We start from the raw sequence: 207256 nt of genomic DNA, 5'->3' as shown, positions 1-207256 counted from the left end.
CGCCCATTCCGCCCGCGCCGCCGGCGCCGCCCATTCCGCCCGCGCCGCCCACGCCCGCGCCTGCGCCCGCGACGTCCGTCGCCGAACCCGCGCCGCCGCAGCCGACGGCCGCCGCCGAGAGCGCCGCGCCGAGACCGAGGAGCACCCGCCTGCGCGCGGCGGCACGATCGTCACCCATTCGTCCGGACATGATTGGACCTCTCCGATGAAAAGCCGGAAAACACGATAGACGAATCCCCCCTCGATGTGCGCTGAAAGCGCCCCCCGCGAAGCGCGTTTCTCGCGGCCACGCGCGCCCCGGACGCGCCGACGTGGGCACGGGCCGCGCACAAGCGCGTGGTACGGACCCTGCTCGTCGCGCGATTCGTGTTCCCGCCGGCCAGCCTCTTCACGCGGCGCCCCGCAAAGGGTCTGCGTTTGCCTTATTTTCCAGGTGCTTTCGGATCGTCCACCCCGCCCCGCCGGGCCCCGCGCGGCGGTGGGCCATGAAGCTCGATCCGATGCAAAAGACCCTCTCCGTCGCGAACGCCGCCGTCGGGGAAGGCGAGGCCGAGCGCGCGATTGCGCGGCGCAAGCTCGAACAGACGATCGGCGCGGCGTACCTCGTCGCCATCCTCGCCGCGCTCGTCATCGGCGGCGTCGCGAGCTACGCGCTGCAATCGGTGATCGCGAGCCAGGACCGCGTCGAGGAGATCTACGGCGCGGAGCTCGTCGAAGTGGAGCGGCTGCGCGCCGGCGCGATGGCGAACGCGGCGCAGGGGCGGGCGTACCTGCTCACGGGTGATCCCGAGATGCTCGAAGAGAGCTACGCCGCGCGGCAAGCCTTCGAGGCCCGGCTCGGGGCGCTCTTCAACCACACGGAGGACCCGGCCGAGCGCGCGCGGCTCGAACGCATCGGGGCCGCGCAGAAGGCGCACCAGGAGGCGCTCGCGCGGGCGTTCGCGCTCTATCGCGCCGGCGGCACGCACGAGGACGTGGGGCGTGTCGTCGGGGCGGAGGTGATCCCCAAGCTCGGGGCGCTCGACGTCGCGATCGGCGACTACGGGCTCTTCGTGGACTCGCGCCTCGAAGTGGCGCGCGACGGCGCCCGGCGCGCCGCGACCCGCGCGTCGAGGCTCGTCGTGATCGTCGCGTGTGGCGCCGTCCTGCTCGCGGCGGGCCTCGGCGTGTTGCTCACGCGCACGATGCACAGGCTCTACCGCGCGGCCGAGGAGCGGCTCGCGCTCTTCGCGCGGGAGGAGCGCGCCCGCGCGGAGGCCGAAGCGGCGCGGCGTGATCTCGCGGAGACCGTCGAGCGGCTCTCGCGGGTCAACGCGGATCTCGACGCGTTCGCGGGGCGTATCGCCCACGATCTCCGGAACCTGCTCACGCCGATCGCGCTCGTGCCGGCGCGCTTGCGACGCGCCGAGGGCAAGGAGGCCACGGAGCGGTTCGCGGCCTCGCTCGAACGATCGGTCACGCGGGCGAACGCGGTGCTCGAAGGCCTGCTCGCGTTCTCGCGATCGAGCCGCCCAGACGACACGTGCCAGAAGGCCTCGGTGCGCGAGGTGGTCGCGCAGGTGGCGGAGGAGCTCGCGCAGATGGCCGCCGAGGTGCGCGCCGAGGTCACGGTCCACGTCGAGGACACGCGTGTCGCCTGCTCGCCCGAGCTCTTGCACGTGGTCGTGCTCAACCTGCTCGGCAACGCGCTCAAGTACATCGCGGGCTGCCAGGAGCGGCGCGTCTCGATCCACGCCGCGCGGGCCGACGGAGGCTTCGTCGAGCTCGCCGTCGAGGACACCGGTCCGGGCATCCCGGACGGCGCGAAGGACCGCATCTTCGAGCCGTTTTACCGCGTCCCCGGCGTGCGCGCGCCCGGCACCGGGATCGGCCTCGCCACGGTGCGTCGTATCGTGAGCGCGCACGAGGGCCGCATCGCGTGCGACTCGACGCTCGGCCACGGGACGACGTTTCGCGTGTGGATCCCGTGCGCGGCGGAGCCGAAGAGCGCGCTCGTGCGGGAAGAGGAGCGCGCCGAGGCGGCTGGTCGGGATCTCGGCGTCTAGGATAGCGTAGAGGGCCATGCGCCCTCGCCTCGCCGCGCTCCCCCTCGCGACGATCCTCGGCGCGGCCTGCAGCCCCGCGGCGACGGATCGGCCCGGCGCACCGGCCCAACCGACCGCGCCTGCATCCTCCGCCGCCCTGAGCGCGAGCGCGGCGCCCTCGGCCGCTCCTCCGCCGGCCCCGTCCCCGAGCGAGCTGATCCGATCGATGCGAACGGAGATCGCGTGCGCCCTGCCGACCACGGTCCCGCCCACGACCGCCCTCGCCGGCGCGAAGCCCTTCCAGCCGATCGAGCCGTATTGCGAGAGCTTCGACTGCGACTCCGTCGAGAAGACGCCAAAAGGCGCGGATGCCTGCTTCATCTCGAACGAGGCGATCCGCCGCGTCGAGCCCAAAGCCCGCGCCGGCGGCGCCGCGCGCAAGCCCGCCTCTGCCGCGTGGGACGGCGTGAAGAAGCCTCGCTTCCTCGACCGCATCGACGCGCACGTCCACCTCACCGAGGTCGAGCATGCGCGGCTCCGCAAGAACGGGTTCGTCGTGCTCGATCGGCTCCCGTACCTGGACTACGCGAACGCGTTCCACGACGTCTTCCAGGAGGAGCTGCCGCTCTACGTGGGGCCGGATCCGATCCTGCACGCCGTCTTCCGCGCCACGGACCTGTCGCTCGCCCGCATCGAACGCAAGCGCCTCCAGCCTGCGCTCGAGTCGATGCTGAAGAAGCTGCGCAAGGCCCTCGCGGCGAGCGGCGCGTCGATCGACGAAACGACCCGGAAAGACCTCGACCTCTACCTCGCGCTCGCCGCGGCGCGCGTCCCGCAGGAGACGAACATGCCGCTCTCGCTGTTCGGACAGGACGAACAAGTCGAAGCGCTGCTCGCGGCAGAGCGGGACAGGCAGCTCACGCCCGTCGAGCTCTTCGGCCGCACCCGCATGATCGACTTCACCCAGTTCGAGCCGCGGGGCCACTACGCCGACAACGCGTTCTTCGACCAGGTCAACGTGGAGCTCTGGCATCCGGACGCGTACTTCGCCGCCATCATGTGGCTCTCGCGCCTGGAGTGGAACCTCGTCTCGCGCGACTCGCGAAGCTCGCACCCCGACGCGACCCCGGATCCGCGGGAAACGCCGCGCGAAGCCCGCGCCGCCCTCGCCCTCGCCGAGCTCGCGCAGAAAAGCGGCGCGCTCGCCGAGATCGGGCTCTTCGAGGAGATCTACGGCGCATTCGCGGGCCGTCGCGAAGACGTCAGCGTGCCGGATCTGCTGCGCCTCATGCAGAAGGGCGGCTTCACCGCGAAGGATCCGGCCGCCCCGGAAAAACTCCGCCTCGCGATCGGCGACGGCTTCCGCCGCACCACGCGCGTTCACTTCATGCCGCAGGGCGTGAAGGAGCTGCCCGTCATCAGCACGCTCCTCGGCCCGCGTATCGTGCCGGACATCGCGCCGCTCAGCCGCCTCGTCCACGACGGCGTCCAGGATCGATACGACATCGGCGCGGCCGACGTCGCGTATCTGCTCGGCCACGACCGCGCCGCGACGTACCTGCAAAACGACCTCGACCGCTTCCCCGGGCTCCGCCCCGCGCTCGACACGGCCCGCGCGGACCTCGCCGCGGGCGCCACGAAAGGCCGCGACGTCCACGCGAGCTTCCTCCGCGCAATCCTCGCCTTGCGCAAGGATCCCGAGGGCGCGCGCCCCTCGTTCATGGACAAGGACGCCTACGCCGATCTGCGCATGGGATCCGCGCTCGTCGGGTATGCCCAGCTCCGCCACACGTTCGTGCTGCTCGCGGGACAAGGCTACGACGCCTACGGCTGCGCCATCCCCGACGCGTACGTCGAGCCGCTCGTGCCCTTCTACGACGCGCTCATCACCCACGTCGAGGGCCTGCGCAAGATCGCGGGCGGCGGCTTCGACGGCCTGCTCCGCGTCCTCGGCACGCTCCGCGCCATCGCCCGCACCGAGCTCGCCCGCGGCGCGCCCACCCCGGAGCAAGCCACCTGGCTCGCGATGGTCGCCGAGTACATCCCGCTCGGCGGCTACAGCGGCGACAGCGGCCAGCCGCCCAAGTGGACCGGCTGGTACTTCGACATGTTCGAGGACCGCGAGATCGGCGCCACGCGCACGGCCGACCTCGTCGCCGATTATTTCACCCTGACGAACGCGAACCAGATCGCCTACCTCGGCGCCGACGGCCCGCGGCTCGGCGTCTTCGTCGTCGACACGGGCGGCGAGCCACGCGCCATGGTCGGGCCGGTCGCGCGGGGGTACGAGATCCACGCGCCGATCGAGAAACGCCTCGACGATGAGGCGGCTAGGACACACCTGGACAAACGGGCGCCGTGGCGAGAGAGCTTCGCCACCGCGCCCGTCCCCGACCCCTCGATCGGGCTCGCGGGCGACGTCTACTCCTGCGCACGCGACGGCAAGCTCGAGGCGCGCCTCGTCCTCGCGAGCGACCGCAAGCTCGGTCCGGTCACGGTCGCCCTGCTCGACCACCACGGCGATCCCCTCGTCCCTGCGCTCACCCTGGACATCGGTGAGGGGTTTTCGGTGTACCCCTTCGCCTTCCCCGAGGTCCCCTGGCAGTCGCCCCCGCCCGAGCCGGAGCCCGGGACGTACGAGGCATACCTCCACAGCCAACGCGCGCGCCCGCGGAGCCCCGTCGAGGCGGTCGTGGTCCGCATCGAGGATCTCGCCCATGCCGGCGCGGGGAAGGGCGCGTTCACGCTCGTCACGAGCCCGAGCGTGTTCGGCGGGAAGGACTTCAGCCACGATCTCCCGACCCGCCCGCGCGGCACGTTTTTCTCGCTCGGCGAGCCCTAGCCGAGCCGCGCGATCTGCCGGCGCTTCTCCACGAGCCACCGCCAAGCGCCCACGAGCAGCCCCGCGAACCACGCCGGGACGAACCTGCGCTTCCTCCGCCGGCCCTTCTTCTGCGCCTCGACCAGGGCGAGCTTCTCCACGAACCGCGCCCGGGCCTGCTGGACCCGCACGTGCGCGCCGCTCTTCTTGAGCCCGAGCCACTTCGCGATCTCGTGCAGGGTCTCGCCCTCCACGTCGTGACGGAGCAGGATCTCCCGCTCCTCCGCGGGCATGAGCCGCGTGGCGGCCTGCACGAGCGCGATCGTCGCGTGGTACTGCTCCGGGTCCTGCGGCTCGGCGACGGCGTCGGCGATCGCCTCCGGGTCGAGCACCTCGTAGGCGTGACGGTAGAGCTTCCGGTAGTTCGAGACCTGTTTCCGGGCCACCTCCATGAGCCAGCGTCTGGCCGTCTCGTCGTTCCGCGGGATCACCGCGGCCCGTCGGTTCGCGACGGTGAAGACGATCTGAACGAGCTCATCGAGGTCGTCCCCGTAGAGCCCCAGGCTGCCGAGGCGCTCGCGCACCTCACCTAGGAACAACTCGTAAAGGACCTGGACGCGGGGCTTGTGTCGGGGGCGCGGCGGGCGCTGGATAGAATCTCCCACGCTCGCCCTAATGTGTTGAGAAGGCCGATCGTCCAAAAAATGTTTGGCGAGGCCTCAGGGCGGAGGGGTTCCACCTTCCAAACCCGCGTCCGCCGCCCCTGGTTCGTCAGGGACGCACTGCATCACGGAGAGCTTCATCGCCTTGCCCGCCGGCCGCGCCACGAGCAGCGCCGCCCGCGTCGCCGCCAGCACCTCGCCGTTACCGAGCACCGGCTCCGGCCGGAGCTCGCCCACGAGCTCGCCCCGCGCCGTCATCGTCCCGATCCGCGTCGCCCCCGAGAGCGACGAGACCGCGAGCCAGCCCGGCATCAAGTCCGGCACCCCGGCCGAGCTCGGCTCCTCGGTGAGAAGCCTCGCCTCCCCTATCCCGGACAAACGCACCGACACGCTCATGACGCGCCCCCCGCTCGACCCGCTCGGCGTGTCGTCGTCCCGGTACGTCACGACCATCCCCCCGTCCTCGCTCGGCTCCATGTCGAAGGCGAGCGCATGCCCGTCCTTCGGGGTCACCGCGCGCGGCAACGCCACCGCCGCGCCGTGCTCGTCGAGCGGCACGACCTCGATCCACCGCGGCGCGATCGCCTCCCCCACGAGCCCCGTATCCTCGTCCTTCGGCTTCTTCGCCGTCCCCACGACCACGTACGCGAGCCAGAGCCCGCCGGGCCGGGCCGCGAGCCTCGGCGTCTCCGCGTCCTGCTTGGGCGGCGACACGGGGCGCGGCTCGCCCTTCGCCTTCATCGTCTCCGGGTCGAACGGGGCGAGCATCACCATCGTCTGCTTGCCGTCCTTGCTCACGTCGTCCCAGACCACGACCGCGCCCGCGCCCGACGCCGCGAGGTCCACCGCGAGCGACTCGTCCCGCCCCTCGCTGAGCTCCGGCCCCCACGTCACCTGCTCGCCGCTCACCCGCGCGAGGCGGATCGAGCGCCCGCCCGCGTTCGGCTCCAGCATCGCCGCGAGCACCGAGCCCTTGTACCCGCTCACGGTCGGCGCATCGAAGTCGCCGCGGCTTCTCCCGAGCCGCACGAGCTTGCCGCCACGGCCGTCGAGCCCGAGCGTCGCCACCATCGCCACGGACCCGCCCTCGCCGTCGCGCAGCGCGCCCACGGCGAACCCGCCCTCGAACGTCGTGCCGCGCCCGAGCTCCACGGCGAACGGCGCGAGCTCGTCGAACTCTTCCTCCTCGTCGCCTTCGCCCGCATCCGGCACCTTGGGCGCCTTCGCGGCTTGCGGCTCTCCGATGACGAACGGCTCGGCGGAGACGGCCGTGCAGCGCGGCGGCAGGGGTTTTTCCTCGACCACGGCGGCGTCGCCGGCGTCCCCGGCGTCGACCGGCCCCGGGCCTGGCTCTCCGCGGCTGCCCCAGTACCGCACGCCGACGATGATCACCGCGATCACGAACGCCGCGAGCGCTGCGCCCGCGAGGCCGCTGCCGGCGTCGCGGGGCTCGGTCGGATCTTTCGGGGAGGATTTCGGCGGGATTTTCGGGGAGATCGGGGGCATGGGATGCGGGTGCCGGCCATCTTGCGCCGCGCGTCCCGCCCACGCAACGGGACACGATTTCTTCCCGTTTCCATCACCTCGCCCCCTAAAATCCGCGCATGCGTCCTTCGCTTGCCGCGCGCGTCCTCGGCGCGTTCGCCCTGGTCCTCGTGTCACTCCTGACGTTCGCCTCGTGCGGCTCGCGGACCGGGGACTTCGACGCCTACGCCACGGGCGGCGGCACGAACTGCGGCACGCTCGGCGAGAGCTGCGGCCTGCCCGGCGACTGCTGCGGCGGCCTCCTCTGCAAGGACGAGCTCTGCAAGCCCGAGCAGCTCTGCAAGCCCGAAGGCAGCGCCTGCGAGACCACCGTCGACTGCTGCGACCTCGACTGCCTGAACGGCTTCTGCGGCGGCGTCCAGTGCACGCCGAACGGCCTCGCCTGCGCCCAGAACGGCGACTGCTGCAGCCTCGAATGCTGGCAGGGCTTCTGCGGCGGCATCGAGTGCAAGCCCGAAGGCTTCGCGTGCAGCGGCCCGCAGGAGTGCTGCGGTTTCCAGTGTACGAGCGGCTTCTGCGGCCCGGCCGTCTGCAAGCCCCAGGGCGCCGCCTGCTTCGACGACGGCGACTGCTGCGCCGGCGGCTGCAACCAGAACGTCTGCGGCTCGGCCTGCCAGCAGGACGGGTTCGTCTGTACGAACCCCTCCCAGTGCTGCTCGGGCCTCTGCACCGAGGGCGTCTGCGGCACCGGCTCCTGCAACCCGAACGGCGCGCCTTGCCAGGTCGCCGCCGAGTGCTGCTCCGGCTTCTGCCCCGGCGGCGTCTGCAACTTCCAGCAGTGCGGCCTCGACGGCACGGCTTGCTTCTCCGCCGGTGATTGCTGCTCCAACATTTGCGAGGGCGGCGTCTGCGGCGGCGGCCCCTGCAAGGTCGACGGCGCCGCGTGCACCGCGTCCGGCGAGTGCTGCGCGGGCTTCTGCGATCCGAGCTCGCACCGCTGCGGCTTCGGCCAGTGCCTGCCCGACAGCACGTTCTGCGAGATCGACGCCCAGTGCTGCTCGGGCTTCTGCGACCCGCAGAGCAAGCGCTGCGGCATCGGCCAGTGCCTGCCCGACGGCACGTTCTGCCAGAACGACCTCGATTGCTGCTCGAAGTTCTGCAACCCGAACTTCGGCACGTGCGGCGTCGGCGGGTGCCAGCCCGATAACTTCTTCTGCGAGGCCGATTTCCAGTGCTGCTCGGGCTTCTGCGACCTCGCGATCTTCGCCTGCAGCCCCGGCGGCTGCACGCCCGACGGCCTCTTCTGCGTCAACGACTTCGAGTGCTGCACGGGCATCTGCGACCCGCTCTCGAGCACCTGCGGCCTCGGCAATTGCATGCCGAACGGCTTCGGCTGCAACAACGACGACCAGTGCTGCTCCGGCCTCTGCGATCCGGGCGGGTTCTGCACCGTGGGCGAGTGCCAGGCCGACGGCTTCTTCTGCGACAACGGCTCCGACTGCTGCTCGGGCTTCTGCGATCCGGTCTTCTTCACCTGCGGCTTCAGCCAGTGCCAGCCCGACGGGGTGCCTTGCAACGGCCCGGCCCAGTGCTGCTCCGGCGTCTGCACGAACGGCGCCTGCGGCGCGATGGCGTGCACGCTCGACGGCTTCCCCTGCGCGGAAAACAGCCAGTGCTGCACGAACGTCTGCCAGAACGGCATCTGCGGCGCGGGCTCGTGTTTGCCCACGGGATCGAACTGCGTGAGTGATCCGCAGTGCTGCGTCGGCCTCGCGTGCAACGGCGGCCACTGCGGCCTGCCGCCCGTCGACGCGGGCACGTGCAGCCTCGATCCGGGCGGCACGCCGTGCTCGCAGTGCATCGTGGGGAATTGCTGCCAGCAGACGGAGAGCTGCCTCCAGAACCCGCAGTGCGCGTCGAGCATGAGCTGCTACCAGCGCTGCACCGTCGGCGGCGGCACGCCCGCGAGCTGCCAGCAGCAGTGCTGCACCGGGAACCTCTGCACGCAGTGGTCGAACTGCGTCGCGCAGAGCTGCGCCGGCCCGTGCTTCTGATCGCCTGATCGAGCCCGCCGCGCTAGCGCTTCGAAGAGCGCGGGAGCGTGGCGGGCTCCTCGCCGCGCAGGTACGCGATCGCCACGGCCTCGTCGTCGAACACGGGAACCTGGCCCCTGCCGAGGTTCGCCTCTTCGCGCGTCCTGCGCATGGCCTGCAGCTTCCCGACCGCGGTCTTCACGAGGATCGCGCTCCGGGGGAAGCCCGCGAGGACCTCGTACATGAGCGGGCGGACGATGGCCATGGCCGCGTCGTCGGTCATCATGGGCGCTTCCCGCGTGTCGAGCAGCACGCCGAGGCCCTTGCGTTCGCGCAGCGGGACGCGGATGCGAAACTCGCTCGCGATCTTGTCGAGGCTCGCCTGCATGCCGGCAACGGCCATCGGCGTCGTGGTCCGTCGCACGCGGATGAAGCCCGTTTCCCGCGTGACGATCGCGAACTCACTGCGGAACAGCTCTTCCATGCCGCATCGATGGTGGCCTCGCGCATGAGGCGCCGCAAGGCCGCGTGGCCCCTTCCCGCGACGCTCGTCCGATGCTTCCATGCGCGCGGCGCCTCGGCGCGGCCTCTCTCGTCTTCTCGTTCTCGTCATGCGTCCTCGTGCTTCGCTCCTCGTGATTTGTGCCGTGCTCGCGCTCTTCGTCGTCGCGTGCATGGGCACACCGACGCCGCTCGCGCCGGGTTTGTCCGGGTCCGTGGGTTTGCCCCACGCAGGCGTGCTCACGGGCGCGACGGCGCTACCCGATCGGGGCCCCGGGTACCGGCTCCTGCGTAGCCCGACGAGCGCTCGCTACGGCACGCCGCGCCTCGTCGAGACGATCAAGCGCGCCGCAGGCGAGGTCGCGTCCGTGCGCCCCGGCGCGCCGCTGCTCGTCGGCGACCTCTCGAACCGCCACGGCGGCTTTCGCAACGGCCACCGCTCGCATCGCACGGGCCGCGACGTCGACCTGCTCCTCTACTGCACGACGCCGGACGGCCGCTCGATCCCGAGCCCCGGGTTCGTCCGGTTCGGCGCGGACGGCCTCGCCGAGACGGAGGACAAGCGCCTGCCGTTCGTCCGCTTCGACACCGAGCGCAACTGGCAGCTCGTGAAGGCGCTCGTCAGCTCGCCCGAGGCCGACGTCGAGTGGCTCTTCCTCGCGCGCTGGCTCGAAGCGCTCCTCATCGAACATGCGCGGGCGCGCGGCGAGGATCCGGAGCTCGTCTGGCGCGCGGAGAACGTCCTGCTCCAGCCGAAGGACAGCGCGCCGCACGACGATCACATCCACCTCCGCGTCGCGTGCGCGCCGACCGAGGCGGTGGCCGGCTGCGAGGGCCGTGGACCTGCGTGGCCGTGGCTCCCGGCGCCGCTCGCGCTCGAGCCGTGGAGCGATGCGGAGGCGCTCGCGGCGCTCCTCGACGATCTGCTCCCGGGCAAGCCCGAGGTGGCGACCGGAACCCCATGAACCTCCTCGCGCACGGCGACGCGGCGGACGTCTGCGCCGCGCTCGCGCCGGACGTCTCCTTCGACCTCGTCTACCTCGACCCGCCGTACGGCGTGGGTACGTCGATGACGGCGCGCACCGCGCTCGGACAAACCCGGGGCAAGAAGCAGGCGTCGGGCGGACCGGTGGCGTACGAGGATCGTTACGATCCGGAGAGCCTCGTGGCGATGCTCTTGCCGCGCCTCGAGGTGATCCGCGGCCGGATGAGCCGGGGCGCGACGATCTACGTGCACCTCGATCATCGCACGGTGCACGAGGTGAAGGTCGCGTGTGATCGCCTCTTCGGCCGGGGCGCGTTCCTCGGCGAGGTCATCTGGACGCCTGGCAACGGCAGCCGCGGCGCGCGTGGGTTCACGGTCACGCACCAGACGCTCTTGCTTTACGTGCGGGATCCGCGGGAGCGCCGGGAGGTCGTCTACAACGCGAGCGACCCGATCCTGCGCGAGCCGTATGCGGCGACGAGCCTCGAGATGCACTTCCGGCATCGGGACGAGGCGGGGCGCCTGTACCGCGAGCGTGTGGTGAATGGCCGGACGTACCGGTACTACGCGGACGAGGGCCGGCGGCTCGGCAGTGTTTGGACGGACGTACCGGCGATGGTGGCGAACACGCCGCTGCGCGTCGAAGGCACGGGGTATCCGACGCAGAAGCCGGAGCGGCTGCTGGAGCGCATCATCCGGGCGTCGAGCCGGGAGGGCGCGACGGTGGCGGACCTCATGTGTGGAAGCGGGACCACACTCGTAGCGGCAGCCAAGCTGGGTCGACGGTTCGTGGGCGGTGATGCGAGTCACATTGCGGTCGATCTTTCTGCGAGACGCCTCACTTCAGAAAAGATTCCGTTTGTCCGCGTGGGCGATGTATCGTTCGCCTGAAAAAAGTTGTGGACGATCGGCTCTCTCAACACACGCAGTTTCTGATCACCAAGATTCCTCACACTACTGGAGGGCGTTGGGACGATCACAACCGTGATGGAGGAGGGGGACGGGGTGCTGACGTCCGTGCAGCTTTGAACTGAGGAGAAAGAGCCATGGATTTCGGAAAGAGCGTGCTTCGAGCGCTCCCCTGCGTTGCGGCGCTGGCCGGTCTGACGGGATGCGGGGTGTCCCCGGGGGATACGTGGATTTACCGGGTTTCGTTCGGGGAGACGGACTCGAACAGCGGGTGCTGGTATCCGGATACGGATCCGCCGGCGAACCAGGAGAGCGACAGCTCGACCCTGCGCGGCACGGGCACGTGGATCATCTATGCCAGCATCGAGGACAAGATCTACCTCGATACGGGCTCCGTCACGCTCGAAGGCGCGGAGTCGGATGAAGGGTTCACGTTCTCGGGCAAGGTCGTCGACGTGCAGTACGACGTACCGGATGGGACCGGCTCGAAGCGCACCACGACGATCGCGACGACGGTCAACGTCATCACCGATGGGAATGCGATCTCGGGTGAGGCGGTCAAGAAGACCTCGTATTCCTGCTCGGGCTCGACCTGCGGTGACAAGGTCCCGAGCTGCACGGAGACGAGCCCCTTCGTCGGCACCTACATCGAGGACGTGGAGCTCAAGTACGAAGTAGGCGGCGGGACCGGCGCGCCGCCGAGCCCCTAGGGCCAAACGACCGCTGTCGGCGTGGAACTACTTACGGTCGTGCCATTCCCCAATTGACCGTAGGTGTTGTCACCCCAGCAACTGATTGACCCATCAGTCAACAGTGCGCAAGTAGACGAGCCGGCGAGCGCCAGTGCCGCCGCTCCCGATAGCCCAATCTGTACCGGTTTCGGCTGATTAGCCTGATTCCCGTTACCCAGTTTGCCTGCACTATTGTTGCCCCACATCCAGACGGAGGAGGCGACGATGGTGCCCGTGTTGCCAAACCCAAGCGCAATGGTCTGTGTCCCCGCAAGGTTGACCAATTGCGGCGTCAGCTTTTGCTCGTAAGAGTTGATGCCAAGAGAGCCAAATATATTGGCACCCCAACAATAAATATCTGAGCCATCACGTGCACAGGTATGATCCTGACCGCACTGGAGTTGTTCCGCGGATACGATGTTGGGTACCGTGGTGGGCACCAATTGATCCGTTGTCGAATTGATACCCAACTGCCCGCGCGCGTTGTCCCCCCAGCACTGCAGCGAGCCGCCATTCTTGAGCGCGCAGGTGTGTATACCCCCGGCACTAACATAAGCGACATTGGTGGAGATCTGCACGGGTAGGGACTTGTACCCCGTGTCTCCCGCTCCAACTTGCCCGTCGGAATTTCCACCCCAACAATACAGCTTCCCCCCAGTGTCTACGGCGCACGTGTGGGAGTTGCCGACGGAGATCTGCTTGATGTTAGCCAGGCCTGAGACCTTCGCTGGTGCACCGTTCCCGTCACCCCAGCATGCGACACTACCGCCAGTAAGAATGGCGCAATTTCGTGCATTGTACGTGCCGCCGAAGTTTCCTCCGCCATCCACCTGCGTCGCCGTCCCCGGCGCAGGCAACGTCACTTTGACCGGAGTTTTGCTCAGAATAGGTGCATCGATCCCCACCTCTCCTTTTTCATTCCTGCCCCAGCAATAAACCTCCCCATCCTTCAGCACCGCGCAGTGATGGTGATACCCCCCCGCCACACTGACCGGATCATTACAACTCCCCGCCTTGCAAAACGCGGCGCACGCATTCCCACAAGCCCCGCAATGCGCCTTCGCCGTCCCCAGATCCGTCTCGCACCCCGGCGCCGCCGTGCAATCTCCCCACCCCGTCTCGCACGTGTACACGCACGCCCCCATCTCGCAGGCCGCCACCTGATTCGTTTTTGGTTGACAGTCACCCGCATCCATGCACTCCGGAGGCGCCCCTCCGACGCCTCCACTCCCGCCGACACCTCCACTCCCGCCCACGCCCCCACTCCCGCCGACCCCTCCACTCCCGCCCCCGCCTACACCTCCAGCCCCGCCGCCTCCCTCGCCCGCGTCCGGCTCCCAGATCGTCGCCTCCTCCCAGCCGATGATCTGCTTGCACCCGTACCCACTCACCACTGCCAGGGCCACCACGCCTGGCATCCACGTCGTCCCTCGCGTTCGCATCTCAGAACTCCATCCCGGCGCTCACGCCGAAGCTCCCTCGACCCACCACCGGCGTGACCCACGCGCGCCCCGCCTGCGCCTCCGCGGGCTCGTTCCCGCCCACCACGAACAACACGATCCCCGTCGCGAGCACACCCCCGCCCACCGCCATCAGCACCGTCGACACATCCGCGGAAAACCCTGCCGCGTTCCGCAACGAGTACCCCTCCGGCGTGCACCGCGTCGGCTCCCCCGCGTCGCACTTCTCCTTCGACGCCGCGTTCTTCACGAGCGCGTTCGCCCCGAACCCCGCCCCCACCCCGATCCCCACGACCCCCGCGATCCCCGTCGCGAACCCCACCCCTCGCAAGAGCGACCAGCGCGGCTTCTGCGCCTCCGCCGCGTCCTTTGGCGCCTCCGGTGCCAGCGCCGGAAGCTCCGGGATCACCACCTCCACCGTCGCCGGCCCCGCCGGCACCACCTTCTCCTCGTGAAACCCCGTCCTCCCCGCCGCCCGCGCTTCCACCACGTGGCTCCCCGGATCCACCGGCAACGCCGTCCCGAACACCGCTGCCCCCAGCACCTTGCCGTCGAGCAGCACCTCGAGCCCCGCCACACCCGACGGCGCCGTGATCCGGATCCGCGACAGCTTCTTCTCCAGCGCCTGCCTTCGCTCCTCCGCCACCGCCTCTCGCGACTTGTCCCCTCGCTCCCGCGCGAGCCGCGCCGCGTCCCCGAAGTGGCCGTATGCGCTCGCCGTCATTCCTTGCCGCTCGTGGCATTCCCCCAGGTTGAGCCGCGTCCCGACCGACGGATCGTATCGATCACTCTCCGCAAACTTGACGCATGCCTCGGGCACCCGGTTCTGGTCGAGCAGCGCCCTTCCCTCGTCGAAGAGCTTGTCCGCGACGGCTTTGTCCGCGGCGGAGGGTTGTCCGGACACATGCGTGGTCCCGAGGAGGATGGCCGTGAAAAACGTAAGCGCCGTCGACTTCCTGAACATGCATTCTCCGCTCGCGACCGAGAGCGCCGGGCCTGCCCGGCGTCGCCCGAAGAACCTCCAGGCTACCCCGCTCCGGTCGGCAAGGGAAGGAGCCGCACTTTTTGGCCCGGATCCAGGCAGGATCGATCGATCTTTGCCTCCTTCGAAACACGCACGGTACCCTTCGAACCATGAAGCTCGAAGGCCGTGCCCTTCCGCTCGTCCTCTTCCTGATACCCGCGTGCGCGCCCGCGCCCGAGGTGAAATACGACGGAGCCTCCCAACGCCCCCGGCAAGAACGCGCCGTCCCGCCCACGGACCTCGAGATCGAGCAGTGGCAAGAGGACATCAAGCTCCGCGAGTGGCAGGATTGGAACCAGCGAAAGAAGGACGGTGACACGCCCTTCAACAAGGCCGAGGTCGAACCGCAGCCGGGCGAAGAGCCCGGGTTCCAGTTCGCCTCCGCAAAAACCGAACCCAATCCCGCGCCCAAGCCCGCGCAGACAGAGCGGCCGCGCATCGGCGCCATCGCGGATCAGGCGTACATCTACAAACGCCCCGAGCCCAAGGGTTTGCCCCTCGGATACGTTCGCATGGGCACGAGCGTCGCGCTCCTCTCGAACGAGCCCGTCGAGGGGAAAAATTGCCCCCGCGGCTATTACAAGGTCGCCCCCCGCGGCTACATCTGCCTCGATCCCCGCAAGACCACGCTCGATCTGAACGATCCGTATTACCGCGCCCTCGCCGAGCTCGCCCCGCGCGAAGACGCCGTCATGCCGTATCGATATGCCTTCTCGAACGGCGCGCCCATGTACAGCCGCGTCCCGACGAAGGCCGAGCAGGAGAAAGCCGAACGCAGCTTCGGCGCGCCGGGCACGTTCGTGCAGCTCGCCGAATGGTCGCGCGGCCACGAGGAGCTCATCAGCGGCGACGAGAAGGACCGCATCCGCGCGACCGACCCGGTCTTCTCCATCTTCGCCAATGGCCAGCGCTCCGTCGGCGGCAATGGCGCCTACGACCCGACGAAGCTCGTCTGGCGCGTCATCCCGAACGGCTCGATGCTCGCGTACGCGCGCGCCTTCGAGGCCGAGGGCCGCACCTGGCTCGTCACGCCCGACCTCATGCTCGTCCCCGCCGACCGCATGCGCCCCTTCCGCCGCACGGCTTTCCACGGCGTGCGCCTCGGGAGCGACGTCCGCCTCCCGCTCGCCTGGAACCGCAAGCAGGAGCCCATCCCGCGGTATACCCGCGGCGACGATGGGAAAATGGTCGCCTCCGGACAAACCATTCCGCCGAAGAGCTACGTCCAGGTCACGGAGCGCGTCGTCGTCGGCAAGAAGGCGTACCTCGCCCTCCGGAACGAGCCCGGCGCCTTCATCCTCGCGGACAGCGTCACGGTCACGCGGCCCGCGAAAAAACTCCCGCGCTCGGTCAAACCCGGCGAAAAGTGGATCGAGGCCAAGATCAACCCCGGCACGCTCACGGCCTACGAGGGCGACAAACCCGTCTACGCGACCCTGTTCTCCCCCGGCAAGGGCGGCGCCCCGATCCCCGGCTACGATCCGTACGTCCATTCGATGACGAAGACCGGCATCTTCCCGATCGAGTGGAAGGACCGCGTCGCCGTCATGTCACCCGACAAGGAATGGCCACCGAAGATGCTCTGGATCTCGGAGGTGCCGAACATCCAGTACCTCCGCGCGCCGCTCGCGATGCACGTCGCTTACTGGCACGAGGATTTCGGCAACCCGAAGAGCGCCGAGTGCGTGAACGTCTCCCCCGAGGACGGCCATTTCCTCTTCCAATGGACCGAGCCCGCCCTCCCCGAGGGCTGGGGCGGCGTCCGGCCCGGCGACGGCAATGGCAAGGCCACGCCGGTCGTGATCACCGCCCTGTGATCGCAGGCTACGGGTTCTGCTCGGCGAACCGCTGGAGCTTCTCCGCCGATCGCCGGAACATCTGCGAAAACACCGCCCGCGCCACCCCGTGCACGGGCTTCATGACGAGCGCCGGCGTGTAGAACACGTGCCAGACGAGCCGCGTCCGCCGGCCGCCGTCGAGGGGCTCGAACCGCAGGTCCTCCAGCATTTGCTTCACGATCGGCAGCGTGATCCCGTCGATCGAGAACGTGAGCCGCGCGCCGCGATCCCAGACGAGAAACCGCTCCTTCACGGTCAGCGTTTTCAGCTCGATCTCGCGCGTCGTCTCCACCGTGTGCGGCTCCGCGCTCGTCCACCGGCAAGCGACGAAGTCCTGAAACCACTCCTCTTGCCGCTCGCCCGTGGCGAACAGATCGAAGACGCGCTCGGGCTTGGCCTCGATCGTCACCACGTTCGCGATACGTTGCGGGGCGCTGTCGACGTACGAGAGATCCGAAGGGGTCGTGCGGAACCACATGCGGCGTATTCCGCCTCGGTTTTCCGCGCGACGCAAGCCCGTCGATTCGTGTTCAGCCGAGCGGCTCCACCGCCACCGCGCACCGCTTCAGCGCCGGCTCCTTGCTCAGCGGGTCGGTCGCGGACGTCGTCACCTCGTTCACCGACGCGCCCGGCTCCCACAGATCGTTCCAATGCATCGGCATGAACACCACGCCCGGCCCGATGTCGCGGGTCACGCGCACGACGGTCTTCGCCTCACCGCGCCGGCTCTTCACGAGCACCCGCGCCCCCTCGACGAGCCCGAGCTCACGCGCGTCCTCCGGGCTCATCGCCAGATAAGGCGCCGGATCGATTTTGTTCAATCGCTCCACGTTGCCCGTCTTCGTCCGCGTATGCCAGTGCGCCTCCACGCGCCCCGTCGTCAGCACCAGCGGATACCGCGCGTCCGGCTGCTCCTCCGGCGCCACGTACGGCCGCGCGAAGAGCCTCGCTTTCCCCGACGGCGTCGCGAACACGTTCCCCTCGTGCAGCGCCCGCGGCGGCCCCGCGTACGGGTGCGGCCAGCGCTGCGGCCCGTGCGCGCGGAGCCTCTCGTAATCGACGCCGGTCTGATCGTTCGGCCGACCCTGCGTCATCATCGCCATTTCCCGGAAAATCCCGCCGGCCGAGGTGAAATCGAACGCCGCGCCGAAGCCCATCGCCTGCGCCACGTCCCGGACCCACTCCCAGTCCGGCCGCGCGTCGCCCGGCGGCTCCACCACCCGTTCGAGGAGCGATATGGTCCTATCGCTGTTCGTGAACGTCCCTTCCTGCTCCAGGTTCAGCGCGCCCGGCAGGACCACGTGGGCGAACCGCGTCGTCTCCGTGGGATAATATGCATCTTGCACGATCACGAGCTCGGCCCGCTCGAGCCCCCGCCGCACCACGGGCAGGTTCGGCATGCTCGCCGCCGGGTTCGTCCCCATGATCCACAACGCGCGGATCTCGCCGCGCTCCATCGCGTCGAACATCGCGACCGCGTCGTGCCCCGGCTTCTCGCCGATCGCCCCCGACGGTAGGCCCCAGAGCGCCTCGACCTCGGCCCGATGCGCCTCGTCGACGACCCTGCGCTGGCCGGGAAGGCCGTGGCTCATGTAGCCCATGTCCCGGCCGCCCATCGCATTGGGTTGTCCCGTCAAACTGAACGGACCCGCGCCCGGTTTGCCGATCCGGCCCGTCGCGAGGTGCAGGTTGATGATTGCGTTCGTCGTGAACGTCCCGAGCGTCGTCTGGTTGACGCCCATCGTCCAGAACGTGATGAGCCGCTCGGTGCGCGCGATGATCTCGGCCGACGCGCGGAGCTCCTCCTCCGTGATGCCGCAGATCGAAGCGACGCGCGCCGGATCGTATTCGCGGAGCATCGGCAAAAGCTCGTCCCAGCCCTCCGTGTGCGCCGCGAGGAACGTTTCGTCGATGACGCCCATTTCCACGCAAAGGTGGAGCCAGCCATGAAGGAGCGCGATGTCCGTCCCGGGACGGACCGCGAGGTGCATCGTCCCCTGCGCGGCCGTCTTCGTGCGGCGCGGATCGACCACGATCGCGCGGGCGCCGGAGGTCTTCATGCGCCGGAGGACCCGGTCGAACGCGACGGGATGGCAATCGGCCGCGTTCGAACCGATGAACACGAACGCGTCGGCCTCCTCGATGTCGGCGAACGTGAGCGGCGGCCCATCCGCGCCGAGCGAAAGCGTCATCCCCGCCGCGGCGCTCGCCATGCAGAGGCGGCTGTTCGAATCGACGTGGTTCGTCCGGAGAAACCCTTTGCCGAGCTTGTTGGCGAGGTACTGCGCCTCGGTCGTGAGCTGCCCCGAGAGGTAGAGCGCGACCGCGGAGGGGCCGTGTTCGTCGAGGATCCGCCCGAGCCGCGTGGCGATCTCGCGCACGGCGTCCCCGGGCGCGACCGGGGCGAGCGCGCCGTCCGCGCCGCGCACGAGGGCGCGACCGAGGCGTGAAGGCGCGGCGAGGGCCTGCGCGGCGAGGGCGCCCTTCAGGCAAAGTCGACCGAGGTTCGCCGGGTGCTCGGGGTCACCGACGAGCTTCAGGACGCGCTTGCCATCGGTCGTCGCGACGAGCCCGCAGCCCACTCCGCAATACGGGCAGACGGTCTTGCGCTGCTCGGTGACCACGGCACGAGGATCCTACGACCGCCCTCCAAGTGCAAGAGGTGGGCGAGATTTGGGCGCCCTCCGGAAAAAATCGGGGGCCTCGAAATTTCTCCCCCCGCTCCGCCGAACAGGGCGGCGAGGATGCAGCCCGCACCCATGACGCCCAACGTCCCCGGCCCGAAGGCGCCGCCCCAAACGGCGGCCGTCTCACCGGAGGAAACTGCTTCGCTACGACAGATCGTCGTCGCGGTGGTGGCGTGTGTCCTCGGCGAACGCCGGGATCACCCGGACGTCGAGGATTGCACGCACGAGGCGCTCTCCCGCGCGCTCGAGGGTCGAAGCCGCTTGCGTGACGGAGAGCCGCTCCGTCCGTGGGTGATCGGCATCGCGCGACACGTGGCGCTCGACGCGCTGCGGAGCCGCAAGCGCACGCGGCGGGTGGAGGCGCGGATGGAGACCACGTCCGAAGACACGACAACGGCGTGGCTCGACTTGGTGCCGGACCCTTCGCCGGGTCCGGAGGAGCGCACGGCGAGCGCCGAGCGAGCGACCCGCCTCGAGCGGGCGCTCGGCGCGCTCCCCGACGAGCAGCGGCGCGCGCTCGTGATGTTCCACGTCGAGGGGCTTGGATACCAGGATATCTGCAAGCGCCTCGGGGTCCCGCTCGGGACCGTGGCGACGTGGCTCGCGCGCGGCCGGCGGCTGCTCGCGGAGACGGTCGGCGAATGATGGGGTTTGGGGCGCAGCTCCGCTTGCGGAGCGAAGCCCCAAGCATGGACGGTGAGACGAGAGAGGAACGACGGTGGCGAAGATGGACGATCTCGACAAACTCCCGCCGGATCTGGCCTGGCAACACGACGGACACGTGACGGACATCGTGCTCTCGAGTGTGGCGGACGGAGAAGCGGGGATCGTCCCGGCGGATGCCCTCTCTCATCTCGACGATTGTGACCATTGCGCGCAGCGCCTCGGCGCGGAAGCGCTGCTCTCGGCGCACGCGAGCGAATTGCTCGCGGAGCTCGCGGAGCCGTCGTTCGCGCCGGTGAAGCTGCCGGTGAAGGTGCCCGCGGCGGCGGTCGCGAAGGCGCCTGCGTCGACGCGCGGGCTCGCGACCATGCCGAAGCGCGCGGTCTTCGGCGCGCTCTTGCTTGCGGCGCTCGGCGCGCTGCCGGCGATTCTGGATCAAATCGCCCGTGTCCCGAGCTTGCTCGGGACGATCGGGCGGGCCGTGCTCATGCTCGCGCGGAGCGCGGCGCTCGTCTCGAAGAGTGACGTGTTCCCGACGCTCGCCTTTGCGGCGTCGGCGGTGCTCATGATTTCGGGCCTCGTCGTATCGCGAATGTCGCGTCCGGGGTCCTCGAAGGACTTGGCGGAAGAAGGAGGCGTGTGAAATGGCTGGTCGAAAGCTTACTGGGCTCGCGTTCTTGCTTTCTGCGCTGACGACCTCGGCGCTCTCGCTGGCAGCGATCGAAAAGCAGGGTGAATGGCCGACGGACGAGAAGAAGGTGAGCCTCGACGTCGAGCGCGTGCCCCAGGAAGACGCCATCAAGCGCCTCGCCGAGGCGGCGGGCTGGAGCGTGGTGATTCACGCCCCCTCCACGGAGCCGGCCTCGCTGCACGTGAAGGATCAGCCGGCCGACAAGGTCCTCTCGCTCCTGCTCGAAGATGGCAATTACGTCGCCCGCCGCGACGGGACGCTGATTTCGATTTCCCGCGCCACGGCCGCGAAGATCGCGGAGGCCGCGCCCGCGGTGCCCCCCGTGCCTCCGGTGCCTCCCGTACCCGCGGTGCCGCCGGTTCCGCCGGTTCCGCCTGTCCCGCCAAACGATCCGGCGGCAGCACACGACGCCCCCGCCGCCCAGCCTCAGGCCGCCGCGGGCCATCGAAGGGGCGAGGGCAAGGATCGCGAGGTGGTGGGGCAGAGCCTCGTCATCGAGAAGGACGAGGTTGTCAAGGACGTACATTTGCTCGGCGGAAGCCTCACGATCCGGGGGGTCGTCACGGGCAGCGTGGAGGTCGCAGGCGGGACGGTGACGATCGAGCCGGGCGCGCACGTGATGGGCGACGCGGAGGTGATGGGCGGCTCGATTCACGTGAAGAAGGGCGCGCGCCTCGACGGCAATGCGCAGATCGTGGGCGGAAAGCTCATGCGCGAGGAGGGGGCGATCATCGGGGGTGACGTCTCGACGCGTATCGAGGACGACAAGGACGACGAACCGACGAACGCGCAGAGCTTCATGCGTGAGTTCAGCGAATCGATGACGGGCGGTGCGCTGCTCTTCGCGCTCGGCGCGGTCTTGATTGCGCTCTTCACGAAGCGCGCGGAGTCGCTCAAGGTGGAGATCGCGGCCCGGCCGATGCGCTCGTTCGCGCTCGGTATCGTGGGCTCGCTCGGCGCGGTGGCGCTGCTCGCGGCGCTTTGCATCACGCTGGTGGGCATTCCGGTCGCGGTCGTGGGGCTTCTGGCGGGGGTCTTCGGGGTCTTCGCGGCGATGTGCTCGGTGCTGGAGGTCGTGGGCCGCGCGCTCATCGGGCACAAGACGAAGAATGAATATGCGCACCTCGCTCTTGGTTGCGCGCTCTTCGTGCTGACGGGCCCGCTGCCGGTGATTGGCGGGATCGTGCGGGCGATCGTGGTGCTCGTGGCCATCGGCAGCCTCGTGGCGACGCGGGCCGCGGGCCTGGTCCCCGCGAAGAAGGGCGCCCAGCCGATGGGGCCCAATTCGCATCCTTATCGGAGCGCCGAGGTGGTCTGAGCCGAAGTTTTCCGAGCGCACGAGGCCGCATCTCCCGTCCTGGGAAGGTGCGGCCTCGTTGTTTTTCGAACTGGCCAGGGCCACGCCGCCCCGATACCCTGGGTCGATGAACGGGAGCCGGGAGGAGCCGCGCGCGGCGCGGGACATGATCCAGGAGCGCGCGGCGCAGATCGCGCTGATTCAGGACGCCAAGGGGCTCGGGACGGGCGTCGTGGTGAGCGCGGACGGGTGGATCCTGACGAACAAGCACGTGGCGCCGAGCGTGGGTCCCTTCCGGGTGATCCTCGCCGACGGCCGTGACGTGCACGGGGTGGGCGTTCATCAATGCCCGCACCACGATCTCGCCATCATCAAGATCGCCGCCCGGGATCTTCGTCCCTTCGAGCTCGAGGGCGGCGTGGCGGAGGATCTGCACGTGGGCGAGGAGGTGTACGCGCTCGGGCATCCGCGCGGCTGTCGTTTCTCGGTGGCGCGCGGAATCCTTTCGAATCCCCACCGCGAGCTCGAGGACCAGTATTTCGTCCAGGCGGACGTGAACATCAACCCCGGAAACTCCGGCGGGCCGCTGGTGGACAAGCAGGGCAGCCTGGTCGGGATCGTTTCTGGCACGCTCTCGAACTCGCAGGGCCTGGGCCTCGCCGTGCCTGGGTACGTGGCGGCCGATTACGTGCGTCAGGTGCGTCGCCTCGTGCGATATGGGGTCGTCAAGGTGCCGGAGGCGATCCTGGCGCAGGCGGAGGCCGAGCGGCCCGCGGCCGAGCAGATCGTGCGCGACGCGGTCAGCGCGCTGGTGCAGGCGGGCAAGGCGGCGATCGAAATCGACGCGCCCGACGAGCTCCACATCCAGCTCAAGCAAAAGACGTTGCGGGTCGACGTACGTTGCAAGGACGCCCTGTTCATGGTGAGCGGCCTGGTCATGGCCATGGGGCCCGTCGAGCGCGCCAATGCCAAGCTGCTCGCGAAGATCCTCGAGCTCAATGGGACACGCGAGCTCGGCGGCGCGAGTTTTTCGTTGCTCGAAGAGGGCATCTTCGTGGGGCTGATGCGGCCGACGGCGGGACTCGATCCGGTGGAGGCGCTCTGGGCGGTGGATCAAGTGCTCCATCTCGTGAGCGCCTGGGCGCAAAAGCTCACGACCCTCGTCTACGAGACCGGCTCCACGTGGGGGGCGGCGCAACAAGGACCTTATGCGCAACCTCCTGCGGCAGCGCCTCATGGGCAGCCTCCTCCGGCAGGCCCTTACGGACAACCTCCGCCGGGCGCTCCATATGGGCAACCTCCTGCGGCATCCCCTTATGGACAACCTCCGCCGGGCGCTCCTTATGGGCAACCTCCTGCGGCATCACCTTATGGGCAACCTCCGCCGGGCGCTCCTTATGGGCAACCTCCAGCGGCATCACCTTATGGGCAACCCCCCGCGGGGCCTCCGTTCGGGCAACCGCATCCGGCAGCACCACCCTACGGGCAACCGCCGCCGGCTGGGCCTTATGGACAACCTCCGCCGGCTGGGCCTTATGGACAACCGCCGCCGGCTGGGCCTTATGGACAACCGCCGCCGGCTGGGCCTTATGGCCAGCCTCCTCCGGGCGCGCCGCAAGGTCCGATCGTGGATCCGGGATACCCGATCCTCACCCTGCCCGACCCCAACCGATTTCGCTGACATGCGCCGCGGATCGGCCGATCCGCGGCGCTCGCGCTCTCAGCGCGGTTCTTCTTTCGGCTCTTCCGGGGCCGCGTCCTTCGCCGATCCTGTGATGACGTCCTTGAGCTCCTCGTCCACGGCCTTGCGCAGCGTGGTTTCGAGGGCCGTCATCACGTCGGGGTTGCTCGTGAGGCCGCGCCGGAGCGGCTCGGCGAGGGCCCGCTCCTCCTTGTTCAGATCCGATTCGCTCGGGCCTGCAGAAACCAGCGCTCCGAGCGCCGAGGCTTCGAGCGAGTGCTCCACGGCAGCGCTGAGCGTGCGCCGAAGCGCGCCGCGCCCCTCGCGCGCGGAGAAGATCTGACCGAATTTGCCTTCGGCCTTCTCCAGCGGATCATCCCCCTCCGCGGATTCGGCCTTCTCGCCCTCGGCCTTCTCGCCCTCCTTGGATTCGGCGTCCGCGCGTTTCCTCGTGCCGGGCGTCGAGAATGCACGCGCCGCATCGGCGAAGCTCCACCCTGCATTGCGCGGAAGCCGCTCGTCGTCGGCCGCCACTTTGTGGATCCACGCGCCCGCCTCGCCGGCCACGAGGTCGTCGTACCCCTTTCCTGCGGCCGCTGCCTCGTGCGAAATCACGCGGATTCCGCGCGCATCGTCATGCGCATCGAGCACGGCGCCGAGGAGGAGGCGCAAATGCAGGGCGAGCGCGTCCGGGTCCTCGAAACTCGCGAAAGGCACCACCAGGACCCCGCCCTCGACGGCGCGTACGGCAAACGGCCCGCCGCCCTCGCCTGCGAGCGCCGTAAAACCCTCCAGCGCGCCCTCTTCGGCGGGGGCGAAGCGGGCGAGCGAATCGCCGGAGACGCGCAAGACCGCGATCTTGTCGATTGCCATGGCCGTCACTGGAACACGGTGAGGTTGTTCTTGATCATGAAGGCCTGGATGTAGGGATGCAGGTGGGCGTCCGGGATCTGGAAGACCTGGGCCATGAGGACGAGCATCTGCTGCTCCTGCGGCGCGAGGTACCCGTCGCCCATCGCCATGTCGGCGGCGTTGAGGATCAGGCACATCTTCTGCGCCGGCGACATCACGCGCGTGGCCCCGTCGAGGAACTGCTGATAAGGCGTACGCCGCACGTAGTTGAGCGCCTCCTCGAGGACGCGCCGATCGGGGACCACCTTGAGGATGTCGCCCGCCTCGGAGTCGTCGAGCTGCCCATCGGCCGCGCTGATGTAGATCATGCCCGCGACGAGCGCGAGCTGAGGCGTCAAGTTGATCCGATTGTTGCCAAATCCATCGAACAAGCCCATGGCTTCCACTCCCCTGTACGAGAGAAGCCGTGACTATGCGAGTTGTCCTGCTGTCATGTCAAGCAGCTTGGCGACCAGCTCACGGACGCGGTGAGGTTGCGGGATATCCCAGCGTCGCAAAAAACCATTGACCCACGCGCGGATCCGTGCCTCCACGCGGCGCTCGGTTTTTCTCCTATCAGAGGTCGACCGAGACCACCGCCGCCGTCCGCGCGCCCTCCCCGCCGCGCACATCGAACTTCTTGATTGTATCGTCCAGACGAACCACGAGCTCTCCCTTCGCGGCCGGGAGGCCGCCGGTCACGAGGACGCGATACGTCCCGCCCGACGCATTCGCCGTGACCCACGACGCGCCCGAGCGGCCCGTCCCGGGCACGATCGGCGTCGTGACGCGACCCGCAGGATCGATGACGACGACCCGGGGACAACCTTCCACGCCCTCGCCGCACGTGAGTTTCACCGAGATTCGTTCGCCGCCGGGATCCCCCGCCGCATAGGCCGGCGCCTCGCCTTTTTCGAGGGCTTCGCGCAGGGACACGAGGCGCTTGCTCGGGTTTTTCTGGGCCGCAAGGGCCGCGAGCACGGCCTCTCGCTCGCCGAGCACGCGGGCGCGGCAGCGGAGCGCCTCGTAGGCGCCGTCCTGGTCGAATGGGCGCAGCTCGGCATACGAGCGGAAATGCGCGCAGGCGCGGCGCTCGTCGCCGGACGCCTCGAAGGCGCGCGCGGCGCGCTTGTGGGCCGATGCATTCGAAGGGTCGAGCTCCACCTGGGTATCGAGCGCGACGAGCGCGGTGTCGTCCTCGCCGAGCGCGGCCGCGGCCTCGGCATGGAGCTCGTGCGCGCGGGCGCGGTCGGGGTCGAGCTCGACGTATTTCGACGCCTCGCGGAGCGCCTCCTCGAATCGACCACGCGCGAGCAGGCCCGTGACCCACGCTTCGCGCGCGCGGCGGCTCTCGGGCGATTCCAGGGACGATTTTTCGAGCTTTTCGAGCGTGTCCTTTCCGGCGCTGCGCCAGGCCTCGTCCGCTTTGCCGATCCAGGAGGAGGACCCGCCCCAATGACGCGAAAGGCCCCACGGGCGCGAGGAGCGCGTGCCGCCGCCGTCGGGTGAAAACAGGACCGGATACACCACCGTGATGGTTCCGACCTCCGGCTGGGGGAACGAGAGGCCCTGGAAGCCACGAATCACGCAGTTGACGACGTCGGCATTCGGCAGATCGCTGCCGCCATTGGCCACGGACACGACCGAGCCGTCGCGGCCGATGACGAACCGGACGGCAACGCGGCCCGTGAGGGTCGGATTCGATCGGAGACCATTCTCGTAGCAGAGCCGGAAGCGCCCGAAATTCTGCCGCACGATGCGCTGGATGACCTCGGGGGGCATTCGACCGCTCACGGTCGTCGCGCCCATGCGGACGCTCGGGACCGACCGGCTCGCGTGGCTCCCCATTTCAGCCGTCCCCGTGCCGATCGAACCGAGCCTTCCATGGCCCGAGCCAAACCCTTGCCCCGTCCCGCCCCCGCCCTCGCCGACCCCGGACAAACCGAGGCCGCCCGCGCCGAACGAATCGCCGATCGCATCGGAAGGCGCCCTGCCGAGGTGCCCGAGACCGGTCTCGACCTCCGAGGAGAGGCCATTCTTGCCCTGCGTGCGCGGAATGCCGAAGGCGGCGAACATGCGGTCGTTCTCCAGGACGAGCAGCGAGGTCAGGCGGCTCTGCACGTGGTATTGCTGGGAGAGCGAGACGGTCTCCTTGGCCGCGTCGTCGTCCGCGCGCCGGCCGAGCTCGCCGATGCGCTCCGTGGCCCAGCGCCGCGCAATGACCTTTCGATCGGCGCCCGGCGCCGCGGAGAACGAGAGCGTCCGTGCTTCGAGGACGTGCATGCCATCGAATTCGCCCGCAAGCTCCACGGTCGCGCTCTCCGCCGAGGGCGCCCCGGAGAGTCGGCCCACGAGGACGATCTCTTCCCCGGCGCGCACGGCCGGGATCTTGCGCGGAAATACGTCGGCGAAGCCCGCCGGCAGGGTGAGCCGCGCATTCACGAGGAGCGGGACGTCGAGGCCCTTCGCGAGGCCGAGCGCGCGCTGCGCGAGGGATCCGCTGCCCGCCGCGAGCCGCTCATAGGAAGCAGACAGCTCCTCCGCGAGCCCACCGAGGACGAGCTCGTCAATGGAGGGACCGGCGCCGACCAGGCGAAGCTCGGCCTGTTTGTCCGACAGAACCGGGCGTACACGCGCCGCAATCGAATCGACCTTCAGCTCCCCCGCCGAGGGCGCGCCGTCGCCGAGATAAACGACCTGCCCGCGGCCCTGCGTCTCGATGCGTGAAATCGCGGAGACGAGAGCCGAGGCGAGATCCGAGGCGCCCTGCGGCGCGCGCTCGTGCAAGAATCGGGAGGCGTCGGCGAGGGACGTGTCGCTCTTCGCGGAGAGGCCACGCTCGGGATAGGAGACGCACGCGCTGTCGCAAAGGAGGACGGCAAACCGCTCGCCTTCCCGCAATCGGCGCAACATGGTCTCCGCGACCGTGACCTCGGCCGAGAGGCCCTCACGCGTGACACCGTGGCTCGCGTCGAGGACGAACACCTTTTCATTGCGCGGCTCGATGGAGCTGGCCTCGGGCGCCGTCGGGACCGGGACACGAACCGCGAAAAACCCGCGGCCGTCGCCCCCGCTCTCCACCGCGACGGGCAGGATCTCCGCCTGGGGGCGCGGGAATTCGAGGACGAAATCGGCATTCGGGACAAACGAATCAGCCTGAAAATCGGCTTCGAGGCGGCCCGCCTCGGTGCGGAGCGAGGCCGCATGCCCGAGGACCTTCGCCTCCGCCGCCGCGCCGCCCGCGTCCTCGACCGTGACGTGCACGCGGAACGAATCCATCCTGACCGCGCGATCCTCGCCGAGAGAAAGCGGATACGTGTACCGCGCGACGCCCTTCGTCACGGGCAGGACCTCGTCGTACGCGAGGATCACCTTGCGGCTGCCGCGCGCCGGCATCGGGAAAATTTTCAGGGAGAAGGAGCTGTTCTGCGTCCATTCGAGCAGCGCCGGGTCGCGCGGGCGCACCGTGTCGTCGACGATGCCCTGGAAAATGCGGGCCGCTCGATCACGCTCGACCATCTCGCCCTCGACGAGCTCGTCGCCGACCCAGAGCGCGAGCCGCGAGAGGCTCGCGTCCGGCGGGAGCGGGAAGACGTAGCGGCCTTCGAGGACCGTCGGCGTGTCGTTCGCGAGCTCCTCCTCGATCTCGGTGCGGGCGAATCCATCGCGAATGGTCACGCGCACGGAATGCGCTCGCAAACGCACGCCGGGGACGACGGTGCTCGTGCCCGGGAGGCGCCCCGTGATCGTGCCGAAGCCACGGGGAGCCACGAGCGTCGTGAATTCGTTCTCGTCTTGAAGGAAGTCGTCCTCGCGGATGCCGGCGGCCGTTTCGAGAATGGCGGGGGCGCCGCGGGTCGCGGCAGGCAGGGCCTGTTCGCCGTCGACCTCGCCCGGCGCGGCGAGGCATCCGGAGAGGCCCGCGACAAGGGCGAGGGTGTGGGCCGCGACGAGAGGACGATGACGACGCATGACGACCTTCCTCGGGCCGGATCACGCCTGCGGAGCGGCCCTGTGTGGCGGGTGTGGACGCCGCGGAAAGCAGAAGGTTCCCGGATCCCGCGCGAAGGTGTCCGCCGGGGGCCGTTCTCGGCTACCCTCCGCCCGTGCCCGCGCCGTTCGTGCCCGAGCTCTTCGGCGACTTCCTCCTCGTCCAGCGAATCGCGCGGCGGGCCATGTCGGACGTGCTCGTCGCCGTCCGGCTCGGCGACCGGAGCGGTCAGACGTTCGTGCTGAAGCGGCCCGTGCTGGGCGAACGCGCCTCGGGCCGCGCCGCGCAAGCCATCCAGCGCGAAGGCGAGGTGCTCGCGGAGGTGCGCGCCTCGGCGCTGCCCGCCCTTTCGGCGCGAGGCGAGCTCGCAGGTCTGCCGTACGTGGCCATCGAGCACGTGCGCGGCGCGCCGCTCGACGAGCTCGCCCCCGGCGCGGAGCCGATGCCGGAAGGAGCCGCGCGCGCCGTGGCGCTCGACGTGGCGCGAGCGCTCGCGGCGCTGCACGAGAAGGGCTGGGTGCACGGCGACCTCGCCGCCTCGAACGTGATGATCGACGAGACCGGCGAGGCGAAGCTCGTCGACCTCGGCCTCGCGAGGCGCGCGGGCGAGGCGCGCCCCGAGGTCGCGGGGACGCCGGGATATCTGGCCCCGGAGGCGGCCTTGCCCGGCGAGGCGAGCCCCGCGAGCGACGTCTACGGATGGGCCGTGGTGGTGGCGGAGTGCGCGCTCGGGCGGCGCATCTTCCCCGAGGACGACCTCGCATCGGCAGGCGCGCGCGGGGATCCGCCGCGGGCGCTCGCGGCGTGGGAGGCGCGCATTCCTGGGCTCGCGGCGGCGCTCGCGCGGGAGGCCTCGCGCAGGCCCACGAGCGCGTCGATCGCGGCGGGCCTCGAAGCGCTCGCGCTCGATCGGGAGGCGCTCGCCGCGCGCGTGGAGGCGCATCGCGCGCGCGCCTCCGAGGAACGAACGGCGCTCGCGCGGCTGCCGGCGCCCGAGGCGCGAGGTTTGTCCGAAAAGACCCCGCCGCCCGCGCTCGCCGAGCCTGCGCGCGAACCCGAGCCCGAACCCGAGCCCGCGCCTTCGCCCCGGCCCGCGCCGCCGCCTCGACGCTCCGTCGGCATATATCTCGCCGTGGCCCTCGGCGCGGTGCTGCTCTTCGCGATGGGGCAATTCTCGGCGCGCCTCCCGCCGCGCAACCCGCGCGGCTCCGTCTCGCTCGCCGGGGTCGTGCCTCGGCGCGCGCACGTCGAGGTCGACGGGGAGAAGGTGGCGTTGCCCGCAGATGGAAGGCTGGAGCTCAGGAGCGGTGATCACACGGTCGCCGTCGTGCTAGCGAAGGGCGGGCGGCGTGAGTACACGTTCCGCGTGCGCCCGAACGAGCACGTGGTGCTCGTCGCCCCGAAGAAGGGCGCGACCAACAACGACGACGAGGAGGCGGAGGAGCGCGAGCCATGAGCGACGGCGAGAGCAGGACGAAATTGCTCGGCAGCGCCCCGAGCGGGTCGGGGGGTCGAAGGCCCGTGACCGAGGTGATCGACGCGACGAGCGGCCCCTCGGTGCGCCGGATCCGCAAGCTGCGCGTGGTCGTGGTCGACGCGCCCGACGCGCGTGATCAAGGCGCCGCGCACGTCTTCGCGCAGGACGAGGTGCGCGTGGGCAGTAGCCCCGACGTCGACGTGACCTTGCGCGACCCGGCCGTCTCGCGCGAGCACCTCGCCGTGCGCCTCGGACCCCACGGCTTTTCGCTCACGGACTTCGGCTCCACGAACGGCACGTTCGTGGGCGACCTGCGCATCGAGCGCGTGGCCATCACGGACGACACGCTCGTGCGCCTCGGCAACAGCGTGCTGCGCCTCGAACCCCTCGCCGAGACGGTGGAGCAGGAGATCAGCCCCCGCGCGCGCTTCGGCCGCATGCTCGGCGCGAGCCCCGCGATGCGCGAGATGTTCGCGCTGCTCGAGCGCGTGGCCGCGAGTGATCTCACGGTGCTGCTCGAAGGCGAGACGGGCACGGGCAAGGAGCTCGCGGCCGAGGGTCTGCACGAGGCGAGCGGGCGCGCGGGCGCGTTCGTCGCGGTGAACTGCGGGGCGATCCCGCGGGAGCTCCTGGAGAGCGAGCTCTTCGGGCACGAGAAGGGCGCATTCACGGGCGCGGTGCGCGAGCGGCCTGGCGCGTTCGTGGCGGCGGACCGAGGGACGATCTTCCTCGACGAGGTCGGCGAGCTGCCGCTCGACATGCAAGCGAAGCTGCTCCGCGCGCTCGAACGGCGCGAGGTCAAGGCCGTGGGCTCGGATCGGTCGCGCTCGGTCGACGTGCGTATCGTGGCGGCGACGAACCGATCCCTCGCGCGCGAGGTGCAGGCGGGGCGGTTCCGGCAGGATCTCTACTATCGGCTCGCGGTGGTGATCGTGCGGGTGCCGCCGCTCCGGACGCGGATCGAGGACCTCAGGCTGCTTGTGGATCACATCCAGGACGAGCTCGCGCGGCGGCGTGCGGCGTCGGGGCTACAGCCCTGCGCGCGGCTCGACGAGACGGCGATCGCGATGCTCTCCCGCTACGATTTCCCGGGCAACGTGCGGGAGCTGCGCAACATCGTGGAGCGCTGGGCCGTGCTCGGCGCCTTCGCCGCGCCGGGCGAGCCCGCGGTGAGCCCGCGGGCCGAGGAGCGCAGGGCCGAGGCCCCGCCGAATCCCGAGGCGCCGAAGGAGACGGCGCACGCGAGCGGGGTCGAGGCGAATCTCTTGAAGCTGCCGTATCACGAGGCGAAGGACGCCTGGGTCGAGCGCTTCGAGCGGGCCTACGTGGAGGCCATTCTCGCGCAGTCGGGCGGCAACGTGTCGCGGGCGGCGCGCGAGGCAGGCGTGGATCGGAGGCATTTGCAGCGATTGATGGCCCGGTTCGGGATCCGGGCGACGAGCGAGTGAGGTTCTCATGAGTGGACCACGCATCCTGCTCGCCGGCGCGACCGGCGCCGTCGGCTCCGAGGTATTGCGATTGCTCTGCGAGCGTGGCCATTTCGTGCGAACGTTCTCCCGGAGCGCGAAGAATGCCGAGAAGATCCGCCCGCTCGCGAGCGAGGTCGTCCTCGGGGACGCGACGCGCGCGGATTCGCTCGGCGAGGCGCTCGCGGGGATCGACGTCGTCGTGTCCTGCCTCGGCGCGAACGTGGCGCTCGGGATGGCCGAGCGCCGGTCTTTCCGCGACGTGGACGTCGTCGCCCACGAAAACCTCCTCGAAGCGGCTCGGCGCGCCTCGTCCAAACGTTTCGTGTACCTCTCGGCGCACCCCGGGCCCGGATACGATCACACGCGGTACATCCGGGCGCACCTCGAGACGGAGGACATGCTGCGCGCCTCGGGCCTCTCGTGCTCGTTCGTCCGGCCAACCGGGATTTATTCGGCGCTCGGCGATCTGATCACCATGGCCCGCAAGGGGTTCGGATCCGTCGCCGGCGACGGCACGGCGAAGGCCAATCCGGTGCATCCGATCTGCGTCGCCGAGGCCATGGTCTCCGTCGTCGAGGAAGGTCCCGAATTCGTCCCCGTGGGCGGCCCGGAGGTCTTGACCCGCGAGGAGATCATGCGGCTCGCGTTCGACGTCCTCGGAAAGAAGCCACGGATCATGCACGTGCCTCCCTTCGCGTTCCGATTCTGGAGCGCCGTCCTGCGCCTGCCGCATCCGCGCCTGTCCGACATGCTGGAGTTCGTCGCGGCCGTCACGACCACGGATTCGGTGGCCGAGGCGCGAGGGACGCGCCCGCTCCGGCCGTGGTTCGAGGCGCTCGCCCGTCAGTGACGATGTTCGGCCTCGAGGACGTGCGCGACGAGGCCGGCCACGCGGCCCACGGCGAGAAGGGCGGCCGGCGCGCCCGGCGGCAATCCGAGCGCCGCGGCGAGGGCCACGAGCCCCACTTCGAGGCCGGGCTCGCCGAAGATGCGCGCGGATTCGACGAGGGCAATGGCGTGCTGCACGCGTCGAACCGCGGGCGCAAATGACGACGCCGCTTCGAGGAGAATCACCGCGCGGGGATCTGCCCCGGCAAGACGGCCGAAGCCGGGAATCGGGTTCCCCTGGTCGAGCCGCTCGACGACGAATTGCCTGACCTTCGCCGTCGTGTCGAGGACCTCGATCCAATCGGCGAGCTCTGCGCAGACCCCGGCGTGGTCATCCCCGGAGAGGGCCTCCACGCCCGCAAGCACGCAGGCCGCGAGGCTACCGCCCGCATGCGCGGCGGCGCGCGCAGCGAGCGTGGGCGGCTCGACCGCGTGATCGGCGGCGAGCGTGAGCGCGCGATCGAGCAGCGCCACGCGATCCGGGGCGTTCGAATCGCCTCCGGCCTGGGGCCATGCAATGGCGAGGCTCTCGGCGAGGGTCGGAGCACGGGCGGCCGATAAAGCGCGCGTGGGGCCGCGGCAGGTGGCGGGCAATGCGGCGACGAGCCGGAGCAGCGCGCGCGCCTCGGATAGGTTCGCTCCGGGGTCCTCGGCAGACGTACCGTGTGGTTGCAATGCCCAGAAGAGGAGGCCGAGGCGCACCACGTCGAGGGGCGCGGAGGGCAAGGAGAGGAGCGCGACCGCGTCGCACGTCCGGCGGAGGATCGTGAGGACGTCGCGTCGATCCTCGTCGGACAGGGGCCACCCGGGCGCCTCGTTTGCGGGGAGCCGCCCGGTCCAGAGGAGCTCGGCCACGGACTCGAACGAAATGCCCTCGCGCACGAGCTCTGCGACGGCATACCCTCGATAACGTGGCCCCTCGGGGGACATCTGCGTGATGAACGTCCGGGACGAGCTTCGCTCCACGTCGGAATCGGGCCCGGATCTGCCGGCGTGCGCCTCGCTCCGGGCTTTCAATCGCTCGAGGTCCTCGCGCAGGTAATACCTGCCGCGTCCCCCGGGGCACGGGACGCTTCGCACGAGGCCCCGGCTCACGTAGGTGTAAAGCGTCGCGCGCTTGACGGAAAGAAAAGCCACAGCCTCGTTTGCCGTGAGGTATCCAGGGCCCGGTGCGGTCGTCGTCATGTGCCTCCCGATTGTACAAGTAAAGAAGTGCCGACCAAGGTATCACCGAGCCGCGGTGCGTTGCGCGCCGGCGTCCAGGTAAAATGGGACGGAGAATGTCATATACGGCCCGGGCCGTATAAATCATATCCGGCCCGGGCCGTATGCATCAACGGGTGGAGAGATGGCTTTCCACCCGGCGCGTGATTTCGCGCGGCCTCGTCTGCTCCACGTGCGTGGCGAGCTCGTTGCGTAAACGGGTTCGCGCGTCCTGGATACGCTTTCGTACGGTCTCGGGCGAAAGCGAGAGCTCGTCGGCGATGTCCTCGTAAGGTTCTTCCTCGACGAGGCGGAGCTTCGCGGTCTCCGCGAGCGCCGGCGGCAAGCCCTCGATGGCCCTGCGGACGAGCACGTCGAGCTCGCGCCGCATCTGCTCGGCCTCGGGAGACTCGGCGTGCGCCGATTCGATCCCCCCTTCGATCGTGAGCCGCTCGATCGCCCTCCTCTTGATCGCGCGCTCCCGGTGGATGTCGACGCAGGCGTTCCGCGCGAGCCGGGTCAGCCAGGCGCGCACATTCGATATCTCCACACGGTCTTGCGCGAGCTCCTCCAAGGCGAGCACGGCGACCGTGCCGAGCGCGTCACGCGCGGCCTCGGGATCCCGCCCCGTCCAGCGAAAGCAGAGCTTCCGGAGCTGCGGCTCGGATTGCGACCACGCCTCCTGAAAGGCGGCACGCGTGAAACACGGGTTCTCCCCCCCCATGAGCGACCTCCATTCAACGCGACGCGCCGTTCGGGCGCGTTCAGGCAAGCCAATATTGGCAAGAATTCGACGAAGGGGCGTTTTCGTCAATATCGATTCGCCAGTCGACACGAACATCGTCGAGCCAAGCGTCCGCGTCCGTCCGCGTCGGATGCCGATGGCGGCCGAGGAAAACGATGCGCGGGCGTCGATTCTTTGCTCACGAAAACGACGCCTCGTTCGTCATTGCTAGTGACCGCGGCGATGAATGAAACGGCTCATAGGGAGCCGGACGCCACGGGTCATTACGAATAAGAAGGAGAAAAACCATGAGCCGAGCGCAATTCGAGCAGGGCGATTTCCCCACGCTCTACCAGCAGAACCCCCAGGACGTCGCGTCCCTCGTCCTCATCTCGATCGCGATGGAGGAGATGGGTCTCTCGCACATCCTCAACGCCGAGGGTGAGAAGATCCAGTGGATCCTCGGCACGCTCGAGAATGGCGCCCCGGCGCCGGCGTATCCCACGGTGGACCAGGTCCTCGACATCAACCGGTCGGTTCTGGACACCCTCGAGGCGGTCGTCGCCAAGAACCTCATCCTCCACATGAAGGCCGGGAGGGTGGTCCGCTTCCTCGAAGCCACCCAGGCGACTTATGATGCTGGTGCTGCCCCGGCGCCGGCGCCGGCGCCCGCGCCGGAGCCCCCGCCTGGACCGTGAACAAGCCCGATGCGCGCGCCGCGGCTGCCCAGGAGGGGGGCCGCGGCGCGCCATCACCTCGTGAAGGGAGGGCGCGATGGCCAGGGAGGGACACGACTGGTACAAGACGATCATCGCCGTCCGATGCGAGGAGGTCCAGCGGCGCCTGGATCTGGTCGACCGTATCATCGAGCTCGAATACACGCTGGTCGCGAACATCTCGCAGAAATGGCCGAACCAGGCCACGAAGGCGGGTCGCTTGGCCATGCAGGTCCTCGTGGCGGCGTCGACGTATCGGCTGATGCTCGAGCTCTGGCGCGAGAACCTCGAATCAGTCCTCGAGCCCGACAACTTCCGCTGGACGACGGCCCCGCCGCCGCCCGGATGGCCTTACGATCAAATCGATCAGTAATCGACCTCGTACCAGCCTCCCTCGGCGCCCGTCGCGCCGGTCGTCGATACGAGCCCCTGCACGAAGAGTTTTCCGTTCTCCAGGAGGACGGGGTTCCGATACACGATGCTGTTGTCGCGCGCATCGAGCAGCGCCGGGCGCGTTTTCCCGGTCGCGAGGTCGAACAGAAAGAGCCCGCTCCGCCCGATGTACGCGACGTCGTCGCCGTTCCGGGCGCCGCCCTCGGAGTATTCGTGAATCCTGTTGTACGTGCCGTTGAGCTCGTAGCCGGACGCGGCAATCTCCGCCTCGAGGTCCCGGTTTGTCCGGGTATCGTTCGCATAGAGGAACGGCCCCGTGGCCGCGAGGTAAAACACGCCTTTCGCGTCCCATTGCGCGGCCGTGGCCTGGGTCTCGTTTTCGAGCCACGTGGCCTTCCGCGCGGCGATGTCGAGGCTCCAGATGCGGCCGCTCTCGATCAGGATCGCAGTATTGCCCTCGACGCCGAAATCCCAGAACTCGCCGACGCTCATGCCCGCCTCTTCCAGGCTGAACAGCGGCTCGGGTTGCGCCGCGCCCACGGTCCAGCGCAGGAGCATGTTCGGCGTGCCGCTCTCCAGGATGTAAACCTGGTGGCCGTCCGGCGCATATGCATACCAGCGAATCCCCCCGCCCGGCGAGGGCATGTCGAGCGTGCCGAGGAGTTTTCCGGGTTCGTTGATGTCATACGCGTTGTATTGGATACCGCCGCCCTGGCTGGCCGTGACGACGATCGCGTCGCTCGCGCGCCAGTTCCACGTGTTCGCGTCGCCCACGCCGAACGTGTAATCGACTTGCGCGCCGGAGGCCGTGTCGAGGCTGTGCAGCGAGGCGTCGCTGGTGGGGAACGTGAGCCAGAACAAGCGATTGCCCACGGCGGCGGCCTCGGTGGCGCTCTTGCCCATGGCCTTCGTGCGGTTCTTTTCGAGCTCGGCCTGCAGGGACTCGTATTCCTCGATGTTGTGCTGGACGAGCGCGTCGCCCGTGAGCTCTTCCTCGCCGCCGTCGCCGAAGATGCCGCAGCCACCGAGACCGAGGGCGAGGAGACCGACGAGCGCCGTTCGTTCGAGCATGAAGTGTCGTTGCATCTGGATCCGTCCTTTCTACGGAAGCATACCCGTTCCGCGCCGGTGCGCGCGGCGCGCCGCAGCGGGCGCGGAGGTCCGCAGGTGCGACGCTCGCTCCGCAGGCCGAGATCCCGCGGAATCCGCGCATTGCGAGGCCTTTTCGCCTGGCACGCCGCGTGCTCTTCCTCCGCTCGAACCACGGCATCGCCCGTAAAGGAGCCCCGCCATGTCGAGCCTTCGTACCTTCGTTCGCCCCCTCGCGTTCGCTCTCGCTTTCGCCTTCGCCGCCGCCCCGCTCGCCGCCTCCGCCGAGGAGAAGGGCAAGCAGCCGAAGGTCGAGAAGGTCGACAAGAAGAAGCACGGCAAGGGCGAGTTCCCCATGGAATCGGCCCGCTTCGACGAGAAGGTCGAGGCGAAGATCAAGCACGCGCGTGAGCAAATGGAAGCGCTGCTCGCCGCGCATCCGCTGCCGGAGTCGATGAAGGCGCAGATCCGCAAGGACTTCGAGGCCGGCGCCGCCGCGATCCGGGCCGCCGCGAAGGAGGCCGGCAAGGACGGCAAGGTGACGCGCGACGAGGCGAAGGACGTGAAGAAGCTCGCGAAGGAGCTGAAGGAAAACGCGCGCGAGAAGTTCGGCAAGGAGGCGCGGCGCGAAGGGAAGAAGCGCGACAAACGCGCGAGCTAGATCAAGGCACGGTCAGCGTGCCGCCATTGCCCGCCACGTCGCGAATCTCGACCGACTGCGCATCCAGTGCCTCCTGCATCGTGAGCGGCACGCTGGCCTTGCCCTCGGCGTCGGGGTCGACCTCGACCGTCTTCGGCTGGCCATTCGCGAACATCACCGTCACCGTCCACGGGCCGAGCAGCGGCACGCCCGTATCGCTCGGCCCCACCCGCAACGCACGAAGCCCCGGCGCCGTGCCGAGGTTCGCCACGAGGTCGATCGCCGAGGCGCCACGCGTCGCGGTCGACGCAGGCGAAAGCGGCGCGGCGACGACCTCGAACGACGGGCTCGTGATCTCGTAGGTCGTCTCGCCGGACGCGGTCTGCGCCTTGCCCTTCACGCGGAAGCGGTATTTCCCGAGCGGGAGCGAGAACGGCAGCATCGGCTTCTGCGCGGAGAAGAGGTCCGGCGGAACGGGCTGCCACGTCGCCGTGTAGACGTGGTGCTCGGGCGCGTCGGCGTTCACCGGGTCGGGCGAGTACGTCGTGACGATCGTGCCCTCGTACGACGTGGCCGGGCGGCCCTTCGCGTCGGCGAGCGGCTGGTACATGCCGAGCGCCGCCTCGCGCTCGATGAACACGACGGGCATGTCGACGGCCGGATCGCCGCCGTACCAGGCAAATCGCGCGGCGCCGACGGCCCGCGAGACCTGCGCCGCAGAGACCTCCGCGGCCACGGTGTCCGGCCAGAAGAGCGCGGGGGACGCGGCCGCCGCCATGCCGTGATCGGTGGTCTCGAGCTTCGTGATCGGCGCCTCGTCGGGGTATTTCCAGGCGGTGAAGCGCGAGCTGCCCACCTCGGGATCCTCGATTTCGGGCGTCCAGGCGAGCTTCGCCGCTTCGAGCACGCCGGCGAGGATCAGCTCGCCTTCGAGCGGGCCCCAGACGTTGATGCTCGGCTCGTAGCCGCCGGCGAGCCAATCCTCGCCCGTGAGGATGTATCCGACGTGATCGTCGGCATACCCGATGAGCAGCGTCCGATCCGGGCCCGCGGGCGAGAGGCCACGCAGGTACGCCGCCCAGGGCGCGAGGGGCTCGCCGGGCGCCGTGACGACGAGGTAATCGCCGGTCGGCGTGCCCGAGATACGCAGCGCCGCGGCCGTCGTGCGGACGGAGTCGCAAAGCGGCAGGGGCATGTCGGCGCTCACGTCGAAGAGGCCGAAGATGATGCCGCCGCCCTTGGCGATTTCGAGGCACGAGCCGTAGACCGGCATGCTGAGCGCCCCGGGCAAACCGGCGATCGCGCCGGTGCCGCTTTGCTCGCCGCAGAGGCCCGCGCCGGCGTAGGTGTTGAACTCGTCGATGGGGCTCTTGACCTTGCCATTCTCGTCGAGGAAGACCCCGTCGGGCACGTACTCCTCGACGTTCGGATCGTACGGCGCGTAGCGGAGCTCGGTGCCGTCGGGGCGCTGCACGACGCCGTCGCGGCCGACGTAGTAGCTCCGCGTGACGATCTCGAGCGCAGCCTTGTCGCCGGTCTGGACGCTGCCGATGATGGGCGCGATGATCTCGGTCGCGCGGGCGCCGAGCGTCTCCAGGCGCGGAATGTCGAGGCAGCGGAGCGAGTCCGGACAGGCGGTGCGGCCGTCGTGACCCGCGGGCGAGACGTCGCCGGCCGCGCCCTGCACGTGCATGACGGGATACCCGAGCTCGGCGCTCAGCGCGCGCGCGACGGCGCCGGGAGCGTCGGTCGAGACGAGCGGGTTGTCGCCGCCGCCGATCGTGCCGTGGATGGGGAAATCGACGAGGGCCGCGAGGGGCGTGCCGTCGGGTTTGTCGACGCGCAGGACCCAGAGCGTCGGGTCCTTCCGCTTGCCCGCGTCGTTGCCGTCGGGCCCGAGGATCATGTTGTTTTCGCCGCGCCGGTCGCGGTTGACCTCGTCGTTCGGGTCGAAGTCCTTCTCGACCGTGACGCCGATCTTCGCGGGGGCGAGGCCGTCGAGCGCCTGCTTGACGGCGTCGGCCATGGCGGCGATGGCGCGCTCGGCGAGCGCGGATTTGGGGCGATCGACGCCGGGCATGAGGATCAAGCTCGGCTGGTAGCCGGCCCAGGCGGCGTGGCTATGCGAGGCGGTCATGATGATGCGGCCGCGCATGGATCCGTCGGGGGCGACCTTCGATTCGAGCTCGAAGAGCGTGTTCTCGTTGAGGAGCGGCGCATCGACGCGGACGATGACGACGCGCTCGCCGCCGGCTTCGAGGGCGAGGGCCTCGGCGCGCGGGGCGTCGTGGATGCCCACGGTGGGGACGAGGCTCTTGCCGAAGCGCCGCGGGCGGTCGTCGACGGGCTTGGCGCCGCCGAGGCCGACGGCGCGCGACGCGTAACCGCCCACGGGCGTACCGATCGGCATGGGCAGGACGGCGGCGCCGTAGCCGGCCTTGACGTCCGTCGGGGCATTCGCCGGTTTGGACGGGTGCTCCGGCGGGATTTCGAACTGGCAATGGGCCAGCGGATCGACCACGGTCGGCGGGTTTTCCGTTATCTTTTTGTCTTCGCCCCCGCAGGCAGCAAAGGTCGCCCCGAGCAACCCGAGGGCGATCCATCCAAGCGTCTTCTTGCGTGTTTTCGTCACCGAAGGCCTCCTCGCGGGCGAGGATAGCCGAACCTTCGGACGGGGCGGGAGAGAGGTTTCAGAACCGGGAGGCTGTGAGCTTGATGTCCGCGCGCGCGAAGGCGATCTCGAATCGGCGCCGGACCTCCGCTGCCTCGGACGTCTTGCCCTGGCGTTCGAGCGCCTGGGCGAGGCCGAAGAGCGAAAACCCGTTCTCCGGCCGCTTCGCGAGGTCCTCGCGATAGACGCGCTCGGCCTCGGCGTTCTTGCGCGCGCGGAGCAGGACGGCGCCGAGGATCTGCCGCGTCGGGTGGTGCCAGTCCGGCGGCTCCATGTAACGGAGCTCGTCTTCGAGGACGACCGCGAATTGGAGCTCGCGGATGGCCGTGTCGAGATCGCCCCGATCCGCCGCGAGCTCGCCGCGCGCGACCGCGAGGGCTATGCCCAGCACGGCGCTCGGCGAGTTCACGCCGGACACCGTGGTTCCGAGGAGCGAGGGATCCGCCGCGTCTTTCGCCAGCGCCGCGAGCTCGCGATCCGCGGCCGCCACCTCGCCGCGCCGGGAGAATGCAATGGCCCGGGCGTAATGGTAGACGCCGCGCGAGTAGGCGTGATCCTTGGGCGGCGCTTCGGCGCGCAGGATCTCTTGCCATCGACCGAAACGAACCATGGCATAGAGGGGTGTGGCCAGGAAATGCTCGATCATCGTGGCCATGGGGTCGCCATGGCCGTGCGCGGCGTGTCCGAGGCGCATCGGGATCGAGCGCGCAATGCGGAGCGCCTCCTCGGATCTGCCCTGGAGCGTCAACGCGGTCCACAGGAAGTGCACGTTGTGCATCCGGTACATGACCAGGTACATGTTCGAGGGATCGGCGAGGGGCGCGTATCTGTCGTCGGCGGCGATGGCGCGCTCGTTGGCGAGCGCGGCGTCCTCATAACGTCCCACGCCAAGGTAGATGTGCGACGGCATGTGCACGAGGTGCCCGGCGCCTGGCACGAGATTCGCGAGCCGCTCGGCCGCCTCGAGTCCGCGCGCGGGGTGCGGCGAGGCCTCGACGACGTGAATGTAGTAATGGTTTGCCCCCGGGTGTTTCGGAGCGAGCTTCATCGCCCGCTCCAGCGCGGACATCACCTCCTCGGTATTCGCCCGCGGCTTCCCGCGCTCCCAGTAATTCCAGGGGCTCAGATCCATGAGCGCCTCGGCGTAGAGCGCGAGGACGTCCGCGTCGTCCGGCCGGAGCGCGGCGACCTTCTTCATGGCCTCGGCATAAGCGCGATCGAGCGCGCTGCGATCGGCCACGGGGGCGGGCGCGTATCGGGCCGCGAGGGCCTCGATGAGCTCGCGCTCGCGCGGCGTGATGCCCGTCGCGGCCGCGAGCGTGCGTGCGCGCTGGATGTGCGCGTGAGCACGCGGGACGGCGGCGTCGCTCATGGGAGCGTTGATGTTCGGGCCGAGCACGAGCGCGGCGCCCCAGAAACACATCGCGCAGCCGGGATCGAGGCGCGCGGCTTCGAGGAACGAGCGCTCCGCCTCGGCGTGGTTGAAGCCATAGGCCAGCGTCATGCCCTGGTTGAAATATCGCTGGGCGGCGGGGACGCTCGTGGTGATGGGGAAGTGCAGCGATCCCATCCCTTCGAGCAGCGGCGCCGCTCCGGACGGGTTCGTGACCTCGCCGGCGCCGTTGCTCACCGCGGCGCGCGCGACGAGGAAGGACGAGGCGCCGAGCAAACCGAAAACAACGAAGAGCGCCGTGCGCGATGGAATTCGCATTTTCACCCTCCCCGGCCGCCCCCTTTCGGGGGCATGTTCGAAGGCAATGGGGCGAACGAGGCGCACGGCAAGTCCTCCCTCCCTCTTGACGCCCGGTTGCGGCGGGGGCACTGGTCTGGAAAGGGCCCCAAACGCGGCGGCCGAAGAGGTACACATGAGGCGCTTTCGCTGGATTCACCTACTTGCATTGCCCTCCTTGCTCGTGGCTTGCGGCGGAGAGCCCGACGGGCAGCAGGCGGACGGGAACGGGGACGCGTACGATCCCATGTCGGTCGTGACGCGGGAGCAGAACGAGACCCCCGAGTTCTGGTTCGTGGAGCTCGAAGAGAAGCCGCTCCTGCGCGGCGGGTCGGAGTCGTTGCTCCTCCAGCAAAAGGTCGTGTTCAAGGCCGAGGCCGAGAAGCGGGGCATCCCGATCACCGAGCGGCTCACGTTCCACCGGCTGTGGAACGGTCTTTCGATCCGCGTCGCGCCCGAGCACGTCGCGGAGCTCGCGCGTATTCCCGGGGTCAAGTCGGTCTGGCCCGTGATGCCGATCCTGCAGGAGGACACGCCGAACGACGACGCGCCGCAGATGGACATGGCGACGGCGATCGCCATGACGGGCGTGGACATCGCGCGGAACCAGCTCGGGCTCACGGGCGCGAACATCCGCGTCGGCATCATCGACAGCGGCGTCGATTACGATCACCCCGATCTCGGCGGCGGCTGCTACGGTCCGGGGTGCCGGGTCCAGTACGGCTACGATTTCGTGGGTGACGGGTTCCAGGCCGGCGTCGCGGGGGCGTATGCCATTCCCGACGCGGATCCGGACGATTGCGGTGGTCACGGCACGCACGTCGCCGGCATCGTCGGCGCGAATGGCTCGGTCGTCGGCGTCGCGCCCGAGGTCACGTTCGGCGCGTATCGTGTGTTCGGCTGCGCGGGCTCGACGAGCACGGACATCATGATCCAGGCGATGGAGCGGGCGCAGCAGGACGGCATGCGTGTCGTCAACATGAGCATCGGCTCCGGGTATCAATGGCCGCAGTATCCGACGGCCGTGGCGGCGTCGAACCTCGCGACGAGCGGCACGATCGTCTCCTGCTCGGGCGGCAACAACGGCGACCGCGGCGTCTGGGCCACGGGCGCGCCCGGCGTCGGGACGAACGTCATCGCCTCGGCCTCCGCCGAGAACACGCACATCGCGCAGCTCTCGTTCACGATCTCGGCGGACGGCAAGTCGATCGGGTACAACCCGGGCACGGGCGTGCCGTTCGCGCCGTTCACGGGCACGCTGCAGATCGTGGCCACGGCGACGCCGAACACGATTGCCACGGACGCGTGCAACGTGAATCCGCCGGCGGCGAGGAGCCTCAATGGCAAGGTGGCGCTCATCAAGCGCGGCGGCTGCACGTTCTTCGAGAAATCGAAGAATGCGCAGGCCGCGGGCGCCACGGCCGTCGTCATCTACAACAACGCAGCCGGCGCGCTCGTCCCCGGCGTCACGATCCCCGCGGGTTCGCCCGCGGGGACGACGCCGGTGGGGATCCCGGTCGTCGGCATTCTGATGGCGGACGGCGATACCATCGTGCAGCGCCTGGCTCAGGGGACGGTGTCCTTGACGTGGACGGACGACACGGTCACCACGCCGAACAGCCTCGGCGGACGCATTTCGGCGTTCAGCTCGTGGGGCGCGGGGCCGGATCTCTCGTTCAAGCCGGACCTCACGTCGCCGGGCGGGTCGATTTATTCGACGTATCCGCTCGAGCTCGGCGGGTTCACCTCGCAGAGCGGCACGTCGATGGCCTCGCCGCACACGGCGGGCGCGATCGCGCTGCTCATCGAGGCCACGGGCGAGACCGATTTCAACGCGATTCGCGCGCGGCTGCAGAACACGGCGGAGCCGCTGCTCTGGGGTATCGATCCGTCGACGGGCATCCTCGACAGCGCGCATCGGCAGGGCGCGGGCCTCATTCGCGTCGACAAGGCCGCGGTCGCGACGGCCAGCGTGTGGCCGAGCCGCATCGCCCTCGGCGAGACGACGGGCCCCACGACGCAGACGATCACGCTGAAGAACGACGGCGCCGAGCCCATCACGTACGACGTCTCGCACCAGCCGGGCGCCTCGTCGCTGGGCACGTACGGCACGCCGGCGGCGCTCTCGAAGACGGACGCGCCGCCGAGCGCGGAGTTCAGCGCGGTGAGCGTGACGGTCCCGGCGCACGGCACGGCGACGGTGGACGTGACGATCACGCCGAACCCGAACCTCCCCGATCGCGGCGTGTACGGCGGCTTCGTCAAATTCGCGCAGACGGGCGGCAATACGACGCTGCGCGTGCCGTACATCGGCTTCAAGGGTGATTATCAATCGATCGTGGCGCTCGTCCCGACGGCGTCGGGTTTCCCGTGGTTGTCGCGGCAGATGGACGCGACGACGTACAACAAGATGAGCGAGGGCGCGGTGTTCACGATGTCGGGCACGTCCAACGTGCCGAACATCACCGTGCACCTCGAGCACCAGGTGTCGACGATCAAGGTCGACATCGCCGAGGCCACGGGCCTCCAGAAGCCGTGGGGCAACGCCTACACGTATACGTACGTCGGGCGAAATGCGGATCCGACGGGCACGTTCTCGTTCGCCTGGAATGGGACCACGACGAGCGGAAAGAAGGTCATCACGGTGCCGAACGGCAACTACGTGATGAAGATGAGCGTGCTGAAGGCGCTCGGCGACGCGAACAACCCGGCGCACTGGGAGACCTGGACGTCGCCGGCCTTCCGCGTCGAGCGGCCCTGACGTTCGCAGCGCGGGGGGCTCCGATCGGCCCGGAAAGCCGATCGACCCCCCGCGCGCCATTCAGCCGAACGTGACCAGGGGATCGCCGGCGGCAAACGCCGCGGCGCGGTTCGGAGCGGGGGGATAAATCCAGACCGTATTGATCTCTCGCTTGCGCTCCTTGCCCGCGGCAGCCGTGAGCTTGATCTGGCGATCCCAGCCTTCCGTGTAGAGAGCGCCCCATTCGCCGAGGTCGAGGCAGGTGGCGTAAAAGAGCTGCCGGTATTCGAGCGTGGGAACGCCCAGGAGATCGGCCACGGCGTTGTGCCCGCCGAAGCGGCCCATGAAGATGGCGTGCTGGCAGGACATGAGCGCGTAATGGCCCTGCTCGTCGGTGAGGGCGCGGGCGACGTCGCCCGCCGCGAAGACGTGCTCCGTGCCGACGACGCGCAGGTCCAGGGTGACGTCGACGCGGCCGAGAGAATCGAGCGAGGAAGAGACCTGCGCGGCGAGGCTGCTCGCGCGCATGCCGGCGGTCCAGACGACGGTGCGGGCCTCGATGCGCTCGCCGGAATCGGTCACCACGCCGCCCGCGTCGATGGACGCGACGGCGGTGCCGCTCCGGTATTCCACGCCGAGGGATTGGAGCGCCTCCACGATGACGGGACGCGGATTGCCGCCGAGGTCTGCGCCGACCTTCCCTGCCCTCTCGACGATGATCACCGAGATCTTCGCATTCGCGCCGAGAGCCCGTTTCAGGCGCGGGGGCAGCTCCGTGGCGAGCTCGAGCCCGGTGAATCCGCCTCCCGCGATGACGACCGTATTTCGCGCCGGCGTCTCGGGCAGAGATGCGAGGCCCGCGAGGTGCTTGTCGAGCGCGACGGCGTCGTCGAGCTGATCGACGGAGAACGCATGCTCCGAAAGGCCGGGGACGGGCGGGCGGAAGAGCTTGCTGCCGCTCGTGAGCAGAAGCCGATCATAGGGCAAGGTGCGCCTCGCGCCGTTCGTGGCAATCACGTCCACCTGCCGCGCGCCGGTCCGGATTTCCGTGACGGACCCCTCGACGAAATGGACGCCGATCGCATCGAGGAGCGGCAAGAGGGGCGCGCTCATGTCCTCCGGCGAAGGCTCGTACAGCCGCGGGCGGATGTGGAGGGCGGGCTGCGGCGAGACGAGCGTGACCTCGACGTCCGCGCTGGTTTTTCCTTGCTGGTCGAGCAGCCGCGCGGCCGAAAGAGCGCCCCAGACTCCGGCGAAGCCTCCGCCGACGATCAATACTTTCTTCGACATGTCACCTCTGGTAAGGCGGAGAGGGCTTGCCGCAAATGCCATTGACCCCTGATTTTCAGCCAACGTCCGCGAGCCAACCGAAGCTCGTGTTGTTCGTCGCGTTTCCCGGGATGGGGCTGCTCGACCTGACGGGGCCGCAGACGGTGTTCTGGGCCGCGTCGCGTTACATGGAGGCGCTCGGGCGGCCGGGTTATGCGGGGCGGACCGTGAGCCTGACAGGCGGGCTCGTGCACGCGGCGGAGGGCGTGGCGCTCGATACGTCGCCGCTCGCCGCTTTCGCGTGCCGGGAGGTGGACACGATCGTCGTGCCGGGCGCGCCGGAAATCGAGCAGGCGCTCGATGGCTCCCCGGAGCTTGCGTGCTGGCTCGCGGAAATGTCCCGCAAGGCGCGGCGGACGGCCTCCGTGTGCAGTGGGACGTTTTTCCTGGCGCAAGCGGGGCTGCTCGCGGGGAAGCGGGCAACGACGCACTGGGCGATGTGTGACCTCTTGAAGAAGCGTTTTCCCTCGGTGGAGATCGATCGAGACGCGATCTTCGTGCAGGAGGGGCCGGTCTGGACGTCGGCAGGCGTGACCGCGGGGATCGATCTTTCCCTCGCGCTCGTGGAAAGCGACTGCGGGCGGGACATCGCGATGAAGGTGGCGCGCGAGCTCGTGGTTTTCCTCAAGCGACCGGGCGGGCAATCGCAGTTCAGCGAGGTGTTGCAATCGCAGGCGGAGGACGGCGGGGCGTTCGACGCACTGCACCACTGGATCTCGGAGCACCTCGGCCGCGAGGATCTGACGGTGGAGCTCCTCGCGGAAAGGGCGGGGATGAGCCCGCGGAATTTTTCGCGCGTCTACCGGCAGAAGACGGGACGAACGCCGGCGAAGGCGGTGGAGATGTTCCGGCTGGAGGCGGCGCGGCGGCTGCTCGAGGCGTCGGAGCGCAACGTGGACGAGATCGCGCGGCACTGCGGATTCGGCAATGAGGAGCGGATGCGCGTGACGTTCCAGCGGCACCTCTCCGTGTCGCCGACGGAGTACCGCAAGCGGTTTTCGAGGTGAGTGATCACGCTCTCTCGGCGCGTGATCCGCGCATTTCTCGCGTTCGAACTGGGGGCTTGCCCGGCACGAAAGTCCGGCGCATGCTCCCGGCCTCTCACAGGACATGCACGGAGAAAACATGGCCAAGCTCAGCAAGGACATCGTCATCGTGGGCGCGAAGCGCACCGCGTTCGGGACGATGAATGGCGCGCTCAAGGGTGTCACGGCGAACGATCTCGCGGCGCACGCGGCGAAGGCTGCCCTCGCGCAGGCCGGCGCGGCGCCGAGCGACGTCGGGCACGTCGTCGTCGGCAACGTCATGCAGACGAGCGCCGACGCGATCTACTGCGCGCGCCACGTGGGCCTCAAGGCAGGCGTGCCCATCGAGGTCCCGGCGCTCACGGTGAACCGGCTTTGCGGCTCGGGCTTCGAGGCGGTCGTGCAGGCGGCCCAGCTCCTCCTGCTCGACGAGGCCGACGTGGTGCTCGCGGGCGGGACCGAGAACATGTCGCAGGCGCCGCACGTGCTGCGCGGCGGACGCGAGGGTTTTGCCTTTGGCAAGGCCCCGGCGCTCGAGGATTCGCTCTGGAGCGCGCTCACCGATAGCTACGTGAATTCGCCGATGGCCATCACGGCCGAGAACCTGGCGACGAAGTACGGCATCTCGCGCGCCGAATGTGACGAATACGCGCTCCGCAGCCAGAAGCTCTGGGCCGCGGCGAACGAGGCGGGCGCGTTCAAGGACGAGATCGCGCCGATCGAGCTGCCGGGCAAGCGCGGGGCGCCGCCGGTCTCGTTCGCGGTGGACGAGCACCCGCGGCCGCAATCGACGCCCGAGGCGCTGGCGAAGCTCGCGCCTGTCTTCAAGAAGGACGGCACGGTCACGGCCGGCAATGCGAGCGGCATCTGCGACGGCGCGGCGATGCTCGTCGTGACCACGGCCGAGAAGGCGCGTGAAAAAGGCTGGACGCCGCTCGCGCGGATCTTGCAATGGGCGTCGGCGGGCGTGGATCCGTCGATCATGGGCATCGGCCCGGCGGCCGCCATTCCGAAGGCGCTCGAGCGCGCGGGCGTCGCGTTCGACGCGGTCGACCTCTTCGACGTGAACGAGGCGTTCGCGCCGCAATGGCTCGCCGTGCAGAAGGAGCTCGGGATCCCGCTGGAGAAGGCGAACGTCAATGGCGGGGCCATCGCGCTCGGCCATCCGCTCGGCGCCTCGGGCGCGCGCATCACGGCGCACCTCGTCCACACGCTCCGCCGCACGGGCAAGCAGATCGCGGTGGGCAGCGCCTGCATCGGCGGCGGGCAAGGGATCGCGGTCGTCCTCGAACGACTCTGATCGGAGCATCGAGGCCATGGCCCCTTTCCAGAAAGAACGCGAGGCCGACGTCGTCATCGTCGGCGCCGGCCTCGCGGGCCTCTCGGCGGCGGACGCGCTGACCCGCATGGGAAAACGTGTCGTCGTGCTCGAAGCGCGGGATCGCGTCGGCGGGCGCACGCTGGGCCGGGAGATCGGGGGCCGTGTGCTCGATCTCGGAGGGCAATGGCTCGGCGCGGGGCAACGCCGCTTGGGGCGCCTCGCGGCCGAGCTCGGGGTCGCGACGTTTCCGACGTACCATTCCGGGCAAAAAGTCTTGCTGCGGGACGGGCGGGTCTCGACGTATGCGGGGACGATTCCCTCGCTACCGGTGCCGGGGCTCGTCGCGCTGCATTTCGCTTTGCGCAAGCTCGACGCGCTCGCGGCGCGGCTGCCCGAGGGCAGGCCGCTCGCGGCGGCCGAGGCTTCGGCATGGGACGAAGATACGCTCGAGACCGCGGCCCGAACGCTCATCACGCGCGCCGACGTGCGCGAGCTCTTCGACGCGGCGGTGCGGGTGGTGTTCGGCGCGGAGCCGCGCGAGATTTCGATGCTGTATTTCCTCGCGTACCTGCGCGCGGGCGGCGGGCTCATGCGGCTCGTCGAAATCGAGGGCGGGGCGCAGGAGCGGCGTTTCGTGGGCAGCGCGCAGGAGCTCTCGATCCGGCTCGCGGCGCGGCTCGGGGACGCGGTCGTGCTGTCCGCGCCGGCGCGGCGTATCGAGCAGGATGGGCGCGGCGTGGTCGTGACGTCGGATGAAATCGCGGTGCGGGCGCAATACGTGATCGTCGCCGTCCCTCCGGCGCTCGCGGGCCGCATCGAATACCGCCCGCTCTTGCCCGTCGTGCGGGATCAGCTCACGCAGCGCATGCCGATGGGCTCGACGGTGAAATGCATCGCCGTCTACGATCGACCTTTCTGGCGAGAAGCAGGTCTCTCGGGGGAAGCCGTGACGAGCACGGGGCCGATGTCGGTCGTGTTCGACAATGGCTCGCACGACGGCGCGGTGCATTCGCTGCTGGGGTTCGTCGTGGGGCAGAAGGCGCGTGTCTTTTCGGAGAGGCCTCCGGAGGAGCGGCGCGCGGTGGTGCTCGGGAGCCTCGGGCGTATGTTCGGCGAGCGGGCGCTCCGGCCGAGTGAATACGTCGAGTTCGACTGGTCGACGGAGGCATGGACGCGCGGTTGTCCCGTCGGGGTGATGGGGCCCGGGGTGATGACCGGCGTCGGGCGCGCGCTGCGCGAGCCGGTGGGGCGAATCCACTGGGCCGGCACCGAAACGGCGACGGAATGGACGGGCTACATGGAGGGGGCGCTCGAATCGGGTGAGCGGGCAGCCGGCGAGGTCGGGGCGCGGTTCGAAGACGCGGCGATTTCGCGCTGAGTCAATCCGAATTGCTCCACGTCAGCACCGCCCGCCGTGGATACGGGCCGAACCCGGAAAACACGGCGAGGTCGTCTCCCCCATCGGATATGACGATCGCCCAGACCCAGGCTTCGTGGGAATCCGCGAGTCGGGCGCGGTCCAGGGTGATGAACGAGGAAAGATTCCACCGCGAAAGGACCATCTCGATGAATGCAGCGTCTTCGCTGTCGAGTCCCCGTATCGCGCCCGTGCCGCCGTGCTTGGGTCCCTCGAAATAGGCACCGAGCTCGGTCTCCGGACCGAGCAGATGGCCACCGGGGTGCGTACAATCATTCGCGAGAGGGACGTAAATCCCTTCGAGCGTGGGGTGCAGGCATGCCGTTCCGCCTGTCTGGTTCGAGTAGAGCACGCCGCTCGGAAACGACAGGATCGCCCCGAAGCCGACGGCTCCCCAGAGCTCGACGATCGGCAGCTTTCTCATTTCCCCGTGAGCAGCCACCGCAAGGCCTCGCCCTCCGCCGTGAAAAACGAATACAGCGGGAGCCCCGTCTCGACCGAGAGCCTTTGAATCTGCATGCGCCCGAGCGCGCTGCTGACGAGGTTCGCCGCGCGCACGAGGCCGTTCTGGCGCGCGTGGGTCATCGTCTTCTCGACGAACGCGCTCACCTCGGGCTTCTGCGGCGGGAAATTCGAGATGTTCGCCAGGACGTACCACGGTTTGCCGAGGAGAGGCCTCGTCTTGCGCTCGAATTCTTCCCAGTACCCCTTCCCGTCCCCGACGTCCCAGAACCCCCACACGTCGACCCGGACCACGTTCGTCGCGCCATCGACCGTGACCAAAAACCCCTTTTTCGCGACCTCCCGCGCCGGGGGCAGCGCCGGCTCCGGGGGCAGCGCCGGCTCGGGGCGCGACGCCGGCGGTTTGGGTTTGGCCGATGGAACCTGCTCCTCGGGCGGCCGCGCGCTCTCGCGCACGAGGTCCGTGAGGGCCGCGATGGCCGCTGTCGCCCGCGGAAAACGAGCCTCCACCGATTTCGCGGTCACGCCGGCGAACCAGAAATCGAATCCGGCAGGGAGATCCACGCTTTTGCGGCGCTTGGCCCGCGCCTCCGGCGATTCGCGCGGGCCATCGGAGATGTCGGCCGCGAGCAGGATGGGCGAGCCGTCGCGCTCGAGCTCCACGGCCCAGTAAGGCTCGCCGACGAGCAATTCGTAGGCGAGCTGGCCGAGGGCATAGATGTCCGCAGCCGGCCCGACGTCCTGCGAGGCCTCGACCTGCTCGGGCGCCATGTAGAGCGGCGTGCCGAGGATGCCGCGGGTCGCGATGCCGGTGACGACCGGATCCACCGTCTTCACGACCCCGAAATCGAGGACCTTGATGCAGGGCGTGCCGTCGTCGCGCCACGAGAGGAAAACGTTCTCGGGCTTGAGATCGCGGTGGACGACGCCCGCGGCGTGGAGTTTGTCGAGGGCGAGCGCGGTCTGCGTGAGATAACGGAGCACGTCCTCGATGGCGACGCGGATGCCCTGGTCGAGGATCGCCCCGAGGTCGCGCCCGCGGAGCAGCTCCATCACGAGGAAAGGCAGTTCGGTGCTGGGATCGATGCCGACGTCGAGGATCCGGACGATGTGATCACTCTCGATCGCGCCCGTCGCCCGCGCCTCGAGCTCGAAGCGCTTGCGGCCCTGCTCGTTCGACACGAGATTCGGCAGCATGACCTTGAGGGCGCGCCGGCTCGAGGTCTTCTGGTCGACGACCTCGTACACCGTGCCCATGCCGCCGGACTTGATCGGCCGGATCACCCGATACCGGCCGTGGAAGAGGGTCTCGGGCTCGAGGAGCGCGGGGCGTGACAGCAACATGGGGGGTAGGTGAAGCTACCAACACCCCCGCGCGGCGACAAGCGATCGCCCGCGCCCCCTCAGGAGAGGCGCTTCGGCTCGCCCGTCCCCTCGCCGAGGACGTCGCCGAACGACGACGCGGAAGGCCCGGTGAGGCGGCCGAGGCGCTCGGCATAATGGAGCAGGAGGGTGCGGTTGTCCGAGACGGCGAGGTTCTGGATCTCCAGGGCGCCGATGCGATCCTCGGGCGTGAACGCGGCCTCGGTCTTCTCCATGGAGAGTTTTTCCGGCGCGTAGGCGCTCTTTTCGGCGCGGGTCTCGAGGATCGTGTAATCGTCGCCGCGGCGGAGCGAGAGGCGCACGATGCCGCTGATCGGCGTCGCGACCCAGCGGGCGAGCGACTCCTTCAGCATCATCGCCTCGGGGTCGTACCACTTGCCCTCGTAGAGGAGGCGGCCGAGGCGGCGGCCGAGCGTGACGTAGAGGTCGGTCGTGTCCTCGTTGTGCGTGGCGGAGAGCAGGCGCTCGTAGGCGATGTGGAGCAGCGCCATGCCGGGCGCCTCGTAAATGCCGCGGCTCTTCGCGCCGATGACGCGGTTTTCGATCTGATCACTCATCCCGAGCCCATGCCGCCCGCCGATTTCGTTCGCCGCGACGACGAGGGAGAACAACGACGAGAATCGAGCGCCGTTCAGCGCGACGGGCACGCCCTCGGCGTATTCGACCGTGACCTCCTCCTCGGCGATCGCGACGTCGGAGCGCCAGAACGGCACGCCCATGATGGGGTTCACGATCGTCATGCCCTTGTCGAGGAACTCGAGGTCCTTCGCCTCGTGCGTCGCGCCGAGGACGTTCGCGTCGGTGCTGTAGGCCTTCTCGGTGCCCATCGGGTACGGCATGCCGATCGAATCGAGATACTGGGCCATCTCGGTGCGGCCGCCGAAGGCGTCGACGAACTTCTGGTCGAGCCAGGGCTTGTAGATTTTGAGGTCGGGATCGACGAGCACGCCATAACGGTAAAACCGCTGGATGTCGTTGCCCTTGTGCGTGCTGCCGTCGCCGAAGACGTGCACGCCCTCCTCGCGCATGGCCCGGACGATGGCCGTCGACGTGACGGCGCGGCCGAGGGGCGTCGTATTGTAATACTTGCGGCCGGCCGTCGAGAGGTGGAACGCGCCGCACTGGATGGCGATGATGCCCTCGCGCGCCATGGACTCGCGGCAATCGACGAGCCGCGCCGCCGCGGCGCCGTGCGTGAGCGCGACGGGCGGGATGTCCGCCGGGGTCTTCTCGTCCGGCTGGCCGAGATCGGCGGTATAACAATGAACGCGGAGGCCCTGGCGCGAGAGCCAGGCCACGGCCGTGCGCGTGTCGAGGCCCCCGGAGAATGCAATGCCGAGCGCGGTGCCCGGCGGAGGAAGGGTGCGGTAGATGCGGCTCATCTCGCCGCGTGCGATAGCAGGGGACGACGCGCCGCGAAAGAGCTTTCTTGCATCTTGGCCGCGCTACTCGTCGCCGACGAGCCCCTCGCGCCGCCCCATCTCGTAGAGCTTTTCCTTGAGGTGCTGGAAGCGCTTGCGGAGGCGCGCGGCGGCGCGTTTCCGTTCGTCCGCCCCGAGCGGCGGCGCGTCCTCGCCGTGGAGCACGACCGCGAGGTCGTCCCACGAGAGCTGGCGATCGACGCGCAGCATGAGGAGCTCCTGCTCCTCGGGCGGCAAGCGCGCCCGGATCTCGGCGAAACGATCACGCCGCTCGGTGCGGAGGTACGAGCGCGTGACGGTGCGGACCTCGGCCTCGATCGCCGAAAGCTGCGAGCCCTCCGGCAAGGGCACGACCCGCGCGGCGCGGCGCTTCTCGGCGCGGCGAAAATCGAGGGAGGACGTGCGCGCCACGGCATACGCCCAGGTGCGGAAGGAGGCGTCCCAGCGAAAGCTCGGCAGGCTCTTCCAGAGCTTTTCGGCGAAAAGGGAGAATACCTCCGACGCGTCGGTCTCGTTGCGGTGGAGCGCCGCGACGAACTCGAAGATCTCGGGGCCGTAGGCGCGCAGGGCGACGGACGTGGCGGCGCCGATGTCCCCGCCCTCGGCGAGGCGGCGGATGTCTGCGTCGATTGTGCGCCTTTTGTCCGCGTCCATGCGAGGGGGAGCCCGAGCCTCGAGGCAGCGCGCGGGCACCCCATCTTGCCCGCCCCGCCGCCGCTTGGGAAGTGCTCTCCCGCGCGTGGCGGCGCGCGCGGATGGTATGCTCGCGGCGGTCCATGCCAGGCGAGCCCTTGTCCGGACGCACGGGCGACGTGCGACGGGACGTCGTCGACGACGACGACGACGCGTCTCTGTCGTCGTCGTCCGAGGACGGCGACGGTTCGATCACGCCCGATCCTTTCCTGGCGAAGATCGCGCGGATCCCTTCGCGGAGCGCGCCGAGCGCGCCGGCGACGTTGCCGCGCCCCGGCGAGCGCGTGGGGCGTTTCGTGGTGCGCGAGGAGATCGGTCGCGGCGGGATGGGCGTGGTGTTCGCCGCGACGGACCCGACGCTCGGCCGCGAGGTCGCGCTGAAGGTGCTCCTGTCGGAGGACGAGGAGCGCAAGCATCGGCTCTTGCGCGAAGCGCGCGCAGCCGCGGCGCTCGGGCACGCGGGCGTCGTGGCGATCTACGACGTCGGCGAGGACGCGGGTCGGGCGTTCATCGCGATGGAGCGGGTGCGAGGCTCGACGCTGCGCGAGCGGCTCGACGCGAGGCCGAAGGACGCACCGGCGCTGCCGCTGGACGAGGCGCGCCGCGTCGCGAAGGACCTCGCCCGCGCGCTCGCGAAGGCGCACGGTCGTGGCCTCGTGCATCGGGACCTCAAGCCCGAGAACGTGATGATCGAGGCCGACGGCCGGGTGATCCTGCTCGACTTCGGCCTGGCGAAGACGACGCACATCGAGATCGATCCGGTGTCGATCGCGACGGCCGACGGCGCGATCATCGGCACGCCGAGCTACATGTCGCCCGAGCAAGCGCGCGGAATGCCCGTGGACGCGCGGAGCGACGTCTTCTCGTTCGGCGTGATGCTCTACGAGATGCTGACGGGAAAACGGCCGTTCGTCGGGAAAAACGCGCCCGCCGTGCTCGCGTCGATCGAAGGATCGGAGCCGACGCCGCCGTCGACGATCCACGCGGGCGTCGATCCGGACCTCGAGCGCGTGGCACTTCGGTGCCTGCAAAAAGAGCCGTACGCGCGGTACGAGAACGCGGGGGCGATCGCGAAGGAACTCGACCAGGATGCGCGCACGCCGCGGGTGAAGCGCTTCCTCACGCCGGTCGCGCTCGTGGTGCTCATGCTCATGCTCGTGGCGGCGATCGGGGCGTCGAGGATCCGCAGCGAGAGGGCCGCGGCGCCGCTGGACGAGCCCTCGCCGAGCACGCGTGTCGCCGTCGCGAACGCGCTCTCGCCGGTCGTCGCGACGGACCTGCCGAGCTCGGCGTCGCGAAGCGAGGAGGCGCGCGCGGCCTATCGCGCGGGGCTCGAAGCGTTCCGCGCGGGCGGCACGTGGGGGCCGGATTTCCAGCGGGCGATCACGCTCGATCCGGCGCTCGCCTCGGCGCACGTGCAGTACGCGGCGATCGGGATGGCGCAGCACCTCGACGGCATCCGCGAGAGCTTCCGGCAAGCGCGGGCGAAGAGCGAAGCGCTCTCGCCGCGCGACCGCGCGCTGCTCGACGCGATCGAGCCGGTCGTGCAGCGCGAGCCCGCGGACTGGGCCGAGGCGAGTCGCCGGCTCGGCGCGATGATCAAGGACCACCCGGGCGACGCGCAGCTCTGGTACTTCCTGGCGCTCGGCCGCGGCAACTTCGACGATTTCCAGGCGGCGATCCAGCACCTCAAGCGCGCGATCGAACTCGATCCGCAGTTCGCCCGGGCGCTCAGCTCGCTGGCCGTCTTCGAGGCGTACCGCGGCCGGTTCGACGAGGCGCAGAAGGCCATCGATCGATGCCTCGGGGTCGCGCCGGACGCGATGGCGTGCCTGTCGTACCGCGCGCGGCTCGAAGGATATGCGGGGCGATGCGCCGCGATGGAGTCGACGGCGCGGCAGATGATCGCCCGCGGCGCGCAGGCGCACCTCTCGTACCCGCTGCTCGCCGACGCGCTCGCGTCCCGCGGCGAGCCGAGCGCGACGGTGGAGGAGGCGCTGCGGCACGCGGGCAAGCAAGTGGACGAGCTGCCGAAGGGCACGGCGGAGGTCGTGCGCAATCGCGTGCTCGTCGTGGGCGCGATGCGCAAGGCCGCGCTCTACGGCGACTTCGAGGAGGCGCTCGAACACGCGCGGGCCCTCGGGCAGAGGGCGGAGGGCAGCGCGCGGCGCAACGATCACGGGATCGCGGCGCGCGCGGTCGCGGAGCTGCTCATCGAGTCGGGCAAACACGCGGAGGCCGGGGCGGTCGCGCTCGGCTATCTGGATCGTCAAGGCGCGTGGGAGCCGGATCCGAGCGCGGAGGACTCGGCCCTTTCGAATGACGCGACGCCCGCGCTGCTCGTCGCGGCGCGCAAAGCAGGGGCGATCACGCGGGAGGGGCTCGCGTCGCGGCGGCGCGCGTGGCTCGCGGAGTGGTCGTCCCGCGCGACGCCGGCCGCGCGCAGTTACCTGTGGCTGCACGGATGGGCAGCCACGACGATCCAGGCTGAGGACGCGCGCGACGCGCTCGCGGCGCTCGCGGAGCACGGACCGCTGCCGCCGTACGTACCGGGGACGCTGGTGGGCGCGTCGGCAGGCCTCACGTTCTTGCTCGGCGGTCGGCTCGACGAAGCGAAGCGCTGGCTCACGCAGGCGGCCGGGAGTTGCTCGGCGCTGAGCTTTCCGATCGCGCACACGCGGGCGCACCTGTGGCTCGGGCAGGCGCTCGAGGCTTCCGGGGACACACGCGGCGCGTGTGCGTCGTACCGAACGGTGCTCGATCGATGGGGACGCGCGCGGCCGCGGAGCGTGACGGCGGACGAGGCGCGCGAGCGGTCGACGCGGCTCGGCTGTACACGCTGAACTTTTTTGGTCACACCCGCCGGGGTTCTGCGTCGATCCCCATGAACGGACCGACGGAGGGCCTTTCTGATGCGAACTTCGCAGATGCTGTTTGCCGCCGTATCGATCGTCGCCGCCGCCTCGCTCACGGCCGCGTGTGACGCACCCGCGGGCGCGGGGGATTCGAAGGGACCATCAAAAGGAGCGGCGGAGTCGACGTTCGTCTTCGCCGGCAAGCGCGGATCGGCGGGTCAGGCGTGGCGTTCGCTCGGTCCGGACGGCACCGAGAAGCTGCACGGCGAGACGCGCCTGATGCTCGCGAGCGGGGCCGAGCGGCAGGTGGTCGAGGACGTGACGCTCGACGTGAGCGGCCGCATCGTGTCCGCCGAGATCACGACGACGAGCAGCGCGCCGAACGAGCTCCCGGTGTGGCTCCGGCTCGCGCCCTCGGAGGGGCTCGTGCGAGTCGTGTCGGGCTCCTCCGAGACGAGCTTCCGCGTGCCCGCGGATGCGCCGTGGGTTTACACGGCCCTGCCGGCGGGGATCCCCGCGACGCCGATCGCGGCGTGGATCGCGAAACGCGGCGCGGACACGGCGCCGTGGCTTCGGGTGGTTTCGGCGAGCGAGGCGCGGAGCTTCCTCGCACCGCTCGATCAGGTGGTCGTGCGAACGGAGACGGGCACGACGGTGGTGCTCGGGCGAGACGCGGCGGACACGGACACGGTGTTCGTGCGGGACCTGCGCCTCTCCGACGGCGAGGTGCTCACGCGGACGAACGGGCCTGCGCTCGTGCTGTGAAGCGCTTCAACGCGGCGCGGATCCGGCAGGCAGGAGGACGGTGAAGAGGGCGCCGCCCTCGGGTGCGTCCGCGATTTCGAGGCGCCCGCCGAGGTCACGCACGATGTCGGCCACGATGGGGAGCCCGAGCCCCGTGCCGCCGATCTCGACCTTCGTCGAGTAAAACATCTCGAGGACCTGCGACCGTTTTTCCTCGGGGATGCCCGGCCCCGCGTCGGCGACTTCGAGCCGGAGGAAGGGCTCGCGCTCCGGATCGTCGGCCTCCATCGCGAGCGAGATCCGGAGCTTCCCGCCGCCCGGCTGCGCCTGGATCGCGTTGATGCAGAGGTTCATCACGACCTGCAAGAGGCGATCGCGCACGGCGAGGATCGGCGGGAGGCGTTCGGCGACGACGAGGCGCAGATCGATCCGGCGCACGCGGAGGTCGGGCGCGAGGAACGCGGTCACGTCACGCACGACGTCGGCGAGGTGCACGGGGACCACGTGGTTCGTCGGAGGTCGGCTCACGTCGAGCATGCGCTGGACGATGCGGGTGATCCGCTCGCACTGGCCGGCGATCGTCTCGAACTGCCGGCGCACGGGCTCGGGCAGGTCCTCGTCCGCGGCCGAGAGGCGCGACCAGCCGAGGATGGTGTTGAGCGGCGAGCCGATCTCGTGCGCGAAGGACCCGGCCACCTGCCCCACGACCGCGAGGGCCTGCGCGTGCCGCATGCGCGAAGCGAGCTCGGCCCGCTCCGCCTCGGCCGTGAGCAGCTTTTCCCGCGTCTCCGCGAGCGAGCGGGTCATGTCGTTCACGGCGCGCGCCACGCGATCGAGCTCGAGCAGCGGCGAGGCCTCGACGCGCACGTCGAGGTCCCCCTCGGCCACACGATCGGCGGCGTGCACGAGGTTGCCCCACTCGCGGCCGAGCACGCGCGAGATCCAGACCGCGATGATCGACACGCAGAGCGCGGCCGCCCCGCCCGTGAGCGCGAGCCGCACCAGCGTGAGGTCGATCATGCGATCGATCGGCCGAAGCTCACGGGTCATGATCACCGCGCCGAGGCCGGGCGCATCACGCACGGGCTCGACATGCACGAGGACCTCCTCGTCGCCGACGTGGAGCGTGCCGTGGCTCGGCTCGCCGCTCTCGAGGGCTCGCGCGGCCATGGCGTCGAGGGCGGGAGGCGCGTGCGCGAGCGCCGACGAGCGCGCGAACGGCTGGCCTCGCTCGTCGTAGAGCGCCACGCCGTGAACGGTCTCCTCGGCGGCGACGCGCTCGACGAGCGCCGCGGCCTCCTGCGTTTGCCCTTTCGTCGCTGCGACGGGAAGGGCAGCCGTCCGGAGCGTCGCGATGTTGTCCGCGAGCGCGCGCTCGCTGCTCTCGACGAGCGAGGCGCGGGTCGTCCGGATGGACACGAGCCCCGTCACCACGAAGCCGAGGACGACGGGCGTCGCGAAGATGGCGAGGAGCTTGCGGGTGAGCCGCTTGCGCGCGAGGTTCATGGACGAGCTCGTTATGGCACGCGCGCGGCCGGACCGAAGGCCGGGCCCGTGCCAGGCTCGTCGAATCACGAGGACGGGATGCCCAGCACGAACCACACGCCGATGCACCTGCTCGTGGTGGAGGACGACGCGCCCCTCGCGGAGCTGTTCGTCGGCATCGCCGAAAAGCGCGGCCTGCGCGCGTCACGAGCCGCGACGATCGCCGAAGGCCGCGCGCGTATCGAGGCGGGCGACGTGGAAATCCTCCTGTCGGACATGCGCTTGCCGGACGGGAGCGGCATCGACCTCATCGAGTGGACCCGCAAGGCCGATCCGCGCATCGTGATCCTCGCGGTCACGGCGTTCGGCAGCATCGAGATCGCGGTCCGCGCGGTGCGGCAAGGCGCCTACGATTTCCTGACGAAGCCCGTCGAGCCGGCGGTGCTCGGCGTCGCGCTCGACCGGGCCGTGGAGGCACGGCGGCTGCGGGGCGAAGTCGAGGCGCTGCGCGGGGCGCTCGCGACGGAGAGCGCGCTGCGCGGCATCATCGGCAAGAGCCGCGCGCTCGCGGACATCACGAGCGTCGTGCGGCGCGTGGCGGACGCGCCGGCGACCGTGCTCGTCACGGGGCCGAGCGGCAGCGGCAAGGAGCTCGTCGCCCGCGCGCTGCACGAGGCGAGCCGGCGCAAGGACGGGCCGTTCGTCGCGGTGAACGCCGCGGCGATCCCCGAGACGCTGCTGGAGAGCGAGCTCTTCGGCTACAAGAAGGGCGCGTTCACGGACGCGCGGCAGGACAAGAAGGGCCTGTTCGTCGAGGCTGACGGGGGCACGCTTTTCCTCGACGAGATCGGCGATCTGCCGCTCGTGCTCCAGGCGAAGATCCTGCGCGTGCTCGAGGAGCGCGAGGTGCGGCCGCTCGGCGCGACGCGCAGCGCGCCCATCGACGCGCGGGTCGTGGCCGCGACGAACCACGACCTGCGCAAGGCCGTGAAGGAGGGCCGTTTCCGCGAGGATCTCTTCTACCGGCTCGCCGTGATCGAGATCGCGATCCCGCCGCTGCGGGATCGTCCCGAGGACATCCTGCCGCTCGCCGAGCACTTCCTCGGGCGGGCGAAGGCGCGCGCAGGGCACACGATCCAGGGTTTTTCGGGCGCCGCGGCGCGCGTGCTCATGGCCTACGACTGGCCGGGCAACGTGCGCGAGCTGGAGAACGCGGTCGAGCGCGCGGTGGCCCTCGCGCAGGACGAGTGGATCAGCCCCGACGATCTGCCGCCCACGGTGCAGAAGCCGAGCACGCCCGATCTCTTCGCGAGCGCCGCCGAGCGGATGATGACGCTCGAAGAGGTCGAGCGCGCCTACGTGAAGCACGTGCTCGAGCGCTTCGGCGGCAACAAGGTCCGCGCCGCCGCCGCGCTCGGGATCAACCGCCGCACAATCCAGCGGTGGCTCGGCGAGGAAGAGTGAGCCCGAGAAGGCGTCGTCCGGTTCCCCAACCGTAAAACACGAAAATCGTTTCGTGAATCCGAGGTGCGGCACAAAGTCGCAACTGGGACCCGACGTCGCACCGCGTCAGGGACGAAGCGCCGCAGAAACGGCGGCGCGCGGCAGCTCCGCGTGCTGGCACGGGAGGTGAAGAAGGCGGGGCACCGTGGCCCAACCGGAAATCGTCCCCGCTGCCCCTCATCGCCCCCTGCCGCCGCCGGAGCCGCGCGCGTCCACGCCGCCTCCGTCTGCGGAGGAGCCCTCGGCCGCGGCGAAGGCCGCCTGCGACGCGGAGCTCACGGAGCCGTTGCTCCACGCGCTCGAGTTCCTGGGCACGAGCGCGGGCGTCGAGATCGACCGCTCGGCGGCGCGCCGGGCGCTCGACGAGGCGCGGCAAGACGCTGCGTTCGTCGGGCCGGACGCGTGGTTCGATGAGCTCGCCCGCGCGGGCGTCATGGTCGGTCTGCGCATCCGTACGCTGCGCCGATCGAGCGTGGACGCCGTGGCCGGCGCGCGCGCGCTCGTGCCCGCGGTCTCGCTCGCGGCCGGCGCGGACAGACCGACGAGCGCCGTGGCGATCGTGGATCAGCGCCCCGGCGCAGCGTACGTCGTGCCCGTGGGCGGCACGGACAAACCCACGTGGGCGAGCCCCAAGGAGCTCGCGGCGATCGCAGGCGCCGGGAGCGAGGCCGAGGTCGTGACGTGGGCGATCGCCGATCCGCTCGAGCCGCTGGCGACGCTCGGCGGCGGCGGACACGGCCCCGGCGCGCCCTCGCCGCTCGGCAGGCTCGTCTCGTTGCTTCGGCTCGAGCGTGACGACATCGGCGTGGCGCTCGTCTACGCGATCGGCGTGGGCATCGTGTCGCTCGCCGCGCCGATCGGCGTGCAGGCGCTGGTGAACACGGTGGCGTTCGGCGGGCTGCTCCAGCCGCTCGTCGTGCTGACGCTCCTGGTCTTCGTCGCGCTCGCGTTCGCCGGCGTCCTGCGCGCGCTCTGGGCGTGGGTCGTCGAGCGCATCCAGCAGCGCGTGTTCGTGCGGGTCGCGGTGGATCTCGCGCACCGGCTGCCGCGCATGCGCGCGGATGGGCTCGGCGAGACGTACGGGCCGGAGCTCGTGAACCGCTTCTTCGACGTGCTCACGGTGCAGAAGGGCGCGGCCACGCTGCTCGTCGACGGCGTCTCCATCCTCCTGCAGACGGCCGTGGGCATGCTCGTGCTCGCGTTTTACCACCCGCTCCTGCTCGCGTTCGACGTGGCGCTCGTGCTCGCGGTGTCGTTCGTCCTGCTCGGCCTCGGGCGCGGCGCGGTGAAGACGGCCGTCAAGGAGTCGAAGGCGAAGTACGCGGTGGCCGCGTGGCTGGAGGAGATGGCGCGTCACCCGGCCGCCTTCCGCTCGGGCGGCGCCGCGGGCTTCGCGCGGGGGCGGGCCGAAGATCTGCTCCACACCTGGCTCGACGCGCGCAAGAAGCACTGGAAGGTGCTGTTCCGCCAGATCGCGGGCGCGCTCGTGGTGCAGGCGATCGCCAGCGCGGCGCTGCTCGGCGTCGGCGGCTGGCTCGTCATCGGCGGCAAGCTCACGCTCGGCCAGCTCGTCGCCGCGGAGCTCATCGTCACCGCGGTCGTCGCGGGCATCGCGAAGTTCGGCAAGGCGCTCGAGAGCTTTTACGACCTGCTCGCGGGCGTGGACAAACTCGGACAGCTCGTCGATCTGCCCCTCGAAGTCCCCGGCGGCACGCACGTCCCGCGGAGCGAGAAGGGCGCGCGCGTCCGGTTCGTCGACGTCGCGTTCGCGTATCCATGCAAGAAGCCGCTCTTCGAGGACGTGTCGCTCTCGCTCGAACCGGGCGCGCGCGTGGCCGTGGTCGGCCCGAGCGGCGCGGGCAAGAGCACGCTCGCGGACCTGCTCTACGGCCTGCGCGCGCCCACGCGCGGGCGCATCGACGTCGACGGCGCGGACCTGCGCGACGTCGACGTGAGCTCGCTGCGGGAGCACCTCGCGCTCGTGCGCGGCATCGAGATCTTCGACGGCACCGTCGCGGAGAACGTGCGCGTAGGCCGGCCCGAGGTGCAGACGCGCGACGTGCGCGCGGCGCTCGAAGCCGTGGGGCTCTGGGAGGACATCGCGGCGCTGCCCGAGGGGCTCGAGACGCACCTGCCCACGGGTGGGCCTCTCCTCTCGCACGGACAGGCGATGCGCCTCTGCGTGGCGCGCGCCATCGCGGGCAAACCTCGCCTGGTCGTGCTCGACACGGCGCTCGCGGAGCTCGATCCGGCGTCGCGCAAGGCCATCCAGGCCGCGCTGCTCGATCGCGGGGCGCCGTGGACGGTGCTCGTCACGACACACGACCGCGACGTCCTGCGGAGGTGCGACGAGATCTTCGTGCTCGACGCGGGCCGGGTGCGCCCCCTGCGCGCGGGCGACCTCCCTTGAAGGCGCACATGCAGAAGAGCGAAATCCCCATGTCGAAACACGGCAAGCCCTACCGAACGATGGTCCTCGAAGGCGAGAGCGACGTGCTGCGCCTCGTGCGCGCGCCGCGGCTGACGCGGACGATCGCGCGGATGCTGATCACGCTGCTCGGGCTCGTGGCCGTGGCGCTCGTGGTGGTGCCCTGGCAGCAGAACTCGCCCGCGCACGGGCGCGTCATCGCCTTCGCCCCGCTCGATCGCCAGCAGACGATCGATGCGCCCGTCGAGGGCCGCGTCGTGCGCTGGTACGTGAAGGAGGGCGATCGCGTGGAGGAAGGCGCGCCGATCGCCGACATCGCCGACATCGACCCCGAGCTCGTCTCGCGCCTCGAACGCGAGAAGGCTGCCGTCGACGCGCGGATCGAGGCGGCGCGCACGCGGGCCGGCGCCGTGGGGGATCGCATCACGTCGCTCGAGTCGTCGCGCGACAGCGCGCTCGCAGCGGCCTCGTCGCGCGTGCGGATGGCCAAGGATCGCGTGCGCGCCGCCGAGCAGGCGATCGTCGCGGCGAAGGCCGCGCACAAGACGGCCGAGCTCAACCTCGCGCGGCAGCGCACGCTCTTCGAGGAGGGCCTGTCGTCGAAGCGGCAGGTCGAGCTCGCGGAGCTCGAAGAGGCGCGGGCGCGCACCGACCAGGATCGCGCCGACGCCGCGCTCTCGGCCGCCCGCTCCGAGGAGGCCGCGCTCGCCGCGGACCTCGCGAAGATCAAGAACGACGCGAGCGCGTCCATCAACGACGCGTCCGCGTCCCGCGCCACGGCAGAGGCCGAGATCGCCTCGGCGACCGCGGAGCTCGCGCGCATGGAAGTGAAGCTCGCCCGGCAGCTCACGCAGAGCGTGAAGGCGCCGCGATCGGGCACGGTCCTGCGGGTCGTCGCCAAGCAGGGTGGCGAGATGATCAAGTCCGGCGAGGTGCTCGCGGTGATGGTGCCCGACACCGACGAAGCGGCCGTCGAGCTCTGGGTCGACGGCAACGACGTCAACCTCGTCACGCCGGGCCGGAGCGTGCGCCTCCAGTTCGAGGGCTGGCCCGCGATCCAGTTCTCCGGCTGGCCCTCGGCGGCCGTCGGCACGTACGGCGGCAAGGTCGCGTTCGTCGACGCCACGGACGACGGCGCCGGCAAGTTCCGCGTGGTCGTCGTGCCCGACGGGGACGAACCTTGGCCCTCCAAGCAATATCTCCGGCAAGGCACGCGCGCGAACGCCTGGGTCCTGCTCGACCGCGTCTCGCTCGGCTACGAGCTTTGGCGCCAGTTCAACGGCTTCCCGCCCCAGTGGCCCGCGCCGAGCGACGGGACCGCAAAGGAAGGCAAGAACGCTCCGAACAAGGGAGACCGCAAGTGAGCATGCGTGGACGAACCCTCGCCCGCGGCCTCGCCCTCGCGCTCGGGCTCGCGTGGCCGGCGGTTGCTACAGGACAAACCTCCGCGACGGCGACAGCCTCGACGAGCGTGGGCGAGCTCCGCCTCGATGAACTCGTTCGCGCGGTCGAGCAGCGCTTCCCGCTCATCCTGGCGGCGCAGCAGGAGCGCGCGGCGGCCGAGGCCGATCGCCTGTCCGCGTCGGGCGGGTTCGATCCTTCGTGGCGCACGAGCGCGGCCGTGATCCCCATCGGCGGGTATCCCTCGCAACGGCTCGACACCTTCGTCGAGCAGCCGCTGCCGTGGTGGGGCTCGAGCGTCTTCGCCGGCTATCGCCTCGGCCTCGGCGAGTACCCCGTCTACGACGGCAAGCTCGCCACGAACCAGTACGGCGAGGTGCGCGCCGGCGCGCGGCTGAACCTCTGGCGCGACGGGCCGATCGACCGCCGCCGCGCGAGCATCCGGCGCGCCGAGCTCGGCGTCGACGCGGCCGCGCAGGGCGCCGATCAGCAGCGCATCGAGGCCACGCGCCTCGCCTCGTTCCGCTACTGGGACTGGGTCGCTGCGGGCCGGCGGCTCGCCGTCGCGCGCACCTGGCTCGACCTCGCGCTCGTGCGGGACGACGCGCTCGCGCGGCGCGTGGAGACCGGCGACGTCCCCGCGTTCGAGCGTCAGGAAAACCAGCGCGCGATCCTCCAGCGCAGGGCGCAGCTCGCCTCGGCGCAGCGTGCGCTCGAACAGGCCGCGATCGAGCTCTCGCTCTTCCTGCGCGCCCCCGACGGCTCGGCCATCCTGCCCGAGCCCGCGCGCCTCCCCGCGTCGATGCCCGAGCCCACGCCGCTCGACGTCACGCGCGTCCGAGCGGACGAGCGGACGGCGATCGAGCGCAGACCCGAGCTCAAGCGCCTCGACGCGCAGAAGGAGCAAGCCGAGGTCGAGCGTCGCTGGGCCGAGAACCAGAAGCGTCCTGCGATCGACCTCGTCGTCGTCGGCTCGCAGGATCTCGGCCCGGGGGATCCCAAGCAGTCGAAGCCCGTGCTCGAAGCGGCCGTCGTCGTCGACATCCCGCTCTTGAACCGCGTGGCGAACGGCCGCGAGCAAGCCGCGGCGGCGCAGGTCTCGCGCATCGAGGCCCAGGCGCGGCTCCAGCGCGATCGCGTCGTGGCCGACGTGCGCGACGCGGCCTCTGCACTCGCGGCGGCCGAGCAGCGCGCTTCCATCGCGCGCGCGGAGGTCGACGTTGCGCGCAAGCTCGCCGACCAGGAGCTTCGGCGCTTCGGGCTCGGCGAGGGCACGCTCCTGCTCGTGAACCTGCGCGAGCAAGCCGCGCTCGAAGCGGCGCTCCGCCAGATCGACGCCGTGGCCGACTGGCAGAAGGCCCTCGCCGCCTACCACGCCGCGACCGCGGGCGCCGCGAGCGCCGTCCGCTGACCTCGCTTCCTCGCGAGACAGGTGATCCAAAACACGTCAACAGCGCCAAAAAACTTTGATCATGCCCCCGCGCGGGCAGGCTCGTCACGTGGTTCCAGCGGCGCGGCGGCCCTTCCGCGCGTGCTCGACACGTTCGGGCAAATTTTTGGCGGAAAGGTCGTCGGTCTGCATGTAGACTCCGTCCCCTCAACATGCCGACCGCTCCTCGTCGTCGCCTCGAAAGCAAAGACATTCCGCAAGCAGACAGCCTCGAAAACGTCCGCCGCATCATCGATGCGGTCGCCGATGGCTCGAAAACGAAGGCTGACGTCTCCGACCGCACCGGGATCAACCCCCGCCACGTGCTCTACGGACTCCACACCGCTCGGGTGCTCGGGTTCCTCGTGGAGGAAGAGGGCGGCGGGTTCGGGACCACCGAGCTCGGCAAGGCGCTTCGCAATGACCCGGCCGGGAGCGCCGAGGAGCGCGAGGGGTTCCGCAAGTCGATCCAGGACAGCGAAATCATCGGCGCGATCGCCCCCGGGATCCTGTCCGACAAGCCCCCCACGCAGGACACGATCACAAAGAACATCGTGAAGCTCAGCGGGCTGTCGGATTCGACCGCGGGCCGCCGCGCGCAGACGTTGATCTCGTGGCGCACGCAGATCATGTCGCAGCTCGGGACGGGCGTCGTTCCGGCCGCGGAGGACGCCGCCGCCGACGAGAGCGACGAAGACGAGTCGGTGGCCCAGGCCTGATCGGACCGCTCACGCGCTCACCTCCTACCGCGGGGTGAGCGCGTTTGTCCTCCATGGTCCGACGACACGCGCCCCGGGTCGTCTCCCCATCGACGCAATGCGTGACCTCCGATTGACGAACAATCGTCAATGGTGTGACGCGCCATTGCGATCGTTATCGTCTCGCCCGGCGCATGTGCCCGTGCTACCCTAGCTTTCTGTCGACACCGGTGCATTCCGCAATGCCGCTCGCGGAGGATCCCGTGGGGGAAACGACCGCATGATCGCCATGGAACGGGCGAATCGAGAGCGCGCAGAGGCGCGCATCGGGACGCTTTTGAAAGGGAAGTGGCGGCTCGATATGCTGCTCGGCGTGGGCGGCATGGCGGCCGTCTACGCGGCCACGCACCGCAACAAGAACCGCGCGGCCGTGAAGGTCCTCCACCCGGACCTCGCCGCCGAGCCCGCGATCCGCTCGCGTTTCCACCACGAGGGGTATGCCGCGAACGCCGTCGGCCACCCGGGCGTCGTCCGCATCCTCGACGACGACGAGACCGACGACGGCGTCGCCTTCCTCGTGATGGAGCTGCTCGAAGGCGAGACCTACGACCGCATCGCCCAGCGCTGCGGCGGCAAGCTCCCCACGCCCGAAGTGCTCACGCTCGCGCACGCCGTGCTCGACGTGCTCGTCGCCGCCCACGAAAAGCGCATCCTGCACCGCGATCTCAAGCCCGAGAACATCTTCCTCACGCAGGCCGGCACCATCAAGGTCCTCGATTTCGGCCTCGCGCGGGTGTTCGAGCCCGCGGTCCAGCAAGGCCGCATCGTGACGAGCTTCGGCACGACCATGGGCACGCCGGGCTTCATGCCCCCCGAGCAGGCGCGCGGCGACTGGAACGAGGTCGACGCCACGAGTGATCTCTGGGCGCTCGGCGCCACCTTGTACACGCTCCTCTCCGGTCGCGTCGTGCACGACGCCCAGAACGTCACGGGCAGCCTGATCATGGCCGCCACGAAGCCCGTCGGCTCGCTCGGGCTCGTCGCGCCCACCCTCCCCCGCGCCGTGATCGAGATCGTCGATCGAGCCCTCCAGTTCGACAAGGCGAACCGCTTCCAGGACGCCGCCTCGATGCGCGCCGCCGTCGCCGAAGCGATGCAGCCCACGACGCGCGTCTCGCCCGGAAACACGCCCGACGCCCACCGCCTGCACGGCAAAGCGCTCGTGGAGCCGAGGATCGGCACGAGCTCCGAGCCGGCCACGCTCGCGATGGCCGGGATGCACCGCACGCAGCCGCCCACGTTGCCCACGCCGCCGGACTCCGCGTCCCTCGCGCCTCACGTGCCCGCCGCGCGCCCGCCGACGCACGAGGACCACGACGGACGCCGGCCGCCGGGCCGCTCCGGCCCAACGCCGCCCCAGCTCATGACCGGCCAGCTCACGCCCTCGCGTGGCACGAGCGGCCCCCTCTCGCCCGCCGCGAGCCCCCCGGGCGGCACGCGCCCCACGCCGCCCCAGCAGACCGACCGGCCCGAGGTGGTCTCGCCCGTCGAGATCGCCAAGGACACGTTCTGGGTCGGCAAGCGTGATCCGAAGAGCATCTTCCACGCGAACCCGTACCTGCGCGTCTTCCGCCCCAAGCCCGGCTTCGAACAGGCGGGCCCGTTCCACCTGCTCGTCGACCCCGGATCGAGCTCCGACTTCGCCGTCGTCTCGGCCAAGATCGGCACGCTGATCGGCGGGATGAACAAGCTCTCGGCGCTGTTCATCAACCACCAGGATCCGGACGTCGGATCGAGCGCCGCCGTGATCTCGGCCCGTTACGCGCCGGGCGCCGCGATCGTCTGCTCCGAGGCCACGTGGCGCCTCATCGTGCACTTCAACCTGCCGCCCGAGCGCTACGTCGACACGGCCCGTTTTCCCCGCGGCTTCGACGTGCCCACGGGCCACACGATGCTCCCCGTCCCGAGCCCGTTCTGCCACTTCCGCGGCGCCGTGATGCTCTACGACCCGGAGACGCGCGTGCTCTTCACGGGTGACCTCTTCGGCGGCCTCACGCCGATCGAGGCGCGCGGGCTCTGGGCCGACGAGAGCGACTGGGCCGGCATCCGCGCGTTCCACCAGACGTACATGCCGACGAACCGCGTCCTCACCCGCGCGATGGACGCGATCCGCGCCCTCGATCCGCCCGTCGAGATCATCGCCCCGCAGCACGGCCGCCTGCTGCGCGGCGCGCTGCTCCATCGCTACATCGACCGCCTCGCGCGCCTGCCCGTCGGCCTCGACATCCTCGACGACGTCGCCGACGAGGAGACGATCACCGCCTGGAACAGCGTGCTCCGCCGCGTCGTGCGCACGGCCCGCATGGTGCTCGGCCCCGAGGCCGACGAGCTCCTCCACCAGCACGAGGACCTGCGCGACACGCTCCAGGTCAGGGGCGACGAGGTCCGCCTCTCCTCCCTCGGACGCTGGACCCTCGGCGCCGTCGTCGAGGCGCTCACGGTCGGACAAACCCCCACGATCGCGAACCCGATCAAGCTCGAAGCCGTCCTCGCCTGCGAAGAGCTCGAGCTGCCCTCGCCCGACATCCGCATCGAGGACGCCGAGTCGTCGGAGCGCATCGGCGTCTGAGCTTCAGCCCTCGCTCGTCGGGCCCGCGGGAATCGAGGGCCGCGCGCTCGGCCATGGCGCCGGCATTTCGCTCGCTTCGGGATGGAAGCAAGCCACGCGGTGGTGGCTGCCGGGAACGATCTCCGTGAGGTCCGGCGCCTCGACGTCGCAGCGCCCCTTCTCGGCTTTCTGGCAGCGCGACTGGAAGACGCACCCACGCGGCGGTTCGAGCGGGCCGGGCGGCTCGCCCCAGAGCACACGGCGGGGCCGCGGATCGCCGTCCTCGCGCGGCAGCGCCCCGAAGAGCGCCCGCGTGTACGGGTGCAGCCGCCGCTCCGCCACGTCGCGCGCCGGTCCCATCTCCACGATGCGGCCGAGGTACATCACCGCGATGCGGTGGCTCATGTAGCTGACCACGCGCAGGTCGTGCGAGATGAACAGGTAGCTCACGGACAGCTCGTCCTGCAGCCGCTCGAGCAGGTTCAGGATCTGCGCCTGCACCGACACGTCGAGCGCGCTCGTGGGCTCGTCGCAGACCACGAAGTCGGGCCGCACCGCGAGCGCACGCGCGATCGCGATGCGTTGCCGCTGCCCGCCCGAGAACTCGTTCGGGTACCGATCGAGCGCCTCGGGGCCGAGCCCCACCTTCGCGACCATCTCCTCCACGGTCTCATCGGCCTCGCGTGGCGTCTTCGCGAGCCGGAGCGCCGCGATCCCTTCGCCGACGATCTCGCGCACCGTCATGCGCGGGTTGAGCGACGAGTACGGGTCCTGAAAGACGATCTGCATGCGCCGGCGCAACGGCCGGATCGCGCGCTCGGACAGGCGCGTGATGTCTTGCCCGTCGAACACGATACGCCCGAGCGTGGGCTCGACGAGGCGCAGCACCGTGCGTCCGAGCGTGCTCTTGCCGCAGCCCGACTCGCCGACGAGCCCCAGCGTCTCGCCCGGCCGGATGTAGAAGCTCACGCCGTCGACCGCGTGCAAAAACTTCGGCGCCTTGAAGAGCCCCTGACGCACGGGGAACAACGTCGAGAGCTTCTCGACCTGGAGCAGCGGTTTGCCCGAGCGAGGTTTGTCCGGTCCGCCGCCGCTCATGCCGCGCCTCCGTGCAGGAAACACCGGACCGCGTCGCGCCCGCCTCCCGCCGGCAAGAGCGGCGGCGCCTCCTCGCGGCACCGATCCATCACCTCGGGGCAACGCGGCGCGAACGCGCATCCGTTCGAAACGCGGCGCGGATCCGGCAGCACGCCTTCGATCGTCGGCAGCGCCTTCCGCTTTTCTCCGCGCGTCCGGAACGAGCCCGCGGGCGGCACGCTGCGCACGAGGGCCTGCGTGTACGGATGCCGCGGCGACGAGAGCACCTGCGATGGGGGCCCCGCCTCCACCACCTTCCCCGCGTAGAGCACCACGATCTCGTGCGCGATCTCCGCGACGAACGGCAGGTCGTGCGTGATCACGAGCAAGCTCATCCCGAGCTCGCGCGCTTGATCGGCGAGCAGCGCCATGATCTGCGCGCGCAGCGCCATGTCGAGCGCGCTCGTGGGTTCGTCCGCGACGAGCAGGCGCGGCGGCGCGGCGAGCGCCATCGCGAGCAGCACGCGTTGCCGCATGCCGCCGCTGAGCTCGTGCGGGTAGCTGTCGAAGCGCTCGTCGGGCCGCGGAAACCCCACGCGGTGGAGCAGCGCGAGCGCGCGCGCCCGTGCTTCTTTGCGGGACATGCGCTCGTGCAGGCGGATCGCCTCCATGATCTGCGTGCCCACCGAGTAGACCGGCGTGAGCGCCGTCAGCGGCTCCTGGAACACCATCCCGATCTTGCCGCCGCGCACCTGCCGCATCGCGCGCTCCGAAAGCTTCAGGAGGTCCTCGCCCTGAAACAGGATCGCGCCGCGATCGATCCGCGCGCTCGGCGAGGGCAAGAGCCGCAGGATCGACAGCGCCGTCGCCGTCTTCCCGCAGCCCGACTCACCCACGAGCCCCACGGTCTTTCCTTGCGGCACGTCGAACGAGACGCCGTCGAGCGCCTGCACGCTCGTGCCCTCGGCGGTCGCGAACGAGACGGCGAGGTCGCGGATCGAGAGGAGCGGCTCGCGAGCCGTCACCGTACGTAGACCTCGAGGCGCGGACCCCGCTTCTCCACCACGCCGAGGGAGAACGTGATCCCGCGCGGATCATCCGGATCGGCGAGCACCGCGAGGCCATGCTCCTCGCCCGTCCGCTTCGCCCAGCGCTGCACCACGTGCGTCACGTCCAAGCGCACCGGGCTCGGCGACGTCACGCCCACGAGGCCCGCCTTCTCGGCCAGGTCGAGGCGCGGGCTCCGCCCCCACGAGACGAAATCCTCACGCCACGGCTCGAGGATCCGCGCGATCGAGAGCGACACCGGCTGCGTCGGCGGCTCGGACGCGGTCGCCGTCTCCAGCACGAGGAACGCCGACGACACCTCGCCCACCTCGGCCACGGGCACCTCGAAGTGGAGCAGGAGCGACGTATCACCCGCCGCGCTTCGCCCGAGCGAAACCGCCTCCGGCAGCGCCCCACCGCCGCCGCTCGGCCCCTTCGAGGACACGACCGCGACGGCGTCCGGGAAGAGCAAGAGCCGGCGCGCATCCATCGCGGTCACGAGCGTGTCTTTTTTCGGCCGACAGCGGCCGACCACGCAGACGTCACCCTCGGCCGCGCAGGCCACGTCCGCGGCGCAGAGCGGCGGGCCGGGTGGGCTCTGCACGCAGCCGAGGAGCGAAGCGGCGAAGAGCACGGCGAAAGGCGGGCGAGCGATCCACACGGCGGCCCCGGGACCCTAGCAAAAGTGCCCGCCCGCTCCCACCACGGAAGGAGAAAGACGTCACCCCTCGGGGGACGCAAGCGGGGCGGGCGGCGGCGACCAGCGGGTAATCCGGTAAATCTTGTCCCCGTCGCGAGGGCAATCGCCGCGGCCGTCGCAATTGCTCGTCGTCACGTAGATCGCGCCGTCGGGCCCCGTCACCACGTCGCGGAGCCGCCCGAGCCCCGTCGGCCCTTCGCCCTGGAAATAGACCTCGTGGTGCTCCACGCGCTTCGGGTCGTCCCTTTCGAACGTCACGCGGTGCAGGTGCTGCGAGCCGAGCGTCGCCACGAGCAGGCTCCCTTTCCACTCGCGAATCGCGTCGCCCTGGTAGAGCAAGGCCCCGCCCGGCGGCGTCGCCTGCTCGAACACGAGCGACGGCGCCGTCACCCCGAGCGCCACCTCGCAACCGTAATACGTCGGCCACCCGAGATCGTCGCCGGCCCGCGCCCTCGTGATCTCGTCGTGCCCCTCCCGCCCCATCTCTCCGCTCGGCCCGTGATCCGCGACGATCACCTCGCCGCCCGGCGCGAACGCGAAGGCCTGCACGTTGCGCACCCCGCTCAGGTACACGAGGCTCTTGCGGAACGGATTGTCCGCGGGCACCTCCCCGTCCCGCGTCATTCGCAAGAGCTTGCCGGCGAGGCTCTTCGAGTCCCGCGAGAGATCCGGGTGCTGCGCGTCCCCCGTCCCCGCGTACAGCATCCCGTCGGGCCCGAACCGCAGCCGCCCGCCATTGTGGAATCGATTTGCAGGAATCCCCGTGACGAGCACCTTGTCGCGCGTCGCGCTCGCGCCGTCGTCCGCGAGCCGATATCGCTCGATTTGATTCTCGGGTCCGTCCGGCCCGCGCACCGTCAGGTAAACGTAAAAATACCGATTTTGGGTGAATTTCGGATCGACGACGACGCCGAGCAGCCCGCCTTCGCCCTCCTCGACGACCGGCAGCACGAGGATGGGCGGCGTGAGCCCACCTTGATGCACGAGCCGTACGCGCCCGGGCCGCTCGGTCACGAGCATGTCGCCGTTCGGCAGGAAGGCGATTCCCCACGGCACTTCGAGCCCGCCCGCGACGATCTCTGCTTTCAGCGCCGCACCACCGGGCGGCCCCGAGCTGGGCCCGGGCACGAGCGTGCATCGACTGTCGACGCGTGGCGCGCCGCTCGTCGAACACGCGCCCCCGAGCGCGCCGAGGACCAGCCCGAGCGCCACCCCGACGAGACCGTACCGGCTTCTCGGGAGGGGACCTTGCGGGCAGACGCGCGCCATGAGGGCAGCGCTTGCAAGCGAGAGGCCCGCGACGAGCGTTCCGCGAAGGAGCAGGGCGATGCAGTCGCGGCCGGACCGCGTCCTGCGAGAACTTCGGGCCTCGAGGGGGCAACGGCGAGCTCGACGAAGCTGCACCAGCGCGTGCCGCTCATCCTGGGCTCGCCGCACGGCGTGGACGTATTCGAGGCGGGCGCATGATCTGCCATCCTCGGGTACAATCCGGCACCCATGGATGTCCTGCAACCGTACGCGCGATCCTTACTCACCGCCCTCGCACTTGCGATCACGACGAGCTGCGCGGCCAGTCCACACCCCCAGGAGTCGTGTACGGCGGATCGAGCGTGCGACACCACGCCGATACCACGCTGTTCCGAGGGTCCCGAGCCCCTCGCATTCGACGAACTCTACACGTCGCGCGAGCAGCACGTCGGGCAACCGATACGCGTACGCGGGGTGCTGACCCGCGCGGGCAACGCCTGCACGCGGCGCGCGTGCCTGGGTGAACAGCAATGCTGCAACCGCTGCGAGGGGCGCGTCGTGCTCACGGCGTCGGCGTCGGGCCCGCTTTCGTACCCGATGCCGCCGCATTTGCCGCTGGGCGCGCCGCCCGACACCCGCTGGCAGTGCGTCGGCGACGAGACCGGGCAGTGCTGCAGCATCGCGTTGGACGGGCAGCCCGTGGTCGTGCAGGCCACGTTGCGCCGCGGTCCGGGCGAGATCCTCATGCTCGACGAGGCTCAGGTCTGCAGTCCGTGAAGCCCGCCGGCCTCGGGGCGATCGAGCCCCGCCGGATCCTCGGGCACCAGGCCACCCGACGTCGACGTCGACGAGGGGTAACGACCTCTCATCGTTGGGCTCCGATTCCCGGGGCCGAGGAAGGCCCGATCAGGGGCCGACCGGAGCCCCTCCACCGTGAGCACCGAGCAGGATCGGGAGCCACCGGCCGAGCGTCAACCCCACCATGGCGTCGTGCGGCATCGGCTCGCGTGGCTGCACGTGCTCGAGCTCCCGCAGAAACCCGGCCGCGGCGGGGTTCTGCGCCACGCCCTTCGTGAACACCGACCGAAACTCGCCGAACGGCCGTTTCGCCCAGGAGAGCGTCTGCCACGAGACGATCACGTGCATGTCGGATCGACTGCCCGCGAGCACCTTCGCCATATCGGGCAGCATGCACGTGTCGATCACGAGCGCCGCGTGCACCTTGGTTTTCCCGCCGATCGCCGTCGCGATCCCGCCGCGCGTGTTGCACCCGCCGCCCGAGTGCGCCGCGACGAGGATGCGGCTCGTATCGAGGGTCGCCGTTCCCCCGAGCGCTTTGCTCGTCTCCTCGACGAACCGATCGAGATCGAAGGCGGGCCAGCTCGTCACGGCGTTCGTCACGGCCGAGGGGACGATCGAGCTCGGCGCGGCCACGACCACGGGCGGGATTTTTCCGGTCTCGACGAGCCCGGCCACGATGCGCCGCACGTCGCCCTCATTTCCCCCGCCCATCCAGCGATACTTGATGCGCTCGGTGTTCAGGCCGTGGATGAAGACCAGCAGCGGCCGCTTGGCGCCGGCGTCGGCGAGGGCCGCGCGAGGCACGAACGCCCGACCGAGCCAGGCGCGCTCGGGATGCCCGATGTCCTTGCCGTCCCACGCGTAATCGAGGGTCTGGCCGTCGAGCGGCGGCGGCGGCGGCGGCTTCTTCTTGCCCTTGGCCCACGCGGGGGACGCGGCGAGGAGGAGGACGGCCGTGAGCACGATCGTCGCGATCGAGGGCGGGGCGCGGCGCTTCATGGGCGAACCCATGATAGCGTAGACGGGCGGGAAATCGCGGGAAAATCAGGCTGGCCGACCGACGCCGCTGCTCAGAAGGCGGTGCCCTCGTCGTCCCCGGGGTGCGGGTTCCCGCCGGTGGACAGGCTCTTCAAGTAATTGACCATATTGTCGCGCCGGAACGGCAGGAACACCGTGGCGAGCGCCGGCGAGACGGCCCACGCGCACAGGCAGGAGGAGGGCTGCGCCGTGCACACCGTATTGCACGTGACCCCGGTCGCCGTCGGCACGAGGAGCGAATCGGAGACCTGCGTGAATGCGTTCGGCCGCACGCCCGGCGCGACCTCCGGCCCCTGCGCCACGTCGGGCCACTGGACGTTTTCGCCGAGCTTGTTTGCGTCGACCACGCCGCCGAAGATCGGCGCCGTCGACGTGGACAGCTCGTGGCACCCCGCGCAGGCCTGGGACTGGGCGCGGCGCACGATTTCGGAGGGCTTGAGCGAGCTGCCGATCTCGCTCAACTTGGCCTGGATCTTCGCAGCGAAGGGCCCGGTGGGACTGAAGACGAGGTTGTAGTTCGAATCATTGGCCACGGGCGGGCCGCCCGGTTGGAGGGCCGGCTGCGACGTGCTCTGCCCGCCGTTGAACTCCCGGCCGACGCGATTCATGTTGAAGAGGTTCGGGTCGCCGATCGCGAGCGCCGGGATCTGGTTGATGAAGCTCTCGGCATTGCTCGGATCGCGGAACTTGAGCGCCCGCGGGCTCGTGTTGTCGTCGCTGAACAGGCTGGCCTCGGGGTTGATCCCGGTGGGGACCATCCGGACCTCGGGCTTGCAATTCTGCTTTTTGGTCTTGCCGGAGCAGGTGCGCCGGAGGTTGTATTCGCGGAGCTGCCAGGGCTGCCGGAGCCCGCCGGCGGTGGGGTCGTTCAGGAACTGGTTGCTGCGGATCTGGCCGCTGACCTGCTCGCCGGTCTTCGGATCCACCTCCCCCGTGAAGTGGTCCCACTGGAAGGCCGCGGGCAGTCCCTGATAGCCCTTGAAGAAGAATCGCTCGAGCTCCGCGGCCCGCTGCGCCGGATCGTGGATGTTCGAGAGCCCCGCCCAGAACTCGACGACCTTGGCGCAGCCTTTGAGCCCGAACGTCGGCTTCGGGTTCGGCATGACCGCCTCGAAAATGAGGAGGTTGCGGTTGGTCAGGAGCTGATTGCCCGCGGTCTCGAGCGGCGATTGCTGGAAGCCCTTGCCGAAGATCATGCGGTACTGGCCGCAGGTTTGCCCATTGGCCGGGGCCAGGTCGAACCGGTTGACGATGGCGAGCGGCGAGTAAGGATCGCAGTTCGGGCCGCTGCAGAACGGGTTGTGCTTCGAGAGATCCGCGAGCGCGCCCTCCTGCCGTGGACATTCGATCCGGAATCCGTTCAGCACCGCATTGCCGCTCGCGTCTTTCTCGTCGTCGCAGTGCTGCCCGTCGGGCACGAGGCCTCCGGCCTTCGTGTTGTTCGTATCGTAGATGCTCTGGTAGAGCTTCGCCGCGTCGAGGCCCGGATTCGACCCGCTCGTGGCCGCGAGCTGGCCGAGCACCCGCTCGAGCGAGAAAAGAAAGTTTCCCTTCGAATCCTTCGTCTCGAGCGTCTGCAGATCCACGACCATCAGCGAGCGGTCGATGTTGATCACCGGCGGCGACTTGATGGGTTTCCCGCCGATCGCCTCCTCGACCTCCTGCGTGAACTCCTCTCCCGACGGCGTGTCGCAGGCGCCGACGCCGAGCAGCATGAGCATCGAAAGATATGCGGGAATCGTACGATGAAAAGAATGTAAGCGGTCCGCCGGAGCACCGATGGCCCTCATGTAGTCCCCTCCCTAGTGGCTCGCTTCACGGGTCGTTCATGCCCGCGAGCCAAGCAATGGCAGTCGCTTTTCGCCCCGGCGCCACGCCAGGGTCGTGCACATGGTTCAGGGGGGAGGATAGCGGGGATAACTCGCGTGACCACCCCAAAGTGAGACAGCGCACAGCGCATTGCGCCCGGAGCTTTGATGTCGCGTCCCGGATGATGGCAATGGTGGCTTTGTCAGACGCGCCGCGCCCGGGGCATCGGGCGTTGACGGCGTGGTCGTTCGGGCGCGCTTCCGTTACGAAAACAGCGCTTCGTCAGGCCTCGCGCGAGGCCACGCAGGCGGGAAAACGCGGGAAAGTCAGGCGAGACGCTCGGCCTGGGCGGGCTCGGGGGCGGACTCGGGTTCGGCGTCGAGGCCGGCGCCCGGGTTCATCAGGCAATACACGACCCCGCCCAGGGTGTAGATCAGGGCGATGCCGAGCAGGTACTCCGGCAAGATCCGGAGCGGCCCGCACAGATACGCCCCGACGATGTTGCACACCGTGAACGCCTTCATGACCTTGTTCTTGCCGAGCTTCAGCTTCGGCAGGCGGACCGTGCTCACCATGAGACCCGCGGCGATCACCAGCACGGCGGGGCTCACGATGAGCGAGCGCTCGGGCAAACCGTACTTGTCCCACGTGAGGTATGCCGACGCGATGATTGCGCCCATCAGCGTACCGGGCAGGCCGTAGAAGATGCCCTCGCCGCCCGTCATCACGTTGAAGCGCGCGAGGCGCACGGCGAGCGCGAGCGCGTAGAGGCCCGAGGTCGCGAGCAGCGCGGGTTTCTCCCAGCCGAGCATCGGCCCGAGCGGCAGGAGCCGGTAGTAGACCAGCGCGGCCGGGGCGATGCCGAAGACCACGAAGTCGGCGAAGCTGTCGAACTCGACGCCGAACTTGCTCGTGGCGTTGAGCAGACGCGCGGCGCTGCCGTCGAGCTTGTCGAGCAAGACGCCCCAGAGGATCATCCACGCCGCGAGGCGGAAATTGCCCTCCGAGCTCATCACGACGGAGCCGAGGCCGAGGAGAAGCGAAAGCCCGGTGAACCCATTGGGTACGAAGTAACGAAGCGGCGGCACGGCGCGGGATGCTACATCCGTCCCGGGCGCCGCGTCAAAAGCCATTACGCGATCCGCTTCGCGGCGGCGCGGTGCGCAAAATGCTTCGCAGCATGGCCTTCACGGAAACCACGGAGGAGCCGCGGACTGGGCGCCGATCATCGAGCCGAAGCCGACGGCCAGCAAGACGAGCGCGAAGATACCCCAGGCGGGCGAAGTTTCATCACGGCGGATCTCTGCGACCACGTCGGCGAGACCCGCTTCCCGGACACAGAAGTGGGGCGCCTTGCCGCGCACGAGCCGCGCGCCGCGGGCGGGCAGGCGGTACAGACTTGCGCCCGGCTCGTCGCGTCGGACCTCACCGACGGCGACGACACGATGCCCGACCCGGGCCGCGCCATGAAATCGTGGGCCCTCCCCGGCCGGCTGATCCGCGCCGTCGGCGCGCTCGACACGCAGCACGTCGCCGCGCGCGTCCGCGAGGACCAGCGGATAGGTGACCCATTCGTCGCCGCCGGGCGCCGCGGACGCGGGGCGCTCGATCGGGCGGCCGCTCACGACCCAGGCGTCGATCGCCACGAATTCATGGGGCAGCGCCTCGTCCACGAGCACCTCTCGCGCGCGCGCCACGCGCAGGGAGAGGCGCCGGCCGAAGGTGCCTTTCGCGAGGGAGATCGGGAACAGGTACGCCCCGATGAAGAGCCCTCCGAACGCGCTCGGAAACCACGACATCCCTCCGGGGACGGCAAGGACCCAGCGCTTGCACGCGAAAATGACGGCGAGGCACGGAACGACGAGCATCGCCCAAAAGACGAGGATGAAGGCGAGCGTGAGGACGAGGAGGAACACCTTCTCGACGACCCAAGCCGCCACCTCGAAGGCATCCGCCGCCCATGCTTTGAGTTTTTTCACGCCGGGAGAAACGGCCCCGTGAGAGCGGGATTCCCGCGGCTTCGCCGATTGCCACGTTGTCCAGAAATGCCTGCCGGGACAGCGCGCCGGGAAAAAGTGGCAGTCAGCGCGGCTTCGGCCGGGACGCCTCGCGGGCGGAATCGAAGAACAGGACGCCGAGCAGCACGAGAAGAATGATTTCTCCGAGCACGAGCGCCCAGGCGGGCCCTTCTCGTTTGTCCGGAGGCACGTGGGCCACATAGGCCGCGATCGCGGCCATCCCTGAAAAGACGAACGTGAGGAGGTCGATCACGAGCTGAATCCACTTCCGCAGCTTGCGCCGCCCGTCGCGCCGGTGAAACCCTTCCCAGCCGAAGAGCGCCTGTCGCGCCTTGGCGCTGCGCTTCACGCGTTTTGCGAGTTCGTCCTCCACGTACATTCGAATCGCGGTGATCTTCTGGTCGTTCACGAGATACGTCCAGCCGAGGATCGCCGTCACCCACGGGACCACGAGGAACGCGACGTACATCGGCCCGCCGCCCCCGCCGAAGCCGCCGAGCGCCACGGACGTCACGGCCCCGACGGCGCCCACCGTCACATAGAGCAGGTTGTCACGAAAACCGATGCGCGCGCTCTGCTCGGATTTCAGCGCCCCGTACTCGCCGAGCAGGACCTCGAGCTCCTGCCCGCTCGTGGCGTCCTCGTCCTTGCACTCCTCCCCTTGCATCCAAAGACCTCGCTTTTTGCCACGGTAACGTCGGGCCCGAGCACGGTCAACGAGGATTGCTTCCCCCGGGCGCCCCTGCTACGCGGCCTTCATGCCGACGCGCCTCGGGCTCTCCCTCGCCGCCATTGTCGTGATCCCCTTCGTCCTTCCGGCCTGCGGCGGCGCCGCGCCACACGAGCCGGCCCGCACGTCGGCACCTGCGCCCACGGCACCGGCACCCGCCACACCCGCGGACGCTTCGCAGGGAGTCGCGCGCATCCGCGCCGACGCCACAAAACTCGGCTCGCTCGTCCGCTCGGATCTCGCGCGCCGATTCCTCTCGGCCGCGCCGTCGCTCCCGGCCGTCGCGCCCCGCACGTTGTATCGTGATGCCGAAAAGAAACGCGTCGTCGACGCGGACGGTTTGTCGCGCGTCCCGGACCGCGACGCCTTCCAGCCGCTGCCCGTCGACGAGGAGTTTTATTACAGCACGCGTTATGGATCGCCGCTCGCGTATACACGCGCGCTCGACGTGCTCGGCGAGGCCGGGGCCACGCTCCCGCCCGGATCACGACTCTTCGATTTCGGGTACGGCGCCGCCGGGCACCTCCGGATGCTCGCGAGCCTCGGCGTCCATGCGGTCGGCGTGGACGTCGATCCGCTCCTCGCCGCGCTCTACGGCGCGCCCGGCGATCAAGGCGTGATCCCCGGCCTCTCCGGCGCGCCGGGCTCGATGCGCCTCCTCCACGGGAGCTTTCCCGGCGATCCGGCGGTCCGCGCGGCCGCCGCGGGGCCCTTCGACGTGATTGTCTCGAAAAACGTCCTCAAGAAAGGATACATCCACCCGGACCGACCCGCGGACGAGCGCAAGCTCATCCGGCTCGGCGTCGACGACGCGGCCTTCCTCGGCGCCGTCTTCGAGCGCTTGCGGCCCGGGGGATTTTTCCTCATCTACAACATCTGCCCGGCCCCGACACCCCCGGACAAACCTTTCGTGCCCTGGTCCGACGGCCGCTCCCCGTTCCCGCGTGAGGCCTTCGCGGCGGCGGGCTTCGAGGTGCGTGTCTTCGATCGGGACGACACCGAGGCCATACGCACGATCGGGCACGTCCTCGGCTGGGATCAAGGCGAGGACGCGATGGACCTCCGGAACGACTTATCCGTGCTCTACACTATCGCGGTGCGGCCGCCCGGGTGATATCGTGGGCGTCACCGCGCCCATGGCCCATTCTTCCGAGCCCAGGACCCACTTCGAGCTCCGCATCGGAGAGCTTGGCTTCGGCCGACTCACGGTCGTGAAAATCGCCGGCGAGGAGCGCATCTCGCGGCCCTTCGCCTTCGACGTGGTCGCGTTTGCCGAGGCCCAGGGGCTCGACGAGGCGAGCTTCGAACGAGACACGATCGGCAAGGACGCCGTCCTGCGCATCGCGGTCCCCGATCGAGCGCCGCGTATCGTGCGCGGCGTGGTCTCGCGCGTGCGGGCCGAGGGCGCGGTCGAACAAGGCCGGATCGCCTTTCGGCTACGCCTCTCGCCGCGCCTTTCGCTCTGCCGGCTGAACCAGCGGAGCCGCATCTTTCAAGATCGTACGTTCCCCGAGATCGTCGCCGCCGTGCTCGCGGGCCACCGCATTCCTTGCCGCTTCGACCTGCTCGGCCCGCACCCGCGCCGCGCGTATTGCGTGCAGCACCGCGAGAGCGACCTCGCCTTCGTGCAGCGCCTCGCCGCGGAGGCCGGCGTCTTCTACCATTTCGAGTTTCCCGGCGACGGCACGGACGACACGCCGGAGGTCGTCGTCTTCGGCGACGCCCCCACGCTCTACCCGCGCATCCCCGGCGCCGAGGTCCTCGTGTTCCGCCGGGCCGACGGCGCGACCGCGCTCACCGTCCGCGAGGATCAGGTCACGCGTTTCATCCGACAAACCAGCGCGGCGACGGACGGCACGCTCGTCCGGGATCACGATTTCCGCAAGCCCACGGCCGAGCTTCGGGCGAGCGCGGGCAAGGCCGAGGGCCTCGTCGTGTACGAGCACCACGGAGAGGACGAGGAGCCCGAGATCGAGCCGGCGCGGGCGAAAACGATGCTCGAACAGCGGAGGGCCCGCGCCGCGCTCGCGGAGGGGGCGACGTATTGCCGCAGGCTCTCGCCGGGTCACCGCTTCCAGCTCGACGATCACGACGTCCCCGCGCTGAACGGCGATTACGTCGTGGTCCGCGCCGTCCACGAGGGCCATGACCCGCAGCACGCCGGGACGAACGATCCGGTCTTCACCACGACGTTCCGCGCGGCGCCTGCGTCCGTGGCCATCCGCCCGAAAAAACCGCGCCGCACGATGCGCCAGGTGATGGAGACGGCGACGGTCGTAGGGCCCGCGGGGCAGGAAATTCATACGGACCCGTACGGTCGCATCAAGGTGCAGTTCCACTGGGATCTGGAAGGAAAACGCGACGAGCATTCGTCCTGCTGGATGCGGATCGCGCAGGCGTGGGCGGGCACTGGATGGGGTTTTCAATTCATTCCGCGTGTCGGGATGGAGGTGCTCGTCGGCTTCCTCGGCGGCGACCTCGACCGGCCGGTCGTGATGGGCTGCCTGAACGACGCGACGCACCCGCCCACGCACAAGCTGCCGGACGCGAAGACACGGAGCGGCATTCGCACGCAGACCACGCCGGGCGGCGGGGGCTACAATGAAATCGCGTTCGAAGATCGGGCGGGCGCCGAGGAGATCTCGGTCCATGCGCAGAAGGATCTGCGCGAGACGATCGAGAACGACCACGACGAGACGGTCACGCACGACAAGACCGTGACGATCGGCGGCAAGCACGTCCTGCGCGTGCAGGGCGACCGCGACGATCACGTGGCCGGCGCGCTCGTGCAGACGATCGACGGCGGCGCGACGGTGAGCGTATCGGGCGGCATGGCGCAAACCACGGGCGGCGACGTCGCGAGCGAGGTCCGGGGCAGCCGCGCGGAGGTCGTGCACGGATCGGATCGGCAAACGGTGCACGGCGATCGAATGACGGTGGTGATGGGCCAGAGCGTGCTCCGCGTGGAGGCGGAGCACGCGGTCGTCGTCGGCGAGGGGCGCGACGACGGGATCGTCGAGACGAACGTCTCCGCGAAGTGGATCGTATCGGCCGGAAAAACCGCGCGGATCCAGGCGGATCAAGGCATATCGCTCGTGGTGGGGGACAGCGTGGTGGAGATCCTCTCGGATCGGATCGTCCTGCGCGCGCGTCGCGTGGAGATCGAGGGGCAAGAGAGCGCGACCATGACGGGCAAGGGCCCCGCCGTGCGCCTCGGCGAGGAGGCGGAGATCGTCTCGAAGGTGCTCAAGCTCTACGGCGAGAAATCGTCGATCGAGCTCGATCGGGACGCGAGCGTGAAGGGGACGCGGGTCCTTTTGAACTGCAAGGACAGCCGCCCCAAGGACCCGACACGCGACGAGCCGGAGCCGGAGACGGAAAAACTCCGGATCAAGCTCACGGACGAGAACTTCGAGCCCTACGCGGGCAAGCTTTACGACCTTGTCTGCGAGGGTTTCAAAGGTGATGGAACGACGGCGCCCGACGGACTTCTGGAGCGGGACATCCCGAAGGGCGCGCAGACGGCGCGGATCACGTTGTGGCTCGGCGAGGATCGCACGGGGCCGAAGCGGGAGTATTCGGTGAAGCTCGGCGCCTTGCCCGACATCGCTTCGATCGCGGGCGCGCAGGTGCGGCTCAAGAACCTCGGGTATTACGTGGGCGCGATCCGGGGCGAGATCGACGACGAGACACGCGCGGCGCTCGCCTGGTTCCAGCGGGATCACGAGATCGAAGAGACGGGGGCGCTCGACGAGGCGACGCAACGAACGCTGCTCGACGCGCACGGGAATTGAGGTTGTCATGGCGATCCCCGAGGAAGACAAGCAATTCATCCAGGCGGTTGCCGAGGCCATCGGCAAGGTCTCGAACCCCGCGGCGCACCCGGGCGCTCCGCCGCGCCTCGTCGTATGCCTCAATCACACGGAGACGGACATCCCGGAGGGTGCGATCGGCGCGGGTCCGTACCTGGAGAGCGAGCTCGACAAGACGAAGCCCGAGACGCTCGGGGCGATCCTCGCCTGGATCGAGGAGCGGCTGCACCGGAGCCTCGACGAGGCGTGGGCGGGGCCGGCCGGAAAAAACGAGGATTGGGACGCGAGCGAGGGCGAGGAGGCGTGGGCGCGCGCTCTCTCGGAGATCGTCTTCGGAATGCGGTACGGGGGCCCGGGGCAGGCGTATTTTCAGAACTCGAAATGGGATTCGTACATCTTTTCGCGGATCCAGCGGCGCAGCGTCGATTACGAAGAGGCGTGCAAGGCCCGCAAGGACGCGACGTTCCCGGCGACGCATCTCGAGATCCAGGCGTACAAAAGCGCGCTGACGAAGAAGGGGGAGACGCTTGAAAGCGCGATGAATCCGAATACGGATCCGGCCGTGTCCCTTGCTTGCGCCTGCCAACACCTCACGACGTACGGCGTGCTGACACGCGGATTCACGCTGGAGCAGCACCTCGACGGGGCGAACCTGGCCGCGAGTCAGAACAAGGGCAAACCCCTCTTCGACGAGAAAAAGGGCGGGAGGTGGTACCCGACGAACGTGGCGCATTTGCGGGTGCCGGTGGCGACGGGGATCGAGCCGGTGCCGCCGAAGAAGGGAGCGCCGGCAAACAGCACGGAGGCGATGCCGGTGCCGCTGCGGCCGGGCTCGGCGTATTGTTACAATCCGTTCGGGGATGCGAAATACACGACGGCGTGGGTGCCGCCGCATTGGACCGAGGTCGACAAGAACGGCGTTCCGCAGCTCAAGAAGGAGCATCGCGAGCAGGCGCTGAACGATTTGCCGGAGCAACAGAGCAAGCTCAAAGATCAGCAGGCAATGGTCGATGATCCCGAGAAGGGATACTCATCCGTCATCACGATCACGACGAGCGACGCCAAGTACAACGAATTGCCCCCCGAAAACCTGACGATCCAGGTCGACGTCCCGGTCTCGGGGCAACGCAAAGGCTCGCACATCAACGTCGTTCTTCGTATCAGCAAGGACAAGAAGAAGGTCCAGCTCCTCGACACGACGAACGGACATCCGCTCGACGAGCACGTGGCCCATACGCTCATGGATCCCACGGGCAAGGAGGGCATTTACGACGGGAACTTCGTTTCGCAGGTCTATCAGGGCAACACGTTCTGCGGCCTCGGCGTGCCGCCCGAGCCGCCGGGAGACCTGCTCGAAATGGCGGAGTTCATCCGCCGCGCGCGTCCGATCGGCCTCCTGCGGCTCGTCATCACCGAGCGCGTTCCGCCAGCGAAGATGACGGACGACCATATCCTGTACGTGAGCAAGATGTTCCGGATGTATGGCGAGACCGAGGACGACAACTTCCACATCTCACGCTGCGTGTGGGCGCTCCGGAACATGCCCGGCTTCACCAAGCTCCAGGGCTGGTTCATCATCTACACGCCGCAGGGCGAGCTCGCGCGGATGATGTGGGAGCACGGCGCGCGCCACCGTCGGCTCGCGGAGATGGAGCCCGTCGTGTTCGAGGCCAAGAAAAAGAAGTACGAGATCAAGAAGGCGAACCCCAAGCGCGACAAGAAGGCCGACCCGCTCGTCGAGCCCACGCCTGGGCTCGCGTACGTCACCGATTATCGCGACACGATCGTCCTGACGAACGCGTCGAACGGCACCTGTCTCTACTGGCATCGCAAGCGCTCGGATCTGAATTTCGGGTCGACGACGGAGAGCTTCCAGGGCAATGCGATTCCGGACGCGATCCGGGCACGCGTAGCGCCGAAGCCAAAGCAGGATCCCGCGCTGCGTATGCCCTACGACGGCGAGCACGTGCACGACCGGTTCTGCGATCCGTACACGAACGACCATGAGGTCGAAATCCCCGACCTCTTCCGCGACGGCAAGCCCGCGGACGAGCCGCCGCCGCCTTCGGAGCTTCTGGTCGATTCCGCCATGGTGCACGACCACGATCAGTCGACGCCGGAGGTCGCTTTCGCATGAGGCATTCCATGCCCGGGCGCTCGATTCTCTTGCCCCTATCGCTCCTCGCCTTTTCGTGTGTTCCCCTCGCTCCCGAGCCACAGCGCTCCCCCGTGCCTGCGCCGAGGGCCGCAACAACCGCCGCGACGACGACGGCATCTCCTCCCGTCGTCCACCCCAACTCGACGACCCCTCCGCCCCCGTGCACGCTCGCCGATGGGGCGGATGCGTGCAGGGCCGCGTGCGCCGTGAACCACATCGTGAGCTGCCGGAATTACGGATTGCTCATGCAGCGTGGCAAGGCGGGCCGGCGGAACGAGGGCCGCATCCTCGACGCATTTCGCAAAGGCTGCGACGCCAATGACGCCGAATCCTGCGACGAGCTTGGCTCCCTCCTCGTGGAGGACACCGAATCCGCTGCGATGTACCGGAAATCCTGCGACGCCGGGTACATGCCCGCGTGCGGCCATCTCGCCGCCCTCCTGCTCGTGAGCGGCGACATGGGCGTTCTCGCCGAAAAGGAGTCCGACATCAAGGCCGCCATGGCGCTCGCCCAGAAAGGTTGCGAGGCCGGGCATCCGAATTCATGTACGATTCTCGGCGGTGTGTACCGCAAGGGAAAACCCGTCAAAAAGGACCACAAGCTCGCCAAGCAATACCTCGAACGCGCCTGTGAGATGGGGGATTATCGCGGCTGCGCCGTCGCGGGCACCATGTACGAGCTCGGATGGGACGGCGAGAAGCCGGACGAGGAGCGCTCGGGTATGCTCCATCGAAAGGCGTTCGAGCTTCTGCAGACTCTGTGCGCCGACAAGCTCGACTCCTGCGACAAGCTGGCCGAATACCACGCCGATGGGTTTGGCACGAAGAAGGATCCGCAAAAGGAGATCGAGGTCCTGCGAGATGCCTGCGATCGGGGTCATCCAGGCACCTGCGTGCTTCTCGGGATCAAGATGGAAGAGGGGAAAATCGTCACGAAGGACGTCCTGGGTGCCGGCGATCTGTATCGTCGTGCCTGCGAGGACGGCGAGGGCGCCGGTTGCTATCGCCTCGCCTATCTGCACGCGGCGGGCAAGGGGCTTCCCAAGGACGAATCGAAGATCACCGCGCTACTCTCGCAATCGTGTGACCTCGGCTTCATGGCGAGCTGCATTTGGCTCGCCACCAAGCAACGAGCGGGCGACGGCGTGCCCAAGGACTTGAAAAGCTCGGTCGATCTGCGGAGGCGCGCGTGCAGCCATCGCGGCAAGGAGGGGTGTGGTCAGCTCGCGCTTTTGCTCCTCGGCAAGGACGAACATGGCATTCCCCGCAAGGAAGCCGAGGCCGAGGCGATCCGAGCCCTGACCTTCGGGTGCGAGCAGGTCGAGTCCGGATACGAGTGTTATCAGCTTGCCTGGATGCACGACCTCGGCGTGGGTTTTCCGAAGAACCGAACGCGCGCTCGGGCGCTCGCGCAGCAGGCGTGTGATCTGGGGGAAGCCGCCGCTTGTCAGTGGCTGAAGGATCCTGCAAAGGGGCAAAGCCCCACCTGGGTCGATCCGACACAGCAACCCAAGAAATGACCCGCCGGAGCGCACCATGACCAAAAAGCCCGGTTCATCCTCCCTCAATCCACCCCCCGAGGAACGCCGCGAGGGCCTCACGCTCGAACGGTTCGCGGAGGTCATGGCCTACCGCAAGTTTTTCCCGCCGCACTTCGTCGAGGAGGTGCTCCTCCGCTGCGGCATTCGCCCCGCGCGCTGGGCCCGCGCTGCGGCGGCGTGGGGTGAGGCGCTCGCCGAGGCCGCCGCCGAGGAAAAACCCGAGATCGTGCTCCGCTTCGCCCGCGCGTTTGGCGGCACGTCGCGCAAGCTCCGCGAATGGCCGCCGCGGCTGGAATCGCTCGGCGAGCCCATCGACCCGGACGCGCCCGATCCCGAGGAACGAGCCCCCGAACGGCCTTCGTTCATGCTCGACCAGCCGCCCTCGCGTGCGCCGCAGAGCGCCGGATCCGTGTGGCAGCAATACGCGAAGCCCCCCGCCGCTGCACCCGTGCCTGCGCCTGCGCCCGCGCCCGCGCCTGCGCCGACAGCGCCCCCCATTCCCGCGCGCGTCCCCGCGCCTTCCCACGAGGACCTCGGCGCGACGCGCCCGGCATTTCGACCTCCAGTCAAACCGCCGACGATGCCCTTTCAGATGCCGCCGGACGCTTCGACCCCCAACGTGCCCCCGGCCCCGCCCGCGCCGCCTCCCCCGGCGCGCACGCCCGGGCTCGGCGATACGGCCGATGTGAGCTCGTTCGTCCCTCGCAAACCCTTGCCTTTCCAGGGATCGCCGCCCGACGACGACAAGCTGGCCCAATCCATGGTCATCAGTCCCGACGATCTCCGAAAAGGGCCAGGTCGGCCGGGGCGCTGACGAAATGAACTATGGCTGCGGCGCGACGGCCGCAGCCTCCTCGGCCGCGAGCTCCAGCGCGAGCCCGATCATCGCGTCGAAGCTGGTCTCCCGCTCCGCCGAGGAAAGCTCGCGACCCAGCGGCAGGTTATCGGCGACCGCGAGGAGCGCGAGCGCCCGCGCGCCCTGCTCGGCGGCCACGCCGTACAGGCCCGCCACCTCCATTTCGATCGCGAGCATCCCCATGCGCACGAGCGTCGCGTGGAGCCGCTCGACATCCGGCATGTAAAACAGGTCCGCGCTGAACACGGAGCCCGCCCGGACCGGCTGGCCGCGGCGCTCCGCGATCTCCATCGCTCGCCGCGCCAGGTTGAAATCCGCGACCGCCGGGAAATCGTTGTCGAGGAAGCGAAGACGATTGACACGTGAATCCGTGCCCGCAGCGAGGGCCACGATCACGTCCTTCAGCTCGACCTCCGGCCGGAGCCCGCCGCAGCTCCCGACCCGGATGAGGACACGCACGCCGTAATGGCGGATGAGCTCGGTCGCGTAAATCGATATCGACGGGATGCCCATCCCGTGCCCCATGACGGAGATCCGTTTCCCCTGGTAGTGCCCGGTGAACCCGAGCATGTTGCGCACGGCCGTCACCTCGCGCGGCTGCTCGAGGTATCGCTCGGCGATGTAGCGGGCGCGGAGGGGATCGCCCGGCATCAGGACCACGTCGGCGAAATCGCCGGGCTCTGCGGAGATGTGAATGGTGGCCATGGCTCTGTCATTCCAGGGTGGAGTTCGTGACCTGGGGGTCGCCGTTCGCGAGCACGAAGATGCCGGGGTAACCCGGGGTCTCGAAGCCGAGGCTCGGGTTCTTCGAGAGCACCGAATCCTGGATGACGAGCGTGCCCGTGCGATCGTTGCTGACGAAGAAGATGGCGCCGCCCCCTTCGTTCGCGTGGTTCTCCGTGATCTTCGTCCCGCAGACGGTCAACGTAAAGGTATTGCCGTCGTTGTAAATGGCGCCGCCGCTCCCGCCGCCCGGGGTTCCGTCCTTTGCCGGATTCGCTCCGTTGCCGATCGCTCGCTGGTGGGACATCAGGCTGTTCAGGACCGTGTACGAGACTCCGATGCTGCTCAGCGCGCCGCCGTTCGAGCAGACATTGCCGAGCTTCTCGCTCCCGCCGAAGGTGCTGTTCACCACGTACACGGGCAGCCCCTCGTATTGGCTGAGGACGCGGATCGCGCCGCCCCCGACGTCCGGGCCGACATCGTCGCAGACGTTGTTGAAGAAGCGGCTGTTCACCACCTTGAAGCGGCCTCCCCGCACGAAGATCGCGCCGCCGCCGTCCGGGTCCTCGCCTTTCGCATTGCCGTCGACGAACGTCAGGTTTTGCACCGTGAGCCGGGGGTGGTCCTGGTTCTGGCACATCGGCGTGGTCCAGTGTTGCGCCTCGTCGCAGGTATTCATGTAGAGAATGCGCCGCGCGCCCGCGCCGCTCAGCGTGACCTTCCCGCCGCCGTCGATCACGATCTCGGGGCCGGTGTCGTTGAAGATCTTCGCCGTGCGATCGAGCGTGATGGTCACCGGGTCGGGGCCACAATCGAACGTGATGATGCCGCCCTTCGCCACGGCGTCGACGAATGCATCCGAGGTACAGCTCTCCTTCGTGCCATTGCCGACGACCTGCGTCGGATTCGACGTATCCGCCGCCTGGGCCTCCGCCGGCACGGGGCAGGCGCCGTCCGGGTTTCCCGCGGTCGGGCCCTCGTCCGGGTTCGTCTTGGGATCGACCGGCGCCGCGGGATCGGGTTCGCCCCCGCAGCCGGAAAGGATGCCCGTGAAGAGACAAACCAGGAGCGCCCAGTGAAGCATTCGTGTTTGCATCGTTCGCCCTCGCAAGACCCAGGCTACGCGCAGAGGACGCCGGGAACAAGGGCTTGACGCCGGGTCCGCGGGCGCCGATCCTCGGGGCGAGGGGGGACGTGATGAAGGTTTGCCCGAACGTCGCGTGTTCGCATCGACAGCGCACCGGAACGCCGGCCGAATACGACGTGGATCGGCCCGACTGCGCCGATTGCGGGGCCGAGCTCGTGGACGGGCCGGCGTACGACGCCGCGCCATCGTCGGAGACCGCGGCGCGCCCCCTTCCGCCGGGGTTCCGGTCCCGCGTCGTGGTCACGATCGTCGCGCTGGCCATCGCCGTCGCCGGTCCGTGGCTCTTGTCTCTGCCAGGCATACGCACGGACCTCAGCTCCGAACTCCCGCTGGCCAGGACGAGCGTGTTTGCGATGGGCCTGCAGCCCATCCTGACGGCGGCGCTCCTCGTCGAGATTGTCGCGTGGCTCGTCCCCTCCTTACGCCCGCTCCGGCACGCAGGCCCCGAGGGGCGCGAAAAACTCGGGCGCGCCGTGATCATCGTGGGAATGACGCTCGCGGTCCTCCAGGCCTACGGCGTCGCGCGCTCTTGGCTCTACTTCGACCGCGAGACGTCGCCATTCCTGATCATCGGCAGCCTGCTCGCGGGGACGAGCCTGCTCGTGCTCCTCGCGACATGGGTGACGAGACGCGGGCTCGGGAATGGGTTTGCGTTGCTCTTCCTGGGGCCCGAGTTCGTCGAGCAAGCCGTGATCTTCAACGGCCTCGTTCATGGGGTCTTTCAGCGCGAGCCGCTGACGGCCCCGGAAATTGCGCGTATCGTCGCCATTCCAGCGGTGCTCGTGGGGGCGACGGTGGCGTGCGCGCGCTGGCCAGGGCGGCGATACGAAGGCGTGCACGCGAGGTCGACCGGCGCGGAGCCTTATCGTCGAGGCGCCGGACCGGTCGGCGCGGAGCCGCCGCCGCTCCGGCTGCCGGCCTCGGGAATCACGCCGGCGCTCGTCCTCGCCACCGTGGCCGGGATGCTTTTCACGTTCTCGAAAGCGCAAATCATCCCCTACGATGCCATTGCCTGGACGTTCTCGCGGGAGGGCGCGCCGCTCGTGATTCGCCTCGTTGTCACGGCGGTGCTCGTCCTGGTCTTCGGGTGGGCCTTCCAGACGCCGACGGCGCGCGATGTGTTGTGGCGCCGCGTGCGGGAATTCTCGCCCAAGAGCCGCCCGCTCGACGAAGGCGACGCCGAGGTCCTCGCGGCCATCCGCGCGACCGTCCTGCCGCTCTGCATTTTCGTGGTTTTGCCCCTGTTCGTGGACGTCGGCCCGGGGACGACCCCCTATTACTTGCCGCTCCTGACCATGTACGTCCTCGATCTCGTCGCCGAGGTCCGCGCCCGCATGCAATTCGAAGGCGAGCTCGTCTCGGTTTGGCCGGAGCACCGCGTCTTCGCCGCGGACATGGTCGCCGCCGTCCTTCGCAGCGAGGGAATCCCGGTCCTCTTGCGCGGCGTCCTCTACCGGGCGATGGCGCGTTTCGTCCACCCGTTCGTCCCCATCGAGGTCATGGTCCCCGCATCCCGCGCCGAGGACGCGACGCGAATCGTGCGGCAAATCCTGCTCGGCGAGGTCCCGCCTCCGGAGGAGGTTCGAAAGGACGAACCCGAGCCTCCCGCAAAAAAGAAGAAGCGTAAGAAGAAGCCGGCGGAGGAGGCGGCGACGGCGTGACTGTCACTCCGGGCAGACGTCGAACTCGGCGATCGTCGTCTCGAGGTAAAAATTCGAGCCCGACGTGTGACGCTCGGCGAAGAAGAGCGCGAAGGGAAACACCTCGCCTTTCGTGATTCCGAGGACCTCGGCCTCGTCGTCGAGGAGGATCGTCCGGCTCTCGGTCGCGTGGACGCCCCCGAGGTCGATGGCGAGCTTGTCGTTGACGAAGACCCAGAGGTCGTCGTCGCCGCGGAACGTGAGCGATTCGCCGCCGACGTACCGGAATGGGATCTGCATCTCCAGCGTGAAGTGAAAATTGTGCGGGTTGCCCTCGTTCCCGAGGAGCTGTCCGTCGATCGGAAAGAAGTCGGGCGCGTTGAACTGGTACAGATTCGGCGCGCCCGGGCTCGACGCGAGGTCGAGGGTGAACGACGTCGACGCGTTGATCCCGGGGACGTCGCGGTACCATGAGTCGAAATTCGCCTTGCCGCTCGTCGTGGGTGTCGTGGGGTTTCCCGCATAGACGGGTTTGCCGTCGCTGCCGAGGTTCGTCTCGACGATCCCGAGATCGAGCCCGATCGAATCCTCGAAATCGGGGTGCGTGGCGCTGAAATCACGGATCGTCGCCCCGATGGGGATCGTGGAGGAGGGCCGGGGCGCGGTGCAGCCCTCCCATTTCCCCCAGACGCACGTCTCCACGCCCTTGCCGCAGATGGTCTCGCATTCACGCTTTTCCCCCTCCACCTGGCAAACGGGCAGCTCGGTGCGCGCGCCGCAGCCTGCAAGGAGGCCGAGGAGGAGGAGCCCACGAACGATCGTCGCCATACGATCATGGTCTCCCCGGCCCAGGGGGAAATCAATCGATTTTACTGGAGGAAGCCGGCCGCGCACGCGTTCGCCGCGAGCCGCGCCCAGTCGCCGGTGCCTTGCATGTTCGGGTGCCCCGTGCCGTTCGAGTAAACGACCTTGAAGTCGGGGCGATAGGCATGCGCGATCTCGCCGTCGGCATAGGTGCCGTCGACGACTCCGGCGCCCTGCAGGATGAGGATGTCGCGATGGTACGAGGCATACGCCGAGACGCCGCTGTGGATGAACGTCGTACCATTGCCCGAATAACTCGACGATGCGTAGCGGTTGTCCCCGGTCGGCGACACGACGGGCGAATACGGCGCGGTCATGATCTTGCCGGCGAGCTCGTTACCGTTCGTGTACGTGGAAAAGACGCCGAGGACGACGTTTCCGCCCGCATCCACGAAATCGCCGAGGTTGTTGCCGAACGTGGTCGCGTTGGCGTACGCCTCGTTGACCCAGGTGTACACGCAATCGTAGGTGTTCAGCGTGGCGAGCGAGGGCGTGGCCGTGCGGGGATCGACGTAGGTCACCGTGCCACCCGTGATCGCCGCGATGGCGGAGCGATAGATGGCGGAGTCTGCGGTCGACGGGGCATACGCGATCTTGATGCGCGCGCACGTGCTCGGGGTGCCCTTGCACCGGAAATACGGCTCGACCTTGCAGGTCGCGCTGCACCCGTCGCCGCCCATGGCGTCCCCGTCGTCGCATTTCTCGCCGGGCAGGAGGATCCCGTCGCCGCAGAGCGGCGTGCACACGCTCGGCATGCCGGTGCAGGCATGGCCGGGCTCCACCTGGCAGGTCGCCGAGCACCCGTCACCGGACATCGTGCCCGCGTCGTCGCATCCCTCGCCGGCGACCACGAGGCCGTCGCCGCAGACCGACGTGCACGCCTTGCCATTGCCGGTAAAACCCTGCTTGCAGGCGCACATGAAGGAGCCGGGCTGGTTCGTGCAAATCGCGTTCGCGTCACAGTCGTCCGTGTTCAGCGCGCACTCGTCCACGTCCATGCACATGACGCCGTTGCCGGCATATCCCATGTTGCACGCGCAGGCGAAGGAGCCGATCGTATTCGTGCACGTCGCATTCTGATTGCAGTTGTCCGTGTTCAGCGCGCACTCGTCCACGTCCGTGCACATGAGGCCGTCGCCGGTGTACCCCATGTTGCACGCGCAGGAGAACGAGCCGGGCTGGTTCGTGCAGGTCGCGTTCGCGTCGCAGTTGTCCGTATTCAGCGCGCACTCGTCCACGTCCATGCACGTGACGCCATTGCCGGCATATCCCATGTTGCACGTGCACGAGAACGAGCCGGGCGTGTTCATGCAGGCCGCGTTCGCGTCGCAGTTGTCCGTATTCAGCGCGCACTCGTCCACGTCCATGCACGTGACGCCGTTGCCGGCATATCCCATGTTGCACGTGCACGAGAACGAGCCGGGCGTGTTGGTGCACGTCGCATTCGCGTCGCAATTGTCCGTGTTCAGCGCGCACTCGTCCACGTCCGTGCACACGGTCGGCGTTCCGGCGCAATTCCAGCCGGGCTCGAGCACGCAGGCCGCCGAGCAGCCGTCCGCGTCGACCGTATTGCCGTCGTCGCACGCTTCCATGCCGGCGATCAGGCCGTCGCCGCAGCCGGTCTCGCATTTGCTCGGCTCTCCAGCGCAGCTCCATCCCGATTCGATGGCGCACGCCGCCGAACAGCCGTCCGCGTCGGCCGTATTGCTGTCGTCACACGCTTCGCTTCCCTCGATCGCGCCGTCGCCGCAAACGGCGCTGCTGCCGCCCGCGCCGCCTTGCCCGCCCGCGCCGCCCTGCCCGCCCGCGCCGCCTTGCCCACCCTGACCGCCCTGCCCGCCCTGGCCTGCGTCGCCGCCCTGGCCCGCATCGCCGCCCTGGCCGCCTTGACCGCCCGCCCCGCCCTGGCCCGCGCCGCCGCCCTGGCCGGACGCCCCCGTCGTGGTCGTCGAGGGATCGTCGCTGCAGCCCGCCGCAAACGCCGATATGGCCCCGAGGAGCACAATCCCGCCGATCGCCCGAATCCCGAAAAGCATGCTCCGACCTCCTCACGGGCTGCTCCGTGCAGCGCGCAAACGTCGGGCATCGAAACCTGGACAGGCCTCGCTTGTCCAGAGTTTCGTGAGGGATCACGGGCGATTGACGCGCCGCTCCGCCGTCAAGCTCTTGGCCGTTGCACGAGCCGCGTCGAGAGGAAAATCAAATACAGGCCCGCGAGGCCCACGAGCACGTACACGATGCGCGTGAGCGCAGAGAACGTCCCGAAAAGAGCGGCGACGAGGTTCCAGTCGAAGAGCCCCACGAGCGCCCAGTTCAGGGCGCCGACGATCACGAGGACCATCGCCACCCACGCCAACCCCGACATCCCTTCCGTGCGTGTATCTACCATGCGAGGCCGGCGATGCATGGGACGGACCAGCGATCCGCCCAGGCGAGCCGAGCCACTCAGGATAGAAAGTCGCGCAGCGCGCCGTAGGTCTCGAGCGGCGCCTCCAGCGGCACGAGGTGCCCCACGCCGCGGAGCGTGCGGAGCTCTGCGCCCGGGATCCGCCGCGCGATGAGCTCGCCATTCTCGTGCGGAATGAGCGGATCGGCGTCGCCGTGCAAGACCAGGGTCGGCGCGCGGACGTCGCCGAGGCGATCCCAGATCGAAAACCGGCTGATCGCCTGGATTTGCCGCAAGAGGCCGTCCACCTCGGGCGCGCCTTCGAGCGCGGACGCGATGGCCATGTCGAGGATCTCGGGGTTCTTCTCGACGAACGCAGGCCCCGTGATGGCGCGGTAAAACGCGGCGAGGCGCGCCTCGGCCGCCGCGCGATCGCCGCCGTGGGCGAGCGAGGCGAGCTCGGAGAGGATCGCGCCTTCGGGCTTTTTCGCGAGATCCCCGCCGGGCCAGGTCGCGAGGAGCACGAGGCGCGAGAACCGCTCGGGGAAACGCACGGCGAGCTCCTGCGCGATCATGCCGCCCATCGAAATGCCGACGAGCCGAGCCTCGGCGATGCCGAGATGATCGAGGAGGCCCACGGCATCCTGGGCCATGTCGGCGACCTCGTAACTTCCGCCGGGGAAACGCGAGGAACGGCCGACGTCGCGGTTGTCGAACTGGATCGCGCGGAAGCCGCGGCCGGCGAGCGCGCGCGAAATGGGCGTCCAGTTGTCGCCGCGCGAGCCGAGGCCCATGACGAGCAGCACGGCCGGGCCGGTCTCGCCGAAGATGTCGTAATGGATGTCGACGTCGCCGATCCGCGCGATGCCCATGGTCCTCGGGAGGTAGCCGCTTCCGCCCGCGACGTCGAGGCTTCCCAGCGGGGCCCATCTTCCCTTACCCTGCCGGCACGGCCCCTCCGGGCCCTCGGGAGAGCATCGATGCTCGACATTTCGCAGTTGCTCAAGGCCTCGATCGCCACGCTGATTTTCGTCGTGATCGGGCTCGTCGTCTTCGCCGTGGCGTTCTTCATCATCACGAAGGTGACGCCGTTCTCGATCCGCAAGGAGATCGAGGAGGACCAGAACACCGCGCTCGCGATCGTGATCGGCTCGGTGATCCTCGGGCTTTCCTGGATCATCGCCGCGGCCATCCACGGCTGAGCGAGGGCCGAGGGAGGTCGCCGAGCGCCTCGTGAACGGGCCCTGGATCTGGGGCGCGCGCGTCGACGTGGCCGTCTTCGGCGGGTCCGCGGCGCTCGCGCTCGTGCTCGCCGCGCTCGCGCCCGCGCTGAGCGACGAAGGCGCGCTGCCGCTCTGGGGCTGGATCACGTTCGTGCTCGCCGTCGACGTCGCGCACGTCCACACGACGTTCTTCCGGACGTACTTCGACCGCGAGGAGCTCCGGAAGCGCCGCGCGCTCTACATCGCCACGCCGCTCGCGTGCTGGGCCGCGGGCGTGATGCTCCACGCGACGTCGGAGAAGCTCTTCTGGCGCGTGCTCGCGTACGTGGCGGTGCTCCACTTCGTGCGGCAACAGGCGGGCTGGGTGGCGATCTACCGGGCGCGGGCCGGCGAGCGCTCGCGGCTCGGACGGCTGCTCGACGACGCGACGATCTACGCGTCGACCTGCTTCCCGCTGCTCTACTGGCACGCCCACCTGCCCCGCGCGTTCCGGTGGTTCGTCGAGGACGACTTCGTGACCGTGCCGTGGCTCGGCGCGCTCGTCGTGCCCGCGGGGATCGTCTGGGCCGCGCTGCTCGTCGCGTACGTCGCGCGCGCCGTGCTCGTCGCGCGGCGGGGCGGGCCGCAAAACCCGGGCAAACACCTCGTGGTGGCGACGACGGCGATCACCTGGTTCTCCGGGATCGTCGCGACGAACTCGGACTTCCAGTTCACCGTGACGAACGTGCTCGTGCACGGGATCCCGTACATGGCGCTGCTCTGGGCGTACGCGCGTGAGCGTGCGCGGGAGGCTCCCGCGGGGCTCGTCGCGCGGATCGCGGCGGGCGGCGTGCTCGCGTTCGCCGCAGCGGCGCTCGCGCTCGCGTTCGCCGAGGAGGCGCTCTGGGATCGGCTGGTCTGGCACGACAGACCCTCGCTCTTCGGCGGGATGCGCGAGGCGCCGCTGCTCGGCCCTTCGGCGCGGGCGCTCGTCGTGCCGCTCCTCGCGCTGCCGCAGGCCACGCATTACGTGCTCGACGCGGTGCTCTGGCGCCGCAAGGACACGGGCCCGGCGCAGGCGCGGGCGCTCGGGTTCCGGGGCGCGCCGGAGCCTGCCGCTTGACCGGGCCGCGCTGCGCGGCGAACGTTCGATCGATGCTTGCTTGGTCTCGCGGAGCGAGGCTCGCCCTGCCCTTCCTCACGGTCGCCCTCGCGGGCTGCATCCCGAACGCGCCCGTCTTCCGCGTGCAGCCCACGACGACGCCCACGGAGCAGGCGCCGAAGCCGCCGCCGCCGCTCGCGAACGGCCGCCTGCCCGACACGGCGCGGCCGCTCCGCTACGCACTCTCGCTCTGGGTGAACCCGAAGGAGCCGCGCTTCACGGGCGAAGTCACGATCGACGTGGAGATCCCGCGCCCGACGTCGCACGTGGTGCTGCACGCGGCCGAGATCGATCTGCGGCGCGCGCAGGTGGTCGTCGGCAAGGAGCGGCGCCCGGCGCGGACCTCGACGCGGCCGAGCGCGGGGCAGACGACGCCGAACGAGCTCGTGCTCGCTTTCGAAAAACCGCTGCCCGCGGGGCGCGCGTCGATCGAGATCACCTACGTCGCGCCCTTCAGCGAGGGCACCGCGGGCCTGTTCCGCGTCGAGGACGCGGGCGCTTCCTACGCCTTCACGCAGTTCGAACCCGTCGACGCGCGGCGGGTCTTCCCGTGCTTCGACGAGCCCGGCTTCAAGGTGCCGTTCGACGTGAAGGTGACGGTGCCGAAGGGCCAGCTCGCGCTGTCGAACGCGCCCGAGACCAGCCGGACGGCCTCACCGGACGCCGCACACGAGACGTTCACGTTCGCCACGACCGAGCCGCTCCCGACGTACCTCGTCGCGATCGCCGCAGGACCCTTCGAGATCCGCGAGGCGAAGACGACCGTTGGTGGTCAAAAGGAACCCGTGCGCCTGCGCCTCGTCACGACGCGCGGCAAGGCGAAGCTCGGTGAGCTCGTGCTCGACACGGCGGCGCGCGAGCTCGCCGTGCTCGCGGGCTTCTTCGGTCGCGAGTACCCGTACCGCAAGCTCGATCTCGTGGCCGTCCCGGACCTCATGGCCGCGGCGATGGAGCATCCGGGGCTCGTGACGTTCCGCGAGGATCTGGCTCTCCTCGATCCCGACGCGGCCTCGGCGCAGGGCAAGCAGGAGATGACGTCGATCGTGGCGCACGAGCTCGCCCACCAGTGGTTCGGCAACCTCGTCGGGCCGCCGTGGTGGGACGATCTCTGGCTCAACGAGGGCCTCGCGACGTGGATGACGGCGAAGGTCGTGGACACGATCACGAAGGACACGGGCGCCGCCGCGTCTGCGGTGCGGGACAAACATCTCGCCATGAAGCTCGACGAGCTGCCGTCCGCGCGCGCCGTGCGCTCGCCCGTGGTGAGCGCGGCAGACGCCGAGGAGATCTTCGACGCGATCACCTACGAGAAGGGCGCGAGCCTCGTCCGGATGCTCGAAGGGTGGCTCGGCGAAGACGTGATGAAGAAGGGCCTCGCCGCGCACACGTCGGCACATGCGCACGGCACGGCGTCGACGGAGGTGCTGCTCGCGGCGCTGGCCGAGGCGTCGGGCAAGGACGTGGCGGCCGTCGCGCGCCCGTTCCTCGAACGCACGGGCGTGCCCTTCGTGCGCGCCGAGCTCACGTGCGAGGCGGAAAAACCGCCCCGTGTCTCGCTCGCGCTCACGCCGCCGGCCTCGCGGGCGGGTGCAGGCGGCGAGGAGGCGCGCGCGTTCGTCGTGCCCGCGTGTGTCGCGTACGAGGGCGGAGCGGCGCCCGTGTGCGGGCTGCTCTCCGATCGCCTGACGCTGGAGCTGCCGCGGCGCGGTTGTCCTTCGTGGATCCATCCGAACGCGGACGAGCGCGGTTACTACCGGTTCACGTTGCCGCGCGCCTCGTGGGACGCGCTCGCGAAGGTCGCGAAGAAGCTCGCGCCGACGGAGCGCGTGGGCCTCGTGGCGAACGCGCTCGCGCTCGTGCGAAGCGGTGAGCTCGGAGCGGATGCGCTGCTCGAGTTGCTCTCCTCGCTGCGCGGTGAGCGAAACCCCGCGGTGCTCGCCGAGATGACGGAGAGCCTGCGCTGGCTCCGCGTGGTGCTGCCGGACTCGGGATCACGCGAGGCGCTCGGTCGCTTCGTCGGCTCGCTGTTCCTGCCGCTCGGCAAGGAGCTCGGGTGGGCGACACGCAAGCAGGACGACGACGCCACGCGCCTCGCCCGCGTGGCCGTGCTGGAAGCGCTCGGCGTGCTCGCGGAGGATCCGTGGACGCTCCGGCAAGCGGCCTCGCGCGCGACGGCGTACCTCGACGATCCGCGGGCGATCGACGCGGACACGACGGCGGTCGCGCTGCTCGTGGCCGCGCGGACCGGGGGCGACGAGCGGCTGCAAGCGCTGCGGGACGCGGTGCGGCTCGCGGCGACGCCGGAGGAGCGGGTCATCGCGGCGCGGGCGATCGGGAGGATCGGGGATCCGGCCGAGCTCGGTCGGGGCCTCGACATCGCGCGGGCCGGCGAGCTGCGCGCGCACGAGTTTGCCCGTGCCTTCCATGAATCGGCGCGGGCGCCGGAGACCCTTTCGACGTCCCTCGGATGGATTCGCGCGCGTGGTCCCGAGCTCGCACCGCGGTTCGGCGGAGGGCTCTTGCTCGAGCTGTCGAGCGCGGTCGGCGAGGCGTGTGATCCGGTGACGCGGGACGACGCGCTCCGGGTCTTCAAGGCGATCTTCGAGACGGCCTCCCTGAGCCCGAAGAAGCTCGCGGCGCTCGAAGAGCAAGCGAACCAATGTATTGCCGTGCGCGAGCGCGAGACGCCGCGGCTGCGGAAGAAGCTCGGGCTCGCGGCGCGGTGAGTTTTGCCTTCTTCGAGGGTCACGCGGTCATGCGACCCGGACGCGAACGCACGCCGACCCAGTAAGCCCAGGCGATGAACACGAACTGAAATGGGAGCCGCGCCCAGAGCGCCCATGCGGGCACGGGATCGTCGCCGAGCGATATGTGGTGGATCGCCATGTTGATGTTTGCCGGGAAAACCGCGACGTAAAGGGCGATGAGGCCGATGCCCGCCGCGCGCCGGAGCTTCGGGAGCAAGAGGCCCACGCCCCCCGCGATTTCGGCCACCCCGCTCACGTACACGAGCGCGAGCGGCGCGGGCAGGGCCGCGGGGACGATACGCACGAACGGCTCGGGGGACGTGAAATGCAGGACGCCCACGCCGATCATGGCCAGGGCGAGGACGACGCGGAGGGCGACCTTCACGCGGCTCTCCGGCGGCGCGGGAAGGGCGGGTTCGGCGGGGCGATCGGCGGGGGCCATTCGCCCTCTTTTCGAGCGCTCGGTGGTCTCCGTCAAGCCTCCGCGCGAATCTCGCCGCCGCCGAGCCGCTCCACGAAGAGCCGCACCGCGGGCAAAACGACCTCAAGCGTCGCGCGCCGGGCCGCCTCCTGCACCTCGGCCTCACCGAGCCGTCCATGCGCCGCGAGGCGCGGATCCCTCGGCGTTCGCTCGCCAGGCGCGCCTTGCCCGAGCGACGCGAAGACCTCGAGGACGGCCGCGCGCACGGCCTCGCCGCCCACGCGAACGGCCCAGGCCACCGTGCGCCATGCGAGCTCCGCGTGACGCGCCTCGTCCTCGGCGATGAGCCGGAGGACCGCGTGCACGGCCGGATCTGTGGCGGCCGCGAGCTGCTCGGCGGCGACGGCGGCGGCGATCGTTTCTCCAATGCAACCTTCCCGCGCGGCCCGCGCGGCGACCGAGGCGAGATCGGCGCAGATCTCGATACGCCCCTCGAAGGGGAACGGCCCCGGGGCCGTCGCCTCCCCGGCGTAATTCGAGGCGAGCGCGAAACAAAGCTCTGCGTGGCGCACCTCGTCCTGGGCGGCGCGGTGGGCCCGCGCGACGAGGTCCGCCGGCGCACCCACGGCGAGCAGCTCCAGGGCAAACCTTCCGAAGGAGGCGACGGAGGCATGCTCGAAAAGCCCATCACGCGTCCATGCCGCTGCGAGCAGGGCGCGCTCGTCCGCGGAGAGATCGTCGACGTTAGGAGCCATCGCCTCCGGGCTGCGCGCGCCCGAAGCGAAGGCGCCGCGAACAGGATCGGCCGTGCGGGGCGCGTCGTTCACGAGGAAGGGGCGCCCACCGATACACAATGGTTGAAAAAGCGTGTCGTAACAGCACTGACCATTCTGGAACGTACCGTCCGATTTCATCGTGTGAGTCCCGGCGATCTCTTGTTCGAGGATGGTCTTCGCTTCGGCCTGCGCGGGACACGTCACGGGAGCGCCTCCGCCGGCGCCGCCCGCGCCACCCGCTCCGCCGCTGCCGCCGCTGCCGCCTGCGTCTCCGGGGCCGGAATCCTCGGGCCACGCGAAACACGCCTGCTTCGGGGCCGCGTCCGGGCATTCGCCGCCCGTGGATTCTTGCACGACGCAGCCCGAGAGCGCGCTCATCGTGACGGGAAGCGCTGCGGCGACGAGCGCGAGGAGCCGACGCGCGAGGTTGCGACGAAAGTCATTCGGAGCATTCATGAGTGACCTCGTGAGAAGAAGGAAGTTTCTGCGTGATGCAGAGCGAGCGCATCGTACGGCGATTCTCTCCGGAAAGCGAGCGCGACCATGGAAAGGGCCCGCAAAATGTGCGCGGCCGTGCTCATGACGATGCGACGCGTGATCGGGGAGAGGCCATTCGCGCAGGCGGGCCCCAGATCATGGTCATGGCGAAAACGAACGAGCCGAGCGGCACAGAGAAAAGAAAAAACGACGTGATTGGCGGCGGCGCAGGGCGCGAGGAGCCCGATGCGGAAACGGGCAACGAGGCGGAAGCCATTGCGGGGGACCCACCGGGCAGCGGCTCGCCGCTCGGTCGCGTGGGGCACACGAACGCGCCGGTCGACCCCAGCGAGCGTGGGGGCGGACCCGGGATCGGCGGGTCAGGCGGCTCCTGACGCCGCTCCAAGACAATTGGAAAAACCGACCTAGAACGTTTGATGTCGCACGATCCGAGCGCCGATTCCCCGCTTCTGCTCGGCGGGCTCTTCGGATAGCCTCGGTCGTCGGACGACATGGCAGCGATCCAACTGTACTGCCCCTTTTGCGGGCAGAAGTTATCCATCGAGACCGAAGCATTACGCACGCAGACGACGTGCCCGCGCTGCGCAAAGGGCTTCGTGCCGATCGACGCGATTCCGCGCGATCAGACCTTGCCGGCGCTCAAGGTCCCCGGGACGGCCGACGTCGCGACGCCGCCGCCCGCCGAGGCGAAGGCGCCCGCGAAAAAACCCGGTTCGCTCGCCGGGCAAGTGGATACGATCCTGTTGCCGCCGAATGGAGGCCCGCTTCCCATCGTCCCCGGCGCGCTGCGGCCCGCGGCGCCGGAGCCGGCCGCGCCGGAAGCCATCGACGGCCCCACCGTGATCCGCGCCGTACCGCCGGAGCCCGCGACGAATGCATCGGAAAAGCCCGACGCGCTCGCGGCGACCGTCCCGGTCGATCCTCCGGCGGCGGAGCCTCCGGCCGCTGCGCCTCCGCCCGTCGCGGAAAAACCCCTCGAAGCCACCGTGCCCGCGCCTCCGGCGGTCGAAACCACGGCGCCTGCCGGGCCTGGGGATCTCCCGCCGGTGACCTCCGATGCATTGGCCGCGACGGAGAACGAGCCCGAATCCCCGCCCGCCATTCCGCCGCCGCCCCCGAAGCCTGCGCCCGCGCAAGGAGCCATCCCCGCGGAGCTCGCCGCGCGCGCGTCGACGTTGCTCGGGTCGGTGAAGGTCGGCGGCTCGAAGGCGCTCGGATTCGAGCACGTGGCGCTCGTGGCGGCCGTGGCGGCCGTCCTCTCGCTCGTGCTGCTCGGCATCACGAACGTGGGCGTTTTGCGGGTCATCGGCGGGGTTGTCGGGACGATCTCGCTCGCGGCGGCCCTGCTCGCGGCCGCGGCGGCCTGGCTCGTCCGCTCGCGGAAGGATTCCTCCGCGCAGCCTTCGCTGTCGCCGCCGGCGCGAAATGCCCTGATCGGAAGTGTCGTCGCCTCGCTCGTGCTCGGATCCGCGATCACGGGCGCCGTCGCCGCGGCGACCGGCAGCCCGGGCGAGCTCTTGCGCGCCAAGCACATGCCGCCGCCGAAGCTCCCGCCGAAGCCGGAGCTGCCGCCCGAGCAGCGCGCCGATTTCAAGCTGAAGCGGGAGGGCCACGTCTTCGTGAACGGTGGGCTCTTGCACGTCCCGCCGAAGTTCCGCTCCGACGACGGCGCGTTCGACCTGTACATGCATTTCCACGGCAATACGAACCTCGTCGAGGAGAGCGCGGCCGGCGCGGGGCTGAACGCGCTCGTCTACACGGTGAACCTCGGCAATGGCTCCGGGCCGTACGAGGACAAATTTTCGGTCGTGGGCGTGCTCGATCAGACGATCGACAAGATCCAGGACACGGCGAAAAAACAAGGGCTGCGCGACGCCCGGGTGCGGCGCGTGGCGCTGGGCTCGTGGAGCGCGGGGTACGGGGCGCTCGCGAAGCTGCTCGACGTCGCGAAAAACGTCGAGCGGATCGATTCGGTGCTGGTGCTCGACGGGATTCACGCGGCCTACCTCGACCCGAAGGCGAAGACCGTCGATCCGCTGCGGCTCGCGCCGTTCTTTCGGTTCGCGAAGCTCGCGGCCGATGGGAAGCGGCTCTTCTCGATCACGCATTCGGACATCGGGGGCACGGAGTACGCGAGCTCGGCGGAGACCGCGGACGCGCTCCTGCGCGAGGTGGGCGCCGAGCGCGCCCCGGCGCAGGCGACGCCGCCGCGCGTGACCACGAAGACCGCGCTCGCGGCGTTCAACAAAGGAGCGCAGGAGACGCGGCTTGAACAGACGACGGAGGCGAAAAAAGGCGGATTGCACGTGCGTGGTTACTCGGGACAAACGCCCGATCAGCACATGGCGCACCTCGTGCAGATGTCCGTGACCGTGCTGCCCGAGCTCGCCGAGCGCTGGAAGGAATGACGCGTTTCGTCGCCCTCCTCGCGGCGGTTTGTGTATCCGCGTGCTCCCGTAGTCGCGAGCTCCCACCATGCGATGCATCGCTGGCGCTGCCCGTGGCGCCGAAAGATCCCGCGGCCGCCGTGATCGTGGCGGCCGGCGATATCGCCGAGTGTCCAGGAGGACGGCAGGAGGAGACGGCGGCCCTCGTCGAGCAAATCGGGCCGGACGCGGTGTTCACGCTCGGCGACACCACGTATCCCGACGGCGCGCTCGACGAGTTCCTCGATTGTTATCACCCGAGCTGGGGCAAGTTCCGCCCGATCACGCGCGCGGTCGTGGGCAACCACGAGTATCACGCGCCGCGCGCCGGTCCATTCTTCGCTTATTTCTGCGGCGGCGCGGGTGCGCCTTTCGAGGGGCGCGCGAGCTTCGACATCGGCGCCTGGCACGTCGTGATGCTGAATTCCAATTGCGGCGGCGATCTCGACGTGCCCTCCTCGGTGCCCGACGATTTCGGCGGCTGCGGCCCGGACTCGCCGCAGGCGCGCTGGCTCAAAGAGGACCTCGCGGCGCATCCATCGCGCTGCACGCTCGCGATGTGGCACCACCCGCGGTTCACCTCCGGGGAGCACGGGAGCGCCGATTCCATGCGGGACCTCTGGAAGATCTTGCAAGACGCCGGCGCCGATGTCGTCCTCGCGGGCCACGCACATCTATACGAGCGTTTCGCGCCCATGAATGCCGACGGACAGGTCGACGTCGTGCGCGGCATGCGGGGGTTCGTCGTCGGAACCGGCGGGAAGGTGCCGCTCCATGCCATTGACCAGGTTCATGCCGGGAGCGAGGTACGGAATACGGATACGCTGGGCGTCCTTCGTCTCGAGCTTCGGTCGGAGGGATACGCTTGGCGATTCGTCCCCGCCGGGGGCAGCTCGTTCACCGACGAGGGAGAGGCGCCATGCCACGATTGACGTGCGCCCTCCTGGTCTCTCTCGTGACCACCCTGATCACGCAAACCGTCCGTGGTGAAACGGTGCCTGCGCCGTCGCGGCTTCGATGGAGTATGGATGGCCGGCTCGGGTATGCCACGTCGTGGACCACCGGGCAGTCGTACCTCGGCCCGGCGACCGGACTCGTCGGGGGATGGACGTTCGGCGTGCCGGTGCACGTCGAGCTCGGCGCGGCGTATCACGTGGGCAGCATCGAATCGGCCACGAACGATACACTCGTGTACTGGTCGCGCCGGCGCTCCGTGTTCGTGCACGCCGCAGCCGGTTACAATCGGACGATCCTGGCGGGGCGACTGCTCGTGAGACCGAGGCTCATCCTCGGTTCTTTCTTCATTGTCGACGAGGCAGAGCTCGGCGGGGCGATACGCGAAGGGATCGAGGCGCGGTTCGCCTTCGGCCCCGGCGTCGACTTTCTCTATCGTTTCGGGGCTCTCCACGCGGGGCTCGACGCACGCGCGCTCTTCGTTCCGTCCCACGTGGCCGCGCCGGTCGGTGGATTGTTTGGCGTTTTTGGCATCGAGCGATGAACCGCGTCGAAGATGTACCAACATTGCCGCATCGCGCAATCGCGCCGTATCATTGCTCCATATTGATTACGTTGCGTCACTTGTGATAACAGATCGAAGGATGATTCCCTCGACGCGTCGATCGTTTCCCGTCGCCCCGTTGCTCCTCACGATGTGCTTCGCCGCCGGCCCGCTGGGCTGCGGATCCACCACGGAAAACTGTCGTCCCGCGATCTCCGGAGACGTCGCGGCACAGGCGCCTCGCGTGGATGCAGGCGTGAACGGGACGGCGGGCGCGCGCGTGGATGCGACGGCCGATGCGAGGGCAAACGCAAATGCAAACGTCGAGCCGCCGCGGACCGAGGCGCAGCTCCGCGAAGCCGCCGAGCTGCGCGCGCGCGCCAAGGTGAACATCGACGCGGGTCGTTTGCGAGAGGCGCTGCCGGACCTCGAACGCGCGTTCGAGCTCTCGGGCGATGTGACGATCCTCGGGGATCTCGGCCTCGCGCTGCAAGCGGCCGGGCGGCTCGACGAGGCGTGGCTCGCGCTGCATCGATTCCGCGTCGAGGCGCGCGCGGCGTACGAGCCGGTCCGCGCGAGAATCGACGCGGCGCTCGGCGAGCTCTCCGGAAAGCTCGGCGGCCTCGTCGTGGAAGGCGGCGTGCCGGGCGCGCTCGTGCTCGTGCGGGGGCAAATCGCGGCGAAATTGCCCATGACGTCGCCCATTTACCTCGCGCCGGGGGATGTGTCGGTCGTGGTCCGCCCGCCTGGAAAACCCGACCTCATGGTGCGCGCTCGTGTCGCCGTGGGCGCCATTGCCCGCGCAAGCGCGAACCTGGATACGCCGGGCATTGGCTTGGCGGCCGGAGGGCTCACCGGGACGGTCGGCGGGCTCGCGGGTGGGCTCGGCAAACCGACGGGACAACTCACGGGGGCCGTCGGCGGATTGACGGCGCCCATCGGCGGAATCGCGGGTGGACTCACGGCGCCGGTTGGAGGGCTCACGGCGCCGAATCCTGGGCTCGAAGCGCCGAATCCCGGGCTCGATGTGCCCAATCCGAACATCGGCGCTCCGAATCTCTCGGCGCCCGTCGGCGCGGTCACGGCGCCCGTCGGTGCAATCGCGGCGCCCGTCACCGCGGCCACGGCGCCCGTCTGGCCCATCGTCGTGGGCGTCGGAGGCCTCGCGGTGATGGGCGGCGCGATTGCGGCCTCGGTCGTGCATTCGGGCAGGCTCGACAATTTCGACGCGAACCTCTGCGGCGGGTCGGGCGCGAGCCCCGAGTGTCCCTCGATCGAATCGGGGCTCAAGGTGACGACCGGCCTGCAGGTCGTGGGGTACATCCTCGGGACCGCCGCGGTCACCACGGGGATCGTGGTTTTCGCGCTGACGCGCTCGGCGCCCGACCTCGAATGCCCGAAGGTGGGACGCGCGCCGACCTTGACCCTCCAGTGCGGCCCCCACGTGGGCGGCAAAGGCGGCGGCGTGGGTTGCGTCGGCACGTTCTGAACCGTACCTTCCGACAAACTAGACCATGACCGAAACCACGAGCAAGTTCGTCCGCGTGGGCGACGCGGAGATCCACGTTTTCACGGAGGGCTCGGGCTCTCCGATTCTCGTCCCCACGGGCTGCGGGATCGAATTCTACCGGCGCACGTTTTCCCGGAGGCTCACGGGCGCCCATTCGTTCGTGTACGTGGAGATGCGAGGCACGGGGGCATCCACCGGCAGCCCCGCGGGGGCCACGTATGCGACGCTCGCCGACGACCTCGACGTCGTACGCGACAACCTCGGGATCGATCGGGCCGTCGTCCTGGGGCATTCCAATCACGGCGGCATCGCGCTCGAATTCGGGCTCCGCCACCCCGAGCACGCGGCCGCCGTCGTCTCCGTGGCGAGCGTGCCCGATTTCAGCCGCGCCATGAGCGTGGGAATCGCTCGCTGGGAGGCGGAGGCGAATGCGGAGCGGAAGGAGCTCCTCGGCCGAAAACAAGCCGAGCTTCGCGCCCTCGATACGAGCGTGATGGATCCCGACGAGCTCGCCCTGCGGCAATATCTCGCCTTGCATCCCCTCGTCTGGAAGGATCCAGCGCTCGACGCCGGCGCCCTCTGGGGCGGCGTTCCGAAGGGATTTGCGCTGTACATGCAATCGGTCATCCGCCCGGAGGCCGAACGCTTCTGCCTCGTGCCTTCGCTCGGCAAGATCCCCTGCTCCGTCCTCGCTCTGAGCGGCCGGTACGATTACGTCTGCCCTGTCGAGCTGTGGTCCGAGGTCATCGACACGCTGCCCCGAGGCCGTCTCGACATCTTCGAGCAAAGCGGGCACAATCCACAGTTCGAGGAGCCGGATCGATTCGACGCCGTCTTGCTCGAGTTCTTGCGCACCCTTTCTTGAGGGGGCTCGCCCCCGATGGAGGTCATGAGCATGGAGTCGCTTGGTGGATGCTGCACCCTCGACATCGACACCTTCCGGAGGACGCGCGACGCGGTGGAGAAAGCGCCCGAAGCGGGGAAAGGGAGCTTCGAGACCGTGACCGAATGGCGCGGCGGCGCGCAAGCCGTGACGCGGGCGAGGACCTTCATGATCGAGACCGATGAGCCCACGCCGCTCGGCGGAAAAGATCAGCACGTCGATCCGATGGAACTCCTGCTCGCGGCGCTGGGATCGTGCTTGACCATTGGATGGGTCACGCAGGCGCGCCTCCGCGGGATCGAGTATCGCAAGCTCGTGATCAAGGTGCAGGCGCCGTTCGACCTGCGCGGATATCTCGCGCTCGATCCTTCCGTCCGACCCGGATTCGGGCAGCTCCGTTATACCGTCGACGTGGACAGCGACGCCGACGCCGCGACACTCGAAGAGATTCGTGTCGCCGTGGAACGGACGAGCCCCATGCTCGACAATATCCTTCGTCCGACGCCGCTCGAAGGTGTCGTCGTGCGTCGCGCGAGCGTCTCGGCCTGATCCGTCGCCCCCACCGCTCCGCACACCATTCGAACGCGCGCGACGCCGCGGACGTTCGTATCCTCCGAAAAAGCACCGTACGGGAGAATACCAGCGCTCAGGCACGGGCGAGAGGGGTGCGCTGCGCTATGGTGTGCGAGGTCGCAGTCGCACGGGAGATCGTCGGGCGGGGGGGACGAATGCAGGTCGAGCGCAGGTCGGATTCGTCGTGGGAGGACGAGCCTTCGGGTCTGCCCGTGGCCATCGGCGACGTCCTCGATGGCAAATATCGCGTCCTGCGCGTCCTCGGCAAAGGCGGCATGGGCGTCATCGTGGCCGCCGTGCACGTGGAGCTCGGGCACCGGGTCGCGCTCAAATTCCTGCTGAAATCCGCCACCCAGAACGAGGAGGTCGTCGCCCGTTTCGCCCGCGAAGCGCGCGCCGCGGCCATGATCCAGAACGAGCACGCGACGCGCGTCCTCGATATCGGGCGATTGCCGAGCGGACAGCCGTACATGGTGCTCGAGCTGCTCGAAGGCTCGGATCTCGGCGCGCACGTCACCCGGAACGGCCCTCTCTCCATTGAAGACGCCGTCACGTACGTGCTCGAGGCGTGCGAGGCGATCGCCGAGGCCCATTCCCTCGGGATCGTCCATCGTGATCTGAAGCCCGACAACCTCTTCCTCGCCCGTCGCCCGGACGGATCACGCACCGTGAAGGTGCTCGATTTCGGCATTTCCAAGCTCTCGGTCGACAATGAAATGTCGCCGGAGCGCGGCGGGCCGCTCACGACGACCTCCGCCGTCATCGGATCGCCGATGTACATGTCGCCCGAGCAGCTCCGCGCCACGCGTGACGCCGATCCGCGCTCGGACATCTGGTCGATCGGCGTGACGTTGTACGAGCTCATCGCAGGGGAAGGCCCATTTCCCTGGCAAAGCCTGCCGGAGCTCTGCGCGGCCATTTTGAAGGACCCGCCGACGCCGCTCCGGGCGCGTCTCGCCGACGTGCCGCCGGGGCTCGACGCGGCGATCCTGCGTTGCCTTCAGAAAAACCCGGCCGACAGATACGCGAACATCGGCGAACTCGCAGTCGCGCTCTCGCCGTTCGGCAGGCCCGGCGCGCTTGCGTCGAGCGAGCGCGCGGTGCGCCTGCTCGCGCGTGGTTCATCCGCGGACAAATTCCCGAGCACGCGCGCCCCACGGGATGCGTCGGATACGAGCACGAGCCCGACGCTGACGGATCCGCGCGTGCTCTTGCCCCCTTTGCATTCGACGCCGCCGGTCGCCGCGACCGCGATCCTCGAGCGTCATCCCGCGGGGGCGAAATGGCAACGCTTGCTGCGGCCCGTGCCGCTGCTCGCGATCGCCGCCGCGATCATCCTCGTCGGCGGCGCGGGGATTCGTCTGCGTCGGGCGTATGCCTCGCCGAACGTCCTGGCGCGCGGGGGAATCGAGGCGACGCTGGCCCCGGCATCCGCGAGGGTGAAGCCGCCGGCGTCGGTCGAGGCCGCCGAGACGAAAGCGCCTCCGCCCGTCGTGGAAGACGTGCGATCCGCGCCGCGCCAAATGAACAAGCCGCCTCAGGGGGGCTTTTCAAAGCCGCGCCCGCAAAGCACGATCACGGACAAGACCTCGGAGAAACCTCCGTCGTCCGTGAAGCGCCCCAATCCTTTCGACGGGCGCGAATGACACCCATGACGAATACGATCCGCGCCGCTCATCGTGATCCGAGGAGGAGCGCCCTCACGTCCGCGGTCGCCCTCGCTTTCGTGCTTCTCTCCGGCAAGGCCGCCGCAGATCCGCCCGACCCGATGGAGGAACGCGCCGCGCGCCGGGCCGCAGCGGAGACGCTCTTCGACGAGGGCAAATGGCTGATGGACGAGGGGCGATACCCGGAGGCTTGCCCCAAGTTCGCCGAGAGCCAAAGGCTCGACGCGGGCGTGGGGACGCTCTTGAATCTCGCCGATTGTCTGGAAAAAATCGGTCGCACTGCGAGCGCCTGGGCGGAGTTCCGTGCCGCCGCGTATGCCGCACGCGAAAAAGGTCAGGTCGAGCGCGAGCAAGTCGCGCGCGAGCGGGCCGCGGCGCTCGAACCGAGGCTCGCGCGGCTCGTCATCACCGCGCCGTGGGCCGACACGGTACAGACGCTCGAGATTCGCAAGGACGGGCAGATTCTCGGGCGCGCGCTGTGGGGGACGGCCGTTCCCGTCGACCCGGGCAAACACGTGGTCGAGGCCCAGGCCGAGGGCAAACGCCCTTACCGCGTGGAGGTGGAGGTGCCCGGCGAGGCCACGCGGGTGACGGCAGCCATTCCCGAGCTCATGGACGTCCCAAAGGCGCCGGCGCCGCCGCCGCCCGTCAAGCCCCTTCCGAATTCGGGGGGCTCGGTGCACAAGATTGCAGGGATCGCGCTGGGAGGCGCGGGCGTGGTGTCCGTGATCGCGGGCTCGATCCTGGGAATGCAGGCCATCGCGCGGAACGACGCGTCGGCAGCCCATTGCATCGAGGGCAACCTCTGCGACGCGACGGGCGTCGCCCTGCGCAGCGAGGCGCGCATGCGCGGCGACGCGGCGACGGGGACGATCATCGCAGGCGTCCTCGCGGCGACGGGAGGGCTCGTCCTGTACCTGACGGCGCCGGAGGGCACGCCCGCGCGTGCCGGCGTGGGGACGGTGGGCTCGGGCGCGGGGCTCGTGGTCGGAGGTGTGTTTTGAATATCGAACGACAAACGGGGCGCCCGCGCGGACGTCCCTTTTGGTGGCTGGGGCTCTTCGTGCTCGGCCAGGCCCTCGGCTGCAATGCGCTCGCCGGAATCGAGGACGGAGTGCTCGCGCTTTGCCAGGACGGCACGCGTATCGATCAAACCGGCTGCCAGGGCGCGACGGAAGGGAGCGGCGGCAGCGGCGGTGCGGGCGGGGGGCCGTCCTGCCGGAGCTGCCCTCCACCCGACAACGACGATTGTCCGCTGCCGTGGCAATGGAAGTCGCCGACGACGGGCTCGTGTTATTTGCACCATGGCAACGAGCGCGACTGGAACACGGCGCGCGAGCATTGCCTGGAGCTCGGCGGCGATCTGGCCGCGCTGAGCACGGCCGAGGAGTTCTGGTACATCGGGAGCGTGGTGTCGGGTGATGTCTGGATCGGCGGGACAGACGCCCAGCAGGAGGGCGAGTTCTCGTGGTCGAACGGGGAGCCGTGGGGGTTCACGGCGTGGAAAGACGGGTTGCCCGGGGATCAGGGCAGCAAGCAGGATTGCGTGATGCTCTCGGCGTCGCCGGGGACGGCGGCCTCGTTCGACGACCGGGCTTGCGGCGAGAAGCGCGGATTTCTCTGCGAGATGTCACCACCGCCGTAACTTTTCTTGTCGCCGGCCCGCCCGGGATGCGAGCCTGTCGGGGTATGCGGAAGGCTCCCCTCCCCCTTTCGTCCGTGCTCGTGCTCGCGCTCGCCATGGGCTGCGGCGGCGAGCAGAATTCGCCGGCGAACTCCGGCTGGTCCCAGGATCTCGGTGATCCGACGGGCCAGCCGCTCCGCCGCACCGAGACGCTGAGCGAGCCCGAGCAGCCGCCCGCGCCGCTCGCCGGACCGGTCGCGACGCCGCCCACCGAAAAACGGGTACGTCACGACGTGATGATCGCGAAGGACGCGCCCCACGCCGCGACGTGCTCGTGCCTCGCCGTCGTGGTCGGCGAGCCGGGAGATCCGCGCTTCACGTGGCAAGCGCAGGTGCCGCAGCTCGGCGGGGACGTGACGGTGGTCGCGGTGAGCGGCAAAGGCGTGCCCTGCCCCGGGATGGCCGAGGACGCGCCGCGGCGGCCCAGCATCGCAGCCGTGGAGCAGGAAGGGGCCGACGTGGTGCTGACGATCGAGGAGCTTTCGCCGGGCCGTCCGCAGGCCTCGGGGGCGGTGGTGCCGCGGCCCGGGCCGGGCGGCGCGGTGTACGTCAAGCCAAAGGGGCCGAAAGTCCCGTATGGTCGGCCGACGGCAGGGGCGGGGGCGCGCTGCAAGGTGAAGTGATCAGAGGCCGCCCTCGACGCCGATGCTCGGCACCGTGACGGGGCCGATTTCCTGGGCCACGCATTCGGTGGGGCCGCAGCTCACGCCCGTTTGCTCTGTGCTGAGCGTCGCGTTGAGCATCTCAACGACGAGCGAAACCCAGCCGCGCGTCTTGAAGTTCCAGCGTTTCTCGATACGCGCGTCGATGCGGAAGAAGGGATCCGTGCGGCTCTTGCCCCAGATCGCGGCGTCCGCGGCCGCGATGGGCAAACCCGTGTAGAAGACGACACGCGAGCCGAGGCGCCAGCCCTTGCCCGCGTCCCAGGAGATCGCGCCATTCAGGACGTGGGTGCGATCGAATTGCGCCGGGCCCGAGGAAAAACCGATGCTCCTCGACGAACGCGAGAGCGTATACGAGATGTATCCGCCGAGCCGCTCCGTGAGCTTGCGGCGAATGTAGATCTCGAGGCCCACCGCGGTGCCGAGGGATCGATCGCTGATCACGTTCGGCCCGTCGTCGTCCTCCTCGTCCATCGGCGGCGCGCCAGGGCCGCCGGGTCCGCCGGGGCCTCCACCCGGGCCCCCCGGGCCACCGCCGCCGCCGTTCGCCGCTCGGCCGACGGAATCGAGCGCGTCGGCCATGTTGAAGAAGCCATTGAGGAAAAACGTGCCCGTGGCCTCGAAGCCGAACGGCAATTTCACGTCGAGGCCGGTGCTCGTCTGGACGCTGCGCTGCAGGCCGCCGGCGAGCTTGCCGATGGTGAGGCCGGGGACGGGCAAGACGAACCCAGGCGGCTGGTGGGCGAGGCCCATCGCGGAGACGAGCTTCAGCCGCGGCACGATGGGGACCTTCATCGCGAGCCGGACATCGGCGCTGATCGCGGTGACGCCGCCCGAGCCCCAGAGGTCGACACGCGCCCCGGGGGTGAATTCGACGCCGCGGCCCGCATCGAGAATGGCGTCCGCGTAAAACCCGACGGCGATGTCCTGGCGCGGCGGGAAGAACTGGTCGAGGACCGTCTGGAGGTCGCGGCCGTCGTCGTCGTCCGTGCCCGCGACGAGGTCGTAATAATCGAAATTGGCGTCGACGCCGGCCCGGATGAGCACGGATTCGCTGCGGCGGTGGAGGATCTGGCTGCGGGCGGCGATGAGAAAATCGCGCGCGAAAATTCCCTCCTGGCCGCCGATGGCCGTCCTGTCGTAGCCGAAGGAGACGGCCTGGCGCAGGCGCGTCCGGGGGCTCACGTCCTTGTCGTAGCGGAGATCGATGCGGTGGAACTGGACGTCGAAGAGGCCCTGCTCGACGCCGTCCTGCTCGGCGCCGAGGTAATCGTGGGCGCCGAACGCGAAGAGGGTGAGCCTGTCCGTGGGCGTGACGTCGAACGTCGCGCGGGCCTGATAGTCCCAGTAATTGAGGGTGGTGCCTGGCGCGAGCAGGGAGAGCGCGGCCGCGGTGTACGAGAATCGGCCGCCCGCCATGACGGTGGCGCGATCGCCGATCGGGGTCTCGACCATGGCGCCGGCGTCGAAGACCCGGATGTTCGCCTCGCCGTGGAGCTCGCCCTTGGGCTTCGTCGTCTCGCCGGCGACGATGCCGCCGGCATAACGACCGAACTGCGCTGGATAACCGCCCGGATAGAGGTCGACCCGGTCCACGATCGCCGGATTGACGACCGAGGGGCCGAGGGCGAGGTGATACAGATAAGGGACGCGGACGTTGTCGAGGAAATACCCGACGTTGCCGGGTGGGGCGCCGCGAATGTAAAAGAAAGGCAAACCCGAGAAGATGGGCGTGACGCCGGGGAGGGATTCGATCGCGCGGAAAGGATCGCCGAACGCGCCCGGCAAGACGCGGACCTCGGCGCGGCCGAGCGAGGAGGTACCGACGGCGCGGCGCTCGCCGAGCGCGAGGACCTCGATGGGCGCAGGGCCCGCCGGCTTCGGCGTCGCGGTTGGCTTTTTGCCGGGGGCGCCGTCCTTCGGCGCGGGGCCATTTTCGGCCGCGGGAGGGGTCTCTTCCTCGGCAGCCGGCTCCGGGGGCGTGAAGTGGATGAGGACACGAATGCGCGCGGGGATGGGCTTTCCATTGCGCGTGGCCGGCTCGAAACGCCACGACGGCGCGGCGCGGGAGGCGGCCTCCGTGAAGGGCGCGTCCCCGGAGACGATACGCGCCTCCTTGACGCTGCCATCCGCGGCGACGGTGACGTCGAGCATGACGTCGGCTTCGCCCGTGAGACCCGGCTCGGTCGGATATGCGGCTTCGAGCGCGGCGAGCGGGCGCGGCGGGACGAGGACGGGCGCCGCAGGGGGAGGCGCGGCGGCGGGAGGCGCGGCGCCGGTTGTCTGGGCGAACGCCGCGGGCCCACGGCCGAGGGACACAAAGAGGCCGAGGGCGAGCGCAAGGAAGGAGGAGCCGCGAGGCATCAAGGCGCCGACTCTATCACGCGCCCCGTCCCAGCCGTCCTGTCCGGCCCGGGCTCGCTCATCGTCTCCAACTGGGAAATATTTTACGCACTTGCCACACTCGAGGGAGGGCTACCTGGAAAATTTTTCCTCGGGACCCTCACTTCGTGAGCAACTTTTGTAAAAGTTTTGCATCGTGCCCTCACGAAGCGAGGGCGAAGTGGAAAACTTTTCCAGATGATGCTGCCCTGAGAGTCCTCTTTCTGGAAAAGCTTCCCACCTGGCCCTCTCTCACCGAAGGCCGGGTCCAAAACGGTTCCTCTTGCGCCCCGCACACCAACCATGGAAGGAAGCGCCATGGCGAAGCGCATCTATTTCTTCGGGGGCGGTCAGGCCGACGGCGACGGGACCCAGAAGCCGCTCTTGGGCGGCAAGGGCGCAGGGCTGCACGAGATGACCAAGCTCGGCATCCCCGTGCCGCCGGGCTTCACGATCACCACCGAGGTCTGCACGGCCTTCTTCGCCTCCGGGGGGCGAATCCCCGAGGGCCTGCTCGACGAGGCACGCGCGGCCATCCGTCGGGTGGAGGAAATCGTCGGCACCCGCTTCGGCGACCCCGAAAACCCGCTGCTCGTGAGCGTCCGCTCGGGCGCCCGCGCCTCGATGCCCGGCATGATGGACACGATCCTGAACCTCGGCCTGAACGAGGCGATCGTGGCCGGGCTCGGCGCGCGCACCCAAAACCCGCGCTTCGCCCTCGACGCCTACCGCAGGTTCATCGTGACGTACGCGGACGTCGTGCTGGGGATCCACCGCAAGCGCTTCGACGACGCGCTGGAGATCGCCCGCCGCAAGGCCGCAGCCGCGCGCGGCATGCTCGAGGCCCAGCGGCTCACGGTCGCCGAGCTTCAGCGCAAGCTGCCCGACTCCATGTTCGACGAGGACACGCTGCGCTCGCTCGTGAAAGAGCAGCGGCGCATCGTCCAGGAGGAGACGGGGACGCCGTTCCCCGACGATCCGTGGGCGCAGCTCGAAGGCGCGATCGTCGCGGTTTTCCGGAGCTGGAACAACAATCGCGCCAAGACGTACCGCAAGATGCACGACATCCCCGAGGCGTGGGGCACGGCGTGCAACGTGCAAGCGATGGTCTTCGGCAACCTGGGCGAAGACTCCGGCACGGGCGTGGCCTTCACGCGGGATCCGTCGACGGGCGAGAAGCGCTTCTTCGGCGAGTGGCTGCCGAACGCGCAAGGCGAGGACGTGGTGGCCGGCGTGCGTACGCCGAACCCGATCGCGAAGGGTCAAGGCAACGACGAGGGCTCGCTCGAAGTACGCATGCCCGAGGCCTACGCGGAGCTCGTGCGCACGCAGGAGCGGCTGGAGAAGCACTTCCGCGACATGCAGGACCTCGAGTTCACCGTGCAGTCGGGCAAGCTTTATCTGCTGCAGACGCGGAACGGGAAACGCACGGGGCGGGCGGGCGTGCGGATCGCGGTGGAGATGGCGAAGGAGGGGCTCATCGACCAGCGCGAGGCCGTGATGCGCGTCGACCCGGCGTCGATCGAGCAGCTCCTGCACCCGACGATCGATCCGAAGGCGCCGAAGAAGCTCCTGGCGCGGGGCCTGCCGGCGAGCCCGGGAGCCGCGAGCGGGCAGGTGGTGTTCCACGCGGACGAGGCGGAACGAAAGGCCGCGCAAGGCCTGCCCGTGATCCTCGTGCGCGCCGAGACGTCGCCCGAAGACATCCACGGGATGAAGGCCGCGAACGGCATCCTGACGGCGCGCGGCGGCATGACGAGCCACGCAGCCGTCGTGGCGCGAGGCATGGGCAAGTGCTGCGTCGCCGGGTGTTCCGCGGTCGCCGTGAGTTACGAGACGGCCACGATGACCGTGACGATCTACGACGAGCTCGGTCGGCCCACGGATACCGTGAGCGTGAAGGGCGGCGACGTGATCACGCTCGATGGTGCGACGGGTTCGGTTTACCTGGGCGCGATCCCGACGGCGCCGGCATCGCTGTCGTCGGAGTACGAGGAGCTCATGCGCTGGGCCGACACGGCGCGGCGGCTGAAGGTGCTGGCGAACGCGGACACGGGCGCGGACGCGCGCACGGCCCGCTCGTACGGGGCCGAAGGCATCGGCCTGTGCCGCACCGAGCACATGTTCTTCGACGACAAACGAATCGCGGCGGTGCGGGAGATGATCCTCGCCCGCGACGTGGACGCGCGAAAGACGGCGCTCGCGAAGCTCCTGCCCTTCCAGCGCGAGGACTTCGTCTCGATCTTCCAGGAGATGGCGGGGCTGCCCGTGACGATCCGCCTGCTCGATCCGCCGCTGCACGAGTTCCTGCCGCAGGAGCGCAAGCAGATCGAGGAGCTGGCCGCGACGATGAAGGTTCGTCCGGCGGATCTCGTGCGCAAGGTGGAGGAGCTCCACGAGCTGAACCCGATGCTCGGCCACCGCGGCTGCCGCCTCGGCGTGACGTTCCCCGAGATCAACGAGATGCAAGCCCGCGCGATCTTCGAGGCCGCGTGCGAGGTCGCCGAGAAGGGTGCGCCCCCGAAGCTCGAGATCATGATCCCGCTCGCCATGACGCGGAAGGAGCTCGCGCTGGCGAAGGCGACGATCGAGCGGGTGGCGAGCGAGGTGTTCGCCGAGAAGGGCCGGTCGGTGTCGTACCTGTTCGGCACGATGATCGAGCTGCCCCGCGCCGCCCTGCGCGCCTCGGAGCTCGCCGAGGAGGCCGAGTTCTTCAGCTTCGGCACGAACGATCTGACGCAGACCACGATGGGCATCTCGCGCGACGACGCCGGGAAGTTCCTCGGGGCCTACGTGGAGGCGGCCATCCTGCCGAAAGACCCGTTCACGAGCCTGGACACGGAAGGCGTGGGCGAGCTCGTGGCGATCGCCTGCGAGCGCGGCAGGAAGACGCGGCCGAACCTCGAGCTCGGCGTGTGCGGCGAGCACGGCGGCGATCCGTCCTCGATCCGCTTCTTCGAGCGGGTGAAGCTCGATTACGTGTCGTGCTCGCCGCTGCGCGTGCCGATCGCCCGGCTGGCCGCGGCGCAGGCGGCCCTCGCCGAGGGCGCCGCGACGACGCTGCAGACGACGGCGTAGTCGCTCACGGCGGGGGGGGGCCTCGGCCTTGCCATTCAGATGATGGGCATCATATGATGTTCATCCGATGAACGCGAGCACGACGAGCGACGAGCGCGGCGGGAGCGATCCTGCGGCATGGATCGTGGGCGCCGGCGACGGGACGGGCGGCGCCGTCGCGCGGCGCTTCGCGCGGGGTGGCTTCGTCACCTGCGTGTCGCGTCGCAACGCGGACAAGCTTGCGCCGCTCGTCGACGCCATCACCGCGGCGGGCGGCCGCGCGCACGCCGTCGGCTGTGATGCTCGCAAGGAGGACGAGGTCGTCGCGACGGTCGAGCGGATCGAGCGGGAGATCGGTCCGATCGAGGTCTTCGTGTTCAACGTGGGCGCGAACGTCCCCTCGAGCATCCTCGACGAGACGTCCCGCAAGTTCACGAAGATCTGGGAGATGGCCTGCCTCGGCGGGTTCCTGACGGCGCGCGAGGTGGCCAAGCGCATGGTGGCGCGCGGGCGCGGTACGATGCTCTTCACGGGCGCGACCGCGAGCCTGCGCGGAGCTGCGAATTTCGCGGCGTTCGCGAGCGCCAAGCACGCGCTGCGTGCCCTCGCGCAGAGCATGGCGCGGGAGCTCGGCCCGCGGGGCATCCACGTCGCGCACGTCGTCGTCGACGGCGCGATCGACACCGCCTTCATTCGCGACAACTTGCCCGCGATCTACGCGAAGAAGGACGAGGGGGGCATCCTCGATCCGGACCACATCGCGGAGAACTACTGGCACCTTCATAGCCAGCCGCGCGACGCGTGGACGTTCGAGCTCGATCTCCGCCCGTGGATCGAGAAGTGGTGAGGTCGAGGCCGCACACCCCTCCCGTTCGGAGCGCTCGGATCAGCGGAGCGAAGTGAAGCGGATCCGAGCACTCGGTGGGGGGGCAGAGGAAGGCCTGGTCATTTCGCGTCGCGAAAATCGCTTTTTGGTCGGGCCGACCGGAGCCCCCCCACGTTGGGCGCCTTTACTCCGGAGGCAAGCCGAGGCACCTTTGCCGCATGGGCATCTTCGACCGGATGGGCAAGGTCATCTCGAGCAACGTCAACGCGCTCCTCGACAAGGCGGAAGACCCGAAAAAGTCGGTCGATTTGATCGTCGAGGAGATGAAGGACCAGATCCGCGCCGCCCGCAAGGAGCTGGTCGAGGCCGTGGCGGCCGAGAAGGTGCTGCGCAAGAAGGTCGACGAGATCGACGCCGAGACGGGGAAGTGGGAGCGGCGCGCCGAGCTCGCCCTGAAGGCCGGCGACGAGTCGCTCGCACGTGAAGCCCTCGTGCAGAAGAAGCGCATCATCGCCGAGCGAGACCGCGCCGAAGCGCTGCGCGCCGAGCAACGCGCGGCCGCGCTGAACATGAAGCGCGAGCTCGAGCGCATGGAGCAGAAGCAGCAGGAGCTCGAAGCACGCAAAGGGACGATCGCCTCGCAGCTTCAGCAAGCGAAGGCCGGCGGCGGGGCCGAGGGGCTCGGCGCGCGTGGCGGCAGCACGGGCGGCGCGTTCGCCGAGTTCCGGCGCATGGAGGACAAGATCGAGGGCAAGGTCGCCGAGGTGGCCGCCGCCCGCGAGCTCGACGACGCGCTCCGCAGCGGCGGGATGTCCGACATGGAGCTCGAGTCGAAGTTCGCGCAGCTCGAAGGCGGCGGGTCGATCTCGAAGGACGGCAAGCCGTCGAACCCCGAGATCGACGACGAGCTCGCCGCGCTGAAGAAGAAGATCCGGATCGGCTGAGCGACGCCGCGAGGAAGCTCAGGGCGTCGCGAGGTCCACGCAGCAGCGGAAGCCGGTGCGCGGATCGCTATTGTTCCGCGTGATGTTCGCGCTCGCCGTGGAGCAATCCAGATCCGTGTCGCTGCTCGTGAAGCCACCGCCGCGACGGTGGCATTTATCCATCTCGCCCGTCTGGGTCTCGCACGAGTCCTCCCACTCCCAGACGTTGCCGCTCATATCGAAGATATGGTCGAAGCCGCCTTCGCACCCCGCGAGGCTGCCGACGGCCAAGGTCGCACCCGCCGTATTGGCGCCATTGCACGCTTCACCCACGTACTCGTTTCCGTAGGGGAACGTGCGCATCCCGCCCATCGTGCAGGCGTTGTGCCACTGGCTGACCGCGGGGTTCGCGTAATCGCCTGCGTACGGCGTGGGGCCTCCCCCGATGCGGCCGCAGAGCCGCTTCTGGTTCGCCAGGCAAAAGGCATAAGCATCACACCAGTCGACGCTGGCGACCGGGCGATTGTCCGGGGAGGTGACCGAGCCAAAGCTCGTGTTGAACCCGCATTCGGGCAGAGGCTGAACCATTTCGCTCGCCGGATCGGGATTCGTGTCGAGCCAGGCCTTGTACTGCGCCGTGGTCACCTCGGTGCTGTCGATGCAATACTTCGTCCCGAAGGACACGAGCTCGACCATCTCGGGCGTATTCGGGACCTTCGGACACGCGTTCTGCGGGATGCCGCCGCCCGAGCCTCCGCTCCCGGAGCTCGACGCGCTCGAGGACGACGAGCTCGCGCCGCCCATCCCGCCCGCGCCGCCACTTCCGCCCGTGCCGCCGCTTCCGCCCGTGCCGCCCGTCGCCCCCGATCCGCTCGGCCCGGAAGGCGGAGCGTCGACACCCCCACCACCAAAACAACCGGCCGCGATCACGAGCGGGCAAGCAAGGAGCAGGAAAGAAACGGCGACGCGCATGATCCGACGATGACACACGTCGCCCGCGAACCGCAATGGGGGAGCGATGGCATGGACGAACACACGCCGTCGTCCACCCCACGCCGAGCGAAGGCCGCCTACTTCGCCGTGTTGCGACCGAGCGCCACGACGTTGTCCACCGCGCTCGCGCCCCCCTCGCCGACCGTCACTTTCACCCGAGGTTTGGCCCGCAAGAGGCTCACCACCAGCGTGAGTCCCCATCCGTCCTCGCTGCGAATTTGCACGGCGCCGTGGCTGTCCTCGATGGACATGATCAGCCGACCGAGCACCTCGAGCCCCGGCGGCGCCGCGCCCGGCGCGATGAGCACGCGCTGCAGCGCCGACTCGGGCAGGCCAAAGCCGAGGCTCCAGTCGAGAATCGAGAGCTCGACCGCGGTGCTCGTCTCCCGCACCGAGATCACCGGCGGCTGCGCCGACGGCGACTGGCCCGCAGCCTCGACCATGAACGCCTCGAGCGCTTTCTCCAGCGCCGACCGATGTCCGATCACGTGGCCCATGCCCCGCATCGGCTCGATCTTCACCTGCCGCCCCGTCGCCCGCGCCGTGCCCGCCACCGCCTGCGCGATCACCTCCGAGAGCGGGAACGCGCTCAGCGGATCGTGCGTCGGCGCCGTCGCGAGCGCGCGGACGTTCGTGGGTTTGTCCTCGGGCTGCTCGACGACCGACGCGACGTACCCGACGATCGACGAGAAGCCGTCGGCCTTTTGCCGGAGCGCGCGGATCGTCAGGACGAACGACGGCGCGGTCCCCGGCTGGCTGCGACCCGTGATGCCCGACTCGCTCTGCAGCACCTCGGCCATGCTCGTCGCAGCCTCCTCCGCGGTGCAGCCGGTGAGCGCGACGAGGATCTGGCTCAGGTGAATCGAGCCGGGCGGGAGCGCGCCGTCGGCCGACTCGGGCGGGACGGAGACGCCACGCGCGCCGAGCCAGCGGCCGAGCTCGCGGCTCGCGAGACGCACGTCGCCGAGCGCGTCCGCATAAAAGAGGCCCACGGGGGAGCTGCGCAGCACCTCACTGAACGTCGCGATCTCCTTCGCGGCGACGTCGGCGCGTTGCACGAGGCGCTCGGACGGCGGCAAGGGCGCGTCGAGCAGGCGCGATCCCGAGATCGGCTCGCCTTCACCCACGCTGCCGAGGCGGCGCCTGCGCGCGATGAGCGCGAGCTCGCGCGCGAGGCGTTCGAGGCGTTCGGGCGCCTTGGCGAACGCGGCCTCGGCCTTCGGGCCGCACAGGAACACGTAACCTTCCGTCTCGCCGAGCGCGATGAGCGGCACGACGAGCGTGGGCTCGCCCGGGTTCTTCAGGTAGTCCGTCACCACGTGCGGCGCGGCCACGCCGTGCTCGTTGATGTACGGCCTGCGGCGCACGTCGCGGCGGCGCTCGCCGATGAGGTGCTCGCCGACGTCGCCGTCGTCCCAAAACTTGAGGTGCCACTGCGAAGACGGCAGCTCCGCCACGAGCACGAAGTCGGCCGGGAAGAGGCGCCCCGCGAGGCGGCCGAGCCGGGGCCAGAAGACCGCGTCGGGCTCGGTCTGCACGCGGCGGAAGATGCCCTCGCGGCCGAGCAGATCCGAGGTGCGCGTGACCGCGCGTCGCCAGCCCGAGAGGTCGAGCGAGAGCGCCACGATCGCGCCCGCGAGGATGCCCGAGGCGAGGCTCGCCGCCGGCAGGAGGCCCCGCACCATCGAGGCGGCGAGGATCGCTTGCCCGAGGATCGTCGCGAGCAGGCAGACGCCGAGGGTGATCAGCGCGCCGCGGATCGACGCGACCCTGCGGACGAAGGCGAGGATCAAAACCGCGAGCGACGCGACGAGCGCGCTGATCCAGCGCGGCGCCTCGCGCCTCGCGCCGCCGTCGAGCAGGCCGCCGAGCGCCGAGGCCACGTGCGTGCCCATCGAGATCTGGGGCGCGCCCCCGACGCTCGCGCGTGGCTCGAACGGCGAGTCGAGCGCGGCGATCACCACGCGACCCGCGGCGACGGAGAACGGCGTTCGTCCGGCCACGACGTCGGCGAGCGAGACCTTGGGCACGCTCTCGGCCGGCGCGGGCACGATCCACGGCGCCTCCGCGATCCCGAGCGCGGCGAGCGCGGGCCGATCCGCGGGCGGGGCCGCGAAGCCCACCGCCGCGCCTTGCGCGCCGATGCGCACGATCCCCGGCGGCAGCGCCTGGATCGACGCGGCCGGCTCCGCGCCCGGTTGCTTGCGGTTCACACAAAATGCGTCGAGCGGCGGCACGATGAGGACGCCGCGGCCGTGGCCCGCGGTGACGAGGTCGGCGAGCGCGCCGAGGCAATCTTTTTCGGCGAGCGTCTCGGGCGAGGCATGCACGACGAGCACGTGCGACGAGGGGCTCCGGCCTGCGATCGCGCGCAGCGTGAGCTCACGCGCCTCGTCGTCGGCGCCGCGGAGGGGCGCGATCGCGGCCGTGATGCCAGCGACCAGGATGGCCGTCGCTTCGAGGCGGGCGCGGCTCGAAAGGCGCGATCGATCCTTCTCGAACGCCATCGGCCGCGGGGCGCGGAACGGCTTCGGTATCTTTCGTGTCTCGAGCAGGCGTCGGGCGAAACTTCGCATCGAGGGGGTACGGGTTCAGCGTGTGCGGCAATTTTCCTGCCACCGGACCGATGCCCGGCAGAGCTCACCCGTCTCGCTGTGGGAACGTCGATCGCTTCACTTTCTCGATCCTGGAAAATCGACCGGTATGCTCCCCGGGTGCCCCTACGGGCTTTTCCGCTGCGGTCTGGAGTCCTCGCCTCTGATGTCTGCAATCCTCACGCAGCGTGGCCTTTATACCTCATCGTCCCGGTTGCGTGGGCGGAACAAGCCCGGTCGTCGATGCTACCAGGGCCCGTGCCCAGGTGCCCATTTCTGGACGGCGTCCAAATTTTGCTTTCTTTCCAGATATTTGAGTCACCGTCTGCCCGGGACGCGTGCTGCACATCACCCGGAATTGGTGGATTTTTTCCTCCCATGGAGGGAGCATCGCCCACCATGCTGTCCTTGCGATTCCCTTCCTCCACCACGGCGCGAGTACTCACGCTGCTCGCCCTCGTCAACGGCGCGGCGTTCGCCGCAGCTAGCTGCAGCGGAAGCTCCGGCGAGACGCCTCCCGGCGGCACCGCAGGCTCCGGCGGGATCGCCCAAGGCGGTCAAGGCGGCGTCGGCGGTATCGGCGGCCAAGGCGGCCAAGGTGGTCAAGGCGGCCAAGGTGGCCAAGGCGGCCAAGGTGGTACCGGCGGCGTCGGCGGCCAAGGCGGCGCGGGCGGCGAGGCCGGCGCGGGCGGCATGGGCACGACGAGCTCGAGTTCGTCGAGCAGCAGCTCGTCGAGCTCGTCCAGCAGCTCGTCCAGCAGCTCGAGCTCGTCCAGCAGCTCGTCGAGCTCGTCGAGCGGCGCTGGCGGCGGTGGAGAGCCGGACGGTGGCGAATTGCCCGACGCGCTCCCCGACTTCACGGACGCCGAGCTCGAACCCGTGACGAGCATCGACGGCATCCCGAACCCGCTGCCGGGCGTCTACATGGACCTCGGCCCGGCCAGCCAGAACGCGGGTTTCCGTTCGCTGATCGCGTTCCCGATGCGCGACAAGCAGCTCCTCGAGGGGACGATCGCGGAGATCTACAACCCGGGCAGCCCGAAGTTCCACGACTACATGACGACCGAGGAGTGGATGGAGAAGCACGCTCCGCCCGAGGTCGATCTTCATCTCGTCAAGCTCTGGCTCGAATCCGAGGGCTTCACGGTCCCGTACGTCGCGACGAACCGCCTGCTCATCGAGTTCCAGGGCACGGTCGCGAAGTTCAACGAGGTCTTCCAGACGACGCTGCACGTCTTCGAGCGCGAGAACCCGCAGCAGGGCAACCCGCCGATCGACGTGTACGGCACGCTCGAGCCGCTCAAGGTGCCGCTCTGGGTGGCGCAGCGCATCGGCGGCGTGATCACCGCCGATTTCGCGGCGGACAAGACCCCGCTGACGGCCGAGGGCGGCGGCATCATGGTGCAGCCGCAGACCGTCCCGACGAACCGGCAGTCGCCCGCGAAGATCGCCAAGGCGTACGGTATCGATCAACTCCACAGCATGGGCTACCGCGGCCAGGGCGTGAAGCTCGGCGTCACGGTCGGCGCGATGTTCCGCTACAAGGATCTGCAGTCGTTCTGGCAGTCCTTCGGGATCATCCGCGACGATCCGGTGGTCACGTACACGATGGAGCCGCCGTCGACGCGTTACATCGAGACGACGCTCGACGTGGAGTGGGCCGGCGCGCTCGCGCCGGGGGCGACGTTGATGGTCTACGCGGGCCACGACGCGCGCAACACGTCGATGGTCTACACGTTCAACGAGGCGATCGGCCGCAACGAGGTCTCGGTCATCACCGACTCGTTCGCGCACCGCGAGGACTCCGAGCCGGCGCCTGTGCGCATCCAGTACCACGACTCGGCGATGCAAGCGGCGGCGCTCGGCATCACGGTCATGGCCGCGACGGGCGACTCGGCGCAGGCCGATACGCCCTCGGTGAGCCCGTACGTCACGGCCGTCGGCGGCTCGCGGCTCTTCTGGAACGCGAACGGGACGCTGCAGCAGGAGACGAACTGGTACGCGTCGGGCTGCGGCGACTCGCTCTCGTTCCTCATGCCCGAGTGGCAGAAGCCGTACGTCACGAACGTCGAGATCAACGCGCCGCCGCGCCGCGCGACGGCGGACCTCGCGGTCCACGCCTCGCAATACGCGGGCTATTACATCTACTACCTCAGCACCTGGTACAACGGGTACGGAGGCACGTCGTTCTCGTCGCCGGTCTTCGGCGCGCTCATGGCCGTCGTGAACCACTACCGCGCGGCGAACAACCTGCCGCAGGCGGGCTGGATCAACCCGACCCTGTACACGAACGCCGCCGTCAAGGCGACGTTCCGCGACATCACCACGACGGATCCGGACGGCACCACGGCGGCCAACAAATCGCCCAAACCGGGGTGGGATTATCCGACGGGATGGGGCGCCCCGAACGCAATGGGGCTCGCGCTCACCCTCCCCTGATCCAGGATCATGCGTTAACTCGACAGCGCGGCCCGACCGGCGCGATCATCCTCCCTTCGCGCCGGAGCTCCTAGCGCCGCGAGTCCATGCTGGCCTCTCTCGCTGTCTTACCGCCCAACGGTCTCGATCGGAGCCTGCACGTCGCCGTGCTCATCGGCCTCGTGATCGGGACGATGTTCACCGAGCTGTTCGGCTGGACCTACGCAGGCCTCGTCGTCCCCGGCTACCTCGCGACGATCTTCATCGCCGCGCCCGCGACCGCGATCTTCATCATCGTCGAGTCGGTCGTGACGTACTGGCTCGTCGCAGGCGTGGGCCGATGGGTCACGCACCTCGGCGCGTGGTCGGCGGCGTTCGGGCGCGAGCGCTTCTATCTGTTCATCGTCGGCGCGGTGCTCGTGCGGCTGCTCTTCGAGGGCGTGATCGTGCCGCGCGTCGAGGCGCAATACGGCTTCGCGCACTCGCGCGAGCTCTACAGCGTGGGGCTCGTGCTCGTGCCGCTCGTGTCGAACACGTTCTGGAACGCGGGCATCATCAAGGCGTTCCCGCGCGTCGGGTTCGTCACGGTGTTGACCTGGCTCCTGCTCCTCTTGCTCCTGCGCACGACGAACCTCTCGGTCTCGCGCTTCCAGGTCATCAACGAGAGCCTCTCGATCAAGTTCCTCGAGTCGCCGAAGGCGCAGATCATCCTGGTCATCGGCGCGCTGCTCGGCGCGCGCAACAACGTACGATACGGCTGGGACTACAACGGCATCCTCGTCCCGGGGCTGCTCGCGGTCGCGTGTTACGAGCCGCTGAAGCTCGTGACGACGACGGTCGAAGCGCTGCTCGTGTACGGCGCATCGAAGTTCTTGATGAGCGTCCCGCCCTTCTCGCGCATGCTCATCGTCGGCCCGCGGCGCATGCTCATGTGCTACATCACGGGCTTCTTCGTGAAGGTCATCCTCGGGTTCGTCCTGGCCTACTTCTGGCCGGGTGTCCCGATGATCGACTACTTCGGATTCGGCTACCTCTTGCCGAGCCTGCTGGCGGTGAAGATGTGGAACAAGGACCACATCGGCATCGTCGTCATGCCGACGCTGCAGGTGTCGATCACCGCGTTCCTCGTGGGCAACGGGATCGGCTACGGGCTCGTGAAGGCCGAGGGGCTGCTCGTGCCGCGCTCCGCGATCTCGGACATCGCGATGATCTCGGGCGGCGCGAGCGTGCCGTACGAGCTGACGCTGGGCGACACGGGGCCGAGGCCGCGGCCCGCGGCGGAGCGATCGGCGGGGATCGCGGCGCTGGAGGTCGCGCTCGAGGTCGCGAACGAGGTCGATGGATACACGGAGACGCGCGGCGGTGAGGAGGTCTCGCCGCGGACGCTGACGGCGGCGAAGACCGCGGGCCTTCTCGTGATGCGCGAGGAGAAGGGCGGCTGGGTGGTGGCGCGGCCGCGCGCGTCGGAGATCGATCCGGACGACGTGACGCCGGCGCCGCGCTTCGCGGTGCGGCCGAAGGCGACGCGTGGGGTCGTTTCGTATCGCGGCGGCTTTCTCGTGCTCGCCTCGCCCGAGGGGCCCGGCTCGGCGCTGCCCGCGCTCGCGCACGCTGCGGCGGAGGCGCTCGGGGCGCGGGCGATCGTGCTCCTGTCACGGCACGAGGGGCAACGCGCGCTCGACGAGGCGTTCGCGGCGGAGCTCGGAAAGCGGCTCGGGCTGGATCAGATGCTCGTGGTCGAGGCGGGCGGGGATTCGCCGCCCGGCGTGAGCGCGGTCGGCTCGATGCCCGAGGGCTTCGACGTGATGGCGCTCGGGCGCATGCTCGGCGCGGAGGTGACGCTCTCGTGGAGGGCGCCGGTGCAAGGCGCGACGCAGCGGCCGTGGTCGAACGCGCCGACGTTGCGCGTGCCGCTCGCGCTCGCCGAAGAGGTCGGAGGATCGCTGCTCGGCGCGCGTGAGGTCGAGGTGTGGTCGGGCGGGTTGCGGCAGGAGCTCGTGGGCCGGGTCGTCGCGCTGACGTCGGTGGGGACGGCGGGGTATCGCGGGCCGACGATCGAGGAGCTGCGCCTCTTCGACGCGACGCTCGCGCGGCGGATGCCGCACGCTGGGCTCGAGCCTCGGTGGACGGCGTGGGAGCGCGCCGTCGCGGCGCGGCTCGGCTACACGCTCGTGCGGGTGCATCGGCCGGACGGCGAGATCGAGGCCTGGGGTCTCGTCGAGGACGAGGCGGGCGGGCGGCGCGGCAACGCGAGCCTGTTCGTGAAGGTCGAGAAGCAGGAAGAGGTGATCGCGCCGGGGGAGATCCTCATCGAGGTGCCGGCGCCGCGCTGGGAGATCGGGACGTTCGGCGCGGGTTTGTCGCTCTACGACGCGCTCGGTGCGCGCGGGCTCTTGATCGCGGGCGCATTGCCGAGCGCGGATCCACGCGGGCTTGCGGACCCGCGGCGCCGGGTGTCGCGGCGATCGTTCTTCCAGCGCGTGCACGAGGTGTGGCTCGGCGAGGGCAAGAGCGGCATCAGCATGCAGGGCATCGCGCCGGAGCGAGACTACACGGGTGATCTCGTGGTTTCGTTCGGGCGTGAAGTGATCCGGCGCGAGCAGGTGCCGGAGTGGGCGCGGCCGATGGTGGAGGTGTTCGGCGACCTCGGCCTGCGCGTGGGGATGTTCGACGGGGCGCGCGAGCACGCGCCGTACAACGGCTCGGCGGATCTCTCGATGAGCTACGCGCGCAAGTTCGCCGATGGCCGCTTCGCGCTCGTGTACATGTCGGGCGAGATGCGATCGGCGATGTCCGCGGTCGAGAGCGACGGCATCCTCACGCCGAGGCTCGGGCGGCTCGGCGTGGATCTCGGCTCGGAGGACGTGGCGTCACGCGCGTTCGAGCTCATCGCGTGCAAGGCCGAGGCGCCGGCGCCGAAGGCGACGAAGAAGACGGAGGGCAAAAAGAAGGACGCGGAGGACGCGGCCCCGGCGGAGGCCCCGAAGTCGCGATGCCCGAGCTTCGCGGCGGACGCGGCGAGCCGGTGCGACGTCGATGCGCGGCTTCAGAGCTTCGAGCTTTATCTCGATCAGAATAATCCGTTCGATCTGCGCGCGGCGATCAAGGGCGATCGGGCGTGCCACGTCGAGGTGGTCCGGGACGCGGTGTCCCGGCGGATCTGGGCGCTCGTGGCGGAGCCGGGGCAGGTCGTGCTGGTCCCGCTCGGCACGTCGCGGGTGCCGCGCGCGCCGAAGCCGCTCACGTCGGTCGTGCGGGTGCGGCGCGCGGTCGCGACGGGCCTGACCAGCATACGGGTGACGGAGAGCCCGTGATCATCCGCTGGTTCATCGTCGCGATTCTCTTCTTCGGCTGGGCGGCCCTGCTCTGGCCGCTGACCTCGCCGCCGCCCGCGTCCCACCTCGCGCTGCCGGCGATGGACGAGATCCTCGCGTATCGCGTCGACCCCGAGAAGCCCGTCGCCGTGAAGGTGCCCTCGTCGATCGACGCGGTCGTGGTCTCGACCTGGGCCCTCGTGGCCCGCGCGACCGTTTGTGATCCAAAGGCTCGTTTTTCGTACGGGTTCGAAGCGACGTTCGTCGACGAGCACGGCAAGGACGTCCAGACGCACAGGTTCGAGCTGGAGAGCCGGCTCTCGTGTGACGACAAGGACGGCGCCACGGCGGGCGAGTACGCCGCGCGGGTCGCGCTGGGCGACGAGTGGGTGCTCGATCCACGCACGACCACGATCACCACGTCGGAGCTCTTGCCGCGCGGCGGCGTGATGCGGATGCGGGGGCTGCCGATCTCGGTGAAGGACGTGCTCTCGCGCGTGGAAGGTCGGTACCGGCGTGGATCGTACGAGCGCACGTTCTACGAGATGAGCCTCGACGACGAGGATCGATCACGCGTCGTGTCGGACATGACCTCGCTCGGCTTCGAGGATCTCCCCGAGACGGCGCGATCACGCGCGCTCTCCGGCTGGGATCGGCGCCTCGACGCGGCCGGGCTCGAAGGCAAGGACTACACGCTCCGTCGGCTCTTGCTCCGCAACTACCGCACGCCCTTCCCCGCGGCCGCGGGCACGGTGCCGGGGTATTCGGTGGGCGAGCGGCACGCGGCGGCGGTCAACGTGATGGGGCCGGTCGAGCTCGACGTGCTCGCGCCGCCGGGGCGATCGGTGACGATCAGCGAGGGCGGGGGCGGCGGCGCGCGCATGCTCACGGTGCCCGAGGACGGCGTGTTCCACGTCTCGTCGTCGCGCCTCAACCCGCGCACGTTCGTCGTCGATGGCAAGGGCGACGATTTCCTCGTGCGGTTCGTCCTTCCGAAGCCGTACGAGCGCGCGCAGATCGGTGATCTGATCGCGCTGCCGTTCGAGGGCGAGCGGCTGGAGATCCGGCCCGACGTGCGGGTCGTGAAGTATTTGAAGCTCGATCCCGAGCGGCCGGTCCTCGCGCGCGTGGCGCCGGAGCAGCCGTACCTCGGCCTGCTTCTTCGCGCGGAGCTTCCCGAGGAGGGCGCGCCCGACTCGATGTCCGGCACTGTCGTCGCGCGCTGGGGCCCCGGGCCGAACGAGCGCGCGGAGCTGCGTCAGACCTTGCCGCGCTCGCGCTTTGAACGCTGGGGCCGGCCGCGGGATCAGGCCGAAGAGGGCGGCGCGATCGTCAGCGGGAGCGACAAGACCGAGGCCGACGCGACCGATCCGCGCCGCGCGATCCTGCGCATCCCGATGGGCGCCACGAAGATCGAGCTCCTCGGCGACGCGCACATGCGCGTGCACCTGCGCGTGCTCGATCCGGGCGTACCCGAGGACATCCTGCGCGTGCCGTACCGCGTCGAGCTGGCGGAGAACGAGATCTGGCGATACGCGCCGTTCGACGTGCGCACCTGGACGCCCATCCGCGCCGAGAACCAGAACGAGCTCGAACGACAAGGCCGCATCGCCGACCTCTACGAGCAGGTCCGCATCGAGCTGCGCGGCCAGCCTTCGCCGAGCCAGGCCGGCCAGAAGCCCGAACGCACGCTCGTCCCGGATCAAGCGCCCGTCCGGCGTCGTTTCCTCGCGCCGTACGAGATCGCCGCGAAGGAGCTGCTTCCGAACGACGGCTGGACGCCGCTCGATCTGGGCAGCGCGCTCAAGCTCGGGATCGGCTACGCGGGCGAGCGTGGTGGACGGTTGAAGGTGCTCTACCGGGCGCACCCGTCGCGGCTCGGGAAGATGGCCGAGCTCTGGATCGACGGCAAAAACATGGTGGAGCAGCCGATCGCGTCGCTCTCGGGCGTGCTCCGGGCGAGCCTCAAGGCCGGCATCCACGACATCCAGGTGAAGGGCATCGGCGACGGGCTCGCGTACGCGGATGCGGCGCCGTGGGAGGGCGGCGCGATCATGCGTCGCCGCGACGTCTTCGAGCTGCCCGCGCGCGAGCCGCTCACGTTCACGTTCCGGCAACGACAGGGCGAGTCGCTCACGCTCGTGCTGTTCGTGATCAGCGAGGCGTCGACGCGGCCGTTCAAGATTCGCTACAGCATCGACGGGGGCAAACCCGGGCGGCAGAAGGGCGCGTTTTTCCGGACGATCACGACGGCCACGGGTGAGCTCTCGGGGCGCACGGGCGACGCGGGGATGGGCCTGCTCTGGGAGGCGCGGCGGACGGCGAAGGAAGCGCGGAACAACCCGGACGGGCTCGCCAAGGTGAAGATTCCGATCGGCGACGATCTCGAGCCGGGGCTCCGGACGATCAAGATCGAGAGCGTCGATCGCGTGTGGATCGGGGCGGTGCTCGTCGGCCAGGCGCCGCTGCCGGGAGACCTCGAGCCGAGGCTTTGGTCGGAGGACGATCTGTGAAAAAAGCGCGATGGGCAGGGCTTCTGGCGACCACGATGCTCTTCGGCTGCGGGGCGCCGTCCTGCCCGAAGACCCCGCCCGCACCGGCGGTCGCTTGTCCCCCCGCGGAGGCCAGCGCCATGATGCCCCAGGTGGACGAGGAGGCGACGAAGGCGCTCGAAGACCGGCTCGCCAAGTTGCGGAAGGGCGGTCGCCGGACCGTGACGTACAAGGCGCCGACGAACGAGGAAGAGCGCGCGTACGCCGCGTGGGTGCGCGACGCGCTCGTCGCCGCGACCGAACGCAAAGAGCCGCCGAAGAAGGCGCCCGAGGGTTTTTCGCTCCGGGTGCTCGGCGACGTGTGGCTGCTCGAGGAGGCGCGGAAAAAGAAGCGCGGCGCGGGCGTGGTCGTGATGCGCACCGGGCGCGCGAGGCCGATCCTCGTGGAAGCGCCGCACACGTTCTACGACGCAGGCACGCTTCCGATCGCGCTCTCCGTGTTCGACGCGCAGGCCGCACGGGTGCTCTTGATCAACACGGTGCACCGCTACATCGCCAAGCCCGCGGACGCGGCGAAGGACGGCGGGACGAAGGACGAGAAGGCCGCAACCAAGGACAAGGGCAAGGGCACGGAGGCCGAGGCCGACGAGGTCGACGACAAGGACGACGACAAGGACGACGACAAGGGCGCAGCCGTGGAGGCGCCGGCCGGGGTCGATCCCGATGAAGCGGACGATGCAGATGCGGCGGCGCCGGTGGTCGAGTCGGACGTGGCGCACGCGGACCGCTCGTTCTTTCACGCGGCCCATCGCGAGCTCGTCGCGCTCATGCAAGGTGCGGTCACCGTGCAGATCCACGGCTTCAAAGACAACAAGTCCGAAGGTACGGGCCTCATCGTGAGCGCCTCGAAGACGAACGCCGACGCCACGACCCTCGCCGCGCGCCTCAGGTCCGCCGTCACCGACACGAGCGTCAAGGTCTATCCGACCGACGTCTCGATCCTCGGCGGCACCATCAACCAGCAAGCGCGCACCTGCCGCGAGCTCGGCGCGCCGTTCTTCCATGTCGAGATCTCGCGCACCGTCCGCGACGCGCTCGGCGCCGACAAGCAGAAACGCGCGCGCTTCGCCGCCGCGCTCGACCCGATCTTCGCCCCTCCTCCGAAGCCCCCGAACCCATGAGCCTCCGGTCTGCCCTTGCCGCCGCTCTCGGTCTCGTCCTCGGCCTCGCTGCCACGGAGACACACGCCGAGCCGAGCCTCGATCCCCCCGGCTGGGTCGCGCCGACCCGCGCACGCATCACGCCCCTCTCGCGTGGTGACATGTCGAGCGTCGGTGCCGAAGACGTCGACGCGAGCGCGCCGATCACCCTCGCAAGCAGCATGGCCCTGCTCCTGCCCATCGAGCCCGGCGATCGCGTCCGTCTCGAAGGCCCCGTCGCCGCGGTGGGGTTCGGGACCGGGCTGCGTGGCATGCCCGAGGTGATCACGTGGTTCCCACTGCCGAATCCCCTCCCCCCGGCGTCCCCCAAAGCCCCGGAGACCCGCATCATCGACGTCCCCATGTGGACGGGCGCCCATTTCCTCGTGGTCCGCACGGACAAACGCGCCTCCCTCACCGCCTCGATGGGCAGCCTCCCGCGCTCCTCGCTCGCCTGGCACAGGCTCGACGAGGACGTCACGCGCTGGCTGCGTGATCCGACCGCTCCCCGCCCCGAGACCGTCATCCCCGAGGCCGCCGCGAACCTCCGCTGGCTCTTCGCCGCGAAGAGCGCGCTCGACGCCGCGCCGCCCGAGGCCACCCGCGATTGGCTCACCGCCCGCTGGCTCGAAAGCTCCCTCCTCGTCCGCCCCCTCGTCGAGCCCTACTTCGTCCGCCGCCCCGTCTCCCTCGAAGGCGGCCGCGTCGCCTGGAGCGAAGACTTCATCCGGCCCGAGCCCGACGCCTCTCCGTGGCAGTTGGTCGCCTCCTTCCCTGGCAGCCCGGGCCGCGTCGTCATCGATGCCCCCGGGTCCGACGTCGTGCGCCTCTCCCTCCAGGCCCGCGGCATCGGCGCCTCCCGCGCCCTCGTGCGCGTCGGCGACCTCGTCGTGCGCGAGCTTTCCTGGGATCTGGCGTCGTATTTCACGGGGAGCCATCCATGGTCCTCGCCGCAGACGATCCGCGTCCCCTTGCCCGTCGCCGCGCGCCGCGTTTCGATCGAGGTCCTGGCGGGCGAGATCGCCGTCGCCGCCACCGCCTACCGCAAGCGCACCGATGTCCTCGACGTCGTGCCGCGCGCTCGGGATCGCCAAGCCCGCCTCGACACCCTCGCCGAGGGCGCAGAAGAGCCCCCCGCCGCCGCCGCGCTCCGCCTGGCCGCGGCCGCCGAGCGCACGGGCGCCGCGGGCGACGCCAAAGCCGCCGTCGAGCGTGCCCGCGCGAGCGACGTCCCCCCCGCTCTCCGCGCCTTCCTCCTCGCCGAAGCCGTCCGCTGGGCCACGACCCCCGAACAGGCCCGCGAGGCCGCCGAACGCGCCGCCGACCTCACCCGCGCCCTCCCCGCGGGCACCGCCGGGCCCATCCTGCGCGCCACCCTCGAGCGGCTCGCCGGGCTCTACACGCGCAGGCTTCCCCCGTCGCAACCCTGGGACCGCCCTCTGCCCGAGGCCACGCACGAGGAGGATCGCGCCGCCCTCGACGCCCTCCGCGCCATGCTCTCGCCCCCCGAGGACGGCCGTCGCCCTGTGTCCGCGCCCCTCGCCGAGCGATACGCCTGGCTGCACGGCGACCTGCCCGGCGCCGCCAACCGCGCCCGACAAACCTGGGTCCGCGAAGCGCCCTGGGACACCCTCGATCCGCCCCCCGGCGCATCGACGTGGACCGAGCTCGAAGCCCCCGTGGACACCACGTTCATCCAGATCTGCGACGTCGTCGGCTCGCGCGGCCTGCGCTGGACCGTCCTCCGTCCGGGCAGCGTCGACCTCGACGTCCTCCCGCCCCCCGCGCCCGCGACCCACACCCGCATCCTCGTCGTCCCTCCGCCCATCTACAACCCGGTGCCGCGCGAGACCTCGCTCCTCGTCGACGGCATCGCTGCCACGGCGCATGCCGGCGCTGGCCTCGGCACCGGGATCGCCGTGACGCCCGGCCGCCACACATTCGAGCTCCCGAAGGGCTCTACCAGCCTCTACGCGCGTATCCCCCGCGCCGGCACCGCGCCCTGCGACACCCTCCGCGAAGCCGTGCGCTGGATCCGCGTCAAAGGCGAGGCCACCTTCCGCATCCCCGACCCCGGCCGCGCCACCGTCGCGCGGGTCGTCGCGTACACCAGAGACCGCAGCTCCGGCACGCCTCTACACATCCGCATCCACGTCGGCGAGCGCGTGTACGAGGCCTGGCTCGACCCCCACGGGGACGGCGCGGCCGAGGTCCCGGTCCCTGCCGAGGTCGGCGAGATCCGGATCGAGACCGAGCGGGAGATGTTGCTTCGCGTCGCCGCGCGCCTCCACCCCCACCACGCCCCCGAACCCCGCGTCGGCCCCGGGGCCCGCGAGACCTCCCCCGAGGCCACGGCCCTGCTCCTCGCCCGCGTCCGTGACGCCAGCCGTGAGCTCGAAAAAGCTCCGCCCGCCGAGCAGGACGCGATCCGGAAGAAACGCGCCGAGGCCCTCGAAGCCCTCGGGTACGAATCTCTCGCCGCCCTCGACCGAAAAGGCGAGGTCCCGCTCGAAGCCCTCGACGTGACGGATACGAACGCTCCCGCGCAAGCTCTCCGCCTGCCCGCGGGCAGCCCTGCCGTCGTCCCCCTCGGCCTGATCCCGCGCATCCCGCCCCTCCCCTTGCCGAAGGACGTCAATCCTCTCATGAGAGCGCGCCGCGCCCACGCCGAAGACGACGACGCGACGGCCCTCACCCTGCTCACCAAGGGCAACGCCCGCGCCTCCACCGACGCCGACGGCTTGCTCTACGCCGTCCTCGCGGAGCGCACCGGCGCCGGCTGGATCGCCGGCGAGGTCTTCGAGCGCATCGGCCTCGAGCATGGCTCCGGCCCGGCCCTCGCCCGCGCCGCCACCCTCTCCGCCGATCGCGCCGCCGACGAACAGGACCGCGCCCGCGCCCTCCGCAGCTTCGTCCTCGCCCAGCACGCCGTCGAGAACGGCGATCCCGCGTCGAACGCCTTCGCGCGCCTCGCCCCCGCCGTCGGCTGGCTCGCCGTCGCCCGCGCCGATCAAGCTGCCGGCACTGGCCTCGTCGACGTCCGCGGCGGCCGCGCCCCGTCGCTCGGCTTCCAGGTCCGCCGCGCCCTGCTCGACGCTCCCGACGACGCCCTCCTCCTCGCCGAAGGCCAGCACGTCGAGATCCGCGTCCGCCAGAGCAAGCCCACCACGCTCGGCGTCGAGACCCAGTGTCTCGCCCTCGAAGACGACCCGTCCTGCCAGCTCAGCGTCGAGATCGACGGCAAACCCACGCCCTGCGGCGATTCCGCTTCAACGCTTGGGGGCTCCGCTCCGCAAGCGGAGCTACGCCCCCAAACCCCCAGCTCGCCCCGCGGCGCCTGCACCCTCTCGATTCCGCGTGGCCCGCACCGCGTCGAGATCCGCGCCCCGCGTGGCCGCACCATCATCGGCGCGGCCCGCGTCCAGAACCCCGGCGGCTTCTCCTTCGAGGCCCGCGTCGTCTCCGAGTGGTTCGAGATCGACCCCGAGCGCCCCCTCGAAATCGCCTTCGCCGCGCCCACCGTCGTCCGCCTCCAGGCGCGTGGCCCCGCCGGTGAACCTCGCCTCCTCAACTGGTCCATCGACCCGAAGGTCCCCCTCCCCAGCACCACCTCCAGCGGCAGGCTCCCTCTCGATCTCGTCGCCGATCCGGCCGCGCACCTCGTCGGCGGCGCCCCGGGCACCCTCCTCCCCCTCGGCCACGAGCTCGAAAAGCGCATCCCCGTCCTCTCCGACGGCCCCCACACCCTCCACGTCACCTCCCCCGGCGGCCGCGCCCTCGTACGTGTCCAGCTCGCCGTCCCCATCGGCCTGCCCAAGCCTCGCCGCGTCGCGCCTCTGCCCGGCCTCCGCCCTGCGCCCGCCGGCGCCCCCGAGCCGCCCTTCCGCGTCGCGCCCGACATCGTCTCCGACGCCGATCCCGGCGGCCTCCTCGCCTCCGTCTACGCCCGCCTCGTCGACCTCGACGTCGGCGACGAGGACAACCTCACCGGCGCGCGCCTCCTCGAAGTCGGCGTCGCCCTGCGCCGCGAGATCGAATCGATCAACGCCTGGACGCAAGGCTCCGTCTTCGCCCGCGCCCGCTTCGGCGCCCCGAGCTTCGGCGTCGCCGGCTCCTTCGACCTCGCCCCGAATGGCGTCATCCCCGGCGTCTTCGTCCGCGGCCGCGTCGTCGCGCAGCCGACCGACACCTTTGGCCTCGGCGCCCGCGCCCTCGGCGGCGTCCTCTGGTCGATCCCCGTCGCCGACTCCGTCTCCCTCGTCCCCTGGGGCGGCGCCGCCGCCATCCTCACCGACCCCGCCCTCGAAGGCCGCGACGACGCCGACCGCGAGGTCTGGACCCGTTACTCCAGCACGCGCCCCTTCTACGGCGTCGTCGGCCTCCGCGCCCTCTTCCGCCCTGCGATCGATGCCCTCGCGAGCGTCGGCGTCTCCACGCGCACCACCCCCGACTTTGCGGGCATCGACCGCGCCGACCTCGAAGGCCAGCTCCACCTCCTCCCCGGCCGTGGCCTCTCGCCCTGGATCACCCTCGGCGCCTTCACGAGTTACCGACCGGCCGGCTACGACCGCGACGAATCCTTCGTTCGCAGCGGCGTCAATGCCCAGCTCACGTTCTGGACGTGGCTCATGCGGGGCCATCGCCTCAGCGCCGGGGCCGAGGGCCGCGTCCTGCTCGACCTCCCCCTCGAGTCCTCGCCCTTCCGACTTTCCGGAGGTATCTTCGTGGGATACGACCTCGCGGGTGGCAGGGGCCTTCGTGACTTGCCGCCGCGGGAGGCACCGTTCCGCGCTCGGCTCGAAGAGGGCAGCGGCCGTATCGACAGGCGCCGCACCTCCTCGGACCCGACCTGGGGCACGCCGCCTTGAAGTACCCCCTCGCTCCCGCGCTCATCAAACGCAGATCCCGTTACGCCGACGGGCGGGATGGGCTCGCGGTCGAGCTCTTCCACAGCGTCTCGCCCCTCATGGCGAAGCTCCGCGTCCCCACCGTCGAGCGCATCGCCGAGAACATCGCCGCCGAGCTCGGCCCGGGCCCGCATCCTCCGGGCATCCTCATCGCCTCCCTCGTCCGCGCCGCCGACGTCGCCGTCGGCGAGCTCGACCGCCTGAACGGCGAAGCCGCCTCCCTCATGGTCGCCTACCAGGGCGCGGCCACCGACGAGGACAAACGCAAGATCCTCATCGACCACCTCCGCGCCTCGGCCAAGAGCCGCCTCGACGCTCGCCGCGACGTCCAGGCCACCAAGCGCTGGCTCGACATGGAGGCCGTCCAGGAGCGCTTCGCCGCGCGTATCGCCGACCAGGTCGACGCCGTCGAGGTCGCCTACGAAGCCACGATCACGAAGGCGAAATCGCTCACCGAGGGCGACGCCTTCCGCCTCCTCTCCGGCGGCGGCGTCCTCGAATTCGCCATGTCCCACGCCTCGGCCGGGCGCCCGCAACCCGTCCGCGTCGCCGCATTACGCGTCCTCGCCGCCCTCCTCGCGCGCCTCAATCCCTCGCAGCGCCTCGGCCGCTTCGGCGTCGAGCGCGCCCGCCAGGTCCTCGCGTGGGCGCGCGGCGTCGATGCCATGCGCTGGGCGCAGGTCGCGGCCCTCGAAATTGCCTCCCTCGTCTTTCCCGACGGCATTCGCGGCGTCATCTCCGAGCGCCTCCGCGTTCGCTCCGGCAAGGACGGCCCCATCATTCGCCGCAATTCCTTGCGTATCCTCGGCACCCTCGCCGACGACCGCACCCGCCTCGAAACCGGCCTCATCGCCAAGGACGACCCGAGCGAGCACGTCCGCCAGGAGCTCGCGCGTTTCCTCGGAAAAACCCGCGGCGAAGGCGGCCTCGAACAGCTCGTCAAGATCATCACCGAGGACAAATCGCCCCGCGTCCGTGGCCTCGGCATTCGTGTCCTCACGAAGCGCGCCGGCGGCTTCGCTTGCGAGGGCCCCCGCGCCGGGAACGAGCCCCCGACCGAGAATCGTGATCCGGAGGCGGCCGAGGCGCTCCTCGGCGTCATCCAGCGGGCCCTCACGAAACCCGAAGATTCGCTCCCGGTGCGTGTCGCGCTCGAATCGATCAAGCTCGTGGCGGCCGGCACCACGCCCGTCCTCCGTCCGGGCCATTTCGTCGAGCCCCTCGCCACGCTCGCGAACAACGAAAAGGCCGGCGCCGAGCTCACCGAGGGCGCCGCCGCAACGCTCCGCTGGCTCGAAGTCGCGGCCGAGCCGGAGCTCGTCGCCCTGGCGCAGCGCTTCAAGGACAAACTCGAAAAGATCAAGGAAGGCCGCTCCGCGCGCTTCGAAGTCCCGCCGAACACCCCCACGCGTGACCTCGAACGAGCCCTCGCCGTCGCCTCCCGCGGCGACATGACCGTCTCCCTCCAGAAGCTCGGGGCCGGCAGATACATCCTCTGGCGCGGCGAGCCCCGGCGCTGGCGATTCTGGCGATTCTGGAACGAGCTCAAGACGCCCATGCCGGACAAACGCAAAGGCTACGCCCATACCCAGGGCCGCGTCTGGCAAGGCGAAATCGTCGTCCCCCCGCACGGCATGGCCGAAGTCACGCCGACCCGCGTCCCCGGCGAGCGCCAGCTCTGCCCGCCCGTCGCCGGCTGGGGCCCGTTCCTCCCGCGCGTCGACGAATTGCTCGCGGTCTGCTCCATCTCGGGCAAACCCCTGCGCATGATCACGCCCGTCGGCACCGTCCTCCTTCGCGGCCCGCACACGCTGAAGGAGCGCATGCGGACGCGCTGGAAGCTCTCGCTCGAATACCCCCAGCTCGCGCTCGTCCGCCAGCGCTCGCTCGCCGCCAGCGAGCCGCGCGAGAAAAAATTCTTCTGGCAAAAAGCCCAGGAGCTCGGCTTCTCCCTCGACGTCGTCGACACCGAAGGCGAGATCGAAAACGCCCGCTTCAACCTCGTCCCGCACCTCCCGCGCAACTTCTACGCCCCGCTCCCCTTCGCGCTCCCGCCGATCGCCGAGCACGTCCTTTCTTTCTTGTTATCGCCCTCGGGCAACACCCCGGCGCACCTCGCCGTCGTCGTGTGGAGCCTCTTCTCGTACCTCATGCTCCGCACGGCGGTCATCATGCGCGGCATCGAGAAGGCGCGCGCCTCGATTCCGCTCTCCATCGGCGGCTGGGGCACCCGCGGCAAATCCGGCTCCGAGCGATTGAAGGCCGCGCTCTTCCACGCCATGCGCTACGACGTCGTCGTGAAGACCACGGGCTGCGAGGCCATGTTCATTCACGCGATGCGTGATCTACCGGCCGGCGAGATCTTCATCTATCGCCCCTACGACAAGGCCACGATCTGGGAGCAGCGGAACGTCCTCTTCACCGGGAAAAACCTCCATTGCCAGGTCTTTCTCTGGGAGTGCATGGCGCTCCAGCCGCGCTTCGTCGAGACGCTCTGCAACGAATGGATGCAGGACCCGATCACGACGCTCACGAACGCGTATCCCGACCACGAGGACATCCAGGGCCCCGGCGGCGAGGACGTGGCGCGCGTCATCTCCTGCTTCATGCCTCAGGACGGCGTCACGTTCACCTCGGAAGAGCAGATGTTCCCGCTCTTCCTCGACAATGCCCGACGCAAGCGCACGAAGCTCGTCCACGTCCAGCCCATCGAGGCCGACCTCATTCCCGTCGACCTCCTCCAGCGCCTCCCGTACCAGGAGCACCCGCGCAACGTCGCCCTCGTCCTCGAGCTCGCCGATTATTTCGAGATCGACCGTGAAAAGGCGCTCGTCGAGATCGCCGACCACGTCATCCTCGACCTCGGCGTCTTGAAGACCTATCCCACGGTCGAATACCGCGGCCGCAAGCTCACGTTCTCCAATGGAATGAGCGCGAACGAGCGCGCCGGCTTCCTCTCGAACTGGACGCGCCTCGCCTACGACAAACACAACCCCGACGAGACGCCCGACCGGGCCACCTGCGCCGTCGTCAACAACCGCGCCGACCGCGTCGCCCGTTCCCGCGTCTTCGCGCAGATCTTCGTCGACGACGCCGGCTGCGACCACATCATCCTCATCAACACGAACCTCGGTGGCATGATGCAGTTCATCACCGAGTCCCTCGACATCTGGCTCGGCGGCACCCGCATCACCGCCGACGCCGACAAGGAAAAGGCGCTCCTCAAGTTCGACGAATACCTCCGCCGCACCGGCACCCGCTCGAGCCTCGAGGCCCTCGAAGAGACGCTCCTCATCATGCTCAAGGCCCTGCCGATGGAGGACGAGGACGCGCGCAAGATCGTCGAGGACGCCCGCCCGCTCTTTTCCGCGACCCCCGAGGAGCTCGGCGCCGCGATCGAAAAAGCCTTGTCCGGAAAAACGCCTCCCGAGGGCAAGGACGACATCCGCCCCGACATCGTCACCCACACGATCCGTTACGCCAAGCGTACGAAGATCCGCGACGACGCGAAGAAACGCGTCACGGACGCGCTCGACCAGAAGGCCTGGGCCGAGGCCGACACGCTCTTCCGCGCCGCCTACCGCGAGCTCTTCCTGGAGCGCGTCTGCGTCCTCTGGAATGCCGGCGCCACGGGGGATCAGGTCATCGATTTCATGGTCAAGCAGATCCCGCCCGGGATGGACGTGCGCATCATGGGCACGCAGAACATCAAGGGCACGGGGCTCGACTTCGTGTATCGGTGGCTCTCGATGGACCGCGTGCGTCAGAACATCGAAAAGATGGAGACCACGCCGAGCGCGCGCGCCGAGGTGCTCACGTTCTTCATGTCGTACAACGACTTCAGCTTGATCGATTGCCGCGAGGCCCTCGACGCGACCAAACGCGCGAAGGCCTCCGACGATCCCGACTGGCAGAAGCACGCGAATTTGATCAACGCCGCGCTCGAACGCCTGAGCAACCTGGAGCGGGACAAGGTCACGAAGCTCCAGGCGACCGGCAAAGCAGGCCTCGGGCAACGCGTCCTCAACAAAGTCGAGCAGCTCTTCGACCACCTCGACTCGGTCCGCCGCACGAACACCGCGCAGACGGTCATGAACGACCTCTTCGCCGCGCGCGTCGGCCACGGCCAGGCCGCCATTCTTTTGCGCGACGTCACGGGTCGCTCGAAGGGCGGCTGGCTCTACAAGGACCTCAAGAAATGGTGGGCCAAGCAGGAGGAGCGATTCCCCTGGCTCAAGGGCAAGAGCGAAGAAGAGCAGAAGAAGGACGACAAGAAAGGCGACGCGCCGCCGACCGGGGATCCCGCGCCGGCGGGCTGATTCGATCCTTTTTCTCGAAATCGATCGCAATACACGAGCGCCGACCTCGTCGCGCGCACGTAACGCATCCCACCGGTCTGCTCGCTCTTCTAACTGAAAGCGATTTTCATTGTCATTTACAGGAGAGGAGGTAGAGTCCGTTCGGCCGATCTCGGAGAAAGTGGACGCACGTTCGATGAAAAGGACGATCTTCGGGCCGTGGGCGCTGGCCCCGGCTCTCGTGTTGTGCGCTGGCGCGGGCTGCACCGACGAGGGCGAAGCAACGAGCGCCGCCGGAGGCAACACGGGCGCGTCCACCACGACCTCCGGCAGCGGAGGCCAGGGCGGCGTGGGTGGATCGGGCGCCGGAGGCAGCGGAGGCGCGGGAAACACCGGCGGCGAGGGCGGCGGCGGAATGGGCGGCGCCGGCGGAATGGGCGGCACCGGCGGAATGGGCGGCACCGGCGAGGGCGGAGAAGGCGGCGCATCGTCCGACCTGACGCCACCCGTCGTGACGCTTGGAGGAATCAGCAGCGGCGCGCTGCTCCGCACGGCTCGCCTCCATGTTTCCGTACACGCCGAGGATTCCGGCGGTCTAGCGAAAGTCGAATTCGCCTTGAATGGCGCCCCGGTGACATCACTGCCCGTGAGCAACGGCGCGCTCCAGTTCGATGGATTCGTCGACGCGCTGCCGACCCGCGGAAACAACGCGCTCGTCGTCGCCGCCGAGGACCTCGCCGGTCATCGAACGGAGGTGCCTCTCGACGTGCTCTTCGAGCGAAGGGCCGGCGCCGGAGGCTCTCACACGGGCGCGCTCGTGTCCGGGAAGGTCGCCGTCTGGGGCCGCAACAACCTCGGTCAGCTCGGCCTCGGCGTGGGCGACACGACGTCGCGCCTCGAACCCGTGCTCGTGCCGGGGATCGAGGAGATCTCCGCCCTCGATTTCCGCCAGAATCAATCGCTGGCGCTCCGCAAGGACGGCGCCCTGTTCGTCTGGGGAAACAACGCCGACGGCCGGCTCGGCCTCGCCGCTCCGGGAATGAGCGACACGGACAAACGCGAGGTCCCCACGCAGAACCCGAACCTCTCCGGTGTCCTCGCGGCGACGTTCGGCTACGATCACACGCTCGTCTTGCTGGAAGACGGGACGGTTCGCGCCTTCGGCGACAATGCCTCGGGACAACTCGGCGACGGCACGACCGAGGATCGTCATTCGCCCGTGGTGGTCGAGGGGCTCGACGACGTCATCCAGGTCGTCGGCGGTTCGAAGCATTCACTGGCGCTGCGGCGTGATGGCACCGTGTGGGCCTGGGGGAGGAACCAATATGGAAACCTCGGCCTGGGGACCGCGGATGCCGATCCTCACCCGACGCCCGTCCAGGTGCCGGGATTGGCCGACATCGTGCACCTCGCCTCGGGGCGGGATCACGTGCTCGCGCTGCGCGCCGACGGGACGATCCTCGCCTGGGGCCTCAACCAGAACGGTCAGGTGGGCAATGGGATGAGCGGCGCCGACGCGGATGTCTTTGCCCCCGCGGCCGTCGTGGGATTGACCGACGCGGCGGCCGTCTTCGCCGACGGAAACTTCAGCTTTGCCATCCGGGCAAACGGCAGCGCGGTCGGCTGGGGTCAGAACTTCAATGGGCAGCTCGGCATCGGCGGCGACGACACCGTCGATCGAAACGCGCCCGACGCGCCGCTCGCGCTCCCCGCGGTGCTCGAAATCGAACCCGGGGCGACCCACGTGATCGGCACGGCGCCGGACGGCGCGGTCTACACGTGGGGATGGAGCACGAACGGCAGCCTCGGCCGGCCGAATCTGCTCAACAACTGGGCTTATCCAACGCCGGGGCTCGTGACGTTCCCATGAGGCTCCGCGCGTTCGCCATTCTGGTCCTCGCCGGGTGCGTGCTCGGCGCGTGCTCGGACGAAAGGCCGCCGGAATCGGAATCGACGGCCGCAGGCTCGGGGGGCGCCGGCGGCATGGCCCAAGGCGCTGGCGGGGGCGCGTCGAGTTCGACCGGGGAAGGAGGCGGCTCGAACCCTCCAATGCCCGCCCCCACGCTCACGCTCGTCAGTCCCCCACCCGGCATGGCATTCGATCGCCGTTTCGTGGACGTGGACGTCGCGTATTCCGTACCGAAAGGAGGAGCGACCGTCCGGCTCCAGCGCGGCGAAGAGATCCTCGACGAGCGATCCCTCGACGCGTCCGCGACCATGGGCGCTGCACGGCTACGACTCCCTCTTTCGCGGGGCGCCCATCCATTCGTCGTGACGCTCGTTTTGCCGTCGGGAACGACGACCGCCGTGGAGACGCACCTCCATGGCGGACGCCTCGTGGCCGCGTCCATCGACACGATGTATGCCGTACGCTACGGGGCGATCGTGCAATGGGGCGGCGGCAACCCGATGCCCGCCAAGCGGGACACGCCGGCGAAAATCGTCTCCGTGGCCGAAGGCGGAGGCGCGCTCTTCGTGCTCGACATCGAAGGGCACGTCTTCATGGCGACCACGGAGCAGCCGTCCTTCGAGCCCGTCGCGGGGCTCGACGACATCACGGCCCTCGCGCCCGGCGGAGGACATACCTTGTTCCTGCGCGCGGATGGCCGCGTCTTTGCCGCGGGGCTCAATGGCCGCGGCCAGCTCGGCGTGGGCGATACCGAAAGCCACCCCAGCATCGTCGAGGTGCCCACCACAGCCGAAATCGTCGCCATCGCCGCCTCGGACGACGCGTCCTTCGCCGTCGACGCGAACGGCCTCGTGCACGCGTGGGGCTCGAATGACGAGGGCCAGCTCGGAATCGGCGACGAGGACGTCTCCCCCCACCCCACGCCGCTCATCGTGCCGAATCTCGTCGACATCGTCGACGTGGCCGCCGGGCGGGACCACGTCCTTGCGCTGACCACGGGCGGCGGCGTCCATGCATGGGGGCTCGGTTCGAGCGGACAAATCGGGGATGGCTCGGCCGGCATTCTGGCTTCCAGACCGCAGCCCGTTCCCCTCGTATTGCCCGACCGCGTGGTCGCGCTCGGCGCGCGGGGAAATACGAGTTACGCGGTGCTCACGAGCGGGGATCTCCTCGGCTGGGGTCAAAATAGCCTCGCGCACCTCGGCGTGGGCGACACCAATTTGCGAACCAAGCCTACGCCGTGCCTCGTCGGCGCCGTGCGCGCGCTCTCCGCGGGTCTCACCGGCGCGGTCGTCGTGGACGACGCCGGCGGCCTCCAGGCGTGGGGCTCGAATGCAAGCGGCCAGCTCGGGCTCCCGCTGCCACCGGAAGGCCCCGAGCGATCGAATCTCCCCGTCGGAGTGCCCTGGCCGTGACGCTTCGAATGGCGCGATGGGGAGCGCTCTTCCTCGCCGCATGCTCCGATCCCATCCTCGAACCGGGCACCGGCGGAGCCGGCGGCTCGTCTTCGAATGCCGGCGGTGCAGGAGGCATGTCGAGCAGCGCCTCGAGCTCTGGCGCGGCGGGCGCGGGCGGAGCCACGCCGGCGATGTTCGAGCCCGGCGAAGAGCGGCCCGGCGGCGACACGACGCTCGACACGCGCGACGAAAAGAGTTTTTCCCGACCCGCGGCAAACCTTTCCCTCGCGCGCCTCGGGACCTTCGAGGCCGGGCTCGCGCTCTTCGACGTCGCGTGGACGGTCGGAGGCGAAGTCGACCGCGACGGCCTGGGCCCGACCTACGTCGGAACCTCGTGCCGGAGCTGCCATTTCCGCGGCGGCCGCGGCGCACCGCCACCTCCTGGCCAGCCGATGACGTCGATGCTCGTGCGACTCTCGATTCCTTCGGACGACGGCGCCACGTTCCTCCCCGATCCCCGCTACGGCGATCAAATCCAGAACAAGGCCATTCCCGGGGTCACGCCGGAAGGATGGTTCTCCGTCGACCACGCCTCGAAAACCGGCTCGTATGCGGACGGCACATCGTACGAGCTGCTGGAACCGTCCTACACCGCGCACGACCTCGCATTCGGCCCGCTCGCAGCGGGGACCGTCCTTTCACCCCGCGTGGCGCAGCCCATGATCGGGCTCGGCCTGCTCGCCGCCGTCCGCGACGAGGACATCGAGGCCCTGGCCGATCCCGACGACGCCAATGGCGACGGCATTCGCGGCCGCAGAAACCATGTATTCGTCGAAGGAGCGCTTTTGCCCGGCCGCTTCGGGTGGAAAGCAAACGAGGTGGACCTCGCGCGACAAACCGCCGGCGCCTTCCTCGGAGACATCGGCATCACGTCCCCTCTGCGCCCGGCCGACAATTGCCCGCCCATTCAGGTGGACTGCGCCGCGGCCGCGGGCACGACGCTCGACATCGACCCGGCGCGCTTCGACGCGATCGTCGTCTTTTCTCACCTCGTCGCCGTGCCCCATCGCCCGGACGCCGCCGACCCCGAGGTGCTCCTGGGAAAAACCCTGTTCTCGCAGGCACGTTGCGACGCGTGCCATACGCCGTCGTTCGTCACCGGCCCCCTCGCGGGTTTTCCCGAGGTCGAAGGCCAGCGAATCTACCCGTACACCGATCTCTTGATTCACGACATGGGCCCGGGGCTCGCCGACGATCGCCCCGATCACGAGGCCGGCGGGCGCGACTTCCGGACGTCCCCGCTCTGGGGCATCGGCATGACGAACCTCATTTCCGGGCACACGCGGCTCTTGCACGACGGGCGCGCCCGGAGCATCGAGGAAGCAATCCTCTGGCACGGCGGCGAGGCCGAAGCCTCACGCGAGGCATTCCGCGCGCTCCCCGCGCCCGGCCGGGCCGCGCTCCTTCGATTCGTCGATTCCCTTTGATCGGCTAATGCGCGTAAATCGACGGCCCCTCTTCCCAGGGCAGCCACGACTCCGAGAGGATGAGGAACGTCGACGCCGACGTCATCCCCTTGTAGCCGAACTCCACGCCGACCCATTCGAACACCCGGCGATCCCCGGTCCGCACCGGGAACACGATCTCGCCGCCCTCGGGGAACGGGACGAACTCGTTGTCTCCCACGGGATCGAGCTTGATCGACACCCCTTCGTGATTGCCGCCCAGCATCGAGATCTGCCCGACCGACCCCGTGCACCGGATCCGCACCCATTCGCGGATATTGTGCATCTGACAGCCACTCGACGCCGACCCCGGCGAAAATGACACCTCCCTGCCCAGCACGTCCCAATCGGCGTCCTTCGGCCGTGGCGACTTGTCCGCCGAAATCGCCAGTGTCTGCTTCGGCGGCGCGGCGAGCCCCGGCTCCGCGTCCCCGTCGCCCGCATCCTCCGTCCCCGCATCCTCCAGCGCCGCCACGCTCCCGAGCGGCACCTCCTGCGTGGGCGGCGCATCTTGCGCGCTCGCCCAGCCCGCGAACAGCGCGCCTCCTGCGAATGAAAGCGCCACGAACCCGATCGTGCCCTTCTTCGTCTTCATAACGTCCTCAGGAACGCCACGAGCGCCGCGCGCTCCGGCTTGGTGAGCTGGTTCGTGTTCCCCATGCGATCATCGTTCCGCTCGATGAGCTCTTCCAGCGTCGAGAAACGCCCGTCATGCGCATACGGCGCCGTCCCCCCGACGAACCGGAGCGACGGCGTCTTGTACCCGAGCTCCGGATCCTCGTCGAATCCCTGCAGCGGCGGCAATTTCGAATACACCGGATACGGCGCGCGATCGCTGTAATCCATGTCGGGCACGTGGCAGCCCGCGCATTTCGTCTCCACGCGCAGGAACACCTCCTGCCCCTTCTTCTCCTCGTCCGTCATCTCCCGCGCCTTCCGCGGCGGCGGCACGAGCCCGAGCCGCAAGAACGCCCGCAGCGCCATCGCTCGCTCGGTCAGCTCCTTCCGTTCATGCCCGTACGGCAAAGCGCCCCACCGGTGGAGCAAAAACCCGTTCGTCAGCCGGTGCGTGAGATTGGGGCTCTCCGCGTGCCATCCATACGGACCCTCGTACACCACGCGCCCCGCGAGCATCGGTGTTTGGCGCGCCAAACCCCCGTTCACCCCTTTTTCCGCCGCCCAGCCGGGGATGTTCGCCGCGCCGGCGAAAAAATTCGGCGACTCCGTGACGGCCGCGGCCTCGTGCCAGACGTGGCCATCGTCTCTCCCCTCCGGATGGCACCCCGCGCAGCCCATGCCGCCGCTCGTCACGTCGTCGGTCCCGTTGTAATAAAGCTGCCGACCGAGCGCCGCCTGCGCCGGCAGCGGCTCCTCCCCGAGTCGCATCAACTGATTCCTTCCCGAATCGAAGAACACGACCTCCATCGAATGCGTGGCCCGACAGAACACGTACGCCGTCCTCTCGTTCGCGGCGAGCGCGATCCCGCTCGGCGCGCCGCACCCGGTCGCCACCTTGTATTTCGGATCCGGATCCTTCCGCAGCTCCACCTTCCCCGCGATGAACAGCGACGGATCGATCGGCCCCGCGTAAAGCTCCACGAGCTCGTCCGTCCCCTCCGAGGCCACGAGCAGTGTATCCCTGCTCTTCATGTAGACGACCGCGCGCGGCTGCACGAATGGGTTTGGCATGGAACGTGGCCCCGCGCCGCCCGTCTCGGGATCGTCCACCATTCCCGTCGCTGCCGACGCCGTCATCTTCGGCCCGGCGAGGCGCGTCGGCGCGAGCGGCGTATCGTCCTTCGTGAGCAGCACGTCGACCGCCGACACCCCCATCCAGACCTGCGGCCCGAGCCCGCCGAGCGCGTGCCGCGGCACGTAGAGCTTCTTCCCATCCGGCGACAGCACCGCCGAATACGCGAGCGACGCATTCGACGTCATCCCCACCGGCGTCCGCAAAGGCGACGCCGGCAGCTTGATCCGTTTCGCCGACGCCGCTTCCCCGTCGATCCCATCGATCCGCGTGAGCTCCGTGCCCACGAGGTGCGTCACGTACGCCGCTTTCCCGCTCGGATGCACCACCACCGCGCGCGGCTCGCGCGCGACATCCACGGTAAAACGCACCTTCCCCGTCGCGAGGTCCACGCCCGAGACCTTGTGCGTCCACGCGCTCGTCACGATCGCCGTCGATTCATCGGGCGTCACGGCCACGCCCCACGCGTCCTCGGGCAATTCGATCCGCGACGCGATCACGAGCCCTTTTTCGGCATCCGGCCGCATCACGAGCAAAAGCCCCGGACCCGTCGCCGACGGCACCGTCTTCGGCTTCTCGTATTTCTCCGGCCCCTTTGCTTTCGCGACCGCCGGCGCCGCGCTCGCCGACGTCGTGGGCGCCGGCGCCGCGCTCGCCGTGCGCTCCTCGGGCGAAAGCTCCGTGCCCGGCGCGATCGCCCCTTCACTCCGGATCGTCACGAGCACCCGATCCGCGAGCGCGAGCACCTGGGCCGGCTGCCCGGGCACCTTCACGGTCCGCGCCGGTTTCTCCACGTCCACCGGCGCCGCGATCACGTGCACCACGCCCCGATCCTCGTCGGCCACGTAAAGCGCATCATCCATGGGCGAACGTGCGATCGTGCTGCCCTCCCGCGCCACCGCCTTCGGCTTTTCTTTCGGCGGCGCCGGCGCCTCGGCGACGCTCGGCGCCGCCGCGCTCGTCGTCTCCGCCGGCGTGGGCCCTGCGGGCGTCTCCCCACCCCCCTTGCATGCAACGAATGCCGCTGCGACTGCGATCGGATAGCCCCATGAAAAACGCATCGTCCCTGTCTCTCCCGGCCCGCGTGTCCCCTGCCTTCGCCGCGGCGCCGAGCAACGCTCGGACCTCGGTCCCTCGTCCAGAGTCACGCGAGAGCGCGCATCTTACCTCGGTCCACGCGCCATGATAAGGTGCCCCCCATGACCACGGAGATGCGAAAGCTCGTCGAAGAGCTCTGTTCTCCGGCATGCGCCGGTCGCAAACCAGGCACCAAGGGCGGGGACGCCGCGCGCGCCGCCGTCGTATCCGCGCTGCGCAAGGCCGGCCTCGATCCGCACGAGCAGCCCGTCCCGGGCTTACGCGGCGCCAACGTCGTCGCGGTCCTGCCCGGCGACGTCGAGCGTTACGTGCTCGTCGGCGCCCATTTCGACCACCTCGGCGAGCTCGGCGGCCAGGTCTTCTGGGGCGCCGACGACAACGCCGCCGCCGTCGGCATCCTCCTCGACGTCGCCCGCGCCCTCGCCAAAAAGCGCCCCGCCGGCCGCGGCGTCATCCTCGCCGCCTTCGACGGCGAGGAGCCCCCGCATTTCACGCAAAACACGATGGGCTCGGTGTTTTTCGCGAAACACCCCCCCGTCCCGCTCGACCGCATCGACATGATGATCGCCATGGACCTCGTCGGCCACACCTTCGGCCCCGCGGGCGTCCCCGCCGAGGTCGGCGAGTCCCTCTTCGCCCTCGGCGCCGAGCACAGCGAGGGGACCGCGGCGCACGTCGATTCCATCGCGACGAGCGAGCCCGGCGTGCGCATTCGCCGCGCCGACGCGGACATCATCCCGCCCCTCTCCGATTACCTCGCCTTCTGGCAGCGCGGCGTCCCCTTCCTCTTCCTCACCTCGGGCCGCTCCCGCCATTACCACACGCCGACCGACACCCCCGAAAAGCTCGACTGGCCCAAGATGCTCGCGACGGCCCGCTGGCTCGAACGATTCGTGCGCGAGACCTGCGCGCGGCCCTCGCGCCCCATTCCATTTCTGCGCAACGGCCGGGACGACGCCGCGACGCTCCGCTCCCTGATCACGATCACACGCGCGCTCGAACCCGTCTCCGCCGAAGCGAGCGTCGGCCGCGAGACTGCCGAAGAGCTGCTCGCCCACTGCGATGCGCAGGGCGCCCTGCCGGCTCCGCTCCGGAGCCACGCGTCGATGCTCGTCGGCATGCTCGAATCGAAGCTCGCCTGAGGTCCGCCGCAATGGATCACGCCGCCCGCATGCGCCGCATCGCCGAGACGCTCGCGCGCCTCGTGGACGAAGAGGTCCCCGCGCTCATTGACACCATCGACGACGGCCCGCTCGGCGACATCGAACGCGAAGTCAATCGCACCATCACGAGCCTCGTCGTCCGCCTCGAAGAGCGCCTCCTCTTCCGCGTCGGCCCCGTCGTCGTCTTTCGCTGGCGCGCCGAGCCGAGCTGGCCCGTCGAGTACGTCTCGCCAAACGTCCTCGATCTGACCGGTTATCCCGCCGAGGAATTCCTCTCCTTCACGCGGACCTTCTCCGACCTCATCCTCCCCGAGGACGTCCCGCGCATCACCGAGGAGCTCCGGACCTTCGAGGCGAGCCGCGCCGAATGGTTCACCCAATCGCCCTATCGCATACGGCGGCGCGACGGCCGCACGATCTGGGTCTCCGACCACGCGGTCATCCACCGCGACCCGTGGACGCGGGAGGTCACCCATTATTTCGGCTACATCTTCGACAGCACCGCGCACATCGAGCAATCCATCCGGCTCCAGCAAAATGAGCTGGCCCTCCGCAAGCTCGCGAGCCCCGTCCTCCAGGTATGGGACGGCGTCCTCGCGATGCCCGTCGTCGGCGCCCTCGACGAGGCCCGCGCCGCGCACATGACCGATACCTTGCTCCAGGCGATCACACACGGCGGAATCAAGGTCAGCGTCATCGATTTGACGGGTCTCGACGACGTGGACGCGCCGACGCTCGAGCACATCGTGCGAATGGTCCGCGCGGCCGAGCTCCTCGGGAGCCGGTGCCTCGTCTCGGGCATATCGACCCGCGTCGCCTCGGCCATCGTATCGCTCGGCCTCGACGTTACGAAACTACACACCTTCGCCACGCTGAGCGCCGCGCTCGGCCACGCCCTCGCCCACAAGAATCTCCGTCGCGGCAGCCGGTAGAAAAGCGCACAGCGCCGAATTCCCATTGCGCCTCACCGCCAGCTTCGAATTCCATCATCATCCGAATTCGAAACGTTGGTGTTCAACGTAAATCGCTTGTCGAGCGAAGTGCGGCTCGGCTACACTGGGACGGGTTTTCATTCGGGGGGACAAGCTTCGGGGGGTGCTCGAAGCCGAAGGACACCCCATGGATCAAGCCGAGAGACTGCGTCGAATCTCCACGACCCTGGCACGCCTGGCGAACGAGGAGCTGCCCGACTTCATCGAGGATATCGACGACGGCCCGCTCGGCGACCTCGAACGGAACCTCAATCGCGCCATCGGCGCCCTGAGCACACGCCTGGAGGAGCGCCTCCTCTTCTCCGTGGGCCCCGTCGTCGTCTTTCGCTGGCGCGCCACGGAGGGCTGGCCCGTCGAGTACGTCTCCCCGAACGTCATCGAATTGACGGGGCACCCGACCGAGGATTACCTCCTGGACAAGCTGAAATACTCCGACCTCATTTATCCGGAGGACCTCGCGCGCGTGGGCGAGGAGGTCAGCACGTACAGCGCGAGCGGCGCCGAATGGTTCGCCCACGAGCCCTACCGCTTGAAGCGCCGCGACGGCCGGACGATCTGGATCGCCGATTACACCGTCATCCGGCGCGACCGGGCGACCGGCCAGATCACCCATTACTTCGGCTACATCTTCGACACCACCGATCGCATCGAGCAATCCCTCGCGCTCGAACGCAACGAGCGGACCTTGAAGCAGCTCAAGAGCCCGCTCCTCCATGTATGGGACGGCGTCCTCGCGATGCCCGTGCTCGGGGCCGTCGACGAATCGCGCGCCTCGGCCATGACGGACGCGCTCCTCGCCGAGATCAACCGCAGCCGCGTCCACGTCACCGTCCTCGATCTGACGGGCCTCGAAGACGTCGACGCGGCCACGCTGGAACACCTCATGCGTATGGTCCGCGCCGTCACGCTCCTCGGCAGCCATTGCCTCGTCTCGGGCATTTCGCCCCGCGTGGCCTCGATCATCGTCTCGCTGGGAATCGACGTGGCGAAGCTCTCCACGTTCGCCACGCTGAGCGCCGCGCTCGGGCACGCCCTCGGGCAGGCGGGGCGCCGCCGCCCCGGCCGCCTCAACGCGTGAACGACTCGACTGCCTTGTACTCCGCGCGCCGCTTGCCGAGGTGCGTATCGAGCCATTGCCGCGTGCGCCACCGCGCGAACGTGTCCGCCCACGTATCGACCACGTCCACGTGCTTGCGCACGGTCTCCAGCGCGAAGACGATCGGGAACTGCGCGATCGGGTGAAACTTCCAGATCCCCGGGTCCGGCAATCCGAACTTGCGGAACGACTGCGGGGACAGGAAATACTTCGTGTACCCGAGCTCGAGGTGATATTCGAGCCGCTTGCGCAGGGCCACGAGCGGCGGATCGCCCTCGCGCGGCGCGTACGACTCCACGTACGAGCGCGCCAGGTCCACGCCGTCCTCCCCGGCCGTCTTCGCGCCCTTGTTGAGCGCGGTGAACAGGAGGCGCACGCCCTCCTCGTACGTCGTCGGATACCATCGGGGCTGCACGCCCATCAAATGGCCCACGTACCGCCAGAAGTGCATGAGCGCCTCGATCTCCTCGCGGCTCGTGCGATACCCGAGCTTCTTCAGCGCGAGCGCGCCCACGCTGCCGGCCATCAGCGTGATCAATGCGTCCCCTTGGCTGATCGGCACGCCCCAGGCGTCGAGGTCCCACCCCGGATGACGCAGGAGCCGCTTTCGCACGAACACGTGCATCAGCCGGACGCGCAGCGCCGTCTTCCTCCCGAGCCCGCCCGGCCGCAACGCCCCCGGCTCCGAGATGTCGATCCAGAACGCGGCCGTCTCCAGAAACCGCCGATGCGCCGATTCCCCGGTATACGCGCCGGTGAACGCGAGCGGCTTCGCGACCGAGCTTTCCTGGTACCCGTCGAGCGTGACCGCGCCCGCGAAGCTGAACATGTGCGTCCCGTAGCGCCGCCACACCCGCGCGCCGTGCTCGACCTTGTCCCAATCGAGCCACGAAGGCGGCGTCTCCACCTCGGCGAAGAGCGCCCGCAGCGACGCCGGCGCGTCCAGGATCGACGCCACGCCCGATTCGAGGGCCCGATCCACGAGCTTGCGCCCGGCCCCCTGCCCTTGCGCGAGGTAGACCTCCTCGACGAAGGCTTCGGCCACGGGGTCCGCGTCGTAATAGCAGTGCGCGAACGTCCGCACGAGCTCGTCGGGCAACACGGGGTCGAAGCCGACGAGCCTCGCGAGCCGCTTGCGACGCTTCTGCGTGCCCGCGTCCTTCATGTTGTCCCAGTAGCGGAACTCGGTCGGAACTCGATCCACCGAACCCGAGCTGAAAAACGCCGGCTCGCCCATCCTGATCCCTCACCTCCGCGCGCTCGTGTCGTCGCGACGCCAGGATAGCTCAATCGTCCCAGGGTCGGGAGGATTCGAGCAGCCGCATCATCTCCCCCGAGGAGACGCTCGGGACCGCGCCGCTCTCGCTCTCGCCCTCCGAGACCACGTGCCGCATCCGCGTCGAGCGCATCCCGTCGCGCCCGCGCACGAGATCCGCGAACACGATCGCCCTGGGCAGCCCGCGCAGCGCCGCGATGATGGCCGTCGAATGCGTGGACAGGAGCACCTGCGGCACGACCGTCGTCTCCCCGAGCGCCGGCGACGTCGCGGAGAGCAGCGAATCCACGAGCGCGCGGAGCCTCCCGGGATACACGCCGTTCTCGGGCTCCTCGATGGCCACGATCGCGCCGCGCCGCGCGGATCGCAACAGCGTGAAGAGCGCGAGCAGCCGGAGCATGCCGTCCGAGAGCAACCGCGCCGGAAGCCGCTTCATATCCATGAAATCAGCCTCCAGCCGGAGCTCGTCCTCGAACGGCGTCACCTCGAAGCCGCGAAACCCGGGCAGGAGCGTCTCCATGTCCTTTCGAATCGCGGCGCGCGCCTCGGGCCCGAGCGCGGCGAGCACGGTCGGCAGGTTCGATCCGTCCTCCGTGAGCGACGTCCCGGCCGCACGATCGCTCGGCTGCGTGAGCCGGTGCGGCTCGACGTGCAAGAGCCGAAAGGCCCGGAGCTCGCGGCTCGTCGCCTCCACGAGCGGCGTCACGAGCGCATACGGCAGCGATAACAGGCTCCGATCCCGACCGATATCCACCGATAACGACGGCCCTCCGTCGCCCGGCTCGATCCGCACGATCCGCTCCGGCCCCGGGGCGCCTTCGAGCTCGACGCGCATCTCCGGCGTCCCGTACCTCGCGAGCGGCCCCCAATGCGGGTGCTGATCGATCCACGCGTCGGCGCCGCGCTTGATCGGCAAGAGCCGCTCGCGCGTGATCACGAGGCCGTCGAGCCCGCCGCGCTCCAGCGTCCGCTCGATCTCGACCTCGTAACGCACGCGCGACAGCACGAGCTCGTGCCGCGACGACCCGGGCAGGAGCAAGACCTCGGCCGCGAAGCGCATCGAACGCTCGACCCCTTCGGGCGTGCGCGCGAACTGATCCCGAATACGCCCGCGTCCACCCTTGAACGCGGTGACGAGGTTCGTCTCCGCGACCTTCGCGAGCAACGCGAGCGCGTCGAACAGATTCGACTTTCCTGCCCCGTTCGGCCCGACGATCGCGGTGAGCGGCTCGAGATCGAGCGAGAACGCGCGCAGCGACTTGAATCCGTCGATCTCGATGCGTGTGATCATCCCGAGGTCCGCGAGAGCCGGCGAGCGGCCCCCCTCCGCCACGCATGCTAGGGCGGCTTCCCCCGACCTGTCAAACGTCGTATTGGCCTAACGCACGCTGAAGCTCGTTTTCGCCGTGCGCAACGCGATACGCGGATCCGCGGGCCGCACCACGAGCTCGTGATCTCCCCGCGTCGCCTGATACCGCACCTGGAACGGCCAGCGCGATCGCCCCACGACTTCGCCATCCACCACGAACTCAACCTCGCTGACGCGCCGCTCCGGCGGACCACCGACCGCCGACGCCGAAAGGACGATCACCTGCGCGTCGCCCTCCTCTCCGTACACGAACACGCTTCCCGCCGCAGGTCCGTCGATTCGTAGCATCGCCTCCGTGTTCACCTGATCCCCACAGCCGGGCACGCTCGACCGCGACAGCCAGGGCAAACCCAAGGGATCGTGCCCGGGCGCGCCGGACGGCAGCGCCGCCAAAAAGCCGTCGTAGGCCTCGGGCAACACCACGATCGACCGGCTCCCCTGCGAATCGCAGACGAACGGCGCCTCGCCCGGCCGCGCCCCCTCCCGCGCGCTCGCGCGCACGTGCCAATCACACGTCTCCTTCGGCGTCTTCCCTTGAATGAAATGCCGGGATGCATGATCCACGCAGGCCGGCCCGGCGAGCTTGCCCGTGAGGGGACAAACCTCGACCGATTCGAGGTGCGACTCGTCCCAGAGTCGCGCGCGCGAAGCCACGTCCTCCATCGCTCGCCGCATCACGTCGGCGAAGAGCGGCCCCGCGCCGCTCGCGCCCGTGAGCTTTTGCGTCGGCGCTCCGTCGGCATTGCCGATCCACACCGCGACGGTCCGCTCGTGCGTGTACCCGACACACCACGTATCACGATGCCCCGAGCTCGTCCCCGTCTTCACGGCCACCGGAAACCCGAGATCGAATGGCCCGCGTCCGTGCAATCCCCGCACGCGCGCGAGCGGATCCGACAGCGATTCCGTCACGAGCGACGCGACGGCCGGATCCATCACCCGCGAAGGCTCCGCCGCCTCACCGGCCACGATCCGGATCGGCATTCGCTCGCCGCCCCGCGCGAGCGCCACGTACGCGCCCGCGAGCTCGCGCAGCGTCACCTCGCCGGTCCCGAGCGCCAGCGACAAACCATAATGCCGCGCCTCCCGATCGAGGCTCGCAAACCCGAGGCTCCGCAACGATTCGAGCAGCCGCCCTTCACCCACCTCCGCTGCGAGCCGCACCGCGGGCACGTTCAAGCTCCCCGCGAGCGCCTCGCGCGCGCTGATGGGCCCCTCGAACGTCCCGTCGAAATTGCCCGGCGCGTACGTCCCGCCCTGCTCCGAAAAACGCGTCGGCACGTCCGGGAGAGGCTCGGCCGCCGAATGCCCGTCCGCGAATGCGAGCGCATACACGAACGGCTTCAGCGTCGATCCCGGCTGCCGCCGGGCCCGCACCATGTCGACCTGCCCCGCGATCGAATCATCCCAATACGAACCACTCCCGACCCAGGCGAGCACCTCCCCATCCTCGTTGTCCACCACGATCACGGCCGCATTGTTCGCCCCGAGCGACGCGAGCGACGCGAGGTGCGTGCGCACGAGCCCCTCGGCATCCTCCTGCAAAGCCAGATCGAGCGTCGTCTTCGTGACTCCATGCCCCTTTTCGCCGGGCCGCGACGCCTCGCGCAGCACCGCGTCCACGAAGTGTGGCGCGTAAAACGGCCGCTGGATCTTCCGTACGTGGATGGGCTCGTCCACGGCGCGCGCGTGGTCGGCCTCGCTCATCACGCCCTCCTCGCGCAGATCGTCGAGCAAGGCCCGCTGCCGCAGGCGCACCCGCTCCGGATGATCGTACGAATCCAGAAACGACGGCGCGCGCGGCAACACCGCGAGCCACGCGGCCTGCGCCCAGCTCAGATCCTTCGCCGACACGCCGAAATACCCGAGCGCCGCCGCCTCCGGCCCCGTGAGCCCGTGGCCATACCCGAGGCGATTCATGTACGCCTCGAGGATCGCCCGTTTGTCCACGGTCTCCTCGAGGTTCTGCGCCCGCGCGGCCTCCGTGACCTTGCGTTCGAGGGTGCGCGGCGACGGTTTTCCCTGGGCATCGAGCAATTTCACGAGCTGCTGCGTGATCGTGCTCGCCCCGGACACGATACGCCCGCCTTTCAAGTTCTGCCCGATCGCCCGCACGATCGCCCGGCCGTCGACGCCGTCGTGTTCGAAAAACCGTTTGTCCTCGCTGACGAGCGTCGCGACCACGATCCGATCGCCCATTTGATCGAGCGCCACGGGCCGGCCGCGCTGCTCGGCCTCGGAGCCGATTTCGCGGAGCAAGCGCCCCTCGCGATCGACGATCCGATGCCCCTCATGCCAGTGATCCGCGAGGTGCGCCGACGGCTCGCCCGCGGCGGCGCGCACGCGCTGCGACGCCGCCGCGATTCCGAGGACGATGCAGGCCAGAACGCCCGTCACGACGCCGAGCCGGCGCAGCGCCTTCTTGGAAGGGAGGCGTTTCATTGGATCGTCACCTGCCCGGCGTCGCTGTACCCCACGCTGTCCGGCTCGTACATGAGCTCGCCGGCCGCCGCCGGCAATGCGAACACGCCCGGCGTCGTGGCCCGCACGAGGTACGTCGCGGCCACGGAATCGCCCCAGACCTTGTCGAAATACACGTTCACCCGATCGTCCCGCATCTCGATGTGGCTCGCCTCGGACGAGCTCCAGCGGAGCGCCGAATAAAACGGATGATGCGAATCGATCCCCGGCGCGCTCGCCACGGTCGCGAGATCCGGCTGCACCGGCTCGAAGCCCGCCGGCAGGCGATCGGTGAGCGCGACGTATCCACGCCGCTCGTCGCCGACCTCGGGGAGACGCGCATACAAGGCGACACGCAAGAGATCCCCGGCCCTGACCTTCGAGAGCTCGACGGCCCCGCCGCGCGGATCGCTGATCACGCGATACACGGACGGACCATTCTCGCCACGGGTGGCGGCCGGCGAATCCGAGGCCGCGATCGCACGCTGCCAGGCCGACGAAATCGCATATCCGACCGACCGATCGCCCTCGGCCGTGAGCATGAGCTTCATCTTCTTGCCCCGCACCCGGCTCAGCGGAATGGCGAACTCCTTGCTGCCGAAGCCGAGGTCCGCCGTGGGCGCGAGGCTCTCGCCGTCGAGCTGTATGCGCACGGCCACGCCGTCGTCCGTGCTCGCTTCGAGGTGCTGGCTCAACGCGAGCAGCGAATACGCCGTCGCCTGCGTCGTGTAATCGTCCATGTCCGCGGCGATCTCGCGCAGGAGCAGCGGGAGAATCAGCGACGAGCGACGCAGCCGCGCGAGCGCGATGGCCGCCTGCGCCCGCGAACGCGAGGGCGAGCCATAATAGTAGAAATCGTTCATCCGCTTCGTGTTCGAGAGCACGCCCCGCTCGTCGAAGCTCCCCTCGATCATGTCGAGCAGCGTCTTCACGCGATCCTCCTGATCCGGGAGCGAGGCGAGCGCGAGCGCGAGGCTGCCGAGCCCGAACACGCTCTGATTGTCCTTCCGATCGAAGAGCGCGTCCGCCGCGCTCCGATCGAGCGCGCCCGCGTCGGCGAGGCTCTCGGCGATCGCGGCCGAGACCTCGGGCGCCGTGTCCTCGTCGAGCATTCGATCCGCGAGGAACCGCTGCATGCCTTCGAGCAAGCCCGCCGGAGGATTCACGCCGGCCTTCTTCGCCAGGATGACGGCTCGAATGGCGTACGCCGTGCCGTACACGTTCGGCTCGTCGCCACCCGGCCAATACGCGAGGCCGCCCGAATCCGTGCGCATGGTCGCGAGCCGCTGAATGCCCGCGGCGATCCGCTTCTGGAGCTCGCCCTCCGAGAGGCGCGTGACGCCGATGCGCGGCAGAATCGTACGCGCCGCGATCAGCGGCAGCGTGCTCGACGTCGTCTGCTCCACGCATCCGTGCGGATACCCGAGCAGCCATTCGAGCCGCGCCCCGAGCTCGGGCCAGAGGTGCTCGCCCACCTTCACCGTGAGGAACCCGCCCCGCTCGATCACGCCGGCTGGCACGTCGAGCAATACCTCTTCATTTCGGACAAACGCCCCGCCGAGCCGCGGCCGCTCGTCGATCCCGGGCTCGTCGACGGAGAGCTTCGCCTCCACCTCGTCGAGCCTCTTGCCGGCCTCGTCCTCGGCGGAGAACACGAGCGGGAGCGCGCCCGCGGCAGCCGGTTCGAGCGAGAATCCCACGCGCGCCTTGCCGCCCGCCGGCACGTTCACCGTCTGCGAGCGCGCCCCGAGCCGCACCGTCGCGCCGAGCGCGGCGGCCGTCTCGTTGTGCAGCATCGCCGCCGCCTCGAATCGATCACCGACGCGCGCGAATCGCGGCACCACGGGCACGAGCATCACCGGCTTCTTCACGAGGAAGCTCGACTCCGACTTCGCCCCTTTGCCCTCGCGATCGAGCGCGACGGCCATGATGCGGAACTCGGTCAAGTTATCGGGGAGCTTGAACCGCACCTTCGCCTTGCCCTGTGCGTCCGGACGAACATCGGGCTTGAAGAGCGCGGTCTCCACGAATTTCTTGCGCGCCTCGGTGATCGTCGACAGCGCCGCGCCGCCGCCGTCGCCGGGCACGTGGCTGCGCTCGAACAGCTCGCCGAGATCGCTGCGCGAATCGCGCACGCGGAACGAGAGGCCCCGGCCCGGCCGGAGCGCCACGGCGGGATCGATCGGGTGAAAATCCGTCAATCGAAGGACGCCCTCGTCGACGACCGCGAGCGCGACCTCTGCGTCGCCCTCGGGTTTGCCCCCGTCCATGACCTCGATGTCGATCTCCGCCTCGTCCCCCGGCCGATAAAACGGTTTGTCGCTCCGCGCCGTGACCTCGAGCCGGGCGCCCGCCATCGACACGGGCAGCCGCACCGCGCCGATCTTGTAATCGGTGGCCGCGCGGCCCTTCGCGCCGATCGGCAGGAGCGTCGCCGTCGCATGCACGAACGGCGCGTGCTCGGGCCGGAGCGGCACGTCGATCACCGTCGCGCCCGCCTTCACCCGCATCGCGCGTTTTTCGAGCAGATGGCCCTGCTCGATCGTGGTCACGAGCGTCGCCTCGGGGAACGGATTGCGCACGAGGATCTTCGCCGTCTCGCCGGGCGCATACTTCGATTTGTCGGCCGACAAATCCAGCGCGTGCGGCCGCTCCGGCGCGGCGGGCAGCGCCTCGCCCTCGCTCCCGTACGCCCAGAGCCCCATCGCGCCGCCGGGCCGACCATCCACCTCGGCCGTGATCTCGTAGCTGCCCGAGCGGCCGATGTTCACCTTGCACGTCACGGGCTGCTTCGCGCTCGTCGCCGTGCAGCGACCGGCCTCGATCCGCTTCGACGTCCAGTCCCATTCGAGCGACCCGCCCGCGCCGCGCCGCTTCGCGTATTGCCACTCGATCCGCTCGAGCTTCGCCGTCACGGTCGCGCCCTCGATGGGTCGCCCCTCCGGATCGATCACGCCGAGCTCGACGGGCACGTCATCGCCCACCCCATACCACGTCGAGGGCAGCTTCATCCCGGCATATCGTTTGGCCGGATGAACCACCACGCTCCCCCTCCCCGCGACGTGCCGATGCGAGGCGTCGGTCACGTCCGCCTCGATCACGAATTTCTGCGGTCCGAGCGCGGGCGCGATTTCGAGCGCCTGCACGACCGCGAGCTTCCCGTCGGCCGAAAGAGATCCCTCGCCCGCGCGCGACCACGGCTCCTCCTCGTCGTCGTACCAGCGAGACGCGCGCCGGAACGAGAGCCCCGCCGAGGTCAAGGGTCCCTCGGGGAAAGGCGCGCCCTCGCGCCGCACCGTCCACGACGCGCTCGCGCCGTCCATCGGCGCGCCGAACAGATATCGCGCCCGCACCTCGGCCCGCAGCGCATTCTTTGCGTCCGCGGACGCGTCGACGTCGACCACGAACCGAGGCGGCTCGAATTCGGCGACCTGCACGATCGTCCGCGCGAGCGGCTCGGCGTCCTCACCTTGCTCGGGCTGCTCCAGGTGGATCAGGTGCCGGCCGATCTTGGCGTCTGCCGGAATGGTGATCGTCGTGGAGAGGCTGCCCATGTCGTTCGTCGTGAGCGTCTGCTGGAAGACGTCGTCGCCCGTCGGGCCCACGACGCGCAATCGCAAGGACGCGCCTGCAACGGGCGAGAGCATGGCCCCGTCGGGCTTGCGGACGGTTGCCTTGACGAACACGCTCGAACCGGGCCGATAAATGCCGCGGTCCGTCAGGACGAACGCCCGCCCGAACGACGACGGCGCGCCTTCACCCGAGGCGAGGTCCGGAAAGATCTGGCTCTCCGTGATACCGTCCCCGTCGAGCGGAAGGATGAAATCGGCGTCCTGCGCGCGCACGTCGAGGAACGGCCGAGCCGTCGCGCGCAGGTCGAACGGCAAGAGCGCGACACCCGAAGCATCCGTGGTCACGCCCGCCGAATTCTCGTCGCCCGAAAGGCGCACGAGGGCGCCCTGCACCGGCGCGCCGCCCGCGAGCCGCGAGACCTGCACGATCGTCGCATTCGGCGTCGCGCGGGTATGCACGGCGAGCGAGCGCTCGTCGCCGGGGCGAATCAAAGCGACGAGGGGTTTTGCCGCCTCGCTGCCGCGCGGGAACTTTGCGAGCTTCGCGCTGAAGGCGATCTCGTCGGCCGCGATCGTCGTGATGTAATTCTGCCCCGTCGAGAGGTGCTTCGAGAGATCGATTTGCGTCGTGACGAGCTTGTTTCGCTCGGCCTTGATGGCGATCGGAATCCGCACGGGCGCAGCCTCGGGGGGTAGGTCCCGCGTGCGCACGCGCCGGAGCGCGGCTTCCTGCGCGGCGCGGTCCGTGGAGGCGACGGGCCAGGCGAGAAGCGAGGCCTTCGAGACGTTGCGCGAGGTCACGGCGAAATGGCGCGTCGTCTCCGGATCGAGCCACAACATGCCGTCCGCCATGGTCACGCTCGCGGGCATCGGGGCCATCTCGACGCGGAACGAGACGGGCTTCACGAGGCGGTTGCCATGATCGTCGGTGAGGCCCTCGATCGAGACCTCGTACGATTTCGAGGGCTCGAGTTCGCCGCGGATCGCGATTTCATTGTCCCAGCGCTCGTTCCGCACGGTCATGTTCCGCACGGCCGGGCTCACGCGCACGCGGGCCGCGAGTTTGTCGTCCGGGGTCGCGACGGCCTGATTGAACGCCACGCGAACCTCGCGCCCCGCCGTGTACAACTTCCCGTCCTGGAACGTGCACGACCGCTGCCGGCCGTCGTCGTCCCAGTACCATTCGCACGTCACGTCCTTGAACGCGAGCGGCTCCGCCACCGTCACCTCGACCTCGCGCGCCTGGTGGAGTTTTTCCACGAATCGAGGTTTTGCCTGGAGGACCAATTTCGTGCCCGGCGCGACGGGCGAGACGGGCCGGACGAGCACGACGAGCTTCGGATCGACCTTGATCCCCTGGAACGTCGGCGTCTTCGGGTGATCGAAGACGACGGAGATGGGCCTCTCGCTCGCCGCCTCCGTCAGCGTGATGAGGGTCCGCGCGAGGCCGAGGTCGATCGGCTGATCATAAAGCACGGCGAAGGTCTCGCGCGCGCCGACGTCGAGGCCGTCGTTCGGGTGCATCGCGATCACGCGGTGGCGGCCGGGAACGGGAATGTAGCCGAGGTCCTTCCCGGCGATCGTGACGCCAGGCGTCGCCTTGAATTGCGCTTTCCACGCCTGCTTCAGGCCGGCGCCCGCGGGCGTCTTCAATTCGCCGAGCTCGACGGCGTACGTGGTCTCCGTGTCGAAGGGGCGCTTTGCCACGAATTCGAGCGTGGTATCGTTCAGCCAATACGCCTCGCCCTCCACGCTCGGGGTCAGGCGAATCGTGCCCTCGGCGGCCTTCTGGGGACCTTTGGCCTTGGGATCGGGCGCGGGGCGCGCGATGCGCTGATTGAAGGAGATGCGGAACGAGGTGCCGTGGAAGGAGAATTTGCCGTCGCTGTCGAGGCTCGGGCTCTGGACGTCGAGGTCGGTCGAGGTGCGGTCGACCTCGTCACCGTAGACGGGCAGGCGGGCATTGCGTGACACGGCGGGAGGGAAGACCAGCGGCTCGTCACCCTTGTGCACGGCCCGCTCGATGACGACGGGCGGCGGGGGTTGTCCGGGCAGGGTGGTGGGAACGGAGGGCGTGCTGCTGCAAACGAGGCCGAACGAGGAGGCGAGCAGCACGGCCGGGACGAGCCAGACGGGACGGGTGCGAGCGGAGGACATGGTCCGCGCTCTTTCCACGCCCTGCGCCGACCGGAGAGATGAGTGAAAACGCATGGTTACAAGTTCCGGTATGTGTCCGACGGACCGCGGGCTGTGGAAACCACGCCGCGGGGTGGGCCCGAGGGAGACGAGGCGCGCGCATGAGCTGCCATGGTTCGATGCTACCACCATTTCCTACGCAGGACGTCATTGAAAAATCGCGGAAGGGAGCCTGCTTTCGCCTGGAAATCGCGTGGCCTCGGGGGCATGCTACGCGAGGGAGGTTCGAATGGGGGGCACCGTCGAAAGCCTCTTCGAGACGCTCGCCGACACCATCGAGACGTGGGCCGTGCCGCCGAGCCGCATTCCCGGATGGGCGGAGCCGCAGCGGCCCTGGCGCGCGACGCTCGATGACGCGCTGCGTGTGCTCTCGAGGGACGGGAGGCTCGCGCGGCTCGACGCGTTCGGGCGTCCGCTCGTGGAATCGCTCGTGGACATCGCGACGGGTCCGCTCTGGAGCTTCTTCGCGACGCCGGAAGGGCGAAATCGCGCGCTCTTCGAGCTCGTGCAGAACCTGGCCGATCCGGGGCGCATCAATCAAGGGCTCAAGGGCACGTGCGCCGCGGCCTGCGTCGAGATTCATCTCGCCATGCAGGATCCAGCCGAATATGCGCGGCTCGTGGCGGGGCTCATTTCTGCGTCGGGTCGGGCCACGCTACGATCGGGCGAGGAGCTCGTCTGCGACGAGGACATCCTCCTGCCGAACGCGGGCGAGCGGAGGCGAAGCCCGATCAGCCGCATCTTCCAGGTCGCGTGTATGGAGTTCGCGTATCCCGACCTCGATTACGACAACATCCTCGACTGCCACTTCAAGGGCGACGAGCGCGTGGGGACGGGGCTCGAAATGGGCGCGTTCGAGCGGCTGCTCGTCGCGGTCACGGGCAAACCCTGGAAGACGCTCTCGACGCAGCACGCGATGATGGCGAAGGCCCTCGCGAAGCTCGGCATTGCCACGGAGAGCGCCCCCGATCTCGCACGTGACGGGCTCTCGATCCTCGATCAATCGACGCGCAAAGGCGAGCCGGTCTTCGCGACGATCGTGCTCCCCCTGGTGACGAACTTCCAGGGCGACACGGGCGGCGAGCCGATCCGGCACGCGGAGCACAAGATCCTGGTGCTCTCGATCGATTGGGAGAAAGGCGTCGTCCATTACGACGACCCCATCGATCCGCAGGAGCGCTGGTTCGAGGGCGCGGACGTGCAGATCGAGGACGAGCACGGCCGGTGCAGCATGCCGATCGCCGATTTCGAGCGGATCCTCGGGGATCTTTCGTATCGTGAGGAGCTCTGGGATCGGTCACTGCCCAGGCCCACGGCGGGCGGACGAGGCTGAGCGCCTCGGATCAACCGACGTACGCCTCGTCCTGCTCGATCCGGCTCAGCACCCAGTCGAACGTGTTCGCCTCGGCGAGCGTCCCGCAATGGCCGCAGCGCTCGGCCATCTCCATGGTGAGCGGCGCGCCACATTGCGGGCAGGCCGGGGCGGCGCGCGTGGGGCCGTGCCGGGTCGCGCTCCGCACGAGCGTCCAGTATTCGGTGTACGCGCGCTCCCTGTCGCGCCGGCCGCCGACGACGGCGTTGTCCCCGAGCCGGATCGTGTAATCGAGCCCGGTCGCGTGCACCCGCACGGTCGCGGCCTCGTACCACCGATCCGCCGCGATCCGCACGAGCTCGATCCGCAGGATACGCGCATTCTCGGTGACGTTCCGCAGCCCCTGCTGCCGGTACGCCTCGATCCAGTAGCTCTGCGCTCTCCACAGCCGATCCGTGAGGCAAGGCCGGGCGCGGTTCCATTCGAGCGACGTCCAAGCGTGCTGCATGGTGGAAAAGATCCATTGCACGCGCCCGAAGAACGTCGACTCGGTGAAGGACCCGTCGCGCCGCGCCATTTCCATGCGTGCCGCCGAGAGCCCGGGATCGAAGACCGTGGGCAGCTCGGTGCCCTCCTCCTCCGTCGTGCCCGTGAGCATGGGCCCGCGCGTCTCGCGGGCGAGGAGGTCGATCCGCTCGACGACCCAGTCGAATTGCCCCGAGTCCACGGCCTGGCTGCAATACGTGCAGCGGCCGTGCGTCGTGCGTTCGAGCGGCGCGCCGCAGTTCGGGCAGGCGAACGAGCGCACCCGATCCGGCGAGCGCGAGCGGGCGCCGAAGGCCCGGACGAACGTCCAGCGCTCCAGCGCATAATGGGAGGTCGGGGGCGCGCCCTGCGGATCCTCGGTGTAATTGGATTCGATCTCCACGACGAGCCGGCTCTGCTGGGCCCGCGTGTCGACCACGAACGAAACGAGCCGGAGCGCCCCGACGATGACGGTGGTGACCGGCACGCGCGGCAAGCTGCCGAGGGTGCTGCGCGCCGCCGGACGCAGGTAAGGCGAATACTTTTCGAGGGCATTCGAGCCGCGGGCCGTGTGCGCCTCCGCGTAAAGCGCGGTGATGAAGTCTTCGAGCAGGATGACCGAAAAATCGGGGTCCTGGCCGCGCAGCCCTTCCATTTTGCGGCGGACCTCGGCCGGGTTCTCCTCCACGTGCATGGGCCCGGAGGCGACGAAATGCCCCGCGGAGGACCAGCCCACGTCGAGCTGGTTGCGCTTCCGTTGCCGATGGAGCAAGAGCCCGATGAGGAACATGGGCGTCGCGAGCACGCCCGCGCCGATGGCGAAGAAGCCCGCGCCGAAGACGAACCCGGCGATGCGTTCGGCGGACGTCGTCGTGTCCGGTCCGATGGGAATGGGCGCGTGCGGCGCAGGCGCCGGATAAATCGAGACGCCCGGCGACGGGGCTTGTTTGGCGCGAAGAACCCCGCTCTGGTCTCGAAACGCCCAGACCGTCTTGCGCGGGGTGCCTCCGCTGTAGCCCTTCGAGCCGCTCCCGGTGCTGCCGCCGAACGTGACCGGGCGGCTTCCCCAGCTCGATCCGGAGGACCGGCTGCCGCTGCCGCTGCTGCCGCTGCTCGACGACCGGCTCCCGCTGCTGCCGCTGCTCGACGAGCGGCTCCCGCTGCTGCTGCTGCCGGACGAGCGCGAGCCTCCTCCCTTGAAGGAGCTTCCGCCGCCGGGGCGCGCAAAGGCATCCTCGTTGGACCACAAAAGAAGCAGCGAGAGGAGCGCCGATCCGAGGAGCGTCTTGCGCCGATTCATGCTCACCTCACCTCGTCGCTGAGCTCGTTGATGTCGTCCGCGCGCGGCGGGAGCGCCTCTTTCAGCCAGGCGCCGAGACCTCGCACCGCGGAGACGAACCCCTCCATGGGCAAACCCTCGGCCACGGCGCGCTCGATCCCGCGGATCGCCTCGCCGGGCTGGCCGTCGCTCTCGCGGCGGAGAACGCCGATGTCGGTGACGACCTCGGCGCGGCGCTCGAAGACGGAGATGTAAATGAGAATGCCCGTGCGGTCGCGGGTCCCCGTGATACCATGGTCCAGGAACGCTTCACGCGCAGCCGCGCGCACCTGCCGCGCTTGTAATGCTTTCGGCAGGAGGAGCCGCCGCAACGGCGCGACGTTGGCGCAAAAGACGGCCCCCGCGACGAACAGGAGGAGCAGCGCCGGCGGCACGAGGTCGTCCGTGAACTCCGTCGGCGCATAAATGTAGACGCAGAGGCCGACGAACGCGCAGATCACGCCGAACAGGTAATCGGCCTGGCGGTAGGCGCCCGATCGGGGCCGCACCGTGATGACGATCTCGGCGGAGCACATCGCCTCGACCTCCTTGATGAGGCCCTCGATCTGCGCCCGCTCCGCCCCGTCTTTTCGCCACGATATCGACGCCATGATCAATCCTCGACGGACAGACCGGGGAGAGCCTTCCGCGCCGCGGCCTTCAGCGCTTCCTCGACGTTGCGATGAAAATCCTCGACGATCGCGCCCTTGACGTTCGTCCCGTCGTCGGTGACGTTGACCGCGATGCCGTTCTCCGCGACGAACCCGAACCCGCCGAGATGATGGCCCGATTCCACGTCGAAGACGAGCACGTCGGCTTTCAGATATCCGCCGTCGAAACGATGGCACGTCCCGGCATCGCTCGCGCCCGCATCGCTCGCGCCCGCGTCGAGCAGGCTGCACGCGGTGGACGTCCGCGGATCGGAGGGCTCGACGAACGCGAGCGAGCGGACGACGAGCAGATACCGGAGCGACTGGCAAAGGCCGAGCACCTCGTCCGCGCGATAACTGCTCATCGTCGGCGGGGGCATTTGCGGGTGCGCCGCGTCGTACGGCTCCCGGTGCGTCGCGAGCACCGACGCGCATCGATTGATCGTCCCGGTCGCGGGCACCCGATGCGGGACGTTCCCGAGCTCCGTCGGATTGTCGAGATCTTCGAGATACGCAATCGCCGCATTGACCCCGAAGGTCCCGCCGCTCCACGACAGCACCGGCGCAGGGCCGCCCGCGATGTGGACGACGTCGCTCGAGACCGCGGGCAAACTGCGGGCCTGCTCGCGCAGCGCCTTCACCTTGGCGAGCTTCGCCTCGACCGGGGCGCGATGCTCGGCGAGGACCTCCTTCAGGTCCTTGCCGAAGAAGCACCCCGCCGCGAATGCGGGAGCGAAGAGAAACAGGAAAAACCGCGCCGTCCGGAGAGGCATGCGGGCCAGTCTACCAGCCCTCGCCTCCTCCGTGCGTCTTCAGCAGGCTCCCGCGCAGCCGCGCACGCTGTGGAACCAGAGGCCGCCCTGGTCTTCGCAAGCGTCGCGCTCGAGCTTGATCGTACAGCAGCGCTTTGCGTCGCCGCCGCAGACCTGCTCGACGGGGCCGCTGCGCAGGCAGCAGACCTCGGTGTCCTCGTCGAGAGGCACGTCCATCTTGGGCTTCTCGGGCGCCGAGGGCAGCGAGGCCGAGGGCGGCGAAGGCACGTCGACGGTCGGGACCGCCGGCGCCTGGGGCATCTGCGGGAGCTGGACCTTCGGCGGCTGGGGCGCATCCGGCAGGCCGATGAGCTGGCAACCAAGGGGGCCTCCCGCGAGGGCGACCATGACGAAGGGCACGCAGAGGGCGACGAGATGGCGGAGCGGCTTCACGATCCCCTTGCATCGCCGAGGGACGGGCACCTCGGCCGATAGTTCAGGTCCACGTGTGTCTCACGAACACGCGCCCGTGGCAAGATCCCGCCAGCTCTTCCCCCGGGCACGCCGGCCCACTAGGGTCGCCGGATGCCCGCCTGGACCCTGCCCGCCATCGTCGCGGCTTGCTTCTTCGGCCTGCACTACCTCGCCCTGCGCGCGTCGAGCGGACGTATCGGCGACGCGCTCGGCGCGCTCTGCCTCGAAGGCACGGCCGCGCTCGGGATCCTCGCCTTCATGGTCGTGCGTCGCGAGGCCGAGGCCACGCCGACGAGCACGCCCGGCGTCGTGTGGGCATGCCTCGCGGGTCTGTGCATCAGCGTCGCGACGACGCTCCTTTTCACGGCCCTCCGGCTCGGCGGTCCGGTGGCTGCCACGGGCACGCTCGCGCTCGGCGGGGGCGTCGTCCTCTCGGCCGCCCTCGCGCCGCTCATCTTCGGCGAGGGTTTTACCGTGCGTCGCGCGCTCGGCGTCGCGCTCGGCGTGATCGCGATGCTCCTGCTCGCGACCCCTTCCGGTGCGAAGGAAACGCCCCCAGGTGCAGGCGGGGAGGAGGCTTCACCCATGCCGGACCAGAACCGCCACACAGCCGAGTACGGCCACGACCCCAAACGAGCGGTGGGCGTGCGCCAGCGAGAGATGCAACCCCTGGAGCTCGAGCGCGAGCGCGAGCGGCACCGCGCCGAGGCCACGATCGACGAGCTCGTCGAGGAGAATGACCCTCGTTCGAGCGCCGAGGAGTCCGAGGAGCTCTAGCGCCCGGGACCGTTGCCAGCGGCCGCGCGGAATGCCATGGGGGAAGGCATGACCTCTGCTCCGCTCGCTTCCCCGGCGCCTGCGCGTTCGCTCGCGCCGAAGGAGCACGGCGCGTACGGTCAGCTCGGTTTGCCGCTCGTCGCGGCGCTCGCGCTCGGCCGGCCGACGCTCGCGGCGTTTGGCTTGACGATCGCGTGGATCGCGGCGTTCCTCGCGCACGAGCCGGTGCTCGTCCTGCTCGGGCAACGGGGCAAGAAGGCCCGCGCGCAGGACGGCCCGCGCGCGGCGCGGCGGCTCGTGTGGCTCGTCGCGGCGATGGCGCTGTCTGGCTGCGTGTTCCTGATCTTCGCGCCCGTCGAAGCGAGGCTCGGTCTCGTCCCGCCCGTCGTGCTCGGGCTCGTCGTGATGGCGTTCGTCTGGCGCAAGGAAGAGAAGACGGCGGCGGGCGAGATCATCGCGGCGGCGGCGCTCTCGGGCGCGGGTTTTCCGGTGGCGCTCGCGAGCGGGGTCGCGCTGTTTCCCGCGGCCGTGGCCTGGCTCGTCTGGACGACGGCGTTCCTCGTGTCGACGCTCGCGGTGCGCGCCGTGATTGCGCGGGCCAAACACGAGGGGAAGGCGACGCTCGTCGCCGCGTACGTCGCGACGATCGGCCTCGGCACGGCGAGCGTGATCCTCGCGCTCCGGGGCGTGCTGCCGAACGCCGCGCCGATCGCGCTCGCGCCGTTCGTGGTGCTCTCGCTCGGGGTGACGTCGTTCCCGGTCCACACGCGGCATTTGCGCCGCATCGGGTGGGGGCTCATCGGGGCGAGCGTGGCGACGCTCGGGATCCTCGTCGCCACGCTTCGTTAGGTCGCGACTAGTTTTCCTGACAATCGAGCTTTTGCGTGCTGCACTGCGTATCGATGCAGGCCTGACAATCCGACGTCGTCGCGTTGCCGGTGCAGTGGGAGTTGTCCTGGCAAACGGCCGCGCAGCCGTCCTGGCAGGCGCATTGTTTCAGCGCCTGGAAGGCCTCGAGGGACGCGCCCTCGCAGAGGTCGACCTCCGTGGTGCCGAGGATGTTCATGCCCTGCGCGCAAGAAACGCACTTGGTCCCACCGTCGCCCGCGTCCGGCTGCTCTTCCCAGGCGTTGCCGTCGACGCCGTCGCAGTTCTGATCGATCCCGTCGCCCTTGGGATCGAGCTGGTCGGGGTGGATGTCTTTGTTATCGTCGTTGCAATCGTAGGTGGGGCAGAACCCGTCGCCGTCCTTGTCATCGGCCGGATCACACGGGGGCAGCCCATAACAAGCCATGAGTGTGACGGCCATCGCCCCGCCCGTCGCCAGGGCCACGAGGCTCTTCCCGAAACCCGCGATCGCCGAGGGAGCCTTCTCTGTCGGCGTTTCCGCGCCGCAGTGCGGACAGCTCGACGCCGAGCCGGGGACGAAACCTTCACAAGATACACAAGTCTTCAGCATGCGAGGAGGATTGTCTTGCACGCGGCAGGACGCAAGCGAAACGCGGCATCTGCGACGCAGCCGAAGCCGTGCTCACGCTTGACGGCATGACGGGGTTCTTCTCTATTGGAGATCTTCCCCCCCGTGCCTCGATCCGAGGGGGCCCGTCCTCATGCCCGCTCGAACCACCGTGCAAAGCCAGCCCCTCTTTCGTTGGATCTGGCATGCGTTCTTTCGCACTGCGTTGATTCCGTTGCTCCTCGTCGAGGTCGTGCTCATCCTCGCGTACCTCGGCGCGAACCGGTTCGTGCAACGCGAGAATACGGCCGCCATACGCACGGTGGCCGCGAGCGAGCTGTCGCGCATCGCTTCGCGGGAGGCGGTCCTGCTCGACCAGGAGCTTTCGGCGGTCATGACGGGCGTCAGGGTGCTGACGGACGAGGTCGGGCGCACCCTCTCCGAACCGCTTCGCCTCTCGGAGGCGGAGCGCAAGGCTGCGCTCGAGCGATACGCACCAGCGCCCGAGGGGCTGTATTACAAGACGAGCGACGAGGGAGGGAGCGCGCTCTTTTACAGCAGCCGCACGCGGATCGGCGACGCCGAGCGCGACAAGGTGTTGAAGACGGAGCGCCTCGACCCGCTGCTCCGATCGATTGTCCGGAACAACCGTTCGTGGGTCCAGGCGTACCTGAACACGTCGGACTCGATGAACCGCATCTATCCGTTCATGGACGTGCGCAAGCAATACCCGCCGGACATGGACATTCCCTCGTACAATTTTTATTACGAGGCCGATACGAAGCACAACCCGGAACGCAAGGTCGTCTGGACAGACGTCTACGTCGACCCGGCCGGACAGGGCTGGATGGCGTCGTGTATCGCCCCCGTTCATCGCGGCGACGTGCTCGAAGGCGTCGTGGGGGCGGACATCACGGTGGCCACGCTCGTCGAGCAGGTGCTCGGGCTGCAAATCCCCTGGGAAGGGTATGGCGTGCTGATCGGACGCTCGGGCACGATCCTGGCCCTGCCCTCGGGCGGGGAGCACGATTTCGCGCTCACCGAGCTGACGAACCACGATTATCGGGCCGCGATCCTGAAGGACACCTTCAAGCCCGACGCGTTCAACCTCTACAAACGCAAGGATCTCGGCGAGCTTCCGGGCGCCCTGGAGCAGGAGCGGGAGGGGAGCCTCGAGACGATGCTCGCGGGAGAGGCGAAACGCGTCGCGTGGAGCACGGTCGATGCGACGGGTTGGAAGCTCGTCGTCATCGTGCCGCAGGCCCGGATCGACGGGCAAGCCGTGACGCTCGGCAAACGGATCGGGCGTATCGCGGTGTACATGGTGGCCGGCCTCGTCGTCTTTTACACGTGCTTCTTCGTTTACCTTTATCGGAAGGCGCGGACCATGAGCCGCGGCATCGCGGATCCGCTCACGCGCATCAATGACCTCGTGCGCAACATCGGCGAGGGCCGTTATGAACAGGAGGCGGTGCCCGTCGCGGTCGTCGAGCTCGACGAGACGGCGCGTGGTGTCGTGGGAATGGGGCGCAGGCTCGGCGAGGACAACGCGGCCCTCTTGCGCACGCAGGACGAGCTGCGCGCCGCGAAGGAGCTCGCCGAGTCGGCGGCGCGCGCGAAGAGCGAGTTTTTGGCCCGCATGAGCCACGAGATCCGCACGCCCATGAACGGCGTGCTCGGCATGACCGAGCTGCTGCTCGAGACCCCGCTCGCCCCCGTGCAAAAGGAGTACGCCGAGATCGTCCAGGGCTCGGCCAAGGGCCTGCTCTCGATCATCAACGACATCCTCGATTTTTCGAAGATGGAGGCGGGCAAGATGGAGCTCGCCCGTGAGCCGTTCGAGCTCGACACGCTCCTCGAAGGCACGCTCGACATGCTCGCCCAGCGCGCCCACGACAAACACGTCGAGCTCGTGCTGCGACTCCCGGACGAGGTGCCCAAGGACCTCACGGGAGATCCGGGCCGATTGCGTCAGGTGCTGGTGAACCTGCTCGGCAACGCCGTGAAATTCACCGACGCGGGCGAGGCCGTCACGAGCGTGTCCATGGTCGAGGACGACGGGCGATCGGTGCTCCTGCGCTTCGAGGTGAAGGACTCCGGCGTGGGAATCGCGCCGGGGGATCAAGATCGTATCTTCGACGCATTCGCGCAGGCCGACGGTTCGAGCACGCGGCGGCACGGCGGGACCGGGCTCGGGCTCGCCATTTCGAGGCAACTCGTGCGCCTCTTCGGCGGCGAGCTCGGCCTCACGAGCGAACCCGGGCGAGGGTCGACGTTCTGGTTCACGGCGCGGCTCGAGAAGGCCACGAAAAACACGTCCCGCGGCGCCGCGCCCCCGAACGTCGCGGGCCTCCGCGCGCTCGTCGTCGACGACAGCCCCGCCGCACGCGCGGCCCTCTGCGCCTCGCTCCAAAGCCTCGGAATGAAGGCGGACGAGGCCGACGGCGGCGGCGCGGCGATGACCTCGCTCCATCAGGCAGCGTCCGCGGGGCGACCGTACGACGTGCTCTTGCTCGATCGCGACATGCCGGGGATGAGCGGCGCCGACGTCGTGCAGGCGGTCCTCGCGAGCCCGAAGCTCGCGTCCATTTCGTTCGTTTTGCTCTCGCCGGTGGGGCGTGAGCTGCCGACGCTCCCGCCGGGCGCGCGCGCCGCGCGAATCCACAAGCCCGTGCGCAGGTCGGCGCTCCTGGCCGCGCTCGCGGCCGTCGTCGCGGGGCCACGCGCGGCGGCGAGGGACGAGGCGCCCCGGAGCGAAAAGCTCGTCGATTCGGGGGCGCACGTGGGCCTCCGGGTCCTGCTCGCCGAGGACAACGTGGTCAACCAGAAGGTCGCGCAGAAGATGCTCGCGACGCTCGGCTGCGTGGTGACCACGGTGGACGACGGGCGCGCCGCGGTGGAGGCGTTCGAGCGCGGGTCGTATCGACTGGTGCTGATGGATTGCCAGATGCCGGAGATGGATGGCTATCGCGCCACCGAGGAGATACGGAGGCGGGAGCGAGCGCACGGATTGCCGCGCACGCCCATCGTGGCGCTGACGGCGAACGCAATGCCGCAGGACCGGGAGCGCGCGCTCGCGGCGGGAATGGACGACCACGTGCCGAAGCCCATCGAGCGCCTGGATCTGCAGCGCGTGCTCGAACGTCACACGGCGCTCGCGCGGCCCGCCGCGGAGGCGCCGCGGACCGCGGTCGCGTCGGACGGCGCAGGACCGGTCCTCGACATGCGAATGATCGAGGGGCTCCGCGAGCTCGGGGCCCTCGAAGAGATCGGCCGCGCGTTCCTCGCGGAGGTCCCGGGGCGAATGGTCGGGCTGCGTGACGCCCTGAAGAAGCGCGACGCCGCGGACCTCGAACGGCGAGCGCACGCGCTCAAGGGTTCGAGCGGCGCGGTCGGCGCGAAACGCGTGGCCGAGACGAGCGCGCGGCTCGAGAGCATGTCGCGGTCCGGCAAGCTCGACGGCGCGGAGAAGCTCCTCGATCATTTGGAGCACGAGTTCGAGGTGTTCGCTTCCGCGATCGAGGTCGAGTGGTCCCGGGACTCCACGTCCACGGGCGCCTGAGGCGTGCGTGGTGGTAACCTGAGCGCCGCCATGCCCCTCCGCCGCGTCCCCGTGCTCGCAGACGATTTCCATCCCGCGTACGTCGTCTGGGAGCTCACGCTCCGCTGCGATCAGCCCTGCGCCCATTGCGGCTCACGCGCCGGCGGTCCGCGGACGACCGAGCTCGGAACCGAGGAGGCGCTCGGCGTCGTCCAGCAATTGAAGGAGCGCCGCGCGCGGGAAGTCGTGCTCATCGGCGGCGAGGCATACCTGCACGAGGGATTCCTCGACATCATCCGGGCCCTCAAAAATGCAGGGATCCGGCCCACGATGACCACGGGCGGCCGCGGGATCGACGCGGCGCTCGCGCGGGCCATGAAAGAAGCGGGGCTGCACAGCGTCTCGGTGAGTGTCGACGGGCTCGCGCGCACACACGACCTCATTCGCCGGGCAAAATCGAGCTTCGAGAGCGCCACGCGCGCGATCGGCCACCTGCGCGAGGCGGGCCTGCTCGTAGCGGCGAACACGAACGTGAATCGCGTCAATCGGGGCGACCTCGAAGCGCTCTACGAGCACCTCTCTGCGCTCGGCATCGTCGCCTGGCAGGTGCAGATCACGGCCGCCCTCGGCCGCGCCGCCGATCGCCCGGACATGTTGCTCCAGCCCTACGACCTGCTCGACGTCGTGCCCCGCGTCGCCGCGCTGAAGCGCCGCGCCTTCCGCGACGGCATCACGCTGATGCCCGGCAACAACCTCGGCTACTTCGGCCCCGAAGAGGCGCTCTTGCGCTCCGTGAAAGAGGGCGGGCGCGACCATTTCATGGGGTGTCAGGCGGGAAAACGTGTGCTCGGGATCGAATCGGACGGCGCGGTGAAGGGTTGTCCCTCGCTGCAAAGTTTTCCCTATGTCGGCGGCTCGTTACGCGAGAGGAGCCTTGGCGCGATCTGGGACGAATCCCCGGCCCTCGCATTCGCGCGAAACCGCACCGCCCTCGACCTCTGGGGTTTCTGCCGCACCTGCCCGTTCGCCGAAATCTGCCTGGGCGGCTGCACGTTCACGGCGCACGCGCTCTTCGGCCGGCCCGGGAACAACCCGTATTGCCATTTCCGCGCGCGCACGCTCGCCGCCGAGGGCAAACGCGAGCGGCTCGTCCCCGCCGCGGCGGCCGAGGGAAAACCGTTCGATCATGGCCTGTTCGAGCTCGTCGTCGAGCCGTTCGACGCGCCCGAGCCGGCGCCGCTCGGCGCGGCGGAGACGCTCGTCCAGATCACGCGGCGGTCGAAGCCTCACGCAAGCGAACGCGTCGACTGATTCGTCAGGGCAACGGCGGCGGCACCAGCGGCACGAGCGCTCGCAGCTCTTCCTCGATGAACGCTTCCACCCCGCGCCGCGCATCCCTCCCCGCCCCCTCGTCCCCGAGGTCCGCGGCCACCGCGTCGTGCCGATATGCAAGCTCGCTCCGTCGCACGTACGAAGGATCCGACCGCAGCGCCGCGGCCCACGCCAATGCGAGCGCCGCCTCCCGTTGCTTCTTGTCGAGCGAATGCTTCTTCGCGAGCACCACCTTCCCGCCCACGTTCACCGCGGTAATCGCCTCCGTGCGGTGATTCATGGGCAAGGTCAGCCGCGCCGCCGCGACCGCGAGCTCGTCGCTCGACTCCTTTTCGCCCTCCAGCACGTACCGGATCCCGTCCACGCACGGCGCGCCGAATGCCCGCGCCGCCTCGATGCGTTGCCGCGCCTCCCCGTGCGCCGCCGTGACCTCCTCGGCCGGCAAGGACGTCTTTTTCCCGATCACCAGGACCGCCTGCTCCTCGCGCGGGTCGACCCCCTCCAGCATCGCCGCGTAAAACGCGCCCCGCAGCACGGCCCGCGCGATCTTCGGCGGGAGCCCCTCCGGCACTTCGAGCGTCTCGGCCCGCACCGGCTCCTCTTTCGCGAGCGCCTTCTCGTCCTCCTCGGGCAAACCGAGCGACGCGATGAAGCAGCCGCGCTGCGACTTCGCCTCCATCTGGAACTCGCCCGTCGCCCCGAGCACCGCCGCGAGCGCGCGCGATGCAAACCCCCCGAACGCCTTCACCCGCGCGACGTCCTTCTCGCTCGGCTTCGTCGTGAAGAGCGAACGCACGCCCCGCGCGCCGCCTTCGAGCGAGATGCCCTCGTCGATCACGTCGGCCATCGCGAGCCAGCGCGGCGGCTGGATCGGCGCGATCGCCGCCGCCATCCGCACGAGCCACGTGTCCCACGCGCCGAGGTGCTCGGGCGGCGCCCCGCGCGCGGCCGCCTGGAGCACGGGCGCGCGGCGCTTCGCGAGCGCGCGCAGGACGCCCTCGTCGAGGCGGTTCGTCGAGGCAATCGCGAAAAACACGTCGTCGCAAAGGCTGCGCGCGGCGTTCACCAGGCAGATGTTCGGCGAGAGGGCCACGGCCGGGGTTTTATCAGAAGAACCGCGTCTTCGACAGATGAAGCACGCGCCGTATCGCATGCCGGAGGCCGTCACCCAGCGTCGCGAAGGTCCGCGCGCCCGGGAAGAGCTCGCCGATCTCGACGAACGTGCGCGCCGCATCGCCCCGCACGCCGACCAGCATGCCCTCCGCCCCCACGAGCCCCGTCGCGCGCATCATCGAGCCGAGCACCCCCGCCGCGTGCGCGTCGACCACGCTGAGCCCCGTCACGTCGATCAGCACGATACGCGCCTGGTAGGTGCCGATCGCGTGGAGCAGGACGCTCTTCGCGTGCTCGGCCCGCTCGGGCGAGATCTCGCCGATGAGCGGCAGGAGCAGCACGCCCTCCCAGACGCGGAGGACCGGCGAGGAGAGCGCGCGGAGCGCGGCGCGCTGGGCGTCGATCGTGGTGATCTTGTCGTCGAGCTCGGCGCGCTTCTCCCCGAGCTCGGCCTCGAGCTCGCGCCGCCGCGCCAAGAGCGAGCCCACGAGCTTTTCGCCGTACACGTCCGAGAGCTCGAAGATCGCCTCGTAATAGACCTCGTCGACGAGCCCGAGCGCGCCGAGGGCCTCACGCGCGGGCCAGCGCTCCTCGGCGATCACGACCGCGACGCCCCGCTTGAACGAGAGAAACCCCCGGAGCAGCGTGGAGACGCGGAACTCGCTCGCCGCGCGCAGGCTCGTCACGTAATCGATGAACGTATGCAGCGGAGCGCGATCGCCGGATGCGAGGATGGCGACGTTCGTCGTGATGACCCGGTCGACGAGGCTCTGCGTCTCCTCGCGCGGCCGCTTGCCCTGGAGGTCCGGCGCGAGCGCGAAGACCCAGTCTGTCCCGCGCTCGAGCACGTCCTCCCGTCGTCGCGCGAGCAAGTCGAGCAGCGCCGCGAGCCCCGGCGTCTGCCCCGCGCCCGGACGCGCCCGGACCGGCCCCGCGCGGCGCCTCCGCACCGCGGCGAGGAGCCGCGTCCGGGCACGACGCGAGCGGTTCACGTCCGGCGCGCGGAGAGGAAGGCTTGCAACAAGGCTGCCGTCTCGCGCGGACGCTCGACCTGCACGTAGTGCCCCGGTCCGGGCAGGTACGCGAAACGAGCGCCGCGGACCTTCGAGACGATCTCGCCGCGCAGAGCCGCGGGCGGAAGGAACGGATCATCGGTGCCGACGACGAGGAGCGGAGCCTTGATCGAGCCGAGCGCATCGGAAAACCCGCCCGTGCGCCAGACGTCGAACGAGAGCCGCACGGCCTCGGGCAGGGTGCGGGCGCCGTCGTCGAGCAGACGCTCCAGCGAGGCGGGCGAAAGCTCCTTGCAGGCGAGGCCGAGGATCGTGCGCTGCGCGTCGCGGTTGCCGCCGGCGCTCGAGAAGAGGCCGATCGCCTCGGGGGGCAGGGGCGCGCCGCTCGCGGGCACGGGGCAGAGCAGGACGGCGCCGTTCACCCGGTCGGGGTGATAGGCCGCGAGCCACTGGGCGATCTGGCCGCCCATGCTGTGGCCGACGACGGTGAACGACTTGATCCCCTCGGCGTCGGCGATCGCCAGGATATCGTCCGCATAACGCTGGATCGAGTAACCCGCCTCGGGTTTGTCGGATTGACCCGCGCCGCGCAGGTCCGGCACGATCACGCGCAGACCGTCGCGGTCGAGGTGCTCGAGCAGGTCGTCGTGGACCGCGCCGGAGACCATCCACCCGTGGACGAGGAACACCACCTCGGGGCCGTCCCCGAAGCTGCGGTAAGCAATCTTGATTCCGTCGTTCGCCTGCGTGACGTGCATGGGTCTGTCCCTCCTGGGGAGGACACACCTTATGCACCCCTCCTTCGCGACTCAAGCACGAATACGCGAACCTTGGCGAACGGCCCCACGATGCGCGAGGGGCCGCGCTCCGCGTCAAAACACCCGGTTCAGGCCGTTCAGGGCCGCGACGCGGTACGCCTCGGCCATCGTGGGGTAGTTGAACGTCGTGTTCACGAAATACAGGAGGGTGTTGGCCTTGCCCTCCTGCGACATGATCGCCTGACCGATGTGGATGATTTCACTCGCGTTGTCCCCGAAGCAATGCACGCCGAGCAGCTCCAAGGTCTCGCGGTGGAACAGGATCTTGAGCATCCCCACGGTCCGTCCGGTGATCTGCGCGCGCGCCAGCGATTTGAACTGCGCGTGGCCGACCTCGTACGGGATCCCCGCCTTCGTCAATTCGCGCTCGGTTTTTCCGACGGACGAGATCTCGGGCGAGGTATAGATGCCCGTCGGAATGTCCTCCACGAGCTTCGTTTCGAGCCGCCCTTCGACGAGGTGCGTCGCGGCGAAGCGGCCCTGATCGTACGCCGCGCTCGCGAGCGAGGGGAAACCCACCACGTCACCCACCGCATAAATGTGCGGCACGGACGTCTGGTACGCCTCGTTCACCTTGATGTTTCCGCGCGAGTCGATGGCGATGCCGAGCTCTTCGAGCCCCATGCCATTCGAATTGCCCGTGCGCCCGTTCGCCCAGAGCAGCACGTCGGCCTTGATCTTCTTGCCGCTCTTCAGGTGCAGGACCACGCCGTCGTCCTGGCCTTCGACGCGCTCGTACTCCTCGTTGTGCCGGATCAAGCAGCCCATGTCGCGCAGGTGATACGCGAGGGCGTCGACGATCTCGTCGTCGAGGAACGAGAGCAGCTTGTCGCGGGTATTGATGAGGTTCAGCTTCACGCCGAGCATGCGGAACATGCTGCCCCACTCGCAACCGATGACGCCGGCGCCATAAACGATCATCGACTGCGGCATCTCCTCCATCGTGAGGATCGTGTCCGAGTCGTAGACGCGCGGATGGGTGAAATCGACGTCCGGCGGGTGATACGGCCGCGAGCCGCTCGCGATGATGAACGCTTTTGCCGTGAGGACGTCGATCGCGCCCTTCGGCTGGCCGACCTCCAGCGTGTTCTCGTCGAGGAAACGGGCGCGGCCTTCGACGACCTCGACCTTGTTCCGCTCGTAGAACGTCTGCCGCATGTCGGTCTGTCGCGCGATGACGCTGCTCGCCGTGCGGGTGAGGTCGCCGAACGAGGGCTGCGCGTCCGGGCTCGCCCGGAAACCCGGGACGTGGCGCATCTCCACGAAGCGCTGGATCGCGTGGCGAAGCGCCTTCGAGGGGATCGTGGCCGTGTGCGTGCAGGCGCCCCCGACCTGGTGGCGCATGTCCACCACGCAGACGCTCCGGCCCTCCTTGGCGCACTTCATGGCCGCCCCTTCCCCGCCGGGGCCGCTGCCGATCACGATGACGTCAAACGATCGCGAGCTCATCGGCGCGCACTGTACGTCGAGCCGGCAAAACTCGCAACGAAGCGGAAACGACCACGCGCCCTCAGAGCGCGACCACGGGATCACAAGCAAGGCCGAGGAGCTCGCCCCGCACCTCGCCGACGAGATAAATCGATCCCGCCACGACGACGAGGTCGGAAGGCCCCGCCATTGCAAGCGCCCGCGCGATCGCCTCCCGCCCCTCGGGCGCGGGCAGGCCGGGAAAACGCGCGGCGAGCTCGGACGCCTTCACCGGCGCTCGGCCCTTCGGCTCCGCATACACGCGCCGATCGGCGAGCGGGCCGAGCACGTCGAGCATGCCCATCCACGCCTTGTCCGCGAGCGCCCCGAAGACGAGCACCACCCGATCGGGCGATAACCCGAGGGAACGTACGTGCTCGGCGAGCGCAGCCGCGCCGTGCGGATTGTGCGCGCAATCGAGGAGGACGGCCTTGCCGTCCTTGTCGATGCGTTCGAGCCGACCCGGCCATCGCGCCGCGGCGAGGCCGCGCGAGATGAGCCCCGGCAGAACCTTGAACGTGGGCGTCGACGTCGAGGCGACGAGCGCCGCCGCCACGGCCGCATTCGCGATTTGATGTGCCCCGGCGAGCCCGAGGTGCGTCTCGACGCACAGGCCCGGCAGATCGATCCGCGCGCGCCCATCCGAAAGCGCCCGCGCCTCGAACACGAAGACCCCGCCCGCGTGGGATGGCGCCTCGCCCGGCCGCGCCACCCGCAAGATCGGCCGCGCGCCCACGTCCTTCGCCACCTCGAGCGCCGCCGCGAGCGCCTCGTCGTCGAGCGGCCCGAGCACGACCGGCACGTCGCGCCGGAACAGGCCCGCCTTGTCCCGCGCGATCGCCGCGTGCGTGTCGCCGAGCAGCGCCGTGTGATCGAGCGCCACCGACGTGATCGCCGTTCCGAGCGGCCGTTCGAGCACGTTCGTCGCGTCGAGCCGCCCCCCGATGCCCACCTCGATCACGCCGACCTCGATGTCCGCCGCGTCGAACGCGACGAACGCCGCGAGCGTCATCGCCTCGAAAAACGTGAGCCCCTCGGGCGCGACCGCGAGCACCCGTTCGAGCGCGTCTGCGAGGACGTCATCACCGACGGGATCGCCGTTCACCCGGATTCGCTCGGCGAAACGGCAGAGGTGCGGCGAGGTGTAGAGCCCGGTCCGGAAGCCCGCTTGTCGCGCGATGGACTCCAGCATCGCGCTCGTCGAGCCCTTCCCGTTCGTCCCGGTGACGTGGAAAAACCGCCGCTTTTTCTCGGGGTTTCCCAGCGCCGCGAGGGCCGCGTGCATGCGATCGAGGCCGAGCGACATGCCCCGGCCCGCGCGTCGCATGAGGTCGTCGACGAGGGGGATCAGGCGGGGGTTCGGGGGCAGAGCTCCGCTTGTCGGAGCGGAGCCTCCGAGCGTTTTTCGAGTAGATGTCATCCGATCAGCGTGGGGTCCGAGCGGCGCGGGCGTCCTGCAGGTGGTCGAGCAAGAGCCCGATCGTCTGCTTCATCTCCAGGCGCGGGACGATCGCGTCGATCATGCCGTGCTCCAGCAAGAACTCCGCCCGCTGGAAGCCGGGCGGCAAGGTCTGCCGGATCGTGGTCTCGATGACCCGCGGCCCCGCGAAGCCGATGAGGGCCTTCGGCTCGGCGATGTTGACGTCGCCGAGGAACGCGAAGCTCGCGGCCACGCCGCCCGTCGTCGGATGCAGGAGCACCGAGAGGAAGGGCAAACGGCGCTGCCGGAAGCGTTCGAGCGCCGCCACGCTTTTCGCCATCTGCATGAGCGAGAGGATGCCCTCCTGCATGCGTGCGCCGCCCGAGGCCGAGAGGAGCACGACCGGCAGCTCTTCCTCGGCGGCTCGCTCGAACAGGCGCGTGATCTTCTCGCCGACGACCGAGCCCATGCTGCCGCCCATGAACGCGAAGACGAACGCGCCGTACCCGATCGGCCGGCCGCCGAGGCTCGCCTTGCCGATCTCGATGCCCTCGCGCGCGCCGGTCTTCTTCTGCGCGGCGGCGACGCGTTCCTTGTAGGTCCGGCCGTCGCTGAAGCGCAGCGGGTCGTCGGGCACGAGGTGCTCGTCCCAGGCTTCGAGCGCGCCCTCGTCGCAGAGCAGCGCCCGCCAGCCCTTCGCGGCGAGCTTGTGGTGATGTCCGCAGCGCGGGCAAACCTCGAAATTCGCGGCGAGATCGTCGGCCGTGACGGTCTCGCCGCAGCCCTCGCAGCGGCGGAACACGCCCGCGCCGATCGAGCGCTTCTCCCCGGCGCTGGGCGGTGTTTTTTCGGGCCAGCTCATGTCGGTCTACGCTTGGGGGCCGCCGAGGTCGATCTCCTTCACGTCGTGCGGCACCTTCAGCGCAGGCTCCGTCTTCTCCTGCACCTCGCGCGCCGAGACGCCCGGCGCGAGCTCGCGCAAAACGAGGCCCTCCGGCGTCACGTCGATCACCGCGAGATCCGTGATGATTCGGTGCACGACGCCCCGGCCCGTGAGCGGCAGGCTGCACTCGCGAAGGATCTTCGGCGACCCGTTCTTCGCGGCGTGGTCCATGATCACGACGACGCGCTTGGCCGAGACGACGAGGTCCATCGCGCCGCCCATGCCCTTCACCATCTTGCCCGGGATCATCCAGTTCGCGAGGTCGCCCTTCTCGGAGACCTCCATCGCGCCGAGGATGGCGAGGTCGATGTGGCCGCCGCGGATCATCGCGAAGCTCTCGGCGCTCGAGAACGTGGCGGAGCCGGGCATCATCGTGACCGTCTCCTTGCCCGCGTTGATGAGGTCCGGATCCTCTTTGCCGGCCTCGGGATAAGGGCCGATGCCGAGCAGGCCATTTTCGCTCTGGAGCACGACGTCCATCCCTTTCGGGATGAAGTTCGCCACCAGGGTCGGCATGCCGATGCCGAGGTTCACGTAGAAGCCGTCACGGAGCTCCAAAGCCGCGCGGCGTGCGATCTGCTCTCGCGAAAGGCTCATCTTACTGCCTCGCTCCCTCGGGCTTCTGCACGGTCCTGCGCTCGATGCGCTTTTCGTACTTCGCACCCACGACGACGCGGTGCACGTAGAGCCCCGGCGTGTGGATCGTGTCCGGATCGAGCTCGCCGACCTCCACGAGCTCCTCGACCTCGGCGATCGTCACCTGCGCGGCCGTGGCCATCATCGGGTTGAAGTTCATCGCCGTCTTGCGGTAGACGAGGTTTCCGTACCGATCGCCCTTCCAGGCCTTCACGATCGCGAAGTCGCCGCGGATCGCCGGTTCGAGCACGTAATCCCGACCATTGAAAGCGCGGATCTCCTTCTTCTCGGAGTACTTCTTCACCGAGCCGTCGGGGTTGTAGAGGACCGGCAGGCCGCCTTCGCTGATGGCGGTGTGCGCGCCGGTCGGGGTGTAGAACGCTGGAATGCCCGCGCCGCCGGCCCGGACGCGCTCGGCGAGCGTGCCTTGCGGCGTGAGCTCCACCTCGAGCTCGCCCGAGAGGTACTGGCGCTCGAACTCCTTGTTTTCGCCGACGTAGGACGAAATCATCTTCCGGATTTGCTTGTTCCGGAGGAGCACGCCGAGACCAAAATCGTCGACGCCGCAGTTGTTCGAGACGACGACGAGGTCCTTCGTGCCGAGCTCGCGCAGCGCGGCGATGCAGTTCTCGGGGATCCCGCAGAGGCCGAAGCCGCCCGCGAGGATCGTCGCGCCGTCGGGGATGTCCCGGCACGCGTCGAGGGCGCTCTGGTAGACCTTGTTCATACGGCCGGGAGTGCTACCAGAGCCGCGCCCGGGTGGCCAGGGGGATGCGCCGCGCCCGGGCCCCGAGGCCGTCCGTCCAGAGGCAGCACGCGCGGCCACGCCCAGCCCGAGCGCCGCCGCTCGGCGCCAAAATTTGCCCGGTCGCGAGGCCGTCGCCTCTACTGCCCATGTGACGAAACCCTCCCGAGGAGCGCCCGCGGCGCCCCCAGCGCACGCCCCCACGAAGCCTCCCCATCCGGCGAAGGTCGTGCAGAGCAAGCCGGCGTTCGGCGCGTCCCCGCCGCGGTCTCCGCACCCGGCGACCGTCGCGCAGCCGAAGCTCGCGCCGCACGCGGCGAAGGCGCCCGTGGTCGTGCAGCGCATGGACCAGGAGCTTCCGAGCTACAAAGAGCTGCTCCGGATCGGGCAGTACGAGAAGCAACCCACGATCATCGTGACCCTCAGCTACGACGGCAACGAGCAGTCGTCGCTGTTCGGCACGAGCAAGAGCTTCTATCAGTCGACCGGCTGCAATGTCTTGAACGATCCGTACCTGACGTACGACGTGAACCAGGGCGTCTTCCTGGATAGCAAAAAGACCTTCAAAAAGTACAAGAACGGCATGACCGACTTGCTGCTGGTCGTGACGACACACGGCAACGTGCAGTGGCTCTTCGGAACCAATCCGGGCAATGAAGGCGTCGCGATCCAGGCATTCGTCCAGGAGCTCCACCGAATCGAGCAGCAGCTCGGCAACACCGTGATCTTCTCACGCATCGTGCTCGACGCGTGCTGGAGCGCAGCGGAGCTCAAGTATCCACAGAACGGTGTCGCCAACGACTGCCCCGCGCGTATCCTGAGCCAGCAGCTCGGCCAGAACTACAGCGTGTATGGCTTCAACGGCAAGGCGGCCAGCGGGATCGTGAACTACATCGACGAGAGCGGCAACCACGCCAAAGGCTCGTACGCGGAGAACGTCGTCATCTTCGTGAATGGGAACGTGATCAAGGGGACGACACACGGCGAGCAGGGGCAGGGCGTGAACCACTCGACCAAGAACATGGGGAACCCCTTTTATACGAACACGTTGTTCGGGGGTGAGCTCCCGGGACGTTATCGAAGCAACTCGTTCTCGTCGTAGCCCGGGCCGGGGCGATCGCCGAAACTTGGCCCCGCGCTTCGCCGAAGGTTATTCCAGGGCCGTGCGTAGCCCTCTCCGCTCCCTCGCCGCCGCGCTCGCGATTGCGCTCTGCGGCACGCCCACGACGCCCGCCGACGCCGCGCCGCCCGCACCCGCCGCCCCCCAGGCCGCACGCGTCGCCGCGCACAAGCCCCAGGGACCGTCGCGCCGCGCCCGGACCGAGCCCTCGGCCACGGGACGCCCTGGACGGGGTTTGGGGCGTAGCCCGGCTCGTCCGAGCGAAGCCTCGAACGAAGGGGCGGCAAAGACGACGAAGACCGAGGTCGCGGCGCCGGCGAAGAAGCCCGAGCCACCGCCGCGCGCCGATTCCGTCGGCCCGCCGAACGACGGGCGCCTCGAGGGCGGCATTCGGCTCGATACGACGAACAAGCCTTACCTGCGCGTCGTGCCGGCCTACAACTACAAGGACGTGGACACCCGCTGGGGCCTGCCCGCGCTCGTCCACGCGATCGATCGCTCGGCGAAGGCCGTGAACAAGAAACACCCGGGTGCCGTCCTCGGCGTCGGCGACCTCTCGCGCAAGAACGGCGGCGAGCTCGCGCATCACCACTCCCACGAGAGCGGGCGCGACGCGGATCTCGGGTTTTACCTGGTGAATGAAAAGGGACAACCCGTGCTTCGCCCCTCGTTCGTGAAGGTCGACGAGAAGCTCACGGCGCCGAGCGTGCCCGGCGCGCGCTTCGACGTCGCGCGGAACTGGCTCTTTTTGCAGAACCTCCTGCTCGATCGGGAGGCGCGCGTGAGCCACGTCTTCGTGGCCGAGCCGATCAAGCACGCCCTGCTCACGCATGCCCGCTCGCGCGGCATCTCGCGCGCCCTCTACGTGCGGGCCGCGCAGGTCATGATGCAGCCGACCGGGGGTTTACCCCACGACGACCATTTCCACGTTCGTATCTCGTGCCCGCCTTCCATGGCGAAGAGCTGCGTCGAGATCGCGAAAAACGCGCCGAGCAAGGCGCGGCTCAAGCTGGCGAAGAAGGGCCGGCGCGGCATGAAGACCCCGGAGCGCCGCGCTGCGCTCCCGCCCGCAGCGCCGGCCCCGCGCCGCACGGCCGAGGCCCGGATCGAGAATGGCGAGCGCTCGGGCGGCATTTATCTCTCCCGCGCGACGAAAGCGACGACGGGGCCGGATGTCCCGGTCTCGTTGTGGGCGCTCGCGGGCGCCTCGATCGGCCGCGGCGACGCGGCGCGGACCGAAGCGGCGAAGACGGACGACGGGCGTGACGAGGCCGCCTCCGACGCGGCCGACGTGAAGGACGCCGTCGACGAGGAAGGCGCGCCGCGCATCACGCGGTGATCACGCGCCGAGGAGTTTTTCTCATGCGACAAGGTATGTTTCTGGCCGCGGCGCTGGGCGCGCTCGTCCTTTCCGTTGCGTGTTCGAGCCCCGACGTGCAGCAGGGCGGCGGCGGCGGAAATGGTGGCAACGGCGGCGGCGGCCAGGGCGGCGGCGGACCGGCGATGAGCCTGCTCGCCGACGGCGTCGTGAGCAACGATTGCGCGCCGAACGACGGTCCGTGGCTCGTCTTCACCCTCGGAACCGCGTCGACGTGCGGCGAGACGGCGGGCTCCGAGCCCCAGATCCATTTCGCGATCTACCCCGGCAACACCTCCATGCTCGCGGCCGGACAGTCGTGGACGTTCGACGCCGCCATGCCGACGAACGAGGTGCAGGCGTGGTGGTATGCGAACGGCGTCGGCGGCAACTCCGACGTGCCGAAGAGCGCCTCGGTCGAGGTCCTCTCGGTCGCGAGCGACACGGCGCAGGTGAAATACTCGTTCGTCACGCCAAACGGCGCGAGTTATGCCGGCCAGGCGGACGTCTCGATCTGCACCACCATACCGATGTGCGGATGAGCGCGACGCCTCTGCGCGCGGAGCAACAAAGACCGCTCGATCGTTGACGTTCCCACCTTTCGCTCCCCGCGCGGAAAAGCCCTGTTGCGCCGAGCGGCCGGTCGCTGGTAGGTTGACCGGTCATCATGTCGCAGGGACGACTCAGCCCATTTCCCAAGCGCAAAAGCAGCACGAAGATGCGTGCCCAGCGGTCCGGCTCGATCGCGCCGCCGCGCGCCAGCGTGCCGCCGCGCGCCAGCGTGCCGCCGCCGATGCTGGACCCGGCGAGCGAGCTTGCGTCCCTGCTCGCCGAGCTCTCGCCGCACGGCGTGGCCGCGCTCCTCGCGCACGCGCGGAAGCTCCGCGACGACGAGCGACGCCGCGGCGCAGCTCCGCCCCTCATCGTGCTTTCCCCGCGTGATTTCGCCGCCCGCGTGATGCTCGCGGCGAGCGAGCTGATTCTGGGCCGGGACGACGGCAAGGTGTTCATCGCTGCGCTGTTCCGTTCGCTCGAAGAGCGCGGCGAGACCTCCGGGATCGGGCTCGCCGAGTTCAAAAACCGCCTGCTCATGGCGCATCAGGCGGGCCTGCTCGTGCTGAGCCGCTTCGAGCCGAACGAGCGCGCCGACGCCGCGACCCTCACCTCCTCCGAGATTCGCCACCTCGGCTCCACGTTCCACCACATCCTCGTCCGTCGCCCCAAGCCCGAAGGATTGAAGTAAACTCGGGCGGCAATGGCGCGCCCCGTCGCCGAAGACAGCCCCGCTCCGCCGCCCGGCGTGCGCGCCGCGGCGCTTTTCGTGCTCGGCTCGGTCGTCCTGTCCCTCTCGCTGATGGCCGCCGCGATGGCCCTCTATCCGGGTGGCACGTGGCTCGATCGCGCCTCCCCCGGGCACGATTTCTTCCGCAATTTCTTTTGCGATCTGACGGCCGATCGTGCCCTCAATGGGCAGACGAACCCGGGCGCCTGGTTCGGCAAGGCCGGGATGATCCTCCTTTCCGCGGGCACGTTGCCTTTCTGGTTCCTCGTCACGCGGCTCTTTCCGGAGCGACCTCGGCTCGCGCTCGCCGTGCGTGGGTTCGGGCTCGCCTCGGCGCTCGCCGCGATTGCAGTGCCGCTCGCGCCGTCGCAGCGGTATGGCTTGCTCCACGCGCTGCTCATCTTCGTCGCGGGGGTGCCGGGGCTCTTCGCGGGCGGCCTCGCCACGTTCGGGCTGCTCGCGACGAAACACGCGTCGCGTTTGCCCGCGCGCCTCGCAGGGCTCACGGCGGGCCTCGCGGCGCTCGACGGCGCGCTTTATGCGGCGCACGTCGCCTCGGGCGTGGAGATCACCTCGGCGCTGCTCCCCGCGCTGCAAAAGCTCGCCGCGCTCGCGCTCGTCGCGTGGATGGCCGGAACGGCCGCGCTCGCCGGCCTCCGCGATTAAGGCACTTCCCAGCCGTTCGACGCGGTCCACAGGAAAAACCAATCCTGCAGGTCGAGGTCGATCGCGAGCGCGCTCGCCGCGCCCCGGATCCGGTCGATGCGGTTCGTCCCGACGACCGGGACCATCTTCGACGGGTGCTCGAGGAGCCACGCGAAGAGAATCGTGTCGGGCGCGGCTCCGTATTTCCGGCAAAGCTCGCCGAGCGCGCTGCGTACACGCCGCTCGACATCACCGCCGCCGTGAAAAATCCGCCCGCCGGCCGTCGGTGACCAGGCCATCGGCGAGATGCCAAGGCGCTGGCATTGATCGAGCGTCCCATCGACGAATACGTCGAGCCGAAGCAGGTTCACCTCCACCTGGTTCGTCACGATGGGCGACGCGAGCCGGCTCTGGAGCATTTCGAGCTGCGAGGGCGTGAAATTCGAGACGCCGACGTGCAGGACCTTGCCCTCCTTCCGGAGCATTTCGATCGTCACGGCCACCTCGTCCGGATCGAGCATCGGGCTCGGCCGGTGCAGGAGCAGGACGTCGAGATGATCGGTCCCCAGGTTTTTCAGCGAGCGTTCGACGGACGAGACGATGTGGCGGCGCGAGTAATCGTAATGCTTGAGGCGGTTCTCCGGCCTCGCGGGATGGGCCAGCATGATCCCGCATTTCGTGACGATCTCGATCCGCTCGCGCAGGCCGGGCGACGCGCGGAGCGCCTCGCCGAACGCCTCCTCGCAGCGATATCCGCCGTAGATGTCGGCGTGATCGAACGTGGTGATCCCACAATCGAGGCAGGCGTGGATCTTGTCGAGGACGCGCCGGGCCGAGGCCCCTTCGGGATCGTCGAGCAGCCGCCAGACGCCGTAGGCGAGCCGCGACACCGTGGGACCTTCGGCCGCCAGACGCACCCGCGTGTTCGTCTCCATGGACGGCATCTTACCGAAGGACGGCGGCCCTTGTCACGGCGCGCGAAGGCCGATCAATCGTCCACCGTGTCACAAGTCACCTCCATCCAGCCATACGGCAACGACCTCGCTCCGCCGGTGAAACGGAGGGGCCATTCGTGCGTCCCTTCCTCGCAGCTCAGATCCTCGAAGGAAAGGTCTGTCACGCAAAACGCGCTCGGACAATCGGGACAATCGGGCGAGGTTCGACAATGTTCGAGCGCTGCGCCCTCGTGTTGCACGACCTCGCAGCGCCGGAGCGTCTCGCCGATGCGCTCGACGAGCGTCGCTTTCCCGCCCGGATCCCGCCATCCATTCGCCGAATCGCATTGCTCGAGATCCGGCTGCTCGACGTAGACCTTGCACGCGGCCACGCCGCTCGCGTCGACCAGGATCGGTCGTTCGATGCAGATACGCCCACAATCGATCCACCCCGGGTGGAGGACCATGTCCCAGGTACTGTCGTCGTCGCACGGCCATGCGTAGTCGTTCGAGCTGACGAGATCCCCCCACGCTTCGAGGCGCGTATTGCTTTCCTCCCGGAGCTGACAGAGGGGTTCCTCCTGATTCGAGGGGATCACCATGACGACGCGCCTCGACGATTGCGAGAGTTCGTTCGGCAAAAGCTCTCCCGGGGGCATGACGTCCTCGTCGTCCCGCGTGCTCGCGACGAACAGCGTATGGAACGTGCCTTTGGCGAGCGACGCGACGAACGCCGTCTCCGCGTCGGTCGCGGGCGCCTGCAATCCCTTCATGAGATCGAGCGCGCGGCTCGCCGCGCGGAGCGGCCGGTATACCTCTCCAGGCATCGCGAGCCGCTGCTCCATGGCCTCGGCCGCGGCGGCCACGACGGCTTCGACCTCCTCCTCTTTGGATGTGATCGTCTTCCACGCGAGCGCCGGCCGATCGATGGGCGTGACGAGGGCGAGCTCCGTCGGCGCGCTCGGGCGCACGATGACCACGCGATCGTCGCCCGGGCGCCATTCTGCGGGATCCAGCGTCCCCGCGCAGCTCTCGCCCCGGTTCTGCACGACGGCGAGCAGGCTCGCGCGTAATGCTTGCGCCGCGCGCGCCCGGAGCAGAGCCGCCTCCGGGGTATCCGCGTCGTCGACGACGAGCACGTACACGTTCGGCTCCCCCTTGCCGTAACGCCCTTCCAACGTGAACGGCGCCGCCGTGCTCGGCGTGAGCGGCACAGCGTCCGTCTCCTGACACGCCGCCGCCACGAGCCCCGCCGAAACGATGAGAAAGAGCTTCGATCCCCACTTCATGCCGGTCGCATCCGGCAACTGGCGTACCCGCGCGCGAAAGCCTACATTTCCATCGATTTGTGATATGTTTATGTCAACACGAGGGCACAGGCAGAGCCACCGTCGTTGACACTTCCATCAACTGAGGAGCGCCATCAAATCGTCGCGTGTGATCGCCGCCGCTTGCGCCGCCTCGCCGAGCGCCGCGTCCGCCACGAGACGTTTTTTCTCCTGCAACGCGAGGATCCGCTCCTCGACCGTGTCCTTCGCGACGAGCCGGTACACGAAGACGGGTTTGTCCTGGCCGATGCGGTGCGCGCGGTCCGCGGCCTGGTCCTCGACCGCGGGGTTCCACCACGGATCCAGCAAAAATACGTGATCGGCCGCCGTCAAATTGAGGCCCGTCCCGCCCGCCTTGAGCGAGAGGAGCATCACCGGCGGGCCGCCGTCGGCCTGGAACTCGTTCACCACGCCCGCGCGATCCACAGTCGAGCCGTCGAGCCGATTGAAGGAAATCCCCGCCTCCGCGAGGTGCGGCTCCACGAGGTCGAGCAGCGACGTCCATTGCGAAAAGACGAGCGCCTTGTGGCCATCCGCCGCCGCGTCGGAGAGCGCCTCGACGAGGGCCTCGACCTTCGAAGAGCCCAAAGCCACCTGCCCGGGCACGAGCGCCGCGTGACAGGCGGCCTGGCGCAGCCGGAGCAAGGCTTCGAGCGCCGCGAGCACGCTGCCGCCCTCGGCGAGGCGCTTGACCACGTCATTGAGCGTCGCCGCGCGCACGGCGTCGTACACGGCGCGCTCCTTGTCGTCGAGCTCCACGCTGAGCACGCGGTCGGTGCGCGGCGGCAATTCGGGCGCGACCTCGCGCTTCAATCGACGCAGCACGAACGGACGAATGCGCTCGCGCAGCCGCTCGGCCGCGCCGGCGTGGCCCGCCTCGATCGGGCTGGCATAACGCTCCTTGAAATCGCCCCGCCCGCCGAGCAAACCGCGGTTCGAGAAATGCATCTGGCTCCAGAGCTCCTCCAGCCGGTTCTCCACGGGCGTGCCGCTGAGCGCCACCTTGAACTTTCCCCGCAGCGCATACGCGGCCCGCGCGACCTGGCTGTCGGGATTCTTGATGGCCTGCGCCTCGTCGAGGATGATCGTGTCCCACTCCACGGCCGAGAGCGCCTCGATGTCGATGCGCATCATCGAATACGTGGTGAGCGTGACGTCCGCCTTCGGATCGAGCGAGCGCTTGGGGCCATGGTAGAGGGCGGCGGAGAGGTTTGGCCGGAACTTCCGGATCTCGGCCTCCCAGTTGAAGAGCACGCTCTTCGGACATACCACGAGCGCGCGGCCGCGCGTGGCCGCGAGCGCCTGCAAGGTTTTTCCGAGGCCCATGTCGTCCGCGAGGATCCCGCCGAGCCCCGTATCCCGCAAGAACGAGAGCCAATCGACGCCGCGGCGCTGATACGAGCGGAGCGTGGCGGCGAGGCCCGCGGGCAAGGGCGCCTCGGGAATCCCGGAAAACCCTTCGAGCAGAGGGGCGAGCCGGGAAAACCCCGGCGGGCGCGGGGCGTCGATCTCCTCGCAGAGGCGCGCGAGCGCGGGCAGGAGCGCGGGCGGAATGGTCTGGTCCTCGGTCTCCGCGCGCGCGGCCAGCAAGTCGGCCACGCGATCGCCGAAACGCGAGAGCCAATCGGACGGCAGCGGCGCGAACCCTCCGCCTTCGAGCGGGACGATGTCGAGCCCGTCCTTCCACGCGCGAATGACAGCCGCGCCGTTCGCGTATTTCGTGGTCCCGCCTTCCTCGCCTTCCTCGGCGATGGATTCGAAGACGACGTCGAAGCTGTCGCCCTGGATGTCGAAGCGCGGCACGAGCGGGCGCTTGCCGAAGAGCTCGCCGAGCGTCTCGCCTTGCTCGCCGCCGCGGAATCCCTTGAGCTTCTGCGCGAATCGTAATGCCGCCTCGCCGTCGAGATCGACGCGCCGGCCGGGAATCAGGTTGAGCTCGTCGCGGAGGCGCTCGATGAGCCTTCGCTCCTCGGCCTCGTCACGTACGGGCACGGTCCCGCCGAGGTGCACGAGCACATTCTGATCGACGCGCGCCTCCGGCGGATCGCCATACACGAGCAGCGGCAGCACGGAGAGGGTATGCCCGGCCTGCGAAAGCTCGATCGAAATGCGCGGGCGGCTCTTCCGCGCCACGCCCGGGAGCCTGCGCGTGCGCACCACGAGGCGCGTGTGTTTGTCGAGGTCGGGGAGGATCTTCGTGACGAACGTGCCGAGCTCCTCTTTCGCGACGAGCCGCTCCATGGGCAGTTTTTCCCACGCGTCGCCCGTGATCGAGGTATCGCCGAGGGGACGAAGGACGTCCCCCGTGCGCGCGGCGCCGCGGGCGATGACCTCGTCGACGGCCGGGTCTTTCTCGACACGCACGAGGACGCCGCCATTCTTGCCGTCCTGCACGACGGCCGAGGGGCGCACGGCCTGCTTGCTCGTGCGGACGGGAAAACCGTCGAAAAGGACGCTCGGCGCATTCTCGAGGAGCGCGAAGAGCTCGCGCACGCGCGGGATCGGGACGACGCCGCCCTTCCAGGTCGAGAGCATGCGGTCGATCGTGATGTCCTCGTGCGTGGGCAGGACGGGCAGATCGCCGCGCGAGATACGATTCGTGATCGATCCCTGGAAAGGCTCGCGGCGGCCGTCCGGGAAGACGACGGCGCGCTCCAGAAACAGCGTGCCCGCGTCGCGGCTGAACTCGTATTCGATCTTGCCGAGCGCGGGCTTCGGCGCGGGCGCGGGCCGCGGGCCGGCGTCCGCTCCGGTCGCGGGGGCCTGGCCCTCGGGGGATTGGGCCGCGACGATCACCGCGGCGGCGACGTGCTGGCAGGGATCGAATTTGCCGCCGCAATCGCACGTCCACTCCTCGTCCGCGACGTACAGCGTGACCGTGGGCGCGATGGCGACGCCGGGGACGCGGATGCGATAGGTGAGCTCGGTGGCGGTCCTCCTGTCGAGGATCACGGCGCCGTCGCGGGCCAGGTTGACGCCCTTCGACCAGAGACCGGGCGGGCAGGCTTTACGAACCGCCTGGAGGAGCGAGTCCATGACGACGGGAGCGGTAGCACGGGACGGCGCGCGTGTCGCCTCCCCGCGTCAACGCACGTCGGCCTCGATCTCCGGTCCGTGAGGCCCGTAGCATTCGTAGTGGACGCGATCGGCCGCCACCCCGAAGAGGTGCAGCGCGCCGCGGATCGAGCGCATGAAGGGAATCGGGCCGGTGAAATAGAACTCGCAATCGCTCCCCGGGAGGTTTCGCGCGAGCGTGCCGAGGCCGAGCCGACCTCGCGTCTCGTAATCCCGCCCGGGCTCGTCCTCGGCCGAGGGCTGCGAATAGCAGCGGTGGAGCGTCACGTTCGGGTGGCGCTGCGCGAGCGCCTCGATCTCCCGCCGGAGCGGGTGGTGGCGCCCGTCGCGCATCATCTGGAAGAAATGAATGGGCCGGTCGATGCCGCGCTCGAGCGCGCTCTGGAAGAGGCTGAACACCGCGGTGATGCCGATCCCCGCGCCGATGAAGACGAGCGGGCGCGGCGAGTCGACGAGGGCAAACTCGCCGAACGGCGTGGAGATGTCGAGCACGTCCCCTTCGCGTAGCTGCTCGTGGAAAAACCCCGAGACGACGCCGTCGGGATGCCCTTTCGCGCCGGGCTCGTGCTTGATCGTGACCCGGAAATACCCCTTCCCCGGCGCCGTGGAGAGCGAGTAATTGCGATACACGGTGCTGCCGCCCCGCCGCGCATAGCCGGGCACGTCGATGCGGAACGTGACGTACTGGCCGGCCTCGTAATGCGGCAAGGGCCCGCCGTCCTTGGGCGAGAGGTACACCGAGACGGCGTCGGCCGATTCCTTGACCTTCTGCCGGACCACGAACGGCCGGAAGCCCTCCCACCCGCCCGACGTGTGGGCGTTTTTCTGCATGAGATCCCGCTCGACCTCGATGAAGAGATCCGCGAGGACGTCATACGCCTCCCGCCACGCGGCCATGATCTCGTCCGTCGCGACGTCGCCGAGGACGGCCTTCACCGAGGCGAGGAAGTATTGCCCGATGATCGGGTAATGCTCGGGCCGCACGTCGAGCGAGGCGTGCCGGTGCGCGATGCGCATCACCGTGGCCTTGACCGCGGGCAGGTCGTCGAGGCTCGTCATGGAGCCATTGAGCACGTTCGTCAGCGCGGCGCCTCGGGCGCCCTCTTGGCCGAAGAAATCCCCCCGGAACGCCTCCTGCTGCGAGCCACGTGTCTTCCCTTCGTCCGTGCCCTGGTTGGCCGGGTTGAAGAGCAGCTCGAGCTCGGGATGATCGTGGTGCAGGTGGCGGTAGAAATGACGAATGATCGTCGCGCCATGCTCGGCGAGCACCGGGGCCGTCGCCTTCACGATCGCGACAGTCTCGGCCGAGAGGGTCTTCCTGCTCATGTTCAACTCGAAGCGCGCATGCCTGCGATGAAAAAGGGGTGAAGCTCGGCCCGCATCAGGCCCTCGGACACGACCGGATCGGCGTCGACGATCTCGCGCGCGGAAGCCTCGTCCGCGGCCTCGACGACGGCCATGCCGAACGTCTCCGGGCCGGTCGTGAGCGTGCGGCCGACGAAGACGAGCACGCCCCGCGCCTTCAATTCCTCGAGGTACGCGCCGTGCCGGCCGAGCGTGGCCATCTCGGTCTCCGTGGGGCCGGTTTGCAAGAGGTCCGGTCGCACCGCACGGACGAGGTAAATCCACTTGTTCGTGGACTGGGAAGCTGGTTGGTCGCTCATGTTCTTCGCATCATGGTCCATCGCCGCGCGATAAATCCACTCGAACCTACGTACGTGTATGCCCGTCCTCCAGGATGGCCCGGAAGATCGACTCGGCAAGCTCCGGCGGGACGCCGAGGCGCTCGGCGTACGCGCGACGATCCGCGACGAGCTCGGCCTCGCGCGCCGGATCCACGCGCGGCAGGCCGAGCGCCCGCTTTTTCGCGAAGAGCGCGCCGACGAGCGCCCTCCGCCGCGCGACGAGGTCGAGCAGCGCATGGTCGAGCTCGTCGAGGGCTCTGCGGGTCTCGCTGACTTCGGCCGGAGTCATGGCGCGCCGAAGCGTACAACCACTTCGGATGCGTGCCACCGCTTTCGGGTTGCGTTATAGGGTCCGACCATGAGCACTGCCGCGCACCCGAAGCGCCCCGAGATCCTCGCCCCCGCCGGCGATGAAGCCGCGCTCCGGGCCGCCGTGCTGGCCGGCGCGGACGCCGTTTACTTTGGGCTCCAAGGGTTCAACGCGCGGGCGCGCGCGAAAAACTTCGACGCCGAAGGGCTCGCGCGGACGATGTCGTTCCTGCACGAGCACGGCGTGCGCGGGTACGTCACGCTGAACACGCTGGTCTTCGACGAGGAGCTCGAGAACGTCGAGAACGCCGTGCGCACGTGCGCGGAGGCGGGCGTGGACGCGGTGATCGTGCAGGACCTCGGGGTCGCGCGGCTCGTGCGGGCGATCGCGCCGGCGCTCGCGATCCACGCCTCGACGCAGATGACGTGCACCGACGCGGGGGCCGTGGAGCTCGCGCGCGAGCTCGGCGCGAGCCGCGTCATCCTGGCGCGCGAGCTGTCGGTCGACGACATCGCGGCGATCCGGCGCGCGACGGACATGGAGATCGAGGTCTTCGTGCACGGCGCGCTCTGCATCGCGTATTCGGGGCAGTGCCTGACGAGCGAGGCGATCGGCGGTCGCAGCGCGAACCGCGGGGCCTGCGCGCAGGCCTGCCGGCTGCCGTACGAGCTCGTCGTCGACGGGGAAAAGCGGGAGCTCGGGGATCACGCGTATCTCTTGTCGCCCGAGGATCTGGAGGCGAGCGCGCTCGTGCCGAAGCTCGCCGAGCTCGGCGTCGCGTCGCTCAAGATCGAAGGGCGGCTGAAGGGCCCCGACTACGTGGCCGCGACGACGCGGCTCTACCGCGCGGCGCTCGAAGCGAGCAGCGCGGGGACGAGCGAGGCGCTCGGTTCGATCCGAAAAACCGCGCTGCAAACGTATTCGCGCGGATCGGGCCCCGGCTTTCTCGCCGGCGTGGATCATCAGCGGCTCGTGGAGGGGCGCGCCTGCGATCATCGGGGTTTGCCGGTGGGCGAGCTCCTCGGGACCAGCCGCGCGCGAGGAAAAACGCTCTTGCGGATCCGGCTCACGGAGGCGCTTTCGCGCGGCGACGGCGTGCTCGTGGAAGGGGGATTCGCGGGCGCAGGCGAGATCGGCGGGCGCGTCTGGACGATCGCGAAGAACGGCGCGGACACGCCGCGCGCCGAGGCGGGCGAGGAGGTCACCGTCTGGCTCGGGCCCGAATCACGCGTCGACGTCGCGAAGCCGGGGCGGCGCGTGTGGAAGACGGACGATCCGGCGACGGAAAAGGCGATCCTCGCAGAGATCGAGCGGTCGCCGCGGAAGCTTTTGCTCTCGATCCGGGTGTCGGGCGCGATCGGGGAGATGCCGCGGTTCGAGGCGTGGACGACGTCGGGGCTCCGGTGCGCGGTGACGGGCGACGCGCCGATCGGCGAGGCGCGAGGCGGCGCGGATGTCGCCGCCGTCCTGAAGGACAAACTCGGGCGGCTCGGGGATACGCCGTTCGAAATCGCGGAGATCGAGGCGAATCTGCCCGCGGGCGTGATGATCCCGCCGTCGTCCTTGAACCGGGCGCGTCGCGCGCTCGTCGAGGGCCTGCTCGCGTCGGCCGCGCGGACGCTGGAGACGACGTCGGTGCATTTCCAGGACCTCGTGCGCGCGGCGAACCCGCCCGATCGGAGCCCGCCGCCGGCCGGTCTTTTCGTGCTCTGCCGGACGGAGGCGCAAGCCGCGGCGGCGCTCGATGCCGGCGCGGACGGGGTTTATCTCGATTTCCTGGAGCTCGTGGGCACGGGCGCGGCGGTCCGCGCGCTGCGCGCGTCGCGACCGAACGTGACGATCGGGGTCGCGCCGCCGCGCATTCGCAAGCCGGGCGAGGAGAAGATCGATCGGTACCTGCTCTCGCTCTCGCCCGATCTCTTGCTCGTGCGTGGGCTCGGCGCGCTGCGGGAGGGCGCGGCGCTGTCGATTCCGCGGATCGGTGATTTTTCGCTGAACGTGACGAACCGATTGACGGCGGCGGAGGTGCTCTCGCGCGGGCTCTCCGCGTTCACGCCCTCGTTCGACCTCGACGCGGCGCAGCTCGAACGCCTGCTCGATTCGCCGTTCGGTCCGTTCGCGGAGGTGGTCCTGCACCACCCGATGCCGCTCTTCCACATGGAGCATTGCGTGATCGCGGCGCTGCTCTCGACGGGGAAGGATTTCCGGGATTGCGGCAGGCCTTGCGAGAAGCACAAGGTGTCGTTGCGGGATCGCGCGGGGATGGAGCATCCGGTGGAGGCGGACGTGGGCTGCAGGAACACGGTGTTCCATGCGGCGGCGCAGAGCGCGGCGAGCCTCGCTTCGGCGGCGATGCGAGGCGGCGTGCGGCGGTTCCGGATCGAGCTCGTGCGCGAGACGGCGGAGGACGTGGCGACGATCGTCGGGACGTACCGGCGGCTGCTCGAAGGCAAGATACACGCGCCGGAGGTGTTCCGGGCGCTCAGGACAGAGGGGGGATACGGCGTGGTGAAGGGATCACTCCGGGTGCTGCCGGCGTGAGGGAGGCCGAGAACGAGGGGCGATGAAAAAGCGAGAGCCGCTGCACTTCGGGAAACACACCCTTTATTTCGAAGAGCCCGGGATCGCCGTACACGTCTACCGGGGACCGATCACCGTGGAGGACATGCGTATCCTCGTCGATCTCCCGGACATGGATGAGCACGACGGCAAACTCCAGCTCGCGCTCTATCACATGCAGGAGTTCGGCGGGCTCGACGCCACCGCGCGCAGGATGGGCGCCGAACGGCCGCGGCCGGCGGGCACGTATTATTCGGCCTACGTGGGCGCGACCTTCAAGATGCGCGTGGTCGTATCGTTGTTCATGCGCGCGGCGAATTTCTTGCAGGGTCAAAAGAACGTGACGGCGTTCTTCGACGACCACGAATCAGCCAAGGCGTGGCTGATCGAGTGCCGCGAAAAGCACCTCGCCGCGGACAAAAAGTAGACCGGAGGCGCACGTCTCCGTGCACCTCCGGCCTGAAGCCAAGGAAGTGGTGCGGCCCTGGGACGCCCCGGGAGCGGGAGGGACACCCCAGGGCGGAGGAATCGATTACTTGCGCGCGGCGACCTGCGCCTGGATCTGGCGGCGCAGCTTCCGCACCTCGGTCTGCGGGAGGTAACGGAGCAATTCGGCGGTCTTGGCGCGCTCGTCCTCCTCGGCGAACGTGAGGAGGTACATCGGAGGCACGCCGAAGCCCTCCGCGAGGCGCGCGATCGTCTGGATCGTGATCGCGGCGAGGCCGTGCTCCACGCTGGAGAGGTGGCCCTTCGAGAGCGCGCTCGCGTCGGCGAGGGCGCCGAGGGACATGTTGCGCTCCTTGCGAAGCTCACGAATACGGGTACCGACCTGGAGGGCAAACGGCTCGGGGGTGGAACGTCGCGGCATTGTTTTATGGTTCTCGGTTCGCCCTCGCGGGCGATCCGACCGGCCTCCTTCGCGCCGGGGAAAAACGGGTTCGTCTATCGTTTCGGAAGCTCTCGTCGCCCCGCGTCGCTGTCTCTCGCGACCACCGCGGCGACCACGAAAACGAATATGCACCCATTCAGACGAACCTGCACGAAAAACCGAAAGTGGAGCGGACCATCAATGTCCTACCCAGCATGGGCGCCGCATCGAGGCCAGGGAAAACGATGGGCGTGATGGACATTGTCCGTCCTAGCTTCTTTCGTGGTGGACAAAAAAGCGAGAGCGCCGATCGGACCTGCCGATCAGCGCTCTCCAGGTAAGTTTTTCTGTGGGACGCGATTACTTGCGGGCGGCGACCTGCGCCTGGATCTGGCGGCGCAGCTTCCTCACCTCGCTCTGGGGCAGGTAGCGGAGGAGCTCGGCCGCGTGGGCGCGCTCGTCCTCCGCCGCGAACGTGAGCAGATACATCGGCGGCACGCCGAAGCCCTGCGCGAGCCGGGCGATCGTGCCGATCGTGATGGCGGCGAGGCCATGCTCGACGCTCGAGAGGTGGCCCTTCGACAGCTCGCTCGCGTCGGCGAGCGCCGCGAGGGACATGTTCATCTCGTAACGGAGCTCGCGGATACGGGCGCCAACCTGAAGTGCAAACGCATCGGGAGTAGAACGTCGCGGCATGTGGATGTGGTTCTCGGTTCGCCCTCGCGGGCGCGCCGACCGGCCTCCTTCTCGCCGGGAATCCAAGGGTCTTTCTTGCTGATGAAGCTCTCGATCGCCCGGCCTCTCCGCACGCTTCGCGCTCTCGGCTCGGTACGACCAGGAACGAATATGCACCGTATTGGACGAACCCGCACCGAAAAACGTGATCATGGTAGGACAGTAATTGTCCTACCAAGCACGGACGCGGCAGTGAGTGGAGGGAAAACGCGAAGGCGATCGGACGTTCTTCGTCCGAGCGCGTCTTTATTTGCGGCGACGACGGACGATTGCGCTGGCCGCGAGGGAGAGGGAGAGGAAGGCGAGCCAGCCGCCGCCCGGAGGTGCCTCGGGGGTGACGGCGCGGCAGCCGCAGCCGGGAGAAGTTTTCAACCTCGAGGCAATTGTCGAGGTCGCCGCAAACTTTCCGAGGGGCCGAACTTCAATGAACGACGATCGTGGGGCGCTCTTCGCCGGGCAGCCAGAGCTCGGAGATGGTCACGAACGTGTCCTCCCGCATGTACCAGCACTTCCAGCCGCAGGAGGCCCAGTTCACGAGGGTCATCACGCGCCGATCGCTCTTGCGCACGGGAAACACCACGTGCAGGCCGTCGAAGGTCTTGTCGATCTCCTTGCCCTCGAAGTTCTTGCTCTTGCCCTTGACCTTGAAGTCGGTGATCGAGACGTCCTGCTCGGAGCCGCCGACGACGCGGAGCCCCTTGAACATGTCCTGCGGATCCCGGCACGAGATACGGAGCCATTCGCGGACCGCGGACGCCGTGCAGTGCTCGTGCGGCCGGAGGAGCTCGAGCGGTGTGGCCTTTTCCCATTCCTCGGCCGTGGGTTTGTCGGACGCGGAATCGGGAGGAGACCATTCCGCGAGCGGAGGCCCGCTCGGCTCCGCAGGCACGGCGGCAGAGGCGGAGGCGGGCGGGGCCGCGGAGGCAGCAGCGGCAGCGGAGGCGGGCGCCGCCGCGGCGGCGGGCACGGGGGCCTCTTCGGCCACGGCGAACGAGAAGAACGCGAAGAGGACCAGGAAAGGCGGCGCAAAGGCCACGGCGCGGCGCAGGTTCGAGGTGTTCATAGTGTCTTCAGGAAGGCGACGAGCGCCGCCCGATCCTCCTTGGAAAGATGATCCGTATGGCCCATGCGCTTGCCATTACGCTCGATGAGCTCCTCGAGCGTGGCCACGCTGCCGTCATGGTAATAGGGCGCGCTGCCGGCGATGTAGAGCAACGAGGGCGTCTTGAATTTCCAGTCGTCCTCCGCCTCCGTCTCGAAACGTGCCTTGTCGAACGCCCACGGGCCGAGCCCCACGACGGCGCGGTTCGTGTAGTCGGTCTTCGGCAGGTGGCAGGTCGCGCAGCCGACGTTGGGGTCGTTGAAGAGCGTCTCGCCGCGCTTCTCCTCGGCGGTCTTCTCGTGATTGTCGCGCGGGGGCGGGACGAGGCCATTGCGGGCGAAGGCGGCGATGGCCTCGGCGCGCGGAATCGTCTTGTCCGCGGAATAACTCAAGGGCCCGCCGCCGAGCCAGCGGTGAATGCCGAAGCCGATGATCACGCGGTGCTTCAGGTTCGGGCTCTCGCCCTTCCAGCCATAAGGTCCGAACGCGGCGACGCGGCCCGCGAGCATCGGCGTCTGGCGCGGGACGCCCTTGAGGAAACCCTCGAATGCTTGCTTGTCCTCGAAGGCGTGCATCGCGTTGGGCTCGAACTTGCCTTTTTGCTCGTAGCTCTCCCGGATGTCCTCGTGCCACACGTGCCCGTCGTCGCGCCCCTCGGGGTGGCAGCCGGCGCAGCCATACGAGGCGCTCATGAGCCAGTCGCGCGCATTGTAATAAAGCCGGCGGCCGAGGGCGGCCTGCTCGGGCAGCGGATCAGGGCCGAGGGAGAAGATGCCAGGGGGCGAGGATTCGTACGGCGCGCGCTTGTCGTAGGCGTCGAGCCGGACGATCGCGAGGTCGTGGCTCGATCGGCAAAACACGAAGGCCGTGCCCTCGTCCTCGGAGAGCGCGATTCCGGTGGGCGCGCCGCAGCGGGTGTTGCCGGGTTTGGCTTCTTCCGTGTCCGTATTGCCTGCGCCGAGGTCGTACTTGCGAAGGGCGCCGAGCGAGGGGTCGACGGAGAGCGCGTCGAGCTCGGCGAGCATGTCGGTGCCTTCGCTCGCCACGAGCAAGGTGCGGGTCTTCTTGCGATACACGACGGCGCGAGGCTGGACGAAGACCTCGCCGATCTGCGCAGGCGCCGGGCCCGTGAGGTGCGGGTCGGCCTCTTCGAATCCGAACTCGCCGAGGGTCTTCTGGAACGGCTTCGATTGCATGACGAACCAGCGAGGCGCGCGCACGGCGAGCGGGCTCTCGTCGGCCGTCGAGAGGATGTCGACGGTGTTTTGCCCATTCCAGGCGCTCTCGCCCATGGCCCCGAGCGCCTGGCGCGGGACGAAGAGGCGCGCGCCGTCGGGCGAAAGGACGGCCGAATACGCGAGCGTCGCGGCCTCGCGTCGGGCCGGATCGGGCGGGGTGCGCAAGGGGGCGGCCGGGAAAGCGACGTCTTTGGCGCGGGCTTCACCGTCGACGGCGTCGATGCGCGAGAGCGTGGCGCGGACGAGGTGCGTGACATACGCGGTTTTTCCGTCGGGCAAGGCGACGACGGCGCGTGGCTCGCGGGGGACGTCGAGGGTCCAGCGTTTCTGGAGGGTCTTGAGGTCGACGGCCGAGACCGCGTGGGTCCACGGGGAGGTGACGAGCGCGGTGGATTCGTCGGGCGTGATCGCGAGGCCCCAGGCGTCGGCCGGGAGCTCCACGCGGCCGATTTCGACGAGGCCCGCCGCGGGGTCGGGGCGCATGACGAGCAAGAGGCCCGGGCCTTCGTAAGGTGATGCGGGATCGTCGGTCTTGCGAATGCCACGCACCGTGACGAGGACGCGGTCGTCGAGGGCGAGGACGGCCGCCGGAGGCCCGGGCATCTTGACGGCGACGGGCGGGTTCTGGGCGTCGGCGGGGAGTGCGATGCGCCGGACGACTTGCTGATCTTCGTCCGCGAGCCAAAGCGCAGGCTCGGAGGGCGAGCGGACGAGCGCGCCGCCTTCGCGCACGAGCGGCGGCTTGCGCGCGCGGGCAGGCTGCGCGCCTGGGGCCACGTTCGAGGCGGCGGGCTCGGGGGGCGATCCGGTCGGCGAGGGTTGGTCGCCGGATTTGCACGCGGCGAGGGCCGCGAGCGAGGTGAGGCCAGCGAGGAAGAAGGTGGACGCGGTGGTTCGCATCGGCGGGACTCGGGTACGCTCCAGCGTACCGCGAGATTCCAGCCGAGGGCTACGGCCAGCCGCGCGGGCCGCGGCCGGAAAACGAGTTTGTCAGGGTGAGCCGCCGCCCGCGAGGACCGCGTGCGCGACGAATCCGAGGACGAACCCGACGCCGAGCGCGACGAGGCCAAACGCAAACGCGGCGCGGCGCGGGACGGCGTCGGCCGGAATGACGACGGCCGGCGCGGGCCTCGGGGCGGCAGGCATTTCGCCGAAGCCGGCGACGGGAGGGCGGCCGAGCGGCGGGGCGACGGGCGGAGCCGCGAGGGGCGGCGCGGCGACGGGCGGGGCCGCGGCCGGCGGCGAGATGATCACCTGCGGCGGGGCCGCAGGCATCGCTGCCGCGGGGACGCCAAACGCGGGCGAAGGGCGACGGAGGGCCGCCGGAGGGCCCGGATCGGGGATGTCGGAGACGGCCGGCATCGGCACGGTGAGCGCGGGGGACGGGCGCTGGAGCGGCGCCGAAGGACCGAAACGCGCGGATGCAGGCGGCGGCGCCGCGGCGGGCGTGTTGTAGGGAAGCTGCGTGGCGGCCGAGCCGAGGAGCGAGGAGACGGGCGCCGCCTGCGTGGGAGCGTCGGTATCGGAGCTTTGCGGGCGCGCGAGCGCGCGGGCCTCGGCGAGGTCCTTCAGCATGGGCTCGATACCGTCGTACCGCTCGGCGGGCCTGCGCTTGAGGGCGCGCATGACGATCGCGGAGAGGCGCTCGGCCGCGGGATCCTTGCGGGAGAGCGCGATGGGCGGGGCGTCGTCATTGAGCTTCTGGCGCGCATACGCGAGGTCGTCCTGCTCGCCGAAGACGTTCCGGCCGGAGGCGGCGCGGTAGAGGATCGCGCCGAGCGCATAAACGTCGGCCGTGCCGCTGACCTCGCGCGAGTTCAGGAATTGCTCGGGCGCCATGTACGGGATGGTGCCGACCGCCATGTCCGCGCGGGTGATGCCGGTGAGCGTCTCCTCCTGGCCACGTTTGTCCTCGGCCGGATCGAGCAGGCGAGCGAGGCCGAAATCGATGAGCACGGCGCGGCGCTCGCCGCTCGGCAAGCGCCGCAGGATGACGTTTTCGGGTTTGACGTCGCGATGGATGATGCTGGCGCGGTGCAGGTCCGCGATGGCCCGCGCGACGCCCTCGCCGATGTCGAGGACCTCCTCGACGGAGAGCGTGCCCTGCTTTTCGAGCAGATCGGCGAGGGACGTGCCCTCGACGTACTCCATGACGAGCAGGAGGCCGAACTCGGGATCGGTCGTCTGTTCGATGACGCGCGAGACGTGGTCGCTCTCGATCTTGCCGAGCAGGAGCGCCTCGCGGCGAAAACGCGTGACGAGGTGCGGATCCCGCGCGGCGTCGGGCAAAAGGCGCTTGATCGCGACGAGCGCGCCCGAGATCTGCGCGCCGATCCACACCTCGCCCATGCCCCCCTCGGCGATCTTGCGCGCGAGGCGGTACTTGCCCCCAATCATCGCCCCCGGGACGAAGTCCATCGGCCGCGATGCTAGCCGAGGTCGGGTCCCCAGCACGAGGTTTTGGCGTTTTTTCCGCCCTAAGGGGCCGGGTTGTAATCGACCGTCAGGGAAAACGTGTCGACGCTGTCGACGACACAACCACGGCGCAGGCGAACGGTGAACGTGTAGAGGTTCGTCCCACGCCCATACTGTGTGGGATCGACGCCGAAGCGGACGATGCCCGTGCCGCACTCGTTCGCAGGGCGCGCGAGCGGCGAGGTCGCGCAGACGGTCGCCTTGTGCGCCGGGGTGTCGCAGCGCTCGAGCTCGAGCGCGTAGTCGCCGGGCGGTTCGAGGGGCACGCGGGCCACGTACTCGGCGAACCACGTGATGCCGACGGCCTTGGAGAGCTGGAAGTTCGGCTCCGGCGCGCTTACCCAGGCCGCGCGCGCGGGCGGCTCGCCCTCGCCGAGGAGCGTGCCGCACGGATCGTTCGGATCAACGGCGGTACCGGTCTCGGGGCTCGGAGGTTCGTCGCATGCGCCCGCGTCGGATCCGCCGTCGCGTCGATCGGAGTCGCCCGGCGCGCCGAGCGAGGCCCCCTCGCCTCCCGCGGCATCGTCACGTCCTCCACGTTCCTGACAACCCAGGGCGGCGAAGAGCAGCAAAAGCGCAGCTTGGGACAACATGAACGGCCGAAGCATCGTCGATTGCATGGTGTCTTCCGGCCTCTGCAATCGAGATGCCCGAAAAACGACGGGGACAGATGCGAGGCTTGCGCGGGGGCAGGCGTTGACGGGGCGGATGGGCCTTCGATACTTTCGGAGGATGTTCGGCGCGGGATACGCACGTTCGGGGTATCGGCTGGCGGCGTTGTTCGTGCTGGGCGCGCTGTCCTTCACGGGGTGCGGCACCGACGAGCCCTCGGTGAAACCAGGCGGGACGGGCGATCCGCCGCCCGAGGATCCCAGGCTCTCGGGGACGCTCCTTTACGAGACCGTGGCCTACGACGTCGCGGCGGACGGGCTCGACTATTCGAAGGTGGATCGGAAGCCGATCCGCGGCGCGCGTGTGGCGCTGCTCGACGCGGCGAACGATTCGGTCCTCGCCGAGACGACGTCCGACGCGATGGGCCGGTACGGCTTCGACTGGGAGGGCACGGCCGCGGTGAAGGTATGGGTCTACGCCGAGACGATGGAGCCCTCCATCCTCGTCGTGGACAACACGGCGAGCGACGCGACGTACGTGCTGGAGAGCGCCGAGGTCGTGGCCGACGAGCCGACGTCGCTCGACGTGGTGGCGACGACGGGGTGGACGGGCGTCTCGTACGGCAAACCGCGGCTCGCGGCGCCGTTTTCGGTGCTCGACGCGGCCTACACGGCGGCGCGGCGGTTCCTCGACGAGACGACGCCGCCGCCCGTGTTCCCGAAGCTCGAGATCAACTGGAGCGTCGAGAACCGGCCCGAGGACGGGCTCGTCGCGTTCGGCCAGATCGGGACCTCGCACTGGGACGGCGATCAGATCTACGTGCTCGGCAAGGAGAACGTGGACACGGACGAGTTCGACACGCACGTGCTGGTGCACGAGTGGGGGCACTCGTTCGAGGAGCACATCACGCGCTCGGATAGCTGGGGCGGGTCGCACGGGTTCGGCGACGTGCTCGATCCGCGGCTCGCGTTCAGCGAGGGGTTTTGCAACGCGCTCTCGGCGATGATCCTCGACCCGGACTCGGTCTACACCGACTCGATGGGCCCCGGGCAGAAGGACGGGTTCTCGGAGGACATCGAGAAAAACGATACGAGCGAGTCGGCAAAACCCGGCTGGTACTCGGAGACGACGGTGCAGAACGTGGTGTTCGACGCGTACGACGGGAACGCCGAGGCGTTCGACGGCGTCGAGCTGAAGCTGCAAGGCGTGTACTCGGTGCTCATCGGCGATCTGAAGTCGACGCCGGCGATGACCACGCTGTTTCCGTTCGTCGCGGGGCTGAAGAGCGCGCATCCGGAGGCGGCGACGGCGATCGACGCGCTCGTCGCGCACCACGGAGCGGGCAGCTCGTTCGGGGTCGATCCGGTGGCGGACGCGTGGGGCACGGGCGAGACGCACGCGGCCGACGATCCGGGGGCGCTGCCGGTGTTCGTGCCGGTCGCGGTGAACGAGTCGGTGACGCTGACGCTGATCGGCGGGCTCGATCCGGCGCTGCTCGGGCAGAACCGGTTCCTGCGCGTGAAGGGCACGGGCGGGACGCTGAAGGTGAGCTCGAGCTCGACGAGCGACGTGGACCTCTACGTGTACCTGCGCGGCAAGGAGCTCGACAACGCGGAGTCGACGAGCGGCGACGAGACGGTGTCGTTCTCCACGACCGCAGGCGAGGACTACGTGGTCAACGTGGCGGGTTACGGAGAAATTTCGGGTCCGTACGAAGTGAAGATCGAGGTCCTGCCATGAAAAAAGGGAACGAGATGCGCGCGCTCTTTCTGCTCGCTTGTGTCGTGGCCGCCTGCGGGACGGTCGAGCGAAAGGAGCCCGATCACGGCGGGCCCGAGACACCGAGCGTCGAGACGAACGCCGACGAGGGAGGCGAGGTCCGGACGCAGAAGCCGGGCGCGCCCGTGAAGGTCGAAGGGAGGCTCGCCGGGTCGAGCGCGGTGCTGACGGTCGACTTCGAAGAGGCCGCGAGCGACGTGACGGTCGAGGTGTGGGGCGTGGACGGGCTCGTCGTGACGAGCGCGAAGGAGCCCGTGCAGAACCGGCAGTTCGGCAGGGGCGACAAGGCCTCCGTCGAGGTGTCGTTCACGGCGCCGGCGACGCGGGCCGATCTCGCGGTGCGGGTGCGCGGGACGTTCGAGGGGCGGGTGCGCGAGCGGGTGCAGTCGTTCACCGTGAACGCAGGCGCGCCGAGCCTGACGCAGCCGCCGGGGGAGATTCGTACGGGGCCGGATGGAAAACCCGTGCGGGTGATGAGGCCGGAGTAACGGCGCAGGCGGAGGCGGTCCGGCTTCGACGGGGGTCGAGGGTGGGCGCGGGTACAGGTCGTCCGGCTTCGATGGGGGTCGAGGGTGGGCGCGGGTACAGGTCGTCCGGCTTCGACGAGGGTCGAGGTAGGCGCGGGTACAGGCAATCCGGCTTCGACGGGGGTCGAGGGGGGGCGCGGGTATAGGCGGTCCGGGGAGGACGTCAGCGATACCCGTACTTGCCGACCGTGTCCGCGACCTCCTGGGCCGTGGGCCTCGCCGCCGGGTCCGGATCCATGCACCGCTCGAAGAGCAGCGCGAGACCGCCCTGGAGGCCCTCGACGCGGCGAAGGCCCATGGGGCGCGGGAGCGTTTGTCCCTGCATGCCGACGAAGATCGGCGGGACGTTGAAGGGGCGCTTGCCCGTGAGGATCTCGTAGGCGATGACGCCGAGGCTGAAGACGTCGGAGTGCGCCTTCCAGTGGCGTGAGCCCTGCGCGAGCTCGGGGCCCATGTAGGTCGGGGTGCCGACGAGGATGCCCGTGCGCGTGACCTCCTGCGGCGGCGGCGCGATGCTGCGGCGCGTG

General features: G+C 69.4%; 153 protein-coding genes (1 of these 153 only partly in view). 79 read left to right on the top strand and 74 right to left on the bottom strand.

What is annotated here, in order from left to right:
* The coding region (locus QHF84_RS24860) for a hypothetical protein (RefSeq protein ID WP_281315885.1) at positions 1-190 on the bottom strand (190 nt) is incomplete at its 3' end.
* 295 nt (positions 191-485) lie between these two features.
* Here QHF84_RS24860 and QHF84_RS24855 point away from each other — a divergent pair.
* Together QHF84_RS24855 and QHF84_RS24850 are read left to right on the top strand one after the other, a co-directional pair.
* Positions 486-2045 carry an ATP-binding protein gene (locus QHF84_RS24855; protein WP_281315884.1) on the top strand — a complete coding sequence of 520 codons (1560 nt, stop codon included), beginning with the start codon at positions 486-488 and terminating at the stop codon, positions 2043-2045.
* Positions 2046-2061: 16 nt separating this feature from the next.
* Positions 2062-4866, top strand: a complete 2805-nt coding sequence (locus tag QHF84_RS24850; protein WP_281315883.1) for a DUF3160 domain-containing protein — start codon at positions 2062-2064, stop codon at positions 4864-4866.
* Here the strand turns inward: QHF84_RS24850 and QHF84_RS24845 are convergent.
* Together QHF84_RS24845 and QHF84_RS24840 are read right to left on the bottom strand one after the other, a co-directional pair.
* Positions 4863-5510 (bottom strand): sigma-70 family RNA polymerase sigma factor, encoded by a 648-nt coding sequence (locus tag QHF84_RS24845; protein ID WP_281315882.1) that lies wholly within the window; start codon positions 5508-5510, stop codon positions 4863-4865. The genes QHF84_RS24850 and QHF84_RS24845 overlap by 4 nt on opposite strands.
* 54 nt (positions 5511-5564) lie before the next feature.
* A complete protein-coding gene (locus tag QHF84_RS24840; RefSeq protein ID WP_281315881.1) occupies positions 5565-7013 on the bottom strand; it encodes a hypothetical protein in 1449 nt (482 codons plus the stop codon).
* A gap of 98 nt (positions 7014-7111) precedes the next feature.
* Between QHF84_RS24840 and QHF84_RS24835 the strand changes: the two genes are divergently transcribed.
* Positions 7112-9046 (top strand): hypothetical protein, encoded by a 1935-nt coding sequence (locus QHF84_RS24835; RefSeq protein WP_281315880.1) that lies wholly within the window; start codon positions 7112-7114, stop codon positions 9044-9046.
* 22 nt (positions 9047-9068) lie between these two features.
* On the opposite strand, the gene QHF84_RS24830 is transcribed toward QHF84_RS24835, so the two are convergent.
* On the bottom strand, positions 9069-9509 hold the full coding sequence (locus QHF84_RS24830; protein ID WP_281315879.1) for a hypothetical protein: 441 nt from the start codon (positions 9507-9509) through the stop codon (positions 9069-9071).
* Between the two features lie 127 nt (positions 9510-9636).
* Here QHF84_RS24830 and QHF84_RS24825 point away from each other — a divergent pair, with 127 nt between their 5' ends.
* The 3 genes from QHF84_RS24825 (at position 9637) to QHF84_RS24815 (ending at position 12130) form a co-directional block, all read left to right on the top strand.
* Positions 9637-10491 carry a penicillin-insensitive murein endopeptidase gene (locus QHF84_RS24825; RefSeq protein ID WP_281315878.1) on the top strand — a complete coding sequence of 285 codons (855 nt, stop codon included), beginning with the start codon at positions 9637-9639 and terminating at the stop codon, positions 10489-10491.
* Complete coding sequence (locus tag QHF84_RS24820; RefSeq protein ID WP_281315877.1) at positions 10488-11402, top strand: site-specific DNA-methyltransferase; 915 nt, start codon at positions 10488-10490, stop codon at positions 11400-11402. The genes QHF84_RS24825 and QHF84_RS24820 overlap by 4 nt, the downstream gene beginning before the upstream one ends.
* Before the next feature lie 155 nt (positions 11403-11557).
* A complete protein-coding gene (locus QHF84_RS24815; protein ID WP_281315876.1) occupies positions 11558-12130 on the top strand; it encodes a hypothetical protein in 573 nt (190 codons plus the stop codon).
* Here QHF84_RS24815 and QHF84_RS24810 read toward each other — a convergent pair.
* Together QHF84_RS24810 and QHF84_RS24805 are read right to left on the bottom strand one after the other, a co-directional pair.
* Positions 12127-13296, bottom strand: a complete 1170-nt coding sequence (locus QHF84_RS24810) for a hypothetical protein (protein ID WP_281315889.1) — start codon at positions 13294-13296, stop codon at positions 12127-12129. The two genes, QHF84_RS24815 and QHF84_RS24810, sit on opposite strands and share 4 nt — an antisense overlap.
* A gap of 298 nt (positions 13297-13594) precedes the next feature.
* Positions 13595-14575 (bottom strand): hypothetical protein, encoded by a 981-nt coding sequence (locus QHF84_RS24805; RefSeq protein WP_281315875.1) that lies wholly within the window; start codon positions 14573-14575, stop codon positions 13595-13597.
* Positions 14576-14745: 170 nt separating this feature from the next.
* Between QHF84_RS24805 and QHF84_RS24800 the strand changes: the two genes are divergently transcribed.
* The gene (locus QHF84_RS24800) at positions 14746-16452 is read left to right on the top strand and encodes a L,D-transpeptidase (protein WP_281315874.1); all 1707 of its coding nucleotides are present in this window, start codon (positions 14746-14748) and stop codon (positions 16450-16452) included.
* Positions 16453-16459: 7 nt separating this feature from the next.
* On the opposite strand, the gene QHF84_RS24795 is transcribed toward QHF84_RS24800, so the two are convergent.
* Positions 16460-16951 (bottom strand): SRPBCC family protein, encoded by a 492-nt coding sequence (locus QHF84_RS24795; protein WP_281315873.1) that lies wholly within the window; start codon positions 16949-16951, stop codon positions 16460-16462.
* A 52-nt stretch (positions 16952-17003) separates the two neighbouring features.
* Entirely contained in the window at positions 17004-19097 is a 2094-nt protein-coding gene (locus tag QHF84_RS24790; RefSeq protein WP_281315872.1) for a nitrate reductase, read from the bottom strand.
* A gap of 135 nt (positions 19098-19232) precedes the next feature.
* Here QHF84_RS24790 and QHF84_RS24785 point away from each other — a divergent pair, with 135 nt between their 5' ends.
* The 4 genes from QHF84_RS24785 to QHF84_RS24770 all read left to right on the top strand — a co-directional run bounded on the left by QHF84_RS24785 (position 19233) and on the right by QHF84_RS24770 (position 23492).
* Positions 19233-19805 carry an RNA polymerase sigma factor gene (locus QHF84_RS24785; RefSeq protein WP_281315871.1) on the top strand — a complete coding sequence of 191 codons (573 nt, stop codon included), beginning with the start codon at positions 19233-19235 and terminating at the stop codon, positions 19803-19805.
* Positions 19806-19878: 73 nt separating this feature from the next.
* Positions 19879-20466, top strand: coding sequence for a hypothetical protein (locus QHF84_RS24780; RefSeq protein WP_281315870.1), 588 nt, complete (start codon positions 19879-19881; stop codon positions 20464-20466).
* Position 20467: 1 nt separating this feature from the next.
* On the top strand, positions 20468-21832 hold the full coding sequence (locus QHF84_RS24775) for a polymer-forming cytoskeletal protein (protein WP_281315869.1): 1365 nt from the start codon (positions 20468-20470) through the stop codon (positions 21830-21832).
* 106 nt (positions 21833-21938) lie between these two features.
* Positions 21939-23492 carry a trypsin-like peptidase domain-containing protein gene (locus QHF84_RS24770; protein WP_281315868.1) on the top strand — a complete coding sequence of 518 codons (1554 nt, stop codon included), beginning with the start codon at positions 21939-21941 and terminating at the stop codon, positions 23490-23492.
* Between the two features lie 39 nt (positions 23493-23531).
* Here the strand turns inward: QHF84_RS24770 and QHF84_RS24765 are convergent, their stop codons facing one another.
* The 3 genes from QHF84_RS24765 to QHF84_RS24755 all read right to left on the bottom strand — a co-directional run bounded on the left by QHF84_RS24765 (position 23532) and on the right by QHF84_RS24755 (position 28355).
* The gene (locus QHF84_RS24765) at positions 23532-24365 is read right to left on the bottom strand and encodes a hypothetical protein (protein ID WP_281315867.1); all 834 of its coding nucleotides are present in this window, start codon (positions 24363-24365) and stop codon (positions 23532-23534) included.
* Between the two features lie 5 nt (positions 24366-24370).
* Positions 24371-24781 (bottom strand): TerB family tellurite resistance protein, encoded by a 411-nt coding sequence (locus QHF84_RS24760; protein ID WP_281315866.1) that lies wholly within the window; start codon positions 24779-24781, stop codon positions 24371-24373.
* A 178-nt stretch (positions 24782-24959) separates the two neighbouring features.
* Entirely contained in the window at positions 24960-28355 is a 3396-nt protein-coding gene (locus QHF84_RS24755) for an AgmX/PglI C-terminal domain-containing protein (RefSeq protein ID WP_281315865.1), read from the bottom strand.
* 134 nt (positions 28356-28489) lie between these two features.
* Here QHF84_RS24755 and QHF84_RS24750 point away from each other — a divergent pair, with 134 nt between their 5' ends.
* From QHF84_RS24750 to QHF84_RS24740, 3 genes are read left to right on the top strand one after another with little or no spacing between them, the layout of a single operon-like run.
* Positions 28490-29830, top strand: a complete 1341-nt coding sequence (locus QHF84_RS24750) for a serine/threonine-protein kinase (protein WP_281315864.1) — start codon at positions 28490-28492, stop codon at positions 29828-29830.
* Entirely contained in the window at positions 29827-31299 is a 1473-nt protein-coding gene (locus tag QHF84_RS24745; protein ID WP_281315863.1) for a sigma 54-interacting transcriptional regulator, read from the top strand. The genes QHF84_RS24750 and QHF84_RS24745 overlap by 4 nt, the downstream gene beginning before the upstream one ends.
* Positions 31300-31306: 7 nt before the next feature.
* A complete protein-coding gene (locus QHF84_RS24740) occupies positions 31307-32170 on the top strand; it encodes an NAD(P)H-binding protein (protein WP_281315862.1) in 864 nt (287 codons plus the stop codon).
* Here the strand turns inward: QHF84_RS24740 and QHF84_RS24735 are convergent.
* The gene (locus QHF84_RS24735) at positions 32164-33393 is read right to left on the bottom strand and encodes a citrate/2-methylcitrate synthase (RefSeq protein ID WP_281315861.1); all 1230 of its coding nucleotides are present in this window, start codon (positions 33391-33393) and stop codon (positions 32164-32166) included. The two genes, QHF84_RS24740 and QHF84_RS24735, sit on opposite strands and share 7 nt — an antisense overlap.
* Before the next feature lie 148 nt (positions 33394-33541).
* Positions 33542-34135, bottom strand: a complete 594-nt coding sequence (locus QHF84_RS24730) for a sigma-70 family RNA polymerase sigma factor (protein WP_281315860.1) — start codon at positions 34133-34135, stop codon at positions 33542-33544.
* Positions 34136-34443: 308 nt separating this feature from the next.
* Here QHF84_RS24730 and QHF84_RS24725 point away from each other — a divergent pair, with 308 nt between their 5' ends.
* Positions 34444-34833 carry a hypothetical protein gene (locus QHF84_RS24725; protein WP_281315859.1) on the top strand — a complete coding sequence of 130 codons (390 nt, stop codon included), beginning with the start codon at positions 34444-34446 and terminating at the stop codon, positions 34831-34833.
* Between the two features lie 76 nt (positions 34834-34909).
* Positions 34910-35224 carry a hypothetical protein gene (locus QHF84_RS24720; RefSeq protein ID WP_281315858.1) on the top strand — a complete coding sequence of 105 codons (315 nt, stop codon included), beginning with the start codon at positions 34910-34912 and terminating at the stop codon, positions 35222-35224.
* Here QHF84_RS24720 and QHF84_RS24715 read toward each other — a convergent pair.
* On the bottom strand, positions 35218-36330 hold the full coding sequence (locus tag QHF84_RS24715) for a hypothetical protein (protein ID WP_281315857.1): 1113 nt from the start codon (positions 36328-36330) through the stop codon (positions 35218-35220). The two genes, QHF84_RS24720 and QHF84_RS24715, sit on opposite strands and share 7 nt — an antisense overlap.
* 205 nt (positions 36331-36535) lie before the next feature.
* Here QHF84_RS24715 and QHF84_RS24710 point away from each other — a divergent pair, with 205 nt between their 5' ends.
* On the top strand, positions 36536-36994 hold the full coding sequence (locus tag QHF84_RS24710) for a hypothetical protein (RefSeq protein ID WP_281315856.1): 459 nt from the start codon (positions 36536-36538) through the stop codon (positions 36992-36994).
* 1 nt (position 36995) lies between these two features.
* Here the strand turns inward: QHF84_RS24710 and QHF84_RS24705 are convergent, their stop codons facing one another.
* Both QHF84_RS24705 and QHF84_RS24700 read right to left on the bottom strand, forming a co-directional pair.
* On the bottom strand, positions 36996-39605 hold the full coding sequence (locus tag QHF84_RS24705; RefSeq protein WP_281315855.1) for a neutral/alkaline non-lysosomal ceramidase N-terminal domain-containing protein: 2610 nt from the start codon (positions 39603-39605) through the stop codon (positions 36996-36998).
* Positions 39606-39663: 58 nt separating this feature from the next.
* A complete protein-coding gene (locus QHF84_RS24700) occupies positions 39664-41355 on the bottom strand; it encodes a hypothetical protein (protein WP_281315854.1) in 1692 nt (563 codons plus the stop codon).
* 154 nt (positions 41356-41509) lie between these two features.
* Here QHF84_RS24700 and QHF84_RS24695 point away from each other — a divergent pair, with 154 nt between their 5' ends.
* The gene (locus tag QHF84_RS24695) at positions 41510-44134 is read left to right on the top strand and encodes a S8 family serine peptidase (protein WP_281315853.1); all 2625 of its coding nucleotides are present in this window, start codon (positions 41510-41512) and stop codon (positions 44132-44134) included.
* A gap of 60 nt (positions 44135-44194) precedes the next feature.
* Here QHF84_RS24695 and QHF84_RS24690 read toward each other — a convergent pair whose 3' ends face one another.
* Positions 44195-45403, bottom strand: a complete 1209-nt coding sequence (locus tag QHF84_RS24690; protein ID WP_281315852.1) for an FAD-dependent oxidoreductase — start codon at positions 45401-45403, stop codon at positions 44195-44197.
* Positions 45404-45438: 35 nt separating this feature from the next.
* On the opposite strand from QHF84_RS24690, the gene QHF84_RS24685 reads away from it, so the two are divergent.
* The 3 genes from QHF84_RS24685 (at position 45439) to QHF84_RS24675 (ending at position 49166) form a co-directional block, all read left to right on the top strand.
* On the top strand, positions 45439-46449 hold the full coding sequence (locus tag QHF84_RS24685; protein ID WP_348652877.1) for a GlxA family transcriptional regulator: 1011 nt from the start codon (positions 45439-45441) through the stop codon (positions 46447-46449).
* 118 nt (positions 46450-46567) lie between these two features.
* A complete protein-coding gene (locus tag QHF84_RS24680) occupies positions 46568-47767 on the top strand; it encodes an acetyl-CoA C-acetyltransferase (RefSeq protein WP_281315850.1) in 1200 nt (399 codons plus the stop codon).
* A gap of 16 nt (positions 47768-47783) precedes the next feature.
* Entirely contained in the window at positions 47784-49166 is a 1383-nt protein-coding gene (locus tag QHF84_RS24675) for a flavin monoamine oxidase family protein (RefSeq protein WP_281315849.1), read from the top strand.
* A gap of 1 nt (position 49167) precedes the next feature.
* Here the strand turns inward: QHF84_RS24675 and QHF84_RS24670 are convergent, their stop codons facing one another.
* The 4 genes from QHF84_RS24670 to QHF84_RS24655 all read right to left on the bottom strand — a co-directional run bounded on the left by QHF84_RS24670 (position 49168) and on the right by QHF84_RS24655 (position 53125).
* A complete protein-coding gene (locus tag QHF84_RS24670) occupies positions 49168-49629 on the bottom strand; it encodes a DUF6210 family protein (RefSeq protein ID WP_281315848.1) in 462 nt (153 codons plus the stop codon).
* Positions 49626-51011, bottom strand: a complete 1386-nt coding sequence (locus tag QHF84_RS24665; protein ID WP_281315847.1) for a serine/threonine-protein kinase — start codon at positions 51009-51011, stop codon at positions 49626-49628. Before QHF84_RS24665 ends, QHF84_RS24670 begins: the two co-directional genes overlap by 4 nt.
* 59 nt (positions 51012-51070) lie before the next feature.
* Positions 51071-52432, bottom strand: a complete 1362-nt coding sequence (argG, locus tag QHF84_RS24660; RefSeq protein ID WP_281315846.1) for an argininosuccinate synthase — start codon at positions 52430-52432, stop codon at positions 51071-51073.
* 63 nt (positions 52433-52495) lie between these two features.
* The gene (locus QHF84_RS24655; RefSeq protein ID WP_281315845.1) at positions 52496-53125 is read right to left on the bottom strand and encodes a sigma-70 family RNA polymerase sigma factor; all 630 of its coding nucleotides are present in this window, start codon (positions 53123-53125) and stop codon (positions 52496-52498) included.
* A 137-nt stretch (positions 53126-53262) separates the two neighbouring features.
* Here QHF84_RS24655 and QHF84_RS24650 point away from each other — a divergent pair, with 137 nt between their 5' ends.
* Together QHF84_RS24650 and QHF84_RS24645 are read left to right on the top strand one after the other, a co-directional pair.
* Positions 53263-56007, top strand: coding sequence for a serine/threonine-protein kinase (locus QHF84_RS24650; protein WP_281315844.1), 2745 nt, complete (start codon positions 53263-53265; stop codon positions 56005-56007).
* Between the two features lie 69 nt (positions 56008-56076).
* Complete coding sequence (locus QHF84_RS24645; RefSeq protein ID WP_281315843.1) at positions 56077-56784, top strand: hypothetical protein; 708 nt, start codon at positions 56077-56079, stop codon at positions 56782-56784.
* Positions 56785-56790: 6 nt separating this feature from the next.
* Here the strand turns inward: QHF84_RS24645 and QHF84_RS24640 are convergent, their stop codons facing one another.
* Positions 56791-58269, bottom strand: coding sequence for an ATP-binding protein (locus QHF84_RS24640; protein WP_281315842.1), 1479 nt, complete (start codon positions 58267-58269; stop codon positions 56791-56793).
* A 78-nt stretch (positions 58270-58347) separates the two neighbouring features.
* Between QHF84_RS24640 and QHF84_RS24635 the strand changes: the two genes are divergently transcribed.
* The 6 genes from QHF84_RS24635 (at position 58348) to QHF84_RS24610 (ending at position 68336) form a co-directional block, all read left to right on the top strand.
* Entirely contained in the window at positions 58348-59712 is a 1365-nt protein-coding gene (locus tag QHF84_RS24635) for a sigma-54 dependent transcriptional regulator (RefSeq protein WP_281315841.1), read from the top strand.
* 184 nt (positions 59713-59896) lie between these two features.
* Complete coding sequence (locus QHF84_RS24630) at positions 59897-62161, top strand: ABC transporter ATP-binding protein (protein ID WP_281315840.1); 2265 nt, start codon at positions 59897-59899, stop codon at positions 62159-62161.
* Positions 62162-62169: 8 nt separating this feature from the next.
* On the top strand, positions 62170-63543 hold the full coding sequence (locus tag QHF84_RS24625) for an HlyD family efflux transporter periplasmic adaptor subunit (RefSeq protein WP_281315839.1): 1374 nt from the start codon (positions 62170-62172) through the stop codon (positions 63541-63543).
* A 2-nt stretch (positions 63544-63545) separates the two neighbouring features.
* Positions 63546-64991 (top strand): TolC family protein, encoded by a 1446-nt coding sequence (locus QHF84_RS24620; protein WP_281315838.1) that lies wholly within the window; start codon positions 63546-63548, stop codon positions 64989-64991.
* Positions 64992-65182: 191 nt separating this feature from the next.
* On the top strand, positions 65183-65728 hold the full coding sequence (locus tag QHF84_RS24615; protein ID WP_281315837.1) for a hypothetical protein: 546 nt from the start codon (positions 65183-65185) through the stop codon (positions 65726-65728).
* Positions 65729-65987: 259 nt separating this feature from the next.
* Positions 65988-68336, top strand: coding sequence for a protein kinase (locus QHF84_RS24610; protein ID WP_281315836.1), 2349 nt, complete (start codon positions 65988-65990; stop codon positions 68334-68336).
* Positions 68337-68339: 3 nt separating this feature from the next.
* Here QHF84_RS24610 and QHF84_RS24605 read toward each other — a convergent pair whose 3' ends face one another.
* From QHF84_RS24605 to QHF84_RS24590, 4 genes are read right to left on the bottom strand one after another with little or no spacing between them, the layout of a single operon-like run.
* Positions 68340-69413, bottom strand: coding sequence for an oligopeptide/dipeptide ABC transporter ATP-binding protein (locus QHF84_RS24605; RefSeq protein WP_281315835.1), 1074 nt, complete (start codon positions 69411-69413; stop codon positions 68340-68342).
* Positions 69410-70417, bottom strand: a complete 1008-nt coding sequence (locus QHF84_RS24600) for an ABC transporter ATP-binding protein (protein WP_281315834.1) — start codon at positions 70415-70417, stop codon at positions 69410-69412. The genes QHF84_RS24605 and QHF84_RS24600 overlap by 4 nt, the downstream gene beginning before the upstream one ends.
* Positions 70414-71100 (bottom strand): DNRLRE domain-containing protein, encoded by a 687-nt coding sequence (locus QHF84_RS24595; RefSeq protein ID WP_281315833.1) that lies wholly within the window; start codon positions 71098-71100, stop codon positions 70414-70416. The genes QHF84_RS24600 and QHF84_RS24595 overlap by 4 nt, the downstream gene beginning before the upstream one ends.
* A 60-nt stretch (positions 71101-71160) precedes the next feature.
* Complete coding sequence (locus QHF84_RS24590) at positions 71161-72351, bottom strand: PQQ-dependent sugar dehydrogenase (protein WP_281315832.1); 1191 nt, start codon at positions 72349-72351, stop codon at positions 71161-71163.
* 510 nt (positions 72352-72861) lie between these two features.
* Between QHF84_RS24590 and QHF84_RS24585 the strand changes: the two genes are divergently transcribed.
* A complete protein-coding gene (locus QHF84_RS24585; protein ID WP_281315831.1) occupies positions 72862-73164 on the top strand; it encodes a hypothetical protein in 303 nt (100 codons plus the stop codon).
* A gap of 129 nt (positions 73165-73293) precedes the next feature.
* Here the strand turns inward: QHF84_RS24585 and QHF84_RS24580 are convergent, their stop codons facing one another.
* The 5 genes from QHF84_RS24580 to QHF84_RS24560 all read right to left on the bottom strand — a co-directional run bounded on the left by QHF84_RS24580 (position 73294) and on the right by QHF84_RS24560 (position 78720).
* Positions 73294-74187, bottom strand: coding sequence for a hypothetical protein (locus QHF84_RS24580; RefSeq protein WP_281315830.1), 894 nt, complete (start codon positions 74185-74187; stop codon positions 73294-73296).
* A 71-nt stretch (positions 74188-74258) separates the two neighbouring features.
* Positions 74259-75947, bottom strand: coding sequence for a hypothetical protein (locus QHF84_RS24575; RefSeq protein ID WP_281315829.1), 1689 nt, complete (start codon positions 75945-75947; stop codon positions 74259-74261).
* Positions 75948-76361: 414 nt separating this feature from the next.
* Complete coding sequence (locus QHF84_RS24570; RefSeq protein ID WP_281315828.1) at positions 76362-77123, bottom strand: CDP-alcohol phosphatidyltransferase family protein; 762 nt, start codon at positions 77121-77123, stop codon at positions 76362-76364.
* A gap of 99 nt (positions 77124-77222) precedes the next feature.
* Positions 77223-78014 carry a hypothetical protein gene (locus QHF84_RS24565; protein WP_281315827.1) on the bottom strand — a complete coding sequence of 264 codons (792 nt, stop codon included), beginning with the start codon at positions 78012-78014 and terminating at the stop codon, positions 77223-77225.
* Positions 78015-78117: 103 nt separating this feature from the next.
* On the bottom strand, positions 78118-78720 hold the full coding sequence (locus QHF84_RS24560; RefSeq protein WP_281315826.1) for a hypothetical protein: 603 nt from the start codon (positions 78718-78720) through the stop codon (positions 78118-78120).
* A gap of 91 nt (positions 78721-78811) precedes the next feature.
* Here QHF84_RS24560 and QHF84_RS24555 point away from each other — a divergent pair, with 91 nt between their 5' ends.
* From QHF84_RS24555 to QHF84_RS24535, 5 genes are all read left to right on the top strand, one after another.
* Positions 78812-79897 (top strand): hypothetical protein, encoded by a 1086-nt coding sequence (locus QHF84_RS24555; RefSeq protein WP_281315825.1) that lies wholly within the window; start codon positions 78812-78814, stop codon positions 79895-79897.
* 22 nt (positions 79898-79919) lie between these two features.
* Entirely contained in the window at positions 79920-82577 is a 2658-nt protein-coding gene (gene tssI, locus QHF84_RS24550; RefSeq protein ID WP_281315824.1) for a type VI secretion system tip protein TssI/VgrG, read from the top strand.
* Positions 82578-82584: 7 nt separating this feature from the next.
* Entirely contained in the window at positions 82585-84732 is a 2148-nt protein-coding gene (locus QHF84_RS24545; protein WP_281315823.1) for a hypothetical protein, read from the top strand.
* 227 nt (positions 84733-84959) lie between these two features.
* Positions 84960-86273 carry a tetratricopeptide repeat protein gene (locus QHF84_RS24540; RefSeq protein WP_281315822.1) on the top strand — a complete coding sequence of 438 codons (1314 nt, stop codon included), beginning with the start codon at positions 84960-84962 and terminating at the stop codon, positions 86271-86273.
* A gap of 16 nt (positions 86274-86289) precedes the next feature.
* Positions 86290-87108, top strand: a complete 819-nt coding sequence (locus QHF84_RS24535; RefSeq protein WP_281315821.1) for a hypothetical protein — start codon at positions 86290-86292, stop codon at positions 87106-87108.
* A 9-nt stretch (positions 87109-87117) separates the two neighbouring features.
* On the opposite strand, the gene deoD is transcribed toward QHF84_RS24535, so the two are convergent.
* Positions 87118-87855, bottom strand: coding sequence for a purine-nucleoside phosphorylase (gene deoD, locus QHF84_RS24530; RefSeq protein ID WP_281315820.1), 738 nt, complete (start codon positions 87853-87855; stop codon positions 87118-87120).
* Positions 87856-87862: 7 nt separating this feature from the next.
* Positions 87863-88969, bottom strand: a complete 1107-nt coding sequence (locus QHF84_RS24525) for a hypothetical protein (RefSeq protein ID WP_281315819.1) — start codon at positions 88967-88969, stop codon at positions 87863-87865.
* Between the two features lie 101 nt (positions 88970-89070).
* Between QHF84_RS24525 and QHF84_RS24520 the strand changes: the two genes are divergently transcribed.
* Complete coding sequence (locus QHF84_RS24520) at positions 89071-90681, top strand: DUF2007 domain-containing protein (RefSeq protein WP_281315888.1); 1611 nt, start codon at positions 89071-89073, stop codon at positions 90679-90681.
* 3 nt (positions 90682-90684) lie between these two features.
* Here QHF84_RS24520 and QHF84_RS24515 read toward each other — a convergent pair whose 3' ends face one another.
* The 4 genes from QHF84_RS24515 to QHF84_RS24500 all read right to left on the bottom strand — a co-directional run bounded on the left by QHF84_RS24515 (position 90685) and on the right by QHF84_RS24500 (position 94782).
* Positions 90685-91488 (bottom strand): fibro-slime domain-containing protein, encoded by an 804-nt coding sequence (locus tag QHF84_RS24515; protein WP_281315818.1) that lies wholly within the window; start codon positions 91486-91488, stop codon positions 90685-90687.
* Positions 91489-91529: 41 nt separating this feature from the next.
* Complete coding sequence (locus QHF84_RS24510) at positions 91530-93560, bottom strand: EGF domain-containing protein (RefSeq protein ID WP_281315817.1); 2031 nt, start codon at positions 93558-93560, stop codon at positions 91530-91532.
* A gap of 122 nt (positions 93561-93682) precedes the next feature.
* Positions 93683-93913: a DUF378 domain-containing protein gene (locus tag QHF84_RS24505; RefSeq protein ID WP_281315816.1), complete on the bottom strand. Its 231-nt coding sequence runs from the start codon at positions 93911-93913 to the stop codon at positions 93683-93685.
* A gap of 56 nt (positions 93914-93969) precedes the next feature.
* Positions 93970-94782, bottom strand: a complete 813-nt coding sequence (locus QHF84_RS24500) for an alpha/beta fold hydrolase (protein WP_281315815.1) — start codon at positions 94780-94782, stop codon at positions 93970-93972.
* A gap of 108 nt (positions 94783-94890) precedes the next feature.
* On the opposite strand from QHF84_RS24500, the gene QHF84_RS24495 reads away from it, so the two are divergent.
* Genes QHF84_RS24495 through QHF84_RS24485 form a run of 3 tightly spaced genes read left to right on the top strand, consistent with a single transcriptional unit; the run spans position 94891 to position 99000 of the window.
* Positions 94891-95112 (top strand): DUF350 domain-containing protein, encoded by a 222-nt coding sequence (locus tag QHF84_RS24495; protein WP_272421266.1) that lies wholly within the window; start codon positions 94891-94893, stop codon positions 95110-95112.
* Positions 95113-95143: 31 nt separating this feature from the next.
* Positions 95144-96235: a hypothetical protein gene (locus QHF84_RS24490; protein ID WP_281315814.1), complete on the top strand. Its 1092-nt coding sequence runs from the start codon at positions 95144-95146 to the stop codon at positions 96233-96235.
* Positions 96236-96267: 32 nt separating this feature from the next.
* Positions 96268-99000, top strand: a complete 2733-nt coding sequence (locus tag QHF84_RS24485; protein WP_281315813.1) for a M1 family metallopeptidase — start codon at positions 96268-96270, stop codon at positions 98998-99000.
* A gap of 19 nt (positions 99001-99019) precedes the next feature.
* On the opposite strand, the gene QHF84_RS24480 is transcribed toward QHF84_RS24485, so the two are convergent.
* A complete protein-coding gene (locus QHF84_RS24480; RefSeq protein WP_281315812.1) occupies positions 99020-99463 on the bottom strand; it encodes a DoxX family membrane protein in 444 nt (147 codons plus the stop codon).
* 32 nt (positions 99464-99495) lie between these two features.
* The gene (locus QHF84_RS24475; RefSeq protein ID WP_281315811.1) at positions 99496-100674 is read right to left on the bottom strand and encodes a ferritin-like domain-containing protein; all 1179 of its coding nucleotides are present in this window, start codon (positions 100672-100674) and stop codon (positions 99496-99498) included.
* Positions 100675-100859: 185 nt separating this feature from the next.
* On the opposite strand from QHF84_RS24475, the gene QHF84_RS24470 reads away from it, so the two are divergent.
* The 11 genes from QHF84_RS24470 to QHF84_RS24420 all read left to right on the top strand — a co-directional run bounded on the left by QHF84_RS24470 (position 100860) and on the right by QHF84_RS24420 (position 111580).
* Positions 100860-101090 carry a hypothetical protein gene (locus QHF84_RS24470; protein WP_281315810.1) on the top strand — a complete coding sequence of 77 codons (231 nt, stop codon included), beginning with the start codon at positions 100860-100862 and terminating at the stop codon, positions 101088-101090.
* Positions 101091-101207: 117 nt separating this feature from the next.
* Positions 101208-103124, top strand: a complete 1917-nt coding sequence (locus QHF84_RS24465; protein WP_281315809.1) for a hypothetical protein — start codon at positions 101208-101210, stop codon at positions 103122-103124.
* A 92-nt stretch (positions 103125-103216) separates the two neighbouring features.
* Positions 103217-104074: a metallophosphoesterase gene (locus tag QHF84_RS24460; protein WP_281315808.1), complete on the top strand. Its 858-nt coding sequence runs from the start codon at positions 103217-103219 to the stop codon at positions 104072-104074.
* The gene (locus QHF84_RS24455) at positions 104062-104640 is read left to right on the top strand and encodes a hypothetical protein (RefSeq protein WP_281315807.1); all 579 of its coding nucleotides are present in this window, start codon (positions 104062-104064) and stop codon (positions 104638-104640) included. The genes QHF84_RS24460 and QHF84_RS24455 overlap by 13 nt, the downstream gene beginning before the upstream one ends.
* A gap of 256 nt (positions 104641-104896) precedes the next feature.
* Positions 104897-106129: a hypothetical protein gene (locus tag QHF84_RS24450; protein WP_281315806.1), complete on the top strand. Its 1233-nt coding sequence runs from the start codon at positions 104897-104899 to the stop codon at positions 106127-106129.
* A gap of 25 nt (positions 106130-106154) precedes the next feature.
* Entirely contained in the window at positions 106155-107015 is an 861-nt protein-coding gene (locus QHF84_RS24445) for an alpha/beta hydrolase (protein WP_281315805.1), read from the top strand.
* Positions 107016-107045: 30 nt separating this feature from the next.
* Positions 107046-107582 (top strand): OsmC family protein, encoded by a 537-nt coding sequence (locus QHF84_RS24440; protein ID WP_281315804.1) that lies wholly within the window; start codon positions 107046-107048, stop codon positions 107580-107582.
* Positions 107583-107761: 179 nt separating this feature from the next.
* Positions 107762-109252 carry a protein kinase gene (locus QHF84_RS24435; RefSeq protein WP_281315803.1) on the top strand — a complete coding sequence of 497 codons (1491 nt, stop codon included), beginning with the start codon at positions 107762-107764 and terminating at the stop codon, positions 109250-109252.
* Positions 109253-109257: 5 nt separating this feature from the next.
* On the top strand, positions 109258-110277 hold the full coding sequence (locus QHF84_RS24430) for a hypothetical protein (protein WP_281315802.1): 1020 nt from the start codon (positions 109258-109260) through the stop codon (positions 110275-110277).
* On the top strand, positions 110274-110918 hold the full coding sequence (locus QHF84_RS24425) for a C-type lectin domain-containing protein (protein WP_281315801.1): 645 nt from the start codon (positions 110274-110276) through the stop codon (positions 110916-110918). The genes QHF84_RS24430 and QHF84_RS24425 overlap by 4 nt, the downstream gene beginning before the upstream one ends.
* Positions 110919-110962: 44 nt before the next feature.
* Positions 110963-111580, top strand: coding sequence for a hypothetical protein (locus tag QHF84_RS24420; protein WP_281315800.1), 618 nt, complete (start codon positions 110963-110965; stop codon positions 111578-111580).
* Here QHF84_RS24420 and QHF84_RS24415 read toward each other — a convergent pair whose 3' ends face one another.
* Positions 111581-113983, bottom strand: coding sequence for a TonB family protein (locus tag QHF84_RS24415; protein WP_281315887.1), 2403 nt, complete (start codon positions 113981-113983; stop codon positions 111581-111583).
* A gap of 336 nt (positions 113984-114319) precedes the next feature.
* Between QHF84_RS24415 and ppdK the strand changes: the two genes are divergently transcribed.
* The 3 genes from ppdK (at position 114320) to QHF84_RS24400 (ending at position 118828) form a co-directional block, all read left to right on the top strand.
* Positions 114320-117079, top strand: a complete 2760-nt coding sequence (gene ppdK, locus QHF84_RS24410; RefSeq protein ID WP_281315799.1) for a pyruvate, phosphate dikinase — start codon at positions 114320-114322, stop codon at positions 117077-117079.
* A 67-nt stretch (positions 117080-117146) separates the two neighbouring features.
* Positions 117147-117905, top strand: coding sequence for an SDR family oxidoreductase (locus tag QHF84_RS24405; RefSeq protein WP_281315798.1), 759 nt, complete (start codon positions 117147-117149; stop codon positions 117903-117905).
* A gap of 197 nt (positions 117906-118102) precedes the next feature.
* The gene (locus QHF84_RS24400; protein ID WP_281315797.1) at positions 118103-118828 is read left to right on the top strand and encodes a PspA/IM30 family protein; all 726 of its coding nucleotides are present in this window, start codon (positions 118103-118105) and stop codon (positions 118826-118828) included.
* 18 nt (positions 118829-118846) lie between these two features.
* On the opposite strand, the gene QHF84_RS24395 is transcribed toward QHF84_RS24400, so the two are convergent.
* On the bottom strand, positions 118847-119779 hold the full coding sequence (locus QHF84_RS24395) for an SUMF1/EgtB/PvdO family nonheme iron enzyme (protein WP_281315796.1): 933 nt from the start codon (positions 119777-119779) through the stop codon (positions 118847-118849).
* Positions 119780-119877: 98 nt separating this feature from the next.
* Positions 119878-122307, bottom strand: coding sequence for a hypothetical protein (locus tag QHF84_RS24390; RefSeq protein WP_281315795.1), 2430 nt, complete (start codon positions 122305-122307; stop codon positions 119878-119880).
* Between the two features lie 486 nt (positions 122308-122793).
* Between QHF84_RS24390 and QHF84_RS24385 the strand changes: the two genes are divergently transcribed.
* From QHF84_RS24385 to QHF84_RS24345, 9 genes are all read left to right on the top strand, one after another.
* Positions 122794-124833, top strand: coding sequence for a S53 family serine peptidase (locus QHF84_RS24385; RefSeq protein WP_281315794.1), 2040 nt, complete (start codon positions 122794-122796; stop codon positions 124831-124833).
* Positions 124834-124919: 86 nt separating this feature from the next.
* Positions 124920-128126 (top strand): poly-gamma-glutamate biosynthesis protein PgsC/CapC, encoded by a 3207-nt coding sequence (locus tag QHF84_RS24380; protein ID WP_281315793.1) that lies wholly within the window; start codon positions 124920-124922, stop codon positions 128124-128126.
* Positions 128123-130639, top strand: coding sequence for a hypothetical protein (locus tag QHF84_RS24375; protein ID WP_281315792.1), 2517 nt, complete (start codon positions 128123-128125; stop codon positions 130637-130639). The genes QHF84_RS24380 and QHF84_RS24375 overlap by 4 nt, the downstream gene beginning before the upstream one ends.
* Entirely contained in the window at positions 130636-131799 is a 1164-nt protein-coding gene (locus QHF84_RS24370; RefSeq protein ID WP_281315791.1) for a hypothetical protein, read from the top strand. Before QHF84_RS24375 ends, QHF84_RS24370 begins: the two co-directional genes overlap by 4 nt.
* Entirely contained in the window at positions 131796-136685 is a 4890-nt protein-coding gene (locus QHF84_RS24365; RefSeq protein WP_281315790.1) for a hypothetical protein, read from the top strand. The genes QHF84_RS24370 and QHF84_RS24365 overlap by 4 nt, the downstream gene beginning before the upstream one ends.
* Positions 136682-141043: a capsule biosynthesis protein CapB gene (locus QHF84_RS24360; protein WP_281315789.1), complete on the top strand. Its 4362-nt coding sequence runs from the start codon at positions 136682-136684 to the stop codon at positions 141041-141043. The genes QHF84_RS24365 and QHF84_RS24360 overlap by 4 nt, the downstream gene beginning before the upstream one ends.
* 175 nt (positions 141044-141218) lie before the next feature.
* Positions 141219-142892, top strand: coding sequence for a chromosome condensation regulator RCC1 (locus QHF84_RS24355; protein ID WP_281315788.1), 1674 nt, complete (start codon positions 141219-141221; stop codon positions 142890-142892).
* Positions 142889-144346 (top strand): hypothetical protein, encoded by a 1458-nt coding sequence (locus tag QHF84_RS24350; protein ID WP_281315787.1) that lies wholly within the window; start codon positions 142889-142891, stop codon positions 144344-144346. Before QHF84_RS24355 ends, QHF84_RS24350 begins: the two co-directional genes overlap by 4 nt.
* A gap of 8 nt (positions 144347-144354) precedes the next feature.
* On the top strand, positions 144355-145815 hold the full coding sequence (locus QHF84_RS24345) for a di-heme oxidoredictase family protein (protein WP_281315786.1): 1461 nt from the start codon (positions 144355-144357) through the stop codon (positions 145813-145815).
* Positions 145816-145819: 4 nt separating this feature from the next.
* Here the strand turns inward: QHF84_RS24345 and QHF84_RS24340 are convergent, their stop codons facing one another.
* Both QHF84_RS24340 and QHF84_RS24335 read right to left on the bottom strand, forming a co-directional pair.
* Complete coding sequence (locus QHF84_RS24340; RefSeq protein WP_281315785.1) at positions 145820-146428, bottom strand: hypothetical protein; 609 nt, start codon at positions 146426-146428, stop codon at positions 145820-145822.
* On the bottom strand, positions 146425-148644 hold the full coding sequence (locus tag QHF84_RS24335; protein ID WP_281315784.1) for a hypothetical protein: 2220 nt from the start codon (positions 148642-148644) through the stop codon (positions 146425-146427). The genes QHF84_RS24340 and QHF84_RS24335 overlap by 4 nt, the downstream gene beginning before the upstream one ends.
* Positions 148645-148782: 138 nt before the next feature.
* On the opposite strand from QHF84_RS24335, the gene QHF84_RS24330 reads away from it, so the two are divergent.
* The 3 genes from QHF84_RS24330 to QHF84_RS24320 all read left to right on the top strand — a co-directional run bounded on the left by QHF84_RS24330 (position 148783) and on the right by QHF84_RS24320 (position 151914).
* On the top strand, positions 148783-149823 hold the full coding sequence (locus QHF84_RS24330) for a M28 family peptidase (protein ID WP_281315783.1): 1041 nt from the start codon (positions 148783-148785) through the stop codon (positions 149821-149823).
* Positions 149824-149834: 11 nt separating this feature from the next.
* A complete protein-coding gene (locus QHF84_RS24325) occupies positions 149835-150776 on the top strand; it encodes a PAS domain-containing protein (protein ID WP_281315782.1) in 942 nt (313 codons plus the stop codon).
* A gap of 187 nt (positions 150777-150963) precedes the next feature.
* Positions 150964-151914: a PAS domain-containing protein gene (locus tag QHF84_RS24320; protein ID WP_281315781.1), complete on the top strand. Its 951-nt coding sequence runs from the start codon at positions 150964-150966 to the stop codon at positions 151912-151914.
* Here the strand turns inward: QHF84_RS24320 and QHF84_RS24315 are convergent.
* The 4 genes from QHF84_RS24315 to QHF84_RS24300 all read right to left on the bottom strand — a co-directional run bounded on the left by QHF84_RS24315 (position 151904) and on the right by QHF84_RS24300 (position 162766).
* On the bottom strand, positions 151904-153136 hold the full coding sequence (locus QHF84_RS24315) for an oxygenase MpaB family protein (protein WP_281315780.1): 1233 nt from the start codon (positions 153134-153136) through the stop codon (positions 151904-151906). The genes QHF84_RS24320 and QHF84_RS24315 overlap by 11 nt on opposite strands.
* Positions 153137-153218: 82 nt before the next feature.
* Positions 153219-154499 carry an AAA family ATPase gene (locus QHF84_RS24310; protein ID WP_281315779.1) on the bottom strand — a complete coding sequence of 427 codons (1281 nt, stop codon included), beginning with the start codon at positions 154497-154499 and terminating at the stop codon, positions 153219-153221.
* Between the two features lie 87 nt (positions 154500-154586).
* Complete coding sequence (gene pbpC, locus QHF84_RS24305; protein WP_281315778.1) at positions 154587-157019, bottom strand: penicillin-binding protein 1C; 2433 nt, start codon at positions 157017-157019, stop codon at positions 154587-154589.
* On the bottom strand, positions 157016-162766 hold the full coding sequence (locus QHF84_RS24300; protein ID WP_281315777.1) for an MG2 domain-containing protein: 5751 nt from the start codon (positions 162764-162766) through the stop codon (positions 157016-157018). Before QHF84_RS24300 ends, pbpC begins: the two co-directional genes overlap by 4 nt.
* Positions 162767-163034: 268 nt before the next feature.
* Here QHF84_RS24300 and QHF84_RS24295 point away from each other — a divergent pair, with 268 nt between their 5' ends.
* On the top strand, positions 163035-164138 hold the full coding sequence (locus tag QHF84_RS24295; protein WP_281315776.1) for a hypothetical protein: 1104 nt from the start codon (positions 163035-163037) through the stop codon (positions 164136-164138).
* A 10-nt stretch (positions 164139-164148) separates the two neighbouring features.
* On the opposite strand, the gene QHF84_RS24290 is transcribed toward QHF84_RS24295, so the two are convergent.
* Genes QHF84_RS24290 through QHF84_RS24275 form a run of 4 tightly spaced genes read right to left on the bottom strand, consistent with a single transcriptional unit; the run spans position 164149 to position 167815 of the window.
* The gene (locus QHF84_RS24290) at positions 164149-165942 is read right to left on the bottom strand and encodes a TIM44-like domain-containing protein (RefSeq protein ID WP_281315775.1); all 1794 of its coding nucleotides are present in this window, start codon (positions 165940-165942) and stop codon (positions 164149-164151) included.
* Between the two features lie 2 nt (positions 165943-165944).
* Positions 165945-166571, bottom strand: a complete 627-nt coding sequence (locus QHF84_RS24285) for a hypothetical protein (protein WP_281315774.1) — start codon at positions 166569-166571, stop codon at positions 165945-165947.
* Between the two features lie 2 nt (positions 166572-166573).
* Entirely contained in the window at positions 166574-167383 is an 810-nt protein-coding gene (locus QHF84_RS24280; RefSeq protein WP_281315773.1) for a hypothetical protein, read from the bottom strand.
* Between the two features lie 39 nt (positions 167384-167422).
* A complete protein-coding gene (locus QHF84_RS24275) occupies positions 167423-167815 on the bottom strand; it encodes a hypothetical protein (protein WP_281315772.1) in 393 nt (130 codons plus the stop codon).
* 132 nt (positions 167816-167947) lie between these two features.
* On the opposite strand from QHF84_RS24275, the gene QHF84_RS24270 reads away from it, so the two are divergent.
* Positions 167948-168613, top strand: a complete 666-nt coding sequence (locus QHF84_RS24270) for a DMT family transporter (RefSeq protein ID WP_281315771.1) — start codon at positions 167948-167950, stop codon at positions 168611-168613.
* Positions 168614-168661: 48 nt separating this feature from the next.
* Positions 168662-169462: a YwiC-like family protein gene (locus tag QHF84_RS24265; protein WP_281315770.1), complete on the top strand. Its 801-nt coding sequence runs from the start codon at positions 168662-168664 to the stop codon at positions 169460-169462.
* Between the two features lie 7 nt (positions 169463-169469).
* Here QHF84_RS24265 and QHF84_RS24260 read toward each other — a convergent pair whose 3' ends face one another.
* The gene (locus QHF84_RS24260; protein ID WP_281315769.1) at positions 169470-170072 is read right to left on the bottom strand and encodes a putative metal-binding motif-containing protein; all 603 of its coding nucleotides are present in this window, start codon (positions 170070-170072) and stop codon (positions 169470-169472) included.
* A 223-nt stretch (positions 170073-170295) separates the two neighbouring features.
* Between QHF84_RS24260 and QHF84_RS24255 the strand changes: the two genes are divergently transcribed.
* Complete coding sequence (locus QHF84_RS24255; protein ID WP_281315768.1) at positions 170296-173631, top strand: response regulator; 3336 nt, start codon at positions 170296-170298, stop codon at positions 173629-173631.
* Positions 173632-173661: 30 nt separating this feature from the next.
* Positions 173662-174921, top strand: a complete 1260-nt coding sequence (locus QHF84_RS24250; RefSeq protein ID WP_281315767.1) for a radical SAM protein — start codon at positions 173662-173664, stop codon at positions 174919-174921.
* Between the two features lie 4 nt (positions 174922-174925).
* On the opposite strand, the gene QHF84_RS24245 is transcribed toward QHF84_RS24250, so the two are convergent.
* The 8 genes from QHF84_RS24245 to QHF84_RS24210 all read right to left on the bottom strand — a co-directional run bounded on the left by QHF84_RS24245 (position 174926) and on the right by QHF84_RS24210 (position 183079).
* Positions 174926-176035, bottom strand: a complete 1110-nt coding sequence (locus QHF84_RS24245; RefSeq protein ID WP_281315766.1) for a hypothetical protein — start codon at positions 176033-176035, stop codon at positions 174926-174928.
* Between the two features lie 13 nt (positions 176036-176048).
* Positions 176049-177047 carry an STAS domain-containing protein gene (locus QHF84_RS24240; RefSeq protein WP_281315765.1) on the bottom strand — a complete coding sequence of 333 codons (999 nt, stop codon included), beginning with the start codon at positions 177045-177047 and terminating at the stop codon, positions 176049-176051.
* Positions 177044-177826 carry an alpha/beta fold hydrolase gene (locus QHF84_RS24235; protein WP_281315764.1) on the bottom strand — a complete coding sequence of 261 codons (783 nt, stop codon included), beginning with the start codon at positions 177824-177826 and terminating at the stop codon, positions 177044-177046. Before QHF84_RS24235 ends, QHF84_RS24240 begins: the two co-directional genes overlap by 4 nt.
* A 114-nt stretch (positions 177827-177940) precedes the next feature.
* Positions 177941-179335: a Si-specific NAD(P)(+) transhydrogenase gene (gene sthA / locus QHF84_RS24230; RefSeq protein WP_281315763.1), complete on the bottom strand. Its 1395-nt coding sequence runs from the start codon at positions 179333-179335 to the stop codon at positions 177941-177943.
* Between the two features lie 61 nt (positions 179336-179396).
* Positions 179397-180680, bottom strand: a complete 1284-nt coding sequence (locus QHF84_RS24225; protein WP_281315762.1) for a Mur ligase family protein — start codon at positions 180678-180680, stop codon at positions 179397-179399.
* Between the two features lie 97 nt (positions 180681-180777).
* Positions 180778-181635 (bottom strand): acetyl-CoA carboxylase, carboxyltransferase subunit beta, encoded by an 858-nt coding sequence (gene accD / locus QHF84_RS24220; protein ID WP_281315761.1) that lies wholly within the window; start codon positions 181633-181635, stop codon positions 180778-180780.
* A 6-nt stretch (positions 181636-181641) separates the two neighbouring features.
* Entirely contained in the window at positions 181642-182313 is a 672-nt protein-coding gene (locus tag QHF84_RS24215) for a CoA transferase subunit B (protein ID WP_281315760.1), read from the bottom strand.
* A 1-nt stretch (position 182314) separates the two neighbouring features.
* A complete protein-coding gene (locus QHF84_RS24210; RefSeq protein ID WP_281315759.1) occupies positions 182315-183079 on the bottom strand; it encodes a CoA transferase subunit A in 765 nt (254 codons plus the stop codon).
* A 247-nt stretch (positions 183080-183326) separates the two neighbouring features.
* Between QHF84_RS24210 and QHF84_RS24205 the strand changes: the two genes are divergently transcribed.
* The 5 genes from QHF84_RS24205 (at position 183327) to QHF84_RS24185 (ending at position 187522) form a co-directional block, all read left to right on the top strand.
* Entirely contained in the window at positions 183327-184199 is an 873-nt protein-coding gene (locus QHF84_RS24205; protein ID WP_281315758.1) for a hypothetical protein, read from the top strand.
* 61 nt (positions 184200-184260) lie between these two features.
* The gene (locus QHF84_RS24200; protein WP_281315757.1) at positions 184261-185556 is read left to right on the top strand and encodes a penicillin-insensitive murein endopeptidase; all 1296 of its coding nucleotides are present in this window, start codon (positions 184261-184263) and stop codon (positions 185554-185556) included.
* 23 nt (positions 185557-185579) lie between these two features.
* Positions 185580-186116 (top strand): hypothetical protein, encoded by a 537-nt coding sequence (locus QHF84_RS24195; RefSeq protein ID WP_281315756.1) that lies wholly within the window; start codon positions 185580-185582, stop codon positions 186114-186116.
* 125 nt (positions 186117-186241) lie between these two features.
* Positions 186242-186817, top strand: coding sequence for a hypothetical protein (locus QHF84_RS24190; RefSeq protein ID WP_281315755.1), 576 nt, complete (start codon positions 186242-186244; stop codon positions 186815-186817).
* Between the two features lie 12 nt (positions 186818-186829).
* Positions 186830-187522, top strand: coding sequence for a hypothetical protein (locus QHF84_RS24185; protein ID WP_281315754.1), 693 nt, complete (start codon positions 186830-186832; stop codon positions 187520-187522).
* On the opposite strand, the gene QHF84_RS24180 is transcribed toward QHF84_RS24185, so the two are convergent.
* The 6 genes from QHF84_RS24180 to QHF84_RS24155 all read right to left on the bottom strand — a co-directional run bounded on the left by QHF84_RS24180 (position 187519) and on the right by QHF84_RS24155 (position 194813).
* A complete protein-coding gene (locus QHF84_RS24180) occupies positions 187519-188436 on the bottom strand; it encodes an aldo/keto reductase (RefSeq protein ID WP_281315753.1) in 918 nt (305 codons plus the stop codon). The genes QHF84_RS24185 and QHF84_RS24180 overlap by 4 nt on opposite strands.
* A gap of 53 nt (positions 188437-188489) precedes the next feature.
* Positions 188490-189725 carry a hypothetical protein gene (locus QHF84_RS24175; RefSeq protein ID WP_281315752.1) on the bottom strand — a complete coding sequence of 412 codons (1236 nt, stop codon included), beginning with the start codon at positions 189723-189725 and terminating at the stop codon, positions 188490-188492.
* Between the two features lie 117 nt (positions 189726-189842).
* Positions 189843-192800, bottom strand: a complete 2958-nt coding sequence (locus QHF84_RS24170) for a DEAD/DEAH box helicase (protein WP_281315751.1) — start codon at positions 192798-192800, stop codon at positions 189843-189845.
* A gap of 48 nt (positions 192801-192848) precedes the next feature.
* Positions 192849-194165 carry a globin domain-containing protein gene (locus QHF84_RS24165; protein WP_281315750.1) on the bottom strand — a complete coding sequence of 439 codons (1317 nt, stop codon included), beginning with the start codon at positions 194163-194165 and terminating at the stop codon, positions 192849-192851.
* Positions 194166-194167: 2 nt separating this feature from the next.
* Entirely contained in the window at positions 194168-194503 is a 336-nt protein-coding gene (locus tag QHF84_RS24160) for a YciI family protein (protein ID WP_281315749.1), read from the bottom strand.
* 46 nt (positions 194504-194549) lie between these two features.
* Positions 194550-194813: a chorismate mutase gene (locus QHF84_RS24155; protein WP_281315748.1), complete on the bottom strand. Its 264-nt coding sequence runs from the start codon at positions 194811-194813 to the stop codon at positions 194550-194552.
* A gap of 69 nt (positions 194814-194882) precedes the next feature.
* On the opposite strand from QHF84_RS24155, the gene QHF84_RS24150 reads away from it, so the two are divergent.
* Both QHF84_RS24150 and QHF84_RS24145 read left to right on the top strand, forming a co-directional pair.
* Entirely contained in the window at positions 194883-197375 is a 2493-nt protein-coding gene (locus QHF84_RS24150; RefSeq protein WP_281315747.1) for a U32 family peptidase, read from the top strand.
* A gap of 22 nt (positions 197376-197397) precedes the next feature.
* Positions 197398-197820 carry a hypothetical protein gene (locus QHF84_RS24145; protein ID WP_281315746.1) on the top strand — a complete coding sequence of 141 codons (423 nt, stop codon included), beginning with the start codon at positions 197398-197400 and terminating at the stop codon, positions 197818-197820.
* A 105-nt stretch (positions 197821-197925) separates the two neighbouring features.
* Here the strand turns inward: QHF84_RS24145 and QHF84_RS24140 are convergent, their stop codons facing one another.
* The 6 genes from QHF84_RS24140 to QHF84_RS24115 form a co-directional block, all read right to left on the bottom strand.
* Positions 197926-198261, bottom strand: coding sequence for a helix-turn-helix transcriptional regulator (locus tag QHF84_RS24140; RefSeq protein ID WP_281315745.1), 336 nt, complete (start codon positions 198259-198261; stop codon positions 197926-197928).
* A gap of 360 nt (positions 198262-198621) precedes the next feature.
* Positions 198622-198957 (bottom strand): helix-turn-helix transcriptional regulator, encoded by a 336-nt coding sequence (locus QHF84_RS24135; RefSeq protein WP_272427055.1) that lies wholly within the window; start codon positions 198955-198957, stop codon positions 198622-198624.
* Positions 198958-199417: 460 nt separating this feature from the next.
* Entirely contained in the window at positions 199418-200059 is a 642-nt protein-coding gene (locus QHF84_RS24130) for a hypothetical protein (protein WP_281315744.1), read from the bottom strand.
* Positions 200056-202236, bottom strand: a complete 2181-nt coding sequence (locus QHF84_RS24125; protein ID WP_281315743.1) for a hypothetical protein — start codon at positions 202234-202236, stop codon at positions 200056-200058. Before QHF84_RS24125 ends, QHF84_RS24130 begins: the two co-directional genes overlap by 4 nt.
* Positions 202237-202326: 90 nt before the next feature.
* A complete protein-coding gene (locus QHF84_RS24120; RefSeq protein WP_281315742.1) occupies positions 202327-203754 on the bottom strand; it encodes a serine/threonine-protein kinase in 1428 nt (475 codons plus the stop codon).
* A 59-nt stretch (positions 203755-203813) separates the two neighbouring features.
* Positions 203814-204431 carry a hypothetical protein gene (locus QHF84_RS24115; protein ID WP_281315741.1) on the bottom strand — a complete coding sequence of 206 codons (618 nt, stop codon included), beginning with the start codon at positions 204429-204431 and terminating at the stop codon, positions 203814-203816.
* A 112-nt stretch (positions 204432-204543) separates the two neighbouring features.
* On the opposite strand from QHF84_RS24115, the gene QHF84_RS24110 reads away from it, so the two are divergent.
* Positions 204544-206163: a hypothetical protein gene (locus QHF84_RS24110; protein WP_281315740.1), complete on the top strand. Its 1620-nt coding sequence runs from the start codon at positions 204544-204546 to the stop codon at positions 206161-206163.
* Positions 206160-206690, top strand: a complete 531-nt coding sequence (locus tag QHF84_RS24105; protein WP_281315739.1) for a hypothetical protein — start codon at positions 206160-206162, stop codon at positions 206688-206690. The genes QHF84_RS24110 and QHF84_RS24105 overlap by 4 nt, the downstream gene beginning before the upstream one ends.
* Positions 206691-206892: 202 nt before the next feature.
* On the opposite strand, the gene QHF84_RS24100 is transcribed toward QHF84_RS24105, so the two are convergent.
* Positions 206893-207256, bottom strand: partial view of a protein kinase gene (locus tag QHF84_RS24100; protein WP_281315738.1) — the 3' portion only. The gene runs 2546 nt beyond the window's last position; only the last 364 of its 2910 coding nucleotides appear in the window; its start codon lies beyond the right edge, outside the window; its stop codon occupies positions 206893-206895.

Source organism: Polyangium sp. y55x31 (assembly GCF_029946505.1).
Classification (GTDB): Bacteria; Myxococcota_A; Polyangia; order Polyangiales; family Polyangiaceae; genus Polyangium.
The sequence above is the reverse complement of the archived record's forward strand: the minus strand, read 5'-3'. Positions and strand labels throughout refer to the sequence as shown.

Coding starts and splice junctions, on each gene's coding strand:
- QHF84_RS24855 (WP_281315884.1), top strand. CDS start 486: ATGAAGCTCGATCCGATGCAAAAGACCCTCTCCGTCGCGAACGCCGCC.
- QHF84_RS24850 (WP_281315883.1), top strand. CDS start 2,062: ATGCGCCCTCGCCTCGCCGCGCTCCCCCTCGCGACGATCCTCGGCGCG.
- QHF84_RS24840 (WP_281315881.1), bottom strand. CDS start 7,013: ATGCCCCCGATCTCCCCGAAAATCCCGCCGAAATCCTCCCCGAAAGAT.
- QHF84_RS24835 (WP_281315880.1), top strand. CDS start 7,112: ATGCGTCCTTCGCTTGCCGCGCGCGTCCTCGGCGCGTTCGCCCTGGTC.
- QHF84_RS24830 (WP_281315879.1), bottom strand. CDS start 9,509: ATGGAAGAGCTGTTCCGCAGTGAGTTCGCGATCGTCACGCGGGAAACG.
- QHF84_RS24825 (WP_281315878.1), top strand. CDS start 9,637: ATGCGTCCTCGTGCTTCGCTCCTCGTGATTTGTGCCGTGCTCGCGCTC.
- QHF84_RS24820 (WP_281315877.1), top strand. CDS start 10,488: ATGAACCTCCTCGCGCACGGCGACGCGGCGGACGTCTGCGCCGCGCTC.
- QHF84_RS24815 (WP_281315876.1), top strand. CDS start 11,558: ATGGATTTCGGAAAGAGCGTGCTTCGAGCGCTCCCCTGCGTTGCGGCG.
- QHF84_RS24810 (WP_281315889.1), bottom strand. CDS start 13,296: ATGGGGGCGTGCGTGTACACGTGCGAGACGGGGTGGGGAGATTGCACG.
- QHF84_RS24805 (WP_281315875.1), bottom strand. CDS start 14,575: ATGTTCAGGAAGTCGACGGCGCTTACGTTTTTCACGGCCATCCTCCTC.
- QHF84_RS24800 (WP_281315874.1), top strand. CDS start 14,746: ATGAAGCTCGAAGGCCGTGCCCTTCCGCTCGTCCTCTTCCTGATACCC.
- QHF84_RS24795 (WP_281315873.1), bottom strand. CDS start 16,951: ATGTGGTTCCGCACGACCCCTTCGGATCTCTCGTACGTCGACAGCGCC.
- QHF84_RS24785 (WP_281315871.1), top strand. CDS start 19,233: ATGACGCCCAACGTCCCCGGCCCGAAGGCGCCGCCCCAAACGGCGGCC.
- QHF84_RS24775 (WP_281315869.1), top strand. CDS start 20,468: ATGGCTGGTCGAAAGCTTACTGGGCTCGCGTTCTTGCTTTCTGCGCTG.
- QHF84_RS24770 (WP_281315868.1), top strand. CDS start 21,939: ATGAACGGGAGCCGGGAGGAGCCGCGCGCGGCGCGGGACATGATCCAG.
- QHF84_RS24765 (WP_281315867.1), bottom strand. CDS start 24,365: ATGGCAATCGACAAGATCGCGGTCTTGCGCGTCTCCGGCGATTCGCTC.
- QHF84_RS24760 (WP_281315866.1), bottom strand. CDS start 24,781: ATGGGCTTGTTCGATGGATTTGGCAACAATCGGATCAACTTGACGCCT.
- QHF84_RS24755 (WP_281315865.1), bottom strand. CDS start 28,355: ATGCGTCGTCATCGTCCTCTCGTCGCGGCCCACACCCTCGCCCTTGTC.
- QHF84_RS24745 (WP_281315863.1), top strand. CDS start 29,827: ATGAGCGACGGCGAGAGCAGGACGAAATTGCTCGGCAGCGCCCCGAGC.
- QHF84_RS24740 (WP_281315862.1), top strand. CDS start 31,307: ATGAGTGGACCACGCATCCTGCTCGCCGGCGCGACCGGCGCCGTCGGC.
- QHF84_RS24735 (WP_281315861.1), bottom strand. CDS start 33,393: ATGACGACGACCGCACCGGGCCCTGGATACCTCACGGCAAACGAGGCT.
- QHF84_RS24730 (WP_281315860.1), bottom strand. CDS start 34,135: ATGGGGGGGGAGAACCCGTGTTTCACGCGTGCCGCCTTTCAGGAGGCG.
- QHF84_RS24725 (WP_281315859.1), top strand. CDS start 34,444: ATGAGCCGAGCGCAATTCGAGCAGGGCGATTTCCCCACGCTCTACCAG.
- QHF84_RS24720 (WP_281315858.1), top strand. CDS start 34,910: ATGGCCAGGGAGGGACACGACTGGTACAAGACGATCATCGCCGTCCGA.
- QHF84_RS24715 (WP_281315857.1), bottom strand. CDS start 36,330: ATGCAACGACACTTCATGCTCGAACGAACGGCGCTCGTCGGTCTCCTC.
- QHF84_RS24710 (WP_281315856.1), top strand. CDS start 36,536: ATGTCGAGCCTTCGTACCTTCGTTCGCCCCCTCGCGTTCGCTCTCGCT.
- QHF84_RS24700 (WP_281315854.1), bottom strand. CDS start 41,355: ATGCGAATTCCATCGCGCACGGCGCTCTTCGTTGTTTTCGGTTTGCTC.
- QHF84_RS24695 (WP_281315853.1), top strand. CDS start 41,510: ATGAGGCGCTTTCGCTGGATTCACCTACTTGCATTGCCCTCCTTGCTC.
- QHF84_RS24690 (WP_281315852.1), bottom strand. CDS start 45,403: ATGTCGAAGAAAGTATTGATCGTCGGCGGAGGCTTCGCCGGAGTCTGG.
- QHF84_RS24685 (WP_348652877.1), top strand. CDS start 45,439: ATGCCATTGACCCCTGATTTTCAGCCAACGTCCGCGAGCCAACCGAAG.
- QHF84_RS24680 (WP_281315850.1), top strand. CDS start 46,568: ATGGCCAAGCTCAGCAAGGACATCGTCATCGTGGGCGCGAAGCGCACC.
- QHF84_RS24675 (WP_281315849.1), top strand. CDS start 47,784: ATGGCCCCTTTCCAGAAAGAACGCGAGGCCGACGTCGTCATCGTCGGC.
- QHF84_RS24670 (WP_281315848.1), bottom strand. CDS start 49,629: ATGAGAAAGCTGCCGATCGTCGAGCTCTGGGGAGCCGTCGGCTTCGGG.
- QHF84_RS24665 (WP_281315847.1), bottom strand. CDS start 51,011: ATGTTGCTGTCACGCCCCGCGCTCCTCGAGCCCGAGACCCTCTTCCAC.
- argG (WP_281315846.1), bottom strand. CDS start 52,432: ATGAGCCGCATCTACCGCACCCTTCCTCCGCCGGGCACCGCGCTCGGC.
- QHF84_RS24655 (WP_281315845.1), bottom strand. CDS start 53,125: ATGGACGCGGACAAAAGGCGCACAATCGACGCAGACATCCGCCGCCTC.
- QHF84_RS24645 (WP_281315843.1), top strand. CDS start 56,077: ATGCGAACTTCGCAGATGCTGTTTGCCGCCGTATCGATCGTCGCCGCC.
- QHF84_RS24640 (WP_281315842.1), bottom strand. CDS start 58,269: ATGAACCTCGCGCGCAAGCGGCTCACCCGCAAGCTCCTCGCCATCTTC.
- QHF84_RS24635 (WP_281315841.1), top strand. CDS start 58,348: ATGCCCAGCACGAACCACACGCCGATGCACCTGCTCGTGGTGGAGGAC.
- QHF84_RS24625 (WP_281315839.1), top strand. CDS start 62,170: ATGCAGAAGAGCGAAATCCCCATGTCGAAACACGGCAAGCCCTACCGA.
- QHF84_RS24620 (WP_281315838.1), top strand. CDS start 63,546: ATGCGTGGACGAACCCTCGCCCGCGGCCTCGCCCTCGCGCTCGGGCTC.
- QHF84_RS24615 (WP_281315837.1), top strand. CDS start 65,183: ATGCCGACCGCTCCTCGTCGTCGCCTCGAAAGCAAAGACATTCCGCAA.
- QHF84_RS24610 (WP_281315836.1), top strand. CDS start 65,988: ATGATCGCCATGGAACGGGCGAATCGAGAGCGCGCAGAGGCGCGCATC.
- QHF84_RS24605 (WP_281315835.1), bottom strand. CDS start 69,413: ATGAGCGGCGGCGGACCGGACAAACCTCGCTCGGGCAAACCGCTGCTC.
- QHF84_RS24580 (WP_281315830.1), bottom strand. CDS start 74,187: ATGAAGCGCCGCGCCCCGCCCTCGATCGCGACGATCGTGCTCACGGCC.
- QHF84_RS24575 (WP_281315829.1), bottom strand. CDS start 75,947: ATGCTCATGCTGCTCGGCGTCGGCGCCTGCGACACGCCGTCGGGAGAG.
- QHF84_RS24560 (WP_281315826.1), bottom strand. CDS start 78,720: ATGCAAGGGGAGGAGTGCAAGGACGAGGACGCCACGAGCGGGCAGGAG.
- QHF84_RS24555 (WP_281315825.1), top strand. CDS start 78,812: ATGCCGACGCGCCTCGGGCTCTCCCTCGCCGCCATTGTCGTGATCCCC.
- tssI (WP_281315824.1), top strand. CDS start 79,920: ATGGCCCATTCTTCCGAGCCCAGGACCCACTTCGAGCTCCGCATCGGA.
- QHF84_RS24545 (WP_281315823.1), top strand. CDS start 82,585: ATGGCGATCCCCGAGGAAGACAAGCAATTCATCCAGGCGGTTGCCGAG.
- QHF84_RS24535 (WP_281315821.1), top strand. CDS start 86,290: ATGACCAAAAAGCCCGGTTCATCCTCCCTCAATCCACCCCCCGAGGAA.
- deoD (WP_281315820.1), bottom strand. CDS start 87,855: ATGGCCACCATTCACATCTCCGCAGAGCCCGGCGATTTCGCCGACGTG.
- QHF84_RS24525 (WP_281315819.1), bottom strand. CDS start 88,969: ATGCAAACACGAATGCTTCACTGGGCGCTCCTGGTTTGTCTCTTCACG.
- QHF84_RS24520 (WP_281315888.1), top strand. CDS start 89,071: ATGAAGGTTTGCCCGAACGTCGCGTGTTCGCATCGACAGCGCACCGGA.
- QHF84_RS24515 (WP_281315818.1), bottom strand. CDS start 91,488: ATGGCGACGATCGTTCGTGGGCTCCTCCTCCTCGGCCTCCTTGCAGGC.
- QHF84_RS24510 (WP_281315817.1), bottom strand. CDS start 93,560: ATGCTTTTCGGGATTCGGGCGATCGGCGGGATTGTGCTCCTCGGGGCC.
- QHF84_RS24505 (WP_281315816.1), bottom strand. CDS start 93,913: ATGGTAGATACACGCACGGAAGGGATGTCGGGGTTGGCGTGGGTGGCG.
- QHF84_RS24500 (WP_281315815.1), bottom strand. CDS start 94,782: ATGGGCATCGCGCGGATCGGCGACGTCGACATCCATTACGACATCTTC.
- QHF84_RS24495 (WP_272421266.1), top strand. CDS start 94,891: ATGCTCGACATTTCGCAGTTGCTCAAGGCCTCGATCGCCACGCTGATT.
- QHF84_RS24485 (WP_281315813.1), top strand. CDS start 96,268: ATGCTTGCTTGGTCTCGCGGAGCGAGGCTCGCCCTGCCCTTCCTCACG.
- QHF84_RS24480 (WP_281315812.1), bottom strand. CDS start 99,463: ATGGCCCCCGCCGATCGCCCCGCCGAACCCGCCCTTCCCGCGCCGCCG.
- QHF84_RS24475 (WP_281315811.1), bottom strand. CDS start 100,674: ATGAATGCTCCGAATGACTTTCGTCGCAACCTCGCGCGTCGGCTCCTC.
- QHF84_RS24470 (WP_281315810.1), top strand. CDS start 100,860: ATGGCGAAAACGAACGAGCCGAGCGGCACAGAGAAAAGAAAAAACGAC.
- QHF84_RS24465 (WP_281315809.1), top strand. CDS start 101,208: ATGGCAGCGATCCAACTGTACTGCCCCTTTTGCGGGCAGAAGTTATCC.
- QHF84_RS24455 (WP_281315807.1), top strand. CDS start 104,062: ATGCCACGATTGACGTGCGCCCTCCTGGTCTCTCTCGTGACCACCCTG.
- QHF84_RS24445 (WP_281315805.1), top strand. CDS start 106,155: ATGACCGAAACCACGAGCAAGTTCGTCCGCGTGGGCGACGCGGAGATC.
- QHF84_RS24440 (WP_281315804.1), top strand. CDS start 107,046: ATGGAGTCGCTTGGTGGATGCTGCACCCTCGACATCGACACCTTCCGG.
- QHF84_RS24435 (WP_281315803.1), top strand. CDS start 107,762: ATGCAGGTCGAGCGCAGGTCGGATTCGTCGTGGGAGGACGAGCCTTCG.
- QHF84_RS24430 (WP_281315802.1), top strand. CDS start 109,258: ATGACGAATACGATCCGCGCCGCTCATCGTGATCCGAGGAGGAGCGCC.
- QHF84_RS24420 (WP_281315800.1), top strand. CDS start 110,963: ATGCGGAAGGCTCCCCTCCCCCTTTCGTCCGTGCTCGTGCTCGCGCTC.
- QHF84_RS24415 (WP_281315887.1), bottom strand. CDS start 113,983: ATGCCTCGCGGCTCCTCCTTCCTTGCGCTCGCCCTCGGCCTCTTTGTG.
- ppdK (WP_281315799.1), top strand. CDS start 114,320: ATGGCGAAGCGCATCTATTTCTTCGGGGGCGGTCAGGCCGACGGCGAC.
- QHF84_RS24405 (WP_281315798.1), top strand. CDS start 117,147: ATGAACGCGAGCACGACGAGCGACGAGCGCGGCGGGAGCGATCCTGCG.
- QHF84_RS24400 (WP_281315797.1), top strand. CDS start 118,103: ATGGGCATCTTCGACCGGATGGGCAAGGTCATCTCGAGCAACGTCAAC.
- QHF84_RS24395 (WP_281315796.1), bottom strand. CDS start 119,779: ATGCGCGTCGCCGTTTCTTTCCTGCTCCTTGCTTGCCCGCTCGTGATC.
- QHF84_RS24390 (WP_281315795.1), bottom strand. CDS start 122,307: ATGGCGTTCGAGAAGGATCGATCGCGCCTTTCGAGCCGCGCCCGCCTC.
- QHF84_RS24385 (WP_281315794.1), top strand. CDS start 122,794: ATGCTGTCCTTGCGATTCCCTTCCTCCACCACGGCGCGAGTACTCACG.
- QHF84_RS24380 (WP_281315793.1), top strand. CDS start 124,920: ATGCTGGCCTCTCTCGCTGTCTTACCGCCCAACGGTCTCGATCGGAGC.
- QHF84_RS24365 (WP_281315790.1), top strand. CDS start 131,796: ATGAGCCTCCGGTCTGCCCTTGCCGCCGCTCTCGGTCTCGTCCTCGGC.
- QHF84_RS24355 (WP_281315788.1), top strand. CDS start 141,219: ATGAAAAGGACGATCTTCGGGCCGTGGGCGCTGGCCCCGGCTCTCGTG.
- QHF84_RS24350 (WP_281315787.1), top strand. CDS start 142,889: ATGAGGCTCCGCGCGTTCGCCATTCTGGTCCTCGCCGGGTGCGTGCTC.
- QHF84_RS24345 (WP_281315786.1), top strand. CDS start 144,355: ATGGCGCGATGGGGAGCGCTCTTCCTCGCCGCATGCTCCGATCCCATC.
- QHF84_RS24340 (WP_281315785.1), bottom strand. CDS start 146,428: ATGAAGACGAAGAAGGGCACGATCGGGTTCGTGGCGCTTTCATTCGCA.
- QHF84_RS24335 (WP_281315784.1), bottom strand. CDS start 148,644: ATGCGTTTTTCATGGGGCTATCCGATCGCAGTCGCAGCGGCATTCGTT.
- QHF84_RS24330 (WP_281315783.1), top strand. CDS start 148,783: ATGACCACGGAGATGCGAAAGCTCGTCGAAGAGCTCTGTTCTCCGGCA.
- QHF84_RS24325 (WP_281315782.1), top strand. CDS start 149,835: ATGGATCACGCCGCCCGCATGCGCCGCATCGCCGAGACGCTCGCGCGC.
- QHF84_RS24320 (WP_281315781.1), top strand. CDS start 150,964: ATGGATCAAGCCGAGAGACTGCGTCGAATCTCCACGACCCTGGCACGC.
- QHF84_RS24310 (WP_281315779.1), bottom strand. CDS start 154,499: ATGATCACACGCATCGAGATCGACGGATTCAAGTCGCTGCGCGCGTTC.
- pbpC (WP_281315778.1), bottom strand. CDS start 157,019: ATGAAACGCCTCCCTTCCAAGAAGGCGCTGCGCCGGCTCGGCGTCGTG.
- QHF84_RS24300 (WP_281315777.1), bottom strand. CDS start 162,766: ATGTCCTCCGCTCGCACCCGTCCCGTCTGGCTCGTCCCGGCCGTGCTG.
- QHF84_RS24295 (WP_281315776.1), top strand. CDS start 163,035: ATGGGGGGCACCGTCGAAAGCCTCTTCGAGACGCTCGCCGACACCATC.
- QHF84_RS24290 (WP_281315775.1), bottom strand. CDS start 165,942: ATGAATCGGCGCAAGACGCTCCTCGGATCGGCGCTCCTCTCGCTGCTT.
- QHF84_RS24285 (WP_281315774.1), bottom strand. CDS start 166,571: ATGGCGTCGATATCGTGGCGAAAAGACGGGGCGGAGCGGGCGCAGATC.
- QHF84_RS24280 (WP_281315773.1), bottom strand. CDS start 167,383: ATGCCTCTCCGGACGGCGCGGTTTTTCCTGTTTCTCTTCGCTCCCGCA.
- QHF84_RS24270 (WP_281315771.1), top strand. CDS start 167,948: ATGCCCGCCTGGACCCTGCCCGCCATCGTCGCGGCTTGCTTCTTCGGC.
- QHF84_RS24265 (WP_281315770.1), top strand. CDS start 168,662: ATGACCTCTGCTCCGCTCGCTTCCCCGGCGCCTGCGCGTTCGCTCGCG.
- QHF84_RS24260 (WP_281315769.1), bottom strand. CDS start 170,072: ATGCTGAAGACTTGTGTATCTTGTGAAGGTTTCGTCCCCGGCTCGGCG.
- QHF84_RS24250 (WP_281315767.1), top strand. CDS start 173,662: ATGCCCCTCCGCCGCGTCCCCGTGCTCGCAGACGATTTCCATCCCGCG.
- QHF84_RS24235 (WP_281315764.1), bottom strand. CDS start 177,826: ATGCACGTCACGCAGGCGAACGACGGAATCAAGATTGCTTACCGCAGC.
- sthA (WP_281315763.1), bottom strand. CDS start 179,335: ATGAGCTCGCGATCGTTTGACGTCATCGTGATCGGCAGCGGCCCCGGC.
- QHF84_RS24225 (WP_281315762.1), bottom strand. CDS start 180,680: ATGCGACGCGCGGGCCGGGGCATGTCGCTCGGCCTCGATCGCATGCAC.
- accD (WP_281315761.1), bottom strand. CDS start 181,635: ATGAGCTGGCCCGAAAAAACACCGCCCAGCGCCGGGGAGAAGCGCTCG.
- QHF84_RS24215 (WP_281315760.1), bottom strand. CDS start 182,313: ATGAGCCTTTCGCGAGAGCAGATCGCACGCCGCGCGGCTTTGGAGCTC.
- QHF84_RS24210 (WP_281315759.1), bottom strand. CDS start 183,079: ATGAACAAGGTCTACCAGAGCGCCCTCGACGCGTGCCGGGACATCCCC.
- QHF84_RS24195 (WP_281315756.1), top strand. CDS start 185,580: ATGCGACAAGGTATGTTTCTGGCCGCGGCGCTGGGCGCGCTCGTCCTT.
- QHF84_RS24190 (WP_281315755.1), top strand. CDS start 186,242: ATGTCGCAGGGACGACTCAGCCCATTTCCCAAGCGCAAAAGCAGCACG.
- QHF84_RS24185 (WP_281315754.1), top strand. CDS start 186,830: ATGGCGCGCCCCGTCGCCGAAGACAGCCCCGCTCCGCCGCCCGGCGTG.
- QHF84_RS24180 (WP_281315753.1), bottom strand. CDS start 188,436: ATGGAGACGAACACGCGGGTGCGTCTGGCGGCCGAAGGTCCCACGGTG.
- QHF84_RS24175 (WP_281315752.1), bottom strand. CDS start 189,725: ATGAAGTGGGGATCGAAGCTCTTTCTCATCGTTTCGGCGGGGCTCGTG.
- QHF84_RS24170 (WP_281315751.1), bottom strand. CDS start 192,800: ATGGACTCGCTCCTCCAGGCGGTTCGTAAAGCCTGCCCGCCCGGTCTC.
- QHF84_RS24165 (WP_281315750.1), bottom strand. CDS start 194,165: ATGAGCAGGAAGACCCTCTCGGCCGAGACTGTCGCGATCGTGAAGGCG.
- QHF84_RS24160 (WP_281315749.1), bottom strand. CDS start 194,503: ATGAGCGACCAACCAGCTTCCCAGTCCACGAACAAGTGGATTTACCTC.
- QHF84_RS24155 (WP_281315748.1), bottom strand. CDS start 194,813: ATGACTCCGGCCGAAGTCAGCGAGACCCGCAGAGCCCTCGACGAGCTC.
- QHF84_RS24150 (WP_281315747.1), top strand. CDS start 194,883: ATGAGCACTGCCGCGCACCCGAAGCGCCCCGAGATCCTCGCCCCCGCC.
- QHF84_RS24145 (WP_281315746.1), top strand. CDS start 197,398: ATGAAAAAGCGAGAGCCGCTGCACTTCGGGAAACACACCCTTTATTTC.
- QHF84_RS24140 (WP_281315745.1), bottom strand. CDS start 198,261: ATGCCGCGACGTTCCACCCCCGAGCCGTTTGCCCTCCAGGTCGGTACC.
- QHF84_RS24135 (WP_272427055.1), bottom strand. CDS start 198,957: ATGCCGCGACGTTCTACTCCCGATGCGTTTGCACTTCAGGTTGGCGCC.
- QHF84_RS24130 (WP_281315744.1), bottom strand. CDS start 200,059: ATGAACACCTCGAACCTGCGCCGCGCCGTGGCCTTTGCGCCGCCTTTC.
- QHF84_RS24125 (WP_281315743.1), bottom strand. CDS start 202,236: ATGCGAACCACCGCGTCCACCTTCTTCCTCGCTGGCCTCACCTCGCTC.
- QHF84_RS24120 (WP_281315742.1), bottom strand. CDS start 203,754: ATGGACTTCGTCCCGGGGGCGATGATTGGGGGCAAGTACCGCCTCGCG.
- QHF84_RS24115 (WP_281315741.1), bottom strand. CDS start 204,431: ATGCAATCGACGATGCTTCGGCCGTTCATGTTGTCCCAAGCTGCGCTT.
- QHF84_RS24110 (WP_281315740.1), top strand. CDS start 204,544: ATGTTCGGCGCGGGATACGCACGTTCGGGGTATCGGCTGGCGGCGTTG.
- QHF84_RS24105 (WP_281315739.1), top strand. CDS start 206,160: ATGAAAAAAGGGAACGAGATGCGCGCGCTCTTTCTGCTCGCTTGTGTC.